Here is a 226,686-nt window from a genome sequence, read left to right as displayed (position 1 = left end):
TGCTCGGAGAGCGCGTGGAGCAGGTCATCAGCGAACACCATTCGCTCCGCGCCGCGCTCAGGAGCTGACAGGGAGGGCGCGGGTTGCCGCAGCCGCAGCCCTGGAGGAAAGACCGGGCGGGCGCGAGGTGCGCTCTCGTTCAGGCAGAGCTCCTCGCCCGCGGTGCGGTGCAGTTGCTCCAACGGTGAGCGGCGCTCCGGGAGGAGCCGCGCGAAAAGGGAGGCGATGTCGTACTGGCTTACCCGGAGGCGGTGATGGAAGAGGAAGTCCTGCAGCGCCTCGGAGAACTCCCGAGCGGTGCTGAAACGGTTGTCGAGCGAGGCGCTCAGGGCGCGTGTGAGGATGAGCCACAGTGCCGTCGGCACTCCAGGGATGGGTTCCAGGGTCCGTTCGTTGAAGCTGCCCAGCTGGTGAAGGACCTGCCGCTCCGTGCCGTCCAACAACTGCCTGCCGGCGAGCAGTTCGTAGAGCAGCAGCCCCAGCAGGAACAAGTCGCTTCGCTGATCCACTGGCTCGCTCCGTGCCTGTTCGGGCGACAGATAGCGGATCTTTCCCCGCAGGGCTCCAGCGCGTGCGCCGAGGGACGCGTGGGTGAGGCCGGCGATGCCAAAGTCGGTGAGCTTCACCTCGCCATTGCGGCTCACCATGACGTTGGAAGGGTTGATGTCCCGATGGACGATGTCGAGCGAAGCGCCGAACGCATCCGTGCGGGAATGCGCATGGGCCAGCGCGTCCGCCACCTGCTGGACGATGAGGCACACTTCTCGCAGCCCCAGGCAGGCCCTGCGCGAGCGTGCGGCCGCGAGCAGCGCGCGCAGGTTCTCTCCATCCACGAACTCCAGGACCATGTGGTACTGGCCTTGGCTGATGCCCAGGTCCAGCACCTGCACCAGGTTCGCGTGCTGGAGCACCACCGACAGCCGCGCCTCGCGCAGGAAGAGCTCCACGAAGGCGGAGTCCTGGGCGTAGGCGGGCAGGATGCGCTTGATGGCCACGGGCTTCTCGAAGCCTTCGACACCCACCACCTTGCCCAGGAAGACCTCGGCCATGCCCCCCGTGGCCAGCTTCTGGATGAGTCGGTAGGTGCCCATGGTGGCCTCGCCCCTGCCTTCGGAGCCCGTGGCCCACGCCAGATGGCGGGGCAACGGATGCTCTTTTTGTAGACGCTGGTAGGCACCGGGGCAGTACCACTTTGGAGGCACCCTACCGGGCGCTCTCGCCTGGGAAGAGGCCCAGGTAGAGCGCGCGCGTGGCGCGGGCCGAGAGCAGGATGGCCGCCTGCTCGCTCGGCTCGGTGAGCGCGAGCAGCACCGTGTTGAGCTCGGCCACGTGGGAGATGTCCTCTCCCGCGTGCCCGCGCAGGAAGGTGACGGCCTTGTGGATGTTGGGAATGGCGCCGCGCTCGAGCAGCTGCTCCACCGCCGCGCCCGCGCGGTACACGGAGAGGTACTCCAACACATACGCCGTGCCGAGGAAGGCGGTGGGCGAGCCGGCCTCCGAGGTGAAGCGGTTCCACGCCACGTAGGCGACCACCGCGGGGCACGGCTCGGTGCGCTCTACCTCCTCGGGGTTCCTCCCGAGGTTCTTCAGGTCCGCCAGCAGCCACCGCTCGTGGCCTCGCTCCTCCGCCGCCTTGTGCAAGAGCAGCTCGGCCAGCGCCGGGTGCTGCCCCAGCCGCTTCATCCTCCGGCCCGCGCGCTCCAGCAGCGGCGTCGTCCACCGCACGTAGTGGTACGTCTGGGCCAGCCAGGCCGTGTAGCCCTCCGTGTCGATGGTGCCGTGGAAGAGGCGTCGCGCCTCCGGCTGGGCATCCAGCTCCTCCAGCAGCGTGCGCGCCTCCTGCTCCAGCATGTCCGTCCAGCCCGTCTGCGTCTGCGTCCGCGTGTTCATGTACGTCTCCTGTGCGGGGCCCTTGGGGAGTCCCGGTGGTGCGAGTGAGAGGTGAAGGGGAAAGGTGCCCGGGTCAGACGGCGGAGTGCGCGCCCGACTCCACGGCGGAGAACATCGTCAGGGTGCTGCTCGGAATCTCAGCCAGCGCGGCGACCAGCGGCATCGAGAAGCGGCGGAAGTGCGCGTCGTAGATCGGCTCGCCGATGAAGCGCGCGCCCATCTTGTGGGCGAACAGCGAGAGCGTCCGAGGCAGCCGCAGGCCCTCGAGCAGCCCGTGCCGGGCGCGGGCCCGCTCCGCGGGCGTGTAGAGGGGCGCGGTGGCGATGGCGGGAGGCTTCGAGGAGGCGCGACCCAGGACTCTCCAGCGGTGGCTCACCAGTCCCTGGTGGGCTGCCACCCGGTAGAGCACGTGTACATCCTCGACCGAGTCCGTCTCCGTGTTGGCGGAGGCAATCCAATGCGTCACGCCCCGGCGCCAGCTCTCCTGGTAGAGGCCGGCCTGCAAGCGCAAGAGCACCTCCGAGTTGCGCCACGGCTTGAGGATGCAGAAGCGGGTGCTCTCCGCGAAGCAGAGGCCGGGACCTCCCACGCCCGACAGGTCGAGCTTCTGCTCCAGGTCGATGCCCAACCGCCCATCCATGGCGTGGGCCACCTCGGAGTTGGGCAGCAAGAGGCGCGTGGTGGCCACCGGCTGATGGTCCGCGTAGACGACGAGATGCACAGTCGTCTCCAGGGTGTCGAAGCAGTTCACCTCCCGGGGCACGGCGGGCCCCGGTCCATCGATGAGGCGCAACTCCTCTCCGAAGACAGCCCAGCGGACGCGCAGGGCGTCGTCCAACTGGCGCTGTGTGGTGGCGACATGGCAATACAGGGTCGTCATGGGTCCTCTCCTTGGGAGGGCACATGTGGCGGTGGATGGATTGTGCGGAATGAGGCACGGCTCCCCCGCCGTGGCCCTCACGGAGTTGGTCGCCGGACCCGAATTTCGTGGGAATTATTTCTTCACGAAGAAGGTGTGCCCCACCGAGATGCCCTTGGGGGCAGCCTGCGGGAGCGAGCGGCCTTCCTCCAGAGCGCGCACAGCCCAGTCCAGCTCGAAGGCTTGTTGCGAGAACAAGGCGTACACGTCTTCGCGGCCGAGGGTGTCGTCCAACGCAACGGCCTCCGGTAGCAGCGGCTGGCTCGCCTCGTAAGGGTGCGCGGCCGTGCCGCCGAAGGGGTGATAGACGGTGATGACGCCCTTCGCGTCCCGGCCCACCACCGCGAGGAAGCCGTTATTGGAGGCCTTCGCCTCGAACCGGATGGCATCCCCGGGCGAGAGGGTGTCGCCCGAAGAGACCTGGACGCTGCTCTCGCCGACCTTGCGGTGCAGCACCAGCATCACCGAGCCCTTGACGGTGTACGGGTCACCCTCAATCAGAGTTTGGAGTAGCTGCTCAATCTGTGGTTGGAACACCAGAAGCGTCAGCATGGCCGTCGCGAGCGCCGGGGCGAGCAGTACGGGCCAGCTTCGCCACCAAGCTGGCCGCTCGGCTTTCTGGACGCGCGCCACGAAGGGAGCAGGGGGATGCTGCAGCAGGAAGGCGGCCGAGTCCGCGCGCAACTCCGCCAGCCGGGCCTTGTCCCAGGGAGACTGGGCCAGGGTTGCCTCCAGTTGGCGCTTCGCCTCCGGGTCGAGCGCGCCCGAGAGGTAGCGATCGAGCAGCGCGTCGGGGATACGCCGGGACTCGGGCGTCATGACGTCCCTCGCTTGCCGAGCCGGGCGCCGCGCTCGCGGGCCCTCGCGGCGAAGTCACGCAGCAGGTGGGAGACGTGCTTGCGGTCCTCGAAGCCGAGAATCCTCGCCACCTCCTCCTGGGTGTGGCCCTCGACGAAGTAGAGGACGGCGGCGGTGAGCGTGCGCGGCTCCTCGTCCTGGGTCAGCAGGGCCAGGTCCCGGAGCGCCTCCACGCGCGTCATGCCTCCCTCGTTCGAGGACTGCGCCCACGCGCCCGGGAGGTTGGAGTCCTCCTCCTCCTTCACGTCGAGCGAGCCGAGGACGCCGGACCAGCGCGACTTGCGGCGCAGGCGGTCCACGGCCTTGTAGGTGGCGATCTGGTAGAGCACGGTGAAGACATCGGCCTCTCCTCTCAGGGAGGCCTCGTTGCCCATGTAGGCGAGGAAGGTGTCCTGCATCACGTCATGGGCCTCGGCAGGGTCCTGGAGCATGCCCAGGGCGCGCCGGTTGATGGCGGGGGCGAAGCGCCGATACAACTCCTCAAGGTGGTTTGCTGACGCCTGACCCATCATGTCCTATTCGGAATGTAGACGAGCCTCCTGGTCGTGCCTAGGGGGGCCGGAGCGCTTCCTGCTGTGGCAGAGTCCTGGCCCATGCGTCGCTCCTGCCTGTCGCTGCTGGCCGTGCTGCTCGCCGTGGGGTGCTCGCGCCCCGTCTCCTCCCAGGCCCTGGGGTTCGAGTACGAGCCACCCTCGGGGGTGAAGCTCTCCTCGGAGGAGCCAGGTCCGCCGGCGGTGGCGCGCTTCGAGGGTGGGGTAGAGGTACGCTCGGTGCCGGGCACTCCGCCCGCGCTGGAGGCGCTGCCGGAGGCGGTGTTGGGCGCCGCGGGCGTGTCGGTGCCGGGCAAGCGGGTGAGCACCTCGCAGGGGACGCTCCCCGCGGGGCCCGTGGCGCGCTACGAGTTCCAGGAGGGCACCCACCGCACGCTGGTGTACTTCCTGCCGCGCCCGGACCGCTTCCTGCTCTTCACCTTCACCGCGCCCGAGCGGGACTACGGCCCGCGCTCGGCGAAGGTGGAGCTCTCGCTGTCCACGTTGAAGCTGCTGCGCTGAGCGATGGGCGAGGAGGTTGGTTCAATGCCCGAACGTTGGTAGAGCGCGCCGCATGAGCGAGACGGACGTGGTGGGCCGGGTGCGCATCCGCGAGGCACGCCCGGAGGATGACGGCATCATCGGCGAGCTGCTCGTCGAGGCGTACGTGACGCAATACGCCCAGAAGCTGCCGGAGGTGGTCTACACCGAGGAGCGCAAGCGCACGCTTCGGGACGTGGCGAGCAAGCGCGCGGTGGCCACGGTGCTGGTAGCGGAGGTGGACGGGGAGGTGGTGGGCACGGTGGCGCTCTTTCCGCCAGGGGCACCGGACTCGGAGGCGTGGACGCCGAACACCGCGGACCTGCGGCACCTGGCCACGGCGGTGCGCTACCACGGGCAGGGCCTGTCTCGCCCGCTGATGGACGCGGTGGAGGCACTCGCGCGCCAGTGGGGCGTGGACGCGGTGGCGCTGCACGTGCGCCGGGGGGCGCAGGGCGTGGCGCGCATGTACCAGCGGCGCGGCTATGTGCGCACGCCCGAGGGAGACCTGGATATGCCCACGGTGTTCCTGGAAGCCTACCTGCTGCGGCTGAAGGGCTGAGCCTGCCGGGAGCCAAGGGAGCGGGCCCTGCTCCGCGCCGGGACGGCGGCGTATGCTGCGAGGCACTCGCTGCTCCTGGAGGTTCCTTGCTCACGTCCGTGCCGGCTCCCTCGCTCTATGCGGGGATGCTCGGAGCCCACTGGGAGACCCTGCCGCCCCTCGTCCGTCGCATGCACGAGGAGGGGAGCGCCACGGGGCGCTTCGTCATTCGCCGGGGCGAGGGCGCGCTGTCCGCGCTCGTGGGGTGGCTGTGCCGCTTCCCCGCCCCGGGAGAGGACGTGCCCACCCGCCTGAGCGTCCGGCGGGAGCGGGACACCCAATGCTGGGAGCGCACCTTCGGAGGCCATGCGCTCTCCACGGTGCAGCGCGCCTGGGAGGGAGGGCGGATGGGGGAGCGCTTCGGCCCCGTGGAGTGTGTCTTCCAGTTGAGCGCGGTGGAGGGGGGCCTGGCCTACGAGCAGGTGGGAGCGTGGCTCTGCCTGGGGCCCTGGCGTCTGCGGATGCCTCGGGTGCTGGCGCCCCGCGTGGAAGGCCTGGCCACCGAAGCCCCGGGAGGCATGCGCGTCCGGGTGCGGATCGGCACCGCCTTCACGGACTGGCTGCTCACCTACGAGGGCCTCGTCCGTCCCGAGGAGCAGGCGTCATGAGCATCGCGCTGTGGCTGCTCGCTACCCAGGGAGCGCTGGGGGCGCTCGACACGCTCTACTACCACGAGTGGCGGGCGCGGCTGCCCGCGGGAGTCCCCGGTAGCCGGCCCGAGTTGCTGCTCCACGCCGCGCGCGACTTCCTCTACTCGATTCTCTTCGGGAGCCTGCCGTGGGTGGCGTGGCGAGGGGCCTGGGCGGCGGTGCTCGCGCTCCTCATCGCCGCGGAGATCGTTATCACCCTGGCTGACTTCGTGGTGGAGGACGCGGTGCGGCGACCGCTCGGCGGAGTGTTCCCGGGCGAGCGCTGCATGCACACGGTGATGGCCATCATCTATGGCGCGGCGCTGGCATACCTCGTGCCCGTACTGCTCGCGTGGTGGCGGCTGCCCACGGAGTTCTTGGCCGAGCCCGCTCCCGTGCCGCAAGCGCTGCGTGTCACGCTCAGCCTCATGGCGGTGGGTGTGCTCGGCTCGGGAGCAAGGGACTTGTACGCGGCGTTGCAGCTCCCCAAGGGCCACTGGCCGTGGCCGACGACTTCCGCATGATCACCAAGGACTACATCGAGCGCCTCATCGAGCAGTTCGCCCAGGCCCTCAAGGCCCTGCTGAAGGCGCGGCAGGAACAGCGGCCCGAGGAGGCCCATCGGCTCATCCGGGAGACGGCGCTGGCGACGCTGGGCATGGAGTACAGCGTGCTGACGATGGCGGACGCGGCCTCGACAGCCCGGCTGTTGGGTCATCCCCAGCGGGTGGTGGTGCTGGCGCGGCTGGTGGCCGAAGAGGGAGAGCTGCTGAGCGAGCAGGGCGAGGGAGCGCGGGCGGGGCTGCGGTGGGGCCTGGCGCTGGAGCTCTTCCTGGAGGCGCGGGAGCTGGGCGCGAGTCTGGCGGGCGAGGACGCCCGGGTGTTCGAGGGGCTGCGGCGCAGGGTGGCGCCCTCGCTGCTCTCCGAGCGGCACCAGCAACTGCTCGCGCGGCACTGAGCAGGCTCCAGCGAAACATGAGTGAGAGGCAGGTCAGCTCCTTCGAGGGCCGCGCAGCGCGTGCGCGGCGTCATCGAAGACCTTGGCGAAGGTGGCATCGCCGGGGCGATGGGCCTCGAGGAGTGCTGCGTCTTCCTCTCGTCCCACGAGCTTGAGCATGACCGCGGCTCGGACGGCACAGCCCATGGAGGTTGCCGCCACCAAAGCCCGAGCGACTGCGTGCAGTTCCGTGCGGGCCTCTGCCGGTAGGGCCCCCAGGAGACGCTCTCGATGCAGGAGCAGCAGGCTGAACAGACGCTCGCAGTAGTCTGCCGCTTCGCCCTCCTGGCTCACCGCCTGGGGAAGGAGCATCCGGGCCGTGGCGATGAACGCCGTCAGCGTGGAGGCCCAGTGCTCTGGCACGTCCTCCTCCAGAACCGTGAGCACACGTGTCTTGTACTCCACGGGGATCGCTGGCTCTCGGGCCCACGCACCCAGCGCTTCCGGCGGTTTCTCTAGGAGCACCCTCAGTCCGTGCAAGGAACTCGGCGCAGGGAGAGAGAGCTGCTCCATGCTTTGCTGCACGGCAGGCAGCAGCTCGGGGTGCCTGTTTCTCCACAGCGCGCGTGCCAGCAGAGTGACCTCCGAGGGCTGCGGCGAGCCAGTCACCAGTCGCTTCAGTCTCCGCACCAGAGTTGCCCGTGCGCCCGTCTCCTTGATGCGGCTCAGCGCCTGGGTGATGACCTCTGCGACGGATTCCCCGTCGTAATCACCCCGGGTCTCTTCAAGGGCGAGTTGCTGCTCCAGGCGCCGTGCGCTGGCCGATCCTCCTAGCTCGCCGAGCCCGAACGCCGCTGCTTGCCTCACTCGGGCCTCGGGGTTCTCCAGCATGGCTTCCAGCACGGCCCTCGCTTGCCGGGGCTCCGCGCCAAGCCGCGACACGAGCGCGCGTGCCCGGCCTTCGTCGCCTTGATGGAACACCGTGATCAGCTCGTCTTGTAGCTGGGCCATGTCGGGCTTTAGCGCCATCGCTCGCCTAGCCTCCCGCCAGTGCGGAGGCCACGCCGGGAGGCACGTGTCGACGAAGCAATGTTCCATCCAGGAGGTACAGGTCCTGAATCGCCTTGGGGTCTGCGCGTTTCATCGCCTCGAAGGCATCCAGCTCACGCTTCAGGTCCCTGGGGTTGGAGACATAGTTGGTGTTGTGCCGTATCCCATCGGGTCTGAGCGAGGACACATCGGGTCTGCGAAAGTGGGTTCCATCCACCGGGTCGGAGTCGAAAACAGGGTCGCCGTTGGCCTTTAGTTGCGCCTTGTTCTTGCGCAGGTCGGTATGTCCTGCCACTTCGCGGGCGGCCAGCTCCCGCTCGATGGCCTCATTGTGTGCTGCGTTCTGCCGCGTGTGGGGTGGGCCATACCGCGTGGACAGCTTGGGTGCGCCGCCTACCTCCTCCATCGTCGCGCAGACGGCGAGGCCTCCGCAGAGCCGCTGAGCCACCTCACCCGTCGCAACCCCGCTGAGGATGAGGCTGCCATCGGCGACGAGGTGCGCCGTGCTCGTAGCTCCTAGCGCCAGTCCACCTTCCACCGCGTAGCGAGGCGGCCCGAGCACTGTCCATGCACTCCCCGGAGGCACTGGCGGAAGTCCCTTGGCCACTCCAAAGCTTGCCACCAACATCAACACCCGGAGGGTCGTGCCTCCCACGGCCTTGCCAAAGTGTTCCGCGGCCGCTTCCAGCTCGTCTTCTGTCCTGGCCGCCTCGGACTCTCGATAGAGCTTCAGGCAAGCCAGCGCCAGGTTCGTCAGCTCCAGGATTCCCACGGTGATGGCCAGCACCGTCGTCACGGTCGCCGCGAGTGCCTTGGTGAAGAGAGGCTCGGGCGCGATCCATGCAGCGAAGTACACCAGCACCGAGAGGCAGACGCTGGCAACGAAGACGGGAGAGTCGAACATCTCTCGGGCCGCCTCGCGTACCCCGGCCCCCATATAGCGGGGCGAGAGCTTCAGCGCTTGGAACAACGGGCTCTGTTCCAATCGCTCTGGGAGTGGCAACAGCGTCGGACCGAAGCGAGACAAGAACTGGTCGCGCAGCCGCGCCTCCCACTTTGCAGTGGGAACTTCACCCGAGCGTCCAGACCACGCGGGTGACATCACTCGGATCTGAGGCCGATCCGTCAGAAAGGCCGCTTGGAAGAGCGTGAGCATCTCCTGGGTCTCCTCCCAGCACAGCACCTCCTGAGCGGAGTTGGCGGATGTCGGGGCGAAGGAGAGGCGCAGGCGGCCTCCAGGCAGCGAACTCGTCTTCACCGGCGTGGGCGAGGCACCGTCCGCAATGCCCGCTTGCGAGGTGGCGCATGCGACATGGACCGTGAGGCACAGGAGCAGGACCACACGCACCAGTGCAGGGACGCTCGTCATGACTGTCAGCATGCACCCATCAGGCGCGCCACGCACCACGGTGTGACGCCCATGGAACCCGGAGCCCGCGTACACGTTCAACCCCAGAGGGCCGAACGTGTACGGGAGGGCGTGCGTCTCAGTGCCGCAGCGGCAGCGAGAAGGCGAGGTGGAAGCGGGTGCCCGCCTGCTCCGGCTTCACCGCCGCCTCCACCTGGATGAGCTGATTGCCGCCCTCGCCCGGCACCAGCTGCGCCTCCAGCTTGCCGATGTCCGCCGCGCCTCCGAAGAGGAACACCTGCGCGGCCTGCGAGAAGAGATCCGACATGTCCTTCGCGCTGGAGCCCGCCGGGAGCTGATCCCGCACCCACAGGGCGAAGCGAACAATTCGGCCAGTGAGCAACTGCGCCGGCAGCGGCATGACGTGCGCGTTGGAGCACGCCATCGGCGCCACCGACAAGAGCAACATGTCCGTGTTGCGCCCGCTGCCCACGCCCAGCACGCCCAGCTCCGACAGCCGCGTCTGCGCGCGGATGGAGAGGAACGCCTCCGTGGGATAGGCCGAGCCCGAGTCCTTCCCGGTCGGCGGCTCCCACGTCCCCGGAGCCCTCAATCCGCCCGCGTTGCCGGTGATGCGCGCGAAGCCGCCCGTGGCCTGGAAGCTCGCCGACATCATCGCCGCCACCGCGAACGCCGGGCTCGCGAAGCACGCGCGGTTGAGCACCCCCCGCTTCTCGCTCGCCAGGACGATTCGGTTGAGCGCCGGGCTCAGCCAGCGCGTGGAGTCCTCCTTGCGCAGCTCTGCCCAGTCTCCCGTGGTGCCCAGCTTCGCGTCCTCCAGCGCCGTGGGCAGCTCCGCCAGCGTGGTGCCCAGCAGCGCCGGCGTCACCGCCACCACCACCGCCACCTGGGACTCCTCGCCGATCGCCGCCAGCCGGCGCAGCCGCGCCACGTCGTCCGTCGCGTCGATGACGAAGCACACGTCCGGCCGCTCGAACGGCTCGGCCTCCACTGCCTTCTCCAGCGCATCGGGGACCTGCGCGGGCTCCACGTCCAGCACCTCGACGGCGATGCCGGAGGCGGTGGGGCACTGCTCCAACAGGAACTTCAGCCCGCGCCAAGCGGACTCCAGCCGCGCCACCGGCTCGGCGGCCAGCAGGTCCTTGCCCGTCTGGATCAACGCCAGCTCGATGGCATCCCGCACCGCCCGGCGCGCATCCGGCGTCATCTTCGCCGGGCCCGCGCCCTTGGGCGCCATGGCGCGCACGAACGCATCCACCCCCGCCTTCGCCGTCGCCGAGGGAGAGGTGGCCTCCGCCTTGGCCAGCAGCTCGCCGACGAGGTCATCCCCACCCGAGGAGGCCGCCGCCGGAGCGCTCGCGGGAGTCGGAGCCGCCGCGGGAGGCGTGCCCCCCAGCGCCGCGGAGACCGCGGCCGACAGCCGGCCGGCGCCCACCACCTCCGCCACACGCGCGGCGCCCTCGTCCGGAGTGAGCGGACGGGAGGGGTCGGCCTTCATGAAGCCCTCGGTGAGCCCCTGGAGCTTCTTCAGCTCGGGCACCGCGCCCAGCAGCTCCATCACCCCGAAGGAGCGCAGCTTGTCGAAGGACAGCTCGAAGGTGCGCTGCTCGGCCCCGCCAAGCCGGTCCGGCACGCTGACGCGCAGCCCGGAGGCGGCCTTGGCCAGCTCCTCGGCGAAGGTGTCCGGCTTGAGGAGGAACCGGCGACCCGTGGGCGAGGCCGTCACCGCCCCCGCCACCAGCCAACGTACCCGGGCACCTTCTGGACTCACGCTCTGGCTCATGCGCTCTCCTGTAGAGCTTCCAACGAATCGAGGGGGCGTACGTTAGCCTGGAGCCTGACAACACCAAGCGAAGAGATCCGCCCATGTCGCACCGCGTCGCACCCCCAGGGTGCATCGGTTGCGGATCCCTGGCGCCGCCCTGTTAGGATCTGCTTCTTCCCGTGACGAACCCTTGGGGGGTCCACGTGTCTGCTACTTACGTTCAGCTTCCTGAAACTCCGATCATTGGCCGCAACCTCGTGGGTGGCGAGTGGGTAACCCCCGCCGGCGCCGCGATGCTCGACGTGCGCAGTCCCTACACGGGCACCGTCATCGGCCGCGTTCCCCTGACTCCCGCCGCGGGCGTGGCGCCCGTAGTAGAGGCGGCGAAGAAGGCCGCCGAGGGCTGGCGCGCCACCGCCCTGCGTGACCGCACCTCGCGCATGTTCCGCTTCCGCATGCTGCTGGAGCAGCACATCGAGCGGCTTGCCAACCTCGCCGCCAGCGAGGCGGGAAAGACGATCGCCGAGGCGCGCGCCGGGCTGCTCAAGGGCATCGAGGTGTGTGACTACGCCCTGTCCGTCCAGAACCTGGACACGGGCGGCGCGCTCGAGGTGAGCCGCGGAGTGACTTGCGAGTTCAAGCGCGAGCCGCTCGGCGTGGTGGCTGGCATCGCTCCGTTCAACTTCCCGGCCATGGTGCCGCTGTGGATGATTCCCACCGCCATCACCCTGGGCAATGCCTTCATCCTCAAGCCCTCGGAGAAGGTGCCGCTCACCTCGCTGCTGCTGGGCGAGCTGATGCTGGAGGCGGGCGTTCCCCCCGGCGTCTTCTCCATCGTTCACGGTGGCAAGGAGGCCGTGGACGGCATCCTCGAGCACCCGGACATCCAAGCGGTGGGCTTCGTGGGCTCCACGAACATCGCCCGGCGCGTGTACGCGGAGGGCACCGCGCGCGGTAAGCGCGTGCTCGCCCTGGGCGGCGCGAAGAACCACCTCATCGTCGTGCCGGACGCGGACCCCGTGTTCACCCCGCAGGCGGTGGTGGACTCGTTCACCGGGTGCGCGGGCCAGCGCTGCATGGCCGCCAGCGTGATGGTGGCGGTGGGCGATGTGCAGCACATCATCGACGAGATGGCGCGCCGCGCCGCCGCCATCGAGATGGGCCCCGGCATGGGCGCGCTCATCGACCGCGCGGCGCAGGAGCGCCTGGAGGCCGCCATCGCCCGGGCCGAGGCGGACGGCGCCAAGGTGCTGGTGGACGGGCGCGGCAAGAAGCCCTCGGGCGCGGCGTACGGGGGCGGCAACTGGCTGGGCCCCACCATCCTGGACCACGTGCGTCCGGGCTCCGAGGCCCACACCAAGGAGCTGTTCGGCCCGCTCATCTCCATCGTGCGCGTGCCCACGCTCACGGCGGCCATCGAGCTGCAGAACTCCTCGCCCTACGGGAACGCGGCCTCGGTCTTCACCACCAACGGCATCGTGGCTCAGCATGTGGTGGACAACGCCAAGGCGGGCATGGTGGGCGTCAACGTAGGCGTGCCCGTTCCGCGCGAGCCATTCTCCTTTGGTGGAATCAACGAGTCGCGCTTCGGCCATGGCGACATCACCGGCCAGGGTGGCGTGGAGTTCTGGAGCTACCTCAAGAAGGTGACGCGCAAGTGGACGGCGCGCACCGACGGCTCGTGGATGAGCTGAGCCGTCCCAACGTGCCGGGGCTGGGCGAGGCGGGAGACCGCCTCTTCGGCCCGAAGTAGTCCCGAGGGTGAAGGCATTCATGCCGTTCCGGTTCTTCTCCTTCTCGCTGCTCATCGCGACCGGCGCCGTGCTGGGACACCTGTACCTGTACCGGCGCCTGGTGCGGCCGCTGGTGCGAGGCCGCGTGCCCCGGCTGTTGGCGATGGCGGTGCTGGTCCTCCTGTCGGCTCTGCTGATGTACCGGCGCTCGCTGGAGGACTTATTCCCGGCAAGTGTCGCCGGCGTGCTCGCGGTGGCGACGTATACCTGGATGGGCCTGGCGCTCTTCCTGGTGCTCGCGCTCCTCTTCCTGGACCTCACTCGAGGGCTGGTGGTGCTGGGCAAACGGCTCCGTGTGCCCTCGGCGCCTCCGGTGGACGAGGCGCGGCGACACTTCCTGGCCCGGGCGGTGGCGGGCACGGCCGTGGTCACCGGGGGCGGAGTGGCCGCTTATGGGCGCTGGCGGGCCTTCGCGGCGCCCGAGGTGACGGAGATTTCGGTCCGGGTGCCGAAGTTGCCCAAGGCTTTGGACGGACTCAGCATCGTCCAGCTCACGGACATCCACGTGGGCCCGTTCATCGAGCGCCGGTTCATGGACGAGCTGGTCCGCCGAGCCAACGCGCTCCGGCCGGACCTCGTGGCGATTACCGGGGACCTGGTGGATGGGGATGTGGCGACGCTGGGTGGGGCCGTCGCGGCGCTCGGCAACCTGAAGTCTCGCTTCGGGAGCTTCTTCGTCACCGGCAACCACGAGTACTTCTCGGGGGAGGTGGCCTGGACGGGGTTCCTGGAGAAGCTGGGCCTCCAAGTGCTGCGCAACCGCCACATGAGCGTCGGGGATGCGGGCGGCTCGCTGGACCTGGTGGGCGTGGACGACTGGAGCGGCGGGAGGCGGCGCGGCAGGCCAGGCTATGACCTCGACCAGGCGCTCATGGGGCGGGATCCGGACCGTGCTTCGGTGCTGTTGGCGCACCAGCCCGCGAACTTCAAGGTCGCCGCCGAGCGAGGCGTGGATGTCCAGCTCTCCGGCCACACCCATGGCGGGCAGCTCTTTCCGATGACCCTCTTCATCGGGCTGAGCTGGGAGCACTCCGCGGGGCTCTATCAGCATGGCGGCTCGCATCTGTACGTGAGCCGGGGCTGCGGCTTCTGGGGGCCTCCCATGCGCGTGGGCAGTCCACCCGAACTCCTCAAGCTCGTGCTGACGACCTAGGAGGGCCTCTGGCGGTCGCCTGCTCGGCTGGGCTCGGGCGAGGCCGAATTCTGGCCTCTTTCCGAGATCATCAGGGAGTGAACTAAGCTGCAGGGCGTGTTCTCCCCCGTCCTCCTGCTCGCCCCCCTGCTTTACGCCACGACTCCCGCACCCGCCACGCGCGTGGAGCTCGTCTTCGGCGGAGATGTGATTCCTCATGGCGAGTTGAAGAAGGCAGCCCAGGCCCACGCGCTCAGCGCACCGCCGGAGGTGAAGGGCGAGCCCCCTCGCTCCCTCAACAACGAGGGATGGGACCACGTGTTCGAGCCCATCGCGGGCGAGCTGCGCGCCGTGGACGTGGCGGTGGTGAACCTGGAGACGCCCGTCACCGACAACAAGAAGGCGGTGACGCGGCAGTTCTTGTTCAACGCGCCCTCGGCGATGGTGCGCGCGCTGGCCGCGGCGGGCGTGAAGCTGGTCTCCACCGCCAACAACCACGCTCGGGATCAGAACCTGCCGGGGATGGTCGAGACGCTGCGGCACCTGGACGCGGCGGGCATCCAGCACGTGGGCACGGGCGTCTCGCTCTCGCCGGCATGGGAGCCGGTGGTGATGGACGTCAAAGGGATGCGGCTGGGCTTCCTGTCCTTCACGCGGTGGATGAATGGCTTCACCAACCCGGAGGACCTCGAGGGCCCGCACGTCGCCTATGTGCCGTACAAGGTGGAGGACCAGGAGCGCGAGGTGAGCGTGGAGCAGCTGGTGGAGCAGGTGCGCCTGGCGGCGGGCCAGTGTGACGTGCTCTTCGTGATGGTGCATTGGGGGGCGGAGTACGCCGAGCAGCCCCACCCGGAGGACCAGCAGCTGGCGCGCGCTCTCATCGATGCGGGGGCGGGGGCGGTGATTGGCCACCACCCGCACGTGCTGCAGCCGCTGGAGCAGTACACGACGCCAGAGGGGCGCAAGGCGCTCATCGCGTACTCACTGGGTAACCTGGTGGCGAACCAGGGGCGCTTCTACACGTACAAGCCGGGCGGCCCGGGCAAGGACGGGGACGTGCGGGACTCGATGCTGCTGCGCGTGGCGTGGGTGCGGCGCGAGGCGGGCGGCCCGGTGGAGCTGGACGCGGTGTCGGCGCTGCCGGTGTGGATCGAGAACAACGCGCTCACGCGCAAGCGCAAGGAGCTGCGCAACATCCAGCCGTTGTTGCTCGACCGGGAGGTGGAGGCCGTCGTCGGGCGCGTGGCACAGCTGGATGCGCAGCCGCTGCCCGAGGGTCGCAAGGCGAAGGCGGCCAAGGCCGCGGCGAAGGTGGAGCGGACCGCGCTGGAGCGGCGCCTGGCGATGCAGAAGCTGCGGCGCGAGCGCATCCTGAAGATGTTGCCCGAGGGCGTCACAGTGGCCACGCCGACGCCGCGCACCCCGGAAGCGCCGGCCGGTGGCGTGGCGGTCCAAGGCGCGCCCTGAGGTCCGCTCGGTAAAGCAACCGATGCCATGGGGCAGTAGGCGCACAGGCGTCACGGACCCCCAGGGGAGCCTGGGAACTCGCTGTTCGGAAATGTCGGGGGTTTTGGGGTCGCAAAAGTCCCGACATTTTCGAACAGTGCCGCGCAGCAGTGGCTCGGAAGCGTGGCCTATCCCCTCAACCCGCGTGTCAGCCCCTCCAGGTAGGGAGAGCACCGCGCTGCATGGGTTGGGGGAGGTGGAGGATGGCGAGCAACAGACTGAAGCCACGAGCAGACCGGTTGACGAGGCCTTCGGTAGCAGAGCTGGCGGATCAGCTGGGACTGCTTCGGCCACGCGATCTGGCGCATCGAGGTGTGCCCCTGCCATGGCTGCGGTTGATGTTGAGGCAGGTGGCACCCGGTGTCTGGGGGTGGTCCCATCGCCCATTTTGCAGGACGACCATCGCGGCCAAATGCGTCCCGCAGGGGGTGGTGTGTCTCTCTTCGGCGCTCTACTTCCATGGCTTGCTGACCGAGGAGCCCGTGGAGGTGTGCCTCGCTATCGGAGAGAAGGCCCGTCGCCCACGCCGACAGCAACCTTCGCTGCGCATTGTCCGCTTCTCTGGGCCGGCGCTTTCCGAGGGCATCGAACATCATGCGGATCGCGGTGTGCCAGTGCGTGTCTACAGCGTGGCAAAGACCGTGGCGGACCTCTTCAAGTACCGCAATAAACTCGGCTATCCGGTAGCGGTTCGTGCGCTCAAGACGGCCCTGCTGGCTGGGTGTTGCTCACCGGAGGAGGTCCTCCGCTTCGCGGCCATCTGCCGTGTCACGAAGACCCTCACGCCATATGTGGAGCTGCTCATGGCTCGGCAGGGAGCCGACATCCGGAGGGCCCTCGAGGCGCGGAATCGCCCGGTGCCAGAACCGAGGATTGCCGAATCGCCACAGCCAGGTTTCGACTGGAACTGGGAAGATGATCCGGGCACGGAGTTAGAGGACACGGACTGGCTGCCTGCTTATCAGGAGGGGCCGGGTTGATGGCTCGGCGCCTTTGCAATACATCGTGGCGATGCCATGGGAGGCCGCCAGAGCTGGGAGCGCTGAGAGGCGGGGCGGCCCCGGGCGCCTGCTGCTCTTTCTGGGCGCTTCCGTGGCGCTGCATGGCTTCCTGGCGCTGCTCCTCCAGGGAGACGGATCCGCGCGGATGTCGGAGAGCCGCGTGGCTCGGGGGGCTCCTTCCGATGTCGCGCCGATCATCTGGTTCGAGGGGGCGGGTGACGTCCCGGGTGCCGGGCAGGTTGCTTCCGCTTCGCGCCCGGTGGGCGCGGCGGCTCCCGTCGAGGCCGTGCCGGAGCGTCCGCCCGAGCGTGTTCCTCGTAGCGTGAACCGGCCCCGGAAGGTGGTCGTGATTCCTTTCCCGAAGAAGGCACCTGGGGTGGCTCGTCCCGAGGAGACGGGGGCGGTTTCCGATTCCGCCACGGGGGAGATTCCCTCGTTGGATTCCGAGCCGGGGGCCTCCGGGGGAGATTTCTCAGGAGAGGAGGGCGCCTCCCAGGGGGCTTCCGAGGATGCGGTGGATACCCGCGCGTGGGCCGTGTCCGCTGCCGCCCTGGCGGGGGTTTCAGGGCTGAACATGGGCACGCAAGGGAGCACGAGCGCTCCACGTGGCGCGGGGGCTTCCTCGGGTGAGCTTCGGGCCTATTCGCGGCGCCTGTTCTCGGGAGTGACCCGGCAGCGGCGCTACCCGGCGAGCGCGGTTCGGCTCGGCATGCAGGGCACGGCCCGGATCCAGTTCCGCGTCAACCGGGACGGCTCGCTCGCCGGAGCGCCCATGCTCGCGCGCTCCTCTGGCCATTCCGTGCTCGACACCGAGGCGCTGCGCATGGTCGAGGCCGCCGCTCCCTTCGAGCCCCTGCCCGTAGGCCACCCGAGCCCCACCGCCGAGTTCGTCATTCCCGTCGACTTCGCCCTGAATCCCTCGCGGTAGGGCGCTGGGAGGCGCTGCCTCAGTCTCGTGAGGGTTCCTTTGGCTCGGGCTCGCCCTTCGATTCCGGGGGCTCCGAGGGCAGCTCGCGCAGCGGCATGAGCCGGGCCAGCAGCGGTCCGCCATGCTTGAGCCGGGCGATGCGCTGCGCTGGGTAGATGCCGCGCTGACCCGTGAGCAGGTACGCCATCGTGGCGACGATGGCCACGTGGGGCAGGACACTCGCGCCCACCAGCTCTACCGCCATGATGGAGAGGGCCAGCGGCGTATTGGCCGCGGCGGCGAACAGCGCCGCCATGCCCACCGCCGCCCCCAGGTCCACCGGGAGCCCCAGCAGCCGAGCCAGCACGTTGCCCAGCGCCGCGCCGACGAAGAACAGCGGCGTCACCTCTCCGCCCAGAAAGCCCGCTCCCAGCGTGACGGCCGTGAAGAGCAGCTTCCACGCGAAGGCCGACTCGGGCAGCGCCGGGTCCACGAAGGCGCGGACGATGGTGGGCACGCCCAGCCCCAGGTATGCGTCCGTCCCCACGAGCTTCCACAGCCCCACCACCGCCAGCCCTCCCACGGCCATGCGCAGCGGCAGTGAGGGAATGCGGCCCTCCAGCAGCTTCTTCAGCCGGTGTGTCCCCTCCACGAAGAGGATCGCCACCCCCGCGACCGCCACCGCGAAGACCAGCCACTTCGCCAGCACACCCGCCGAGAGCGGCAAGGCCGTGGGCGTCGGGTACACTGTGTGGTCGATTCCCAGCCCGCGCGTCACCAGGTCGCCCACCACCGAGGCCACCAGCGCCGGAAGCAGCGCCTCGTAGCCCAGGCGCCCCACGACGACCACCTCCAGCCCGAAGACGGCGCCCGCGATGGGTGTGCCGAACACCGAGCCGAACCCTCCGGCGATTCCCGCGGCGAGCAGCTCGCGGCGCGTTTCCGGCGAGACGCGCAGGCGGTGGGCGAGTGCGTCCGCGAGGCTGCCTCCCATCTGCACGGCGGTGCCTTCGCGGCCAGCGCTGCCTCCGAAGAGGTGGGTGAGCACCGTGCCCAGCAGCACCATGGGCGCCATGCGCAGCGGCACCTGTCGGTCTCCCTCGTGTACCGTGTCGATGATCAGGTTGTTGCCGCCTCGGATGGGAGCTCCCCACTTCGCGTACAGCGCGCCGATGACGAGCCCGGCCAGCGGCAGCGTGTAGACGAGGCCCGGGTGCAGCTCCCGCAGCGCGGTGGCTTTCTCGAGGAGGAAGAGAAAGACCGCCGAGGCCACGCCGCACACCCCACCGACGAGCGCTCCCAGCAGGAGCCACTGCGCCAGCGAACGGGCACTCCGGGGGATGTTCACGGGGGCGCAGTGTAGACGTTCAGTGGCGCTCACGGGGATGGATGAGGACTTCACATCTGCCTTGGACGACAGGTCCAGCAGTGTCGGCCAGGCGCCAGTTTCGGCCTCCCGCGTAAGGGGGGCCTCTCCCACGGCGTGAGAATCGACTGCACCTCCACTCGGGGCTGGTGGCGCGTTTCGTGGGAAGGGGTCGGTCGATGGGAACCTGGCGTTCGCTCGGGGTGGTGTTGGCGTTTTCCGCTGCCTGTGCTGCTCCTCCAGAGGAGGGTTACCCGGAGGAGCCCGCTCCCGTGGAAGCCGAGGTCGCGGGAAGGCTGTGCAACCTCTCCGCCTCGCGGGTGGCGGACATCCGCCCGGGCACCACGGGCTCCAAGCCCCGTGAGCTGATCCACGCCCAGGGCGCGCTCTTCTTCACGGCGGAGGATGGGGTGCATGGCCGCGAGCTGTGGATCAGCGGTGGCCCTCAGGGGGCGGGGCCTGCACTGGTGAAGGATGCGCGGCCCGGCACGGCGACCTCGAATCCGCGTCGCCTCACCGTGGCGGGGAACAAGCTCTTCTTCACCGCGGAGGATGGGGTCCACGGCCGCGAGCTGTGGGTCAGCGATGGCACCCAGGCGGGCACGGTGATGGTGAAGGACATCTTCCCCGGGCCCCTGGGCTCGGCGCCCGATCAGCTGCTCGCCTTCGGAGGGGTCCTCTATTTCGCCGCGAACGATGGGACGCGCGGGACGGAGCTGTGGCGCAGTGATGGGACGCCCGAGGGCACCTTCCTCGTCGAGGACCTCTACGCTGGCGAGGACCTCTCCAGCCCGGGCGCTCCGGGCAGCTCCAGCCCTCGCCGTCTGACGCAGGCTGGAGACGCGTTCTACTTCGTGGCCCAGGCGGGCAACTCCCTGCGGGTGTGGCGCAGCGAGGGAGTGCCCGGCGCGACTTCCCTGCTGGCCACCGCCGAGGACAGCTTCCTGCTCTCGTTCACCGCGGCGGGCCCGGAGCTCTTCTTCCTGCTCGATGAACAGCAGGGCCAGGCCAGCCTGTGGTGGGGACAGGGCGCGCAGACGCAGCCGCTGCGCTCGTTTCCCGGCTTCTACCCGCATGAGTTGACCCCCGTGGGCGAGACGCTCTTCTTCACCGCTGGAGGGGGTGAGGCAGGGCTGCCGGGGGACGCGGCCGGCGAGGAGCTGTGGCGCAGCGACGGCACGGCGGGGGGCACGGTGAAGGTGAAGGACATTCGGCCCGGTCCGGAGAGCTCGGCGCCGGGCGCATTCGCGGCGATGAACGGGCTGCTCTACTTCGCCGCGGACGATGGCTCACGGGGCCGTGAGCTGTGGGTCAGCAACGGCACCGGCAAGGGCACGCTGCTGATGAGTGAGTTGAGGCCGGGGCCCGGGAGCTCGTCGCCGCAGGGACTCACGGTCATCGCGGGCACGCTGTTCTTCTCGGCGGAGACGGAAGGCCGTGGCCGCGAGCCCTGGGTGAGCGACGGCACGGCGGCCGGCACGCTGCCACTGGCGGAGATTGCTCCGGGGAGTGCTTCCTCGAATCCCACCGGGTTCGTCCGGGTCAGCTCGAAGGTCTTCTTCACCGCGACGGAGGCCTCGGGCGGCGAGGAGCTGTGGGTCCTGCCAGTCCTTCCAGGGAGCCAGTGCTCCGAACTCCCGGTGGAGTAGTCAGGGCGCGGCGGGCCCAGGGGCTTGTTTCGCCTCGAGCGCCTCGAGCTGTTGCAGGAAGGCGCGGCCCCGGGCCGGGTCCGTCATGTGGATGAAGGCCGCCATCCCCTTGAGCTGCTCCAGCGACTCGCCCTCGCGGCCCGGCTTACCCTGCTCGCGGTTGTGGATCGCCGCGCGCAACCGCCGCACCACCTCGCGGGGCACGCGCGCTCCGGGCACTCCGTTCGGAGCCTCGTTCACCACCAGCCCCGTCACCCGCTGCTTGCCGCCCTTGCGCAGCACCCGCGTCTTGTCCGGGTGTACCGTGAAGCCCTCCGCCTCGAGGATGCTCTTCACCCGCGCCAGCAGCGTCGCCACCGGCGCGTCCGCCTGCTTCTTCCCCTTGGCCCCCTTGGCTCGCCGCCACGAGAACGTCAGGTCATCCGCGTAGCGCGTGTAGGTGAAGCCCAGCCGCTTCGCCATCGCCGACACCCGCTTGTCCAGCCGCAAGCACAGCGCGTTCGTCAGCGCCGGAGAGGTGGGCGCCCCCTGCGGCAGCGCCCGGGGCCCCTTGGCCACGTACAGCGTCTTGCCGCGGAACTGCATCACCTCGCGCGGCGCCTCCGTGGACAGCAGCGCCAGCAGCGTCGCCGCGTTCTCTTGCAGCCCGCCCTTGCGCAGCAGCCCCTTCACCCGGCGCCACGTCACCGAGGGGAAGAAGTCCTTCATGTCCACCTTCACCAGCACGTCCGCGCCCCGGTGCGCCAGCGCGTTGGTGAGGATGGAGCGCCCTGCCACGAAGCCGTGCGCCGCCCCGTGTACCGGCAGCCGCTCCACCACATTGGACAACACCCAACGCTGCGCCGCCTTCAGCTCCCGCTTGGGCGCGGTGATGGTGCGCTTGCCCCCATCCCGCTTCGGAATCTCCCAGCTCTGGTAGTGCGTACCCGTGTCCACCTCGCGGTGGAAGGCGAACCAGCGCAGCCGCGCCACCGACACCCCTAGCGCCTTGGCCAGCGCCTCCACCGAGTCCCAGTCCGGCAGCCCGTTGGCCTTGGCCCGCTCCTCGCGCTCCGGCACGTCGAACTTGTCCGGCCCTTGCGACTCCTCCCAATGCACCCCCGCGCCCAGGTGGTGGATGTGGGTGGCCTTCCACGCCTCCCACGCCTGGCGCTTCAGCGCGCGCCGCTCGCCGGCCTCCGCCTTCTTCTTCTCCTTCCAGGCCGCCTTCTGCTTCTCGGACAGCTCCTCGAACTCCACCTCCTCGGCCGCCACGCCCTTGGCCACGAGCTGCTGCTGCACCCACGCGTCCGTGCCGCCCGCCTCCTCGATGCCCTTCCACCGCGCCAGGAGCGCCTCGTGCTGCTGGCGGCGGGCCTCGCGCTGCGCGAGCGCGGCGGGCGAGGGCGGGGTGGGCGTCGGAGCGGTGGCGGGCTGCGGCGGCGCGGCGGGGACGTGCGACTCCAGCTTGGCGGTCATGGCAGCTCCGGGCGTCGGGTGCGGCGGCGTCGGGCGGGGGCGACAGGCGCGAGCGGTCGAGAGAGGCCCTGAAGGCACCACCTGCTCACCTGGGGCACGGTAGCCTCACCGGCTCTCCCTACGGCCGTACTGCTAGCGCGCTAGGGAAACGGCGGTTGCGTCGTTGGTTCAGCTCCCTGGCGCGCTAGCAGTACGGCCGTAGGAAGAGAGCCAAGAACAGGCTACCTTGCGGAGAGTGTCCTGCATTGCTTCCAGAGCGGCGCAACGCCGCTCCCGCGCTCGAGGCGCTGAGGCTGATACTTTTAGGACCTCTCTCAATCGCTCGCTGTGAAGTCTTTGTCCTGTCGCACCCGCCTTGGTCGGCCGTGGGGCAAGCGGCCAGATAATCCGGTTTTCTACACCAGCAGCGAAGCCGCGTCGATGTATCCCTCAGAGGCCAACGCCTCCAGGCGCGCGAAATAGGCCCCGCGCGCCTCGGCATCCGAGTCGAACCACAGCTTCTGGCGGCGCGGCTCGCCCAGGCGCGGGCCCCACTCCACCGCCACCACCTTGCCGTCCAGGGAGACGCGGTACACCTGCTCCTGCCCGGTGGCCTCACGCCGCACGTACGCCCGTGTCTCCGCGCGGATGAGCTGACGGCCCTCCGGCGTCTGCCGCAGCGCCTCTTCCTCCGCGCGCCGCCGCGCGTACGCCAGCCGCAGCGCCATCATGTGCTCGCACGGGCCCTCGCGCATCCCCGAGCGGCGGAAGTGCGGGCAGCCGCAGCTCGCCTCCTTTACCCGGCCCTCCAGGTCCAGCGTGAAGACGGGGAAGAAGCTGCGCACCGCCTCCCGGTCCACCACCTCGCCGTGGATGCGCGTGCCTTCGCCCACCACCTCATGCACCTTGGTGACTTTGACTTCGCCCGCGCCTGCCCCGCCGTCGCCCAGCAGCCGGTGCGCCCGTGCCTCGCGCTCGCTGCCGTAGCGGATGACGGCCTCGTCCACCGGCGTGGCCATCAGCTCGCGCGGCCGGTACGCGCCCCGGGCGATGTCATAGAGGATGCGCCCGCGCAGGCACTCGAGCTGCAACGCCGCGCGCACCGCGTCCTTGGGAGCTCCCGCGCCCGCCACCAGCGTCTCGAAGGAGAGGGGACCTTCGGCGCGCAGGCGGTTGCGCAGCCGCTCCGAGAGCCCCTCCGGCACCGCGCGCGGCATGAGCACGTCGAAGGCCGCCGCGCTGGACCAGCCGCTCTCCGTCCACCCGGTGAGCGCCAGCGTCAGCGTGGCCGCGCCCATGTCCACCACCCAGAACACCGGCAGGCCCGCGCCCAGCAATTGCACCCGCACGCTCTGCGCGTGGGGCAGCAGGCGCGCCAGGGCCGACAGCCGCTGCCGGCCGAAGGTGCGCACCACCGCCGGCGTGGTGCCCGTGTACACCGAGGCGTGGCACTCCAGCACCAGCTCCCAAGGCTCCACCACCATGCGCGGCGGGGCGCCGGGCACCAGCTCGAAGCGCAACGCGCGCGGGGCCTTCTTCGCCTTCCGGGTGCGCAGGGCGAAGAGCAGGTTGTACAGGTCGATGGGGGCCAGCGTGCAGGTGTTCGCCGGCAGCGTGGCCGCCGACTGCACCTGGAGGAAGCCGCGCAGCCACGCGTGAGGCACCTCCACGTTGCGCGGGGCCCGGGCCTGCTGCGCGGGCAGCGCCACGTGCGCCTCCAGAGACAGCGGCACGTAGGTGCGCAGCCGGTCCACCTTGGCGAGCAGGTCCGCTGGCACGTCCAGGAAGGTGGAGCCGTGCGCCACCTCGCGCCCGTCGAACAGGCTGTTGTCGAAGGCCAGGCGCGCGTAGGCGCTCTCGTCTCGGGAGAAGACCTCCAGGGACACCTGATCCGGATCCACCGTGAGCACGGGGTCCAGCACCGTGTCCTTCTGCTCCTCGCTCTGGAGCGAGGCGTCCAGGAACGCCTTCTGCGCCTCCCAGATCTGCGCGGTGGCGCGCTTGCCCTGCTTCATGAGGTAGGCGAGGTACGCGGTGCGGTCCCGGCCCCGGTAGCGCAGGTCGCTGGCGAGCACCCCGAGGGTGGCGGCCAGGGCGTCACGGAAGAGGGCGGGCTCGCGCACCCGGCCGCGCAGGCCCACGGTGCCGCGAGAGCCCTCCAGGGCCAGCAGCACGCGCGAGGCCTCGGCGCGGGCCTCCACCTCGCTCGCGGTGGCGTAGCGCAGCTCGACGGGGTGACGGGGGGCGGCGGTCGTCACGACGGGGTTCCTTCCTTCCGGGCGCGCTCGGCGGCCCGGCGTGCTCGTTTGTGGGCGCGGTAGGCCGCCTTGCGCAGCTCTTCCGACTGGCCCTTGTCGAAGGCGAGGCCGCGCAGCAGCTCCGCCGCGTCATCTCCACCCAGGCGTCCCAGCGCGGCCCAGGCGTCCTGCTTCACCTCGGTCGAGCCTCCGGTGGCCAGCGGGCGCAGCGGCGCGAGCTGGTGCTCGGCGATGACGCCGGGCAGCGCCGCTCGGCGTCCCTCGGAGGACTTCAGCGGCTCGGGGGCGCGCAGCCCCGCGGCCATGGGGCCCACGGCCACGGGGTCGAACGGCTTGACCGCCAGCGCCCACTCGGCGCGCTCCGGGGCCAGCCGCGCCAGGGAGTCCGCCGCGGCGGCGCGCACCCGGGCGTCTGGGTCTGACAGCCGCGTGCGGAGCGCCTCGGCCGCGCTGGCGCGCTCCTTCTCGGCGGAGAGCACGGCCTTGGCTCCCGCCTGCGCCGTGCCCAGCGTACCCAGCGCGCGGGCCGCCTCCTGGCGAACCTCCGCCGGAGCTCCGGCCTCGCCGCCTTGGAGGATGGCGCGAGCCCCCGTGGCCAGCTCCGCGACACCCAGCCGGGAGCCTGCCCACAGCAGCCGCTGCCACGCGAGGGACAACGGAGGCCGCTTCGGCCCCGGCGCCGCGGCCCACTCGGAGGAGGTGCGGCGCTCGGCGGCCGCCACCGCTCCGGCGAGCTTCGCCGTGTCCGAGGCAGGCAGCGGTGCGCGTGGCTCTCCAGTCCATGAGCCGATGACGAGGGCGGCCTCCTCGCGGGCCAGGGGCTGCTCGTGGGCGAGCAGCGTGACCAGCTCGGCGATGGGCAGGGTGCCTCGGCGAATGATTCCCCGGCGGATCCGCCGACGCAGCGCCTCGTCCTTAAGCGTGGCCAGTCGGGGGACGAGCTGCGAGGGCTCGGCCTCGTCCGCGAGGTAGGTGGCCGCCGGCTGGGAGATGTCCGCGAACCGGCTCGCCACGGCGAGGAACTCCACCCGCACCCGGTCCTTCGGGAAGAGCGCGTCCAGCGCCTTGCGGGCCTCCTTGCGCAGCCCGAAGTCGTAGTGGTCGAGCACCGAGGCCAGGGCGGCCTCGGACTCCCCATCGCCCAGCTTGCCCAGCTCGGTCGCGGCGGTGGTGCGCACGAGGCTGGAGGCGTCGTCGTCGGTGAGCAGCGCTTCGATCTTCACCCGCGCCCGCTCGCCGCCGATGTAGCGCAGCCCGCGCACGCCGGCCTGCTGCTGCTCGTGGGCTTCCGACTCGGTCGCGGCGGCCTCCACCTTCTCCTCGATGCGCTTGCGGTCCTCGCCCTCGGGGAGCTTCGCGGCCAGCCGGCCCAGGCCCTCGATGGCGGCCACCACCATGCTTGGCTCGGAGGGAGCCTCGGGTGTTCCTCCGGCGGCCACCGTCTCCAGCTCGGCCAGCGCGCGGGCGTCTCCCAGCGAGCCGAGCGCCAGCAGCGCCCGCTCGCGTTCGCCCACCTCGCCGGCGCGCGAGTACAGCAGCAGCGGGCGCAGCGCACTGGGGAGCCGCTTGAAGGCAGCGGCCTCGGCGGCGGGCAGCATCAGCTCGCGGGCACCCGCGCGCAGCACCTCCTCGAGGGGCTCCACCTTCGCGCCCTGGTGGACGACGCGCTGGGCGTAGCGGGCCACCGCCTCCCGGCGCACCGTCACGTCCCGGTCCGCGAAGAGGCTCAGGAGCAGCGCGTCCTGTCCGGCGTCGGCGCCGTGCTCCAGCTCGCGGGGAATGGCCACCCGGACGGCGGCGTCCGCAGAGCGCGCGGCGGAGCTCAGGAAACGCACCGCCAACGCGGCGTCCCGCTTCTTCAGGTCCGGGGTGCCATCGGGCAGTGGCTTCACGTCTCGGTCCGCCACCTCCATGGCGGCGGCGATGCAGGCCAGACGCACGCTCGGGGCTTCGTCCTCCAACACCTGCCGCGCCAGCACCTCCACCGCTTCGGGGTTGCGGGTGCGGCCCAGCGCCTTCACGAGCTGGGTGCGCTCCTCCAGGGCCGTCGCGGTACGCAGCCGGCTGGCAAGCGCGGCCACGGCGGCGGGGGAGGACAGTCGGGACAGCGCCTCCATGGCGCGCTTGGCGTTGGCGGCATTCTCCGAGCGCAGGAAGGTGCCGAGCACCTCCACGGCACGGTCATCCTTGCGCCAGGCGAGCAGCTCCGAGGCGCGCATCCGCAGGTCCTCGTGCTCGCTGGCCATGGCACGGCCCAGCGCCTCGGTGACGCGCGAGTCATTGGCGCCGGCCAGCCGCTCGATTACGCCGATGCGCAGGTCCGCGTGCTCGCTGGAGAGCGCGGCCAGCAGCGGCTCCAGGCTGCCGGCGGGGCTGAGCTTCTCCAGCAGCTCGAAGGCGTACTTGCGCACGTCCGCCAGCGGCGAGTTGAGCGCGGCGGTGATGCGCGGCCGGGAGGAATCTCCCCGCGCGGCCAGCTCCTCCAGCGCCGCGCGGGCCACGTCCGGCGCGAGCGAGGCGAGGGCCAGGGACAGCGGCTCGTCCGAGCCGGCGGGGTACAGCTCCTTGAGGCCCGCGAGCGCGGCCTTGCGCACCAACTGGTGCGGATCCTCCAGGGCTCGCAGGAGCGCGGCCACGGCGGCGGGCTGTCCGGCGAAGCCCTCCTGGGTGAGCTTCACCACGCGGTCCACGGCGTCACGGCGCACGCGGTGGCCCTCGTCATCCCCAGCGGACACCTGCCGCAGCAGGCCCACGTAGGCGCCGAAGGCGAGCCGGCGCAGGTGCTGACGCTCGGCGGAGGCCAGCGCCTCGGGCGAGGGCGCGGCCTCCTTGCCGGTGGCGAACAGGCGCCGCAGCCAGCTCTTGGCGGGCTTCTCCGGGCCGGGCTTGGGCGTGGTCTCCGGCTTCCACGGTGCCTCCAGCGAGCGGGGGCGGGCCACCTTCTGGGCCTCGCGGAAGTAGTCCAGCGGCTTGTGGCGCAGGTTGAGCACCTGGGCGGCCGCGTAGCGCTGCTCGGACACGTCGCTGGCGAGCGCCTCGGCCAGCCCCACCATGCGGCGGGCGCGCTCGTCCTCGGCGGGCCACTCCTTCATGTCCCCGGCCTTCTCCGGCTTGGGGGGCAGCAGCGCCTCCACCAGGTGGGCCTGGTACGCGGCGGGGTCGGCCCGCAGCTCCAGCGCGCGCGCGGCGGCGTAGCGCACCTCGGGCCGGGCGCTGGACAGGGCGCTGATCAGCAAGTCGGGAGGCTCTCCCCGGCGCGAGGCGCGCAGGTCCCGAGCGAGGATGATGGCGAACACCATCTCCTGCACCTCGCGAGCGCGGTCCTCCAGGCCGTGGAGCATGCCGCCCTCGCCCTCGGCACCGAGCGCGGCGAAGGAGAGGATGGCGCCCAGGCGGATGGGCAGGTGGTCATGGCGCAGCGTGCCGGTGAGCACGGGCAGCGCGCGCGCATCCCCGAGGCGCGACAGGCCATCGGCGGCCCAGGAGCGCACCGCCACGTCCGCGTGGCCGAGCGCATCCAGCAGGTAGCCCTCGTCCCCACGGCGGCTGGCGGTGGCGAGGCCCCGGCCGCCCTGCTCGCGCACCTCGCTCTGCTCGTGCTTGAGCAGCGTGGTGGCGTGGAAGGAGAGCAGCCGGCGAGAGCCCAGCGTGGCCAGCGCGCTGGCGGCGCGGGCCCGCAGCGGGTTGAGGAGCGGAGGCGGGTAGCGGCGCTCCAGCTCCTTATCGGTGAGGAGCACCCGCATGGGCTCGATGATGTCCTCGGCGCCGCGCGCGGCGAGCAGCTCCGCGGCGCGCACCTTGAGGGGCAGGGCGGCGGAGAGCAGGCCGGCCAGCAGCGGGCCGTTCTCGTTGGGGACGAGCTTGTCGAGCGACTCCAGCGCCTGCAGGTGGACGGAAGGCTCCTCGTCCTGGATGAGCTTGAGCAGCGGCGAGCGCAGCGCCTCGACGGGAGCGTGGACGGCGTTCTTCGCCGCCAGGGCCCGGAGCGAGGCGTGCGCCGTGTCCAGCGCCGCGAGGTGGGGCTCGGCTTTCTCCTTGCCGGCGTGCTTCACCCACGCCTCGTAGGCGGCGGTGGCCACGCCCGCGTCGCGGTCCTGCACGGCCCCCTTCAGCCGCTCCAGCGCCCAGTCCTCCTTGAGGCGCGAGGTCAGTTCCTCCACGGCGCGCAGGCGCAGGTCCGGGAAGCGGCCGGCCAGGGCGCGGTCCAGCGCCTTCTGCGGCTGCTTCTCGTTCCAGGCCCACAGGGTGCGGAAGGCCTCGCCGCGCACCTTGGCGCCCTCGTCCTCCAGCGCATCGCCGAGCAGCGTCTCCGCGCCCTCGGGCCGCTTGCCCTCCGCGCCCAGCTTCACCAGCCGGTCCAGGCCGCGCACGCGCACGTCCTCGAAGCCCGAGCGCAGCGCGGCCTCCGCGCTGGACAGCGGCGTGTCCGCGTCCAGCGCCACCACGGCCTCCAGCGCCGAGGCCCGCACGTCCGCGTCCGCGTCATCCAGCATCCACACCAGCCGCTCGCGGGCGCGCGCATCCTGCAACGCCTGGAGCGCGGTGGCCGCCTGTCGGCGGATGGGAGCCTCCGCCTCGCGCGAGAGCTGCAACAGAGCGCCCAGAGCCCGGGTGTCTCCGAGCTGCGCCAGCCCCCGGGCACCGCGCACCGCCGTGTCGGGCGTGCGGCAGGCCATGGCGGCCAGCAGCGGCTCCAGGTCGGCCTCGGTGGGCGTCGCCCCGGAGGTGGCCGGGCCGAGCAGCTTCTCCCGGAGGAGCTTGTCGCGGGCCGCCGTCACCTCGCCCTCGGTGGTGAACTTCCCCGCCTGGCCCTCGGGGCTCAGGCGCCGGGCGGACAGCGCCATCCTGCGGGCCACATCGCGCACGGCGAGGCCGAAGTCCTCGTCCTTCTTCTCCAGCACCTGGGCGAGCGGCTGGCGCTCCAGCACGCGCACGGTGAAGGCCACGCGGCGCACGTCCGCGTCCGCGTCGTCCAGCGCGCGGGCCACCAGCGGCTGGAGCTGCGCGGCGCCGAGCTGCCCCGCGCTGGCGGCGCGGATGAGCACCTCTACCTTTATATGCGCGGGGCCGCGCTCGAAGGCCGTCTTCAGTGACTCGGTGCCGCCGGAAGGGGAGGCCTCGGTGAGGGCATCCAGCGCGGCGAGGCCCACGTTGGCGTCGCCATCCGTGAGCTTGCCGGCGATGAGGCCCGGCACCAGCGGCGAGGTGCCCGCGAGCCGGGCGAGCCGCCGCAGGCCCTGGGTGCGCACGTCCGCGAAGCGCGAGTCGAGCGCGCTGCGCGGCGCGGACAGGGGAGACTCCTCCAGCTGGGTGAGCGCCTCCAGCGCGGAGAGGCGGACGGAGGGGTGGTCGTCATCCAGCCGCTCGCGCAGCTTGGGGCGCGCGCTCACGCGGCGGTGGGTGGCCAGCTCGGAGGCGGCCAGCTTGCGCACCTCCGCCTCGCGGTCCGTGGAGAGCACCTTGAGGACGAAGTCCAGCGCCTCGGGCTCCTCCAGGGCGGCGGCCTCGCGCACGGCGGCCTCGCGCTTGGGGCGGCCCGCGCCCAGCGCCTCGGTGAGCGCGTCGAAGCCGTGGGCGTAGTCGTGCTGCTCCTCTCCGGGCTTGCCGTCCGGCTCCGCGGTGAAGCGGTACACGCGGCGCTCGTCGCCACCGGTGAAGAGGTGGCCGAGCATCACCTTGGCCTGCCGCGCGTTGGGCGGAGGCGCGAAGGCGAGCGCGTGCAGCGGCTTGCTGCCACAGTCGAGGGTGCGCGGCTTGCGGCGCTCGTCCAGGCGCCACACCTTCACCTTGCCATCGGCGCCGGCGGTCCAGAAGCGATCGCTCGGCTCGGCGCTGGGCTCGGTCGTGGGAGTGGGAGGGAAGAGGAGCGCCAGCACCGGCCCGGCGTGTCCGGAGTCCTTGTCGCCGCGCACCTCGAACTCGACGGCGCCGACGAGGTACCAGATGCGGATGCGGCCATCATCGCCCGCGGAGGCGAGCCGCCCATCGCGAGGGGTGAAGGCCAGGGCGCGCACGGCTCCCTCGTGGCCCGCCATGTCGCGCCGGGCGCCGGTGGCCAGAGTGAAGGAGCGCACCACGCCGTCATCGCCAGCGCACGCGGCGAAGGTATGGCCCGGGTCCACCGCCACGGCGCGCAGGGGCTGCGGGGAGGCCTGCCACTCGTGGAGCTTCTTGCCCGAGTCCAGCGCCCAGCCGCGCAGGGCGCCATCCACGCCCACGGTGTAGAGCCGCTGCCCGTCCGGGCTGAGCGCCAGGCCGGTGCAGCCACCTGGGTGTGCGCCAGACAGCTCGCGCTCCAGCTTGCCCTCGCCCAGGGTGCCCACGCGCACGGTGCCGTCGGCCCCGGCCGCCACCCAGCGCTCTCCAGCGAGCGCCAGGGCGAGCACGGCGGAGGGCAGCTCCACGCTCCACAACACCTTATTAGAGGAGAAGTCGTACGCGGTGAGCCGGCTGGCGCTGGCGGCGCGCGCACCGCCCAGCAGGAGCACACGACCGTTGGCCGCGAGGGCACGTACCTTCTCGATGTTGCCGATGGCGAGGGTGGCCATGACGCTCCAGGCAGGTCCGTCGAAGTGGCCGGCATGATACTTCGGCGGCCGCCAGGGTGCGGAGGATTGCTGCGTCCAGAAGCGCGGTCACTCCGCCGGGGCACTGGACGACCCGCTCACCCCGGGTGCCCGTCAGGCCTCAGCTTCGGCCGCCGCGCAGCCGCTCCAGCTCCGAGAGTGCCTCGGCCAGCCGGCGTTCAGCTTCTTCACGGCGCTGGGTCTCCTCAGCGCGCAGCCGGGCTTCCTCGGTGCGCAGCCGGGCTTCTTCGGCGAGCTGCTGTTCGAGCTCCGCACGGCGCTGTTCCACGCCCTCCACCATCCGCTCCAGGGTGACGATCATCTCGTCCGCCTCGGGCAGCGGCGCCCGGCCGTGGTAGAAGCGCAGCTTTTCCCCCTCGAGTTGCAGCTCCAGCCCCAGCACCTCCGAGGTATAGAACCCATGCTGCGGCAGGACGGGGCGGTAGCTGCGCCGCGCCTCATCCAGGCGCCAGCCCAACAGCCGCAAGCGCCCACGGTCGAACAGGAAGTACTCGCGGATGCCCATCCGCGCGTAGCGCTCCACGTTCTTCTCCAGGTCCTTGCGCCGCTCGCCCGCGACATGGACCTCCAGGGCGAGGTCGATCCCCTTGCCCTCGGCGCTCACCACCCAGCGCATGCGGGAGTGCGTCTCCACATCCACCACGGCGATGACATCCGGGGCGAACATGGGCTCACCCGGGTAGTAGATGGGGAGCTCACACGCCAGGTACACCTTCCGGCCGATGCGGGAGAAGAAGCTCCCCAGCACCTCTCGCGTGCGCGCCTTGGCCTCGAAGTGCGGGTCGCCTTCGGGAGGCGAAGCCTCGGAGACGGGAAACTCGGAGGGCAGGCTGGCGACGATGCGAGCCCGCTCCTCGGGCGTCATCCGCTCCCATACCTCCTGAGGCGGCGCACGGGGGTCGTCCGGGTCGATGCTGTAGGGAGTAACGGGCATGGTGCTACAAGGAGCCTAAGCCCTCGCGTGGAGCGCACCAAGAGGTGGCAGTGCCCATGCGTCCAGTGGCCGTCGTAACGTCAGGCCAGGCGTCACGCTCATGCTGGCGGTTGACGGTCCGAGCGCCAACGGCTCAACTTCGGCTTCCCCCGATTACCCCGGTTGTGGAGTTCCATGGACTTCCCTCTAGTCAATGCGGACATGGGCGGGGACCTCGACAACCCCACCATCGCCCTCTCCATCGCGCTCGCGGCGATCGTGTTCGGCCTGTTGATGGCGCGGGTGCTCCGCGCGCCGCTGCCCTCCGCGCGCAAGGGCCTGCTGCTGGGGGGCCTCTTCGCCCTGGCCTTCCCGGGCGGGCGCATCGCCGAGTACATCGCGCACATCATCCTGGTGGAGCAGTACTCCGCCCCCGGCGTGTCGATCGGCTTCATCGGCTCCGTGCCCATGTACACCGTGCCGCTCTGCGCACTCCTCCTCGCCGGCCTCTTCCATGGCATCGCCACCCTCTTCACTCTCATGCGCAAGGGCAGCCCGTCCGGAGCGCCCAAGGGGTAGCCGACGCCCTGCGTCTTGACCGGAAGTTTCCCCGGGCGTCACCGTGGTGTCAGACGCACTTGCTACGCCCCCGGCCTTTCCGGGAACCCCCTTCGTCACACCCAAGGAGTCTCTCTTGCACGTATCATCCCCCTCGCGCCGTTCGTCGCTCACCCGCTTCCTCCGCCTGTCCGCCGTGCTGCCGCTCGTGGCGGGGAGCTCCCTCACCCTGATCGGCTGCGGTGAGGAGGACAAGGTGATGGTGATCGGCCACCGCGGCGCCAGCGCGCTGCGCCCCGAGCACACGCTGGCGTCCTACCGCAAGGCAGTCGAGGACGGCGCGGACGTCATCGAGCCGGACCTCGTGCCGACGAAGGACGGCGTGCTCGTGGCCCGTCACGAGAACGAGATCTCCGGCACCACGAACGTGTCGACGTTGGCGAAGTTCGAGGGCCGCAAGGCCACCAAGATGATCGACGGGGTGTCGGTCACCGGCTGGTTCACCGAGGACTTCACGCTGGCCGAGCTCAAGGAGCTCCGGGCGCGTGAGCGCATCCCGGCGCAGCGCCCGGGCAACGTGCAGTACAATGACCAGTTCGAGATCCCCACGCTCGCCGAGGTCATCAACCTGGCCAAGGAGCTGTCCGACTCGACCGGCCGGACGATCCACATCGCCCCGGAGACCAAGCACCCGACCTACTTCCAGGGCATCAACCTGGCGCTGGAGGACCGGCTCATCACCGAGCTGCAGGCGAACGACTTCAGCAAGAGCGAGGCCTCGGTGTACATCCAGTCCTTCGAGACCACGAACCTGAAGTACATCCGGGAGAAGATCGGCTCCTCCCAGGACAACTGGAAGCTGATGCAGTTGATCGACGCGGCGGAGAAGGCGCCCTACGACCTGGTCAAGGCCGGCGACTCGCGCATCTACCGGGACTTGCTGACCGAGGCGGGCATCAAGGAGATCGCCACCTACGCCGACGGCGTCAGCCCCTACAAGCTCAACCTCATCAGCGTGGACGCCGCCGGAGCGTTCCAGACGCCGACCGACGTGATTCGCATCGCCCACGACAACGACCTGGTGGTCCACTCGTGGACCTTCCGTCCGGAGAACGCCTTCCTGCCCGCGCCGCTCAAGGCGGAGGGGGCGGAGAGCACGCGCAGTGAGGCCGGTTCGGTCACCGAGATCCAGAAGTACCTCGAGGCCGGCCTCGACGGCTTCTTCACCGACGACCCGGCGGTGGGCCGTCGGGCGGTGGATGGCTTCAAGGAGGACTGAGCCGTCCCCGAAGCCGGGCCCCCGCTACTTGCGGCCCACGGACAGCACCAGCTTTCCGCGTCCGTGGCCCGAGTCGAGCTGGCGGTGGGCCTCGGCCACCTTGTCGAGCGGCAGCACGCGCTCGACGAGGGGCCGCACCTGCTTGCGCTCGAGCAGGGGCGTCAGCTCCTCGAGCCGGCGCCGCTCGCGCGTGAGGAACACCCCGTGCAGCGTCAGGTTGCGCGGGTAGAAGGCGCTCACATCTCCGCTGAAGCCCAGGATGGTGGCGATGCGCCCGAAGGGCCGGGTGGCGGGGATGCTGGGGATGACGTTCTGGCCCACCGTGTCGAAGACGGCGTCCACACCCTGGCCGCCCGTCTCCCGGAGGGCCACCTGGGCGGGCTCCTCGCCCCGGTAGTTGATGGCGACGTCGGCGCCGAGCTTGCGCAGCGTCTCCAGGTTGTCGGGGCCGGAGGTGGCGAGCACCCGCGCGCCCAGGGCCTTGGCGATCTGCACGGCGAACGAGCCCACGCCTCCGGCGCCCCCGTGGATGAGGACAGTTTCTCCGACCCGCACCTGGAGCCGGCGCACGAGCGCGTCCCAGGCGGTGCCGGCGGCCAGCGGCACGGCGGCCGCCTCCTCGTGGGAGAGGCTCGCGGGCTTGCGCGCGATGATGCTGGCGGGCACGAGGTTCAGCTCGGCATAGGTGCCGTGGGGGTTGTGGAAGATTTCGGGGGTGTAGAAGACCTCGTCTCCCGGCTTGAAGTCGGTGACGCCGGGGCCCACCTGCTCGATGACGCCCGAGGCGTCGTAGCCGATGACGACCGGTGTCTGCAGCCCTGCCCAGGAACCATCCTGGCGCAGCTTGGCGTCGACCGGGTTGGTGCCCGAGGCGATGACGCGCACGAGCACCTGACCCGGGCCGGGGGTGGGCGTGGGGATGTCGCGGACTTCGAACAGCTCGGGCCCGCCGAAGCGGGGAAGGACCATGGCTTTCATGGGTGCGGCAGTAGCGCGCACGGGCCCACCACAACAAGCGCGGAGGGGAGCGAGCGTCCAGGGCCCGACGCATGGAGCGCCCGTCTGCGAGGCGAAAGTCGCATGCACAAACTCGAGGGAAGGAGGGACGCCGCGATGACCCACGAAGAACTCCTGTCCCAGGTGGCCGAGCGCTCCGGGTTGGCGGGCATGGAGGAGGCGGAGCGCACCGTTCGCGCGGTGCTCGGAGTCCTCCGCGAGCGGTTGAGCAGGTCAGCCCTCCAGTCCCTGGCGGAGGAGCTGCCCGCGCCGCTGTCCCAGAGCCTGCGCAGCGTGGGGCCCGCTCAGGACTTCGACCTCGTGGAGTTCTACGGGCGTGTCGCGCGCCGGGAGGGAGTCCGGCCAGGGTTCGCCCTGGAGCACACGGGAATCGTCTGCCAGGTGGTGACGGAGGCGCTCTCGCCCGCGCTGCTGCACCGGCTGCGCGCGGAGCTGCCCGAGTCCCTGGGAGCGCTCTTCACGCCCCGCGAGACGGGCCGACGCTTCGAGCACGTCCACCTCGACCCGAGCCGCCGCACGCTTGCGGAGGGCCGTCCCGGCAGCCGCCACCCCTTGTCCGAGGCCCGGCCCGAGCGAGCGCACACCCACTCGGTGGCGCGAGCGGACAACCCGCACGGGGACACGAAGCTGTCCAGCTCGACGGGGCTCACGCAAGAGCGGGAGCAGGGGACGCTGGCGACCGGACACCCGAGGGTGAGCTGACCGCACGCGGGCCAAGTCGCGTGCAAGGAGCTTCTGGCCAGCCGTAGACTGGGCGCGCTCACCGTCGCGGTCTGCGCGCTGTCCCCGTTGCCGCGTCCTGCTTCGGAGTCCTTCCGTGCTCGCAAGACTACGTACGCCGCTGATGGCCGTGGCGGTGTCGCTCGCGTCCGTGTCCCTCGCTGCCCCGCCGCCCACCGCACCCGTGGCGCCTGCGGAGATCGACTGGAAGCTGTCGCCGGAGCGCATCGCCTCGAGCTGCAAGGCGGAGCTTCAGAAGGCGCGCGCTCGCGTCAAGGCGCTCGTCCCACCGCGCGCGGAGGAGGCGCCGGCCGCCGAGGCCCTCGTCTCGGTCGAGACGGCCATCGCCGACATGCATGACGCGCTCGTGGCGCAGAAGCTCCTCGCGAGCGTCTCGTCGGACAAGGCGGTGCGCGAGGCCTCGGCGAAGTGCAACGACGACGTCTCCGCCTTCACGGTCGAGGTGTCGGCCAGTCCCACGGTCTACGCACTGGCTCAGGCGGCCCAGGCGCGGGCGACGACACCAGCGGACAAGCAGCTGGCCACCGTCTACCGCGAAGCCGGCCGACGCGTGGGAGCCCACCTCGATGCGGCGGCGCGCGCCGAGGTGACCCGGTGGTTCGACAGGCTCACCACGCTGCAGAGCGAGTACATGCAGGCGCTCATCAGCGACCAGGCGACGGTGACGCTCTCGAAAGCCGAGGCCGCGTCGCTGCCTGCCGCCTTCGTCGCCACGCTCAAGGCGCGCGGCAACGGGTATGTCGTTCCGGTCGGGCTCAGCTCCTACGAGCGCTTCATGAGGAGCACGGCCTCGGGCGCCGCGCGCAAGCGCTACCTCCAGGCCTACTTCCACATCGGTGGCGCGGCGAACGCGAAGCGGGTGCGGGAGGCGGTCGCGCTGCGGGACCGCATCGCGCGCAAGCTGGGCTTCGACAGCTGGGCGGCCTACCAGCTCGACACGCGGATGGCGAAGACGCCCGAGCGGGCGCTCGCGCTGCTGAGGGACGTCGATGCCCGGCTGCTGCCGAAAGCACGTGCCGAGCTCGCGGCGCTCGCGGCGCTGAAAGCCGAGCAGGGCGATGCCACACCGTTCGCCGCCTGGGACTACCCGTACTACCAGGAGCAGCTGGAGCAGACGCGCCACGCCATCGACACCGAGGCCCTGCGGCAGTACTTCCCCATCGACAAGGTCGTCCCCGCCGTCCTGGACATCTACCAGCACCTGCTCGGCGTGAGGTTCGAGGCCATCGAGCCCGCCGAGGCCTGGGCGCCGGGCGTGCTGCGGTATGCGATGAGCGACAGCGCGAGCGGAGCGCCCATTGGCCACTTCTACCTCGACCTCGCGCCGCGCTCGGGCAAGTTCATGCGCCCCGCCAGCTTCACCTCGCGCCTGGGGCGTCAGTTGCCGAGCGGGGACTACCGGTCGTCGATCTCCTCCATCATCGGCAACGGTCCGGCGAGCGAACCCGGCAAGCCGTCCCTCTTCAGCCACCGGGATGCCATCGAGTTCTTCCACGAGTTCGGCCACCTGATGCACGCCATGTTGTCCACGGCGCCCTACGCCTCGCTCCATGGCGCGAACGTGCGCGGCGACTTCGTCGAGGCCCCCTCGCAGATGCTCGAGAACTGGATGTGGCAGCCGTCCATCCTGAAGAAGGTATCGAGCCACGTGGAGACGGGGCAGCCCTTGCCCGACGCGCTCATCGAGAAGCTGATCGCGCGCAAGCACGCCGCGGACGGGCTCTTCTGGACGCGCCAGGTGTTCCTCGCGATGTATGACATGACGCTCCACGGCTCCGGACCCAAGCGCGACGCGAACCGGCTGTGGTTCGAGCTGATGCCCCCGCTCACGCCGCTGCCGCCGCCGCCCACGAACACGCTCCCGGAGGCGAGCTTCCTGCCCATCATGGGCGGCTATGACGCGGGCTACTACGGCTACGTCTGGTCCCGCGTCTACGCGCAGGACATGTTCACGGCGTTCCAGAAGGGCGGGCTCGAGAGCCCCGAGGTCGGCCAGCGCTACCGGCGAGAGGTCCTCGCGCCCGGCGCCACGCAGGAGCCAGCGGCGCTGCTCGAAAACTTCCTCGGCCGGCCCGTGCGCTACGACGCCTTCTACGAGGAGCTCGGCATCACCCCGTGAGCTTTTCGTGCTCGGCGACGCGAGCGCGGTGTGGGGGCAGGGCGACCCGGAACACGCTGCCTTTCCCCACCGCGCTCTCGACCTCGATGGTGCCGCCGAGCTGCTTGACGATGCCATGGCAGATGGAGAGCCCCAGCCCGGTACCTTCTCCGATGGGCTTGGTGGTGAAGAAAGGGTCGAACAGTCGCCGCTGGTTCTCCGGGGAGATGCCCACGCCCGTGTCGGAGACCTCGAGCAGCACCCACCCATCCCCGCGCTGGTGGGTGCGGACGACGATCCGGTTCCGGTCGATGTCCCCGGGGGCGATCGCCTGTCCGGCGTTGATCAGCAGGTTGAGACAAAGCTGGCCGAAGCGTGACTCGTTGCCCAGCACGCGGGGAATCTCCTCCAGCTCCAGGACGATGCGGGCGCGGCGGCTGAGCTCGTGCAGGGCGATCTTCAGCGAGTTCTTCACCACGGTGTGCAGATCCACCGCTTCCAGCCGCTCGTCCCCGCCTCGGGCGAAGAGCTTCAGCTCCCGGACGATCTTGTTGACGCGGCCCGCGCCCTCCAGGGCCTCCGAGGCGATCTCCACCAGCTCCGTCAGCTCCACGCGAGTCAGGGCCTGCGAGCCCAGGGCGCTGATCCGCTGGTTGAGCTGGGCGGCCAGCTCCGACAGGTTCGCCGTCACATACGCCATGGGGTTGTTGATTTCGTGGGCGATGCCCGTGGCCAGCGTGCCCACCGATACGAGCCGGTCCGTCAGGAGCAGGCGCGCCTGCATCTCCTTGCGCTCGGTGATGTCCCGGGCGAGCACCACCGTGGAGGGCTGCCCGTCGAACTCCAGCTCCAGCTCGGTGAGCTCCGTACACACCGTTCGCCCATCCGCCCGGCGCAGCCGCTGCTCCCGGGCCGCCGCCGAGCCCGGGAGCGCTGACGGGGCCCCCCGCTCCTCGGAGGGCAGCACCGCCGACCAGTCGGTCCCGAGCAGCTCGGAAGCCTGCCCATACCCCAGCAGGCGCAGCCCCGCCGGGTTGACGTAGGCGATCCGCCCGCCCTGGCGGATGACGACCGCCTCGGGCGAGCGTTCGATGAGGCTGCGGAAGTTGAGCTCCGAGCTCTGGAGCCGCCCCAGCGTCACCCGGTGGGCGTGCAGGAGCTGATCCACCTGGAGCACCAGGGTGTCGAGGGTGTTCTGCTGAAGGGTGATGTCCTGGGCGATGAAGGTGACACCCCAGGTGCCGCCCTCCTGTCGGGGCACGCGCGTGGCGGACAGGGACAGCACGGCGAGGGAGCCGTCCCTGCGCTCCAGCTCCAGCTCCACGGAGCGCCAGGTGTGGCCCCGAAGCGCCTGCGTGTGCGCGAGGGTCAGCTGCTTGTCGGGCCCCCACAGCGCCGGGGGAGGCACCTGCCCCAGCACCTCCGAGGCCGCCCACCCGAGCACCTGTTCGGCGGCGCCGTTCCACTGCAGCACCGTCCCCGCCTCGCCCAGGCCGATGATGACCAGGGGGGCGGCTTCCACGGCGGCTTCCAGGTAGCCCGAGCGCTCGCTCACGGGAGTCTCCAGGTGCGGTGACTTGGCGGAAGTCATTACGGCCGGGGCAGCGGCTGGAGGTTCTCGTGGATGCGCTGGAGGTGCGCGCTGGTGAGCGCCAGCGACAGCGCCACGAAGTCGACCGGCTTGGGAATGACGCTGCTGCCTCCCGCGGCCAGCAACTCCGCCTCGGAGTACCGGGAGCCGTAGGCGGTGACGAAGATGATGGGAGCGACGACGGGCGTGAGCGCGCGGGCGTACTCCGGAAGCTCCGCCGCCGGAGTCATCCCCCGCAGAGCCCGGGTGAGCTGGATGCCGTCCATGCCCGCGCCCCGCAGCTGGATGTCCATCAAGATGGCGTGGAGGGGCCGAGGCGGCTGGCGTAGCAGCTCAAAGGCGGCCCGGTCGTCCTTCGCCCACGCGAGGTGAAAGCGCCGGCGAAGCTGCAGCTCGGTGACGATCCAATTGTCCTCCTCGTCCTCTACGTACACCACCCAGGGCAGCTCCCGGGGGGGCTGCGCGGGCGAGGGGGACTGGGGCAGCTCGATTTTCTTCATGAACCGGTCCGGGGGTGACGATCCGAAGGGGAGGGAGCTCCTGGCGCGGCTTCCACGGGGCCTTCCCGTGGCAGGCGGACGAAGAACGCGCTGCCCTGGCCGAGCGCGCTCTCCAGCCAGAGGTTACCCTGATGCAGCTCGACCAGCTTCCGGGTGATGGACAAGCCCAGCCCCGAGCCTCCGAACTTCCGGGTGTGGCTGCCATCGACCTGGCGAAAGCTCTCGAAGATGAGCTGGTGGTGCTCGGGGGCAATGCCGATGCCCTGGTCTCGCACACAGAACACGAGGTTGCCGGGCTCCTCCGCCACGGTGAGCTCCACGGTGCCGCCGGGCGGGGAGAACTTGATGGCGTTGCCCAGCAGGTTGACGAGGATCTGCGTGAGCTTGATGGGGTCGGCCCGCAGGCCCAGCTCGGAGTCCACGGGCGCGAAGCGCAGCTCCAGGTCGTGGACGCGCGCCAGGGGGCCCATCGTCTCGTGCAGCTCGCTCCAGAGCTGGGAGACGGACAGCGGCTCCAGGCGCAGCCGCCCCTTGCCCGACTCGAGGTGGCTGAAGTCGAGCACGTCGTTGATCAGCCGCATGAGGTGGGTGCCGCTCCGGGAGATGGTCCGCAGGTGCCGGGGCACCTCCGCGAGGTCCCCGTCGAAGCGGCACAGCGGGGTGGCCTCCAGCGTGCTCTGGGCCCCGCAGGACGGACACGCGGTGTCGGGGCCCACGGACTCTCCGGCCTCGAGCTCGAAGCCCGCGGCGCACGCGTGGCAGCGGACCGCGGGTTGCTCGACGAAGCTGGAGAGCAGCCCTTGCGGAAGGTTGATGATGGCGTTGAGGGGCGTGCGCAGCTCGTGCGAGACGTTCGCCAGCAGCTCGCCCTTGATGCGGGCGACGTCCTCGGCGCGCCGGAGCGCCTCCCCGAGCTCCACGTTGGTGCCCGCCAGGCTCGCCGAGAGCCGCTTGTTGACGTAGCTGAGCTGGATGAAGTCGGCGATGAGGATGGCTCCCGCGCAGAGCCCCATGTTGACGACCGCCAGCCCGAACAGGCGGGGGGCATGCACCACGTACAAGTCCGTGAGCAAGTCTATGATGCCGGCGCCGAAGATGCAGAACAGCGTCGCGGTGACGACGAGATCCGCCGCGCGCTTGCGGCGCATCAGCGCCCGGGTGGTGAGCACCACCACATACGGCAGCAGGAAGAAGAGGTACGGGGCGAAGAGCTGGTAGACCGTGGGTGACCAGGCCGCCTGGGCGAAGGCGTAGGAGCTGGCCAGGGTGAGGAGGACCCCGACGCAGATGACGCGGTGGACCTTGCGCAGGCGGGAGGGGCGCTCCAAGCAGTACTGCTCGCAGAACTCCAGCAGCGCCCAGGCCATGATGGTCACCGAGCTGATGAGGCACGTATAGGTGAACGCGGAGGCCTGACTCAGGAAGGCAAAGCTCCCCGTCAGCACGCACAGGTAGAAGGCCGCCGCGCCGATCAGGAAGAAGGTCGCGCGCTGCAGCGCGCGCCGGGCGGGGTCCGCCTCCTGGCGCAGGAACGTGCCCAGCAGCACCAGCATGAACAAGAAGAGGACGAGCGCGCCGGACTGGACGAAGCGGCGCAGGTCGCTCCCGCGCAGGTAGTAGGGCGTCAGCTGCTCGAACGTTCCGAGCAGCACCCGCGCGTCGACCACCCCGTCATCTCCGATGAGCGCCCACTCGAAGCGCAGGGCGAGCACGTTCTCGCCCGGCCGTAGGTCTCTCGGGTCGACCTTCCACGCATCCAGCCCCTCGATGTCCGCCTTCGGTCCCCGGGCGAACTCATCCGTCTGCCCGACGGCGTGGCCGTTGAGGAAGACGGTCGCGCGGCCGGTGCGCACACCGCCCAGGGTGAACAGCAGCGGCTGTCCTTGCAGCGCGGGCGGCAGCTCGAAGCGCTTGCGGGCCCAGGCCCGGTCCGCCCGGAAGCCCTGGGCGCTGTAGCCCCCGGGCAGCTGGAACTCCCTCCACCGCGTGTCGTCGAGCTCCGGCGCTTCCCAGCCCGGCGCGTCGCCCTCCTGGACCTTCCAGGTCCCGCCCAGGTTCAGCACCTGGGGCACCAGGCGCGCGGGCAGCAGGTACGCGTCGATGAAGAGCCAGCAGGCGAGGAACGGCGCGGCGGTCGCGAGCAGCAGCAGCAGCCGGCGGGCCAGGAGTCTCATGGAGGCCACGCGTCAGGGCCCGCCCAGGCCCAGCTCGCGCACGCGGCGCTGGAGCGCGCGCCGGGAGACCTCGAGCCGCTGCACCATCTTGTCCAGGTTGCCCTGGCACTCGTGGAAGCAGCGGGTGATCTCCTCCGGGCTCAAGTTCCCCGCGGTGCGCAGCAGGGAACTCTTGTCGATGAGCAGGTACACGGAGGCGCGCGAGATGCTCAGCCGCTCGGAGGTCGCCTTCAGGTCCCAGGCGCTGGCGCGCAGGGCCTGCAGCAGCTCCTGTTCTCCCACGTCCGCGGGCCTGCGCCGCGAAGGGGACAGCTCATCGGGATCCGCCGTGTCCTCGAAGCCGGAGATGTGCGGTGAGCCCGCCGACTGGGGATCCACGGTCAGCTCCTGCTCCAGCCGATCGCCGATGCGCAGGTGGGGCAGGCCTCGGCTGCCGATGATGAGCTGCCGGGTGATGTTGCGCAGCTGGCGCACGTTGCCGGGCCAGGCGTAGCGCAGCAGGCGCACGGCGAGCGCGGCCGGCAGCCACGGCTCGGCGCGGGGGTCGGTGACCGTCAGCCGGTGGGCCTCGCCGATGGCCTCCAGCTCCTGGCGGGCGAAGTGGAGGAAGAGCGGGCCGATATCCTCGCGGCGCTCGCGCAGGGGGGGCATGCGGATCTCGAAGCCGGCCAGCCGGTGCAGCAGGGGCGCGCGGAAGAGCTCGCGCTGGATGCGCTCCTCCAGGTTGGCGTCCGTGGCGGTGAGCAGCCGCACGTCGACGGGCACCGGGGTGTTGCCTCCCACGGGGTACACCTCCCGCGTCTCCAGCACCCGCAGCAGCGCCACCTGCACCTCGGGGGGCGCCTCGCCCACCTCGTCGAGGAAGAGGGTGCCCCCTTGGGCGGCGCGGAAGAGGCCCAAGCGGTCCTGGATGGCGTTCGTGTAGGCCCCCCGCTGTACGCCAAAGAGCTCGGAGGCGGCCAGCTCCCGGGGAATGGCGCTCAGGTTGATGCTGATGAAGGGCCCCTCCCGGCGTGGGCTCTGCTGGTGGATGGCGCGGGCCACCAGCTCCTTGCCCGTACCCGTCTCGCCGCGGATCAGCACCGGCACGTCCAGGTCGGCCACGCGGGAGATGTCCTCGCGCACGCGGCGCAGGCTCTCGCTCTGGCCCACCATGCCCAGCTCCTGCGTGACGGGCGCCTCGGGGACGCGCGTCAGGTGGAGCAGCAGCACCACGCGCTCGGCGAGCACGAGCGGCACGCCGGCGATCAGCTCCTCGGGCAGGAACTCCCTCGCTCCTCGGGCGGGCTCCTCCGCCACCCGCACCGGGGTGCCATCCTTCGGGACGAGCAACCGCAGGCGCCCGCGCGTGCCGGGCGCGAACTGCACCGGGGTGCGGCTGAGGAAGGGGTCCGCCAGGGGCTGGCCCGGGGGAAGGCCGGGGCGGGAGAACTCCGGCGCACTGCGTGAGAGGGAGGCCGTCCTGCCGGTGTTGGCCAGCGTCTCGAGCAGCAGCCGCTCACCGATGCGCTGGGGCTGGGGATGGGAGACCAGTGTCAGGACTGGCACGGCGCGTGGGGAGGACGCTTGCCGGCCGCTCGGGCGCTCCGCGGTCGTGGACAGCTGATCAGAGATCTTCTGCTGCATGGGGAGTCCCAATGCCTGCGGTAGCGGCCCCACAGTCTACATCATGCGGCTCACCAGGATTCTGGGCCTTCCCACACGGGGTGTGCTGTCAGCCACTGGGACACTCGGGCGAGCTTTCGCTCCTGGCCGGCCTCTCGGTAGTACACCTGCGCCTGGAGGGCCAGCGCTCGTGCGCGCGCTCTCTCGGAGCCCGACTCCCACAGGGCCCGCGCCAGGGCCCACTCCACCTCGGCCCGGCAGGTGACGCCGCCGAGCGCGTGGGAGCGCTCGAGCAGCGGAACGGCCAGGGTGGGCTGGTGCTGGGTCAGGTGCAGCTCGCCCAGCCCGAGCAGCGCGTGCGCCAGCAGCCAGGGGCTCGTGTCGGAGAGCTGCTCGCCCCGGGTTTGGGCCTGCTCCAGGGCGCGCTGGGCCGCGTCCCACTCCCCGAGCCGCACCAGCGTCCGGCCCAGCAGCGCGCGCACCTGGGCGGTGTCCACGTGCTCGGCGCCCTGGGCCTTCTCGTGAATGGCCAGGGCCCGCTCGAACTCCACCCGCGCCTTCGCGTCCTGTTCCAGGGCGGTGTGTACCTTGCCCAGGCTGTGGTGCAGGCGCGCCGTCTCGAGGTGCTCGGGGCCCACGGCCTTCTCCAGCAGGGCCAGCGCGCGCGCGTAGTGCTCACGGCCCTGTGCGTATTCGCCCTTCATCCAGCGCACGTTGCCCAGCGTCTCTTGCGCCAGGGCCAGGTGCCGCGCGTCCCCCAGGCGCTCCGCGGCGGCGCGCAGGGGCAGCTCCAGCCACAGGGCCTCGGCATGGCGGGACTGCCGCACGCCCACCACGGTGACGAGCAGGTTCCAGCTGCGCGCCTCCTGCACCGCATCCTTGCCCAGGGCCGACTGCTCCAGGCCCTCGCGCAGCTGCGCCTCGGCGCGCGTGTAGTCGCCGTCCCCGTCCAGCAGCATGGCGCTCCAGTAGAGGAAGCGCCCGTGCAGCGGCGGGTAGCCCAGGGCCGCCACCTGGGGCCGCAGCCCCTCGGCGAGCGCCAGGCCCTCCTTGAACCTGCCCGTGCGGTGGAACGTCTCCAGCCAGTCCAGCTGGTGCATGAGCGCCTCGGCCTGGGCCCGTGCCGAGGCGGCCTCGGGCGGAGGCACCACGGTCTGGAGCGCGCCCTCATCCGCGCAGTCGCTCAAGGGAGGCAGGGACTGCACGGCCTGCACCGCGTCGTCCACCAGGGTGGGATCCGGCGCGCGGGTGAGCAGCTCGGTGAGCGCCTCGAGCTTGCCGAGCCGTCGTTCCAGGCAGAACTCCCGCATCGCCGCCAGCCGCGGGAACGGGGCCGCTCCGTCCTGGCGGGCCAGCTCACACACCGCGGTGCGCTGCCGCACCCAGCCCTGAGAATAGGTGTCCAGCAGCCGGGAGGCGCGCTCGAAGGTGTCCCGGGCATACGGCGTCCCGCTGTCCATCAGCGCCCTCTCCAGCCGTGCCTTGGTTCCTTCATCCCAGATGCCGGCCAGCCTCCGGTCCATGTCCTCGCAGGAGGAGCCGGGCGCAGGCTGGCGCGTCCAGCCCCAGAGGGAGGTGACCAGCAGCAGCGCCACCGCGCCCGAGAGCGCTCCCGCGCGTACCCAGGCTCGTCGCCGCTGCGCGGGGTCGTTCTCCAGCTCCGCCAGCAGCTCCCGCATGGAGCCGGGGCGCTGGAGCGGATCCGCCTTGAGCCCGCGCAGCACCGCGCGCCCCACCCACGCGGGCACCTGGGCCTGGGGAGGGGGAGGAGTGATTCGGCCCGCCAGGCGGGCCTCGAGCAGCGCGCTGAAGCTGTCGCCGGGGAAGGGGGGCTGGCCGTAGAGGGCCTCGTAGAGGGCCACGCAGAAGGAGAACAAGTCCCCCCGGACACCGACGGCCTGGCCCTGGAGCTGCTCGGGGGCCATGTAGCGCGGGGTGCCCATGAGCCTGCCGGACTCGGTGAGCGGCTCGACCCATGTCCTGGGCAGGGGACACTCTTCCCGGGGCAGCCCCGTGTCCGCGTCGGGAGTGGAGAGGGCCTGCGCCACGCCGAAGTCCGTCACCCGCGCGCGGCCGTCCTGGCCGAGCAGCACGTTGTCTGGCTTGAAGTCGCGGTGGACCAGTCCGGCCGCGTGGGCGGCCGCCAGGCCCTGGCCCGCGCCGAGGAAGGCGCGGAGAATCTGGCTCCAGGTGCGCGGGGCTTGCTGGAGCCACTGCCGCAGCGTCTGCCCCTCCACGTACTCCATGGCGACGAAGACGGAGTCGTCCTCCAGCCGGCCTGAGTCGTACACCTGCACCACGTTGGGGTGGTTGAGCTGGGCCATGGCCTGGGCCTCGCGCAGCAGGCGCACCTGGGAGTCGCTGTCGTCGAGGCTCCAGCGGGGGCGCAGCAGCTTGAGGGCCACGCGGCGGTTGAGGCGCGCGTCATACACGGCGAGCACCTGGCCCATGCCGCCGTGTCCCAGCAGGTCGAGCACGGTGTAGCGCTCGGCCAGGACGCGGCCGGGAGGCGGTGCGGGGAGCGCGGCCTCCGGGCTGGTGGGGTCCAGGGGCTGGGTCTCGGTGGAGGCTCCGGCGGGGAGGGGCCCGGCGGGAGCGGGCTTGCCCAAGGTCAGCGCCTCTTCCGGGAAACGGAGGTCATGGAGCCCGGTGGGCGGCGGACCAGTCATGTTCAGAACTCTACATTGCCGCCGGGGAGCGACACCTTCGGGCACCCGGTAGACTGCTTTGGCATGAATCCATCGAAGCCGAGCGGGGATTTCGCGCGCCGCACCCTGGTGCTGTTAGGGGTGGGTGTAGTTGTAGGTGTGACGCTGTTGGTAGGGGCGGGGACCTGGGCCATCTACGGGTGGATTCTGGATTCGGCGCCCAGCCAGGCGGCGCAGGCGTTCCTCCGCGAGCACCCGGACATCCAGGCGGACCTGGGGGAGGGCATCTGGATGGATGGGATGCTTCAGGGGGAGTTCTCCGAGAAGGCCGCCACGGGCTCGGCCACGTTCCGCCTGCCGCTGAGGGGCAGCCAGGGAGAAGGTTGGGCGGAGGTGCGACTGACGAAGGCTGGAGGCCAGTGGCGCGTGACGTCCGCGGACTACGAGGGGCGGGACGGAGTGCGGCGGAAGCTGGCGGTACCGGAAGAGGAGGAGGGCACTGCGGGCAAGGCGCCGGCGGCGGCTCCGAAGGAGGAGGCGGAGGACGCGGACCGCAAGCAACTGGTGCATGCGCACGGGCTCTATAAGGAGGGGCGGGGCCGGGATGCGGTCACGGTGTTGAACGGGCTGCTGGAGCGCTCGCCGGACAACGCGGAGGCGCTGTATTGGAGGGCGCAGATCCGGACGAAGCTGGGAGAGAACGAGGCGGCGCGCGAGGACATCCTCCGGGCGGTGGCGCTGAACGTGGATCTCCGCGAGGCGTACCAGCTCCACGACTTCCTGTTGGCGCGGGAGCGGCGGTGGGAGGAAATCATCCACGCTTGGACGCAGTACCTGGAGCGCCACCCGGAGGATGACGTGGCGCTGCTGGAGCGCGCGGGGACGTGGCACCACCACGGGGACGATGTGCGGGCCGTGGAGGACCTGAAGCGCTCGTGCGAGCTGGGCAATGGGTCGGCGTGCAGGCTGCACAAGCGACAGACGGGGCAGTGAGCGCTGGCCTCGGGGGGGCGCGTTGTCCTTGTCCGCGCCGGGGCGTGCGTTCACGCTATGCGGCATGAAGACCGAGTTCATCCTGCTTCGCCACGGAGAGACGGAGTGGAATTCCCTAGGGCGGTTGCAGGGGCACCTGGACAGCCCGCTGAGCCCGGAGGGGCTGCGCCAGGCGGACGCGCTCGCCGAGAGGCTGAAGGGTGTCTCCTTCCACGCGCTCTACAGCAGTGACCTGGGCAGGGCCCTGGAGACGGCGCGCCGCATTGGCGCGAGGACGGGGCACGCGGTGCAACCGGACACGCGGCTGCGCGAGCGGGGCGTGGGCATCCTGGAGGGGCTGACGCGGGAGGAAGCGGGCCGGCGCCACCCGGAGGTGTTCTCGGAGTACACGGCGGGAGGGCCGGACTTCATCGTCCCCGGGGGGGAGAGCGCGACGCAGCGGCTCCGCCACGCGGTGGGGTGCCTGGAGGAACTCAGCGCGCGCCACACGGGAGCGCGCGTGGTGGTGGTCACCCACGGAGGCGTGCTCAGCAGCTTGTTCCGGCACAGCCTGGGGATTCCTCCAGGGACGCCGAGGGCCTTCTCGGTGCTCAACGCGAGCTGGAACCAGTTCGACTATCAGGAGCGGAAGTTCCGGCTGGTGACCTGGGGCGACGTGAACCACCTCAAGGACACCAGCCGCGACGACACGTAAGCCCCGCGTCCAACCGTGTGCCCGCTTACAGGGGCACGCCGGGGTGCGCCGCGCGCAATTGCACCAGGGAGGCCAGGCAGTTCTGCCACTCGCCCTTGGCCAGCGAGCCGGTGAACTCCTGGAGCACCGGCGCCACCACGCGGGCGAAGGAGGGGTCTTCCAGCCCCAAGTCCCTCACCAGCTCGATGATGCGGCGCTTGGCGGTGCTCGCAGACATGCGCCGGGCCACCAGCCCCTCGCGGCCCTCCTTGGAGCGCCCCGGCGGCAGCCCGAAGAGCATGCGGCGCACGAAGGCGCGCAGGGCCTCCACGTTGGCGAAGCGCTCGGTGCCGCCCACCGCGGGCGCTTCCGTGGCGCCCGCGGGCTTCCACCCCTCGGGCAGGTGCGTGGGGCGGTGCTTCTCCCAGAGCAGCCGCACGGCGAACAGCCCCACCTCGCGGTCGGCGCTCTCCATGAGCCACGCCAGCCGCTCGGCCCCGCCCAGCCGGGCGTAGTGCCGGCGGATCAACTCCACCGCCACCTCGCGCGTGTTGCGCTTGGTGCTCTCGGTGAGCGTGAACACCTTCACCGCGTCCAGCTCCTCGGGCTTGAGCGTGGAGCGCTCGTCGGCCCCCGCCTCTCCCGCGTGCAGGAGCGCGTCGTACGCCAGGTTGCGCACCTCCTTGGCGTCCGCCTCCGCCAGCTCGTACACGCGCACGTGGTAGCCCCAGGCGCGCAGCTCCGCGCGCGTCACCGCCAGGGCGAAGCGCCGCACGTCATCCCGCGTATCGAACAGGGCCGGCCACAGCCGCTCGGCCGTGTACGCCTTGCGGGGGGCCTTGGGCTTGAGCTGGTAGGACTTGGACTCGGGCTGCTCGGGGCCGATGACGGGGTGGTGGCAGCGCAGGTACGTCTGCGCGAACTGGCGCACGGGCTCGGGCTGCTTGGCGCCCAGCGCCAGCTCGAAGAGCCGGTCCAGCCCCGCGCCCGCGTCCCCCGACTCGCTGAAGTCGCCCGGCGAAAGATTCTCCAGCAGGTAGCGGTGGGCGAACTCGTGCAGCGCCGGATCCGCCCGGCGCGCGAGCGCCAGCAACCAGGGCACGGTGAGCTGCCGAGGCCCGAACAGCTTGCGGTTGCCCAGGAGCGCCAGCGCCACCTCGCGGTACTTCGCGTTGAAGACGAGCCCCTTTACCCGCTCCACGTCCAGCCCGGGCAGCGCCTCGGCGCGCATGAGCCACTTCTTCACCGTGCCGCCCAGCCGAGGGTGGATGGCGTTGTCCAGGAGCCAGTCCGCGCCGATGGCCGAAGGGCTGTACGCGCCCAGCGCCTTGAGGGAGAACTGCTCCACGGGGCTGATGGAGTACGTGGGGAACTTGCTGTGGCGCGGGTCCGCGAGCAGCTCCTTATAAAAGGAGGCGGGCAGCTCGGCGGCGGCGTACTTCGATTCAATGAAGTCCTTCACCCACTTGAGCTGCTCCGGGCTGCCGTAGAACAGGTCCACCAGGAAGCGGTGGGAGAGGTCGGCGCGGTCGAAGGCCTGCTCCAGCGCCTTGGCGGCGAAGGCGTTCGTGGGCTTGAAGGCCAGCAGCCGCCCGAGGAAGTCCACGCCCAGCTCGCGCGGGTTGCGCTTCTCCAGCACGGCGGAGGCGAAGGCCTGGGTGTCGGAAGGCGCGCTGGCGAGCAGCTCCGCCAGGCGCTCGGGCTGCAGGTCCTGCGCATGCGCCCGCGCATACTCGATGGCGTAGGTGCGGGCCTTGCCACTGGGAGACACGAGCAGCGCGAGCACCGCCTCGTGCAGCCCCAGCGCGCGCAGCTTGCCCTGGTGGAACTCAGGAGCTCCCTGCAGCGTCTCCACCAGGAAGTCGTGAGCGCTGGCCAGGGGCCGGCGCGCGAGCCGCTCCAGCCATGCGGGCGTCACCTGGCTGCGCAGCACCTCGGGGAAGTCCTTGCGCAGGCCTTGGATGGCGAAGCGCGCGGCCTCATCCGCCTGACAGGTGTCCAGCAGGCGCATGAGCGCCTCGGGCGAGCGCTTCCACGCATCCGGAAACGCGCGGTGCTTCACCAGGTCCGAGGGCACGCCGGTGGTGAAGCTCTGAGCGTTGTACTTGCCGGTGCCATGGGCGAGCACATGCATGGCCACCCACGTGTGCTGCCAGTGCGTGTCGGGGGTGTAGTGGCGCAGCACCTCGACGGCGAACTGGGGATAGAGCTCCGGCACGGCGGCGCCCAGGTGCCGCAGGTAGCGCCACGCGCGGCGGCGCAGGTAGGTGAGGGTGCCCAGGGAGACTTCACGCCCCTGGCCGGAGTGGCGCTCGACGTCGAAGCGCCAGGCGAGCACGCCGAACATCTCCGCGTCATGGCGCTGCTCGGCGAGCTTGTAGATGCGCTTGAGGCCGCCCCACAGGCCGAAGTTCAGGTTCGCCTCGCGCGCCAGCTGGAACAGGGTGGAGCGGCTGGCGTGGGTGTTGTGCTCATAGAGGGCCACGAGCAGCTCGGCCAGGGCGAAGCGGGGCGGCAGCGGCACGTCCTTCTGGGCGAGGAAGCGCTGCCAGGCCTCGCGAGAGCCGGCGCGGCGGCCCTCCGCGTCATGGCGCGACTGGGCCTGCGCCAGCAGGCTCCTCAGGCCGTTGAAGTCGATGGCGCCCTGGGGGAGGGGCGTGTCGGAGCGCTCCTCTGGCTGGGCCAGGAAGGCGGTGACGGCCTCGGCCAGATCCGGCGCCTCGGCGCGGGCCAGCCGTTGGAGGTCTGCGACATTCAGCTCTGCGCTCGTGGCCATACAACCGCCGGTTTAGCACAGGCGGAACGCCAGGAGCCGGTGCGCGCGTTTGGTCACTCGGAGGAACCAGAATTGTCACCGCCTCAGGGGCAACTCTCCGGATTTCGCGGGTCTGGAGCGAGCCCAGGCCATGGCACAGCAGGTGCTACAGGAAGTGGCACACCCCTCCAGCACACGCGCCACGCCGAGGAGCTCCCTCCTCGCACGGGACAGGTGTGGCCTGGGACTGGGGCCTTTACCTTGAGGCAACCCGTTCATGACACAGACAGCCCGACCTGCGGTGACGCGATGGATGACGGCGGTGCTCGCCGTTCTTCTCTGGAGCACGAGCGTCCGCGCCGAAGTTCCTTCTGAAGCAGCGCCGCTCGAGGCGAGTGGCGCTCCCGAGCAACTGCGCCGCGCCTCCGCCCGCAGGGTGCTGGCGACGGGCACGGGCCGGTCCTTCGTCCTGGCGGGAGACGGCGGCATCTACGCCTGGGGAGGAACTCGGAGCCGGGACCTTGGCACCTCTCCGGAGCGGAAGCGGGCCAGCACCACGCCCCTCCGGATGCCGGGGATGACGGATGCGGTCGCCGTGGCCACGGGTCTGCTGGGCCAGCACTCGTTGGCACTGAAGGAGGACGGCACGGTGCAGGCGTGGGGCGGTAACTTCAGGGGGCAGCTCGGCATCGGCTCGACGAGCAACGTCCAGACGCGGGTGACGGTGTCGGGCTTGTCGGAGGTCGAGGCTATCGCCGTGGGCTTCAACCATTCGCTGGCGGTGCGTCGGGATGGCACGGTGTGGACCTGGGGCGAGAATGGCTCCGGCCAACTTGGGGACGGAACGCAGCAGCACCGCACCCTCCCGGTGCCGGTGCCCGGACTGAGCGCGGTGGTGGCGGTGGCTGGGGGCGAAGGCCACTCGCTGGCGTTGCGCGCCGATGGCACGGTGTGGGCCTGGGGTGACAACAGCTCCGGCCAGCTCGGAGATGGGACGCAGAACCGCCGGGTGGTGCCGGTGCGGGTGCCTGGGCTGACGCGGGTGGTGGCCATCGAGACGCGGAGGGCGACTTCGTACGCGGTGCGCGCGGACGGCACGGTGTGGGTCTGGGGCAACATCGGCGCGGGCCAGCTCGGCAGGGAAGCGGGCCTACGGCAGCTGACGCCGGCCCAGGTGCTGGGGCTGAGCAAGGTGGTGGCGCTGGCGGCGGGACAGATTCACGCGCTGGCGGTGCGGCGCGACGGAACGGTGTGGAGCTGGGGCTCCGGTATTCGTGGCCAGCTGGGTCATGGGGAGCTGACGGCGCGCGCCGCACCCCACCCGGTGGTCGGGCTGCACGGGGTAGTGGCCGTGGCGGCGGGCATGGATTGCTCGATGGCACTGCGGAGGGACGGCACGCTGTGGACGTGGGGGAGCAACACCGAGGGGGAAATGGGCACGGGTTCGGACCAGCGGTCGACGCCCACCCAGGTGGTGGGGTTGACGGGTGTGCAGGGAATGGGCGCGGGGACCATCCACACGCTGGCGGTGCGAGGGGACGGCACGGTGTGGAGATGGGGAGACACGAGCCATATGGGGGGCGCCTGGTCGGTCCGCGCGGTGCCGGAGCGCGTGGAGGGACTCCCCGGAGCGGTGAGCTCCGCCGCGGGTTGGAGGCACTCGGTGGTGGTGGGGCAGGACGGCACGCTGTGGACGTGGGGCGACAACACGTATGGCCAGTTGGGAGACGGACTTCCGGAGATGCGCGCGCAGCCGGCGCTGGTGCCGGGGCTGACGGAGGTGGTGGCGGTGGCAGCGGGAAACTTCCACACGCTGGCGCTGCGCGCGGACGGCACGGTCTGGGCGTGGGGCGACAATCATGCGGGCCAACTGGGAGACGGCACGTGGGAGCTGCGGCCTACGCCGGTGCAGGTGCCGGGGCTGAGTGAGGTGGTGGCGCTCGCGGCGTTCGCGGATGTCTCGGTGGCGCTGCGCGGTAACGGCGAGGTGTGGGTGTGGGGAGACGACTTGAACTCCTGGGAGGTGTCCCCCCGGGTGCCCCAGAAGGTGGAGGGGTTGACCGAGGTGGTGCAGGTGGCGGCGACGGTGGGAGAGATCGTCGCCCTGCGCGCGGACGGCACGGTGTGGCAGTGGCTGGTGCCCTTCAGCCCGGAGGAGGTGTACCCGCCGTGGGAGGTGTGGGGCTTGTCGGAAGTGGTGGCCATCGCGCACAGCGGCAGCACGCTGCACGCGCTGCGCGCGGACGGCACGGTCTGGAGCATGGGAAGCAACAGCTACGGTGAGCTGGGAACGTCGGAGGATGTCTTCTACCGTCCCTCGATGGGAGCGGTGCCAGGGGTGACGGGGGTGGTGGCGCTCTGGGCGGGAGTCAACCGCATCCACGCGCAGCGCGCGGACGGGACGCTGGTGAGCTGGGGAAGCAACCTGGGTGGCTCCTTGGGTATCGGCGTATCGTCGCAGCACCTGGAGCCCACGCGGGTGCCGCTGCCGTGCAAGGTGAAGGTGCGAGGGGAGCCGCGCGAGTCGAACCACTGCCACGCGGAGCACTGAGCAATCCCGTTCGGGCTGGGGAACCACGCGCGGGCCAGGTGTTGGGGAGGGGTCCCTCACGCCTGGCCCGTGCGTGGCGAAGCAAGGCGCCCGGCTACCCCGCTCTGCCTGGCTGGAACGTGTGGGGATCGCTCCATGCCAACGGCAGGGCGTGCGTGCCGGAGCCAGGGGAGAGGTAGCTCAACACGCCAAACACATCGGATGTGAGGACATCCTCCATCCGATCGCGCGCCTTGGCACCGTCCCCCAGCTTGCCATGCAGTTCCGCGTGGAGCATGCCACGAGCGTACCTTGAGTCACTGCTCAGGTGACGGGGTCTTGGGTGGATGAGGCCTCATCGAACGACACTCCCGAGGAGCCACCACGCTCGAGGGTCGCCTTGTCCTCGCAGGAGACCCAACCGTCGGAACGGAGCGACACCTCGTCGATGCGCAGGTGATCCGCGGCGCGGGACCCCAATGCTCCTGGAGGAGCACCGAAACCGGGAGAGGAAGCGCCCCGACAGGGCGGCCCGTCGCCAGCGCCTGTCAGAAACCTGTCTGACAACCAGACAGGTTTGTGAAGTTCGCCCCCGGCTGGGGCCCCCATAGTCCCCTGTGCAGGAATCACTTGGTACTCAGGCGCACCCGGGACGGAGAGAGGCCCCACACACGTGTCCGTCTGAGCAGCCTCGTGGGAGTCCTCTTTCGCGGACTCGTAAGCACGTGCCGTCGTATCAACCGGCAGCTTCGCGGAGGCTGCCTCGGGCAACTCGTCCCGAGCGGATTGAAGCCTCGCGGGACTCTGAGTGCCTGGCGGCATGTGCATGGGCAAAGCCTGGGGTGTCGCAGGTGCATCGTGGGCCGGCCACACCTTGCTCAGGAGGCGCTCGTCGCTGGCCTGGAGCAGCGCTGGCAACTGTCGCCTCAGTGCCTGCGCGTCCCTCTGACTCAGGCCCTCATAAGCGCACTTCGCCCACTGAAGTACGGCTTGGCTGTCCAGTTGGAACTCTGCCCGGTCCACCATGCCCCAGAAGGAACGCTCCAGTGACTGCAATAGCAGCAGGTGCCCCGGGCGCTCGGCGGTGCGTGCCGCCAGTCGCAGCAGCTCGAACTCGCGCTGAGCCCAGCGGGGCTGCGGCTCCCAGCGCACCGCTTCCTCCAGGAGCAAGCAGGCCTCCAGCAGTCGCTTCAAGTCCGCCTCGCTGGAGTGCTCGCAACAGGCACTCAGCACCTCCACCGCGGTCTCTCGCTTGAGGGCCCAAAAGCCTTCCAGCAGCTGTCGGCTCTGGGGAGAAGCTTGGGACTGCGCGTGCAGGGCCACGCTCAGGTTCTCGAGCGTCAGCGCCTGCTCCAGGGCTACCGCGCGGCTTTTGCGCCCAGGGTGCTGCACCACCAGGCCTCGGGCCGCCAGCCTCAGGAGGGCCTCTCGCACCGTGGCGCGGGAGACGCCGTAACGCTGCGCCAGGGTTTGCTCTCCGGGGAGTTGGCCTCCCTTGGGTAGCTGGCCGAGCGAAATGATTCGCTCCAGGTCCTGCTCCACACGCCAGACAAGCCCCATCCGTTCCATGTCCGCCCCCCTCCTCGATGCTGGTGTCCTTCATTCCAGCATCTCTGTCTGACATCGAAGAGGGGCGGGAGGATGCTCATGCCGCTTCGGTGATGGGCAACTGGTGCGCGAGGTTCGGGGTGGAGACGATGCGCGCCAGCTGCGGCATCCGCCCGTGCTTGCACTCCACCAGGAAGCCGTGGAGCGACTCGGCCGAGAGCCCGTGCAGCATCAGCCGGAAGCCCGCGCGCATCGTGGACAGTGGCACCATCGGATGCCGGTTGTTCACCAGCGCCACCAGCCCCGGCGCCTGCATCAGCGTGGCCACGTAGATGGCGATCGTCTCGTCCAGCTGCAGCGAGTTGCTCGCGCGCCAGAAGTCCCGGTCCGTGAGGAACAACTGGTACATCGGCGTGAAGATTTCGATCGCCGACTGCAGGTCGATGAAGTTCGTCCACTTGCGCGGCATCGGCTCGATCGGGAACTCGTCCGAGATGCCGCTGAAGTCCAGCTTCGCGGGCGGCTTGAGCGTATGCCCCTGCTCCCGGAGCGCCCGGTTCAACCGGATGACGAAGTTGTACAGATTCAGGTCATGGTTCAGGAAGATCTCGTCCTTCACATGATCCAGCGTCGTCGGGCGGATGGGGTTGGTCGGCACCCCCAGTTCCTTCGTGTTCCGGGCGATGAAGTCCAGGATCTCCGAGCCCACGTGGAAGTGTCGCAGCACCAGGTAGTTGGCCTCGGGGCTCACGAACGTCTTCAGCCCCCAGGACAGCAGCCGGTGCAACAGCTTCGAGGACGTGAAGCGGTTGGACACGAAGATCTTCATGATCTGGAAGACGATGATCAGCACCCGGGCAATCGGGCGGATCGCCGGCAGCAGGAACTGTCGCGAGCGCGAGCGCTGATCCACCAGCATCGCTGCCTTGGTGCGCTCGTTCATCGGCAGGCTGCGATCCAGGAACAGCGCTACCCACGGATCCGGGTCGCGCGGATCATGCGGTTCATTGCTCAGCTGCTCGACAGGATCGATGGCGCTCATTGAGGCAGGCTCACGCGGATGGGAGAGGAGGGGGCAGGGCTGTGCATGCGCGCTTCGATTTCGGCCTGACTCGGCACGCGCAGGTCCTTGGCGAGTCCCAGCCGCTCGAAGAGGCGCAGCACGCACCAGGTGAAGTCGAACTGGCCCGGCAAGAGCCCGTGGCGCGCGCTGGCGGGGAAGCTGTGGTGGTTGGCGTGCCAGCCCTCGCCCAGCGTGGCGAAGCCCATGAACAGGTTGTTGCGGGCCTGGTGGACCTCGGCATACGGGCGCTCGCCCCACAGGTGCGTCACGCTGTCGATGGCATCCCCCAGGTTGAAGATGAGCACCAGCATGATCCAGGCCGCCGCCACGCCCACGGGCCCGAAGAGCAGCCACGCGCCACCCAAGGGCACCACCACATGGAGGATGCACAGGACCAGGTACGGCCCCGGCCGGCTGACGAAGCGGTACCAGGGGTCCGCCGCCACGTCCTTGGCCAGGTGGTTGTACTGCTGGTTGGTGCGCGGCCGGTTCCACCCGTCATAGAGCACCCGCAGCGGGCCGGCGATGGAGTACAGGAAGCAGATGACCGGGTTGCGCGTGCCGATGTACCAGCCCACGTGCGCCCACCAGAACCCGTCCCGCACGGGCGAGTGCGGGTCTCCCTCCACGTCCGTGTGTCCGTGGTGCCAGCGGTGGTTGCCCGCCCACTGGATGGGCGTGCCCGCCGGAATCCCCAGCGTGACGAATGCCCGCTCCAGCCAGCGGTTGAGCGTGAGCGAGCGGTGCGAGAGCACCCGGTGGTAGGCCACGTTGATGGCCATGCCCGCCGCTAGGAAGTAACCCACGCAGAAGGGAATCAGCCACAGCGGATGCAGTCGCTCAAACATGGCCCAGCTCCTCGAGCTGCAAGAGGTACAGTCGCGCCGTCACCTTCGCTGTCTTCACGATGCGCGCGGCCAGCTCCGGCGTGAGGATGCCCGACCCCAGCGCGCCCTCCAGCCGGTCCAGGTGCGTGGCGTCGTTGTCCCCGTGGTACAGGAAGAAACGCACCTGCTCGTCCTGCAGCCCGAGCTGCTCCCGAATCGCCAGGCCCCAGCGCCGCGCCACCCGGTTGCCCAGGCCCTCGATGATGAACATCGCGCCCAGCAGGTCGAACGGGTTCTCCTGGCTCGCCCGGTGGAACATCCACGCCGAGAGCGCCTCGCTGCCGATGTTCTTCGGCGCGCGGGTGATGGCCTCCTGCGTGCCGCCCACCGAGACGTAGTGCCGCTCCAGCATCTCGTAGTCGCGGTGCTCGTCGCGCGCGTGGCGGATGAACGAGGAGCGCAACGCCAGGTGCTCGGCGGTGATGCTGGAGGCCGCCCGAGCGATCCACCGCGAGCCCTCCACCACCTGCTGGCGCATGTTGATGAGCAGCTCCCGGTAGTCCTCCACCGTGAACACGCCTCGCACCAGCTTCTCGATGACGGGCACCTTCTGCAGCTTCGCCTCGAAGTCCACCCACACGTGCGTCAGCTCTCGCACGAGCTTCTCGCGCACCGGGTCTCCGCCCTCCTTGGGCGCGAGCGGCAGCGGACCGGGTTCGGCCATCGGCGCGGGCGCGGCGCTGGACAGCTCGGGCACGGCGGCGCGGGAGGGCGCCACCACCGTGAGCATGGCGTAGCAGGTGATGAAGCCGCCGCTCTCGGGGACCATGCAGAAGACGCGCTCACCGGGACGGAAGCGGCCCTCGTTCAGCAGCTCCTCGAGCATGAGGAAGATGGAGGCACACCCTGTGTTACCGCGCGTGGAGAGGTTGCTGAACCAGCGCTCCTCGGGGATGTGAATCCCGCCTTTCTCCAGCAGGCTGACGATGGGCTGCTTGAAGTAGTGCGAGGAGAAGTGGACGACGAACCAGTCGATCTCCTTGGGCTTGATTCGCCCCTGGTCCACCAGCGCGAAGAAGCCGTCCACCCCCAGCGTCACCAGCGACTCCAGCCGCCGGATGTCCTGCTTGATGGTGAAGACGCCCGCGGCGGCTGCCTCGCTGAAGGAGTTGTAGTCGATCCACCCCGTGCCGAAGCCGCCGTCCTTGCCCCGGTTGGCTCCCACGTACATGCCCAGCTCGTACTTGTTGGCGTGCGAGCGGATGTCGATGAAGTCCACCTTGAGGCTCATCCGCGTGGGGTGCGGCTTGTCCTGGAGCACCGCGGCGCCCGCGCCGTCCGACAGCATCCAGCGCAGGAACTCGGCGTCGAAGGGCAGCGCGTCCTTGTCCCCGGCCACCTCCTCGTAGTGGCCCGCCTTGAGCAGCCGGCTCACCAGCTCGCTGGCGCACACGACGGCGCGCTCGGCCTCACCCGTGGCCACCTGGAGCGTGGCGGTGCGCAGCGCCTGCATGCCGGCCGAGCAGATGCCGTGCAGCGAGGCCAGCTCACACGCGGGCCCGCCCAGCGCGCGGTGGACCTGACTGGCGAAGCCGGGCAGCACCAGGTCCGCCTGGGTGGTGGCGGTGACCAGCAGGTCCATCTCGCTCAGGGTGATGGGCGAGCGCGAGAGCGCATCCTGGATGGCGTTCACGGCCAGGTCCCAGTTGCGGTAGCGCGAGCGCTGCTCCCGATCGATGGCGTAGTAGCGGCTCTTGATGCCGTTCTGCGACAGCACCCGGCTGCGCGCACGGGAGGGTCGCCCCCGAACCTTGCCGAGATACTCTTCCATCTGCTCATTGGAGATGGGCTCGCCGGGCAGGAACTTGCCCAGGCTGGTGATGAACACGTCTCGGGACATGGGACGGACGATACGCTGTTCGCCCGCACGCTTCCCACCCACATCATGGCCGCCCGCCTGGTGGGCGCCCCGCTACCGCGAGCTCGTCTGCCCCTCGGTCCCTCCCGAGGGAACACTCCATGTAGGGCCGCGAAGCACGCCGTGCGCCTCGCTCGGGGAACGGTCTCGGGCCAGGGTGCTTCGCCCTTCGTTCAGGGGCCAGTACCCGACGAGCCCCTCCTCATTGCCGTCGAGGGTACGACGCATGTCGTCACGGAGTTGCTCCGGGGTGCGCGCGACGCGCCACAGGCGCACCTCGGCGATGTCCCCCTGGAAGAAGCGTTCGGTGCCACCACCGCGCGCCCCGATGGCCCACGGGGCGGTGAAGGACAAGGCGCCGACCGTGGAGGCCGAGGCGACCAGCTCGGTGCCGTTGCGGTAGAGGTGCCACTGGGTGCCGTCGTACACCCCAGCCAGGTGGACCCATTGACCGAGGTCCTCCGGAGGCACGGGCGCCGCCGCGAAGAAGCTGACGCCGTTCCAGGAGACGATCTGGTACTGCCCGGAGGCGATTCGCAGGACGAGCTCACCGTTCGGGGCGAGGGTGTAGCCGTGGGAGAGGATGTTCTGGAAGAGGCCAGGGCCCATGCTCCGAGGGCGGATCCACGCCTCCATCGTGACCGTGCCCGGGAAGGTGAGGGCCGGTGGGTCGCCCAGGTCGACATAGTCGTTCTGCCCGTCGAAGCGCAGGAACACCGTCGGCTCGGAGCCCGAGCCGCCCAAGCCCGGCTCCTCGTCGTCCCTCAGGAGTACGCCCGCGGTGATGGCGCCCGCGGTGATGAGGAGCACCCCGGCCGCCAGCAGGGCGATCCACAGGGGAAACTTCTTCTTCGGGACCACCGGGGCGGGGCGCTGGAGCTGGAAGTTCACCAGCGGCCCGATGGCGAACTCCTCGTCGGGGTTGGCGACGTCCGCGATGATGAGACGGAAGGCGTAGCTCCCCTCGGGAGTGCCCGGAGGCACCAGGAGCTTCACCCCGTAGCTCTGGGTACCATCGGGGGCGAGCTCCCGCTCGGTCTCTCCCTCGATCATCAGCCAGCCGCGTGGTAGCGAACCTTCCGGCTCGAGCACGGCACGGACCCGTACCGGCCGGGCCAGCGTGTTGGAGACGGTGAAGGTGAACTCGCCGCGCCCTGTGCCGTTCAGTTGGAGCGAGGGAGCGGATGTGGTGATGGCGAAGCTGCGGGGCATGTCCACCTCTTGGCAAAGGTGGACATGGGCCCGGAGTGATGTGAGGCGGCCGAGGGGCCGGGCTCTCGCGCTGGCTCAGTGCTGGTAGAGCAGGGTGGTGCCGCGCACCAGCTTGCGGTTGGTGGAGGTGCTCTCCACGAAGATGGCGTAGTTGAGGTGGTTGCCCGGCTTCACCCGCACGTTGGCCCCACCCGGCATGCCCAGCACCTTGCGCGCGTGGTCTCCGCCGAAGATGGCCTTGGTGGCCTTGTCCATGATGGCCAGGTTCTTCCTCGGCTGGATCGTCTCCGGCTTGGTCAGCTCGTAGAAACCCTTGCCCGGCTTGTACTCATTGCCCAGCTTCTTGCGCAGCGCGGGGCTCGCCTGGAGCTTGCCGTTGACGAACTCGCGGATGGAGCGCTCCTTGTCCACCGTCCACTGCGAGAAGCCCTTGGACACGTTCTTCAAGCCCGTGAGGCTCTTGATGTCCACCTTGGTCATGTCCGTGGTGAAGAACGCGTTGACCGACTTTTGCCCGCTGGCGCGCGCCTTGTAGAAGGTGGACAGGCCCGCCGACAGCTTCTCGTCCATCACCTTGGTGCCCTTCACCGTGGCGTCCCAGCTGGTGACGTTGCCCTTGGGGATGCCGAAGCGCGTCAGCGAGCGCTCGTTGCCCGGCGGTACCAGGAAGGCCAGGCTCCAGCGGCCCGTCTTCTGCACCTGCTGGATGAGGCCCTTGAGCTTCGTCTTGTAGTGGCGCGAGTTGTTCTCCGCCCCGTCGGTGATGACGATGAGCAGGAAGCTGGTGTTCTTGTCCTTCGCGCCCTTGGCCTTCTGAAGGCGGGTGATGGCGGTACCCACCGCGTCCTGCAGCGCGGTGAGGCCGGTGGGCTTGAAGTCCTTGGCCGCCAGCTTGGGCACGCGCGCCACGGGGGCGGCGAAGTGGCGCGGCGCGTCCACCTTGCTGTGGAACATGAAGGTGCTGAAGAAGGTCTCCTGCCCGGCCGACTTCGCGTTGCGCTGCACCGTCTTGAGCTGCTCGTTGAAGACGCGCACCACCTGGGGCTTGATGCTGCTCATCGAGCCACTGCGGTCCACCACGAAACAGATGTGGTTGACGAGTGAATCGCTCTTGCTCTCGGCCATGGGGCCTCCCTTGCTGCGACGCGGTTGGAATTGCGTGCACTGGAGGATAGCCCGCGGCTCTCACGGATGGCGAACGGTGGGACCCGCGTGCTAATCCAATTGGCTGGACCCGCAGCGCCTTGGGGGAGACATGAGCGCCACCGTCGTCCTTCATGCGTGCGCTGGCGGGCCCGGGCGCCTGCGCGTCTGGCTCGGCGCGAGAGCGCGCACCACGGCGCCCACGCTGAGCTGGAGCCTCGATGGCCAACCCGCCCAGCCCGAGGTCCTGCGCCCCATCAAGAGTGTGCGCTCCGGTCCGTTCCTCGGCGGAGATTCGCCCCGTGTCTTCGCCGGCCTCTATGACTTTCCCGTGGACGTCCGCATCCCTCGCCCCTTCCGGGTGAGTGTGAGCCTGGACGGCGCTCCGCCCATCACCGAGACGCTGCGCGCCCTGCCGAACACGGTGCCCTTCGGGTTGGACAAGGCCTTCCACCTGATGCTGGCCTCCTGCTTCTACTGGTCGGAGGACAAGAAGGGCCTGGCGGGCATCTCCCTGGACGCGGTGCTGCGCGGCTACACGCCGGACATGCTGCTCCTGGCAGGCGACCAGGTGTACCTGGACCTGCCGCCCATCAAGGACTTCCCCCTGGCGCGCCCCGCGCTGGCCCGCAAGTTCGAGGAGGACTACGCCCGCAACTGGTTCGAGGCGAGCGCGTACGCCAAGGTGTTGCACAGCGCCCCGTACGCGTGCGTGCCGGACGACCACGACTACTGGAACAACTTCCCCATGCCCGCGGCGCACATCCAGAACACCTGGACGCAGTCGGGGCGCGACGCGTGGGGCGAGGTGGCGCGCATGCTGTACGGCCACTTCCAGCACGTGCAGCCCACCCCCGTGGGCACTCCCGTGCAGTTCGACGTGGAGCCGCTCTCGTTTTTCCTCCTGGATGCGCGCTCCTGGCGCGACGCGAACTTCCGCTTCACCATGACGCCGGAGGCCAGGGACGCGCTGTCCGCCTGGGTGTCAGGCTGCATCCGCGATCGCAAGCTGGGCGTCTTCGCCACTGGTCAGTCCCTGTTCATGCCCAAGGCGGGTGATGTGAATCGCCGCTTCGGCGACTCGACCATGAACAACTATGGCGACTACCGGTTCCTCATGGGCGAGCTGGATCGACTCATGCGTGAGGCGGGAGACGTGCTGCTGCTCACCGGCGACATGCACTGGGGTCGGGTGGTGCGCTTCGAGCCGCGGGACGCGCTCGCCTCCACGGCGCGGATGTACGAGGTGATCAGCTCGCCCACCGCGCTGGTGGAGACGCCGGGCTCCGATCAGTGGAGCCGCTTCAAGGACACCTTCTCCACCAAGAAGGACCGGTGGTTCCGGCACTCGGACGCCACCCTCCTCGGCGGCATCATGGAGGTGGAGGGCACGCGCGCTCCCTTCCAGGTGAGCACCCTCTACCGGCACCGCGGCAACAACGTGTGCCTGCTGTCGTTCCGGCGCCACGGCGACAGCCTCGAAGTGACTCCGCGCTACTTCCCGCTGGAGCCCGGTACTCCGCCCAACGTCGTCGCCCCCTTCGTCCTCCGCCACCGCTAGCGAGGTCTGTCATGCTCGACATCCGCTCCTCCCCCGCGTCCGCGCCCAATCCCCACTTCGTTGGCCAGCCCCGCGCGCGCAACCAGAGCAACCTCGCCTGGCTCCAGCGCGCGCTGAAGGCCCGTGGCAAGAAGGCTGGCGGTGTACCCCTGGTGCTCCTGGGCGGCAGCGACCCCGTGTCCTTCCGGCTGCGGGTGGCGCAGTCCCAGGTGCGGCATGACCTCACGCCCAGCCGCTGGTCCCACGTGCTGATGGTGGAGCCCGGGAGCACCGAGCTGTCGGAGGCCACGGCCTGGGAGATCTCCCTGGACCCCACCGGAGGCTTTGGCTACCCGCCGAAGACCAACGCCGTGCAGCGCGCGGACCTGCGCCGCTATGACGACGCGGGGCGCTTCCCCAATATCGGCCTGGTACACGTGCCGGTGGAAACGGGGCCGGTGCGCGAGGCGCTGCAGCGCTTCATGAACCAGCGCGCCGTGCTGGACGCGGTGGACCTCGTGACGCGCTGGCTGCCGTACGTGTGGGGCGCGGGCCGCGCGAGCAACCCGCTGCTGGACGGCCAGGGGCTGCCCTCGGCGGCGTTGGTGGAGGTGGTGCTGGGCGCCGCCGGCTTCGAGCTGACGCCCGGCATCGCCAGCAGCTCCAGCTGCCCCGAGGCCATCTGGCAGGCGGCGCGCTGGTGGCACGAGTTCCACGGGCGCGAGGACCGGGAGCCGCTCACCGGTGTCTACTGTGCTCCGCACGCGCTGTGTACGGAGCCCGAGTAGGCGCTACTGCGTCGGCGCCTCCACGTTCACCAGCTCGGCCTCCTCCGAGGGCGGGCGGTGCAGCTCCTGCTCCTTCGTGGGCCGCTGCGGCTTCTCGAAGGGCTCCAGCTTCACCGGCTGGCCCGTGCGCGCCGACTCGTACAGCGCCGAGATGATGCGCACGTCCGCCAGTCCCTCCCAACCGTTCGGTTCCGGCTCCGTCCCCTCCAGGATGCAGTCGCTGAAGGTGAGGAGCTCCGGGGCGATCTGGTCCCGCTCCTTCACCTTGCCCTTGCGCGTCTTGCCCTGCGAGGTGAGTTCCCAGCGCAGCTCGCCCTTGTACTCATAGGCGTTGTCCAGCTTCAGCTCGCCCTCGGTGCCCACCAGCCGGTAGGTGGCCACCGCCTCCGCCCCGAAGCTCACGTTGAAGGCCGCCAGCTTCCCCTCGGGGAAGCGCATCACCACCGAGGCCGCCTCCTCCGTCTCCGTGAAGCGCTCGTCGTCGCTCCTGTCGCAGAAGGCGAACACCTCCACGGGCTCGGCCCGGAAGAGGTAGCGCGCGGCGTTCACGCAGTACACGCCGATGTCCCACAGCACCCCGCCACCCTTGTCCCGCTCCAGCCGGATGTTGGGCGCCTGAATCTGGAAGCTGAATGTCGAGGTGAAGAGGCGCGGGTCTCCAATCTTCCCCTCACGCACCGCCTCCACCGCCGTGAGGTTCGCCTGCTCGAAGTGTAGCCGGTAGGCCGTCATCAGCCGCACGTCGTTCTCCTCGCACGCGCGGATCATCTCCCGGCACTCGGCCTCGGAGGTGGCCAGCGGCTTCTCGCTCAGCACGTGTACCCCCGCTCGCGCCGCCTTCACCGCGTACTCGGCGTGCAGCGAGTTGGGCAGCGCGATGTAGACCGCCTCCACTTCCGGCAGCGCCAGGCACTCCTCGTAGCGGTCGTAGCCGAACACGGGTACGCCGTGGCGCTCGCCCAGCTCGCGCGACTTCTCCGGGTCCCCACTCACCAGCGCCACCAGCCGCGAGTTGTCCTTCGCGTTCTCGAAGGCGGGCAGCACCGCGTCCTGCGCGAAGTGCCCCAGGCCCACCACCGCGTAGCCCACCTGCCGCGTCGCCTTCTTCCCGCGCCCTGCCGCCCCTCGCGTCCTGCCCTGCTGACGAGCCATTCGCTCCTCCGAAGGGAAGCCGCACGCTCCCCGTGAAGAAGCTCCGCATGCCTACCTGGGCCGACAAGTCGCAGACGCCTGCCTGGCTGCTCGCCGGGCCCGCACAAGCGAAGGCCCGAGGCGAGTCCGCGCGCCTCGGGCCTGGTGGGTACTTCCGGGGCTGAGCGCTAGCGCGTCTCCCCGCCCTGGTCTACGCCCTGAGAAGTGTCGGGGAGGTCGTCCCGCTGCTCGCTCTCCGGGGTCAGGGGGGCATCATCCTTCCCATCCATGCCGTCGGGTGCGGCCGAGCCGCCGGTGGCCGGGTCGGTCACGGTGCCGGAGCCACCCACGTCCCCGCTCACGTCACCGCTACCGCCCACTTCACCGGGCGCGCCGGAGCCGCTTCGCATGCCAGTGCCCGTGCCGCCGCCCTGGATGTCACCCCCCGCGCCTCCCGTGGCGGGCTGCTCTTGATTCACACTTTCGGCGTTCCGGTCCCGATCCTGGCACCCGGCAAGTGCCAGTGCCGAAGCGACCGCGCCCAAAATCATCATCCGCTTGAACATCGTGGCTGCCTCCGTTGGGGTTGCCCCTCAACGCTTGGGCCGCCAACCGCGGAAGGCATTGGACCTGGGAACGGGGGTGCCGCCAAGCCCCTCCCCCAGGCGAGGGGACGCGGGCGGGCTCCCTCGGCTCAGCGCGGACGCCGCAGCACCATCCACCCGTGGTGGAGCCCTCCATCGAGGAAGCCCTGCTGCAGCCGCAGGTGCTCGCGCTCCGACTGGCTGCGCCCCACGAGCCCCAGGCCGCCCTGGCGCAGCTTCGCCTCCCGCTCTCGCGCGAGCAGGTCCAGCGTCAGCGTCCAGAAGTTCACCGCGCGCCACGTCAGGTCCTGGTGCAGCTCCAGCCGCAGGCCCTCCTCGCTCGCGGCGCGGAAGTACTCGTCCACCGCGCCGATGCGCGTGCGCCAGTACCGGTCGAACGGCGCCGCCATCGCCGGCCGCCCGAGGAAGCAGTCGGTGAGCAGCACCCGGCCGCCCGGCCGCAGCAGCGTGCGCAGCTTGCGGAACCACTCGCGGCGCGGCAGGTAGCACGAGCTCTCCACCGCCACCACCAGGTCGAAGCACTCGCGCCCCGGCACCTCCAGCGCGTCGCACAGCAGGGCCGTCACCTGGTGGGCCACGCCCGCCTGCTCCGCGAAGCGCCGCACCCAGGGCAGGTGCGCGGGCGCGATGGTGATGGCCGTCACCCGCGCCTTGTGCTCCGCCGCCCAGTAGAGCGAGCCGCCGCCCAGGCCGCAGCCCACGTCCAACACCTCCCGGCCCACCTGCCAGCCGCCCACCGCGAGCGCCATCTCCTTGAGCAGCCGCTCCTGGGCCTCGTGGATGCGCACCCGCAGCGCCTCGACCGTCAGCCCGGGCGGCGGAATCTCCTCCACCATGCCCGTGTGGTAGTGGACCCGGGGCCCCGGCCCGTAGCGGTGCAGCAGCCGCTCCGTCTTGGCGTCGTAGTAGGCGGACACCTCGTCCCGAGGGGGGGCTCGCAGCGGCTGCGCGCTCATGGCGCTTCCTCCGGCAGAATCGGATCGATGCGCCGCAGCGCCGAGTCCATGCAGCGCAGGCCCTGGCGACGCACGTTCACCACCGCCTCCCGGGCCCAGCGCACCACATGGCGCTGGTCCGCCTCCGGCATGCTGAAGAAGCGCGGATCCCGAGAGCGGATGTCCTCGGCCACGTGGGCCGCGATGCCCAGCTCGTGGCCCGTCGACGCCCGCTCCTCCAGCCGCGTGCCCACCCACAAGAGGAGCAGGTACGAGGCCCACTGCTGCCCCGCCAACCCCTCGGCCACCTGTTGGAAGAGAGGGGCCGTCCACGCGCGTGTGCGCACCTCCAGCGCCTGCGGCCCCGCCGCCGACGCCAGCCCGCGCGCGGCCTCCGCCAGCACCGTGCCGGGCACCTCCGCCTGCGCCAGCGTGGACCAGGCCAGGTTCTGCAGCAGGAACTGCACGTAGGGCCCCACCCGCGCCGGCTCCGCGAAGTAGCCGCACTCCCCATCGCACAAGTCGTCGGCGAGGTTGCCCGCCGCGAAGCTCAGGAAGATGCCCGCCCCGCGCGACAGCAGCGCCTGGCGCGGCAGCCCCGCCTCCACGCCCGCCTCGTACAGCAGGGCCAGCGGTCCAGGCTGCGCCGCCTCCAGCGCCGCCATCACATCCCGCTCCGCCACCTCTGGCAGCTTCTGGCGCCGCAGCACGCGCAGCGCCTCCTGATAGATGGCGCCCCCGCTCATGACCGGAACTCCTGCGGCAGCAGCACGCGCAGCACCGCGCCCCCGGCCTCGGCGTTCTGGCGCTCGAGCTGGCCGCCGCTGGCGCGGATGAGACACTCACTGGTGTACAGCCCCACCCCCGTGCCCTGCGGCTTGCTGCTGGACAGCCCTTGGATGGGCACGGCCAGCCGCTCGGGCGCGAAGCCCGGGCCGTTGTCGGAGATCAACATCTCCAGCCGGCCGCTGTAGGGCTCGGTGCGGGCGGTGATGCGCACGCGCGCGGCGGCGCGCACCCCGTCTCCCTCGCACGCGTTGGTGACGAGGTTCTCCACCACCCGGCGCAGCGTGGTGGTGCCGCCGCGTACCCAGGGGCGCAAGGGCTCGTTCCGGTCCACTTCAATTTGGATGTCCACCTCCGGGAAGCGGAGGCTCACGCTCTGGCGCACCGAGTCCAGCACGGGCACCAGCTCCACCACCTCCGGGTCTCCCCCCACGTGGCGGCGGCCCCGCTGGCGGATCTGCTCCAGGCGCTCGCGCATCAGCGCCAGGCTCTCGCGCAGCTTGCGCACGGGCGCATCGAGCTCCATGCGGACCGGGCCCGGGTGGCGCGCCGCCGTGCCCAGGAGCAGGTCCGCGCTGGTGCCCGCCGACTGCAGTGCGTTGTGCAAGTCCTGGCTGTGGCCCAGGATTTCCGTGAGCGCCTGGGCCATGCGGCCCACGTCCTTCTCCTGCTGCTCCAGCATCTGCGCCTGGACGGCGGCGCGCAGCCGCTCCGCCTCGGCGCGCGTGCGATCATGCCGCAGGGCGAAGGTGCCCAGGTAGAGCTCGGCCATGATGGAGGCCGGGCCGATGACGGCGAAGAGGGCCAGGTGCTCCTCGTTGGCGAAGAGGCCGGCGGCCAGCGCCAGCGCCAGCGCCGTGCCCACCGCGAGGAAGGGCGCCCGAGGCGTCACCCGGAAGAGCTGCCCATGGAAGGCGGCGGTGAAGAGGAACAGCCCTCCGAAGAGGGTGGCCCCTGGCAGCGCCGAGAGCGTCATGAGGCTCGCCACGAAGAACTGCAGGCACGTGGTGCCCACCAGCGACAACACCCAGCCCCGGGAGGTGATGTGCTGGCGCCCTCGGTGGTGGAAGGCGAAGGCGAAGTCCACCAGCGCTGGCAGGAAGCACAACAGCGCCTTGGGCAGGGAGAGGTTGAAGACGGTGCTCGCGCCCGGGGCCCACTGGGTCGCCGCCAGCAGCACCATCACCAGGCCCACGAGGGCCAGCCATGCGCCCACGCTGCTCGCCGCCAGCACCTCGTGGGTGTTCTGGGCATGGACCCAGCGGCGGAAGGAGCCCTTCAGGGCACCGGGCTTGTGAGGCAAGGGGCTCATACGGCGGCGTCCACCTCTTCGTGCTCGGAGAAGCCGGTCGTCTCCTGGAGGCCCTGGAGCGCGCGCACGCTCAGCTCCTGGAAGAGGTCCTGCTGTCCGTCTCGGACGACGCGCACCTCCACCTCGCCGCCGGCCAGCACGTGGTGCAGCGCCTCCAGCACGGGCAGCAGCGTGGGGTTGAGCTCCACGGCGCCCTGGGTGCCCTCCACGGCGCCCAGCTCCTTCAGGCGCTTGAGGTACTCCGCCAGGGAGGGCGCCAGCGAGGGCTCCTCCCGCCGTGGTGGCGTGACAGGCTCCGTGAGATACGTGCCCGCACGTACCAGGCCCAGGCGCGCGACGGGTCGCGGGACATGGGCGTGAGTGGAAGTGTTTCGCGAATCAGCGGGCTCGCTGATGACCGCGAGGCCGTGCTCGTACCCATGGGCGTACGCCTGATGAGGCTTCATGCTGGGTTCCCCCCGAATCCAGCTGATTTGGACCCCGACCGTCCTGTGTGATTGTCGCGGAGAACAGAAATACTTCCGCGTGACAGGAATTGGAACTGAGTCACGCCCGACACGTCAACCCAGCCCGCGATGAAAAGTGTTTGTGTGTGTTACCCAGGAGGCGACGTGTCCCAGGGGGTAGCGGAGCACCCAGCCCGTGGGGTCAAGGCTGCGTGAGAGAAGATGACGAAGCCAGCGTGAGGCTGCCCGCTTCGAGCCGCACGCGGAGCGCGCGCGCCTTCTTCGCGCGCTTGCGGCTGAGCTCCACGCCCAGGGCGTCCAGCCCCAGCGCGTTGGCCACCGCCAGCACCGTGCCGTGTCCGCAGAACGGATCCACCACCGTGCGGCTCTGGGTATGCTCGAGGATGAAGCGGCACGCGACGAGACAGGCCTGCACGCCCATGCCTCGCGTCCACGTCACCTCGCCCGCTTCGGGCAGCACGTCCGCGGTGGCCTCGGCCAGCTCGACGCGGATGCCGCGCGAGAAGCACAGCAGATGTGAGTAGGCCGGCCGCCCGAACGTCACCGTGCCCGGGGGCCGGCGGCACACCACCTTGTGCCAGAGCGCCTCGAAGCCGGCCTCCTCCGCGGCCTTGCTGATCAGATAGCCCTTGTCCACCCAGGCGCCGTCCTTCTTCACGTCCGTCTGGTAGAAGATGGCCACCCCGTCCTCCGGTACCTTCTCCATCACCCGTGCCGCGGCGCCGACGAACCACCGCTTCCACTCGGCGAGCGACAGCGCGGGGAACTCGGACACGTCCGGCAGCGAGGTGATGACCGAGCACCCGCGCAGCACCTCGCGGCCCGACAGCCACGCCAGCGCCTCGGCGCACTCCACCGTCCGCTGGCCCTGCTCCGCTGATCCGCTCGCGCCCTGCTCCGCCACGTGGCTTCCGCTCCTTGCTCCGAGGGCGCGCGAGGATGGGAGCCGGCCCGCCATTCGTCAAACTGCCTACAGAAGGGCACATACCTGCGGGAATTTTCCCCTCGCGGCATTGTCAATTCAGCCAAAACCGGCTAAACGTATAAGTCGTGAAGGTCCAAACTTGTCAGCACTTCCGGGGCTTCCCGGTGGGTTGATTCAAGTGGTCCGCAGGCTCTTCCCCCAGAGCCTGAAGACTCGAGGAGGAGAAGCAATGGCCCGGAGCATGTCCTTCGAGTACGACCCGCAGCATGACCTGGTGCGCGTGCAGTTCTCGCGCTGCCTGCTGGTCAATGCCCAGGATGTACAGAACTGGCGGGCCGACGTGGAAGAGAAGCTGTCCATCTTCGGGCGGAAGATGGACCTGCTCATCGACCTGGATGGGCTGGAGGTCACCTTCACCGCGGGGCGGCTGTTCGGGCAGGCGCGGCGCGAGGTGCTGGAGCGCTTCGCCGGGCGCGCGTTCTTCTACGGCGGCGATGAGCTGACGAAGATGTTCCTGAGCACCAGCGGGGTGCTGCACGGCCACCCGGTGCATCAGTCGGAGTCGCGCGAGCGGGCGATGCTGGCGCTGCTGGCCGATCGCGAGGCCAAGCGCAAGCGCAACGTCGTGCCGCTCACCCCCAGCGGCAGCTACCCCCGAATTGTCGGTAGCCGCGCCGTCGGAGGCTGATCCTCGGCGAACGGGCCGCTGGCGCCCGAGCGGGGTGAAGTCAAAAGGAATACACGTGGGCCACCGGCTCACTTGTTGATCCGTGACCTCGCGCCGTTATGGTGGGGCTTCGTTTCCGGAAGTCGGGACCGGAGGACCCTACATGAGTCGAGCGAGCGCGAGCCGCCTGGCGTGGTTGGCCGGGCTGTGGGCGGTAGCCTGGGTGGGCTGCACGACGGAGGGGCCTCCGGTGCGGCCAGCGCCCGTGGGCTCGGCGCGGGTGGTGTACGTGCTGCCCCGCAACCTGCCGGCGGACACGCTGGTGCGAGTGAGCTCCACCGCCACGAGCGCGGGCGTCAGCTACCGCACCGAGCTCCAGGGCTCGGGCCCGGTGCGGCAGGGCTGGCTGCGAGAGCTTCCCGTGGGCCGGTACGACATCCGCGCTGGGGCATTCGATGCGCTGGGGACGTCGCGCTTCGAGACGCAGGAGGTCTCCGTCGAGCTCGCGCCGCAGGGCACGGCGCTGATCGTCCTGGGGGTGAAGGACACCAGCGCCCAGGCCGAGGAGGAGTCGGCGTGGCTCCAGGCGGTGATCGCCTCCGCCGGTGCGGTCCTGCCAGGAGACACGGTGTCCCTGCGGGCGGTGGCGAGCGATCCCACGTCCCAGGATGCCCTGAGCTACGAGTGGCAGGCGCAAGCAGGCACCTTCGACGACGCGAGCGCCGAGGCCCCCGTGTGGAAGGCGCCCACGGAGGAGGGCTCGTGGACGGTGAGCCTGGTGGTGCGGGACTCGCGCGGCACGGCGACGTCGCTCTCATTCCCCGTGGAGGTCTCGGGGGTGCGAGCCCTGAGCGGCAACGGTTCGGTGATGCTCAACCGATGGCCCCAACTGGGGGAGCTGAGCGCCCAGCCGCAGGACGAGGTGGTCGTCGGGGCGCCGGTGACGGTGGCGGCCTCCGGGAAGGACGCCGACGGGGACGCGCTCACCTATCAATGGACCGCTGAGTGCGAGGGGAGCCTGGTGGACGGCTCCAGCGCGACGGCGCTCTTCACCCCGTCCGCGGTTCCCAGCGAGGCCACCTGTAACAACTGCCAATTGAGGGTGCGGATCCAGGATCAGCATGGCGGGAGCACGAGCTATGGCCTGGGCCTGTGCGTGCGCGAGCGGAGGCCGCCGACGGTGCTCGCCACCAGCGCCACGGAGGTGAACGCCATACCGGGCGAGGTGCTGCGCTTCAGCGTCTCGGCTGTGGATCCGGCGGGCGGGCCGCTGACCTTCACCTGGAGCGCGAGCACGGGCCTGGTGGACGCGCCCGTGTTGGCGGGGGGCACGAGCGAGGTGGCCTGGACTTCGCTGTCGTGCATACCGGCCGGGGGGATGCCCACCCTTCGCGCGACCGTCACCAACCTGGCGGGGCTCAGCGTCGACGTCCCCTTCACCGTGAACTGGAACGGGCCCACCTGTGGCCACGCGCCGTGTGTGGCCGAGCTCGCGCGAGACCTGGTGACGTTCCGGGACAACTGCACCACGGACACGCCGGTGTTCATCCCGGACGGGTTCACGCTGCAGGGCGAGGGGCACACGCTCTCGGCGGTGGATCCAGCGGGAGGGTCCTTCGTCGGAGCGATTCTGCGCAACCGCGGCACGACGGCGCACGTGCGCGGGCTGAAGCTCGAGGCGCGGGGCCTGGTGAAGAGCGGCGCGTGTGACGTGGGAGAGGATCGGCTGCGCGGCATCCTGTTGTTGGGGGCCTCGGGCTCGGTGGTGGACAGCGAGGTCTCCGGCATCCATCGAAATCAGGCAGTGGACGGCAATCCCGAAGGCACGCCGAGAGGCTGCCAGGAGGGCCACGCCATCGAGGTGCGCAACCCGGCCGCCGCGGAGCGCCGAGCGGTGGAGGTGCTGCGCAACCGGGTGAGCGGCCACCAGAAGGTGGGCATCGTGATCATCGGCGACGTGGACGCCACCGTCGTGGACAACGAGGTGAGAGGCGAGGGGCCGGTGAGCCACATTGCTCGCAATGGCGTGCAGCTCAGCAACGGCGCCACGGGACGGGTGGCGGGGAATGACATCTCCGGACACTCGTACACGGGCAACGACCTGGGCACGGGCATCCTCGTGGCGGGCGGGGCCTACTACGGCCTGGAGCTGTGCCGGGACATCACCATCGAGGGCAACACCCTCACCGACAATGACATCGGCATCTACCTGAGCCAGGCCGAGGCGGACGGCAGCGGTCCCGCCACCTCGACGCGGCTCCGGGTGGTGGACAACGTGCTCAGCAAAGGCACGGTGACGAACGGCTTCCCGTTCCAGGCCGCCATCTCGGACCTCGGGGGCGGCAACCTCATCAGCTCGAATGTGATTACGGGGACGGGCTATGACCCGGAGACGCAGCCGGGCGCCACCTTCGACGTGGATGTGGTGGCGGGCGATGCGGCGCAGGTGATGTTCCTGACTCCCACGAGGACGGTGGCGGCGGGGGCCTGCTCGGGGCGGGTGTTGGTGCAGAGCCAGGATGTGAAGGGCAACCTCGTGAAGCCCACGCTGGCGACCTTCACCCTGACGGCGAGCGGGGAGGCGGCGGCGGGGCTCGACTTCTACGCGACGCCGGACTGCTCGGGGCCGGTCCTCTCCACCGTGGAGCTGTCCACACCGCAAGCGGAGACGGCCTTCTACTTCAAGGCCCCCTCCCAGCCTGGCGCGGTGACGCTCACGGTGAGCAACGGGAGCCTGACCTCCTCCCAGGAGCAGACCGTCCGCGCACCCTGAGCGGGGGTGGGGTGGTGCGCCGACGAGGGGCAGTGGCAAGCTGGTGGGACGATGCTTGGACCGTTCCGCTGGCTCCGTCGCCGGCAGCTGCTGCGCCGCCCCCTCCCGCCCGAGTGGCTGGGCTACCTCGACAAGCGCGTCCCCTTCTTCCGGGAGCTGTCCCCGGAGCTGCGCCAGCGCTTCCTCGACAAGCTGAAGGTGTTCGCCTGGGAGAAGGAGTTCATCGGCGCGGGCGGCTTCACCATCACCGATGAGGTGCGCGTGGTGGTGGCGGCCACGGCGGTGCAGCTCGTGCTGTTCCTGGACCTCTCGTATTACGACCGGCTGCGGGAGGTCATCGTCTATCCCGGGGCCTTCAAGCTGCCGGACCGCACGGGCGCGGTGCTCGGGGAGGCGAAGAACTGGGGCACGGTCATCCTCTCGTGGGACTCGGTGCTCGCCGGGCTGCGCAACCCCGATGACGGGCACGACACGGCGGCGCACGAGTTCGCCCACGTGCTGGACCGTGCGGACGGGGCCTTCGACGGGACACCGAAGCTGCGCCAGTACTCGCACTATCGGGAGTGGGCCTCGGTGATGAGCGAGCACTTCCACGGCCTGCAGCAGGGCCGGCGGGCCGAGCGCAACGTGATGGACGACTACGGCTCGCTCAACGAGGCGGAGTTCTTCGCGGTGGCCACCGAGTCTTTCTTCGAGAAGCCGCGGCAGATGAAGCAGAAGACGCCGGAGCTCTACGAGGAGATGAAGCGCTTCTACGGCTGGGACCCCGCACCCGGGGACTGAGCCGAGCCTTTCACCGCGCACGGCCTCCTCGGGGCGGTTCGTGCAAGTTGCAACCTCGTCGGGAAAGGGCCTCCCTCAAGCCCTTGAAACCCGGGAGGAATCGCAGCGGCGGCGCTGGTACGGCGGATGCTCCATGGGGGTGAGTGCCTTTGGAAAAGGACCTCACTCCATGACCTTCGAATACGCGGCCGGTGCCGTGCTCTCGGTGCTGCTCGCCGTCTACCTCCTCTATGCCTTGGTCCGGCCCGAGCACTTCTAGGGGCCCGCCATGACGCTGCTCGGTTGGTTGCAGATCTTCTTGTTCTTCGCGCTCGTGCTGGCGGTCACCCGGCCGCTGGGCGCCTACCTCTTCCGCGTCTTCGAAGGGGACACTCAGCCGTTGCCCAGGGTGTTCGGCCCCGTGGAGCGCGGGCTCTTGCGCTTGTGCGGGGTGGACCCGAAGCGTGAGCAGACCTGGCGCCAGTACGCGATGGCGCTGCTCGCCTTCAGCCTGTTCGGCCTGCTGCTCACCTACGCCCTGCTGAGGCTCCAGCACGTGTTGCCGCTCAACCCGCAGGGGTTCCCAGCGGTGGGACCGGAGCTGGCCTTCAACACCGCCGCCAGCTTCACCACCAACACCAACTGGCAGTCCTACGCGGGTGAGTCGACGCTGAGCTACCTCAGCCAGATGGCCGGGCTGACGTGGCAGAACTTCGTGTCCGCGGCGGCCGGTATGGGCGTGGCGCTGGCGCTGGCGCGTGGCTTCACTCGCCGCCCGGGGCCGGAAGGGCACAAGACACTGGGGAACTTCTACGTGGACCTGGTGCGTGGCGTGCTCTACGTGCTGCTGCCTCTGTGCGTCGTCTACGCGCTCTTCCTCGTGAGCCAGGGCGTGCTGCAGAACTTCGCGCCCTACCGGGAGCTGGTGACGCTGGAGGGCGCCAAGCAGACGCTGGCCATGGGCCCGGTGGCCTCGCAGGAGGCCATCAAGATGCTGGGCACCAACGGTGGCGGCTTCTTCAACGCCAACAGCGCCCACCCGTTCGAGAACCCCACGCCGCTCACCAACCTGGTGCAGATGCTGTCCATCTTCGCCATCCCCTCGGCCCTTACGTACACGTACGGGAAGATGGCGGGGGACACGAAGCAGGGCTGGGTCCTCTTCGCGGCCATGAGTGTGCTGTTCTTCGCGGGCGTGACGGCCGCCTACGCCGCCGAGGCGCAGGGCAACGCCGCGCTGGCGCAGGCCCAGGTGGCGCAGGCGGGCAACCTGGAGGGCAAGGAGGTGCGCTTTGGCATCCCCGCCTCGGCGCTCTTCGCCACCGTCACCACGGACGCCTCGTGTGGCGCCGTCAACGCCATGCATGACAGTTTCACGCCACTGGGCGGGCTGGTGCCGCTGGTGAACATGCAGCTCGGCGAGGTCATCTTCGGCGGGGTGGGGGCCGGGCTCTACGGCATCCTCGTCATGGTGGTGCTCGCGGTCTTCATCGCGGGCCTCATGGTGGGCCGTACGCCCGAGTACCTGGGCAAGAAGATCGAAGCCCGAGAGATGAAGCTCGCCATGCTGTACGTGCTCATCTTCCCGCTGGTCATCCTCGGGCTGAGCGCGGTGGCCTCCGTCATTCCGCAGGGCCTCTCCTCGCTCAACAACGCCGGGCCGCACGGCCTGTCGGAGCTGCTCTACACGTACACGAGCGGCACGGCCAACAACGGCAGCGCCTTCGCGGGCCTCAACGCCAACACGCCCTTCTGGAACATCACCCTGGGGGTGGCCATGTTGATGGGCCGGTTCCTGATGATCATCCCGGTGCTGGCCATCGCTGGCTCCATGGTCGGCAAGAGGGTGGTGCCCGCGGGCCCTGGCACCTTCCCCACCCACGGCACGCTCTTCACCGGGCTGCTGGTGGGTGTCGTCCTCATCGTCGGCGCGTTGACCTTCTTCCCGGCGCTCTCGCTGGGCCCCATCGTGGAGCACTTCCTCGCCGGGGCTGGAAAGGTGTACTGACATGGCCTCCGCTTCCTCGAAGTCGGCGTCGCTCTTCGAGCCGACGCTCCTGAAGCAGGCCGCGCTGGACAGCCTGCGCAAGCTCCACCCGCGCGATGTGGCGCGCAACCCGGTGATGTTCGTGGTGTGGGCCGGAAGCCTGCTCACCACGGTGCTGCTGGTGCGTGACCTCGCCTCCTCGGCGGAGGGAGCCACACCGGTGTGGTTCACCGTCGCGGTGACGCTGTGGCTGTGGTTCACCGTGCTCTTCGCCAACTTCGCCGAGGCGGTGGCGGAGGGGCGCGGCAAGGCGCAGGCGGGCGCGCTGCGCAAGATGCGCAAAGACACCACCGCGCGCCGGCTCGTGGACGGCCGGGAGGAGCGCGTGTCGGCTCCCTCCTTGCGAAAGGGAGACCTCGTGGTCTGCGAGGCGGGCGACCTCATCCCCGGAGATGGCGAGGTGGTGGAGGGCATCGCCAGCGTGGACGAGTCGGCCATCACCGGCGAGTCGGCGCCCGTCATCCGCGAGTCCGGAGGAGACCGCTCGGCGGTGACAGGGGGAACGAAGGTGCTCTCCGATCGCATCGTGGTGCGCATCTCCGCCAACCCGGGCGAGTCGTTCCTGGATCGGATGATCGGCCTGGTGGAGGGCGCGGCGCGGCAGAAGACACCCAACGAAATTGCCCTGCACATCCTGCTGGTGGGGCTGACGCTGGTGTTCCTGCTGGCGTGCGTGACGCTGGTGCCGATGGCGCTCTACTCGGGGGTGAAGCTGTCAGGCACGGCGGTGGTGGCGCTGCTGGTGTGCCTCATCCCCACGACGATTGGAGGGCTGCTGAGCGCCATTGGCATCGCGGGCATGGACCGGCTGCTGCGCAAGAACGTGCTGGCGATGAGCGGCCGGGCGGTGGAGGCGGCCGGAGACGTGGACACGCTGCTCCTGGACAAGACGGGCACCATCACCCTGGGCAACCGCATGGCCACGGAGCTGCTGCCCATGCCGGGGGTTCGCCTGGAGGAGCTTGCCGAGGCGGCGCAGCTGGCGAGCCTCGCGGACGAGACGCCCGAGGGGCGCTCCATCGTCACGCTGGTGAAGGACGCCTACAAGATGCGCCCGCGCGAGCTGAAGGCGCACCACGCCACCTTCGTACCCTTCACCGCGCAGACGCGCATGAGCGGCTGTGACCTCGTGGACCCGGGGCCGCGCAGCATCCGCAAGGGCGCGGTGGACGCCATCCTCAAGCACGTGCAGGGGCAGGGCGGCGCGGTTCCCTCCGAGCTGGCCCAGGCGGCGGGGCGCATCGGGGACGCGGGAGGCACGCCGCTGGCAGTGGCCGATGGGGCGCGGTTGCTGGGCATCGTCCACCTCAAGGACGTGGTGAAGGGCGGAATCAAGGAGCGCTTCGACCGCTTCCGGGCCATGGGCATCCGTACGGTGATGATCACCGGCGACAACCCGCGCACCGCCGCCGCCATCGCCAAGGAGGCGGGGGTGGATGACTTCCTCGCCGAGGCCACGCCGGAGGCGAAGCTGGCGCTCATCCGCGCCGAGCAGGCCAAGGGCAAGCTGGTGGCGATGACCGGGGATGGCACCAACGACGCGCCCGCGCTGGCTCAGGCGGACGTGGGCGTGGCGATGAACACGGGCACCCAGGCGGCCAAGGAGGCCGGCAACATGGTGGACCTGGACTCCAACCCCACCAAGCTCCTGGAGGTGGTGGAGGTGGGCAAGCAGTTGCTGATGACGCGCGGCACGCTGACCACGTTCTCCATCGCCAATGACGTGGCGAAGTATTTCGCCATCCTCCCGGCGCTCTTCATGGGCGTGTTTCCGGACATCGCCCCGCTGAATGTGATGGGGCTCTCCTCGCCCTACAGCGCCATCCTGGCGGCGGTCATCTTCAACGCGTTGATCATCATCGCGTTGATTCCGCTGGCCCTCCGAGGCGTGCGCTACCGGCCGCTGGGAGCCGCCGCGCTCTTGCGGCGCAGCCTGCTGCTCTATGGGGTGGGCGGCGTCATCGTTCCGTTCGTTGGCATCAAGGTCATCGATGTGTTGCTCACCGCTGCCGGCTGGGCGTGAAAGAAAGGAAGCTGCCATGTCATCCACCCTCCTCACCGCGCTGCGCGCCTGTCTCGTCACCCTGGTGCTCACGGGCGTGCTCTACCCACTGGCCGTCACGGGCGGAGCGCGGTTGCTCTTCCGGCACGAGGCCGACGGCTCTCTCATTACCGACAAGAGAGGCCAGGTGGTGGGCAGTGCCCTCATCGGTCAGGGCTTCACCCGCGACGCGTACTTCCAGCCCCGGCTCTCGGCGGCGGGCAGCGGGTATGACGCGACCGCTTCCTCCGGCAGCAACCTGGGGCCCACCTCCCAGAAGCTGCGGGACCGAGCCGTGGCGGAGGTCGAGCGTCTGCGTCGAGAGAACCCGGAGGCTCCGGGCCCCGTGCCCGCGGAGCTCGTCACCACGTCCGCCTCCGGGCTGGACCCGCACCTGTCTCCCGAGGCCGCGCGCTGGCAGGCCCCTCGCGTGGCACGGGCGCGCGGCGTGGCTCCCGCGCGGGTTCTGTCCGTGCTGGACTCCCATGTCGAGGAGCGCTCCTTGGGAGTGCTAGGGGAGCCGCGAGTGAACGTGCTGGCCCTGAACCTCGCCCTGGATCGCCAGTTCGGCCGGCCCGAGGTCCAGGGAGCTCCGGTGGGAGCGGCGCCGTGAAGGTCCGGGACTGGGAACATGGCGAGACACGCCCCGGGGCGGTACACCCTGATTCCGCATTGGAGCAGAGGACACCCGAGTGAGGACACGGCGCACGCGCGCGGAGGACTTCCTGGAGCTAGTGGAGCGGGGGCGGCGCGGCCGGCTCAAGCTCTACATCGGCTTCGCCGCCGGCGTGGGCAAGACGTACCGCATGCTCGAGGAGGCCCATGCCCTGAAGAAGCGCGGCGTGGATGTGGTGCTTGGCTTCATCGAGACGCACGGCCGCGCGGACACCGCGGCGCTGGTAGCGGGCCTGGAGGGAGTGCCGCGCAAGGCCTTCACCTACCGCGACGTCACCGTGGAGGAGATGGATCTCGACGCCGTGCTGGCCCGCCGGCCCCAGGTGGCCGTGGTGGACGAGCTGGCCCACACCAACGTCCCCCTGTGTCGCAACGCCAAGCGCTACCAGGACGTGCAGGAGCTGCTCGCCGCCGGCATCAACGTCATCGGTGCCTTCAACGTGCAGCACCTGGAGAGCCTCAATGACCTGGTGGAGCGCGCCACGGGCGTCACCGTCCGGGAGACGCTCCCCGACAGCTTCCTCAAGGCGGCCGATCAGGTGGTGAACCTGGACCTCGCGGTGGAAGACCTGCACGAGCGCCTCAAGGCGGGGAAGATCTACGCGCAGGACAAGGTGCCCCACGCGCTGGAGCGCTTCTTCAAGAAGGAGAACCTCTCCACGCTGCGGGAGCTGGCCCTGCGCGAGGTGGCCGAGAGCCTGGACCGGGCCACCGCCGGCCAGCATGCCCGCGCGGGAGAAGAGCCGCAGGCCAAGGGCGGCGGTTGGGGACGGGTGCTGGTGGCGTTGTCCAGCTACCCGCCGCGCGCGGCCACCCTGCTGCGCCGGGGATCGCGCATGGCGGGCCGACTCAACACCGACTGGTTCGTCGTCTACGTGGAGACGCCGCGCGAGGCTCCCCACCTCATCGACGCGGAGGCGCAGCGCCACCTGCTCGCAAACATCGAGAAGGCCAAGGAATTGGGCGCGGAGGTGGTGCGCCTGCGCGCCAAGGACCCCGTGGAGGCCCTGCTGGACTTCGCGCGCTCGCACGGGGTGGGCCACATCATCGTCGGCCGCTCGCACCAGCCGTGGTGGAAGCAGCTGCTGGGCCGCGCTTCGGACGTGCGCCTGATTCGAGAGGGCGTGGGCTTCGACATCCACGTCGTCGCCTTCGAGGCACCGGGAGAGGAGCGGCGCCCATGACGCTGCGTGGCCGCCTCTTGCTGGCTCAGGCTCCGCTGGCCCTCGCGCTCGTGTTGCTGGGTGTGGTGGCCGTCGTCACCCTGGCGCGGCTGGGACGCTCCGGGCAGGAGATCCTCCAGGACAACTACCGCAGCGTGCTGTCCATGCAGCGGATGACGGAGCAGCTGGAGCGCATGGACAGCGCCGCGCTCTATATCGTTGCGGGCGAGCGCCAGCGCGGGCAGGAGCAGCAGTCGGCACAGCGCGCGAAGCTGGAGGCGGAGCTGCGCGCCCAGGAAGAAAATCTCACGGAGCCGGGAGAAGACGAGGCCACCCAACGCTTGCGTCAGGCGTGGGCACGTTACCGGACCGAGTGCGACGCCTTCCTCGTAGTCGCGGAGCAGTCCCCCGAGGCTTTGCGCGAGCGCTACTTCGCCGTGCTGGCTCCCGCCTTCGCGGAGACCAAGGCCGCCGCCGCCAGCATCCTGAACCTGAACCAGGACGCCATGGTGCGAAAGAGCGAGGCCCTGCGCCGGCAGAGCCAGCGCGTCAACACGCTAATGGTGACGGCGGTGCTGGCCGCGTTCGGGGTGGGCCTGTTCGCCTCCACCTCGCTGATACACCGGGCGCTGCGGCCGGTGGCGGTGCTCTCGCAGGCGGTGCGGCGGCTGGGGCAGGGCGACCTGGCGGTGCGCGCGGTGGTGGAGGGCAAGGATGAGATCGCCCAGCTCGGCCAGGACTTCAATGCCATGGCGGAGCGGCTCCAGCAGTACCAGCAGAGCAGCCTGGGCGAGCTGCTCCAGGCTCAGGCCGCCTCGCAGGCCGCCATCGACAGCTTGCCGGATCCGGTGGTGGTGTTCGGCGCGGGGGGCGTGCTGCTCAACGTCAACCGCTCGGCGGAGGACGTGCTGCGGCTGTCGCTGGAGGCGGGAGGCGACGTGCTGGCCCGGGCCGCTCCGGAGGCGCGCGAGGTGCTCGAGCGCGTGCGGGCCCACGTGCTGGGAGGCAAGGGCGCCTACCAGCCCCGGGGCTACGAAGAGGCGGTGCGGGTGGCGGCGCCCGAAGGCGAGCGGTGGCTGCTGCCGCGAGGCAGTCCGGTCTACGGCGAGAGCGGGGACGTGGTGGGCGCCACGGTGCTGCTGCAGGACGTGACACGGCTGCGCCGCTTCGACGAGCTGAAGAACGACCTGGTGGCCACGGTGGCGCACGAGTTCCGCACACCGCTCACCTCGCTGCGCATGGCGATCCACCTGTGCGCCGAGGAGGTGGTGGGGCCGGTGACGGAGAAGCAGGCGGACCTGCTGCACGCGGCGCGCGAGGACTGTGAGCGGCTGCAGGGCATCGTGGACGACTTGCTGGACTTGTCGCGCATCCAGGCTGGGCGACTGGTGTTGGACGTGCGCCGTGTCTCCACGGCGGAGCTGGTGGAGGGGGCGCTGGGGGTACACCGGGCGGCGGCGGAGGACCGAAGCGTGCGGCTGGTGTCCGAGGTGGCGCCCGAGGTGGAGGAGGTAGAGGTGGACACGGAGCGGGTGCAGCTCGTGCTCTCGAATCTTGTGGGCAACGGGGTGCGGCACACGCTCTCGGGAGGCGAGGTGTCCGTGCGGGTGACGCGGGAGGGCGCGCGGGCGCGCTTCGAGGTGCGGGACACGGGCGAGGGGATTGCTCCCGAGCAGCAGGCGCGCATCTTCGAGAAGTTCTACCGGGCGCCAGGAGCCCCGGCTGGAGGCGCCGGGCTGGGCCTGTCCATCGCCCGGGAAGTGGTCCAGGCGCACGGCGGGGAGATCGGCGTGACGAGCACCCCGGGCCAGGGCAGCACCTTCTGGTTCACCCTTCCTCAGCCTTCCTGAGAAAGCTAAGTCGCTGAATTTATTTAAGAATACTTGCTAAAGGATGGCCGATCGCAAATGCGATCATCGACGCGTTAATACCACCATTTGGTAACCAGATGAGTACATTATGGTAAGCACATGGTGGGCTATATGGGAGAAGGTAGGCCAGAGGAGGGGTCCTTCGGCGCGGGTTTCATCGCCAGGCAACCCATCTCGCAGCGGCTACTCCAGACGGTTCGGTTGATCGGCGAGTACAAGGGCAAGCAGGCCCTGTTCGCAGGCCAGTCTCCGCAGGTCTTGGAGACCCTGCGGCAGGTGTCGGTGATCCAGAGCATCGAGTCCTCGAACCGAATCGAGGGGGTGACGGCGGCCCCGAATCGACTGAAGGAACTGGTGGCGGACAAGACGACGCCACGGGACCGTTCCGAGCAGGAGATCGCTGGCTACCGTGAAGTCCTGAAGACCATCCACCAGTCCGCTCAGGACATCCCGCTCAAGACCCGTGTCGTCCTCCAGCTTCACCGGGATCTATACAAGTTCCTGCCCGCTGGAATGGGGGGCCGATGGAAGGCCAGTGACAACTCCATCACCGAGACGGACGCGGTGGGGCACACGCGAGTGCGCTTCAAACCTGTTGCCGCGCATCGGACTCCTGCTGCGATGGATGCGCTGCATGAAGGGTTCGCTCACCTGCGAGATGAGGGAGAAGTCGAGCCGATCCTTCTGATCGCCGCCTACGTTCTCGACTTCCTGTGCATTCATCCGTTCCCGGATGGGAACGGGCGCATGGCTCGCTTGCTGGCCCTGCTCCTGCTCTATCAGTCGGGCTACGAGGTGGGCCGCTACATCAGCTTGGAGCAGATCATCGAGCGGACGAGGGAGGGCTACTACGAGGCCCTCTACAAGTCCTCACAGGGGTGGCATGAGGGAACGCACACGCTCATCCCGTGGTGGGAGTACTTCACCGGGGTGATGTTGCTCACCGCGTATCGTGATTTCGAGCAGCGGGTGGGCGCCATTGTCCGCAAGCGCGGCGCCAAAGGAGACATCGTCAAGGATGTCATCGCGCGACTCCCCATGCGCTTCCAACTGGCGGATGTAGAGCGTGGCTGTCCCGGTGTCGCTCGCTCCACCATTCAGCGGATCATGGTGGCCTTGCGCGATGAAGGAAGCATTCGGTGCATCAAAGCGGGACGGGACGCCCTTTGGGAGAAGACCGCCGGAACGCTCTGAGCTCCCCGACCGTGCGCTCACTCCGCGCTCTTGTCCGCGGAGGAGGCCTCGTACTTCTTGCGCTTGCGCCACAGCGTGGACGCGTCGATGCCGAGGATGCGCGCTGCCTCATCCAGCGAGGGCGCGCTGGCCATCACCCGGAGAATGTGTTCGCGCTCCACCTCCTCCAGCGTGTGAGGCCCTCCCAGCATCACCACCGAGCCCGAGGCCGCTGCGATGCGCTCCGGGAAGGCCTGCGGCTCCAGCACGGCGGCGGGCCAGACGATGAGCGCCCGCTCCAGGGCGTTGCGCAGCTCGCGCACGTTGCCCGGCCACCCGTACGCCAGCAGCATCCGCTCGGTGGCGGGAGACAGGTCCGGAGGCGGGCGCTGGGCCGCGCGCGCGAAGAAGGCCACGAAGCGCCGCGCCAGGGCCAGCAGATCCTCCGGCCGCTCCCTCAGCGCCGGCAGCTTCACCTCCACCACGTTGAGCCGGTAGAGCAGGTCCTCCCGGAAGCGCCCCTCGGCCACGTCCTTCTCCAGGTCCCGGTTGGTGGCCGCCACCACCCGCACGTCCGCGCGCCGCGTACGCCCCTCGCCCAGTCGCTCGAACTGCTTCTCCTGAAGGAAGCGCAAGAGCTGCGCCTGGAGCGCCGGGCTCATCTCCGCCACCTCGTCCAGGAAGAGCGTACCGCCCTCGGCCTGCTCTACCCGCCCGGGCTGATCCCGCACCGCGCCCGTGAAGGCGCCTCGCACGTGGCCGAACAGCTCGCTGGCCAGCAGTTGCTCCGAGAGGGTGGGGCAGTTCACCGTGACGAAGGGGCGCCGCCGCCGGGGGCTCATCGAATGCAGCGCCCGCGCCAGCACGCCCTTACCCGTGCCGCTCTCGCCCCGCAGCAGCACCGCCGCGTCCGAGGCCGCCGCGCGGGTGATGAGCCCGATGACCGCGTGCATCACCGGGGAGGCTGTCTCCAGCGTGGCCTCCGGCACCGTCTGCGCCAGCTGGCCCTCCAGGTCCCCCAGCCGGGAGCTCAGCTCGCGGTGGGTGCGGGCCCGGTCCACCACGTGGCGGATCTGCGCGGGAGTGAACGGCTTGGGCAGGTAGTCGCGCGCCCCGCGCTTCACCGCCTCCACCGCCGTATCGAAAGTCGCGTAGGCGGTGATGAGGACGATGTCCAGGCCCGGAGACTCGGCGAGCATCCGGGGCACCAGGTCCAGGCCGCTGGCCGTGCCCAGCCTCAAGTCCACGAAGGCGAGATCCGCCGGCCCCTGCGCCAGCGCGGCGAGCGCCGCCTCGGCCGAGCTGGCCTCGCGAACCACGCACCCGAACCCCTCCAGGCAGATGCGCAGGGTGTGACGGATGTTGCGTTCATCATCCACCACCAGCACCCGCATCGGGCTGGGCTCGGGGGGCGTGGTGGCTCCAGGCTGGGGCTCCATGCTCGCATCCTAAACATGCCCGAGGGGGTTCCGCCCGCTCGGGCTGACGCCTGCTGGACACCCGCCGACACCCGAGGAGATCCCCGCTCGCGCCCCCGGACCGGAGTGGGCATGCTCAAGGCCATGGGGACGACGACCGACGGCGCGAACGCTTCGAACGGGCTGTTCTCTCGGGAGATGGCTCCCGAGCCGCGCAAGCCCTGGCTGGGACGGGCGGCGGTGGTGGGAGCCATCGCCGCCGTGGGGCTGGGCATATGGATGTGGATGCAAGGCTCGGAGGGCGGCGCGCTACGGGCCATGTCTCCCGTGCAGCGCGAGGCGCTCTTCAAGGAGACGTGGAAGGACTACCGCATGCGGTGTACCGGAGGGGCGGAGCAGAAGGACACCCCCGCGGTCTGCCACCAGCGGGCCGAGTTCCTCCAGCGCTTCCCCCAGTGCGACGAGGCCTGCCGCGCGCAGATCGCCCCCTCGCTCTCGGCTGCCCCTCAGTGAACGCGCGGGGCAGGGCCCCTGTCACCCCGCTTCCGTGACACGACATGAGCGGTGCTAGGGTGCGGCCGCGTGAGCGCTCCCCCGTCCTCTGCCCCCCGTTGGATGTTGTACGGCGCCTCTGGCTTCACCGGTCGCCTCATCGCCGAGGAGGCCGTGCGTCGGGGCCATCGCCCGGTGCTCGCGGGCCGCTCGCACGAGAAGCTGGCGCCCATGGCCGAGCGGCTTGGCCTCGAGATGGTGGTGGCGGGCCTGGAGGACGTGCGCGCGCTGGTGGCCTCCCTGGAGGGACTGCCCCTGGTGCTGCACGCGGCGGGTCCCTTCGTGCAGACCAGCGAGCCCATGGTGCAGGCGTGCCTGGCGACGGGCGCGCACTACCTGGACATCACCGGGGAAATCCCCGTCTTCGAGAACACCTTCCGCCACGACGCGGAGGCGCGCTCGCGCGGGGTGGCGCTCATGTCCGGCGTGGGCTTCGACGTGGTGCCCACCGACTGCCTGGCGCGCCATGTGGCCGAGCGCGTGCCGGGCGCCCATGAGCTGCAGCTGGCCATCGCCACCGGGAGCGTCGCGAGCGCGGGCACCGCCAAGTCCGCGCTGGGGATGCTGCCCCAGGGCGGGCGCGTGCGCCGCGGAGGGGCCCTGCTGCCATGGCCCGTGGGCAAGGGCGTGCGCCGCGTGCGCTTCGCCGACGCCGAGCGCACCGTGCTGCCCATCCCCTGGGGAGACCTGGTGACGGCGTGGCACACCACGAACATCCCCAACATCACCACCTATATGGCCCTGCCGAACGTGGCCGCACGCGCCATGCGCTTCACCTACCCGCTGCTCAAGCACGTGCTGTCGGTGGACGCGGTCCGCCAGGGGGCCGAGCGCCTCATCGACGCGCGGATGCAGGGGCCCAACGAGGTGGCGCGCACCGAGCACCGCTCGCACATCTGGGCCGAGGCGCGCGCGGCGGATGGCCGGAAGGCCGAGGCCTGGCTGGAGATGCCCGAGGGCTACGCCTTCACCGCCGTGGCGGCGCTGCGAGCGGTGGAGGAGGTGCTGGCCCGCAAGCCCCAAGGCGCGCTCACCCCGGCGGGGGCCTTCGGCGCCGACTTCATCCTCTCCATCGAAGGCTGCCGCCGGCTCGACACCCTGTCCTGAATTACGGGTCCAGGGCTGCCTGGCAGGACAGCAGGCAAACGAGTCGAGCATTCGGCGCGTCCGGGCTGTATGGAGATGTGCTGCCGGGAAGTGGCCGGGGCGCGCTTGGGGGAGTCCTAGAGCGACAAGGGGCACGGTTGGCTATCGTGCGGGCCCGGTGTGCGGGGGCGGTCGGGACCCCGGGCTTCCAGGGGCTAGAAGGTAACGAGAGATGGTCGGGCGATGACGCTGACGTTCAAGCAGAAGATGATGCTGCTGCCCGGCGTAGCGGCGGTGTTCCTGCTGGCCATCCTGGGAGTGACCCTCACCGCGGGCATCTGGGCGGGGCGGGCGCAGACGCGCATCGGCCAGGGCTACTCGCCGGCGCTGGCGCGCAGCCAGACGCTCATGGCCGACCTGCAGACGCTCCACCACGAGGTGCAGGACGCGGTGCATGTCCGGGATGAGGCGCGCCTGGAGCCGATGCGCGCGCTGGGACGGAAGATCGCCGCGGACCTGGAGGTGGCGCGCCGCAACGCGGTGGCGAACCCGCAGCTGCTCGAGGTGCTCCAGAAGGACTTCGTCCTGTACCAGGAGGAGCTGGAGAGCGCGGTGGTGCTGCACGCGAGGCAGGATGCGCAGGCCACGGCGGCGCTCACGCGGGAGAGCACGCGCTTCGAGTCGCTGTTGCAGACGCTGCAATTGCTGGTGGGTGAGCACCAGCGAGGGCTGCGCGAGTCCTTCCAGGAGGTGAGCAGCGTGAGCCGCTGGGGCCAGGTGCTGGTGGGCCTGCTGGTGGTGCTGTGCATGGGCTCGCTGGGAGGCCTGTCGTACTGGATGATGCGCGAGGTGGCCGGGCCGCTGACGCGCCTGTCGGAGACGGCCTCGCGGCTGGCGGAGGGAGACCTGACGCTGACCATCGAGGTACACGCGAACGACGAGCTGGGCCACCTGGCGCGCAGCCTGGGGGCGATGGTGTTGAAGCTGCGCGCGGTGCCGGTGGAGCTACAGGGGGTGGTGGGCGAGCTGAGCGCGGCGGCCGAGCGGCTGACGCGGGTGAGTCAGGAGCAGCTCAACTTCCTCACGGAGCAGGCGCGTAGCCTGTCGGATGCGGGCACGACGATGGCGCAGATCGCCCAGACGTCCAGCATGGCCTCCAGCCGCGCGGAGATGGTGCTGAAGGTGGCGGAGCAGGCCGACAGCTTCACGGCGGCGAGCCAGCAATCCATCGAGCAGAGCGCGCAGGGCCTGGAGCAGATCCGCAAGCGGGTGGGGGCGCTGGTGGGCAACATCGGCCACCTGTCCGAGCAGGCGGTGCATGCACGGGAGATCATCGGCAGCGTGAAGGACCTGGCGGACCAGAGCAACGTGCTGGCGCTGAACGCGGCCATCGAGGCGGCGCGCGCGGGCGAGGGCGGGCGCGGTTTCGCGGTGGTGGCGCGGGAGATGCGCACGCTCAGTGGTCAGTCGCTGCAGAGCACCGAGCGCATCGGGCGCATCCTGTTGGATATCAATGACGCCATCCGCCAGACGGTCTCCACGGCGGAGGGGGACAGCCAGCAGATGGAGGCCAGCATCGAGCAGGTGCTCGCCTCGGCCGACAAGCTGCGCGAAATCACCAGCGTCATGCAGGAGAGCAGCAATGCGGCGCGGCAGATCGTCGCCTCGGTGACGCAGCAGAACGCGGGCATCACCCAGATGACGGAGGTCATGACGCAGCTGTCGGCGATGATGGGTGACGTGGTGCTGGCCACGACGAGCGCCGAGGAGACGGTGGGGCGCATCAACGACACGGTGAGCCAGCTGCGGCGCATCGTCTCCGAGTTCCGCGTGTAGCGCGGGCGCTCGGGTCATTCGCCCTGCATGAGCCCGGTGACGCGGCCGTCCTCGTGGACGACGACGCGGCGGGCGGCGGGCTCCTTGGGCAGGCCCGGCATGGTGAGGATTTCTCCCGTCAGGGCCACGAGGAAGCCAGCGCCGGCCGACAGGCGCACCTCGCGCACGGTGAGGGTGAAGCCGCGTGGACGGCCGAGCTTCGTCGGGTCATCCGAGAGCGACAGGTGCGTCTTGGCCATGCACACCGGAAGTGTCGCGCCGCCCAGCTCGCGAAGGGTCTCCAGGTCCTTGCGGGCGCCAGGGGTGAAGTCCACGTCGTCGGCGCCGTACACGGTGCGGGCGATGGCGCGGATCTTCTCCTCGGGGGATTGCTCCAGCGTGTAGAGGAAGCGGGGGCGGGGAGGCGCGGCGTCCGTGCGGTCGAGCATCTCCAGGACGCGGTCGGCCAGCTCCAGAGAGCCCTCGCCGCCTCGGGAGAAGCCGTCGCAGACGGCGCTCTCCACGCCACGGGCGCGGGTGAAGGCGCGCAGCTCGTCCAGCTCCGCCTCGGAGTCCTGGGGGAAGCGGTTGACGCAGACGACAGCGGGCAGCCCGAAGGTGGCGACGGACTCCAGGTGCTTCTCCAGGTGCTCGAAGCCGCGCCGCAGGGCTTCGGAGTCGGGCTCGGCGAGGCGGGCGGAGGGAGTGCCGCCGTGGTGCTTCAGGGCGCGCAGCGTCACCACGAGCACCACGCCGCGAGGCCACAGCCCCGAGGCGCGACATTTGATGTCGAGGAACTTCTCGGCGCCGAGGTCGAAGCCGAAGCCAGCCTCGGTGATGACTTCATCGCCGTAGGCGAGGGCCATCCGGGTGGCGAGCACCGAGTTGCAGCCGTGGGCGATGTTGCCGAAGGGCCCGGCGTGGACGAGCGCGGGGCCGCCCTCGCGCGTCTGCACGAGGTTGGGCATGAGCGCGTCCTTGAGCAGGGCGACCATGGAAGGCGCGGCGAAGAGGTCCGCGGCGCGCACGGGAGCGCCGTCGGGCGTCTGGCCGACGACGATGCGACCAAGGCGGGCTTCCAGATCCTTGAGGTTCTCAGCGAGGGCGAGGATGGCCATCACCTCGCTGGCGGCGGTGATGTCGAAGGACGTCTCACGGGGCACGCCATGGGCCTTGCCGCCGAGGCCGACGATGACGTTGCGCAGGAAGCGATCGTTCATGTCCAGGGCGCGGCGCCAGCGCACGCGAGTGGACTCGAGAGCGACGGGGCTGCCATGGAAGAGAGCATTGTCCACCAGGGCGGCGAGCAGGTTGTGGGCAGTGGTGATGGCGTGGATGTCGCCGGTGAAGTGGAGGTTGATGTCAGCAGCGGGCTCGAGGCTGGCCTCTCCGCCGCCAGTGCCGCCGCCCTTCACACCGAAGACGGGACCCAGCGAGGGTTGGCGCAGGGCGGCCACGGCATTGCGCCCCCGCTTGCGCAGGCCCATGGCGAGCGCCACGGACATGGTCGTCTTCCCCTCGCCGGGAGGGGTGGGGTTGATGGCGGAGACGAGCACCAGACGCCCTTGGCGGCGGGAGCGAGGAAGGGCATCGAGAGACACCTTGGCGCGGTCGCGCCCCCAGGGCAGCACATCCTCGGAGGACAGGCCCAGCGCGGAGGCGACTTCGGACAAGGGACGGAGCTTCATCCACTGACTCTCGGCCGGTGGGCAGGCACGGGTCAACTCGAACGCGGATCAGTACCGCACGCCGTCCAGCTTCTCGATCACGGCCTTGATGGCGTCTGGCGTAGTGCCGTACGACTTGGCGAGCTCCGTTGCGGAGTAGGTCGTGGCCTGGGTCGATGGCGGATCGTCAGCGAAACCCTCCATGACGATGTGGCCAATCTTTCCAGGCCAGGGAAGCGCCGCGAGTTCACGCCACCGACGCGCAGGCTCCAGCAAGGTAAAGCACGGCCACGGAGGAAAGCGGAGCGTGCGCGTGTCACATCCCAGGAAGCGGCACGCATCCAGCTGTGCTCCGCTGAAGTCGCAATTCTCGATGCTGCCCTCCTCCGGCATGTCAGGCCAGGTGCCGAAGTCGTTGCCGCTGAAGCGGCCCGTGAACCGGCAGCCCTTCAGATGGGCGGAGCCCCACCGGAAGTTCTTGAGCACCCGCGAGACCTCGATGGTGCAGTCGATGAGGTGTGTCCGGGCGATGACCAGTGCTCGCGCAGGGACCTTCACCACGAGGGTGCAGTTCCTCAGCGTCAGGTCGTGCCCCAGGTAGTACAGCTCGGTCTTGCTGTCCAAGACGAGCCGCTCGTTGGAGATTTCCCGATCGCGGAACTGAATCATGGTGTGCCAGGGCTCCACACCGCTCAAAAGGTGATCAGGCGGAAGAATTCCTCCGCCATGCGGCGACCATGTAGCTCCATGTTCGAGCTCGTTCCAGAGAGAATCTCGTACCGGAGGCCCGTGGTGGGATCCATCGCGTCAACTCCCTTGGGGCTCCACTGCAACCGAGGGAACTCCCTTCGGAGTTGATTCTCCACCCATCTGCCGCGGTACATGCGCTCCCAGAGGTTCGCTTCCAGATGCCTCCCCTCCGATCTGGCGTTGCGGATGGCGTTGCGCTCCGCGGCGGTCAGGTGGCCAGGGCTCCAGTTGCGTGCAGCGCGTTCAGCCGCCGCCTGGAGTTGGTCGCCTACCAGATCCTTTGTTGGTACCTCCTTGATCGACCTGTCGGCTGGAACGTGCCATCGCTGTCCACGGATGAGGATCTGTCGGTTGCCTCCCTGATGGCGGATGAGAATGGTGGCACCTGTGCGCGCCTCCGCCGTCGCGGCCGCTCTGCCGCTGGGATTGCGTATCATCAGGGTGAAGGTGCTCTCGGCGGGGGCCGCCACGGTTTCCACCTCGCTCGCCGCCGCCAGCCTCAGCCCTCCTTGCGTCTGGGCTTGTGCCGCAGCGCGCTCGACGCCAGGAAGCTTCGGCAGATTTTGCGAGAAGCGCGTCGCTCCTCCGCCCAGCGCTGCCGTCACCACCAGCAGCAGCGTCCGCGCTGTGTGGTCCCCCATGAGCTTGCTGAACTCATGCCCAGACTCCCGCAGTTGCTCGAAGGACGTCGCTCGGTCCGCTTCGTGTACGAGCCGAGCCCATCCATCCATCAGCTTCCACAGGGTGCTGGCGCCGAGCCATGCAATGAAGGCCACGGTCATGAGCGCAGCCACACCCTTGGTCACCGGTTCTGGCACCAGCCAGAGCGTGAAGTAGAGCGCTGCGGTCCACACCAGCAGGGTCAGCACTGCTTGGGGACTCACCATCTGCTGGAGCGCCTGTCGTGTCTCCTGGAGCACCGAGCCAAAGGCCAGCGCCAGCGCCAGGGTCCGTCGGTCGGCTCTATCCAAGGTGGGACCGTCCGCGAGCAGTCCCAGACAGTCGCCCCCGCCATATTGCTGCTTGCAGAAGAGCTGGTAGCCGGCGGCTAGCTGCGCTGCGTTCGTGGAGAGGGGACTGTCCTCATCCAGAGGCGTCATCCGTACGACGCGCCCGGACTCCACCTCGGCCAGCAGGTCAGCCTGAAGCGCTTCCTCCAGCAGCCAGCGAGCCGTCTCCTGCGGATCCTCGGAAGCGCCTACCTGGTGGGCGAGCATCTGGATGGCCGCCCGGAAATCCTCCTTGCCCACCTCTATCGGCTCGGTGTCCTCCCGGCCCACGGCAATCACGCGGACCTCGTAGCGGGCTGCCACCTGCGCTGTTTCCCCCGGTTCTGAGCTCCAGGACGCTGGGTGTGGAGTGCTAGCGCATGCGGTCAGTAACACCAGCAGCAGTGCATCCAGTCGGTGGGCCTGTATGGCGGAACTCCTGCTCAAAGGGAGTTCAGGTTACCGACAAGCTCAATCCTTCCAAGGGCTTGGAATCAGTCGGCGCGAAGCTGGGCTCCGCATTCTGTTGGAGATCAAAGGAGAAGTCCTGTCTCCGAGAGGTGCAGGCAGGGAGCCAACCCCCGCGTTGCTGGGTCTGCGCAGGAGCCACACGACGCGTGTTAATTTCGCCGCCGCAAATGCACTCCGACTTTCGACGCCTCTACAACCAGGTCTTCTCCCCCGAGCTCTATGAGCAGTACCGGAATCGGCTGCAGGCCGTGGTGGGGCCCGTTCCGTACCGGCTCGCGGAGTCGCCGCTCTTCATCCCCCCAGCCACGCGCGACCGCATCTTCCGCTACACGCAGGAGATCATCGAGCAGCTGGCCGAGCCCGAGCGCCTTGACCGCGCGCGCACCGCCGTCCCGCCCGAGTATGACGTGCCGAATCAGGACGCCGCGCCGGATGTCATGACCGTCGACTTCGCCGTCGTCCGAGGCCCCGACGGCCAGCTCGACGGGCAGGTGGTCGAGCTGCAGGCGTTCCCCTCCCTGTTCGCCTTCACCATGATCCAGGCGCGCATCTTCAATGAGATGGTGAAGATGCCCGAGGCCGCCGGAGGCTTTCACTGCTTCGCCCCCGGCTTCGACTTCGACAGCGCGCACGCGTTCTTCCGTCGCGCCCTCCTGGGCGGTTTCAGCCCGGAAGAGGTCGTCCTGCTGGAGATCGAACCCGATAAGCAGAAGACCCGTCCGGACTTCGTCGCCACCCAGGAGCTCACCGGCATCGAGCCCGTGTGCGTGACCGAGGTCATCCGCGAGGGCCGTCAGCTCTTCCGCATGAAGGACGGCCGCAAGCTCCGCATCCGGCGCATCTACAACCGGGTCGTCTTCGATGAGCTCCAGCAGAAGAAGCCGCCCATGGCCTTCAAGTTCACGGACGACCTGGACGTGAGCTGGTGCCCGCACCCCAACTGGTACTGGATGTGGTCGAAGTTCTCGCTGCCTCTGCTCGACCACCCCTCCGTGCCCAAGGCCACCCCCCTGTCCCAGCTCCAGGAGGTGCCGACGGACCTCGAGCGCTACGTGCTCAAGCCGCTGTTCTCCTACGCCGGTGCAGGCGTGAAGGTGGACCCCACGGCCGAGGACATCGCCGGGGTACCGGCGGATCAGCGCGAAGGGTGGATCCTCCAGCAGAAGATCAACTACGCCCGCGAGCTGTTCACCCCCGAGGGCCACGGCGTGGCCGCCGAGATTCGCGTGCTCTGCCTGCGCGACGAGGGCCAGCGCCTGCCTCAGCCGTTCATGAACCTCGTGCGCCTGTCCCGAGGCAAGATGCTCGGGATCGACTTCAACAAGGGCCTGGACTGGGTCGGCTCCTCCGTCGCGCTCTGGCCGAAGGCGGGCTAGCACCGCCCTCGGCCGGTAGCGGAACTACCCCGCCTGGCTGGCGGACGCGGGCGGGGTACCCACGCCTCGCATCGTCTCCTCCACCAGCCAGCGCACCACCGCGCGCGGGTCGTTGTTGTTGTTCTTGAAGACCTCGAGCTGCCGCTCCGCCGACGTGCCCTGCTCGAGAATCTTCCGCACCGAGGCCACCTGCTCCGAGGTGCCCAGCAGGTCCGAGGCCTCGGAGACGAAGGCGATCATCTCCTCCAGCAGCTCCGTGTACGGCCGCTCCTGCTGCTGGCCGAAGTCGATGAGCTTGCCCCGGATGCCGTAGCGGCTGGCCCGCCACTTGTTCTCCTCAATCAACGGCGACATGTAGTGCCGCCACGACTGGTTGCGGCGCAGCATCAGGTAGAGCTGGGCCACCAGCGCCTGGATGAGCGAGACGATGGAGATCTCCTGCTCCAGGTTGGTCGGCATGTCGCAGATGCGAATCTCGACCGTGTCGAACAGGTGGTGGACGCGCACGTCCCACCAGATCTTCTTCCCGTTGTCGATGCAGTTGGTCCGGATGAGCAGGTCCACGTACTCCATGAACTGGGAGTAGCTCTCGAACGTGGGAGGAATGCCGGTGCGCGGGAAGCGCTTGAAGATCAGCGTACGCGTCGACTGCTGGCCCGTGGCGCGCCCCAGCCAGAACGGCGAGGAGGTGGACAGCGCCAGCAGGTGCGGCAGGAAGTAGCGGATCTGGTTCGCCAGGGCGATGGCCGTCTGCTTGTCCTTGATGCCGACGTGGACGTGGAGCCCGAAGATGAGGTTGCCCCGGGCGATGTCCTGCAGGTCCTCGACGATGACCTGGTAGCGCGGGTTGGGCGTAATCTCCTGGCTCTTCCAGTCGCTGAACGGGTGCGTGCCGGCGGCGACGATGTTCATGCCGCCCTTGCGCGCCAGCCGGTCCAGCTCGAGCCGCATCTCGGTCAGCTCGGCGCGCACCTCGTGGATGTTCTTGCAGATGCCGGTGCCCACCTCGACCACGGACTGGTGCAGCTCCGTGCGCACGCGCTCGCGCAGCACGGTCTTCCCATCGTCCATCATCTTCGAGATGTACGAGCGCAGCTCATGGCTCTGCCCGTCGATGATCTGGAACTCTTCCTCGACACCCAGCGTGAACTGACCATCCAGCAGATTCGATGGCTTCATGTTCAAGAACCCCCCTTCGCGACACGCACGGCGGAAGCTCGCGGCGCGGCCGAGGAGGCCGCCGGACGAGACGCCTTCTTCTCCAGGTAGCGCTGCCACACGTGGCCGGCGTCATTCTTGCGGCCCTCGCGCGCGGCGCTGACGCACAGCTCCGTCATCTTCTCCAGGCACCACTCGTAGTTGTCCTCGAGGATGTGGTGCGGATACATGTCCGGCGCCGGGTTGGTGAAGTCGATGGCGTAGGGCACGCCGTCCTTGATGGCGAACTCCACCGAGTTCATGTCGTAGCCGAGCGCCCGGTTGAGCTCGCGCGCGCCGTCGAGGATGCGCTGCTCCAGCGCCGCCGGCAGGAAGTTCTTGTCCGGCAGGTAGCTGCGCGTCTTCACGTCGTAGCGGATCATCCGGATGTTGTCCCGGCCGATGCACAGGCAGCGCACGTAGTCATCGAACTCGATGAACTGCTGCATCGTCAGCACGAGCTGTCCCGACTCGTTGTAGACGCGCATCAGCTCGTCCATGTTGTTGACGCGGTTCACGTTGCGCCAGCCGCCGCCGTCCGCGGGCTTGCAGATGGCGGGGAAGCCCACGTGCCGGGCGATGGCCTCCCAGTCGAGCGGGTAGACCAGGTTGTTCAGCGAGCGCTTCGGGTCGATGGCCGGCAGGTACTCGCGCTGCGGCAGCATCATCGTCTTCGGCACGGTGACGCCGATGCGGTGGGCCAGCGAGAAGCCGAAGAACTTGTCGTCCGCCGAGAACCAGAACGGATCATTGATGACGTAGGTGCCGGCCAGCATCGCCGCCTTGAGGTGGAACCGGTAGAACGGCACCTCGTGGCTGATGCGGTCGACGAGCACGTCGTACTTCGCGGTGAAGTCCTCCGGGGTGGCGTCGATCTTCGCCAGCTCCGCCTCGAACCCCGGAATCTTGTTGATGCGCTGGATCAGCGCCATCGGGAAATGGTCCCACTCCATCCCCGCCAGAATTCCAATCTTCTTGTTCACGAGTTGCTCTCCGCAGAGACCGTTGCTTCCGCAGGTCGGCCAAAGGCATCCAGGCCCAGCGCCGCGTCATACGTCGGCATGTCCACCGGGGCCCAGTCGCGATCCAGTGCCATCGCGTTGAAGGTGCGCGCCATCCAGCCCGGCAGCAGCAGCGCGTAGGTGCGCGCCAGCCGGCTCGGGTCGTCGATCGTCTTGCACATGCGGCGGTAGACCAGCTCGCCGTACGTCTCGATGACGGCCTTGGCCTGCTCGGGGCGCTCGAGCCAGTTGAGCACGCCGGGCCGGTCCGCCTCGGGGTGGAAGATGGTGCCCTCGACACCCTTCGAGAAGCGGAAGGCCATCAGCCCCCGGCCCTTGCTGTGTCCGTCGCGGCTCTCGCGCGCCAGCAGCGTGCCGCCCAATTCCTTCAGCTTCTTCTCATCCAGGTCCACCGCCTGCCAGCTGCGGTGCTCCCACACGAAGAGCCGGTCCCCGAACGGCGCGAACATCGGGGAGGCCAGGCCTTCCTCCGTCGGGTACACGGGCATGATGCCGAACTTGCGCTCGCGCGGAATCATCGCCGCGAGCCCGAAGTGCATGACGGTGATCTCGAACGAGTAGCAGACCGAGAAGAGGGCCGGCGCGGTGCTGCCCCGCTGGAGCTGCCCGTCGACGATGCTGTCGATGAACGAGCGGATGCCGGGAGCCCAGCTCTCCTTGAAGCCGTCCACGGGCGCATCGGGGCCACCGGTGCTCAGGTAGAGGTCGCAATCGGCGGGAGGCGCCTCGCCGAGGTTGCGCGGCTGCACGTGCGCGGTGGTGACGGAGAGCCCGGGGTTGCGGGCGCGGACGCGCTCCGAGAAGGCGGCGATGATGGACCGGAACGAACGGATGGCCTGGTTGGGCACCCCGTTGTTCATGTCGATGAGGCCGATACGGAGGGAACGGGAACGACCTGCGGGAGTCATGTGCCCCCCGTGTATCCGGTTTTGAGCCGCAGTGAAAAGGGGGTACCCCCCCACCCGGCTAGCGGCGCCGTTCCGCCTCGGTGATGGCGGCCGCCGGCTGGACGACGCCCCAGCCCTGGCGCTCCACGGCCACGCTGGGCAGCCGCCGCCCCGTGGCGATGAGGATTCGCTTTACATCGGTGGGGGTCAGCCGGGGGTTGGCCTCCAGCATCTGTCCCACGATGCTGGTGACGATGGGGGCGGCGAACGAGGTGCCATCCACGTGCTTGTAAGCCCCTGAAACCACCTTCTGATCTCTCAGCTTGGAGCCGATCAGCTGTCGGATGAGGTACGGCTCGTCGTTCTTCACCGAGTCCAGTTCCCGGATGATGCCTACACGCTCGCTCAACACCCGGCCGAGTTCCTTGTCCGGGGTGCCGTCCAGCAGGGTGAGCAGCTCCGCCTCCTGGGCCGTGGGGGTGTCGGGAAGGATGGGAGCGACCACCCAGATGGCCGGCGCCATGACCTCGGGCTTCTGCAGCCCGTCGATGGTCGGACCGAAGCAAGACCAGTATGTGCCCATACGACCGAGCCGGGGGTCTCCCCGGTCATCCAGGCCTCCCACGGTGATGACCGCCGGGGTGCTGGCCGGGGCGATGACGTGGTTGCGGCCGTGGGCGGCGTTGCCGACGGCGCAGACGACAGTGATTCCGGCGCGGACGGCGTCCTCGGCGGCCTGGCAGATGGGGTCCACGAGGTAGCTGGCCTCGTAGTCACCGCCGGCCGAGATGTTGAGCACGCGGATGCCCAGCTCGTCCTTGTGGGCAATCACCCAGCGGATGCCCCGGGCGATGTCGTCATGTTTCACGCGCGACAGGTGCCCCACCTTCACCAACACCACGTCCATCTCGGGGGCCAGCGACTTGTACTTCCCGTCCGAGAGGAACCCGTTCCCGGCGGCCACGGTGGACGTCATCATCCCGTGCCACATGGAGTTGTCCGGCTTGCGGATGAGGTCCAGGCCCTCCTTGTCGTTCACCAGGTCGTAGTAGCGGCGGATGCGGCAGCGCGGCTCCATCAGGTCCGGGTGCGCGAAGAAGCCCGAGTCCAGGAAGGCCGCCGTGACGCCCCGGCCCTGGTAGTGCGGGTTGACCGCGAGCCGCTGGGCGATGGGGAGGATCTCCTCCAGGGCGGGCTCTCCCTGCGGCCAGATGGTGGGGGGCTCCTGCTCGAGAAGGGGACGCTCTCCGTAGACGACGGCACCGGCGGGCTTCGTGATGTCGGACATGGTTGGTGCTCCCAGGATATCGGTCGGCTACCGGTGATGCACGGCGGTTTTCCGAGTCTGCTCCGGAGGCCACCTATGGGATGGTCCGCCCGTGAGCAAGCGAGTCGTTATCGAGGGCGCCGCGGAGGTTTCCGCGGCGAAGGAAGCAGATGCGCTGGTGATTGTCGCGCCCGCGCCGCTGAGGGTCGCGCTGGAGGGGCTGGGGCTGTCGCTGGAGGGCAAGCGAGCGGTGGAAGCCGCGCTCGCCGCCGACCGGGCGCTGGCCGAAGGGAGCCCGGCGCCCACCGTGGTGGCGTCTTCCGCCGCGCCGGGAGGGCGGATCATCCTCGCGCCGACCGCGCCCATCGTGCATGACACGGACGATTGCCGGGTGCTGTCGGAGGCGAGTGCGGCCGCGGTTTCACGGGCGGTGCAGGCGGGCGCGTCGAACCCCGTGCTGCTCGTCGGCGTGCCGAAGGGGGCGCGGTTCTCCCGGGCCCTGGAGGCCTGTGCGCTCGCTGCGGCGGGGACGGCGTGGGAGCCGCTGGAGGCGCGGGAGTCTCCCTCGCGCCGCGCGCCGCCCACGGAGCTGCGCAAGCTCACGGTGGTGAACCTGTCGAGCCAGGCGGCCGCGTGGGTGAGCGCGCTGGAGGCGGGGCGGATGATCTGCCGGGACCTGGTGACGGGAGGCCCCGAGCGGTTGGCGCCGCTGCGCTTCGCCGCGTATTGCGAGGAGGCGTTCGCGGGCACGGGGGTGAAGGTCTCGGTGCAGAAGGACGTGTCCGGCTATCCGTTGCTCGCGGCGGTCGCGCAGGCGTCGATGGTGGTGGAGCGCCACAGGCCGTGCGTGGTGTCGCTGGAGCTGGTGCCAGAGGGTCCCGTCACGCGCACCCTGCTGATTGCCGGCAAGGGCGTCACCTACGACACGGGTGGCGCGGACGTGAAGACGGATGGCGGCATGGCCGGCATGTCGCGCGACAAGGGCGGGGCCGCGACGGCGGCGGGGCTGGTTCGGGCGCTGGCGGAGCGGAAGGTGCCTGGGCTGCGGGTCGTCGCCTTGCTGGGCATGGTGCGCAACAGCATCGGCGAGGAGTCGTTCGTCTCGGATGAGATCATCACCGGCCGCTCGGGCGTGCGCGTCCGTATCGGGAACACGGACGCGGAGGGGCGCCTGGTGCTGGCGGATCTGCTCGCGGCGCTCAAGGAGAGCGCGGATCCGGCGTCCTCCGTGCTGCTCTCGGTGGCGACGTTGACGGGCCACGTGTACCGGGCCTTCGGGCCCTACGTCGGTGCCATCGAGAACGGCGCGGCGCGGGCGCAGGGCTTCATCCGGACGCTGAGCGAGGCGGGTGAGCTCCTGGGCGAGCCGCTCGAGTCCACGGTGCCCCGGCGCGAGGACTATCTGTTCGTGGCGCCCAAGGCTCCGACGGAGGACGTGCTGTCGAGCAATCGGCTCGCCAGCGTGGACACTCCGCGCGGGCACCAGGGGCCGTTTGCCTTCATCGACGTGGCGGCCGGGCTGCGCGGCTCGCAGCTTCCGTTCGTCCACCTGGACATCTCGGGCGTCGTGGTGACGCCCGCGGACTGGCAGGCGGGGAGGCCCACCGGGTCGCCCATCGCCTCCCTGGTGGAGGCGCTCGAGGTCCGGCAGCGCGGCTGAGCGGGCTGCTACGAGGTCGACTTCGGCGGGGCCGGGAGCGAGGCGTGGAACTCCCGGGAGATGCGCTCCAGGTACGCCTTGAGCAGCTCCTCGACGCGCTCCTGCTTCGGGGAGCGCACGACGAACCCGATGTGGTTCTTCTTCTTGAGCCGCTCGATGATCTCCGGATCGCTGAACGAGCGAGTGTCCGGGTACTCGTCGCGGGCCAGGGAGATGACCACGCCCGCGTACTCCTCACGGACGCGCGGCGGCTTGTAGGCGAAGCCCTCGCCTTCGATTTCGAGCTTCGCCCACTCGCTCCACAGGTTCACGCCCGTGGCGGCCTCCACCATCTCCGAGATGTTCGCGCCGCCCACGCGGGCCGACGTCTCGATGAAGTAGGGCTTTCCATCCTCGCGGCCGATGATGAACTCGGTGTGCGAGGCGCCTCGGCGCAGCCCGAAGCCCTGGAGCACCGCGGCGTTGGCCTCCAGCAGCAGGCGCGCCTCCTTCGAGTCGCGGCGCAGCGTGCGCGTCACGTAGATGCCGCCCTCGTGGGCGACCTCCAGCAGGGGCCGGCCGTAGCTGCCCACCTCCGCGAAGGCGATCTTCCCGTCCTGCACGAGCGAGTCCACGTGGTACAGCTCGCCGGGGATCATCTGCTCCAGGACGTGGTGCGACTGCTTGTCCCCCAGCTCGTGGATGGCCGCCCAGGCCTCGTCGGCGGACCGCAGCTTCTTGATGCCGACGGCGGAGGCCTCGCCCCGGGGCTTGATGAGCCAGGGCGCGGGTACCTCGGCCAGGAACTTCGTGACATCCGGGTGGTGGAAGACGGGCGTGAAGCGCGGGACGTTGATGCCCACCTCCTTCGCCTTTACCCGCATGGCGAGCTTGTCGCGGAAGAAGCGCGCGGCCGTGTCGCCCATGCCGGGCATGCGGAAGTGCTCGCGCATCGCCGCCGCGACCTCCACGTCGAAGTCGTCCAGCGCGACGATCCGATCGATGCGCCGGTTGCGGAACAGCCACGACACGCCGTTGAGCAGCGCCGTGCGGTCCTCGAACGAGGCCACGGAGTGGAACTCGTGGATGTACTGCCGGGCCCAGTCCTCGTCCTTGAATTTCTCCGAGGTGATCAGGATGACGTAGCAGCCCTCTTCGTGCAGTCGCTGGAAGAAGCGGTTGCCCTTGAAGAAGCTGGCCAGGCACAGCACGGTCGGTCGAGGCGCGGAGTTCATGCCCCTCTACATTTCCATGTTGGCTGGGACCCGTCCAATGCCCGGCGACCTCCCGGGTGGGCTCACCAGCGCATGAGGCCCGTCTGGACCGCCAGGAACAGGCCGCTGGCACAGGCGGCGGCGGCGAGCAGTGCCAGGCCTCCGAGATGCTCGCGCCGCTTGGGCTCCAGGCCGCGCACCTTCCACACGCCGACCCCGAGCCCCAGCAGGGCCCCCACGGGCACTCCGAGGAGAATCCCCAGGAGCCCCGGGAAGCCATGCGCGTGGGGGCGGAGGAACTTGTCCAGGGGCACCCCCACGGTCAGCCCCACCACCCCTCCGCACACGCAGAAGGCCATGATGAAAAAGAGGCCACTGCGAAGGGAGTGCCAGAGCGAAGGCCGGCGCTCCTCGGGAGGGGAGGTCATGGGGAGGGAAGCCTACTTCCCGAAGATGCCTCGTAGCTTCTTCTTGGCCTCTTCCTCCGCCTTTTTCTTCGCGCGCTCCTGCTCGGCCTTGGCCGCCTGCTCCAGCTTCGCCTTCTCCTCGGCCGCCTTCTTCTCCAACTCCTGCTTCTGGCGCTCGGCCTCCGCGCGCGCGGCTTGCTCGCCACCGGTGATGATCTGCTGCACCTGCTTGCCCTTCTCGCCGAGCAGCTCCCCCGCGAGTCCCGTCGCCGCCAGCTTCGCGATGGTTGTCACCGCCGGCTTCACGTCGATGCCCGTGATTTCGGGCTTCCACGCCGGGCCCGTCACCTTCATGCCCACGGGGATGTTCTCGGTGGGCGTCACCTTGCCCAGGGTGAGCTTGTTGATCGTCTGCGGCGTCAGGTTCACCGAGCCGGTCAGATCCAGCACTCCGTCCAGCCGGATGCCGCCATCGAAGTGCAGGGCGCCCTCGGGTCGCGTCCAGGTGATGGGCCGCTCCAGCTGCGCCACGCCGTTCTTGATCTCCACGCCGAAGGGCAGGTTCTCGCTCAGCGACGTCACGTCCCCGCTCTTGAGCGCCTTGGCCGCGAAGGGCAGCGCCTTGGCCAGCGGCTCGGTGACGGCCCCGATGACGTCCATGCCCATGAAGGTGGCGCCCTCCAGGTTGCCGTTGACGGCGCCCAGCAGCGTCTCCTTGAGCTTGTCCGGCGTGTAGCCCACGCCCTTGAGGTCCACGTTCCCGTTGAACCTTCCGGTGAGCACCTTCTTGGGCGTGCGCTCGGCCAGGGTCTGCGCCACGTCCACGCCCTGCATCACCACCTTGGCCTCGAAGGCCCGCTGCTCTGGCTTGGGCCCCAGGTTCACCTGTGTCCCGTCCGCCACCACCGTGCCGCCGTAGACGGCCGAGGAGAACTTCTCCACCTTGATGAGGTCATCCACCATGGTCACGTGCGCCACCATGTTGGCCAGGTCCATCTCGCTGTAGCGCAGCGAGGCCACCTGGAAGCGGATGTCGCCGCGCATGCCGTTGAAGCGCGTCGGGTCGTCCGGCGGTGGAGGCAGCACCCCGTTGTTGCGCGCCATCACCTCCTCGTCCTTCATCAGCAGCGCGTCCGCGTTCAGCCGCTGGCCCTTCATGTCCATCGCGAACGTGGTCGTCTGCTTCTTGCCCTTGCCCGCCAGCGCGAACGAGGCAGTGCCCGTCAGCGTGTCCTCCTTCACGTTCGCCGTGAGCTGGCTCACGTCCACCTTCATCCCGTCCTTGATGGGCTGGTAGGCGCCGGTGGCGGCCACGTCGAGCTTGTCGCCCGGGGCCTTGGCCAGGAGCAACCCGGGCCGCAGGTCCGCGCCGTCCAGGTTCGCCTTCGCGTCGAAGCGCAGCGCTCCGCCGCTCGCCGCCGCGCCGGACACGCGCGCGGTGATTCGCATGGGCGTCCCCGCCTCCTTGGAGAGCTGCTCGGGGATGCGCAGGCGTACCGGCGTCAGGTCCACCTCCGCGTTCAGCGCCTGCGCCTCCTGCGTGCCGCTGCCTCGCACCGACAGACCCACGGGGCCAGCGATCATGCCGTTGAGCTGCTTCTTCAGCGGCGGGTAGTACTCAGCGAGCACCGCTGGGTCGAGGTCGTGGCTGGTCAGCTCGAAGCCCTCCACCGTGGGCGTGCTGCCCATCATCCCCTTTACCCGGCCCTTGCCGGTGATGCCCGCCGGCCCGAAGTCCAGCTTGAGCCGGTCCAGCGCCAGGTCTCCTGCGGCGAGGTCCGCCTTCACGTCCGTGTCCAGCACCACGTCCAGCGCCTTGCCGCCCTCGGCGCCCGCGAAGCGCAGGCCCAGCGCGCGGATGACGCCTTCCAGCCGGGTGGGGCCCTTGCCGCCGGGCACCACTCCGCCCAGCTCCGCCTTCCAGTCCGCAGTGAGCGTGCCCGCCTGAAGTCCGACGCTCGGGGGCAGGTAGGGGCCCAGGGGGGCCAGGTCGATGCTCTCGGCCTTGAGCGTGAGGCGCTCCGGAGTGGGCACCAGCGTGGGCGGCAGCGGGGAGGCCGCCAGCGTGGCGAACAGGTTCTGCTTCTGCGCCAGCACCGCCGCCGAGAGCTTCACCTCCAGCGGCTGGCCCACGCGCAGGTCCTTCACCTCGATGTCCAGGTCCGAGATGGCCAGCTCCTGCGCCTTGCCTCCCGAGCGGTCCACGAAGCGGATGGTGCCGTCGGTGAGCGCCGCCCGGTCCACGCGCACGCCCGACAGGTCGGCCGGGGGCTTCTCCTCGGCGGGCGGCTCCTCCTCCTTGGGCTGCTGCTGAGCGAGGCGCTCCTGCAGCCGCTGCACGTTGGTGGTGCCGTCCGGCAGGCGGATGACGTTGACCGTGAGGCCGGACACCTCCGCGTTGAGCACCTGGATGTCCTTGCCGCGCGACTTGAGCAGCGGCATGGCCGCCACGCGCACGTCCAGGTTCTTCATCTGCGCCAGGGGCAGCTCCTCGCCCTCGGCGGCGCCCACCGAGACGTTCTCCACGTCCACGCCCACGTGCGGGAACAGCTTGGTGGAGATGTCGCCAATCTCCACGGGGCGCCCGAGCTGCTGCGAGAGCGTGGCCGTCTGGGTGCGCGCCTGCTGCAGCAGGATGCTGTCGAGCCGCCACAGGACCACGACCACGGCAAGCACCAGCACGCCGAAGATGCCCAGCAGCACATAGGGCCAGCGTCGCTTCTTCCGAACCTCCATCGCTTGCTACCTCCTCCTGCAACCGGACCCGGAGCTTCCGGCACCCTCCGGGTAGGACCGTCTTGGAGCGGGAACCTAATCAGCTTCCGCCTCTCCCACAGCCTTGACGTGAAGGCGAGTGAAAGACTTCACGGTTCACGGGGTGATGGGACTTCGCAGGGATGCTCGGTGGGCGGCCGGGAACAGGGTTCTGTCTTGGGCAGGAATAGATGGGCAGGGCGACCAAGTCAGGTGCCAACATGCGCCTACCCCACTAGTGCGGAGGAGGTAGGTATGAGCGCACGCAAGCTGGATGCTGTGGCGCTGGCGCTGTTGACCGCGTGTGCGAGCACGACCCCGAGAGTGTCCGCGAACCTTGACTCGTACGAACGGGAACTGGACGCGGCTCACTATTCGCTGAGCGAGTTCACGGTGGGCGATGGGGAAGGCGCGCCGGTGGAGGTGGGTCGAGAGGACTTCCAGAAAGCGCTGGCGGAGCTGGCTCGCAGCGTGCCCTTTTCCGCTCATTCCATGGAGTCTGCCCGCCAGCTCTTCGCCCAGGAACACGAGGTGGAGTTCCTGGCCCAGGTGAAGGAGGGGCAGGTGGTGTGGGCCGTACCGCTGGAACCCGGCAGCACTGCACGCCCCCGTGACTGGGGATCCATGACGCGCAACTACCTGCAGTGGTGCGATCAAGAGCAAGGAGGGGGTGATTGCATCGGCTTGCTGGAAGATGGTCCCACCCTACGGGGCGATGATCTGCGAACGCTGGGACTGGCCATCGCCCTGGGCTCAGTGCTGCGAGAGATGAAGAGTGCCTTGGTGGAAGCAGCCAACCCGCGAGCCCTGCTGCTTTCCGCGGTGTGGTCGGTTGGCCTGTACCTGCTGATGTGGGTGGTCCCCGAGCCTTTGACCAAAGGCGTGGCAGCGATGGTGACGGCTGCTTTGATGGCTTGGCTGGGCGTGGACACCGTGTGGCGCTTGATGACGGGCTGGGTTGATCTGGTGGGGCAAGCCGACAGCGCCGAGTCCTTCGCGGAGCTGGGTCAGGCGGGCGGGAGATACGGCAAGGTCTTGGGCGAGCACGTGGCGCGGGTTCTGGTGATGGTGGTGGCGGCGGCGCTGGGTGGAACAGCAGCGAGGCTGGCAGAGAAGTTGCCGCGGCTTCCGGGGTACTCCCAGGCAGCGGTGCAGGCGGAGACGCAGGGGAGCATGCCACTGTCCATGGTGGTTGAGGTGGAGTCGGTGGCTGCCTCTCCGCAGGGCTCCTTCTCCGTGCTGATGCGTGGCCGTCGTGGCTCGGGCGGCGCGGCATCTTCGGGAGCTCGCGGTGAGGCTGTCACCCTCATTCATCATCAGGGTGGCAACCGGCAGGTGATGATCCATGGCCAGCGTTGGCACGTGCCTGCCAACAGGTCGGTGAAGGACATTCCTCGGCATGACCCGGTGGGAGACGAACTTCAGGCAGTCACCACGCGGGTGGCAGAGACGTGGAGCCCCGCCAGACTCAATCAGGCGGAGCGGGATGCCATCCGCGACGCGCGTTCCCAGGGCAAGCACTGGCTGGCCCACCTCCTGGAACGGGAGGCTCGCGGGCGCTATGTGCATGCGCAGGTGGTGGACCAGTTCAAGCAGGTACGATGGAACCGTGTGGGAGTCGATGCGATCGATCCCAGGACGGGCTACAAATATGAGCTTCTCACCCGGAGCAGCTCGAACCTGGCAAGGCATGGCCGGCGCATGGCGGAAGAGCTTTTCCGGATGGTCTCTTTCTGAGGGTTGGCCCGCATGTGGCTCGACAACATCGTCTTCGAAAAGCGGGTCATCGAGGATGAGCGGCTGGACCTCAGTGACAAGGATGGCAACTACTACCTCGGGCCGGAGTTGCTCCTGCGCCGATGTACCCTCGTGTTGAAGGTTCCGGCCAAGCGCCTCCATCTGGTGGGGACGCGACTCATCGACTGCTCCGTGGAGGTGAAGAAGGAGCTGAAGGGCTTGGCCTGGAACAAGACCCAGCTCAAAGGTTGTCGCGTCACGGGGCGTCTCATTGGCTGCGACTTCGGGTATTGGCCAGTCCCCGAAGTGCCCTACACCGAGATGGGAGGCATCGAGGACTGCGACTTCTCCGATGCCCAACTGGACGCGTGCCGATTCATCGGGTGTGACGCTAGGACCCTTCGGTTCCCTAGCTGGCCGTACTTCACCCTCCTCGACCCCTACCGCAGGAGCCGTGAGTTGGACGACATTCAGTGGCCTGGCAGGTTGAATGTCGTGTTGCACGGCTTCTCGGAGCTACCAGAGAAGACAGCAGCTGTGACGTACTCGGCTACCAGTCTTGCTGAACGGTATGGCACTACGGAGGACGCTATCTGGGCCGTGCTGCAACGGCTGGATGGTACGAAGCATTAGCCACCCCCTCGATACCTTCGGCGCGCCATGACTTCCCTTCGCACCTTCTGTTGTCTCGCCCTTCTGGCCTTGCTGGGGGCCTGCGCCCCGCGCTCGAAGACGGCGACCGAGCCCGCTCCCGCAGCCATGCCCACCCCCGCTGACGCCGAGTTCACTCGCTTCGCCCGCGAGTACCTCGACTGGTACTACGCCCAGAACCCCGTGCGCGCCACGAACCTGGGCATCCACCGCTACGACGCCCAGATGCCGGACCTCTCCGCCGAGGCCCATGCGCGCGAGGCCCGCGCCCTCCACGATTGGCTCGCCCGCCTGCAGCGCATCGACCGCACCGCCCTTACCGGGGACAACGTGTTCGACGTGCGCATCCTGGAGAACGCAATGCGCGCCAGCCTCCTCGAACTGGAGGAGGTGCGCGAGTGGCGCCGCGACCCCATGGGCTACAGCAGCATCATCGTCTACGGCCTGTCCTCGCTGTCCTCGCGCGAGTTCGCCCCCATCGAGGAACGGATGCGCAGCCTCATGGCCCGCATGGCCGCCGTCCCCGCCATCATCGCCGCGGCCAAGGCCAACCTCGCCGACGTGCCCAAGCCTTGGGCCGAGCAGGCTGTGAGGGACACTCGGGGCACCGCGGAGTACTTGCGCAAGGACCTTCCCGCCGCCCTCGAAGCCCAGGGCCTGGCTCGGGTGGATGCACGCCTGCGTGGCGAGTTCGAGAGCGCGCGCCAGAAGGCGCAAGCGGAGGTGGAGGACTTCGCACGCTGGCTGGAACAGGAAGTGTTCCCCAAGGCCACCGGTGACTTCCGCCTGGGCAAGGCGCTCTTCGAGAAGAAGCTGGCCCTGGAGGAGCACGTCGAGCTGTCGGCCGAGCAGCTCCGGGATATCAACGAGCGGGCCATCCGCTACTACCAGGAGTGGGTGGCCCGCGAGGCCGCCCGCATCGACCCGAAGCGCACCCCGGCGCAGGTCATGGCCGCCATCTCCCAGGACTACCCGTCCGCCGAGGAGCTCATCCCCACCGCTCAGCGGCAGCTTCAAGAGGTGCAGCGCTTCGTCATCGAGAAGGACCTGGTGACGCTGCCCTCGAAGAGCCTGCCCACCGTGCGCGAGACGCCGCCCTACGCACGCATGGGCTTTGCCTCCATGGACTCGCCCGGTCCCTTCGAAGAGCGCGCCACCGAGGCCTACTACAACATCACCAACGTGGAGCCCGACTGGACGCCGGAGCAGAAGGCGCAGCACCTCACGTACTTCAGCCGCGCGGGGCTCCTGGGCATCACCGTCCACGAGGCGATTCCGGGCCACTTCGTGCAGCTCTTGTACGAGGCCCAGATTCCCACCGATGTGCGCAAGGTGTTCACCCCCGCCTCGCTGGTGGAGGGCTGGGCGCACTACACCGAGCAGATGATGGTGGATGAGGGGCTGGGCGGAGGAGACCCCGCCATCCGGCTCGGCCAGCTGCGGCGGGCGCTCCAGCGGCACGCGCGCTGGCATGCGGCCCTGGCGCTCCATGTCTTCGGCGAGCCGGTGGAGCAGGTGGCCAAACGCTACGCGGAGATCGCCTACTTCGAGCCCTTCCCGGCGCTGCGCGAGGTGCAGCGCGGCACCTTCAACCCCACCTACCTTTATTACGCGCTGGGGCGCATGCAGATCCTCAAGCTGCGCGAGGACTACCGAGCCCGGCAGCAGGCGCTCGGTCAGCCCTACTCGCTGCGCGACTTCCATGACCGGCTGCTTCGGCTGGGGCTCCCCATGACCCTGGCGCGGCAGGCGCTGATGCCGGGAGACACCGCGCCGTCACTGGAGTAGCCCGGGGGCCTCCAGACTTTTCGTGTCAACCACGCGTCACGGGAAGTGAATCCGCTACGGATTGGACCTGGGAGGTCATGGGAGCCCGGCCAGGAGTTCCCTACGGTAGCCACGTGGGCGCCCCGTAGGAGACCGCGGGGTGCTGGGGGAGCCATATCCATGCGGAGCCGTGGCGTGTCGTCTCGCCGAAGGAGTGTCCTCGCGCGACTCGGGAGTCTGGGCGCGCTGCTGCTCAGTGGGGTGCTCGCCTGCAGCACCGTGCGCTCGGATCTCTGCGCCACCGTCCACACGCGGGTGCTGGAGGAGCAGCGCATCACCGAGGAGGCGCCGCGCCACGTGTTGGATCCGCACGCCTGTGCGCGGCACGCGCGGCGGCTGCGCGAGCTCTCCGAGGAGCTGCGCGGCCTCGAGATTCGAGACGCCTCGCTGCGCATGGCGATGGACTCCTACCGCACCCAGTTGGAGAGCCTCTCCGAGCACTACGCCCAGCTGGCGTCCGCGTACCGGTCGCGCCCGGACAAGCGCCCGGAGGAAGATGCGCAGGCACGCGACCGGCTCAGCCGCCGGCTGGTGGATCATGCCGCCTCGATGAACGGTCCGCGCACCCTGCTGAAGGGCCACTGCGACAGCTTCTGACGGAGCGCGCCGCTCACGCGTGCCAGTAATAGCTCCACTTGAGCAGCACGGCGTCGGTGGCGGGCCCGGAGAGCAGCCGCCGCGGCAGCACCGTGGCCGGCACCCGCGCACCCTCGGGCGTGGCCAGCCCCTGCTGCGAGCGCGAGTAGACGAGGAAGAGCGTGGAGCCCAGCCGGTACTCCCAGCGCAGCACCACGTTGAGGTTGAGCGCCACGTCGTAGAAGTCCTCGTCCGTCCGGCCCTCGGTGGGCCGCATCCTCGAGATGCGGATGGGGGTGCGCGCTACGTCCGAGGCGGCCTCGAAGAAGGGGCCATAGACGCCGTACGCGCTGAAGAGCTGGGCATAGCCCTGCAGCGTCAGGTTGGGGCGCAGCACCCACTGCTGGCGCAGCGTGAGGGACAGGAAGTTGGACTCCAGGTTGGCCAGCAGGAAGCGCTGGTCCCCCAGGTTCTCCACGAAGCGAGGCGCGAAGGGGGTCCGGTCGGAGATGACCTCCAGGCGCGTCTCCAGCGCCGGGTGCGGACGCAGCGACAGGGCCGCCTCGGCGCCCCAGCCCCACGCGCCCGGAGCGGGGCCCCGGTCATGGTGGCCCAGCGCCGCGAAGCCGCTGAGCGAGAGCATCCGCTTGCCGTTGGTCTCCCAGAAGAAGACGAAGAAGCTCGAGTGCTCCCGCTCCAGGGGGATGCCGGTGCCGTCCAGCTCGCGGACGTCGTAGCCGCCCAGGTTCGCCCCCGTCTCCACGCCCACCATGTCGAAGCTGGGCAGATCCACCGCGGCGTTGAAGTTGAACCAGCTGCCCCGGTTGACGCCCCGCCCATCCGTCGTCCAGTTCGAGCCCCCGCCGAGGTTCACTTCGACGCCCTTGAAGGGCCCCGCGCCATTGGGGCGGGTGTAGTGCAGCCAAGCATAGGGCGAGTGTACGTTCTGCGTCTGCTGGAAGCCCGTGGCGTTCAGGTCCAGCGTGGGCGAGGAGAAGTCGTAGCTCACGTCCCACCGGAAGCCGTCCCCACCGAACTTGCCCGCGCGCAGGTAGCCGCCATAGCCGGTGGAGCCCCGGCGCAGCACCGTGCCATCCGCCTTGGTGCGCTCGGGCGGCCCGTCCGAGACGCGGCTGGCATCCACCTGCCCCAGCACCCCGTACTCGCTGTCGGCCGTCTTGAAGTCGAAGTCCATCGCCGCGCCCTGTCCGCCCCGGGCGAGGCACTCGGCTGGCTGGTCCTCTTCGTCCAGCGCCGCCTCTTCCTCGGTACACCCGCCCACCAGGGGCGTGGCCGCCGCGAAGCTGCCGCCCACCCGCGAGTTGGCGCCCACCGAGCCGCGCACCACCGCCGCCAGGAAGTTGGTGGCTGGCTGCGGCGTGCCCGGCAGCGAGCTGTTGGGGCCCAGGTGCAGCGGCCGGGTGGAGTGCAGGCGCCAGCGCCGGTCCGGGCGCTCCTCGTCCTGCTCCTGCCAGGGCCCGGTGACGAGCGCGTTCAGCACGCCCACCTCCACGCCCTTGGTGAGGGTGCCCGTCAGCTTCGCCGCGCCGAGGATGGGCGTCGTCAGGCCGATGCGCCGCGAGTAGAAGAGCCCCTGGGGCACGTTCTCCAAACTGCCGCCCACCGGCTGGAACAGCTCCATCCCCTGTGTGAAGAAGGTGCGCTTCTCGGGGAAGAAGGCCTCGAAGGTGCTCAGGTTGAGGATGAGCTCATCCGCCTCCACCTGCCCGAAGTCCGGGTTGAAGGTGGCGTTGAGCGCCAGCTCGCTCGTGAGCGCCGCCCTCAAGTCCAGCCCCACATCCAGCGTGGGTTCCATCAGCCGGGGGTAGGGCAGGGCGTTGTCCGAGAACTGCGGCCGCATCGTCCCGCGCGTGGCCACGTACGGCACCAGCTCCACCCCGCTCCGGGACTGGAGCCCCTCCAGCCCCGTGAGGTGGCCCAGCCGCGAGACATTGGCGTTGCTGGTGCGCGGGTTGTCCACCGACTCGCTCTCCTCGTTGAGGCGGGCGATCTGCCGGCGCACCGAGAAGCCCCACGTCTGCACCGAGGTGTCCGGGAAGCGCAGCAGGGACAGGGGAATGGAGAACTCGGCCACCCAGCCCTCCGCCCCGTGGCTCGTAGCCCCGTCCCACACCCCGTCCCAGTCGGTGGTGTAGTTGCGGTCGTCGTAGAAGAGCCCATCCCCCTGGACTCCGCCCGCGCTCAGGGAGAAGGAGTACGCGGTGCGGTGGTCATGCGTGGAGTCGATGATGAGCTGCACCAGGTCCGTGGTGAGCGTGCTGTCGCGGCGGCCCAGGCGCCGGTCGACGAGCGCCGGCTGGGAGTCTCGGGCGGTGACGCCGATGTAGACGCGCTCCGAGTCATAGAGGATGCGGAGCTCCGTGCGCTCGCTGGGGGCGGCTCCGGCGGTGGGGAAGCGCTGCACGAAGGCATCGAAGACGGGGGCCTCGGCCCAGGCGGGCTCATCCAGCCTGCCGTCCGTGCGGATGTCGCCCCGGGCGGCCGCCGCGCGGAGGAACTGGTCACGGCCAGGGCCTTCCACCGCCGCCTCCGCCACGATGGAGCACAGCAGCACCGCCAGCCCTCCGGCCTGACGCACCGCTTCCATTCCCACTGTCTTCACGTCGTGACCCCCACCCGGGCGTGCGCTCCTCAGGCACGCGGCACCGAGAACGCGCCAGCGCCCCATCCATTTCACGGTTTCTTGCGCGAGTCACCCTTGCCTTTGTCGCCCGACACGGAGCGCACGAAGACCGAGTCCACACCGTGGATTCGCAGCTTCACCAGCTCGTCGGCCGTCACATTTGGGTAACCCGCCTCGCGCATCTCCCGGATGAAGGCGGGCGTCACCCCGTGGATGCGAAACGCCACCAGCTGCTTCCGGGTGAGGGAGGTAAAGCCGAGGTCCCCGATCTCCTTGACGAACGCGGGAGTCACGCCGTGGATGCGCAGGGGGATCAGCTCGTCGGCCGGGAGGTCCTTGAAGCCCAGGCCGCGCATCTCGCGGATGAACTCCGGCGACACGTTGTGGATGCTCATGGCCAGCAGCGTCTCCAGCGGCAGGTCCTTGTAGCCCTCGGCCGCCAGCGCGCGGATGCGCTCGGGCGTCACCTGGTGGATGCGCGTCTTCACCAACTGCTTGAGCGTCAGCTTCGAGTACCCCAGCGCGGAGAGGGAGCGGATGTACTCGGGCGTCACCTGGAAGATGGCCACCTCGATCAGCTCCTTGAGGGGGATGTCCTTGTAGCCGAGCGCCGCCAACTCCTTGATGCGTGCGGTGGAGATGTCGAAGATGGCCAGCTTGAAGTGCTCGTCCGGGGTGAGCTTCGGGTAGCCCAGCCCCGCCATGGTGCGGAGGTACGCCTCGTTGGGCTCGAAGCGGAAGTGACCTGCGCCGTCACCCTCGTTGAAGCGGCCCTCGAACTGGAAGGTGCCCGCCTCGCGCTGAAGCTGGAACGGCGCCGTGCTGCCGTCCGAGGTGGACAGGCCCTGGAAGGCCGACAGCGGGATGGGCATGCTCATCTGCTCGCCCCTCTCGGACTTCGGGTGCAGCGAGAGCTGGAGCTGGCTCTCCTTCTCCCGGACGGAGGCGGTCCAGGTGCCGGTGTGCGTGGGGCTGGCGTGTACGGGCGCGGCCACCAGGAGCAGGGCCGCGAACAGCAGGGACAGAGGAAGCAAGGTCTTCATGGCGTTGAGGCTCCTTCGGGCAAGGCGCGGCCCTGCGGCGCGCGCTCTGACAGGAGCGCGGCCGTGAGCACGCGTGAGAGAGGAGAAGAGGGGGTTACTTGCGGGGCTGCTTCATGCCGCGGATGAAGTCGGGGCTGATGCCGCTGACGCGCAGGCGGATCAGCTCCTCGGTGGTCAGCGACTCCAGGCCGGCCTCGCGCATCTGGCGGATGAAGTCCGCATCCACGCCCATGGCGCGCAGCTCCACGAGGTCGTCGACGGGCAGATCCTTCATGCCCGCCTCTCGCAGCCCGCGGATGTAGTTCGGGGTGACGCCCATGGCGTGGAGCTGCACCGCCGTGTGCGCATCGAGCTTCGTGTAGCCCGCCTTGGCCAGCTCGGAGAGGGTCTCCGGCTTGACGCCCACCGCGCGCATCTGCGTCACCGTCTCCAGGTCCAGGCCCGTGTAGCCGGCGTCCTTCATCCCACGCAGGTACGCCTCATCCACGCCCACCGCGCGCGCGGAGGCCAGGGCCTGGGGGCTCGCCTTCGCGAAGCCCTGGGCCTTCATCATCTCCATCCAGGAGGGGGTGACGCCCAGGTGCTTCAGCTTCACCAGGTCCTCGGCGGGCAGCTGCTGGCCGAAGCGGGCGTTCATCTCCTTCACATACTCGGGGGTGATGCCGGCGTGGCCGAACTGGGTGAGGTTGCGCACCGTGGGGTCGATGCCCATCCCCTTCACCGTGTCCACCATGTCCGGGGTGACGCCCGCCACCTTCAGCGCCACGAGCTGATTCACCGACAGCTTGCCGTCACCCACGCGGGTGTTCCCATCCACCTCGTCCTCGTCCTCGTCCTGGAATGGCCGCGGGTTGGGATTCGGGTTCGGGTTCGGGTTCGGATTGGGGTTCGGGTTCGGACGCGGGTTCGCGGCCATCAGGGGCTGGGGGGGAAGCAGGGGCGAGACCCTGGGCGCGGGAGAGGCCATGGGCAGCGGGGGGGGCTGGGGCGCGGGCACCGGGGCGATGACGGAGGGCGCGGTCAGGGCCTCCAGCGTCTCCGCGGTGGAGGGCTGAGGCTCGGTGACGGCGGCCTTCAGGGACTCGACCGGCAGCACGAGCGCGGTGATGGGCGCGGCCACCGCGAGGCTGCTCATCAGGGTGAGCACGGAGGCGCCCGCCACCCAGCGCGACGAGCACCGCGCGGCGGGGGAGACGACCAGCCGGCGCACGCGCTCGGGCAGCGAGCCTCCCAGCGCGGACAGGGCCGGGCTCGGCGCGAGCGCGGGCAGCACGCGCAGCTCCTCCAGCGCGGTGAGCGCGCGGGCGTAGGACAGGGAGCTGCCGCTGGTGCCGGCCGCGATGTCGTCGCAGCAGTGCTCGCGCTCCACGCGGATGACGTGGGACACCCACCACACGGCCGGGTGGTAGAAGAGGAGCGTCTCCACCAGCGTCTGCGCCAGGTTCACCGCGAAGTCATAGCGGCGGATGTGCGCCAGCTCGTGCGCGAGGATCATCTCCAGCTGTCGCGCGGACAGGCCGGTGAGCGCGGAGGCGGGCAGCAGCACCACGGGGCGCAGCCAGCCCACGGCCGCGGGCACATCCAGCGCCGCGGACTGGAGCAGGCGCACCGCGCGCTTCAGCCCCAGGCGGCGAGAGAGGGTGTCGAGGCGCTCCTGCCACTCCGTGGGCGCGGCGGAGGCCTCGCGCACCTGCCGGCGAAGGCGCAGCCACCCAGAGAGCAGCCGCAGCGAGGAGAACGCCACGCCCAGGCCCCAGGCGAGCACCAGCCACGCCATGTGCTCGGAGACGAACGCGAGGACACGCGGCAGCACGGGCTCGGGAGTGGGTACGGAGACGGGCAGGGGCTCGGGAGCGGCGAGGCTGATTCGAGGCACCGCGACAGCCCGGGCGTGGACTGCGGGAGCCGTCGCTGGCGCGAAGGTGACGGCGGGCTCGGAGGCCGGAGGGCTCGCCGTGGCGGAGTGACGCCAGAAGGTGGCCACGGGGAGCACGAGCATCATCCCCAGTGCGCCAGAGGCCAGGGCGTAGCGCGCGGCGGCGGCCCGTCGTCCGAGCACGCGCAGCGCCAGCGCCAGCACCACCGCCACGAGCGCACCCTGCCACAGCAGGTGGACCAGCGCCCAACCCAGGGACTCCAGGACGAGACCGCTCATTGCTCTCCCTCCTGCTCCAGTGAATCGAGGAGTCGCCGCAGCTCGGCCAGCTCCTCGGGGGAAGTCTTCTTCGAGGACAGCGCCTGCATGGCCAGCTGCGCCGGCGAGCCGCCGAAGGCGCGGTCCACCAGATCCGTCACCAGCTGGCGCTGCGTCTTCTGCTGCGTGGCCCGCGCGCTATAGATGTGGGCCCGCTGGGACTCGTCGCGCACCACCAGCCCCTTCTCCGTCATGATCTGCATCATCTTCAGCACGGTGGTGTAGCCGCTCCCGTCCTGGAGCGACGCGTGTACGTCCCGCACCGTGCTAGGCCCGCGCGCCCAGAGCACCCGGAGGATGGCCAGCTCGGCATCCGTGGGGCGCGGCAGCTTCGTGTCGCTCATGGCTTCCTCGAGTCCCATCGTCTCCAGGAGAGATATACGAAGTCGTTCGTAGATGTCAACGAAGGCTTTCGTAGATGGGGAGTGTCGCCTGGTCCTCTGTCCACCAGGCGCAGGTTGGGGTGGCCTGGAGGAGGGGGTTCCGCGAGGCACAGCCCGAGCACACCTTTCGGAGAGCAGCGGACTTGGAGGCGTCGATGTCGGAGACGAACACCCACAAGGCAACGAAGCGGGCGAAGGGCAGGCGCAAGGCGGGCACCCCGCGCGACACGGGACGGATTCAAGTGCGTCGGGAGACCGCGGAGTACCGGGCCGCTGCCCAGGAGCAGGCCTCGCGGGTGCGGGAGGAGATCGACGCGGCCCTGGCGGATGCCCGCCGGACGCGCGAGGAGATCGAGGCGCGCATCGAGCAGCAGTGGCACAACCGGCCCGCTTCGGTGGCGCCCACGACGGCGGGCCTTGGGGGCCGGCGCCGTCGCGCGAAGGCCTGAGTTCGGGGCGGCTCAGCTCTTCGGTGTCGACGCGGCGCGACGCTGGCGCCAGCCGTCCACGGAGAGCGTGTTGAAGCGCTCGGTGCCCAGCAGGGCGGCATAGAGGGCCACGTAGATCATCTGGGTGCCGAGCGTGTCCCACTGACTGCGCAGGGAGGTGCCGAAGACGAGCGGCGCTGGCAACGGGGTGTCCACGAAGCCCTTCGCCATCGTCTCGGCGAAGGTGGAGGGGCCCACGGCGAGGCGCACCGCTCCATGCATGAAGATGTTGAGGCCCAGGATGGAGCGCAGCAGGGCATAGCCCGCGGCTTCACCGGTCAGGGCCGGCCAGGCGCGCGGAGTGGGCTCATCGGTCATGGCATTCCCAGGAGCGGGGTGAGGAGTCGTGCGTGCGCGGTGTCACTGAGCGTGGGGCGTGGGGGCTGGGACGGGCGCATCCGGCGTCACCACCTGGGAGCGCGCGAACGAGGCCTCATAGTCCGGCGCGAGCGTGCCGAAGAGGCGGTCCCAGATGACGGTGTAGAAGCCGTAGTGGTGGGCCAGGTCCAGGTGGTGCCGGGCATGGAAGGTGGTGGTGGCCACGGCGCGGGCGACGGGCCAGCGCACCCATCCATCCGGAAAGGGCTCCACCCCGAGGTGCCCCAGCACGCCCCAGAGGGTGTTGAAGAAGAGGTAGAGGAACATGGCGGCCCACGAGGCCTCGTAGACGACGCAGGCGGTGAGCCACAGTGAGCCAAAGCCGAGCACCTCGAGGGGATTGAGGACGAAGAGGGTGAGGGGCCGGGCACGCTCGTAGCGGTGGTGGGGCGCATGCAGCCAACCGTAGAGCCAGGGCGCGTGGGCGAGACGGTGCAGCAGGTACATGCCCAGGTCCATCATCGCCACGAGCACCGCGAGGTCCACTAGCACGCGCGGGCCCCAGTCGAGCCGGAAGCGGATCCACCCCGCGCGCCACAGCAGCAGGCCGGCGAAGGTGACGCCGGTGTTGATCAGCACGCACGCCAAGGCGAGGACGAGTTCCTGGCGTTCGAGGGCGGGAGCCTCGGGGGCGACGCGGCGGTGAGCGAAGCGGCGCATCAGTCCTTCGCCCAGCGCCACGGTCAGCGCGACGACCAGCACGTTGATGATCAGGAAGACCCCGGTCGCCTGCCACAGGGAAACGGTGTGCAGCCAGTCGATGGCCCAGGACATGCGCGAGGTTCCTTCTTCCTTGCGGAAGTGTAGGTCAACTCGGTCAGTACTTCACGCCGTCCAGGTGTTGCAGCGTGGCCTTGATGGCTTCTGGGGTGGTGCCGCTCCGCTTCGCGAGGTCCGGGGCCGAGTACGTCACCGCTACCGTCAGGGGTGGGTACTCCTCGAAGCCTCGGATCACGACACGTCCAATGTCCCCAGGCCACGCAACCGCGCTCCACTCGCGCCATCTCTGGCCAGGGTCCAGGAGGGTAAAGCAAGGCCACTCAGGGAAGCGCAAGGTCCTGGTGTCACAGCCGATGAACCGACATCCGTCCAGGTGCGCCCCGGTGAAGTCGCAATCCTCGATTCCACCCTGTGCTCCCAGGGAGTCCGGCCACCGCCCAAAGTCATTGCCACGCAGGCGCCCGGTGAACCGGCAGCTCTTGAAGATGGCGTGCTCCCAACGAAAGCCCTTCAGTTCCTTGCGCACATCGAGGGTGCAGTCGATGAACCGTGCTTGAGGAACGATCAGGCTTCTCGAGGACACCTTCAGAACGAGGGTGCAGTTCTTGAGCGTCAGGTTCGGCCCCAGGAAGTAGGTGGTCCCGGAGCCCAGTTCCAGCCGCTCGTTCGTGAGCTCCCTGTCTTCGAGGTTGACCTGGCTCACGCCCTGCTCCGCGCTCAGAAGCTGATCATCCGGAAGAACTCCTCCGCCATTCGCCTGCCATGCAGCTCCAGGTTGGAGTTCGTCCCCGGTGCTGCCCCATCGTCATAGGGGTAAATGCTATGCCTGCTGGGCCTTCTCCAGCAGGGTACGGGCCTCAGCGGTCCGCTCCGGAGGCACCATCAGATCGATGGAGAAGTAGGGCCCGAAGAACTGCAGCAGGGTCCGTGCGTGTACCCCGCGCGCCCAGGCGGGAATGCCCGCCGCCGAGAGCGCGACAATCGCCGGCTCCACCTCGTAGCTCCGGTGTACGGGCCACACGGGTACCCAAGTCGCTTCACGGCGCTTGCGCGCCTCCTCTACCAGGTCCATCGCGATGGCCACGCCCGTCACCAGGGCGACCATGCTGGGCAGGGGAAGGGCCAGCAGGGGGCCGGCCAGGCTCGCGGGCAGCCACGCCATCGTCCCGAGCACCACACTCCACGCCGCCGCTACGGGCAGCAGTTCGCGGGTACGCAGTGCCGCGCGTCCATGCACCACGGGTCGCTCCGCGGCATCCTTCGCCGTGAGCGCGGCCCAGACGGCGCCCACCCGCTGCGGCGAGTAGAAGAGCACCGAGAAAGCGGCGGAGCTCAACGTCAGCAGTACGAAGAACACCAGAGAGTAGACCCAGAGGCTGCTCTCCAGCGCCCGGCTCAGCGAGGCCAGTTCCGAGACACCCAACAGCGTGCCGAGCGTCGCGGGCAGGCTCAGCAGCGCTCCGGCGAAGGAGATGGGAGCAAGCCCCGAGGCGGGCAGGGGCAGCCAGGAGGGTTGCTCGGTACCACGGCTCATCCCTGGCAACTGCCCACGAAGGATTTTCACCGTGGCCCAGCCGAGCCCGACGAGGCCGAGCAGCCCCAGGAGCCCGGAGAGGGAGTCCACCACTCCCAGGCTCATGTACTCCACGGCCTGAGCCAGGAGGCGGAAAGCGGGGGCCAGCGACATGCCCAGGAGGACGACGGCATAGCCGTTGCCGAGTCCCCGCTTGTCCACCACCACGGTGAGCCCATGGAGCAGGAGCACGGCGCCCGCCAGCAGCAGGATGATGACAGGAATGGGCAGCGCGCCCTCTCCCGAGAAGAAGGGCTGTCCCTCGAAGGCGGGGCCGGAGCCGAAGTCCGCGTAGAACCGGCCCATCCCCCACGCCTGGACGAACGCGAAGACCACAGCGAGTACCACGGTGGCGGTTCGCAGACGAGCGCGGCCCGTGGGCCCGCCCGTGCGCAGGCGACGCCAGGAAGGGATGAGCAAGGCGACGAACTCGACGAGGACGAAGGCCGACAGGAACGGGTTCAGCCCCAGTGAAAACACGCTCATCATCATCGAAGCGTTGTCGGGGCGCGCACCGCCCTCCGCGAGCAACGACAGGATCGATGGATCAATCCCGGGTAGCAGCACCTGGTCACACAGGGCGGCGAGGATCAGGGCCACCAGGCTTACGGCGGCCGGGCGCAGGAACTCTCCCGAGCCTGTCACCGCCTCGGCGGGAGCCACCATGGCCGGGTCAGCCACCGCCACCGCCACCGCGGAGGCGAGCGTGGGCACGGGCCCATCGGCCAGGGCGCTCCCGCAGTCGCTGCAGCTCTCGAAGCCCTCTCGGTACTCAGCGGGGGCGTTGAACTTCTTGAAGAAGGGGCACTCGGGATTGGGACAGTGACGGGCGGCCATGGATGCAGGCGCGAGCATGCGCGCACCGTGTTCTCACTGACAATGGACCGGCAGTGCGTCACCCCACCGTGGCGCGCTTCAGCTCGAGACGCGCGTGGAGGAGACGGGCTGCGCGGCCTGCTCCGACTCGGGCGCGGGAGGAACGTCCTCGCCCAGCGCCGCCAGCCGCTTGGCCAGGTGGGCCGCCTGGGCGCCCTTGGCACTGGCCTCGGTGCCCGCCGCGCCCACCAGGGACACGCGCGCGCGCTCCATCAGCGCCACCTGCGCGTGGAGCTGGGCCAGCAGCCGCTCCTGCTTGCGAGACAGGGTATTAAGCCGGTTGAGCTCCTCGCCCAGCGAGGAGGCCGCCAGCTCCAGTTGCCGCTTCGCCACGGGGTCCTCGGCCGCCGCGGCCCGGGTGCGGAGGTCCTTCACCTGCGCATCCACATCGCCCTGGGCCACCGACTGGAGCTGCGCCGTCAGGCCCGCGTGGGACTCGGCCAGGGTGAAGGCTTCGCGCGCCATCTTGCGCAGCACCTCCACCAGCTCGTTGCGTCCGGCCCCCGGCGCCATCTTCATCGCCACGGAGCGGCACTGCCGGTACAGGGTGAGGGTGCGCCCCACCAGCTCCAGCGCCTCGCCGCTCAGGGTGTTCTCCAGCACGCCGCCGCGAGACTCCACCGGGTCGACGTGGAACGTCACATGCGAGGCCAGCGTGCCCACGCTCCAGAAGAGCGCCACGGCGGTGAAGCCCAGCAGCGCGCCCAAGAGCCCTCCGTTGGGGAAGAAGCGCGCGTCCATCACCTGCTGCACGTACATGCCCAGCGGCACCAGCGCCCCGGAGGCCACGGCACCCGCGATGATCTCCGAGGGCTTGCCGAACCGCTCGCCGCCCTGGCCGATCCACCCCACCAGCCCCGCGGCGATGGCGCCGGAGAAGGCCTGGGGCACCGGCGCCGTGCCGTCGAAGAAGTAGGGCAGGGTGGGCAGCACCGCCAGGCTGAGCCGCAGCGCCGCGCTGTAGCCCAGCACGGGCCGAGCGCCGGCCAGCGCCGCCGCCACCACCGCGAAGCCCGGGTTGATGGGGATGCCGAAGCGTTCGCCCAGCGCCGCCACGACGCCCACGGCCGCTCCTCCCGCGAGCGCGCGCAGCGTGCGCCCTTCGAAGTCCTCGCGGTGGAGCAGTTGCAGGGAGAAGGCCATGGGGTCGGTCCTGGGTTACTCGTAGCTGTTGTTGTAGCCGAAGCTCTTCATCGTCTTGCGCTGGAGCTGCCGGGCGTTCTGCTTCTGCTCGCCCTCGCTCTGCGCGTTCTCATAGGCTGCCCGAGTCTGGTCCAGGTCCGCAATGTCCCCTGCGAGCGCCGAGGGCGACGTGCCGAAGAGCGTGCGAGCGTTGTCCATGAATCCCAGGGCCGCGGCGCGGTTGCCGCGCTTCATCTCCTCGGCCGCCGCGCGCATCTGCTGGGTGCCCAGCGCCCGCACCGCGTGGACGCGCACATCCTTGTCCAGGTTGGCCCGCACCACGGCGGCGTCCTCGGTGGAGCGCGCCAGCAGCGCCACCCGGGCCTCGGCCGGCCGGTCCTTCTCCACGTCGATGTAATGCACCGAGGCGGACAGCAGCTCGAGCGCCTGCTCGGACGGCTGGGTGTCCAGCGTCAGCTTCACCACCATGCGCGCCGACTGGCCGCCGGCCATGTCGTACAGCGGCACGCGCACGATGCGGCCCTCGCGAATGGTGTTGGCGCCCATCACCTCGGCCTGCACCACCTGCGGGGGCAGCTCCAGGCGCGCCTCCACCCCGCGCGCCACGGTGCCGGTGGCCTGCTCCAACTCGCGGTTGAACACCTCGGCCAGCTGGCTGGAGTTGAGGAAGCCGGTGAAGCCGCCGCCCTGCTCGGCGATGCCCTGCATGAGGTTCTCGTTGAAGTCCTCGCCCACGCCCAGGGCGCTCACGGCGATGCCGCCGGTGCGCAGCGTGCGCGCCAGGGCGGTGAGCTCCTCCTCGCGAACCACGCCGGCGGTGGGCTGCCCGTCGCTCAGGAGGATGGCGCGGCTGACGCGGAACTGGCCCACGTAGGGGCGAAGCTGCTGGGCCGCCGCCTCCAGGCCGCCGCTCATGTTGGTGGAGCCGTCATCCTCGATGGCGTCCACGAACTGGAGCATGCGCTGCCGCTCCTCCTCGTTCATGAGGGTGCTGGGGTAGGTGGTGACGTTGGTGCCGTAGTGGACCAGCGCCAGCCGGTCCCCCTCGGTGACGCGCAGGACGAACTCGCGCGCGGCGCGCTTGGCGTCATCCAGCTTCTGCCCGCGCATGGAGCCGGAGCGATCGATGACGAGCGCCATGTTCACCGGCACCCGGCGCCGCTCCTGGGCGTGGTGGGCCTTCATCTCCAGCACGGCGAACGCCTCGCTGGGCCCCGACTGCACCCACTCGCCGGACAGCTTGCCCTCCAGCGTCAGCGCGCCCGCTCCCGAAGTCACCACGGGCAGCACCCGCGTGGCCGCCTGCTCGTCGGGCTGGGCAACGGTGTGGGTGGTGTCGGTGACGGGCGGGGGCTTGGGCAGGCCCAGCGCCAGGGCGGTGAGCGCGAGCAGTCCGGCGGCGGACAGCAGCAGGGTGGTGCGGTTCATGAAGACACACCTCTAAAGGGGGGCGGGTGAGGCGCAGGTTAAGGGGCTTTGCCGCCCCGCCGCATCGGACAGCGGGAGGACAGTCCCAGTTCCACGCCCCTCGCGGTATCGGTCAACGGGGGGAGGGTCGCCGGCTCACCAGGTCCTGGACGATCTGCCGCAGCGCGGGCTCGTTGAAGGGCTTCTCCAGCTTCGGGTTGGGGATGGCCTCCAGGAACTCGCGGGCGTTGGCGGTGAAGGCGCCACCGGAGACGAAGATGAAGCGCCGCTCCAGCCCGGAGTGGGTGCGCCGCACCGCCTCGTACAGGTCCTTGCCGCCGAAGTCCGGCATCATCACGTCGCACAGCACCGCGTCGAAGAGGTCCGGCTCGCTCTGCAGCCGCTCCAGCGCCTGGCGTCCGCCGGCGGCCACCTCCACCTCATGCTCCTTGAGGATGCGCCGCAGCACCTTGCCCACCCCGGGCTCGTCATCCACCACCAGCACATGCCCGCGGCGTGCCTCCACGGGGACGGGAGTCGTCGCCACCTGGGGGCGCTGCTGCGGCCGGGGGTCGAGCGACGGCAGCACCACGCGGAAGGTGGTGCCCTTGCCCGGCTCGCTCTCGACGGAGATCTCCCCGCCCATGTTGGTGATGATGCCGTGGCAGATGGACAGCCCCAGCCCCGTGCCCACGCCCATCGGCTTGGTGGTGAAGAACGGATCGAAGATGCGGCTGAGCGCCTCGCGCGGAATCCCCGAGCCGGTGTCCTGCACCTCGATGACGACGCGGCTCATGTCCAGCCGCCGGGTGACGAGCCGGATGGCGTTGTGGTGCGCGTCGCCCTCGGGGATGGCCTGCGCGGCGTTCACCACCAGGTTGAGGAACACCTGGGACAGCCGGCCCTCGTTCGCCATCACCTGGGGCACGGTGCCGTAGTCGCGGTGCAGCTCGGCGCGGTGGCGGATTTCATTGGCCGCCATCGTCACCACCGAGTCGAGCACCTGGTGGACGTCCACCGGCGAGAGGCGCTCATCGTCTGGGCGCGAGAGGGTGCGCAGCTCGCGGACCACCTGGCGGACCCGCTCGGCGCCCTGGTACGCCTCGCTGAGCACCTCCTGCCACTCCGCCAGCTCCGTCTCCGAGCGCTGGCGCTGCCTGGGGCCGCTCGAGGCGCTCGTCCCATTGGCATGGGCGCTCTCCAGCGACAGCTGGCTGCGGCGCATCTCCTCGGACAGGAAGCCCAGGTTGGCGATGACGAAGGCCAGCGGGTTGTTGATCTCGTGGGCGATGCCCGAGGCCAGCGTCCCCACCGAGGCGAGCCGGTCCGCCTGCGCCAGCCGCGCCTGGAACTGACGCTGCTCGGTCACATCCCGGGCGATGGTGACCACGGCGGGCTCTCCATCGAAGAGCAGGGGCAGCGAGACGAGCTCCGCGACGCGCGCCTTGCCGTCTCGGCGCACCAGCCGCCGCTCGCCGGAAATCATTCCCTTGATGCCGCTCGGGTCCGGCGGAGGGCCGGGGATGGCCTCGATGTCGTCTTCGATGAAGTGCGAGAGCGAGCGGCCCACCAACTGCTCGGGCCGATCGAAGCCCAGCGTGGTGACGAGCGCCATGTTGGCGTAGACGATGCGCCCCTCGCGCTGGATGGCCGACGCGTCCGGCACGCCCTCGAGCAGGATGCGGAAGCTGGCCTCCGACAGCTTCAGGGCCTCTTCCACCTCGCGCCGCTCGGTGATGTCCCGGGCGATGCCCTCCACCAGCACCACCCGACCGCCGCTGTCGCGCACCGGGGCCACCGAGTGCTCCAGCCACCGGGTGCGCCCGTTGCGCGCGGTGAAGCGCAGCACCACCGGCTTGTCCCCGAGCTGGAGGGGGGCCTCCAGGAGCTGCTGCAGCGAGGGTAGATCTCCCGGGTGGACCAGCCGCCGCCACAGCTCGGCGTCCGCGTAGTGCTCCTCCGGGCTGTAGCCCAGCCGGTCGCTCACCACGCGGCTGATGTAGGCGAAGGCGCGCGGGGCCTCCAGCCGGTAGCGGTACTGGATGTCCGAGGCGTTCTCGGCCAGCTGCCGGTAGCGCTTCTCCCGCTCGCGCAGCGCGCTCTCCGAGTGGCGGTGCTCCAGCTCCAGCGAGAGGGCGCCCGCCGCCGCCGACAGCAGATCCACCTCCAGCCGGTCCCACTCCCGCGCTTCGTCGCAGTTGTCGAAGCCGATGAAGCCCGCCCACGTGTCGTTGACGCGCAGCGGCAGCACCAGCAGGGACAGGACGCCTTGCGGTTCGAGGATGTCGCGCTCCGCCTGGGGAAAGTTCCGCACCAGGCCCGTCACCACCTCGCCGCGCGAGAGCAGCTCGCCCCAGCGACGGAGGTCCGGTTCGAGGGGCAGGCCCTGGAGCTGCGGGTTGCCGATCTCCGGCTTCACCCCGGGGGCGCACCACTCGGAGCGCTGGCTCATCAACAGCTGCCCGCTCTCGCCCTTGTGTACCTCGAATACGTAGACGCGGCTGGCGCCCGAGGCCCGGCCGATGGGCTCCAGCACATCCTTATAAGGATTCTCGTCGTGCGCGACGGCCAGCAGCCGCTGCTGCATCTCCACCAGCGCGGTGAGGTAGCGCTCGCGTCGCTCCAGCGCCTCGCGGGTGCTGCGACGCTCGCTCACGTCCGTGAGCGTTCCACACGTGCCCACCACGCGGCCGGCCTCATCCAGCATCTGCCGGACGTACACCTCCGCCCAGCGGAAGCTCCCGTCGCGCCGCAGGCAGCGCACCTCGTGCCGGCAGTGCTCGCGCTGGCCCGCGAGCAACTCCCGGAACAGCTCTCGGTTGCTCGGAAGGTCGTCCGGGTGCAGCGCCTCGAAGGCGTCGCGTCCCAGGCTCTCCTCGGGGCTGAAGCCCGTCAGCTCCGCCCAGGCGGGGTTGAGGAACGTCCACCGCCTCTGGGTGTCCGTCTGGAACACCACCTCCTTGAGGCTGTCGATGATCTGCTGGTGGAGGCGCTCGCTGGGGCTGGACTCGGAAGTGACCGGAGACATCGCGCGTGAAGGCCTCGGAGGCGGAGCACCATTATTCCATGAATTCCAGGAGCAGCGGCTGCACACCCCCGTATGACGCGCCGCATGCTGTCCGCGGCGAAACGTCCCCCGAGAAGCGCGGTGGCGGCAAGTGAAGAGAAGCGGGAGCCGCCGGCGCAGCATGGCATGCGGGAGAGCGAGCCCTGGCATGAAGGCATGTCGGCCGGGGTGGGTGTCGAGCATGCACGGCGGGTGATATGAGACTCAGGGGTGACTTTCGGAACCCCTGGGTTGTCGAGCAAGATGCAGCCCCGGTGGGGAACGTGCGGATGGCCTTGAATCGCGCCCTGGCTGCTTCGGTAGAGGCCGACGCGTCAGCGACAGAAGCAGAGGATTCCAACCCCGACGCGCCTGACGCGGAGGGGGAGCTGGAGCCTGCCCGGAGTGCCTTGAGCGCGCAGGAAGGCGCGGAGGCCCTGGTGCGGCGCCTGCTGCGCGTGCCGTTGCCGGCGCTGCTCGTCACGGATGGTGCGGGCAGAGTGCTGGACGCCAATGATGCGTTCCTGCGCCTCGCGGGCCTCTCGCGCGAGGAGGTGGAGGCGGGCGGGGTGCAGTGGGACGCGCTGGCTGCGCCCGAGACGCCCTCCGCGGGCGCGCAGGCGGTGGACATGCTGCGCCGGTGGGGGACCGCCGGGCCGCTGGAGACGGAGTACGTGCGCGCCGACAGCGCGCGGGTGCCGGTGTCGCTGGCGGTGATGGGGCTGGAGGCGCCCGAGCGGCTGCTGGTGATGGTGCAGGACCTCACGCCGCGGCGCCGGGCTGAGGAGGCGCTGCGCTTCCTCTCGGATGCCAGCCGCGAGCTGGCCGAGGTGGGCGCCGAGCCGGATGCCATCCTCACGGGGGTGGCGCACCTGGCGGCGAGCTCGGTGGCCACCTGGTGCCTCGTGGATGTGCTGCAGGAGGACGGCTCCTTTCGGCGAGTGGCCGCCGCGCACCGGGACAGCGAGCGCGAGGCGCTCTTGCGCGAGGCCCCGCGCTACCCGCCCGTCACGGACGCGGCCAGTCCGCTCTTCCAGGCGTTGGCGCGGGGCGAGTCGCGCCTCTACCCGGACTTCCTCGCGGAGCACCGCCGGCAGATGGCGCGGGCTCCGGAGCAGCAGGCGATCCTGGAGCGGTTGGGCGCGCGCTCGCTGATGCTCGTCCCCATGCGCTCGCGCGGGCAGGCGGTGGGGCTGTTCACCTTCGCGACCTCGGAGCCGGGGCGGCGCTACGGCTCGGAAGACCTGGAGATGGTGGAGGAGCTGTCCCGGCGCGCGGTGGCGGCGGTTGACAACGCCCGACTCTACGGCGAGGCCCAGGCGGCGGTGCGCCTGCGCGACGAGTTCCTCGGCATCGCCAGCCACGAGCTGAAGACGCCGCTCACGCCGCTGCGGCTGAAGCTGCAGATGCTCCAGCGCCAGGTGAACGGGGCGCGGCTGGAGGGCGAGCCGCTGTCGGCCGAGCGCATCTCCGAGGCGCTGGATGTGTCGCTGCGGCAGGTGCGCAAGCTGACGGACCTGGTGGACAACCTGCTGGATGTCTCGCGCATCACCGCGGGCCGGCTGCGGCTGGAGCTGGAGGAGCTGGACCTGGCCTCGGTGGCGGCCGAGCTGCTGTCTCGCTTCGCGCCCTCGGCGGCGCAGTTGGGCTGTGCGCTGGAGCTGCACGCGCCGGAGCCGGTGTTCGGCCGGTGGGACCGGCTGCGGGTGGAGCAGGTGGTGACGAACCTGTTGTCCAACGCCATCAAGTACGGGGCGGGGCGGCCGGTGGTGGTGCGGGTGGAGGAGGACGGCGAGCGGGCGCGGCTGACGGTGCGGGACCAGGGCATCGGCATCGCGGAGGAGGACCTGGGGCGCATCTTCGAGCGCTTCGAGCGAGCGGTGAGTGATCGGCACTACGGCGGTCTGGGGCTGGGGCTCTACATCACCCGGCAGATCGTCGAGGCGTTCGGCGGCACGGTGCGCGTCTCCAGCCAGCCGGGCCAGGGCTCGACCTTCACGCTGGAGCTGCCCCGCGGCGCGCTGCCGGTACCCTCGGTGCGCTGAGAGGCCTCGAGCCCTCACGCCGCCCGGGAGGCGGTGCCGGACGAGGAGGATGTCTCCGGCGGCGGCGAAGGTGCGCGGGGCGCCACGCGCGGCAGCCGGACGTGGAAGCAGCTGCCCTGCTGGGGGCCAGGGCTCTCGGCCCAGATGGTGCCGCCATGGCGCTCGATGATCTCCCGGCAGATGAACAGGCCCAGGCCGAGCCCTCCGAAGTGGCGAGGGGTGGCGTTGGAGGCGCGGCAGAAGGGGTGGAACAGCCGCGTCACGCTCTCCGGAGGAATGCCGATGCCTTCGTCACGCACGCGCAGCTCCACGTGGGAGGAGCTCAGGTCGAAGGAGATGCGCACGGTGCCGCCCTGCGGTGAGTAGCGCACGGCGTTGCTGAGCAGGTTGGTGAGCACCTGATCCAACCGCGCCTCGTCCCAGACACCCTGGAGCGAGCCGGGCGGGGGCTCGAGCTCGAAGCGCAGCCCCTGGGAGCCACGGGGCTCGAAGCGCTCGAGCACCTCATGCACCACGGGGAGCAGATCCACCGGCTGGCAGTTCAGCTCCAGGCGCCCGGACTGGATGCGGGCCGTGTCGAGCAGATCATCCACCAGCCGTCCCAGCCGCTGGGTCTGCCGGGACATGGAGCGCAGGGCCTTGAGCAGCCACTCGCGCTCGGGGAAGTCCGCGCACTTCTCCAGCCGCTGCAGCGTGAGGCTGGCGAAGCCCTTGAGGGGCGTGAGCGGGGTGCGCAGCTCATGGCTGGCCACGCAGAGGAACTCCTCGCGGGTGCGTACGGCCTCGCGCAGCTCCGCCTGGGCGGTGCCGATGCGAGCCACCATCTCGTTGAAGCCGGCGGCCAGCTCGCCCAGCTCGTCATCCTCCTCGGCCTCCACGCGCCGCTCTACGTCACCAGCGGCCAGCGCGGCGGTGGCCTCGCGCAGCGCCGTCAGGCGGCAGATGACATCCCGGGCCACCACCTGCGAGAGCGCCAGCGCCAGCAGCACCCCCGACACCAGCAGCCCCACGACCGCGGCGCTCATCTCGGTGATGGCGGCATAGGCCACGTTCAGCTCCTGGGTAACCACCACGCTCCAGGGAGTATTGGGCACGGGCGCGGCGGCGCCGAGGATGTGACGGTCCCCCGCGTCGAAGGCCTCCAGCGCCCGGAGGCCCGAGTGGGCCACCGCCGCGGCCAGGGGTGTGGGCAGCCGGGCCTCGCTCAGCAGCGGGGCTCCCCCCGTGGTATCGCGCAGCACCCGCAGGGTGCGCCGGTCCAGCACCTGCACTCGGAAGCGCTTGGCGGTCGGAGAGGGGGCCGATGACAGCCGCTCCAGCGACAGCAGTGCCACCAGCAGTCCCTGGTGCTCGCCGCCCACGGTGAGGGGCAAGGGCACGGCGACTTGAGGGCGACGACCCGGGCCCATGAAGGGAGGAGAGACGGTGGTGCCGGGGCCCAGCAGCGGCAGGACGCGGAGTCCTTCCGGGCTCGAGGAGGAGCTGGCCAGCACCGAGCCTCGCGCATCCAGGGCGAGGATGGCGTCGAAGCTTCTCTTGTGCGAGGCGAAGTTGGACAGGTAGGGCTCGAGCTGGGCGCGATCCCCCTGGGCGAAGGCGGCGCTGAAGCCCGGAGAGTCGCGCAGCAGCAGCAGGGCCTCGCGCGAGGCCTCCACGTGGCGCCGCAGGAAGTCCGCCTCGCTCAAGGCCGCGCGCACCGTGTCGTCGCGCACCTGGGCCTCGATGGCGCGCTGGGCAAGGAACGAGGCGAGCCCCCCCAGCGCGAGCAGCGGCACCAGGCCCGCGAAGGCCAGGCCGCGCAGCAGCTTCCAGCCCACGGTGCGAGGCGCGCGAGGCCGCCAGGTCACCGCCTCGGCCACGCACCCGAGCGCGAGGATGACGTACACGGCCATGCCCATCCAGAAGTGGCCTCGGCCGAGGGCCCAGGCCAGCAGGCCGAAGGGCACGGCCAGGGCGCCCGCCGCCGCGCGGGGCAGCCACGGGCGAGAGGGGTTGCGCGGCAGCAGCAGGGCGAACCCCGAGGCCATGAAGAGCAGGCCCGTGAGCTCCAGCACGGGAGACAGGTGCGAATAGATGGCGGCCGGAAAGCGCTCGGGAGCCAGCACCATCGTCCCGCCGAACAGCACGCCAACGACGGCGGCGAAGAGGCGGAACAGCGGCTGTCGCCGCATCGCGGGCCGGGCCTCCAGCGCGAGGCCCGTGAAGAGCAGGGGATACAGGAGGGTGCCCGTGAAGCTGCCGCTGAGGACATTGAGCACCCACCAGTACACGGTGGTGACGGCGATGAAGCCCAGGCGGCCCAGCACATCCAGCCAGCGGGGCGCGTGGGGGTAGAGCATGGCACCCAGCAGGGCCAGGCTGCTGGCCAGGTAGGTGATGCCTATCTGCCTCACATAGGGGTAGAGGGGCCGGAACGAGGCCACGCCGAACTCGTAGGGCACGTAGGCCATCATCACGCCGAACGTCAGGCCGATGAGCGCCGCGGGCCAGGTGATGGCCAACGGAGGAGTGGCGTCAGGCGGCAGAGTCCGCGGCTCGGAGTGCGGGGGCATTCCGACGGATTGGGCGCTCCCGGCCCTCCGCCGACCATCACCCTGGGGTCCATCGTTGAGGGCGCGACAGGGAACGCGGCGCGAGTGTGTACCGCGCGGCATTGGGCTCATCCCCTGGCCGTCTTGGTCTACAGTGCCGGGCCCATGACTCCGAAAGAGCTCTCCGAGAAGGCCCGGCAGCTCGTCTCCGAAGGCGCGGTGCTGCTGGATGTGCGCACGCCGGAGGAGTTCCGGCAGGGCCACCCCGAGCAGGCGCGCAACATCCCCGTGCAGGAACTGCCCCAGCGGCTGGGAGAGCTGGGGCCGCCGGGCACCAAGGTGGTGGTGTACTGCGCCAGCGGGGGCCGCAGCGCGATGGCCACCAGCTTTCTGAACCGCAGCGGCTACCAGGACGTCTTCGACCTGAAATCCGTCGCGTACTGGTAGGCCGCGCGCTCAGCGCACCGCGTGCAGGAAGTCCGTGAGGTCCTTCACGAAGCGCTGAGGCACCTCGGCGTGCGGGGCGTGGCCGACCTGAGGGTAGAGCACGAGCCGGGCGCCGGGGATGGCGGCCGCGAGCGCCTGCTGCTCGGCCACGGAGAAGATGGAGTCCTGGTCTCCGCCGACGATGAGCGTGGGCGCGGCGATTTGGCCCAGCCGCGCCGAGTGGTCCTCGGCGATGAGGCCGGCCAGCGCGTCCTTCCAGACGCGGGCGGGGACCTTCAGGCTCTCGGAGACGAGGGTATTCAGATAGGAGTCGGGGACGGGCTGGAAGACGGTGCTCGCCTGGAACTCGTGAACGAAGCCCGGATCGACGGGGTCCTCCAGGGTGACGACGAAGTCGTTGAGCCCGCGAATCACCGCGTTGTTGCCAGTGGGGGCCGAGCCGATGAGGACCAGCGCCTCGACGCGCTGGGGAAAGGCCAAGGCTACCTGCTGGGCGATGAAGCTGCCCATGGAGTGGCCCACGAGCGTGGCGCGCGAGATGCGCATCGCATCCATGAAGGCGGCCACATCGGCGGCGAAGTCCTGCTGGGTGTAGCAGCACGCGGGGCGCTGCGAGTCACCGTGGCCGCGCTGGTCCAGCGCATAGGCGCGGTAGCGACTTGGCAGGTGCGGCAGGGACAAATCGAAGGAGTGATGGGAGTCCGTATATCCGTGGAGGAAGAGGACGGCCTCTCCGCCGGGGCTGCCCTGCTCCACATATCTCAGCTCGACACCGGTGCTCAGTTGCACGGAACGCTCCCTGGAATCCGCCGCGAGCTGCGACGCCGGCTCGGTGGCGGAGACTTCATTTCTTCACGCGGACGGCGGTGATCTCCTCGGCCAATCCGTCGAGCAGCGAGACGCGGCGGGTCACATAGAAACCCGCGGCCTGGACGAGCGGAAAGGTGTCGCGGTTGAGCCGGCACCCGCCCGTCATGCGGCACCAGGCGGGGGTGAGTCGCTCCTGGAGGCGGGAGACCTTGGGGTTGGGAGAGCGCACATGCTCGAGCATGCGCAGCTGGCCATCGATGCGCAGGACGCGGTGGAGCTCCGCCAGGCCGCGCGCCGGATCCTCCACGCTGCAGAAGACGAGGCTGGCGATGACGAAGTCGAAGGACCTGTCGCGGAAGGGCAGGTCCTGCACATTGGCCAGGGCGATTTGAACGCCCGGGCGGCGCTTGCGGGCGCGCACCAGGGCGTCGGGGTCGATGTCGAGGGCGGTGATGGAGTCGACATCCTCGGGGTAGCCGGGCAGGGCGAGCCCGGTGCCGGCGCCCACCTCGAGGACCTTGCTGTGGACCCCGGCCACGAGGCGCTGACGGGCCTCGGTGAGGCCCATCCACCCGAGAGGAGCCATCAGCGCGTCATAGAGCAGCGCCTTCACCGGAGAGGCCCGAGCGCTACCGAGTGCTCCCCACGGCGCCGCCCGAGGCCGCCGAGGCTCCGCCCTGGGGCGAGCGCTTCGTCACCAGCCCCCAGACGCCGTAGATGACGAGCAGGATGCAGCCGAACTGGGCGGGGGTGAGGCCGAGGTAGCGGGCGTCGACGTAGCTCAAGTCGGTGGCGCGCATGAAGTCGAAGAAGAAGCGGCCGGCGGCGTAGATGATCGCGAACAGGTGCAGCAGGCGGTTCTGCAGCTTGCCGGAGTTGCGCAGGGCGAAGAGCAGACCGGTGATGGCGAACAGCAGCACGGCGTCATAGAGGCCGAGGTCGTGCCGGGGCCCGCCGTAGCGCTCGACGGGGAAGTTCACGGCGAGGAAGAAGTCGGTGCGCAGGCCCGGGTGGTCGTGGGCGATGAAGCAGCCGATGCGGGCCACGGCCCAGCCGGGGGCCACGCCGAGCGCGAAGGCATCGGCGTACTTGGCGAAGCTCACCTTGCGAATCCGGAAGAAGACGATGGCGGCGATGATGCCGCCCAGCAGGCCGCCGAAGGAGGACAGGCCATCCCACACCTTGAGGATCTGGAACGGGCTCTTGGAGAGCTCCTCGGGGTGGTAGAAGAGCAGGTGGACCAGGTGCCCCACGACGACGCCGACGCCGACGCCCCAGGGCGCGTAGTCATGAATGGGGTTGGGGTCGAGCCCCTGCCGCTCCGACTGCTTCACGATGATGCGGGCCGCCAGGAAGATGCCGAGCGCGACGAAGATGCCGAAGGGCTCGATGGGGCCGATCTTCAGCGAGTGCGGGTTGACGTAGGGAATCAAAGGCGGCTCTCCAGCAGGCAGGGAGCCTTCCCTTACCCGCATGTCATGAAGCTGACGAACAATTCGTAACGCCGAATCATCCTCGGCTTGGCTACTGGCAGGGCGTCCAGTTGGCTCCTTTTACCTACACCAGCTTCAACGAGCCGACACACCGGGTGTACGCCATTGGTCACTTCAACGCACGTGGCACGGAATGCTTCCAACTTCCCGACGTTCCGGGAAGGAGCCGAAGGACCTGAACGTCACGGATTGGCGTCTACTAAGGGAAAACCGTGATTTTTTGTCAGGGGGTCCGCGTCTAGTTCCACCGTGGGCCCAAAGAAGTCCGAAGTGGGGGATGACATGAAGGCCGTGCTGCCGCCCGGTGTGCATTACACGGGAGAGATCCACGTCAAGCTGCGAGAGACCGGTTCGGGGACGCGCCTGGCGATGGCGCGAGCGCCGAGCCGTCGCACGCTCACGGCCATCGCCCGGTCCGCGGGAGTGCGCGCGGTGGGCGCGGTGGTGGACGGGTTGCCGGCCCCCACCTTTCGCGGCGCGCGGATGTCGGCGGACCTGCCCCGGGTGGTGCCGGGGGGCGAGCTGGCGCGCTGGCACACCGTGAAGCTGCCGGGAAGCGGCGGCTCGAAGAAGCCCAAGGGCGCGCGGCCGTCTGGGGCTCCCCAGGGCGTGGCGATGGCGATGCGGGGAAGCGCCGCGCCCGCCATGCCCGCCGGCCCGTCCCCGGACGAGGTGTGGAACGCGGTACACGCACTGATGGAGCAGCCGGAGGTGGAGTACGCCGAGCCGGACGCGGTGCTGGTACACCCCACCGTCGAGCTCCCCGAGCCCCCGGGGAAGAACTTCCCGAGGGACTGGCACCTGCGCGCCATCCGGGCGCCGCAGGCGTGGCGGCTCTTCGAGAAGGCGGGGCGCCTGCCCGGAGAGGGCATCCTCATCGGGCACCTGGACACCGGCTGGTCGGCGCACCCCGCGGTGCCCGGACCGGATCGGCTCCTGCCCGGGGTGGACCTGTGGGACCGGCACCGCCCCGACGCGAGGGATCCGCTCGAGTCGGGCATGGGCCTGTCGCCAGGGCACGGCACGGCGACGCTGTGCCTGCTGGCGGCCAACCACGAGGACTACCAGGGAGTGGCCACCTACGCCTCGGTGCTGCCGGTGCGCGTGTCGCCCTCGGTGGTGCAGGTGGGCAGCCACGCGCTGGCGCTGGGCATCCTCCACTGCGTGAGCCAGGGCGCGCAGGTGATCAGCATCAGCATGGGAGGGCTGCCCAGCCGGCTCTGGGCGGACGCGGTCAACCACGCATACGAGCAGGGCGTGGTGGTGTGCGCGGCGGCCGGCAACCACTTCCCGCTCGGCGGCTCGCTGCGGACGCCGACGAGTGTCGTCTACCCGGCGCGCTTCCACCGGGTGCTGGCCGTGTCCGGAATCACTCAGGGGCTGAAGCGTTACCGCTTCAATGATCGCATGTCGGGCAACGACGGGCCGGAGGTGGACCTGTGCGCGCCGACCCCCGACGTGCTGTGGGCCCTGCCGCCCGAGGACTACCGTCCGGGCAGGGGCACCTCCACCGCCACGCCCCAGGTGGCCGGAGCCGCCGCGCTCTGGTTGTCCTACCACCGCCAGACGTTGGAGGACTTCTCACCCGTAGAGCGGGTGGAGGCCTGCCGTCGCGCGCTGTTGCTGGGCGCAAGCGACGTGGGACCCTACCCGTATCATCCTCGGCCGGAGGAGCCGGCGCGCAAGTACAACGAGTACTTCGGAGACGGCCGTTTGAATGTGGAGGCGACCCTGCGCATCAAGCCCATTCGGGGCTTGCAGCCCCAGCCGAGGGATGACGTGAGCTGGGCGCTCTTGAAGCTGCTCGGAGTGGGGCGCCCCGTGGCCCCTGCAGGCGCACCGGTGGACGCGGACCAGGTGGAGTTGCTCTGGGCCACGCACACGGTGGGCGTGCAGCGGGCCGTCCAGACTTCTATTGCTTCTGTCGTGTCCGAGAGGCTCCGGGCGCGGCTGGAGTTGCCATGAACCCGGGGAGGGGCCTTCCCCCACCCTCCCGTATGCAGTCCTGTGGTCCCCAAGCAGTCGGAGGTCCCAGTAAGGAGTGAACGGTCCATGAGGTCCTATCTGTTGGTTCCCAAGGAGAGCATCGAGACCCAGGCGCGCGATGGGGTACGGGGGACTGCGCGGGGTGAGCGGCAGCTCCAGCGCTCCACGGCGCTGCGGTTCGCCGGCGCCGAGCGAGCGGCCGAGACGCTGCAGCAGCTCGGGCTGCGCTCGGCCACGCTGCCGGGCGCGCGTCCCTCCGTCAGCAAGCAGCCCAAGGGCAAGGGAGGCAAGGGCAGCCGGGGCAATGTCGTCCGGGCCCAGGCCACGGTCATGCCCGGCGGCCCGGTGCAGGAGCTGACCGGCTCGGAGGCGGGCAGCTACCGCTACATGCCGCTCATCGGCGCGACGATGGCGCACTTCTACTCGGACAAGGCCGAGCACTCCGCGCGCGGAGAGCTGGCCGGAGAGTTCGAGTTCATCCCGGACGTGGTGCCGCTGTCCTTCCCTGGCCCGGTGGCTGGAGAGACGGGCCCGCGCAACCGAGGCATGTCCTCGCTGGCCGAGCGAGAGTGGCCTGACGAGTGCGGCGTGCCGCTGGCTCACGCTCAGGGCATCCGCGGCGCTGGAGTCATGCTCGGCGTGCTCGACACCGGCGTGGACGCCGACCACCCCGAGCACGCCAGCAAGGTCATCCAGTTCCGCTACGTCTCGCTGTTCCCCAACTCGCCCCACACCCCGGCGCGGGACATCCGCGGCTTCGATCCGGATGGCCACGGCACGCACGTGTGCGGCATCGCCGCGGGGGTCCACCACGGTGTGGCCCCGGAGGTGGACCTCTACGTCGCCTCGGTGATTGAGTCGGAGACCATCCGCACCAGCCTCGGCCGCGTGGCCGCCGGCATGGAGTGGCTGCTGCACCAGTTCTCCCGCCCGGAGAACGCGACGCGGCCCGCGGTGGTGAACCTGTCCCTGGGCTTCCCGGTGGTCTGCCCTCCGGGGATCACCGAAGCCGACTACCGGCTCAACCTGCGCGCCCTGCGCACCATGCTGCGTCGGCTGCTGGACAGCAACGTGCTGCCCGTTGTTGCGGCAGGCAACAGTGGACCGAACACGGTTGGTTACCCAGCAGGCTTTCCGGAGGCACTGGCCATCGGTGCAGTCGACTTCGACAGGAAAGTGGCCAGCTTCTCGGCCAGCGGTGTGGTGGAGAAGCGCTCCGTCCCAGACGTCATGGGCTACGGTGTTAACATCTATTCAAGTACGGAACGGCGCTGCAACAACCAGGCGTTTTATGAGAGAATGAGTGGCACCAGCATGGCTGCCCCTTATGTTGCTGGTATTGCAGCACTGTATCGTTGCCGTGCTCCTGACTTGACGGCGCTCGAGGTGAAGGATTTGATTATGGCCAACGCAGTCAAGCTCAAGCGCTCGCCGGGACACCGAACGGGCAAGGGTTTGGCTGTGTATCGCTGACGACGGTAGGTCCGGGGCCGGCGCCACAGGAGCGCCGGGCCTGGGGGAGGAGAAGGGCCATGAGCAGGAAGCAGAACGGACCGGGGAAGACCCTGTACGCCTTGCCGCGCGCGGTTCCCTCGGTCCGAAGCCTGCCAGGTTCGGGTGGCGAGGAGTCCACGTCCGAGTGGATTGACGTCACGGTCATGCCGCGTGAGAGCAGCACGCCCCGGCGCCGTGCCCCGCGCGAGGTATCCGCCAACCGAGCGGCTCTCTACCAGGCAGGCCTGGCGGAGAGCGCGCGGTTTCGCGACGACCTGATGCGCTGGCTCGAGTCCCACAAGCTCATGGGCGCGGTACGGTCGGTCAGCGAGCCGGGCGGCTCCCTGCCCATGTTGACCCTCCGTTGCGCGCCGCGCGTGCTGGATCAGCTGCGTCGCGCTCCCGAGTTCGAAGCGGGCTCCTCCATGCCCCTCGAGCTTCACTCGTAAGGCACTTTTCCACCCGGTCTTCTGCGGACCCTCCTCCCTCTGCGAGGAGGACGGCCCGTGCGGCGCTTTTGCGGGGGCCGCTTCCCGGAAGTCTGCGGGGTTACGCGTTCTCGTCTCACTGAACCGACGCCCTGCCCCCGCCTTCCTGAATAATCTAGAAACTCGTGATTGTCCCGGCAACCCGCTAGGGAGCAGGAAGTACAGTCTTCCTGTCTATCATTAGACGCTTGAGAGAGAGATTGGTTCTCTCAAGGACTGCGATTTTCTCACGTTTCACAGGTGCGTCCATCTGACGGATGGGAAAGTATGAAACATGTCTGCCTGGCTGCTCTCAGGGCAAGCAGACGCGGTACATGCTCTCGAATCCGAAGAGGATACCGAGCTGACCCTCGACGACCCAGGCGGTGTCACCAACGACGCCCACAGGGGTGGGCGAGAGCGGAACATCTGCCCGCTGTTGTACTTGGTGACGTAGAGGGCGCCTTGGCCGTCCCAGGCGATGCCATTGAGGGTGAGCGCTGGCCGCTGAGGTAGGTGGTGTTCTTGGACAAGGAGAGCCACGCGGAGCCGCCAGCGGGCAGCTTGTCGACGCGTGAATTGACGGAGTCTGTGCCCTGCTCGTCGAGTGTCATGTCGCAGCAGAAGCCACCACACCGGAGGTGAGCTCGGGCCGCACGGGGATCCGCGCTCAGGCTGGCGACGTTGCTCAGGCCCTCGGTGATGAAGGGACGGAGCAGGAAGCGCCGGAGGCGAAGCGAACCACCTTGCCGGTGCCGATGCTGCCGGCGAAAGCGGTGCCGTCCTAGGTGACGGCGATGCCCTCTGGAAAGAAGCAATCCGCACTGGGCTGGCCCGAGGGATCCTGAGGACCCTCCTCGACACCGCAGCTTGCCAGGAAGAGAGCTGCTATCAGGCTTACCGCGCCGCACTTCATGGGCCCCATTCACACGATGAAGGGGCCCGAATCTCTCAGCGAACTCCTGAGGAATGGGCACGCTCGCCAGCGATGTCAGACCGAGGTGGTGAGATAGGAGGCAGCTGCAACGAGGAGGGTGGCGGACATGGAACGGATGGGGCTCGTTTGGCAAGTGGAGCAGGAGCTGGAGCGAGTCATCTCGCAGGGCCAGCTACCTCAAGGTGGACACCTGCCCGCCGAGCACACGCTGGCGCAGCGCTATGGTGTCTCCCGAGCCACGGTGAGAGAGGCGCTGCTGAAGCTGGCCGCCCGAGGGTTGGTGGTGCAGCACCCTGGGCGCAGAAGCCGCGCGGTGGCGCTGGAGCAGGCGCTGACGCTGGAGAACCTGAGCGTGGCCCTGCACGCGAGGAAACAAGCCCCCACCCAGAGTCGCCAGCTGCTGGAAGGCTTCTGGGCACTCAAGCGCGAAACCGCGGTGGAGCTGCTGAGTGCCTGCTGCGAATGCGCCAGCGAGGCGGACTTGAAGCGGCTGCAGGAGGCCTGCCTGCACCTGGAGGATGCGGTGCGCTGGGAGCCGCAAGCGCGTTGGGCCCAGCTCGAGTTCGAGTTGCTGCGGCTGGCGGCACGCGTGGCCAAGCGTTCGGGACACCTGCTGCTGCTGCAGTCCCTGGAGCGCTCCTTCTGGGGCATGGTGGACCGGGTGGTGCTCCAGTCGGACAACCAGTCCGTCCTGCAATGGGCGAAGTGTGCTTATGAAGGCCTGACTCAGCGGGACGCGCAGGCCCTGAGGCGTCAGCTCCCGGCACTCCTCCAGGCCAGCGATGAGCACCTGCTGCGCAACGTGTGGGCGACTCACGAAGCCCCCCAGTCCCTTCCCACTGAAGTGCCGCCAGGCCCTCATCCCCACGCAGGGCTTGAGCCCGCCGAGAGTGAGCCTCCTGCGGCAGCCTCCGAGCAGCTCCCTGCCTGCACTGCGGCAAGTGCTACTGAGCCAGCCCAGGAGGAACCGCGCGTAGAAGGTGCCACAACTCCGGATGCACCTGAGCACCACGAGATTGCAGCGCAGGGGGCTGTACCTCAGTCACCACCACATCCCGGCTCCGTGGGATGCCACTGTGCCCACTCCCCCCGGAGGGCCCCGGTCGGGGGCGGGCTTCCCAAAGCTGTCTGGTTGTCAGACAGCTTTCTGTCAGGCGCTGGCAACGGGACGCCCTGGTGGAGGGCGGCCTTTGTCAGTTTCGGTCCTCCCCCAGGGGCATTGGGCTTGGGAACTGCCGGCTCTCTAATGTGGGAGAAACCGCAGGAGGACTTCCCGCCTAGAAGTTGAGTCCGCCGTCCACGTCGATGGTGCGGCCGTTGAAGTACTCGCACTCGATGATGAACTTCACGGCGACCCAGATGTCCTCGGGCACGCCGATGCGGCCCACGGGGATGGAGGCCACCAGCGCATCACGGGCCTTCTGGTTCATGCCCTGGGTCATCGGCGTCTCGATCATGCCCGGAGCGACGGCGCCGACGCGGATGCCGAACGGAGCGAACTCGCGCGACCAGGTGACGGTGTTGGCAGCCAGGGCCGCCTTGGCGGACACGTAATTGGACTGACCGCGGTTACCGTGCCGGGCGATGGAGGACATGTTGACGATGACGCCGGGCTTCTGCTCGGTCTCGACCATCTTCGCCACCACCTCGCGCACCATGACGGTGGCGCCGTTGAGGTTGACGCCGATGACGGCGTTCCAGTCCGAGGTGGTCATCTTCTTCACCTGGCCGGTGGTGCGATCCTTCTTCACAAGCAGGCCGTCGCGGAGGATGCCCGCGTTGTTGATGAGGCCGTTGAGGCCGCCCATGGCCTGGTGCGCCCAGTTTACGAAGGCAACGCAGTCCTCCTCGTTGGACACATCCAGGCGGCGGCGGTGGATGCCTGCGGGCAGCGCGGCGAGCTTCTCCTCGCTGATGTCACCCACGGCCACCTGGGCACCGGCCTCGAGGAGCCGCTGCGCGAAGTGGGCACCCATACCCTGGGCACCGCCGGTCACCACGATCTTCAGGTCCTTCAACTGCATGTGCCTCTCCTGGAAGTGCGGCGGCGCGGGAGGCCCGGGCCACCGGAGAAAGTGACGCGGAACCTACGCCCAAGACCAGGGTGCTGGCCAGTGGCAAGCGGATGAAACCTGAATCGGTCTTCAACTTCCCATGAGCGTGGATGAGACCCGTGCTCTTCGTGCAAGGCGCACCGTGCTCTCAGGGGCTGGGCGCGTTCCGGGCCGCGTGAGCATGCACGCTCCGGGAGATGTCCACGATGAGAGCGCGGGCCACCCTCTCATCGGAGATGCCGCTGGTGAGCACCACTAGGATGTAGGGCGCACGGCCCTTCGGGTAGACGATGGCCGCGTCATGAAGGACTGAGGTGATCTGCCCGGTCTTGTGGGCCACGCGTGTCCCCGAGGGCAGGCCCGCGGGAATCAAGTCGTTCAATTCCTGGGCCAGGAGGATGGTGCGCATGGCCTGGGTGGAGCTGGCCGAGGCTGCCTGCCCGCGCTCGATGGCGGCTAGCAAGGTGGCGAGATCCCTCGCCGTGGCGCTGTTGTTGAGCCCCTTCGCGTACGCCTTTCCGTCCTCCACGCCGCGCAAAACGGTCATCTGCTTCGCGCCCAGTCCGCGGAGCGTCTCGGTGACCTTCGTGGCTCCCACCAGGGCAATGACCGAGTTGGTCGCCAGGTTGCTCGAGCGGGTGATCATCCGCTCGACGAGCTCGCGCGCCAACACCGGCTTGCCCAGCTGTTCGTGGAGAGCGGCGTCCTCATCCTCCTTGGGGTCCAGCGAGTAGGACGAGCCGTCCACGATGGAGGAGAAGCGGTTGACGAGGGGGATGGGCTGGTCGAGCGACAGCTTGCCGGCGTCCACCTGCCGGAAGAACTCCACCATCACCGGCACCTTCATGGTGCTGGCCGCATGAAAGGAGCGGTCGGCCGCCAGCAGCAGCGAGTCCTTCTCGTTTCCCAAGTCCTGATAGGCCACGGCCACGGTCGCGCCCTTCACCTGGGAGATGCGCTCCTGGAGCGCACCCCGGAGAGCCTCAGGGCTGGAGGGAGCTACCGCGAGCACGACGAGCAGGGCGGTCTGGAGCATGGAGCGAGAACCGGGTAGAGAGGTGGAAGCGAGCCTATGTCCCCGGTGGAAGCAGGGCCATCGCGTCACGGAAAGCGACGCGGTGCGTTGCCGCCCTGACGCGGAAGGTCACGAGCCTTTCCAGCGCACGAGGGTTTTGACAAGGGCTTCGAGGGGGTGCTACCAGAAGCTGAAACATGAATCGCCCTTCAACTTCGTCAGAGCGCCTCCTCCCCGTCACGCCGCGAGGCCAGAAGACGCGCCAGAAGCTGCTGAGGGCAGCCGAGGCCATCTTCGGTGAGAAGGGCTACGAGCGCGCATCCATCGCGGACATTACCCGCAAGAGCGGCGTGGCGCTGGGCACCTTCTACGTCTACTTCCCGGACAAGCAGTCCATCTTCGTGGAGGTGGTTGACGAGCTGGGCGAGCGCCTGCGCCGCCTCATCGCCGAAGCCGTAGCGGGTCTTCCCAACCGGCTCGACGTGGAGCGTGAGGGCCTGCGCACCTTCTTCGAGTTCGCCCGCGAGCACCCCAACCTCTACCGCGTGGTGCGCCAGGCCGAGTTCGTCGATGAGGCCTGCTACCGCCGTTACTACGACCGCTTCGCCAAGGGGTACGTGCGCGGCCTCTCGCAGGCCATGGACGCGGGGCAGGTGCGCCGCATGGACGCGGAGTCGCTGGCCTACTGCCTCATGGGCATCGGAGACTTCCTCGGCATGCGCTGGGTCATCTGGGAAGAGGACCCCGGCATCGAGCGCGTGCTGGACACGGCGATGGCGCTCATTCGTCACGGTTTGGATCCGCGCCCCGCGCCTCGTCCGGGCAAGGACTCCGCCAAGGCTCCTCCCAAGACCTCCACCGCCTCCTCGAAGCGCGGGACCCGTTCCGCGCGTAACACCCTCCGGAGCAACGCATGAGATACGCCCAGATCCTCTCCACCGGACGCTACGTCCCCGAGAAAGTCCTCACCAACGCGGATGTGGACCGCATCCTCGGCGAGTCGGTGAGCGACTGGCTCGTGCAGAACGTGGGCATCCGGGAGCGGCACATGATGGCCGACGACCAGGCCACCTCGGACCTGTGCGTGGCCGCGGCGCGCCAGGCCCTGCAGCGCTCGGGCACGAAACCCGAGGAACTGGACCTCATCGTCGTCGCCACGGACACGCCGGACTACCTCAGCCCGGCCACTTCCTCGGTGGTGCAGGCCAAGCTGGGCGCGCCGAACGCGGGTACGTATGACCTGAACTGCGCCTGCGCTGGATGGGTGACGGCGCTGGACGTAGCCAGCAAGACGATCGCCGCGGACGAGAGCTACAAGCGCATCCTCGTGGTGGGCGCCTACGGCATGTCGCGCTACATCAACTGGAAGGACAAGAAGACATGCACGCTGTTCGCGGACGGCGCGGGCGCGGTGGTGTTGGGTGCCGGCGACAAGTCCGGCTTCCTGGGCGCCAAGCTGCTGGCCAACGGCGAGTACCATGACGCGCTCGGCGTCTACACCGGCGGCACCTTCCGCCCGGCCACCGCCGAGAGCTTGCAGCTGACCGGAGGCAAGCCCGCGGTGCAGTTCGTCCGCAAGTTCCCCTCCACCTTCAACACCGAGCGCTGGCCGCAGCTTCTGGACGTGCTGCTCAAGCGCGCCAACCAGTCGCTGGACGACGTGAAGCTCTTCGTCTTCACCCAGCTCAACCTGCGCACCATCGAGGCCACCATGAAGGTGCTGGGCCAACCGATGGAGAAGGCGCACTACACCATGGACAAGTGGGGCTACACGGGCTCGGCCTGCATCCCCATGACGCTGGATGACGCGGTGGAGCAGGGCAAGGTGCGGCGCGGGGACCTCGTGGCCTTCTGTGCCAGCGGGGGCGGTCTGTCCATGGCCTCCGCGCTCTACCGCTGGACGGCCTGAGCCGTACTTCACTTCACCGAGGCACGCGAGAAGGGGACGCGGATGTTCATCGGCGACTGGATGGGGCGCGGAGCCCTGTACTGGCCAGAGGCCCTGGCGGTGGTGGACGTGGCCAAGGGTGAGGCGGGCCGTTTCACCTACCGCGCGCTGAACGCCCGGGCCGAGGCCCTGGGCGGATGGCTGCGCGACGTGGCCGGAGTGAAGCCAGGAGACCGGGTGGGGCTGGTGGCCCACAACGGCGTGGAGTACCTGGACGCGCTCTTCGCCTGCGGGAAGATCGGCGCCATTTTCGTCCCCTACAACTGGCGCCTGCACGCCCAGGAGCTCACGGAGTCGGTGCGTGACACCACACCGCGCGTGCTCCTGTTCGGAGATGACTTCCGCGACAACGTGGCCCAGGTCAAGGATCGCCTCGGCGATTCGCTGCGCCTGGTGCATCTGGAGACGAAGAGCCTGCCGGGAAGCATGCCGTACGCGGAGACGCTGCTGCACCGTCCCGCCGCTCCGGTGACGAACGACAAGGTGGACGCCGAGGACATCCTCTGCCTGCTCTTCACCGGCGGCACCACGGGTCGCTCCAAGGGCGCGAAGGTCTCCTACCGCATGGTGGCGTGGAACACGCTCAACACCCTGGTCCACGAGGTGCGGCCTGGGGACGTCACCATCACCCACACGCCCATGTTCCACACGGGCGGGCTGCTCGTCTACTCGGTCCCGCTGCTCACCGTGGGCGGCGCCGTCGTCATCATGCGCCGGTGGGACCCCGAGGAGCTGCTCACCTTGCTCGAGCGCGAGAAGGTGACGCTCTTCTTCGCGGTGCCCACGCAGTACCAGCAGTTGCACGACGCGCCGCGCTTCCGCGAGACGAACTTCTCCACCGTGCGCTTCATGACCAGCGGTGGCGCGGCCATGCCCGTGCCCCTCATCCAGGCCTGGCAGGCCGTGCATTCGGTGCCCTTCAAGCAGGGCTTCGGCATGACAGAGTTCGGCCCGGGTCTCTTCAGCATGGGCCCGGAGTACGCCATCTCCAAGGCGGGCTCCATCGGTCGGCCCAACTACTTCGTCGACGCGCGGCTGGTGGATGACGACGGTCGCGAGGTGCCCACGGGCGAGGTGGGCGAACTCGTCCTCAAGGGTCCCTCCATGTGCTCGGGCTACTTCAACGACGAGGCAGCCACGAAGGAGTCCATCGACGCGCAGGGCTGGTTCCACACCGGGGACCTGGCGCGCAAGGACGCGGACGGCTTCTTCACCATCGCCGGGCGCAAGAAGGACATGTTCATCTCGGGTGGCGAGAACGTGTACCCGCTGGAGCTGGAGACGGTCCTTTACGAGCACCCCGCTGTGCAGCAGTGCGCCGTGGTGGGCGTGCCCGACGCGAAGTGGGGCGAGGTGGGGCGAGCCTTCGTAGTGCTCAAGCCCGGCGAGAGCGCCACGCCCGAGGCGCTGCTCGAGCACCTGCGCGAGCGCGTAGCGCGCTTCAAGGTGCCCAAGAAGGTGGAGTTGATGGAGCGCCTGCCGGTGTCGCCGGCGGGAAAGATTCTCAAGCGGGAGCTGCGCGAGGCCGCCATCGCGGCGGATGCGCGGCACTGAGTCCTTGTGTGGGAGAGCGCACGCCGGGGGTGCTCTCTCGCGTCACGTCGTTCCCGGCAGTCCCGCCGGTGAAATGAGGAGTATCCGAATGAAGAAGAAGCTGCTGTCCGCGGTGGTGCTGTGCTCGCTGGGGATCGTGGGCTGTGGAGGGGATGACAACACCAACAAGCCGCCGGTGGTGCCGAAGTTCAACACGTCCGACAACATTCGCAACTACCTCGAGGGCAAGAAGATGCTGATGGATGGGACCAACATCCCCACCCATCCCAACGGGTTTGACGAGAACTTGGACCTCGGGCCCAACTCACAGTGCTACAACAAGGTGGAGATGGTCGTAGGCGCGGGCGCCTTCCAGGTGAGCAGCACCGCGGGCAGCCTGAAGGACGTGAACCCGACGACCAAGGTGGGTACCTGCGACAACTCCCAGGCCAACGGCGCCCCGCAGGTCTTCACCACCAACGCCGTCCTCATCGACAAGGTGAAGGAGGATGCCAGCTGCTTCGACGTGCTCTTCACCTACACCAGCTTCAAGCAGCAGGGGCGCGGCAGCCTGAGCGCGGATGGCAAGACGCTCTCCCTGGAGCTGTTCTTCGAGGGCCGGGCCACGGGCGCCACGTGTGAGGCCGGTGGGGTGGGCTCCGGCAACATTGTCCACCTCGGCCAGCCGTTCACCGGCAACGCCGTTCAGGTCTACACGGTCTCCGCGCAGTAGCGTGGGCAGCGAGCGCCTCGGGCGCCCTGTCTTCTTCCCAGTCAAGAGGGGTTTATGACGTGGTGGTTCATGGCTGAAGCAGGTAGGGCGAGGCGAGGCGGAGCGGTGGCGCTCGCCCTGGTGGCATTCGGGCTTTCGCTCTCCGCGAACGCGAGCCCGACCACGGTGCCGGGGGCGTACTACGGCGAATGGCAGGATGAGAAAGAGCGCGAGAAGGATGCGGAACCGCGCGAGTTCACCCTCATCAACTACTTCTTCTCGCGTGGCACCGTCACCAACCAGGTGGGAGACCCCAGTGGCCTCAAGGGCGTGTCCCTGGGGCCCATGGGGAGCCCCACCGGCAGCGCGGTGCGCGTGGAGAGCCTGACGGCGTACTACGTCGAGCAGCGCTGGATCCCCGTCATCGAGTACAGCCCGTGGTTCGTGGACGGGCTGGCCAGCTTCCGGGCCCAGTTCGAGGTGGACTTCCTCTGGGGGCGGTCGGCCAACAGCGTCCAGCCCAACGAGGGTGGCGGCTTCAACGCCGACATGATCAACCTCCAGACCAAGAACATCAATGTCGCCTTCTATCCCTTCCGGGACCCCACCAAGCTGACGCTGCTCATCGGCGCCCAGCCTGTCTACGACTCCTATTTCGATCCGACGCGCTCGCCGCTCAACGACATCATCCGTACCGGCTACAAGCTCACCTTCCTGGGCAGCGACGCGACGGGACTGTCCGTCTTCAGCTCCTATAAGGGAAACGCGAAGCTGAGCCTGTTGCCTCTGGGCAGCGCGCAGCCGGACAGGGCGACCCAGGATGATCCGCGCCTGAAGTACATCTGGCTGCTCACCGGCGACTACGTATACCCGGTGCGGCCAGGGACCAACGTGGGCGTCTCTGTCTGGGGCCTGCGGGACGACACCAAGGGCGATGCCTTCGCCTTCGAGGGCCTGGTGAAGAGCGGTCCGGGCTCCGCGGGCCTGAGCAGCTTCACGGGTACCGGGCGCTTCAACATCGACCTGCCTACCGGCACGGTGTTCTGGGCGGGAGCGCACTTCAATCACAACATCGACCTGCGCACCGGGCGCTTCGGCGCCTCTGGCTTCCTCATGTACAACGGGGGCAGCTACCGCAGCACCGAGGTGGACACCGACAAGGAGCCGACGGTGGACATCAGCGGCCTGTCCGCGAACCTGGAGCTCATCTACAACTGGGGCCGTACGCCCAACGACGTGGTGACGCTCGAGGGCATCTACACCACGGGCGATGAGGACCTGAACGACGGCAAGTACAAGGGCGCCTTCACCCTCAACATGTACGGCCTGCCGGGCGCGGTGTGGTTCAACCACAAGACCCTGCTGCTGTTCCCCTTCACCAGCACCGCCAACAACTACACGGGCGCGGTGACGGACATCTCCAACCAGGGCTACGGCCTGCGCGCCGCCATCGCCTCCGGCGCCATGGACCTCATCCCCAACAAGCTGAACCTGAAGCTGGGCACCGCCCTGGCCACCAGCGACGTGACGCCGCCGCGCTGGAACACGGACGTGCCGCGCGGGCGCTTCATCGGCGCCGAGGTGAACGCGGAGCTGAAGTACCACATCCGCTACCTCATGACGGTCGGCCTGCACACCGGCTACATGTTCAAGGGCAGCTTCTACGACGGGGCGGAGCGGGTGACGAAGAACCCCTTCGCGGCCTTCACCACCTTCACCTGGTACGCGTTCTGATCATGAAGACTCCTCGCGCCGCCACGGCCCTGCTGCTCTCCGCCACGCTCGCCTCGGGCTGCGTCCGCTCGTACAAGTCCGAGCCGACGCTCCCCTTCCAGGAGTTCCCCTACACCTCCACCCAGGGCCAGGCCTGGCCGCTCAAGCGCGTGGCCCTGCCAAAGACGGCCGAGGCTTACCAGGTGGCCACCGTGCCCGAGGTGGCCTACGTGGAGCTCAACCCCGAGGGCAAGCAGACCCTCGTCTTCATCCATGGGCTGGGCTCGTACCTGAAGTTCTGGCGCTACCAACTGGATGCCTTCGCCGCCCAGGGCTACCGCGTGGTGGCCGTCGATCTGCCCGGCTATGGCAAGTCCGACAAGCTGGCCACGTTCCCGTACTCCATGGAGGCCATGGCGGACGCGGTGCGCGAGCTGGTGACCCTGCTGGGCGTGGAGAAGCCGGTGCTGGTGGGACACTCGATGGGAGGGATGACGGCGCTCTCCTACGCCATCCGCTACCCGGAGGAGCCCGGCGCGCTGGTGCTCACCGCGCCCGCGGGTTTCGAGAAGTTCTCCTGGAAGGAGAAGGCGTGGCTCACGCGCGCCTTCAGCACCACGCTCGTCAAGTCCGCGCCCGAGTACGGCATCTGGGGCAGCGTGGCGCAGTCCAACTTCTCACGCTGGCGCCCGGAGCTGGAGTGGCTCGTCGAGGAGCGCGTGCGCGTGGTGGGCTCGCAGGACTTCGACTCCTACGCCTACGCCAACGTGCGCACCGTGAAAGGGCTGGCGCACAACGACTTCGTGCGTGAAAACCTCGGCCGCATCCAGGCGCCGACGATCATCGTCTTCGGCGAGGACGACCGGCTCATCCCCAACCCGTTCATGCACGGCGGGCGGGCGCGAGAGGTCATGGAGTACGGCCACGCGGGCATCCGTGGCTCCGAGCTGGTGGGGTTCGAGCGCTGCGGACACTCGGTGCAGCTCGACTGCCCCGAGGAGTACAACGCGGCGGTGAGCACGTTCCTGCGCAAGCTGCCCGCTCCCGCGGACAGTGCGCCCAAGCAGGAGCAAGAGGCGCCTCCCGCGGCCGTGGAGTCGCCGCCGCCCGCTCCTTGAGGGAGCGCCACTCGGGCTGAGGTCTCCGTCACCGTGCCGGGGCGGAGACCTCGCGCCGCAGCACCGAGTGGATGTCCTGGATGAGCCGTGCCGTCCCACGCACCGACTCCGGGAAGCGCTCACCGAAGACCTGGAAGTTGTGGACCATCTCCGGCCACACCACCAGCTCCGCTCGGACTCCCGCGGCGCGCGCCTTCTGGGCGAAGCGCGTCACGTCATCGTGCTGCAGCTCGGCGCTGCCCACATGAAGGAACAGCGGCGGCAGGCCTCGCAAGTCCGCGTGGATGGGCGAGGCCAGTGGGTGGCGGGGATCTCCCTGACCGATGAACCACTTCGCCCAGTGCAGCAGCATGGGCTTGTCTCCCCAGTCATACCGGGCGTTGGACAGCATGCTCTCGCCGCTGCATTCGATGTCCATCCACGGCGCGAGGAGCACGCCGCCCGCAGGCAGCGGCTGGCCTTGCTCGCGCAGGGAGAGCATCGTGGCCACCGCCAGCCCTCCACCCGCGGAGTCTCCCGAGAGCACCACCTGCTCCGGCTTCACCCCGGTGGATAGCAGCCAGCGGTACACCGCCACCGCGTCCTCCACCTGCGCGGGGAAGGGGTGCTCCGGCGCGAGCCGGTAGTTGGGCGCCAGCACCCGCAGGCCCGTCCCCTCCGCCAGCCGCGCGATGAGGTCCCCATGGGTGCGCGTGGAGCCATAGACGTATGATCCGCCGTGCAGGTACACCACCACCCCCTCGTTCTTCACCTCGGGGGGAGTGAACCACTCGGAGGGTACGCCGCCCGCCTCCACGGGCTCACGGCGCACCCGCTCGAGCGCCGGCGTACTCATGGCCATGGCTTCCGTCTCCGCGCGCTGCGCGGGGGCGTCCAGCTGGACGATGCGCTCGTTGGTGGCCTTCATGAAGGCCACCGTCGCCTCGTACTGGAAGCTCCACCCCGGACGCAGCGGGCCGCGTCTCAGGCGCCGGAAGCTCGTCGCCAGTCCGGTACGCACCATCGTGGACGCGAGTGACAGGAGTCCCATGGATGTCCTCTCCGAACATCCATTATGCACCGGCCGCGCCGCGCCTGCCGTGGGGACCACCTTACGGTCAGGGACGCGGCGCGGGCGCGCTTCCTCGCGCAGCCGCTACGGGACGACGTGGCTCTTCACCATGCTGTGCTGCACGCTGGCGGTGAGATCCTTCGAGTTGAAGTGGCCGTACGGATAGCCCGAGTACACCTTCTCGCCCGTCTGTCCTGGGATGCGCGAGGTGTACTCGTAGTAGACGACGACGCCGTAGCCGATGACCTCGTCCGCCGTGGAGAAGATGCTGTAGCGGTACGCGCCCTCGTACTTGCTGCTGGAGCCCAGGTTCGCCAGATACGACGAGAGGCCGGAGACTCCGAGCCCGTTCCAATAGCCCGGGTACAGGCCGTTGGTGGCGCCGCAGGTGGGCGTGCTGCCTGCCGTCTGGTAGCAGCTCGTCAGGCCCCGGTTGGCGCCCGCGATGCCCACGAACGTATCCACCGAGGAGGTGAGCGGCGGGCCGATGTAGTACTGACCGCCCTCCAGCGAGTCGGTGGCGTAGCCGCCGAGGATGGCCTTGCGCGCCAGCGTCACACCCATCGAGTGCGCGATGATGTCCACCTTCGCCGCGCCGGTGTACGCCTTCACCGCCTCGATGAGCTTGCGCACTTTCATCACGTACGTCTTCGAGTGGTACTGGTACGCCGACATCGAGACGTCCGCCGGGCCCCACGTCGTCGCGTACAGCTCGCTCGTCTTGTAGCCCTGGGACTGGAAGTACTCGATGGAGGCATTCCAGCCCGACTGGCCCGCGGTGCCCGTGCCGATGGCCTTGTCCGAGTTGCCGTGGATGAAGATGACCGGCTGGTTCACCACGGTGTCCGTGCTGCTCGCCTTGCCGCCGTAGCTGCCGCCCGTGATGTCGGCGCGCACCAGGTTGTACGAGTCATAGCCGTTGGCCGACAGCCACTGGCGGAAGTGCGAGGTGACGCCGGAGGTCGATACGGCCGCCGCCTCCTGCGTGGCGAGGTCCTCCGCGGGTACCTCGAGGGCGGGCTCCACAGGCTCCATGCCCTCGCCGCATCCGGCGGACAGCAGACCCAGGCACAGCGCACCCAGCATCGATAGCGAAGAGCGCAAACGCATCATGGTTCTCCTTGTTGGGGGGATCGCTCGCTCGGAGAAGGAGCGAGCGCGCCAAGGAGTGTACGGACTTTCGTGGCGAGCGCTGTCAGGCAAATGGCCGCGAAGTTGAAACCTGATTCACCTTTCGCAGTGCGTCGCCTGGACGCGTCGCGTTGTCGGGGTGCGTCAATTTCGTGATAGGCCTGGGTCCTCCATGACAGCGCGCAAGGTGCTCATTCATCGCGCCGGTGGGTACGAGCGGCTCACGCTCGAGCCGCTGGCGGTTCCCGTTCCGAAGGCTGGCGAGGTACTCGTCGCCACCGAGGCCATTGGCGTCAACTACGCCGACTGCGTCATCCGCATGGGCCTGTATGCCTCCGCCAAGGAGTATGTGGGCTGGCCTATCACCCCGGGCTTCGAGTTCGCCGGCACCGTGGCCGCCGTGGGGGAGGGCGTCTCGGACCTCGCGCCGGGCGCGAGGGTGCTCGGAGTGACCCGGTTCGGAGGGTACTCCACGCACATCGCCGTGCCCAGGCACCAGCTCTTCCCCGTGCCGTCCCAGCTCGACATGGCGCAGGCGGCCGGGTTTCCCACGGTGTTCCTCACCGCGTACTACGCCCTCTTCGAGCTGGCCCACCCGAGGCCCGGGGCGAGCATCCTCGTTCACTCCGCGGCGGGGGGAGTGGGCAGCGCGCTGGTGCAGCTGGGCCGCATCGCCGGGTGCCGGGTGGTGGGCATCGTCGGCAGCTCGCACAAGGTGGAGACCGCGCGCGCCATGGGCGCCGACGTCGTCATCGACAAGTCGAGCGAGGACCTGTGGAAGGCGGCGGAGAAGGCCTCGCCCCAGGGCTATGACGTCGTGCTCGATGCCAACGGGGTCTCCACCCTGCGGCAGAGCTACGCGCACCTGGGCTCGACCGGGAAGCTCATCATCTATGGCTTCCACTCCATGATGCCTCGGCGGGGCGGGCGGCCGAACTGGCTGAAGCTCGCGTGGGACTGGCTGCGCACCCCACGCTACAACCCGCTCACCCTCACCAATGACAACACCAGCGTGCTCGCCTTCAACCTCTCCTACCTGTTCGACCAGCACGCGCTGCTGACCGAATCGATGACGCGGCTGCTGTCGTGGGTGGAGGAGGGCAGGCTCGTCGCGCCGCCGGTGAAGCGCTTCCCGCTCGACCAGGTGGCGGAGGCTCACCGCGCCATCGAGTCGGGCACCACGGTCGGCAAGCTCGTGCTCGTCCCGTAGGCGGGACTCAGAAGGTGCGTCGGCGCTTCATGGGCCGGGCGGGCTCTTCCTTCGGTTGCATGAGGTCCGCCAGCACCGGCGTCAACGCCGTCGCGATGCGCACCGAGCCGGGGAAGAGCTGCTGGGCCTGTTTGCCCAGTGCCGCCGCCTCCTCCAGCCGGCCCTGCGCATACAGCACGTCAATGAGCCCGCTCCACCCGTCCTCCAGCACGCTCAGCGCCTTCTCCACCCCCGCGCGCAGGTAGCGCTCCGAGGCTTCCGTCGAGCCCTCCGCCACGTGGAGGAAATAGCCCAGCTCCACCATGGACGCCGCCGAGCGATCCGAGGCCAGCACCGCCTGCTGCAGGTACCGGCGTGCCTTGCGCAGCCCGGCCCGCGTCTCCGCCGGGCCCGCTGACTCACTCGTCTGCAGCCTTCGCCCCGCCAGCAGCAGCGCGGGCACGTATGCCGGGCACGCCTCCAGCGCCTCGTCCAGCATCTCCAGGGAGCGCGGCGCCTCTCCGGGCTTCTTCATCCGAGAGGCCCGGCGGTGCAGCGTGGCCACCTCTCTCAGAGACATGTGCTGCGTGGGCTTGCGGCGCTTCATGGCTCCTTTCTGAGAACAGGTTCTTCCGGCAACGCGCCAGCCGCTCTCATGGAAAGCACGATTTACACACGGCGAGCCGGTCCTCCTCAACGCCCTTTCTTGACGCAGCGCGAAGATGAATGACGGTTCACCTTAGACTTCGTCCCCTCGCGCAGGGTGCTGTAGAGAGAAGACAAGGAGCCACCCCATGTCAGGCGCGCAGACCGCTTCGCAGGACTCGAAGAACTCCATCGTGAAGGTGGCCGCGGCCAGCTTCATCGGCACGGCCATCGAGTGGTACGACTTCTTCCTCTATGGCACCGCGGCGGCGCTCGTCTTCAACCGCCTGTTCTTTCCCTCGTTCGATCCGCTGACGGGGACGCTGGCCGCCTTCGGCACCTTCGCCGTCGGCTTCATCGCCCGCCCGCTCGGGGGCGTGGTGTTCGGCCACTTCGGCGACAAGATCGGCCGAAAGACGATGCTGAGCGCCACGTTGATGATCATGGGCGCGGCGACGTTCGCGGTGGGGCTGCTGCCCTCCTACGAGAGCATCGGTGCCTGGGCTCCCGCGCTGCTCGTCATCCTGCGGTTGTTGCAGGGCTTCGGGCTGGGAGGGGAGTGGGGCGGTGCGGTGCTGATGGCGGTGGAGCATGCGCCTGCCCACCGGCGTGGCTTCTACGGGAGCTGGCCGCAGATGGGCGCTCCCGCGGGCCTGCTGGTGGCCACCGCCGTCTTCTCCTTCTTCTCCCGGCTGCCGGAGGAGACGTTCCTCTCATGGGGTTGGCGCGTCCCGTTCCTCCTCAGCGCCGTGCTCATCGGCATCGGCGTCTTCATCCGCCTGAGCGTGGCCGAGTCTCCCGTCTTCGCGCACCGCAAGGAGGAGGCGAAGCAGCCCAGCATTCCCGTGCTCGAGGCCATCCGCAACTATCCCAAGCAGATCCTCCTCGCCATGGGGGCCCGCTTCGCGGAGAACGGGTTCTTCTACATCATCACCACGTTCGTCCTGACCTACGGCACCGAGCGGCTGGGGCTGCCGCGCACCACCCTGCTCAATGGCGTGCTGGTGGCCACCGCCGTCCACCTGGTGGCTATTCCCAGCTTCGGCGCCCTCTCGGACGTGCTGGGCCGCCGCCCGGTGTACCTGGCCGGCGCCGCGGCGTGCGGGCTGCTGGCCTTCCCCTTCTTCATGCTCATCAACACCAAGGAGACGGGGCTCATCTGGCTGGCCATTACCCTGGGCATCATCGCCCACGCGGCCATGTACGGGCCCCAGGCCAGCTTCTTCTCCGAGCTGTTCGGGACTCGCGTGCGCTACAGCGGCGCGTCGCTGGGCTACCAGCTCGCCTCGGTGTTCGCGGGCGGCTTGTCGCCCGTCGTCGCCACCGCCCTGCTCGCCAAGTCCGGGGGCCAGTCCTGGCCCATCTCCGTCTACATGGTGGGGCTGGCGGTCATCACCCTCGTCTCCGTGTTCCTCTCCGCGGAGACCTTCCGCGCGCACCTCGTGGAAGAGGCGCCGAGCACGGCTTCCTCGGGGCAGGAGGCTTCACGAGGGCACGACGCGGCCTGAGCCTGGCTTCGCGGAGGGGGCGGTCTGCGCGGGGAGCCTCAGCGCGCGGTCCAGCCGCAGTCGATGACCTGGGCGGCGCCGGTGATGCCGCCCGCCGCCTCGGAGCAGAGGAACGTCACGTAGGCGGCCACCTCGCTGGGCTCCAGCAGGCGCTTCACCGCCGCGGGCGCCAGCATGATCTTCTCGATGACCTCCGCTTCGGTCAGCCCGTGTACGCGCGCCTGGTCGGCGATCTGCTTCTCCACCAGCGGGGTGCGCACGTAGCTGGGACACACGGCGTTGACGGTGACTCCCTTGGACGCCGCCTCCAGCGCCACCGTCTTCGTCAGCCCCATCAGGCCGTGCTTGGCCGAGATGTAGGCGGACTTGTACGGCGAGGCCACCAGCCCGTGCAGCGAGGAGATGTTGATGATGCGCCCCCAGCCTCGCGCGTACATCAGCGGCAGCCCGTACTTCGTCAGCAGGAACGGGCCGATGAGCATCACGCGCAGCAGGTGCTCCCAGCGATCCTCGGGGAACTCCTCGATGGGCGACACGTGCTGCAGCCCGGCGTTGTTCACCAGGATGTCCAGCCGGCCCCACTCCCGCTCCGCCCGTGTCACCAGGGCTCGGCAGTCCTCCCGCGAGGCCATGTCCGCCCGCTGGAACACCGCGCCCGGCAGCTTCCGCGCCGCGGCCTGGCCCCGCTCCTCGTCGATGTCCGCCATCAGCACCCGCACGCCCTGGGCGCTCAGCCCCTCGGCCACCGCCAGGCCGATGCCGTTCGCCGCTCCCGTGACCACCGCGCACTTCTCCGTCAGTTCGCCCATGTCCCTCTCTCGCTGAGCGGCATGGTGGAGCATGCCGCTCCGAAGGTCTACCCTGCGTCGCGATGCCCATCGCTCATGACTGGCTGGCCCGGCGGGCCCAGCTCTCTCCCGATCGTGTCGCGTTGATCGACGCCCTGCGTGGCGAGCGCCCCATCACCTTCCGCGAGTGGAACGCCACCGCCCAACGTACCGCCCACCTGCTGCATGACACGCTCGGAGTGCGGCGTGGGGACCGCGTCGCCGTGCTCGCGATGAACTGCGTGGAGTACCTGGACCTGCTCTTCGCCTGCGCCAAGCTGGGCGCCATCCTCCAGCCGCTCAACTGGCGCTTGAGCCCCGAGGAGCTCAAGGGGTTGCTGGCGGACGCCGAGCCCCTCGTCCTCGTCTATGGGCCCGACTTCCAGGCGCAGGTGGAGGCCGTGCGTCCCCACGCTTCCAGCGTCCGCCACATCGTGGCGCTGGAGGATTCGCCTTCGAGGCCCTCCACGGATGTCCTGTTCTTCGCCCGGGAGGCGCAGCCCGACAGCCCGCTGCCGCCCCTGGAGCTGGAGGCGAGCGACCCGTGGGTGCTCTGCTACACCGGCGGCAGCACCGGCCTGCCCAAGGCCGCCATCCTCACCCACGGCTCCATCACCGCCAACGCGGCCAACACCGTGCTGAGCTGGGGCCTCACCGCGGATGACGTGGCGCTGCTCAACGCGCCCCTGTTCCACACCGGCGGCCTCAACGTCTTCACCACGCCCCTGGTGTACGTGGGCGGCGCGTCCGTGGTGTGCCGTGGCTTCGAGGTGGAGCAGGTGTTCGACCTGGTACACCGAGGCGCGGTGAGCCTCGTCTTCGGCGTGCCCACCATGTTCATCGAGATGCAGCGCCACCCGCGCTTCGACACGGTGGACTTCTCGCGCCTCAAGCTGCTCATCAGCGGCGGCGCGCCGTGTCCCGGCCCCGTCTTCGAGCGCTTCTTCGCCCGGGGCGTGCCGTTCAAGACGGGCTACGGGCTCACCGAGGCGGGGCCCAACAACTTCTGGCTCCCGCCGGGGCTCGTGCGGAGCAAGCCGGGCGCCGTGGGCGTGCCGCTCTTTCATGTCGATGCGCGGCTGGACGGTGATGGGCAGGAGGGTGAGCTGCTCCTGCGCGGCCCGCACCTGTGCGCGGGCTACTGGCGCCGGCCCGAGGAGACCGCGAAGACGTTCGCGGGCGGGTGGCTCCACACGGGAGACCTGGCGGAGCGTGACGCGGACAACTGCTACCGCATCGTCGGCCGCGTGAAGGACCTCATCATCTCCGGCGGCGAGAACATCTACCCATCCGAGGTGGAGAGCGTGCTCGCGGGCCACCCGGAGGTGGCCGAGGTGGCCGTCATTGGCGTGCCGGATCCGAAGTGGGGTGAGGTGCCGCGCGCGCTCATCGTCTCGCGGCCGGGCACGGCTCCCACGGCCGAGACCCTGCTCGCGTACTGCCAGGGGCGACTGGCCCGCTACAAGACGCCCAAGAGCGTGTCCTTCGTGGACGCGCTGCCTCGCACCGCCGCGGGGAAGGTGGACCGGCGCGCGCTGGCCACCCGACACGGCACGCCCTGAACCGCGCCCTCAGAAGCGCTTCTTCTCGTTCCGGGAGGAGAAGCGCTCCGACAGCGCCCAGAGCTGCTTGGCCTGGGCGTGCAGGTCCACCACCGCCTGGGCGATCTGCTCCACGCCCGCGACCGACTCCATGGAGTTGATGGAGAGCGACTTGATGCGCTCGGAGATGTTCTCCCCGGTGATGCTCTGCCGGGAGCCTTCGGCGGCCATGTCTCCCACCTTCATGTGGATATCCCGCACCCCGGTGACGATGCGCGCCAGCGCCTCGCCCGTGGCGGACGACAGCCGCATGCCCTCCTCCACCTTCGCCGTGCCCTGACGCATCAGCGTCGCCGCAGCGCTGGTGTCCTCCTGGTTCTGCTTGAGCAGCTGTTCGATCTGCAGCACCACGATGTGCGAGCGGTGGGCCAGCTTGCGAACCTCGCTGGCCACCACCCCGAAGCCCTTGCCGTGCTCGCCGGCCCGGGCCGCCTCGATGGCGGTGTTGACGGCCAGGATGTTCGTCTCGTTGGACACGTCCTGGATGAGCCGGAGCATCTGCGTCACCACCTCGCTGGAGGCCTGCAGCCGCGCCACCGTCTGCGCCGAGTGCTGCACCACCTGGACGATCTCCGAGATCTTCCGCGAGGCGTGGTCCACCGTCTCCCCGCCCTCCTTCGCCACGCGGCCGTTGTTGGCCGCTGCCTCGGCGGTGTTCAAAGCCCGCTGCGCGCCCTGGGACAGGTCCCGGCTCATCTCCTGCACGGCATCCGCCAGGTGTTGGAGCTGGTCACACTGCTCGCGGGTGGCATGGGAGAGGATGTCCGCCGAGTGGCGGATGCGCTCCGCGTCCGCCACCGTGGACACCGCCACGTCGGCGATGCCCCGCACCGTCTCGCGGATTCCCGTCACCATGGTGTTGAAGGCCTGCCCCAGCTGGCCCACCTCGTCCTCGGAGCTCACCGGCACCGTGAAGCGCAGGTCTCCCCGGGCCACCCGGCGCGCCGCCTCCGACAGCGCGCCGATCGGACGCACCACCAGCCGCGAGAAGACCAGCCCCACCAGCCCCACCAGCAGCAGCGCCGCGAAGGCCGCCATCACCAGGCGCCGCTGCAGTTCCACCACCTCCCGCTCGATGTCCTCCAGGTACACGCCCGTGCCCACCACCCAGCCCCATGGGGTGAAGAGCTTCACGTAGGACTCCTTGGGCAGCGCCCGCTCCTCGCCGGGGCGCGTGGCGCGGTAGCGGATGAAGCCCTCGCCCTGCTCGCGCGCCAGCGTGACGATGTCCACGAAGACGCGCTTGCCGTCCACGTCCTGGTAGTCGGTCAGGTCCTTGCCCAGCATCGCGGGCAGGTATGGGTGCATCACCAGCCGCGTCGACAGGTCGTTCACCCAGAAATACTCGGCGCCGTTGTCGTAGCGCAGCACCTGGAGCAGTCGCGCCGCCTCGGCCTGGGCCTGGACTGTCGTCAGCTCGCCCTTGCGCACGCGAGCCTCGTAGCTCTCCAGCACGCCGTACGCCATTTCGACCACCTGCCGCATCGCATGCACGCGGTCCTGGTGGAGTTGCTCCCGCACCGCGGGCAGGACGTACAGGGGATGCAGCAGGAGCAGTGGCAGCGTCACCACTCCCATCGCGAGGTACAATTTCAGCAGCAAGCTGCGACGTCCCAATGCCAGCGCCATCACCTACAGCCTAGGGCACTCCGGGCTGTCGCGGGTGCTCGCCCGCCCGCTTCGAGCACGCTTGCCCTGCATGGGTGGATCTGTTCCAGACGTAGCAGGTTCACGTCCGATACGGCTCCAACACGCGGAGACGTGAGAACCTGACGGGTCGGATCCGCGTTTTCGGGTTCCGAGCGATGACAGGCACTTCTCGGGCAGGTGACCTCCCGGATGTGGACAGTGGACGGGTCTTCCTGGGTTGGGACGGGGGGACGTCACGCTCGGAAAAAGCCCGCGCCCCGAGGGAAAAGGGCTTCCGATGAGAGCGCGCCGGAGGTGTCTTGCCCCGTAGGGTGAGAGACCCGACGTGGTGCGTCCCCCTCGGGACTCGGACGCCGCGGTGCGCCATCCTGTTCCAGTTCGCGACCTGCCAGGTGAAGACGCGGAGATCTACCCGGCAAGTTCTGTGCGTCTGCCTCCATACGTCCTAAGCCGTCAACCGCACCTTTCGGGTCGGGCAAGGAAGCATGGACAAGAAACTCGCAACGACAATTGGCGCTGCGGCACGTTCCGCCCGGATGCGCCTGGAGCTTACGCAAGCGGACGTGGCGGAGCGGATCGATGTGGCGACGGAGGTGTACGGACGTCTCGAGCGCGGCGGCATGCTCCCCAGCGTTCAGACACTGCTCAAGCTGTGCCATGAGCTGAACGTCTCCTCGGATGAGCTGCTGGGCCTGGCTCAGCACGGGCCTCCGGCCCGCAGCACGGCGGCGGAGCCCCCCTCGGTTCCCGCCGAGCGGCCTGAGATCCGCCGGCTGCTGCGCAGCCTGCGGCAGCTCGAGTCCGCGCACATCAAGCTGCTGGGACTGGTAGCCAAGGCGCTGCTGAGGCGCTGAGCGCGCCTCGACTCAGAGGTTCGTCAGCAGCCGGTTCAGCTCGTCCGGCTTCACCGGCTTGACCAGGTGGTGGTCGAAGCCCGCCTGAAGCGCGCGCGAACGGTCCTCGGGCCCGCCGTAGCCGGTGATGGCCACCAGCCGGATCTCCTGCCCCACCCGAGCCCGGAGCTCCTGCGCCACGCGGTAGCCGTCCAGCCCCGGCAGGCCGATGTCCACCAGCGCCAGCTCCGGGCGGATCTCCAGCGCGGTGGCGACGCCGCCCATGCCGTCCTGCGCCACCTGCACCTGGTGACCCCACAGCTCCAGCAGGTCCTGGAGCGCCTGGCGCGCGTCCGAGTTGTCCTCCACCAGGAGGATGCGGCGCTGGCGCGGGCGCTCGGGCGCCGTGAGCGAGTCGCCCTTCAGCGCCAGTTGGTGCGCGGCCAGGGGGAGCTTCACCACGAACTCGCTGCCCCGGCCCGCTCCCGGGCTGTTGGCGTAGACGATGCCGCCATGCATCTCCACGAGGTTGCGCACCAGCGTCAGCCCGATGCCCAGGCCCCCACGTGAGCGCTCCAGCGTCTCATCCGCCTGGGCGAAGAGCTCGAAGATGGTGGGCAGCTTGTGGGCGGGGATGCCGATGCCCGTGTCGGTGATGCGCACCACCGCCCGGGCGCTGCCGTCCACTCCCTCCTGGAAGAGCTGCACGCGGATGTTGCCGCCGGCGTCCGAGTACTTGGCGGCGTTGTCCAGCAGGTTGGTGAAGACCTGCTCCAGGCGGGTGCCATCCGCCTCCAGCCAGAGCGGCTGCTCGGGCAGCGTGGACTCCAGGCTCAGCCCGCGCCCCTCGGCCACCGGGCGGATGAGGGTGAGCGCCTGACGCAGCACCTCCACGAGGTCCAGGCGCGTGCGGCGCAGCTCCACCTTGCCGCGGGTGATGCGGCTGACGTCCAGCAGATCATCCACCAGCCGCGCCAGGTGGTGCGTCTGCCGGTGGATGATGGAGCGCATGCGCGTCTCCTTGGCGTCCTCGGTGGACTTGCGCTCGAGGATGCCGATGGCCGTCATGATGGCGGCCAGCGGATTGCGCAGCTCGTGGGCGAGCATGGCCAGGAACTCGTCCTTGCGGCGGTCCGCCTCGGCGAGCTGGTCGGCGCGCTGGCGCAGCTCGCGCTCGGCGTGGCGCAGGCGCAACAGGCTCTTCACCGTGGCCAGCAGCTCGGCCGGCTCGAAGGGCTCGGTGAGGTAGGCGTCCGCGCCGCTGTCCAGGCCCTGCACCCGCTTGTCCGCCGTGACGAAGGTGGCCGAGGTGTGCATCACCGAGAGCGAGGCCGTCTCGGGGTTGGCGCGCAGCCGCGCGGCCACCTCGTAGCCGCTGAGGTCCGGCAGCCGCACGTCCAGGATGACGAGCTCCGGCCGCAGCTCCGCGGCCAGGCGCAGGGCGTCGCCTCCCGTACCGGCCTCGATGACCCGGTGCCCCGACATCTCCAGGATGCGGGTGACCATGTAGCGGCTGGCGTCGTCGTCGTTGACGTTGAGGACGGTGACGATATGCGGCTCAACCACGGCGAACCTCCCGTTCCTCGACGCGCGAGCCCAGACCGGCCTTGGACAGGGCGTCACGGATGCGCGAGATGGCGACCTCGCGACTCAGGGTGTGCTTGGCGAGGATGGCCGCCGTCTCGCGGCCCAGCCGCGTGCGCTCGTCCTCCTTCAGCTCATGGGCCGTCTGGAGGATGACGGGTATCTCCCGCGTGCGGGGGTCCGCCTTCATCTCGTCCAGCACGTCGAAGGCCGTGATGTCCGGCAGGAGGAAGTCCAGGAAGATGAGGTGTGGGGCCTGCTCGCGGGCCATGAGGAGGCCTTCGCGGCCTCCCCGCGCCTCCAGCAGCGCGTAGGGGGTGTCCTTGAGCAACTGCTTGAGCAGGTAGCGGTGGACCTCGTCGTCGTCGATGATCAGGATGCGCTCGACGGGGCCGCGGTTGGCCAGCTCTCCCAGCTTGCGGAGCAGCTGGGTGGCCTCCACCGGCTTGAGCCAGAACTCATCGGCGCCCAGGGCGCGCGCCTTCTGCTCGCGGTCGGTGATGGTGACGACGAGGATGGGGATGTCGCGCGTCTGCTCCTTCGTCTTCATCTCCGCCAGGAAGTTCCAGCTCGTCTCGCCCTCCAGCATGACGTCCAGCACCATGGCGGCCGGGCGCACGCGCTGCAGGGTGCGACGGGCGTCCTCCACGGTGCGCACCGGGAGCACCTGGAAGCCAGAGCGCTCCAGGTACTTCTCGTAGAGGAAGAGCGTCTGCCGGTCGTCCTCCAGCACCAGCACGGGCGCGCGCGCGGGATCCAGCTTCTCGGCGCGCTCGGAGAGCCCCGTCATCTCCTTCACCTCCGGGTGCATCCGGGGCACGGTGAGGGTGAAGGTGGAGCCCTGGCCGGGCGTGCTCTGCACGGTGAGGGTGCCGCCCAGCATCTCCGCCAGGCGCCGCGCCAGCGACAACCCCAGGCCGGTGCCCTTCACCTTGCGGTGCAGGGGCGTCTCCACCTGGATGAACTCCTCGAAGATGCGCTCCTGGTGCTCCGGGGGGATACCGATGCCGGTGTCCTTCACGGAGAAGGCCACGGTGTCGCGCGGGCCTGGCGCCACGCTGACGGTGATGCTCCCCTTCTCGGTGAACTTCACCGCGTTGGAGACGAGGTTGCGCAGCACCTGGCTGAGCTTGGCCTGGTCCGTCTCCAGCTCCAGCTCCTCCTGGGGCTCGGGGAAGATGAGCTCCACGGACGACTCGGGGGGCAGCAGCGGCCGCATCATGCCGCGCAGCGCGCTCAGGAACTCGCCGGCCGCGAAGCGGGTGTGGCGCAGCACCGCCTTGCCGGCCTCCGCCTTGGACAGGTCCAGCAGGTCATTGACCAGCTCGTAGAGCGCCTCGGCCGAGGTGCGGATGAAGTGGACCTGCTTCTCCTGCTCGCCGGAGAGCTGGCCGTTGAGCGGGTTGAGCAGCACCTTGGACAGGCCGAGGATGGAGTGCAGCGGGGTGCGGAACTCGTGGCTGACGTTGGCCACCACGCGGCTCTTCACCTCGGAGGCACGCTGGAGGCTCTCGGCCTTCTCGTCCAGCGCGTCATGGAGGCTGCGCACGCCGCGGTTGGACTCCTCGAGGTCCTTGTTGAGGCGCTGCAGCTCGTCGGCGCGGCGCTGCAGCTCGCGCTGCTGGCGCTCCGTCTCGCGGTGGAGCGCCGCCAGCTCGCTCAGCGTGGAGCTCACCTGTCCCAGCGCGTTGCCGTAGTCCTCGGGCACCAGGCTGCCCATCATCACCAGCACGCCCTCATAGGGCTGGACGCTGAAGGCGAAGGTGGTGGGCTTCTCTCCTCCGCGACAGAGGATGAGCTCCCAGCCCTCCACGCGCTCATCCCGCGCCTGGGTGAGCAGTCGGTCCACCTTCTCCTCGGTGCCCTGGGCGGCCAGGGCGCGCAGCTTCTGCCCCACGCTCGCGGAGAGGACCCGCTCGGCGCGCTCGTCCACCCAGGTAATGGTTCCCGAGGCGTCGCAGACGAGCGCTACCTCCCGGCTGAGCGCGTCGAACACGCGCCCAGGTAAAGGTGTCGTCGTCATGATGGGGACGCCTCGGAGGGGGTACGCGCCGCGCTGAACACCGCTTTGACTTCATCCTGGCCCGAGGGGCTGTGGGCCAGCGCGGCCTCCAGCGCCTCCAGCAGACGGGCGAAGGGAAGGACGCCGAACTCACGCCGGGGCCAGAAGGTGGCGTACCAGCTCAGGTGCTGCGCGAAGAACTCCGGGTGTCCGGTGCCCACCGCGTCCGCGAGGTAGGACAGGTGCAGCATCAGCTCCTGCTCCAGCCGGGCCTGGAACGGGGCAGGCACCTCCGCTCCCAGCACCTGGACGGCGTGGTGGGCCAGGTCCACGGCGCTGTCCTGCAAGGTGCGCGCGGGGCCAGGAGCGTAGCGCAGCGCATCGCGCGCCGCCTGGACATAGCCGTGGGCGGGAGAGTCGGGGCCAAAGCCCTCGGCGGCCAGCGCCGCCTGGAGGCCGGCGAAGTTCTGGTCCAGGTGCAGCGTACACATGCCCCGCGAGACGAGCAGGGTGCGCAGCCACACCGCGTAGCCTTCCAGCACCGAGGGGCGCTGCTCGGTGAGCGCCTGCACCAGGTAGCGCACGTGGAAGTGCGCGTCCTCCGAGCCGAAGCGACGGGCCCGCTCGATGCCGTAGCGCGCCTCCCAGAAGGGGTCCTGGTACATCCACTCCACGGAGGAGGCGGCGAGGCGGTCGGCGTGGGCCTGTAGCTGGCGGCTGAGGTCATCCATGGGCGACTAGACTCCGAGGGTCCGGCAGGCCGAGGCGACCAGCTCTCGCGCGTCCCTACCATGGAAGGAGATGTCGAGTTCTTTTTCCAGGCCGGGCGCCCAGGTGAAGGCCAGTCCCCCCACGGCGATGGGCAGGCGAGGTGCCACCGCGTGTACCGCCGCCACGGCGAGGCGCAGGGCAGGCAGGTGGTAGGTCATGCTCACCGAGAGCGCCAGCAGGTCCGGCCGCTGCTCGCGCACCATGCGCACCAGGTGGTCGGTGGGGACGTTGGCGCCCAGGAAGCGCACGTCGAAGCCCGCCATCTCCAGGAAGTCGCTGGCCATGCGCGCGCCCACCTCGTGCAGCTCTCCCTCCACGCACGAGAGCATGATGACCTTGCCGTTGGCGGGGTCCCTGGGCAGGTGGCGGTAGAGGTGGGAGAGCGCGAGCTGGGAGATGGCGGTGGCCAGGTGCTCCTGGGCCACGGAGATGATGTTCTCCTGCCACAGTCGGCCAATCTCGTACTGGGCCGGCTGGATGACCTTGAGGTGGATGTCCTGAAGGGGAATGCCTTGGAGAAGGCCTTCGTCCACCAGCAGGCGCAGCGCCTCGCGGCGGTCTCCACGAAGCTGGGCGGCGAGGTAGCGCTGCCGCATCGACGCGAGCGAGTCGGGGGTCTCGATGTGTGGGTTGAGCAAGGTCTGCACGGTAGGCGGGTTCCCTGGCTCATTTAAGGAAAGCCAGCGCCCTTTCATTCGGCAATCAACAACCTCCAGGCTGTAGGGGCAAGGCTCGGCTGCCCGAGGAGCGAGGGGGCTGAGGTGGAAGCGCTCGCGCGGACGTTGGCTGACCGTGTGCTAGCGCGGGCCGCCGCCGCCCTTGTCATCCGAGAGGGAGGTGAGGCGGTGCAGGGTCAGCGTGTGCGTCCGCTCATCCCGCTCGCAATGGATGACGAGGGAGCGAATCGTGAAGGTGAGGTGCGTACAAGACGCCTCCTCGGACGAAGTGGGCTTGTCCTGGTGGGCGAGCTGCTCCAGCGCCTGCTGCAGCACCAGGAAGGTGCCGCTGGAGAGTCGCCCGATTTCCTTCCAAGCCTCTGGAGCGAAGGTGACGCGGTAGGCGCCCGCGACGCGTGCATGTTGACGAAACATAGGAATCCAGGCCCCGGGGATTGCGAATCCTGTGCCAATGCCATCCGTTGCGATCTCGGGCACTTGGGCGCGGGGAACGTGGACCTGTGAAGAAAGTAACGCCGGCCGGGTGAAAAAAAACCCGGAACCCGCCGGGGCGTCACCGCGGGGGGAATACCCAGCTGATCCACCTGCCCAGGTCCCGGAAGCCCAGGCGGCGGTAGACGCCGTAGCCCAGCTCGGTGGCCTGGAGCACGGCGGCGGTACACCCCCGGGCCTGGGCGTCGGCGAGCAGGCCGCGCATCACCTCGGAGGCCAGCCCCCGGCCCCGGGCCTCGTTGGCGGTGGCCACCAGGTAGATGCCAGCGGTCTCCCCCAGGTCGTGGGCCATGCCCGCCGAGAGCAGCCGGTTGCCCTCGCGCAGCCCGAGGATGTGGAGCTGGGGGAAGGAGCGGACGTGCCACGGGTGGGAGACAATCCTCGAGTGGGCCTCGAACGCCTTGGCGTTGAGGGGGATCAGCTCCTCCTGGTTGCGCAGCCGCTCCAGGGGGACGCGCGGGGCGGGCAGCGTCCCCTCGGTGAGGCTCAGGCCCATGGCGGGGGTCGCGTCGGTCTCTCGGGGATGCATGCCCGCGTGGCGCAGGAGGTGCGCGGCGGCGGTGTCTCCGATGGGGACCTGCACGCGCCAGAGCGGCACGCGGTGCTCGCGATAGAAGCCTTCGATTTCGGGGAGCGCGGCCTCCAGCGCCCCTACGTCCTCGTAGAGCACCTGCTGCGGATGGGGCTGGTCGGGCAGCTGGGGTTGGGCGAAGGCCCAGACGCCGGGGAGAACCAGGGCGCGCATGGGGCCCAGCTCCGCTTGGAAGCGCTTGTAGGCGACCATGTTGGCCCGCAGGCGCGCGACAAGTTCGGCATCCGTCACGAGGCGTCCAGGTATAAACGGAGCGCCACGCGGAGAACAGCGACGGCGTGGAAAGTCCCCGCGCCCTCGATCGGGCGGCTAGGGTGCGGCCTTCGCATGGACTCGCGCTTCTTCGCCTTCAATCCCCTGCCGACCCGCATCGCCCTCTTCCTCGGGGCATGCGTGCTCGCGGTGCTCACCGCCTGGGCGCTGGCCTCCGCGCAGCAAGGAGGAGAGCCCTTCTCCGAGGCCCGCGCCGGAATCACCGCCGGGCTGATGCTCGTCTTCCTCTATGCCTTTCACCGGCTGCGGCCCCGGCCCGGCTGGGGCGTCACCCTGGGGCCCCTGGGGGTGCATGTGGCCCGGCCCTTCAGCAACGCGAAACCCATGGAGTTGATGTGGTCGCAGATCGGCTCCATCCGCCGGCTCGGCCGCAAGGGGAGCGTGCTGGGGCTCTTCTTCCACGAGCAGGGCCGGGTGCTCGTTTCCCGGCATCTGTTCCCGCGCCGAGCTGTTTTTGAAGAGTTGGCCTCAGCGCTGGAGGAGCGGGTTCCAGCCCCTCGTTACGACGCCTGAACGGAGCCGTGCTCCGGGCAGGCGGCCGAGCAACTTTTCTGAATATTTCCGCTGTCTTGCACCCGCTCGTTAACCTTGTCCGGGGTGGCTTGAAGTGATAGGCACACCCTCTGATCCAAGGCAGCATTTCGAAGGAAAATCTCGCATGGAAAAGACCCCCGCTGCCGGCGCGCCATCGGCGCCGCCGCCCATGGACTATGGGACCGAGAGCATCACCAAGCTCGAGGGACGGGAGGCGGTCCGTAAGCGTCCCGGCATGTACATCGGCGACACCATGACGTACGGGCTGCACAAGCTCGTGTACGAGGTGGTGGACAACTCGGTGGACGAGGCGCTGGCGGGCCACTGCACGGACATCGAAGTGGTGATTCACGTGGACAGCTCGCTGAGTGTCCAGGACAACGGGCGCGGCATCCCCGTGGGTCCGCACCCGGACCCCAAGTTCCACGACAAGGACACCGTGGACGTGGTGCTCACGGAGCTGCACGCGGGCAGCAAGTTCGGCAACGGCGCCTACAAGGTGTCCGGCGGTCTGCACGGCGTGGGCGTCACGTGCGTGAACTTCCTGTCCGAGTGGCTCAAGGTGCGCATCCAGCGCAACGGCAAGGTGTACGAGCAGAGCTACGCCCGGGGCGTTCCGCAGGGCAAGGTGACCGAGGTCGGCACCACCGACAAGCGCGGCACCCAGGTGTGGTTCAAGCCGGACCCCGAGGTGATGGAAGTCACTGACTTCGACTTCGAGACGCTGAGCCAGCGCCTGCGCGAGCTGGCGTTCCTGAATGCCGGCCTGCGCATCACCATCCGGGACGAGCGGACGAACAAGGAGCACGAGTTCAAGTTCGACGGCGGCATCGGCTCGTTCGTGGAGTACCTCAACAAGTCGAAGCAGGCGCTGCACGACAAGCCCATCTACATCCAGACGGAGAAGGAGGGCGTGTCGCTGGAGCTGGCCATGCAGTGGAACGATGGCTACGACGAGCGCATCTACACCTTCGCCAACAACATCAACACCCACGAGGGTGGCAGCCACCTGTCGGGCTTCAAGGCGGCGCTGACGCGCACGCTCAACAGCTACGCGGAGAAGAGCGGGCTGTGGAAGGACCTGAAGGAGACGCCCACCGGCGAGGACGCCCGCGAGGGCCTGGCGGCCGTCATCTCGGTGAAGCTGCCCAACCCCCAGTTCGAGGGGCAGACGAAGACGAAGCTGGGCAACAGCGAAATCAAGGGTCTGGTCGAGCAGATGGTGAATGACCAGCTCGCCACGTACCTGGAAGAGAACCCCGTCAACGGCAAGAAGGTGGTGGCGAAGATCGGCGACGCGTGCCGGGCGCGCATCGCGGCGCGCAAGGCGCGTGAGACGGTGCGGCGCAAGGGCATCCTGGACGGCGGCTCGCTGCCGGGAAAGCTGGCCGACTGCCAGAGCCGGGACCCCAGCGAGAGCGAGCTCTACATCGTCGAGGGTGACTCCGCAGGTGGCTCCGCCAAGCAGGGCCGGGACCGGCGCAACCAGGCCATCCTCCCGCTGCGCGGAAAGATTTTGAACGTGGAGAAGGCGCGCTTCGAGAAGATGCTGACGAGCGCGGAGATCGTCACGTTGATTACCGCGCTGGGCACGGGCATTGGCTCGGAGGACTACGATCCGAACAAGGCGCGCTACCACCGCATCATCCTGATGACGGACGCCGACGTGGACGGCAGCCACATCCGCACGCTGCTGCTGACGTTCTTCTTCCGGCAGATGCGCGAGCTGCTCGAGCGGGGCTTCCTCTACATCGCGCAGCCGCCGCTCTACAAAGTGACGCGCAACAAGAAGGACATGTACGTCAAGGACGAGCGGGCGCTGAACGAGTACCTGCTGAAGATCGCCGCGGAGCACTCGCGGGTGGTGACGCCGGCCGGAGAGCTGGGCGGCAGCGAGCTGAAGGCGCTGCTGGAGAAGGTCATCACCTACGAGGAGAAGCTGGAGAAGCAGGCCAAGCGGCGCGACGCGCGGGTGGTGGACGCGCTGGTGCAGGCGGCGCGGGTGACGGCCGACACGCTGGTGGACGAGGCGGCGCTGGAGGCGGAGGTGGAGCGGATGTACAGCTACTTCCGCACGCGGATGCCGGACGTGCTGGGCCGGGTGAAGCACGAGCGCCGGGATGATCCGGAGCACCACACGAAGAAGCTGGTGTTCCACACGGAGATCAACGGCAGCATGCGCGAGACGGTGGTGGACCACGCGTTCCTGTCGTCTCCGGAGTACCTGGAGCTGGTGGGGCTGCGCGAGACGTTCACGTCGCTGGGCCGGCCGCCGTACACGGTGAAGCTGGAGAGCGGCGAGGTGACGGCGTACTCGGTGCAGGAGGTGCTGGCCGCGGTGCGCAAGGACGCGCAGAAGGGGCTGGGGCTGCAGCGCTACAAGGGGCTGGGCGAGATGAACCCGGAGCAGCTCTGGGACACCACCATGAACCCGGCCACGCGCACGCTCTTGCAGGTGCAGCTCAAGGACGCGGTGGAGAGCGACGAGATCTTCTCGCTGCTGATGGGCGAGGCGGTCGAGCCGCGGCGCGAGTTCATCGAGCGCAACGCGCTGGACGTGCAGAACCTGGACATCTGAGTTCTGAGACGAACGGACAAAACATTGATTCTCCCGGGCATGGCTCGCGAAGTGGCTCCAGCGCTACTCATGCGCTCGCAGTCACTTCACCCACTCCCGGGAGAGTCGCTCCATGAGAACGCTGAACCGCAACCCCTTCACGCTGCGCGCGCTGCGTACCGCCGCTCTGAGCTTTGCCCTCGTCGCCGCCGGTTGTGAAGGTGACCAGGGCCCCAAAGGTGATCCGGGCGAGCAGGGCCCCAAGGGCGACTCGGCCACCGTCGACCCCGCGCTGAGCACCCCGGACAAGGCCTTCGCTGGCATCGGTGGCAAGGCCGCCATCCAGGGTCTGCAGAACTTCGCCCTGGAGACCGCCGGCCAGCGCTACGTCTTCGGCGAGGGCTTCAAGCCGGACGACATCGTCCTGGGCAACACCTCGGACGGCAACCTCGTCCGCTATGACGTGCAGGGCAACCGCCTGTCCATCCGCAGCCAGCGCACCGTCAACTTCCTGGGCTTCAACGCTCCGCAGACCTTCACGGAGATCATCAACGAGAACCTGGGCTATCTCGAAGGATCCGAGAGCATCTTCGGCGCTCCGGGCGGCAACCTGCTCCCGGATCGCACCGCCGCCATCCGTCGTCAGCAGCGGCTGCTCAACCCGCACCTCATCCTCAAGGACGTAGCGGCCAACCCCAGTAGCGCGCGCGATGGTGGCCCGGCGGTGCTCGATGGCAGCCTGCACCAGCTCCTGGTGGTCAATGACCCGGTCTACCCCTTGAGCCTCTACGTCAACGCGCAGACGGGGAAGCTCTCCAAGCTCGTCACCCTGGAGAATGACCCGCTGCACCGCGACGTCCCCGTCGAGGTCTACTACTCGGGCTGGGAGGCGGCCGGCAGCGGCGGGCTGCTCTTCCCCAAGCAGGTCGCCATCGCCGTCGATGGGCACCTGCTGCATGCCGAGACGCGCAAGTCGGTCACCGTCAACGGCGCCCTGGACAGCGCCGTCTTCGCGTTCCCCGCGGCGGCCTCGCCCGGCTACAACGCCGACGATGCCTCGCGCGGCCTGGCCAATCACCAGTTCCTCATGTCCTATGCCTCCATCGGCATCCCCCTGGAGGGGCTGCAGACCTTCATCCAGCCGACGAAGCTGACCGAAGGCGTGTGGTTCCTCGGCGGGGGCTCGCACAACTCGATGGCCATCGAGCAGGCCGACGGCGTCGTCATCCTCGAAGCGCCGCTGTACCCCGAGCGCAGCACGGCCATCATCAACTGGGTGAAGAACGAGCCCTCGTTCGAGAACAAGCGCATCACCCACGTGCTGGCCACGCACCACCATGATGACCACTCGGCCGGCCTGCGCGCCTTCGTCGCCGAGGGCGCCAAGGTGGTGGTGCATGAGGTCTCCGCGCCCCACTTCCGACACATCTTCCGCAACCCGTCCACCATCCGCCCGGATCCCCTGGCGCTGAAGCCCACCGCGCCCACGCCCACCCTCATCACGGTGCCCGCCGGCGGCTCCGTCACCCTGCCGGATGCCACCCACCCGGTGGGGGCCTACAGCCTCGAGACGGGACACGCGGCGGACATGCTGCTGTTCCACGTGCCCAGCGCGAAGGTCGCCTTCTCCTCGGACCTCTTCAACCCGGGCCAGGGCGGCATCGGCAACGGTCCCAAGGAGCTCTACAAGTCCATCACCCAGACCCACAACCTGACGGTGGACACGGTGGCGGGTGGGCACGGCGCCACGGCGCCCATCGCGGATCTGGCGGCCCTCGCCAACCCGTAGGCTACGGATCAGCCCCAGGTTCCGCCTGCTCGCAGGACATTCGGCGGAGAGGGTGGGACCTGGGGTGTTCTTCTCGCACCGAACGCGCGTGCTAGCCTTCCGCGCACCATGCAGCGCCAGCAACCCCACGTCATGGACGTCCTCGCCGATGTTCTCTCCGCCACCCGGATCGGCGGCACGGTGTTCTGTCGCTCCGAGCTGACGAACCCCTGGGGCATGGCCTTCGAGCCGGCCTCCCGGGCCGGGCTCCACATCGTGGCGCGCGGCTCGTGCTGGCTGCGCCTGAAGGGCAGGAGCTCGCACCTGCACCTGGCCCAGGGAGACGTCGTCCTGCTGCCCCATGGCGCCGGTCACGGCATCACCAGCGACCCCAGCGTCCAGCCTCTGCCCTTCGATCAGATCATCAAGCGCTGCCAGGTGTCCGAAGGCCCCAATGGCATGAGCTTGAGCATGGAGGGCAAGGGGCCCTCCACCGTGCTGCTGTGCGGCGCCTACCGCTTCGAGCACGAGGGCGTCCACCCGTTGCTGTCCCTGCTGCCGCCGCTCATCCACATCCCTGCGGATGGGGGACAGGTGGCCGGGCCCCTGGAGGCGGTGCTGCGCCTGCTGGTGTCCGAGTACGCCCAGCCTGGCCCCGGCTCGGTCACCGTGACCGCGCGGCTCGTGGACGTGCTCTTCATCCACGTCATCCGCTGCTGGCTCGAGCGCCAGCCCGAGGGCAGCGCCGGGTGGCTCGGCGCGGTCAGGGATCCCCAGGTGGGCCGCGCGCTGGCGCTGATGCATGGCGAGCCCCGCCGCGACTGGACGGTGGATGCGCTCGCCGCGGAGGTGGCCTGCTCTCGCGCGACCTTCTCGCGGCGCTTCCGGGAGCTGGTGGGCGAGCCACCCCTCGTCTATCTCACTCGCCTGCGCATGGATGTGGCCGCGCGCCTGCTGCGCGAGGGCGATCAGCCCCTGGCCGCCGTCGCCGAGCGCGTGGGCTATGCCTCCGAGTTCGCCTTCAACCGCACCTTCCACCGCGTCCGGGGCGTGCCTCCAGGCCGCTACCGCGAGCAGGCGCGGGACGCACGGACGCCCCGCCCGGGCGGTGAGGTATTGGCGCCACGTCCGGACGCTGCTTCCCGGCTCCTCGTCCCGCCTCCCGCCGCTCAGGGAACGGGCAGGACGCGGCGGGGGCTCCGGGAGCGGGGCAGGGCCGCGCGCAGCGCTTCGCTCATTCGAACAGGGGCATTCCGGCCGCCGCCTTCCCGATGAAGTCGTAGAGCAGGTCCGTCGTCGGCGACATCACCGAGGCCGCGCGCGCGTCGCGGAAGTGCCGCTCCAGCCCCGCCTCCTTGCGGAAGGCCGCGCCGCCGCACACGCGCATGGCCAGCTCCGTCACCTCGGTGGCCATCTCCGCCGCCCCGGCCTTCACCTCCAGCACGCGCAGCTGGGTGTCCTCGCGCCCCTCCTCCATCGCGTCCAGCGTGTCGCGCAGCAGCCCGCGCACCATGTCCGTCTTCAGCCGCATGCGCGCCAGGTACGCGCGGATGGTGGCCAGGTCCGCCAGCGACTGCGAGAGGTGCGACAGGCGTGTCTTCGCCACGTGCGCCGCGGCCTTCTTCGTCGCCGCATCCATGATGCCCAGGAAGCAGCTCGAGCTGAGCACCTGGAAGTGGGGCAGCACGTTGCCCATCATGATGTCGAACCCGCCGCCATCCGGCCCCAGCATCGCCGTGCGCGGCACGAGGACGTTGCGCGCCTGGATGGGGGAGGAGGAGTTGCCGCGCAGGCCCAGTCCGTCGAAGGGCGCGGGGTACGTCAGCCCGGGGGCCTTGCCCGGCACCAGCCAGAGCGTGCTCTTGGTCGGGCTGGCCAGGGAGCGGCTGGACCAGACGTAGCTGTCCACCTGCCCCGCGGAGGTGGCCCAGCTCTTGTCCGCGTCCAGCCGGATGGAGTCGCTCCCGTCCACGAGCTTCGCGGTGCTCACGGGCGCCCAGAAGTGGCTGCGCGAGCCCACCTCGGAGAAGGCCAGCGTCGACAGGTGGCGACCGGCGGCGATCTCCTGCCGGGTGGCCCATGGCCCGTGCTGCTCGATGACCGCCGCGGCGCAGTAGTGCATGCACAGCACCATGCCCGTGGAGCCGCACGCCTCGCCCACCCGCTCGACGGCCCAGGCCGCCGCCCGCAGGCCCTCTCCCATGCCGCCCGCGCCCTTGGCGCTGATCAACCCGAGCAGTCCCGCGCGTCCCAGGGCCTCGATGGCGGCGTGGGGGAAGGTGCCGTCGCGGTCGACGGCGAGGGCGTTGGGCTCGATGGTTTCCGAGATGATTCGAGCCAGGGCATCCATCATGGTCGGTTCCTCCTGAAGGCGTGGTGGAGCACCCTAGCCGGAGCCCCTGCGCTTCCCGCCAGGAAGTGCGGCCTGGAGTGTTCGCGAAGCTCCTATGCAACACACTCCTTTCGCACACCCCGCTCGCGCGCTGGCATTGTTCGCCGGCCGTGCCTCGCGCACGGGAGGCTTCCAGACACGGAGGAACACGATGAGACGCACAGCTCCAGGGTTGCTCTTCGCGGCCCTGATCCTTCTCGGACTGACCGGCTGCAGCACCAGCGAGTGCAGGGTCTATTGCAATCGGTACCAGCAGTGCATCGAGGACGACATCGAGGTGGACGCCTGCACCGATCGGTGCGAGGCGGCCTCCGAGGCCGACCGTGACCACGAGTCCAAGGTGGAGGAGTGCGCCAGCTGCGTGGACACGCGCACCTGCGCGGCGTCGTTCGACGATTGCGTCGATGACTGCCTGGGCGTCCAAGGCCCCCTCTAAGGTCTCTCCGACCCGAGGGCAGGGTGAGCCAGGCACGCCTGTCGTGCGCGGATCAGCCTCGGTGTCGGTGCGCCCGCTCGCCACAGCGCGCGTGTGAGCCCGAGGCGCATCGCCGCCGGAGGGAGGGGGGAGTCAATCTGGCCGCTGTCGGCCAGAACCTTGTGCGGATGTCAGACCCGGCCGTTAGCGTGGAACCACTCTCACGCAGAATCGCGCGCCCGGTGTCTTACCCCTCCGTGCCGGGCGCCGGGCCGCACTCGGGACTCCTCACCCGGGTGCGGCTTTTTTTTGGCCTCAAAAAGACCCATGGGCCCGGTGCCCACCTCGGCTCCGCGCCCACGTGCCTTTCCCGTCCTTGTTGAGCTGGCCGAGGACGCCTCGCGGCGCCTGGGGGCCCTTACGGAAGGAACTTGGTGACCAGCGCCCACTTCGAAGAGCTGCCGGCCTTCATGTTCAGCAGGGCGGTAACGCCGATGACGCCCGCCATGCACACCAGGTTGATCATACCCAGGATGTCGAGGGCTTTCATGGTTTTCGCCGCGTTTTCCGGCGTCTCCGCGGTGGGCATGTTGCCCGTCTCGGCCGGCACCCGGCCCTCCGGGGCCTGGTTGGCGAGGTAGATGCCGCTGGCGATGTTGGCGGCGCCCAGCGCCACGGTGGCACCCAGGAGCACGTCCTTGGCGATCACCAGCCCGCGCGTGGTGTCGTCGATCTCCCGGCCCGACAGCTTCCAGCGGCCGATGAGCCAGGTGAGCGCCGAGGTGCCCACGGAGATGGCATTGACGATGTTGTAGCCGTTCCAGGCGAGGTTGGTGACCTGCCCACGCTCCTCCTTGGAGGAGATGACCTTCACGGCGGGGTTCAAGGCGATCTTCCCGAAGAGGGAGCCGCCGAAGCCGGCCGCGAGGCCGAGGTTGTGCAACACGAGACCGGTCGAGGACAGCACAGGCGTCATCGAATCACTCCAGGTTGAGCGGTGAATGCCATGAGGGTAGGCATCCCACCTCTGGCGGGGAGCGCGACCGGTGAACAGATCCAGAAGAAGGGGAAGGGTGGTAGCCCCTCGGGAGGCGCGGCGGGGGCTCGGCTGTTCGCCTGCCTGAACCCGAGGGCTAGCGCTCGGTGCGGCGGGAGTTGCGGATGTACTCCTCGCGCTGCTTGCGCGACATGGTCGTCACATCCACGAGGTCCACCTCGAGCGCGCCCTGGTTGTTGCTCACCTTGGTGTCGGGGAAGGTGCAGCGCAGCGTGTCCAGGCCGTCGAGCTGGTAGCGCTTGCCGGCCTCGAGCAGGCGGTAGCCGCGGCGCGAGGTGGCGGCGTCTCCGCCGCGCTCCATGCACAGCACGCGGCGGATGCGGCCCTTGGCGCCGGGGAACAGCTCGGCGAAGTCATCGCGCACGGTGAAGAGGTAGGTGGAGCGCGGGTTGAGGCCGCGCAGCATCACCTGGTGCTCGTTCTTCAGGGGCAGGGCGTGCTTCTGCGGGTCGAAGACGAGGTAGCGCGGCGGCTTCCACTTGGACTCGGTGAGCTGGACGCGGATGCTGCCGCGGTTGTCCTCCAGCCCGTTCTCGTCGAAGGCGAAGACGTGCAGGCGCCTGGCGCCCTTGATGGAGCGCGCGGTGCCGGTGAGCACGCCGAAGCTGTCGTCCGCGGGCAGCTCTCCTTCCAGGAAGTAGGCCAGGCTGCTGGAGGTGGGGCTGTCGGCCGTATACGCCGCGCCTCCCTCGGCGCGGACCGAGTACGTGGTGCCAGGGTTCAGCTCGATGCTGGCCGTGGCGTACTCGGGCATGGGGAGGGCGTTGTACGCGGTGCGAAGCACCAGCAGCCGCGTCGGGTAGCTCACCTGGTGGAAGTCGAGCTTCGGGTCCACGGGAGGGGACTCCGTGCCCGTCTGGACCGCGAGCGCCTGCGAGCCCGCGTCGGCCTGCGAGCCCGCGTCCGGCGCGTCGGCGACGATGACCGGCGGTGGCTTGACCGGCGGCGTGGGCTCGGCCGTGCCGCGCCGCAGATCCGCGTGGATGGGCGACTCGTTGTGGCTGGTGGGGGTGAAGCGCTTGGTCCACGCCAGGTGACCGGGGGCGGTGATGACCAGGGTGTTGGCCTCGTGGAGCACGAAGCCCTCGACGAAGAGCGGCGTCTTGCCCCGCACCATCTGCGAGTTGAGGGTCACCGCGGCGCCTTCGGGCAGCGAGGTCACCCAGATGGTGGTGGTGCGGGCGCCGGCCTCGGGGGGCTTGGGGCGCAGCAGCACGAAGAGGCCGAGGAGGGCGACCACCCCGAAGACGCCCAGGCTGATGTTGCGCACCAGCTTCTGGCGCCGCTCGGCGAGCTCCGCCTCCTTCTTCGCGTTGGCCGCGCGCACGGCGGCCGCCGCATCCACCGGCCGGACGACGGTCGCGGCGGGCGTCTCCACCGGCGTGGGGTGAGGCGTCTCCGTGAGCAGGCTGGCGGCGTCGCCCGGCGGCAAGGGAGTGCCTTCAGGGGGCGTCGCGTCCTCGGCCGAGGCGTTGCGTGCCGGTGCCTCGGGCATGGCCACGCCGGGGTTGGAGTTCAGGGCCCGACGCACTCCCGAGGTGGGGCCACCGGGGTTGGTCACCCGCCGCGCGCCGCCGGGGTTGGTCACCCGCCGCGCGCCGGTGGTGGCCACCCGCACGCCGCTGGAGCTGGGGGTGCGCGGGGCGCCATTGCTGGCCGGACGGGACGCGCCGGAGCTCGGGGGCCGCGAGTTCACGGAGCGCACCGAGCCCGAGGGCGGTCGGCTGCCGCCGCCCGGGGTCCGGGGGCCGCTGCCAGAGGCGGGTGCGCGGGCGCGGGCCTGGGAGCCTTCGGCGGGGCCCGGGTTCTGCCAGGCGACGAGCTGCTCGCGGAAGGTGGGGGGCAGCTCCACCTTGCGGCCCTCGGCGGTCAGCTCCTCGGTGAAGAGGTGCGCCACCAGCTGCGACAGCATCGTGGGGGTGAAGCGCGGGTTCTCCCGGTAGAGCAGCTCCAGCAGCGCCTCGCTGAGCGCCTTGGCGGTGGGGAAGCGGTCCTCGCGCTCCAGCGCCATGGCCCGGTAGATGATGTCCTCCAGGTCCGGGCTGACGGCGGGGTTGACCTGGGAGGGAGGAACGAAGTCGCCCGTGAGGATGCGCGGCAGCACGGTGACGAACTCACCCTCGAAGGGGCGCTTGCCGCACACCGCCTCGTAGAGCACCACGCCGGCGGCGTACACGTCCGTGCGCGAGTCGAGATCCTGCCGCCCCTGGGCCTGCTCCGGGGAGAAGTACGGGTACTTGCCCTTCACCACGCCCGGCGAGGTCTTCTGCTCCACCACGCTGGTGGCCTTGGCGATGCCGAAGTCGATGACCTTGACCTCGCCCTCATAGGAGATGAGGACGTTGTCCGGGGAGACGTCGCGGTGGACCAGGCCCATGGCCTCGCCGTCCTCGCCCACGAAGCGGTGCGCGTAGTCCAGCCCGTCGCACATCTTGCTGATGATGTGCAGCGCCAGGGGGATGGGGAAGAAGCCCATGCCGGACTTGGCGGAGCGGCGCAGCACCTTGGACAGCGGCTGGCCGTGGACGAGCTCCAGGGCGATGAAGTACTGGCCGCCCACCTCGCCGAAGTCGAAGACCTGGGCGATGTTGCCGTGGCTCAGGCCGGCGGCCACCCGCGCTTCGCTGACGAACATCTCGATGAAGTCGGGATCATCGGCGAAGTGGGGGAGGATCTGCTTGATGACGCACGGCTTCGTCACGCCCGCCGCGCCCGTCATTCGCGCGCGGTAGGTGACGGCCATGCCGCCCGCCGCGAGCTTGGACAGCAGGACGTACTTGCCAAATTCCTGGGAGCTGGGGTCTGCCAAGGGCGCAGAAGGGGTAGGTCGCGGGGAGCATACTCTATTTCTGTTGGAAATCCGGAAGTTGCCCGGCCTCCAGCCGACCCAGCGGGTCGAGGTTGACCCGAACCCCGGGTTTGCTTCCTCATAGCCCTTCACACTTCTTCATGTGAGTTCGTGCGGCGCTTGGCTGGGAGGACGTTATCCAGCGCGAGCAACCGGACGGGCTCCGGGAGCGGGAAGCCACGGCCGGGGCTTTCCGGGAGGACCGAGGCAAGCTGATGGCACACCCGCTGATTTCCGTGACGCGCGCCCTGAGCATGGCGCTCGTGGTGGCCCTGGTGCCCCGTGTGGGGCTGGCGCAGGAAGAGGCGCAGGCCTCGCTCTTAGAACCAGACCTGGCGTTGGGCTCCTCCGACGTACCCCAGAAGACTTCCGAGGTGTCGCTGATGCCCGCGACGCCGGATGTCCCGGTGGGAAAGCCCACGCCGCACTCGCTGGGGCTGACCCCGCTGCGGCCTCCGTTCGAGGTGTTGCCGGCGGTGGCCTCGGTGATTCCGGGGCTGCTCTTCCACGGGATGGGGCCGCTGGTGGCGGGGGACACGCGCACGGCGGGGCGGTTGTTCGCCCTGGAGGGCACGGGCCTGGGGCTGCTGCTGGTGAGCGGGGTGCCGATTGCCCTGACCGGCGCTTCCCGCCGCGTCATCGGTCCGCTGTACGCGGTGGCGCTGGCGGGGGCGAGCACCTTCTCCATCTCCGCCCTGGCGAACATCTACTCGGCGGTGTCGCCCGCCTTCACGCCGGGGGTGGCCGCCTCGAGCCTGCCGCCGCTGGAGCTGGACTTCGGCTACCAGCACGTGAGCGATCCGAACTTCGACTACCGCCACTTCCTGGCGCTGGGGGCCACCGCACGCCTGTCCTCGGTGCGGCTGGAGGGCGCCGTGCGCATGGACCCGAGCGAGGGCAACACGCGGGTGCGGCTGGGCGGCGCGTACCGGCTGTTGGGCGAGCCCGAGAGCGCGCGAGGCGGGGCGGACGGCACGGCGCTGGATGTGGAGGCGGGGATGATCTACCACCGCTTCCCGACGGAGGGCTTCGTGGCGGGCAGCGGCGAGGTGGGCCTGCGCGGGCGCTACGCCATGGCGCGGCTGAGCCCTCGGCTGGAGGGCTCGTTCGCCGAGGTGGGCGCGGGAGTGACGTTCCAGAGCTACCACTTCTTCGGCCCCATCGCCGAGGACGCGCTGCACCAGCAGCTGCTGTTCACCTTTGGCTATGGCGTCTACCTGGGGCGCGGCGGGCCGCTGCGGGGTGAGGCGCTCCTTTATTACGACCACCGCAAGGACGACTACGCGGGGGGCCTGAAGATGGGCGCGGGCGTGCCCGGACACTTCGGCCTGCGGGGCCGGGTGTTGCTGAGCGAGCGCTGGGGCGTGTCCGCCGATATGCAGGTGGGCTCGGCCTATGTGGCGCGGTTGTCCGCGGTGTATGCGCTGGGAGGTGAGCTGTGAGCCGCGCGTGGGTGCTGTTGGCGCTGTTGCCGCTGTCGGGCTGTGTGCGGCCCGCGGAGGGACGGGCCCTGAAGGATCTGGAGATCGGCCGCGCCTCGGGTGGTGGCCTCTCGGTGACGGTGGAGGACGGGCTGGCGGCGGTGCGAGGTGTGGAGTCCGGCGCGCTGACGCTGTGGGGCAACGCACCGGCGTTCCGGATGCGCACCACGACCGCGGCGGATGCGCCCGAGTGGTGGACGTTGGTGGTGCGCAACGCCATGCCGGACGCGGAGCTGAAGGCGGAGGCGGGCTCGGACGGCGAGGCGCTGGAGGTGGAGGACGGGCCCTCGCTGGTGCCGACGGTGAAGACGTGGCGGGTGCGCCTGCGGCCCGGGAGCGAGGCGCGGCTGACGGTGGCGCCGCCGGACTGGGACACGCCGAGGCCGTTCCGCTTCGCCGCGCTGGCGGACGTGCAGGAAGCGCTGCCGCGCGTGGGGGACATCTATGCGCGGATGAACCAGGACCCCTCGCTGCGCTTCATCTTCTTCTCGGGAGACCTGACCGAGCAGGGCAGCCGTGAGCAGCTCGAGGAGTTCCAGACGCGGCTGGAGGCCTCGCGGGTGCCGCTGTACGCCACGCTGGGCAACCACGAGACGTTCACGCTGGACGTGCCGTACCACCAGTTCGTGGGGCGTGGCAGCCAGCACTTCGTGTTTCAGGGCGTGCGCTTCACGATGCTGGACACGGGCAACGGCACGGTGGATCCGGTGGTGGAGGAGCAGTTCGACGGCTGGTTGGAGGCGTCGCGGAATGCGGTGCATGTGGTGGGCATGCACATCGCGCCGATGGACCCCATCGGGGTGCGCAACGGCTCGTTCTCCAGCCGCAACGAGGCGGCCGCGCTCGTGGGCAAGATGGCGCGGGCGGGAGTGGACCTGACGCTCTATGGCCACGTGCATTCGTATTACGCGTTCTCCAACGCGGGCATCCCCGCCTACATCTCCGGAGGTGGAGGTTCCATTCCAGAGACCTTCGATGGCGTGGGCCGGCACTACCTCACGGTGGATGTGGATCCGGCGGCGGGGGTGCAGGAGGTGGCGGTGGTGCGCGTGGACTGAGGCGCGCCGCTGGGCTCAGGCGGCGGCGAGTGCTCCCGAGCCGATTTGTCGGGCTCGGGAACGAGCCTCTTGAAATGGGGCTGAACATCTGTGCAGATGGTGGACCCTACCTCGGAGGTTCGCCATGTTCGATCCGTCTGGAAATGACCCCATCTCCCCCGCGCTGCAGGACCTGTTGAAGCTGTTTGGCCAGGAGCTGGCCACGGTGAAGTTCCCGGACATGGACCGGGGCGTGCTGGAGGAGGCGGCGGAGCGGGTGAAGGAGAAGGCGGAGGCGGTGGCGCGTGCGCAGGCGGCGCTGGATGCGGCGCGCCAGTCGCTGCACGAGAGCCAGGAGGCGCTGTTGCAGAAGGGGCAGCGCGCGCTGTCCTACGCGCGCATCTTCGCCGAGGACGACGCGGAGCTGAGCATGAAGCTGGAGGCGATCAGCCTGCCGAGGCCGATGCGCAAGGCGCCGCGCGCGGAAGGAAGCTCGCCGGTGCTGGAGGCTCCCTCGGCCCAGGGGGAGGAGAACTCGCCGCGCCGCCGGGGACGTCCGCCGAAGGCGCGTACCAGCGCGCCGCTGTTCGCGGAGGGGGCCTCGCCCGAGGTCATCGCCGCGGTGGAGGCGGAGTCCGCCAACGGCACGCTGCACACGGCCTGAGCGATCAGGTCGGAAAGCTTCGTGGGAGCATGGGAGTGGCGGTGCGGCGAGACCGCCACACCGTCCACAGCAGCAGCGCGGTGAAGACGAGCGCGTAGGGGCGCCAGAGCAGCACCTGTCGAGCCCCTTCCGCGCCGAGCACAGTGTCCGACGCGAGAACGCCCACCAGGCCCGCGAGGACGACCAGCGCGAGGCCTCCCCGGGTCCGCTCTTCCGCCGCGACACGGAGCAGGGGCCAGGCCATGACGAAGTTCGCGCGCCACGCCAGGGGAGAGAGCAGCGTCACCCCGAGGCAGCACAGCGCGAACAGCTCCACGGGGCCCGGTCGGCTCCAGAGCACCGCGGCCACGAAGAGCAGGAGCGCCAGCCCCTGCGCGCCGCTGAGCGCCGCGCCGGAGGGAATGGCGTCGGAGGGCAGCACCAGCGAGAGCAGCAGCGTGGGCAGTCCCTGGGGATTGTGCCCGAGCGCCCACGGCGGGGTGGTGCGCGCGAGTGTCTCCAGCCACGCGTGGAACTGGGCGAGCAGCCCCTCGGGGCCATACCGCGCGAGAGAGGGCAGCGTGAGCACGAGGCCGAACCCCACGCTGGCGGCGAGCACGCCCCAGTGACGGCGCATCAAGAGGAAGAGGCCCAGCAGCGCCGCGGGCGGCTTGAGCAGGACGGCCACGGCGAAGGCGGCAGCCGGCCCCCACGTCCTGCCACGCTCGGCACCTACGGCCGTGAGCGCCAGCAGGAGCAGCATCACCCCATCCACCTGCGCGTAGAAGAACTCGAGGTGAAGCGCGGGCAGCAGCGCCAGCGTGGCGAGTGCGGGCGCCCAGGGCCAGGGTGTGCGCTCTCCGGGAGCGGGCGCGGCGCGTGAGGTCAGCCAGGCCACCGCGCCCAGGGCCACCACCGCGCCCAGGTTCCACAGCGCCGCCGCGACGCGCGCGGGCAGCAGCGTGAAGGGCAGGAACAGCGGCGCTGTGAGCGGCGCGTACTTGAACGGCATGATGCCGTCGGAGGCGAGGTAGAGGTCCGCCCCGGCCAGGAAGCGCTCGGCGGCGAGCAGGTAGACGCGGAAGTCCAGGCCGCGCCTTGGGTGCTGCCCCAGCACCACCGCCATCACGGCAAGTACCAGCAGCAGCGCCCCAAAGGCCCATTTGGGACCGGAGGCCAGGGCGCGTGGCTGGGGAGCGGAACTGTCGAAGGTGCTCATTCGGATGGAGGGCGGCGGAAGCCACGCTCGGAACCCGGTTGTAACCCACGCCCGCCGTCAGGCGGTGAGCAACGTGCCGTCCGGGCTGTGTTGACTCGGGCAGGAGGCGGTGTCACCTTGCCCTCATCGGTCCGCGCGTTCCACCCTGCGCGGCGGGAGGTGTGCCATGGGGACTGTCATCAACGGTATCTCGGGTCACTCCGCGCCGACGCTCGCCTGACCGGGCGCGCTCCGCTCCCTCGCTGAAGTCGAGATGAACGGGCCTGCCGCCTCCGGCGTGCGGGCGCCAGCACGGAGTTCTGTCTGCTGACTCGGCCGACGTGTCTCCCGCGTGCTCCGTCTCGGAGCCGCTCGGGGACGCGTGCGGCCTGACGGGAACCGTTCGTCCTCATGACTTCTTCCAAGCATCGCCGTAGCCGCGCGTCCCATCGGCGCGCGGGTTCTTCCCCGCTGTCTTCCGAACTCGAAGCCCTTCCCGCGCGCCACCTGCGCGTGCAGTCCACCCTGTTCCAGGAGGTGTCGCGCCTCTTCCGAGGAGAACTCTCTGATCCGTTGCTCGACGGTGTCGCCGTGACTTCGCTCGAGCTGTCACCGGACGGGCGCAACGTCCGTATCGGCTTCACCCTCCCACCCGAGCAGGCCGAGGCAGGCCCCGCCCCCGTGGAGGAGGCTCTCACCCGCGCGAGCAGCTTCATCCGCTCCCAGCTCGCGCTCGGGCTGGACCTCAAGCGAGTGCCACACCTGCGCTTCGTCTACGTGGGCGTCGCGTCGCGTGAGCCCGTGGACCTGTCCCAGGAAGAGCTCGCCTGGGGCGAGGAGTACGAGGAAGGGGGTGAGTCATGATGCCCCGTGTCCTCGAGAGCCCGCCGGGAGCACTGCCCATCCTCGCCTGGGCCCGCGCGGTGCCGGCGGGCGCGGTGAAGCAACTCCAGCACATCGCCAGTCAGCCCTACATCGTCGAACATGTGGCCGCGATGCCAGACGTCCACATGGCCGAGGGTGTCGCGGTGGGCACCGTCTTCGCCACCGAGCACCACATCATCCCCGGCGCACTCGGAGGGGACCTGGGGTGTGGCGTCAGTGCGCTGCGCTTCGAGTTCCCCGCGGCCTCGTTGAGCCGAGCGGAGTTGACGCGCATCCTCGACAAGTTGGCGCGAGCAGTGCCCGTGGGCGACGCGGTACACCGAGGGCGGGGAGTGCCGTTACCGCCCGAGCTCGAAGCCGCGAGCCTGTCCACCCACCGCCTCCAGCGCGAGTGGGAGCGGCTGGCCCCAAGGCACCTCGGGACACTGGGCGGTGGCAACCACTTCCTGGAACTGGACCGTGACGCGGGAGGAGCGCTCTGGCTGCTCCTCCACACGGGCTCTCGGGGCGTGGGAGCCGCCATCGCCGGGCACCACCTCCGCGTGGCGCAGACCCATGGCGAGGGCTCGCTGCCAGGCCTGCGCACGGACACACCCGAAGGAGTCGCCTGCCTCGCGGACACCGAGCAGGCGTGCCGCTTCGCCCGAGCCAACCGCGAGGCGCTCACCGCCCGGGCGGTGGAGGTGCTCACCAAAGCACTGGGGCAGGCGCCGGACCTGGATTCGCGCGTGGACGTCCACCACAACCACGTCTCGGCCGAGTCGCACTTCGGCCGCACGCTGCTCGTTCACCGCAAGGGGGCGGTGGGGCTGGCGCCCGGGCAGCGGGGCCTCATCCCCGGCAGCATGGGGACGGCCTCGTACCTCGTCGCCGGGAAGGGCGAGCCCCGAGCCTTCCGCTCGTGCTCGCATGGCGCGGGGCGCGTCATGACACGAAAGGAGGCCCGAGAGCACATCCGCCCGGCGGCGCTGGAGCACGCCATGCGCCGCGTGGTGTTCGACGTGGGGCGCGCGGGCTCCCTCGTGGAGGAGGCCCCCGCCGTCTACCGCGACATCGCCGAGGTCCTCGAGGATGAGGAGGACCTCGTGACCCCCCTGCTGCGACTCACGCCCATCGCCGTGCTCAAGGGCTGAGCACCCGCGGGCCCTGGTTTGCTCCCAGGGAGACCTGAAGGGTCCAGGTCCCAGGCAGGACCCGGGAAGGGTGGGAGGGGCCTCCCTCCTGCTCGCTCCCGGGGGCTGGGGGTGTGCCCCAGTGAACGCTCCCGGAGGGGTGGGGTCAGGTGTCCCACCCTTTTTCCGTCGATCGGATGTGCGAGAGAGGTTCCCGCCTCGGCGGGGATGGCCTACAATCTCCCGCCAGACACGCGAACTTGCTGGGGCGTCGTCTAATGGCAGGACGTCAGACTTTGAATCTGATTATCAAGGTTCGAATCCTTGCGCCCCAGCCACCTCGCTCTCGGGTGGTGTACTGCCGCTGCTCGTGACGCGCGCAAAGGACGGTGGGGCCGATGCCGCAGCAGAGGGAACTGCTTCTGGTCTCCGTGGGAGGCCCGGCTCCCACCCTGTTGAAAGAGCTCGAGGAGCCGCTGGCCACGCACATGGGCGTGCATGCGGTGGTATCCCGCACGGCCCTGCAGCGTCCCGACTACGCCTTCAACAAGAGCCGCGCGCAGTACCACAGCAACGCCATCATGCGGCGGCTGGTGACGCTCATGGAGCCCGCGCACTCCATGGTCCTGGGCGTGACGGACGTGGACCTGTTCGTGCCGGACTCGGCCTTCGTCCTCGGTGAGGCGGACCGCGAATCCCGGAGCGCCGTGGTGAGCGTGGCCCGGCTGCGTCAGGGGGTGGAGGCGGACCAGCTGCGCCGCCGCGTGCAGGTGGAGGCCGTACACCAGGCCGGACACCTGCTGGGGCTGTCCTACTGCGAGGACCCGCGCTGCGTGATGTTCTTCGCCCAGTCGCCCCTGGACTGTGACCGCAAGCAACTGAATCCCTGCAACATCTGCCGCAACGAGCTGGCGAAGCTCAACCGGTAGACGACTTTCCCCGCCCTTGAATGCCGTTGGCGCGTTGACGTCGAAGGGGCACGCCCCCAGAGTGTGGGCGCGACAGTGCTGAGCGGAGCGGGGAACCTACCTATGAAGCGCATGTGGCGGATTGCTGGTGCGATGGCGCTGGCCTCGGGCCTCGCGGCGTGCGAGCCCATTGAGATCGACGATGGCGGCGGCGGTGGCGGTGGCGGAAACGTGCTGTTCACCAAGGGCTTCGTCTTCCTTCGCGAGGACCGCAACGTCTACGTGGTGGACGACCGCGGAGATGCCAACAGCCCCAAGCGGCTCACCACGGGAGGCGGGGCCTTGCACCCCGCCGTCTCGGCCAACGGACGCAGCGTCGTCTACGTCCAGCAGACCGGAACGAGCTTCGAGCTGCGCACGGTCCCCACGGATGCCAGCACCCAGCCCTCCACCGTGTTCGCCTCCGGTGGCACCGTGTGCTCGCGTTGCACCAACTTCCGCTTTCCCACCTTCAACCCCGCCGGCAACGTCATCGTCTTCGCCTTCAACCACGGCTCGGACAACTTCTCGCTCGGCCGGGTGAACTCGGACGGCAGCAACTTCCAGCAGCTCACCAACAACCCCGCCCTCTCCTACGGCGCGCCCTCCTTCTTCCCGGATGGGCAGAGCGTGCTCACGCCTGCGGGCAACACCAGCTCGGACCTGCGCCTGCTGGAGCGGGTGACCCTCACCGGCACCAGCACCTCCGTCACCAACAACCTGGGCAACGAGGTGCAGGCGGTGATTACCCGAGCGGTGGTGTCGCCCGATGGCCGGCAGGTGGCGTTGGATGGGCGCCTGGGCTCGGGAGGCACCCGCATCTTCGTGGGCGGGCTCAATCCGTTCACTTCGCCCACGCAGATCACCGACCACCCCGGCGAGCCGGGCGCCCAGGACAGCTTCCCGAGCTGGGTGGGCTCCACCCAGGTGGGCTTCCTCTCCAACGCGGGCGGCACCCAGAGCATCTACCGCGTCAGCCTGGGCTCCTCCACCCTGGGGCCGGGCACGTTGCTGGTGCCCACCGCCTCCGAGCCCTCCTACGGGGGCACCTGAGCCACCCGCCCGGGGCAACTGGCGTACCGGGAGCGAAGGCGCCATGCTCCCGGCTTGGAGGTAGCCGATGTCCCTCTTTGATGCCGTGATGGCCGGTGACGAGGCCCGCGTGGAGGAGCTGCTCGCCGCGGGTGAGGACCCCAACCCCCTGGGCGACCAGGGCCGCACGCCCCTCATGGTGGCCGCGCAGCATGGACACGCGGACATTGCCCGCGCGCTCCTGGCGGCGGGCGCCGAGCCGATCCTCACCGACGCCATGGGGGAGACGGCGCTGATGATCGCCGCCGCCCATGGCCACGCCGGGGTGTGCAAGCTGCTCATGCCCCACGCGAGCGACGACGAGCGCGACCTGGCGCAGCGGCTGTTGAGGGACTCGGGCCAGAGCCTCCTGGATCTTCCACGCGGCCCGCCGGACGAGGGCCCGGCACCGAGCAACACGCGCCGCAAGCTCGCCTCCGCGGGCGCGTATGTGTCCAGCAAGCTGGGCGATGACGGGCCGACCCAGCGGCTGGCCCGGCTGCTGCGCTCCGAGAAGAACCGGAAGTAGGAAGGGCAGGGCGCGCGATATGCGCACCTGCCTCGGGCGTTCCTCCTCCTCGGAGGAGTCGCCATGCGTTCATCTGTCGTACGGGGGTGTCTGGCCCTGGGCGTTCTCGCGGCGCTGAGCGGTTGCGCCGGCCTGCGTCATCAGGATGCGCTGTACCAGGAGGCCCACCGCCACGTGTACCCGAGGCCCATCGAGAAGGTGTGGCCCGAGGTGGTGAAGCTCGTGTCGTCGGAGGGTTACCCTCCGCGCAAGGGCAACCAGGAGTTCATCCTCCTGACCGAGTGGCGCAGCGACCTGCAGGAGTCGCGCGTCGTCAGCTCCGCCTCCCGGCTCTATATCGAGGGCCACCGCGTCGACCGCGACACCAGCGTGGTCCGCATCTTCCGGCAGACCATCTTCACCGGGGACAAGGGTGGCATGTCGGCCCGCGAGAACCGCGCCGGCGGCAGCAACCTCACCGTAGGTGCCGCGGGCGACATCTCTCCCTTCGCCGAGGACCCCATCCAGCTCAACCACATGCTGGGGCTCACGGCGGACCACACCTCGCTCACCCGAGGGCCCGCGCAGATGAGCCGCAGCGTCGGCCGTGACGGGGAGATGGAGTGGAAGCTGCTCCAGCGCGTGGACTTCGAGGCCGCCAAGGCCATCGAGGCCCGCGTCACCGCCCGGGAGCAGCAGTAGGTCTGCTCCCGGTGCGGGAGCGTTACTCGGGCTTGGCGCTCACCGTCGGGCCCGGCGTCACCGTGGCCGGTCCGCCGGACTTGGTCTCCACCAGCGCGTCGGCCACCAGCTCGGTGATGTCCTTCACCTTGATGTGCTCCTCGCGGCCCGTGTCGTTCACCGCGTCGCGCAGCATCGTCGAGCAGAACGGGCACGCCACCGCCACCACGCCCGTGCCGCCCTTCTCCTTGTAGTCGCCCACCTGTCCCGGCTTCTGCTTGTCCGCCGCGTCCGGGAACGGCGTGCTCGGGTCCTCCGCGTGCTTCAGCGTCAGCGACGCCTCGTTGATGCGGTTGTGGTTGATGCGCGTGCCGATGTGCTCCTCCATCCACATGCGCCCGCCACCCGCGCCGCAGCAGAAGCCCTCGCGCTTGCTGCGCTGCATCTCCACCACCTCCAGCCCCGGAATCGCCTTCAGCACCTCGCGCGGCGCGTCGTACACGCCGTTGTGCCGGCCCAGGTAGCAGGGGTCGTGGTACGTCAGCTTCGAGTTCATCACCGCCGACAGCTTGATGCGCTTCTCCTTCAACAAGTCGTTGATGAGCTGCGTGTGGTTGATGACGCGGTACTCGCCTCCGAACTCCGGGTACTCGTTCTTGATGGTGTTGAAGCAGTGCGGGCACTGGGTAATCACCGCCTTCACCCCCAGCCCGTTCCACGACTCCACGTTCATCTTCGCCATCGTCTGGTACAGGTACTCGTTGCCCATGCGGCGCGCCGTCTCGCCGTTGCACATCTCCTGCTTCGACAGCGTCGCGAAGCTCACCCCCGCCTCGCGCAGAATCTTCACCAGCGCCCGGCTCACCTTCTTCTGCTTGTCGTCGTAGCTGCCCGCGCACCCCACGAAGAACAGGTACTCGTACGGACCGCCCCCGTCGCCCCACGTCGGCAGCGCCAGGTCCTCCGCCCACTCGTCACGCCGGTCCTGGCCGATGCCCCACGGGTTGCCCTGCCGCTCGATGCCCTCGAAGACGCGCTGAATCTCGGGCGGGAACTCCGCCTTCACCTGCACCTGGTAGCGGCGCATGTCGATGAGTCGCGGGATGTTCTCGATGAACACCGGGCACGCCGTCTCGCACCAGCCGCAGCTCGTGCAGGCCCACACCGTCTCCGCCTTCAGCGCGCTGCCGACGATCTCCGGCAGCGGCTCCTTCACCCCGTGGCCGCCCGGGCTGTAGCCCTCCTCGACCCATTGCTCGTGGTCCCAGAGCCAGTGCTTCAGGTCCTGGTTCACGCCCTTGTGCGTCAGCGGCTTGCCGGTGATGTACGTGGGACAGTGCGTCTGGCACCGGCCGCACTCCGTACACGAGTACAGGTCCAGGCCCTGCTTCCACGTCAGGTCCTTCACCGTGGCCGTGCCGAACTCCTCCTTCTCCAGGTTCGGCGTGCCCAGCTTCCCGTTCGGGTTCGTGCGCTGGAAGAACACGTTCGGCAGGCCGGTGATGATGTGGAAGTGCTTCCCCTTCGGCAGGAAGTTCAGGAACGTGAGGATGATGGTCAGGTGGATCCAGAAGCCCGCCAGGCCCAGGTAGTGCGCGCCCGTCTCTCCCAGCGCCCGCATTCCCAGGCCGAACATGCTCGTCGTCGGCTCCCACCACATGAAGCCGCCCGCCGCGCTGTCCCGCGCGTGCTGCGCAACCATGTGGCTGCCGCCGAACAGGAACTCCGTCACCATCAGCCCGCCGATGAAGCCCAGGATGAGGTAGGCCTCCCAGGAGGGCGTCATGCGGTCCGGCCGCACCTTCGCTCGCAGGAAGGCGAAGTACACCACGCCCAGCACCGCCAGCGTCGCCGCCACGTCCTTCACCAGCAGGTACACGCGGTAGACGGCGAGCAGCGGCTCCTTGCCCGTCCAGAACGGGTCCGTCAGGTCCGTGAGCACCGCGAACGCCGTCTCGCTGAAGCCCATGGCGAACAGCATGACGGTGCGCAGCGCCAGCACCATGAACGCCGCGAAGATGAAGACGTGCATCAGGCCCGGCGTGAACTCCTCCGGGTCCACCATGCGCTTCTGTCCGAGCCCGAAGCGCAACAGCTGCAGGGCGCGGAAGGGAATGTGGTCGAGCCGGTTCTCCTTCTTCATCGCGAGCAGGACGCCGGCGCGACCTGACATGGTGATGGCGAAGACGGAGACGGCGACGACGAGGAGCAGGCCAGTGATGATGGGGCTCATGGGGTCCGGTGCGCTCGGAAGCCTGGACGACGGGTGGGCTTCACTTGCCGCGATGCGGCAAGGCAGGATCCAAACCTAACAGGGGTGATTCGCGAATCAAGCGCTCTGGCGTTTCATGCGACAGGACCCAACACCGCGTGTGTGCCTGGCACGCGGGCGGCCATCCCCCTCCGGCGTGGAGTGGCCAGCGGCCCGTGGTAAAGCCCGCTGCATGGACTCCCGGTTGTCCCTTCTGGCGCTGGTAGCGCTTGCAGGCTGCGGCTCGGTGAAGGGGTGTGGCGGCGCGGCTCCCGCCTCTTCGGCCAGCGCTCCCTCGCCCGCCCCCTCGAAGCCCGCTTCCCCCGAGGCTCGCTTCGCCCAGCAGTACCTCGTCATTGTTCACTCCTCGCCTACTCCCGGCGAGGGCGAGCCCGTCCTCGAGAAGCTGCGCGCGGCCGGCCTGGGCTCGGAGGCCCGGCGCCTGTCCACCACCCCGTTCGCCTCGCTGCGCCCGTGTCTGGAGGTGGTGGTGGCAGGGGCTTTCGCGGACAGGGACGCGGCGCTCGCCCTGGCCCAGCGCCTGGATGGGGCGGGAATCGACAACTATCTGAAGAACGCCGGCGCCCTGGCCAAGGACCGGGAGCGGCGCGAGGCGGACTGCCGCGAGCAGGCCCAGGCCCGCGAGGCGCTCGCCCAGGCTCCGGCGGGCTCCGTGGGGCCTCGGTTCCTGGATGTGCGCGGGAAGCGAACCTTCGTCCTGCTGACCCATGAGCCTCAGGACACTCCGGGCGCCGAGCTGCGCCCGGTGGGCGAGGACCGGGGCTTCTGGTTCGCCTCCTTGAAGGAGGACCCCACCGGCACCTTCAAGCAGGGGGAGGCCTTCGACCTGTACGACGCGCAGGGCCCCATCCAGGTGAGCTGCCGGGTGAAGGGCTTCGGCTCGCTCAACCGGGGCATTCCCCACTTCGGCTACTTCCAGCAGCCCGAGCCCCCAGCGGATCCGGGCTGTGGCAACGCCTGGCCCGTGGCCGAGCTGGACTGCTCCCTGCTGGGCACCCGCGCCATGGATGACCCCTCCCTCGCCTTCGTCCTGCCCAAGGGTAGCCCGGCGCCTCGGTACTTCACTCGCTCGGAGGCGCTGCCCGAGCCGGTGAAGGCGGCTCAGGAAGAGGCCCTTCGCGGCGTGCCGGCCTTCGCCAAGGCTCGCGCGGAGGGCGAGGCCCATGCCCAGCAGCAGGGCACACCGCTGCGGCAGGAACTGGAGCTGCGCTCCTACTCCGCGAGCGGTCGCCAGGTGGTGGTGGGGCTCGCGCGCTTCCATACGGGCGAGGGCATGACCGAGTGTGGCGGGCCGGACTACGCGGCCACTGTGTCGCGCGTGGTCGCCCTGGGAAGCGACGGGCGGGAGACTCCCGTGGGCGGCATCGTCAACGGCGAGGACATCGTCGCGGTGCTCGACGTGGAGGGCGATGGCCAGGTGGAGCTGCTCACGCGGACCCAGGAGTTCACCTCGCGGGTGGCGCTGGTGCGCGAGGACGGCGCTCCGCTCGCGGCCAGCTTCCTGCCCAACTGCGACTGCGGCTGCTGAGGCCGCCAAGCATCCGTCACTGGACGGGAGCAGCCAGGCAGCCGTGCGCTGCCCGACGGGCCCTGGGACCTGCCCTCTCAACCGGTTTACACCCGCCGGACACGTGCCCACCTTGGCCGTAAATCGGTCAACGCGTGATTGGGGGCACCGCATGGGGCGGGCCTCCGTCGACCGAACAGGGGGGCGCCCGCCGGGGGGCGAGTGGGTTTCCACCGTCTACCCGCCAGGTGGTCGCGGAGCGCCCGGAGAGGTGCAGCATGCGGCACGACGACACGACGTACTCGGACGATGAAGGACTGGGCTTCGTCGTTCTGGGAGATGACGGTGAGAGCGAAGGGGTGCTCGCCGTGACGGTCACCGCCGGAGGCCGGCAGTGGACCTATAGCGAAGAAGCCTGGGGTGGCTGGGACGCTGAATAGTGTCGTGTGCCCCCGCGGCTCGCGCCGGCGCGGGGGCATCCGAAGTCCAAGGAAGTGGACGTGGCGGGTCGGGTCGAAGCTCCTCTTGGGAGTTCCCCTTCGCAAACCCCTGGAATCCTTGAGGTGTCGTGTCGCGTGAGACACGGAGCACGGAGCTGCCGTCTTCTTTTCTCAGGAACACGGCACAATGGGCCTACACCCCGAGGGAAGCACATGAAGCAGATGGCCTGGGCGATGGAGCGTGACACGGAGCATGGCCGCGAGGTCCATCTGCTCGTCACCCTGGAGGCCGATGCGGACGCGCCCCGCGCTCCCGTCGCCGTCAATCTCCTCATCGATCGCAGCGCCTCCATGCGCGGCGCGCCCCTCGTCGCCGCCGTCGAGGCCGCCCAGGCCCTGGTCGCCCAGGCTGGCCCGCGCGACTACATCGGCCTGCTCGCCTTCGATGGCATGTCCGAGCAGATCCTCCCCGTGCGCGCCATGGAGCCCGACGCCAAGGCCGAGCTCGCCGAGCGCCTGTCCTCCCTGGAGACGGGCTCGGGCACCGCGCTCCATGAGGCCGTGGACCTGGGCGCCGCCGCCCTGCGCCGCGTGCTCGTCCCCGGCGCGCGCCCCAAGCTGCTGCTGCTCACCGATGGCGAGCCCTCCGTGGGCCCCAACGCCATCGTCGACTTCCGGCAGCTCGGCTCCAAGGTGGCCGAGTCCGGCGTCTCCCTGCACGCGCTCGGCCTGGGCCGCCACTACATGCCGGAGATTCTCGAGGCCCTCACCGGCCCCTCCGGCACCGGCTTCACCCACGCCGATGACGCCGAGGCCCTGCCCACCACCGTGGCCTCCATGGTGACCGAGCTCTTCGGCGAGGTGGCCTCCGAGGCCCGCATCCACGTGCTGCCCAGCGGCTTCGCCGAGCTGCGCTGCCGCCACCGCTACCCCGCCCGCGTCGAGGGCGATGCCATGAGCGTGCTGCTCGGCGCCGTCTCCCAGGCGTGTCTGCGCCGCGCGCTCTTCTCCGGGCGCCTGTCCGCCGCGGAGTGGAATCTCACCGTCACCTCCTCCTTCCTCGAGAACGGGGACACCCGCCGCCCCTCCGTGCCCGTGACCCGCGTGCTGCCCGACAGCCCCCAGGGCCGGATGGTGCGCGCGGTGAGCGTGGAGCTGGACCTCGTGGCCGCCGAGGGCTCCGCGTGGAAGGCGCTCTCCCGGCGCGATGTGGAGTCGGCGGGGCGCGCGCTCAATGAGGCCGAGGCCGCGCTGCACGAGCTGGTGCGTCTGTCCGCCGAAGAGGTGCCCGCGCGCCGCCACCTGGAGCGCCTGGCGGACCTGCGGCTCGCCGTGGAGCGCCGCGTGGCCGAGCTGCCCGCCCTCATGGTGCGCCGCGCGAAGGCCGAGGGCGCGCGCACCGCCGTGAGTCAGGTGATCCGCATCCCCATCAACCCCAAGAAGAAGGTGGAGCACTAGAGACCATGGACGCTTCGCTGGCCGGCGTGCGCACCGCGCTGAGGGAGTTCGATGCCAGTGGGGCTTTCTCCGAGTCTGCCTTCTCCGCGCTGCGCCTGCTGCTGGCAGGCACCGCTCCCGGAGAGCTGGTGGATGGTCTGCTGGGCCTCTTCTTCGAGCGCCACATCCTCCACGACGCGCGCCGGCGCGAGCTGCTCGCGATGGATGACGCGGCGCTGCTGCGCGCCCTGCGCCACCGCTTCCGCCAGGTGGTGGCCGATGGGCAGGAGGGCCACGCCGCCGCGCACGCGCTCGGGCCGCACGTGCGCGAGGGGCTCGCGCGGATGTCTCATGCCGCGCCCGTGGTGCCCGCGCCCTGGCCCGTGCTCCTTACCGAGGGTGAGCGCTTCTCTCGCGAGCGCGTGGAGGAGGCGCTGCGCGCGCAGGCGGCCGAGCTCGGGCGCTGGCCCACGTCCGCCGAGGCCGTGCGCGAGCTGCTGCGCCGCTATGCCCAGGTGGAGTCCGAGGACCGGCACGAGGACACCGGCCGGTTCGATCCGCCCGAGGCGCTGCGGCGGCGCATGGATGCGCGCCGCCTGGCGGGACAGCTCCTGGAGGTGCTCAAGCCCCAGGAGCGCGAGTTGCTGCGCCACCTGCTGGTGGACGAGGGCAACGTCGAGGACTGGGCGCGCGAGCAGGGCATCGCCCGCGCCACCGCCTACCGTGTGCTCGCCCGGCTGAAGACCGTCTGTCGCGCCGAGCTCGAAGGGCGCTCGAACAGCACCCAGCTCAAAGCCCTCGAGGAACTGTTTGGCGGACGCAGCCGGTAACGGGGCCCGCTGCTGACACGTACTGTTTCCGGACGCTCGCGTGTCGGCAGGGTGAAACTTTCTCCCGCCGCGTGTCACGAACTGCTCCAGGGAATGCCTGCCCGCCTGGGGAGTTGCGAGGGACCGGACGGAGAGAATGGCGTGCGGCGGGCGGGTGGGTTAACGGGAGGCGCATGAAGTGTCATCGGTCATCGAGGTGGGGGGGAGTGCTCCTGGGGCTGCTGCTGTCGGCGGTGGCCTGGGCGGAGGTGCCTTCTTCCGCGGTGGCTCAGGGCGCGCCTGACGAGGGCAACATGCGCGTGGAGGCGGCGCTGCTCGTGGACGCCTCCCAGGTGAAGCCGGGAGACGCGTTCCGCGTGGGCGTGCGCTTCAAGATGGATCCCGGCTGGCACATCTACTGGAAGAACCCCGGAGACGCGGGCCTCTCCACCGACGTGTCGTGGGACACGCCCGGCGTCACCGTGGGCGAGCTGCGCTGGCCTTTCCCCTCCACGTTCCGCACCTCCGACGGCTTCATCGTCACCCACGGATATAAGGAGGAGGTGCTCCTGTTCGCCGAGGCGCGCGCCTCCGAGCAGGCCTCCGGGAGCCTCACGCTGTCGGCCGCCGTGGACGCGCTGGTGTGCGAGGTGGAGTGCATCCCCGCGCAGATGGTCCTCACGCGCGAGCTGCCCGTGGGCGCGCAGACCGTGAGCGACGCGGCGGCCACTGCCTCCTTCGATGCCTCCCAGGCGAAGGTGCCCCGGACGCCCGAAGCCGCGGGCCTCGACGTGGCGCTCGCGCTGGACGTGCAGAGTTTGAAGACCGGGCAACCCTTCACCGGTCGCGTCACGGTCTCGGCGCGGAACGGGCAGGTGCCTCCGGGTGTGGAGACGGACTTCTTCGTCTCCGAGCGCATCCCAGGCATCGCTCGCATGGCCCTCACGCACGAGGCCTCGGGCCGCTTCGGGCTGAAGGGAGAGGCCGCGCCCGACGTGCCCGAGAAGGAGCCGCGCTTCAAGGGCGTGCTGCGCCTGGGCACCGCACAGGCCGGCTATCAGGCGCTGGAGGTGGATCTTCCCCTGGCCGCCGTGGAGGGCGCACCGGTGGCCGCGCCCGTCGCGAAGGCCTCGCCGGCCGCTCCTGTCGCTGGGGCTCCCGGGTCCGCGACCGTGGCCGCTCCCGTGGTACCCGCGTCCTCGCTGTCCCTGGGGCTGGCGGTGCTGTTCGCTTTCCTGGGCGGGGCCATCCTCAACCTCATGCCGTGCGTCTTCCCCGTGCTGGCGCTCAAGGCGTACGGCTTCACCCGCCTGGCCCAGGAGGACCGAGGCCGCGTGGGGCGCCATGCCCTGGCGTACACCGGCGGAATCGTCGGGTCGATGCTGGTGCTGGCCGTCGTGGTGCTCGCGGTGCGCGCCGGTGGCACCAGCGTGGGTTGGGGCTTCCAGTTCCAGGAGCCCCTCTTCGTCGCCGCCGTGTGCGCGGTGCTGGTCGCCTTCGCGCTCAACCTCTTCGGCGTCTTCCACGTCGGGTTGGATGGCACGGCGCTGGCCGGCAAGGTGGACGCCTCGCACGGAGTCATGCGCAGCGTGGGCGAGGGCGTGCTCGCCGTGGTGCTCGCCACGCCGTGCTCCGCGCCGCTCATGGGCACCGCCGTGGGCTTCGCCTTCGCGGCTGGTCCCGCCACGGTGCTCGTCATCTTCACCGCGCTGGGCCTTGGGCTCGCGCTGCCCTTCTGCGTGCTGGTGATGGTGCCCGGGCTCTCCCGGCGCCTGCCCAAGCCGGGCGCGTGGATGGAGCGCGCCAAGCAGCTCCTGGGCTTCGCGCTGCTGGGCACCGCCGTGTGGCTGGTGTGGGTGGTGGGCGGGCTGGCCGGGGTGGATGGCATGGCGCGGCTGCTCGCGTTCCTCGTCGCCGTGGCGCTGGGGGCGTGGCTGTACGGGCTGGCGCAGGCCGCCGAGGGCCGTCGGCGGTGGGTGAACGTGGCGCTCGCGCTCGCGGTGCTGGCAGGGACCGGGGGCATGGCCCTGCGCTTCGATGCGTCGGCGGCGACGGCTCGCGTCTCCACCGTCTCCGCGCAGCCATGGGATGAGGCCGCCGTGACCGCGGCGCTCCAGGCTGGCCAGCCGGTCTTCATCGACTTCACCGCCGACTGGTGCCTCACCTGCAAGTTCAACGAGCGCACCGTGCTGTCGCGCGAGGACGTGCGCGCCACCTTCGCTCGCCACAACGTCGCCTTCTTCGTAGCGGACTGGACCCGCCGCGACGCGCGCATCTCCGCCCAGCTCGCCGCGCACGGCCGGGCCGGTGTGCCCATGTACCTTGTCATCAACCCCTCGGCTCCGGACCGCCCGGAGGTTCTTCCCGAGCTGCTCACCGCCGACCTCGTCGTCCAGGCCGTGGAGCGAGCCTCCGGGCTGCGCGCCGACGCCACCTGAGCGCGGCTGACACGACCCAGCCGCCGCACCTTTCACCCCGGGAGGGAAGGACCCTCCCTTTGTTTCAACCTCGCAGTGAAGGAGATGACCCCATGAAGTCTGTCCTCACCGCTCTCGCGCTCACCACAGTGCTGGGAGCCGCCGTTCCCGCGCTGGCCGCTGACGCCGAGGTGGGCAAGCAGGCCCCCGCTTTCACGCTCAAGGACGAGGCGGGCAAGGAGCACTCGCTGGAGCAGTACAAGGGCAAGCTCGTCGTGCTCGAGTGGACCAACCCGGGCTGCCCCTTCGTCCAGCGCCACTACAAGGCCACCACCATGTCGAACACCCTGAAGGGCTTCGACGCCAACAAGGTCGTGTGGCTCGCCATCGACTCCACCGCCAGCAACACCCCGGACAAGTCCGCCGCGTGGAAGAAGGAGAAGGGCTTCTCCTACCCCGTGCTCCAGGACCCCGAGGGCAAGGTCGGCCACGCGTATGGCGCGAAGACCACCCCGCACATGTACGTCATCGATGAGAAGGGCGTGCTGCGCTACGCGGGCGCCATCGACGATGATCCGCGCGGCAAGAGCGACAAGGCGGCCGTCAACCACGTGAAGACGACCGTGGACGCGCTGCTCGGAGGCAAGGCGGTGCCGGCCTCCACCACCGAGCCGTATGGCTGCTCCGTGAAGTACAAGAGCTGAGCCACCAGCCAGGCAGTCTCCGGGGCCCCTGCATCGCGCGGGGGCCCTTTTCTTTTGCCCATGGAGAGAGAGAGCGGAGAGGCCCCGGAGCGCCCCAGGGCAGGACGGCCGGAGGAGCATGGGCGGGGCGCCTTGCCGCGAGCGGAAGGCATTCGGACCTTTGTCCTCGGCACTACCAAAGAGGAGCCAGGACCATGGCCGACAACAAGGGCAACCCGGTGAAGGGTGACGAGCGCTTGGACAGGGAGGGCTCGGAGGAGCTCGAGAGGAAGTCGAGGCACCAGGACGAGAACGCGCCGCGCCTGGATGTGGCCGACGAGGACGTGGGCCAGGAGCGCATCCACCAGAAGGGCACTGGCGGCTACGGCGCCCAGGAGGGCACGGTGCCGCGCAGCGCGCCTCCGGTGAGCGACAAGGGCGGCCGCAAGGAGTAGGGCCACCCGGCCAGGATGGGCGCGCGGGCTACTGCCCGTCCTGGTGGGTGATGAACTCCACGCGGCGGTTGGCGATGCGCCCCGCCTCGGTGGCGTTCGACTGCACCGGCCGGTCTTCGCCGAAGCCCTTGGGCTCCATGCGCTCGAGCGTCACGCCCTTGCCGGCGAGGTAGTCGCGCACCGCCTCCGCGCGACGCTGCGACAGGCCGCGGTTGTAGTTCGCGGTGCCCTCGTCCGAAGTGTGGCCCTCGATGGTCACCCGGACGATCTCCGGGTGCGTCACGAGGATGCGCGCCACCTTGTCGAGCAGCGAGTAGGAGCGGGGCTGAATCGTGGCCTGGTCGTAGTCGAAGTGCACCGTGTCGGTGAGCTTGATGCGGTCCTTCTGCAGCGACACCACCGGCTCGGTGAACACCGGGCAGCCCATGTTGTCCGGAGGGCCCACCTCGTCCGGGCACGAGTCCTGCGAGTCCAGCAGGCTGTCCCCATCCGTATCCACCGCCGGCTCGTCGGTGCCCTGGGCCACGGTCACCTCCTGCCCATCGAGCGAGTCCGAGGGCTCCTCGGCCAGCACCGGGCCTTCCCAGTCCTTGGGCACGCAGCCGCCCGCGTCCACCAGGCCCTTCTCCGTCGGACAGGTGTCGTCGCCGTTGGCCACGCCGTCCCCGTCGCCGTCCATCTCCGGGCACACGCGCGGATCATTCTCTCCGCCGGGCCCACAGGCCGGCACGCTCCTGCCGAACGCCACGCCCAGCAGCACGCGGTAGTCCGGCGTGCCCGGCGCGCTGCCAAAGCCCAAGCCCGCCATCGCGTAGGCCTCGACCGCCGGAGTCAGCGGCAGCCGCGCCCCGCCCATCGTCTCGAAGGAGTAGCCCTCGCGCCGGAAGGGGATGGAGCCGGTGACGGCCAGCTCTCCGCGCAGGCGCCGGCCCATGCTGGCCAACACCGCGCCCAGGCGCAGCTCGTGGCCCAGCTCGTCCTGGATGTTCTCGTCCGGCGTGAGCACCACGCGCGGCCGCCACATGACGCCCGCGCTGAAGGCGCCACGCAGGGAGTCCGTGAGGCGCCGGCCCACCATGACGGTGGGCGCCACGCGCATCTCTCGCGCCAGGGCCTGATTGCTGCCCAGCCGGGGGCTGCCCTGCACCCCGAAGGCGAGGTCCACCGTGTCGCTGTCCGCCTCCGAGAGCAGCTTCACGCGCGCCGCCAGCATGGGCGTTCCCAGCGACAGCCCTCGCCGGGGGATGCCGGCTCCGTACGGCGTCAAATCGTCCCCGCGCTGCGAGAGCACCACGGGGATCTGCGCCGCGAACTCGAACCGGTCCCAGAGTCCGTAGGCGGCGCCCAGGTGCGCCGTGGCACGGTAGCCCACCATGGCCCCCAGCCGCGAGCCGTTGCGGAAGAGCACCAGCGGGTTGCTCTCGTAGTGGCTGGTGAGCGAGAGCCGGTAGTCGCCGTCCGGCAGCAGCTCGCCCGTCCCCACCAGGAGCGAGCCCATGCCGCCCGGGTTGAGCTCCAGGCGCTCCAGCTCGAAGGAGGGAAGGACGCCCTGCGACTGAGCGAGGGCGGCGGTACCCCAGAGCAGCGCGGCGAGGGCGAGCAGCCAGGCGCGTGGGGAGCGATTTCGTGAAGGCATTGAGTGAAAGGCTCGAAGAAGGGGAGGGGCGGCCCCGAATTCCCGCCCCATGGCCGAAAGGAACAGCGGGCTAGCGCCGACGCTTCCGGGCCTCCAGGAGCGAGACCAACACCAACCCCAGCATCGCCAGCGACGCGGACCCGCTGCCCGTCGCCGCGCAGCCGCCATGGCCGCCGCCCAGGAGCGCACCGTCCCACAGCTCGGGACGCTTCGCCATCACCATCCACTTGGCGGAGGCGGGCGTCGGATCCACCAGGCCCCGGGTGTCGCGGGCGCGGACGAGGATGTCGTGAGCGCCCTCGGCCAGCGCCTCGAAGGTGGAGAGCTTCTCGCACTGGAAGAAGTCCACCCCGTCCAGGCTGCACTCGTACGTCACGTCCGGCTTGGAGGCCTCGAACCCGAACGTGGCGCGCGTGTCCTCGGTCTGCTCGGGCGGCGCCTGGACAATCCAGGTGTCCGGCAGCGCGATGGCCTGCACGGTGACGGTCGAGGTGCAGCTGGCGCGGTTACCCGAGGCATCCGTCGCCGTGTACGTCACCGTCGTGGTGCCCGCGGCGAACAGCGTGCCCTGAGGGCTGGACACGCGCACCTCGCGGTCGCACGAGTCCGTGGCCGTCGCCGTGCCGAGGTTGATGGGGGCCAGGCTGCCTTCGATGGCCTCGGCGACGATGGGCGCGGGGCAGGCAATCCGCGGCGGCAGCGTGTCGGCTACCTCCACCGTGCGGTGCGCGGTGCTCGTCCGGTTGCCCGCGAGGTCCGTCACGCTGTAGCTCACCGCGTAGGTGCCCACCGCGCTGGGGTCCACGTTGCCGGAGATGACGACGCGGTCGCTCACATCGCCGCTGCACAGGTCGCTCGCCTTGGCGCCCGCCTCCTCGTAGCGGGTGCCGCACTCGACGCGCGCGGTGGCCGAGCCCTGGAGCAGCAGCGTGGGCGGCAGCGTGTCGGCCACCGCCACCGTGCGAACGGCGGTGCTGGCCGCGTTGCCCGCGAGGTCCGTCACGCTGTAGCTCACCGCGTAGGTGCCCACCGCGCGCGGGTCCACGCCGCCGGAGATGACGATGCGGTTGCTCACGTCCCCGGCGCACAGGTCCGTGGCCGTGGCGCCCGACTCCTCGTAGGGCATGCCGCACTCGACGCTGGCCGCGGCCGCGCCCCGGAGCGTCAGCGTGGGCGGCAGCGAGTCCGCCACCGCCACCGTGCGCAGGGCGGTGCTGGCCGCGTTGCCCGAGGGGTCCGTCACGCTGTAGCTCACCGTGTAGCTGCCCACCGCGCCCGGGTTCACGTTGCCGGAGATGACGATGCGGTCGCTCACGTCGCCCGCGCACTGGTCGCTCGCCTTGGCACCCGTCTCCTCGTAGCGCGTGCCGCACTCGATGCTGGCGGAGGCCGGGCCCTGGAGCAGCAGCGAGGGGGGCAGCGTGTCGGCCACCGTCACCAGGCGCGGATCCGCCGTGGTGCCCGTGTTGCCCGAGGGGTCCGTCGCGCTGTAGTGGACCGAGTGGGTCCCCAGCGAGCGCGAGTCCACCGTGCCGCTGGCCACCGCCGTCAGCGTGCCGGCGCACACGTCACTGGCCGTGGCGCCCGGGTCCGCGAACGGGCCGCTGCCGCACTCCAGCTGCTGCTGGCGCGGGCCGTTCATCGTGACGACCGGCTTGCGCGTGTCGTCCACCTGCACCGTGCGCTGCACCGGCTGCGCGCTCAGGCCCTGGGGGTCCGTCACCTTATAAGTGCGGGTGTAGCTGCCCGGCACGCCCGTCTCCACGCTGCCCGTCGAGGTGATGCGCGAGGTGACATCCCCGAAGCACACGTCGCTGGCCTTCGCGCCCGGATCCACGAGCGCATCGCCGCACTCCACGCCCAGCTGGCTGGGGCCCTGGAGCTCCAGCACGGGCGGCTGGGTGTCCGTCACCGCCACCCGGCGCTGCGCCTCGGTGCTCAGGCCCTCGGGGTCCGTCACGCGGAAGCCCAGCGTGTAGCTGCCCGGCACCGTCGCCGTCACCGAGCCGGTCTTCACGATGGAGCCCGTCAGGTCGCCCGCGCACTGGTCATGCGCCGTGGCGCCCAGGTCCGTGTACCCCGAGCCACACTCCACGGCGGCGATGAGCTCGCCGTTGAGCAGCAGTCGCGGCGGCCGCGTGTCGGCTACCCGCACCTGCCGCTTCAGCGTCGGCGGGCTGTTGCCGGCCGAGTCCGTCACGTCATAGTTGCGCGTGTAGACGCCCTTCCGGGTGGGGTCCACCGTGCCGCTCATGACGATGGCGCTCGTCAGGTCCCCCGAGCACAGGTCGCTCGCGGTGGCGCCCTGCTCGGTGTACTCCCCGCCGCACTCCGTCAGTTGAGGGCTGGAGCCCACCAGCGCCAGCGTCGGCACCACGCGGTCCTCCACCGTCACCGTGCCGGTACACGAGGCGACGTTGCCGACCTCGTCCTCGCAGGTGAGCGTCACCTGCGTCTGGCCGATGGGGAAGGGGCCTGCGGGGCTCTGCGTGCAGCCCAGCAGGTCGCCGTCGATGTCCGTGGAGCCATTGTCGATGGAGGCGCTCAGGCCGCACACGTTGCGCGCCACCAGCGTCACGTTCTGGCAGTTGGCCACGGGCGGGTGGCTGACGGGCGCCTGGGCCACGGTGCAGAAGGCGGAGCACTCGCCGATGCTGCCCGCGGCGTCGCGGCTGCGGCCGTTCTGGAAGCCGTTGTCGCACTGCTCGCCCTGGTCCCAGTCCACCACGCCATCGCCGCACCAGTGGTTGCGGCAGGTGAAGGAGCACGTATCGCCCGACGGCTGGCCCGGCAGCGCGGGCTGGCCGTTGAGCTGATCGCCCAGGTCGCACTCCTCACCGGCGGGCGACTCGGGCATGCCACACCCGGAGCCCACCGCCATGGCGCCGTACACCAGGATGTAGGGCGCGCCCGAGAAGGTGATGGGGGCTCCGAGGCTGTAGTCCAGGTAGTCCTGCTGCCCCGGCACCGGAATGCCGCTGGAGTTGATGCCCAGCGCCGCGGCCGCGAAGGCCCGCTCCGGGTACTGGGTGAACACCGAGCGCGCCGCGCAGCCATCGCCCTCCAGCCCCTCGTCCCAGAGCGGCGCCGAGAGCGTGTCCGGGCTCATGGCGAAGATGTGCGCGGCGTCGGCGCAGCCCGTGCCGCCCACCTCGAAGGTGCCGAACGGCTCCAGCAGCGGCACCGCCGTGCCGACCGGCGCGTCCGCGTAGGCGCAGCCCAGGGCGATGTACATGCCCGTGAGCTTGGGGCGCTCGAGCGCCACCGCCATGGCGCTCTCCACCAGATTCAGGGTGTTGTTGCTGGTCGGGTCGGAGCCGATGATGACGACCCGGCCGTCGATGATGCGGCCCCACACGTCGCGCGTGTCGATGGCGGCCTGGAACGCGGCCGTGCCCGTCTCACAGGCCGCGTCGCCGATGACGAGGGCGCGGTACGTCATGAACTCTTCGGCGCTCTTCGTGGCCCACTCGGCCGGAGAGACCGGGACCGGCTCGAAGCCCAGGTCGGTGATGGCCTGCACCTCGCGGCTCGCCCCGCCGGCCACGCTGCTGTCCAGCACGAGCACCTTGCGGGTGCTCTGCGCCTCCTGGCGCACGCTGCGCACGTGGGCTTGACTCGCCTCGGGCTGTGCCTCTCCCGACTCCACGCCACACGCGCTGACCGCCAGAGCGACCAGCACCCCCAACGCTTTCCAGATGGCTTTGTGCTGGCTTGTCATATCTGGGCGTTTCGCAACTTCGATGCCGGGGCTTCGCTGCCGCCAACCCCCGGGAATTTCTGCACTCATGCACCCCGGGGAGTGGCGCCTCGTGGCGCCGGGACTGTGCAGTGTGGCGCCCTGCCACACACCGCTACCCGCCGAAAGCCCGTGGGGTTCCGAAGGGTTGGTGTGTCCAGCAGAGTCATCGGTGCTTCCTGCCCCACTCCCGGAGGCCCTGGTGGCGGTGAGGTACACCGCCGTTGTGGGTGCAATTTTACATAAGCTCGGTAGGTCTGCAAGCCTTTAAAAAGCGGACCTACGCGGCCACTGGCTCGGCACGCGAGCGGGTGCGCGCCGAGAGCTGGCGGCGGCGGCCCTTTCGCAGCACCTCCAGGCGCACTTCGGGATCACCCGAGAGGGCCATCACCCGCTGCACATCGTCCACGCTGCCCACCGGGTGCTGGTTGATGCCCAGCAGCAGATCCTCGGGCTGCAGGCCGGCGTCATCGGCCGGAGTGCCCTGCTGCACCTGGAGGATGAGCACGCCTCGGGGCTGGCCGGTGTCGCGGGCCTGGGCGGGCTCGAGCAGCACGGCGCGGGCGGCCACGCCGAGGTAGCGGCGCTCCACCTTGCCGCGCTGGATGAGGAGGCTGGCCACCCAGGCCGCCGTGGTGGCGCTCACCGCGAAGCCGATGCCCTGGGCGTAGGGCAGCACCAGGGTGTTGAGCCCCACCACCTGTCCGCGGGTGTTGAGCAGCGGGCCGCCCGAGTTGCCGGGGTTGATGGCGGCGTCGGTCTGGAGCATCCCTTCCAGCACGGTGCCGTCGGGCAGGGTGAGGCTGCGGTTGATGGCGCTCACCACGCCCAGGGTGGCCGACTGCTCCAGCCGGAACGGGTTGCCGATGGCGACCACGAGCTGGCCCATGCGCACGTCCTTGGGGTCGGCGAGCGGCAGGGTGGGGAAGTCGGTGCCGTCGGCGCGCAGCACGGCGAGGTCCGTGGGAGCATCTCCGCCGACGAGGGTGGCCTTGAGCTCCTCGCCGTTGGCGAGCGACACGGTCATCTTTCGCGACTGGCGCACCACGTGGCGGTTGGTGAGGACGTAACCGTCCGGGGTGAGGAACAGGCCGGTGCCGTGGCCGCGCCCGTGCTCCACGCCGACGACGGCGGGCGAGGCGCGGGCCACGAGGGCTTCGAGGTCATCCGAGAACTGTTGGAGCAGTTTCATGGTGGGGTGTGCCTTTCTGGCCGGGGGGACGGCTCACGAGCGCTTGCCGATGGTGAGGGACACCTCGCGCGCCTCGCCGGCGCGCAGCACCTTGGCCTGGACGGTGGTGCCCACCTTCTCGTCGCCCAGGAAGCCCAGCAGGTCCTCCACGCCCTCCAGCGTGTTGTCGCCGAGGCGCACCAGCACATCTCCCAGGAGCAGCCCGGCGCGCTGGGCGGGGCCGTCCGGGTCCACCGAGAGGAAGATGAGGCCCGTCTCGCTGCCGGCGGTGGCCGACAGGTGCTTGGGGATGCGCACGGGGTAGGCGCCGACGCCGAGGTAACCACGGCGGATGCCACCGTGCTCCTTCAGGGCGTTGGCCACGCGGGAGAGCGTCTCGCCGGGGATGACGACGGCGGCGGTGCGGGAGAAGGCGGCGGTGAGCAGGCCCAGGAATCGCCCCTGGGCGTCCACCAGCGGGCCGCCGGAGAAGCCGGGGGGAAGGTCCGCATCGGTCTCCAGGTAGCGGTCGATGCGGCCACCAGCGTGGGTGCGCCAGCCATCGCCGAGGGCGCTGACGATGCCCAGGGTGGCGCGGGTGGTGCGGCCGGGGTGGCCGAGGGCGAGCACCAGGTGGCCCACCTTCACGCCGTCGAGGGAGGCGGGGGCGAGCGGGGTGAGGCCCGAGGCGTCGGCCTTGAGGAGCGCGAGGTCGGTGCTGGAGTCACGGCCGACGAGCTCGGCGTTGACGGTGCGGCCGTCGGGGAGGGTGACCTGGATGTGGCCTTCGTGCTCGACGGCGTGGCTGGTGGTGAGGATGTGGCCGTCGGCGCTCCAGATGATGCCGGTGGCGCCGCCACGGCGGCGGGCCTCCACGCGGACGAGGCTGGAGGCGAGGCGCTCGACGACGGAGGAGATGGACTGGGACAGGGAGGCGAGCTCGGACATGGCGTTTCCTTTCTGGCCAAGAAGCTAAAGGCCTCGGGAAATCGGCACATCGGCGAGACGGTCAGGGAGGAGACCTGACCATTCGGATAGGTCGCCTGTCCTTTAGGAGGGCCTTAGCGCGCCCAGACTGCCCCTAACTCCAGGTCGAGCACCTCGAACGGCTCGGCCCGCACGGTGGCGTTCCCCTCGTGCGTGCCCAGTAGCAGCCACCGGCCTCCTTCCAGCCGATACACCTCCAATAGCTGCGCGACCGGGTCCATCAGCCACAAGTGCTTCACGCCCTCGCGTGCGTAGACACCCATCTTTCGCCCCCGGTCCAGCTTCATCGTGGAGGGCGAGAGCACCTCGCACACCCAGTCGGGAGCCAACGTGGCGCCCACCGTGTCAGGCAACTCTGGCATCCGCTCCCGACGCCACCCGGCGAGATCGGGCACCAGAACGTTCCGCCGGAGATGCAGCTCGGGCTCGTACAGGAGCAACCATCCACCGGGCCCTCCCGTTCCATGGTCAAACGGGTCCATCAATTTGCCCGACAGGACGATCGTCACCCGCGAGTGCTTCATGGCCGGCCTGGGACTCGCGAACAGCTCGCCGTCCACCAGCTCACCGATGACCTCGGGCGGGAGCTTCTCCAAGTCCTCGTACGTCGCTTCCCGTCGCGGCGGCTGCTCGCTCATGCGTTCAGGATGCTGGCCGCTCTCAGGCGCCGCAAGGCCCGCCACCCACTCCCCACCCAATTCCTCGTTCATACCGCCACATTACATCCTACCCCTGACATTCGATGGACGGGAGACGCCCTACCGGGTCGGCAGGTTCAGGAGGTGTGGACCAGGTGGAGGTTCCGGGCGCTTTCGAGGAAGGCATTCAGCCGCTCGACGTCCGCGTGGACCTCGGGGGTATCGAACACGTAGCACTTCAGCACGGGCTCGCCCTGGGTGGTGGCGAGGGTCAGCTTCACGAGCGCCTGCTTGTTGATCTTCGCCGAGGAGGTGGTCGCGGTCATCGGGGCCAGGGTCTCCAGGGGATGCTCCTCGATGCGGGCTCGGAACACCCCCCGGCGAAGGAGCCTCAGGGTCCCCGTGCCACGCCGCAGCGTTCCGGTGTAGCGCCTGGCGCCGCGGAACACCGACAGCCCCCCGACCGTCATGCCGCCCAGGGCGAGCATGAGCCGGAAGCCATCCAGATCGACCACCTGCACCTCGCCGTCACGCTGACGTGAGAGGGCATCGAGGTGCTCCGCGAGCTTCAGCTTGGAGTCGTAGCCAGAGCTGTACTCCGCCCGGAGGGGATAGACGCCCTGGGTGGTGTTGAGCACCACGCGGTAGTGGGTGCGTCGGCCGCTGCCCTTGCTCTCCACCCAGGCGCCCCGCATGGCGCTCCGGGGGAAGTGCTTCGGTTCCGGAGCCATGAGGCCAGGGTGCCGAAGCTGGCACGTTCCTTCGCGCGTACACTCGAGCGAGAAAGGTTCCCAGAGCGAGCCCAGCGTCACCCCGAAGATCAGGCTGACGATGCCGAAGGAGAGCAGCCCTCCCGTGGGCCGCGCCACGAAGTCCAGCTCGGAGGAAGTCTTTCGGGTGATGCGCATGGCGGGCCCTCGGCGTTCGGGGACATCATCCAAGCTTCAGCTCGAAGAACAGCGCTCCTTCGATCGGGTTTCGGTAGTAGGCCGCGATGGGCTGGAAGCCAAGCCCTCGGTAGGTGCCAATGGCGGAGTGCATGGTGGAGAGCGTGTCCAGCCGCATCGCCGAGTAGCCCAGCACCCGGGCCTCCTCAATGACCGCCTGGGCGAGCCGCTGTCCCAAGCCCTGTCCCCGGCACCGAGGCCGGACGTACAGCCGCTTCATCTCGCAGATGCCAGGCTCCAGCTTGCGCAGGCCGACACAGCCCGCGGGCCCCTGGGCATCCATGGCGAGCAGCAGGCACCCGTCCGGGGGCGCGTAGTCGCTGGGGAACTCGCGCATCTCCTGCTCGAAGTCCTGGAAGTCCAGGTCGATGCCCAGCCCGTTCACGTACTCGAGGACGAGGGTGCGCGCCTGTTCCACCTGCTCCGGTTGAAGAGCGGGGAGGATTCGGGTCTCGCTCACAATGTCACCAGCCCCATGCGCGCGGCGCGGACGACGGCCTCGGTGCGCCGCTGCACCCCCAGCTTCGCCATCACCGCGTTCACATGGAACTTGGCGGTGTGCTCGCTGATGGCGAGGCGGTCCGCGATGGCCTTGTTGGACAGGCCCTCGGCGAGCAGCGCGAGCACCTCGCGCTCCCGAGGTGTGAGCGAGTCCGAGCTGGTGCTCGGCGTGGCGGCCCGGGCCGTGGGGCGCACGGGAGACAGGCTCGGCTCGAACACGGCGAGTCCCCGCGCCACGGCCTGGAGCGCGGCGAGCAGCGTCCCCGGCGAGGCATCCCGGAAGAGCAGCCCCCGGGCGCCTGCCGCCAGCGCCAGCTCTCCGGCCGCTTCGTCCGGCACCAGCGCGAGCACGGGAGCCCCCAGTTCGGGAGCCTCCAGGCGCCCCTCGGCGTCCGAGAGGCGCAGGCCCACGTCCCACAGCACCACATCCGGAGGCTCGGCGCGGGTGGCCTCCAGCTCCGCGAGCGTGCCGGAGGCGGCGACGAAGAGCTCCTCGCCGCCCCGGTCGGACAGCGCTCGGGAGAGCGCGCCACGGGCGAGCGGATCCTCGGCGACGAGGGCGAGGCGCAGCAGCGATGCGGGCAGGTCCAGCACGGTGTCCCCCATGCCTAACCGGTCGAGGCACGCTTTGCCGCGCTACCGCGTGCCAGCCGTCGCGCATCCCACACCGCCACCGCGAGCATGGGAAGGGCGACCAGGTCCGTCGGGTCCACCGTGTTGTGTGCGCGACGGCCGAGCAGGCTCAGCACGGCCTCATAGCGCTGGCTGAAGTCGGAGGACGTCTTGATGCCGGTGAAGAGCAGCCCGAAGCCCAGGGCAGCGCAGCCAGCGAGCAGCAGCAGGGCACGGACGAACGGGCGCATGCGAACCCCCCAACGACCCGGTGACTCAGGCCAGCTCCACCCCGTGACCCGCGGTGCTCCCCGCGACGCTGACCCGGGAGGCCTCCTGATGATAGCCGCCCCGGAACGGATGCTTCGCGATGAACAGCGGCGTGTCGAGGTCCGCGTAGTGGAAGCCTCCCAGGCCCGCCGCGAGGTGGGCCGAGGTGCTCATGGCCAGGGTGCTCTCCACCATGCCGCCGATCATCAGCTCCATGCCGGCGGCGCGGGCCAGGTGCCACATCATCAGGGACTCCACCACGCCGCACTTCATCGTCTTGATGTTGATGCCAGTGGCGGCGCGCTCGCGGATCAACCGCAGCACGTCCTCGGCGGAGCGGGCGGACTCATCGGCGCAGATGGGGATGCGCGAGAGGCGGGTGAGCTCGGCCATGCCCGCGAGGTCCTCTGCGGGCACCGGCTGCTCGAAGAGGGCGAGCGGCACCCCGGCGCGCTCCAGCCCCGAGAGGAACGCGCGCGCCCCGGCCACGGTGTAGCCCCCATTGGCGTCGGCGAACAGCCGCGCCCGAGGCGCCACCTCGCGGATGGCCACCAGCCGCTCCACGTCCTGCTCGGGAGAAACAGCGCCGACCTTCACCTTCAGCGTGGTGATGCCCCGGGCGAGGATGGCGCGGGCGGAGGCCTCGGCGTGCGCGCGGTCGCCGGCCGTCACCGTCATGTCGATGTCCAGCTCCGTGCCCGCGCCGCCGAAGAACACCCACAGGGGCACACGGTGGTGGCGGGCGAGCGCGTCCAGCAAGGCGGTCTCGATGCCGCAGCGGGCCGCGGGCTCCCCGGGCAGCGCCTCCGTGAGCCAGGCGGACAGAGGGCGCCAGGCGCGGGCCTCCTTGCCGACGAGCCGCTCGCGCACCGACTGGATGGCGGCCAGCGTGCCGGCCTGGGTCTCTCCGCTGACGGCGGTGAAGGGCGCCGACTCACCCAGTCCCGTGGTGCCATCGGCGAGGGTGATGCGCACGAGCACGTTGTGGGCCACGTGCTGCGCGCCGGTGGCGATGGCGAACGGCTCGGTGAGCGGCAGATCCAGTAGCTCGGCGGACAGCGCGGTGATGAGGGTGGGGTGCATGGATGGGCGGGGACCTTACTACTGGCGCCGTCGCTCCAGCTCGCGGATGAGCGACTCCTCCAGGCCGCGCAGCACCTCCTCGACGTCGAAGGACTCCTTCTCGGAGTCCCACTCCAGGAGCGGATCGGCGATGGCCATGCGCTGGGTGAGCGCCCGGAGCTTCGCCAGGGAGCGCTCCATGGTCTCCAGCAGGACGGCGTTCTCCGGGGCGCGCTGTTGCAGCAGGGCGACCCCTAGCTCCAGCGACTGGAGGGGCGTGTTGGTCCCGTCCCGCAGCACGAGCAGCAGCCGGGCCAGGCGCTCCAGGGACTCGGCCTCGGCGCGCGCGAGCAGCAGCTTTCGTTCGATGCGCTGGGTCCTCACGCGGAAGGCCAGGAGCCCCCACCCGGTGCCCGCCCAGACGAGGGTGATCCACGGCTCCCACGGCATCTGCAGGCGCGTGTGCAGCCCCAGGCCGTACCAGAGTACGACGGCCTCCAGGGCGAAGGCGCCGATGAGGCCACTGCTCAGCGCCGGCCCGGTGGGCGCCAGCAGGCCGATGCCCAGCATCAGCAGTCGGTGCCCCGTGAGCGGCATCCACATGCGGCCCGAGGCGGCCATGGCCACCTCCGCCACGGCGAAGATGACGAGGTGGGGCAGCGCCACGGCGGTGAAGACGCCCGGGCTCAGCTTCTCGCTCGCGTCGCGTCGGCGCGAGAGCAGCAGCGCCAGCAGGACCACGGATTCGAGCACGTGCAGGGCGCGCAGCGAGGGCAGCAGGAGCCGGCCCGGGTGGACCTGCCAGTCGATGAAGATGTAGGCCGTCTCGCCCAGCAGCGAGAGGCCCGTGGCGAAGAGGGCCGCCCACCACGCCCGGCCGCGCTGCGCGTCCGTCGCGGGCAGCGCGAGTCGCCTAGGAGGTGGAGCCTGGGCCATGGGGCTCCTTCACCAGCGCCATCAGCTCCTTCGCGTTGACGGGCTTGGACAGCACCCGCGCCCCGGTCAGCTCGCGCGCCTGACGCACGAGTGGGTGGGAGCGGGCATGGCCGGTGAGGAAGACGATGCCCCCGGTGAAGCCGTGCTCCTTGAGCCAGTGGTAGGCGTCCAGCCCGCTGGGCACGCCTCCCCCCAGGTTGACGTCGAGCAGGGCCAGGCCGCACTCGAGTACCTGCTCCTTGCGGAGCACCATCGCCTCGAAGGAGTCGACGCTCACACAGGCCTTCGCGCCGGAGGCCACCAGCAAGTCACACAGCAGGAACCTCAGGTCGTCATCGTCCTCCAGCACCAGCACCCGTTGCACGACGGCCCCCGTGGTGAGATCGCGAGTGACAGGCTCCAACCGCTGGGCATGGGTCCGCAAGACGCGTGCATGCCCACCGCCTCCTATCGTACAGGCACCCGGGGAGGGGGAGGGGAGGACCCCCGGGGTTGGCGTACACGGAGCTCAGCCCCGGGCGAACACGTACTGCGTGTCGCGGCGCGGCACCTTCACCATGTGAACCGGGTAGGTGAGTGCATCGCCCGCGCCGGACTGGGCCGAGGGGGAGGTCTCCCGATAGAGCACGCACGTCACGGGAGCGCCCAGCACTCCGGAGAGGTCCACCACGCGCACCACCTGGATGTCATGGCCGGTGGTGGACTTGCGGCCGGCGCTGACGACGAGGACGACCTCCTGGGCGAAGTCCACCTCGGCGGCGCTGGGCGGGTAGCGGCGCCGGGCATGCTCGAACCAGGCCTCGTACTCCTCGCGCGAGGAGAGGACATGGTGCTCGGGCTTGTCGCTGCCGTTGAGCCCGTCACGGAACACCTCGCTGAAGGCCGTGTTCTGGGCCTGTGCCTCGCTCATGCGTTACCTCCGGAATCGGTGGGGCACTCTAACCCAAGGGTCTGAAGAGGGGGTCGCGAAGCTGTCTCTGCCCGTTCCTGTAAGTGGTGAGAGACGTTGAGCACCGCCGCCATGAGAGCGGCGAGAAAGAACACGAAGATGCCACCCTCGATGACGAAGCGGGTGCCAAAGACTCCAAGGAGGCCCAGGTACACCAGGACCGCGATCAGCCAGGCGCAGAGGGCATGCCAGGGCAAATCCAGGATCATCAGCATGGGGAGGGCGAACGTGACGCAGGCGATGACCGCGTAGTGCCACCAGGGTCTGTCGCGAGACGGCGGGTCATTCATTTAGCGGTCCAAGAAGTTCATGGCTGCTCGGAGGTCGCCGGGCGCGGGGGCTGGAGGAAGGGCAGGTAGCAGGCGCCTTCCCACTCGTAGGCGTAGTACGGGCACGGAGGCACGGCTCCTCCGTGCTTGATCCAGCACCCACCCCGGATCGCCTCCTCGCTCTTGCCACAGGGAGCGTGCTGCTGACCCGGCAGGGGCTTCTTGGGGATGTCGCGGCGGACGCCTGTCGGACGAGGCGGCGCATCCGGCGTGTCTTCCTCCACCTGGGCGCTGTCTCCCAGCGCGACCGTGCCAGCATCTTCACAGCCAACGAAGCTCCCCTCGGGCAGCCAGTCCGTGGTCTGCGTCATGCCGACCACCCACAGCGCGATCGACGCGGCCAGGACCATTATTCGCTGCCAGGAGCGCAATCGCGCGCGAGCTTGAGTCGTTGCGGCTTGGCAGCCCGCAGAGGGCAGGGGCTCCGCAGGAGGCGGAGCGGCCTCGGGGACCGGTGTCTCGGCGATGTGCTCCAGTGCTTCGGCGAGCTCTTCCGCCGTGCCGCGTGCCTCGGGCCACACAGAGAGCATGCGGAGGATCACCGCGCTCAAGCGCGGATCGACCTGGGGGTTGAGCGCCAGCGGAGGCTGTGGCCCCACGCTCTCCGGGTACCAGGTCCGCGCCGTGTCGGCCTCGGGCTCGGTGGGCGGTGGGTACTGGCCAGTGACGAGCCGGTAGGCGGTGACGCCGAGCGCGAACACGTCATCGGCCGGCCCTGCGGTGTAGTGCGCCTCTTTGTCGAGGAGCGAGCGCAGGGCGAAGTGCCACGCCTCGGGAGCGCGGTACCCATTGGTCCCGGGAGGAAGCGCCTGCCACGTCAGGCGTTCGGCTCCGGCGTAGTTCCCAGCGCCGAAATCGATGAGGAAGGGGCGGCTGTCGGAGTGCCGCACCAAGACATTGCTGCCCTTCACGTCCCTGTGGACGGCGCTGGCCGAATGGGTCGCCTGGAGGACACGCGCGAGTTGGGCAAGGAGCCGTGCCATCTGCCGGGACGTGGGGGAGTACTCCAGAGCCCAGTCGTACAGCGGAGTTCCTTCCACCCACTCCATGACAAGGCAGGGGTAGACAGCGGCCGAGGGATGCCGCCAGTACCCATGGTCACTCAGGAGCGGGACATTGGGGTGGCGGATGCGATCGAGCAACACCGCCTCGCGCTGGAAGCGAGGATCCCATGGGAGGAGGGCGAGCTTGAGGGCTACAGGCTTTGCGCCCTCCTCGCCCACGCGGACGGCGCGGTAGACAGCCCCATAGGTTCCTTGGGCGCTGCTGCCCAGCACGCGCCAGGGGCCCACCTCCGTACCCACGGGGAGCCGGGCTGGATGCAGATCAGAGTCTCGCGCTCGTCCCATGTCACCCTTGCCCGCGCCTATCGCTCGCCCCAGAGGAACGCCAACTCCAACTCGAGGGCCTCGAAGGGCTCGACCCGCACCAGCGCCCCGCCGGTATGCGTGACGAGCAGTGTGTAGCGTCCTTCTTCGAGCCGGAAGAGTTCCAGCGTGCGCAGCACCGGGTCCACCAGCCAGACATGCCGAACGCCTTCGCGCGCGTAGACGGGCAGTTTGACCGCCCGGTCCAGCGCGGCCGTTGACGTGGAGAGCACCTCGCACACCCAGTCCGGAGCCAGGGTGAAGGCCGCGGTGCGAGGAGGTTGGGGCATCCGCTCCCGGCGCCAGCCGGCAATGTCCGGCACCAGTGCATCCCCCTCGACGTGCAGCTCTGGCTTATCGAGGAGGATCCACCCCCCAGGGCCACCGCGTCCCCGATCGAACGCGACCAACAACTCGCCGCCCAGTCGGGAAGCGGCCACCGTGTGAGGCGCCGCCGGCCGAGGGCTGGCGTACAGCTCACCGGCGATGAGCTCCCCCACCATGTGCTCGGGGAGTGCCTCCAAATCCGCGTAGGTGGCTGGCTTCCGTTCCATTCCTTCCCCATGTTCCTCGACGCCCATGCCCGGTTCCATAGGAGGCAGGCATAGCGCTCGGGTCTGACGTCTTGCGTCGCGCGTCTGAGAACCGCCCTCCCAGGTTGTCTCCGGAGGACCCTGGATGCAAGGGGCCCGGCGTGCAGGGAATCGAAGGATCCGCCGATTCCGCAGGAGCATCCGCCCTGGGAAGTCCCCAGCCCGGCCCTTATCTCTTCCGCATCAGGAGGTCGGAAGTGAAGCGTGAATCCGGAGTGAAGGACGTGGTGATTGTCGGGGGCGGCCCCGCGGGCCTGAGCGCGGCCCTGGTGCTCGGGCGTGGCCTCAAGAAGGTGCTGCTCTGTGACTTCGGAACGCCGAGGAACGCGGCCGCCGAGCACATTCAGGGTTTTGTCACCCGGGATGGCACGCCTCCCAGCGAGTTCCGAAGGATCGGCCGAGAGCAGCTCCGTCCCTACGACGTCGAGCTACGGGAAGTCCGCGTCCAGCGCATCGAGCCGCTCGCCTCTGGCTTCCGAGTAACCCTGGATGGTGGCGAGGAGGTGCGGACCCGGCGCGTGCTGCTGGCGACGGGAATGGTGGACGAAGTCCCGGATCTGCCCGGCTATCGCGAGCTGTGGGGCAAGAGCATCTTCCAGTGCCCCTATTGCCACGGCTGGGAGGTGCGCGAGCGCTCCTGGGGCGTGCTGGCCACGAGCCCGATGTTCCTGGACTTCGCCCTCTTCGTCCGGGGCTGGACCCCCGACGTCGTGGTCTTCACCGAGGGCAGCTTCGAGATACCCGCCGAGCAACGGCACCGGCTGGCCCAGGCAGAGGTGCGGTTGGAGGAGCGGCGCATCCGGCGTCTGCTCGCCGACGAGAAGGGGGAGCACCTGAGGGCGGTGGAGCTGGAGGATGGCACCCAGGTCGTTCGGGAGGTCCTGTTCGCGAGACCGCCTCAGCGCCAGGTCGAGCTCGTCCAACGCCTGGGCCTTGCGCTCGATGACCAGGGCTTCGTGCGCGTGAACGAGCACAAGGAGACCTCCCTTCCGGGCCTCTTCGCGGCGGGAGACCTTACGACCCTTCTGCAGGGAGCGCTCCTGGCGGCGGCGGCGGGAGCCACCGCCGCGTACATGATGAACCACACGCTCAACATGGAGGGAGTGGTTGAAGTCGGCTCTGGCCATCGCTAGGACACAGGGGATGCCCAGGAGTCGAGCGCACGGCGAGCACCCGGCCACCCCAGCGCGCGAGGCGTTCGAGTCGGGACGCGTGCCCTTGTGGGTGGGGCCCTATCGAAGCTCGTCGTCGCACGGTGCCGCGGGCTCCTCCGTTCACTCGTACGCCGTGATCCTGTTGATCACGCGAGGACACTCGCGCATCCAGCACGCGGGGGAACTCTCGCTTCAGGAGGGGGACGTTCACCTCATCCCTCCCGGCGACCCCCACGGCCCCGCACACGCTCAGGACGCGGAGGGCTGGGGGCTCGCGTTCCGTCCCGAGGCGTTCGCGCAGGGAAGCGGCTGGGGAGAAGAGCCGGAGCTGTGGCTGCGCCCCTTCCTTCAGATCCGTGGCGGTTGCCACCCGGTGCTGCGTCCCTCGGCGGCCCAGCGTCGTCGGCTGGAGGGGTGGCTGCGCGCCATGGCGACGGAGTTCGAGGGAGAGGCGAGGGGGCGGGACGAGGCGCTGACCGCCCTCTTGAGACTCGTCCTCATCGAGCTGGAGCGGATCGAGGTCCCGGTCTCGGCCCCCGTATCGGCCGGCCTGGGCCTGACGCGCCAGGTCCTCTCCTATATCGAGCTGAACGGCCTCAAGCCCTTGTCGCTCGCGGACGTGGCCGGCGTAGTGGGGCGCACCTCCACCCATGTGGCGACCGTCGTCCGGCGCGAGACGGGCCGCACGGTGGGGGACTGGATCCTCGAGCGGCGGATGGCGGAGGCCCGCAGGCGGCTTCGGGGAACGGACGAGCGTGTGGACATCATCGCCGAGCGGGTGGGCTATGCGGACGTGACGCACTTCATCCGCCTCTTCCGGCGTGTCCACGGGCTCACTCCGGCTGCTTGGAGAAGGAAGGTGTTGGCGGTCTCGCCCGAAGCGCCGTCGTAAGGCCGTGGGCACACAGAGGGACCAGCCCCTCCGTCGGCGGGGTTCGTCAAAACCTGTCAGACAACCAGACAGGTTTGGCGAGAGTGCGACCCGAGGGGGCCCTTGAACCCACGGTGTAAAGGGAGTCCGTGAGCCGAGGGAGAGCGGGACGGCCGGCGCGGGAGGACCCGTCCGCTGACGGGGGGCCCCGCGCCGAGACGAGGGACCCGCGACCTGCGTACCCCCACCGGTGAGCCCGTCCTTCTGTTCGGCGGCGCGTGTCAGCGGCCGGCTAACGCTGGCGGGACATGTTTTGGAGGACGCGGGCTCGCACCTGCGCCTCCCGCTTGAGTCCGCGGTCGATGGCCTTGAGCTTCTCCGCCTCGCGTGTCCGTGGCGGACCGTGGGACTCCAGGGAGGCGAAGAGCCGGGTGATCGTTGCCGTGACTTCGTCCACGGCGCGGTCGAAGGCCGCCTGGTTGGCTCGCGAGGGGGCCCGCATCCCGCTCAGCTTCCGGACATATTGGAGGGCCGAATCACGGATCTCCTCCTTGGACGCGGGCGGCTCGAAGTGATGGAGCAGCTTGATGTTCCGGCACATAAATCGATCATGCCAGAGGAGGGGGGCCGTTCGCCCGGGAACGTAGAGCGTGCTCCCGAGCGAGCGCGAAGAAGCGCGGACGGATGACGGACATCCGGTACTGCTCCGCGTTGCGATAGCCCCGAGCGCGGTAGTGCTCCAGCAGCGCCGGCTCGGCACGCAGCCTGGCGAGCGAGGAGGCCAGCACCTCGGGCGTGTTCTCTCGGACCTGCAGGCCCGACTCGCCCACCGCGTCGACGATCCCTCCGCCCGCGCCGGCGTACACCACCACGAGCCCCCGGGCCTGCGCCTCGATGGTGGTCAGGGAGAACGCCTCCAGGCGCCGCGACGGGAAGACGCAGACGTCGAAGTCGGAGAAGCGCTCCACGAGCCGCTCGCGGGGCAGGTGTCCCTCGAAGTGGACGCGGGCCTCCAGCCCATGCGTGGTCACCTCGGCGCGGAGTTGGTCCAGGTAGCCGGGCGAATCCTCGCCTCCCACGACTGAGAGGGACACGTCCTCGGGCAGGTAGCGCATCGCGGACACGGCGATGTCCGCGCCCTTCCACGGCGTCAGCCGTCCGGCATACAGCACGCGCAACGAGGGAGCCCGCTGCCCCTCGGGTCGAGGCGCATAGAACCGATCCGGAATTCCATGAGGGAGCACCGTGTGCTCGAGCTCACAGGGATCGACGGCGAAGTAGTCGTCCGCCATGCGCCGAGCCGGGAAGAGCAGCGCGTTCATGCCCGCGCGAATGGCGCGCAAGTTGGCCAGGAAGAACCCGGACTGCGTCGCGCTCTGCACGTCGGTGCCATGGCAGATGCCCACCTTGGCGATGCCCGGAGCCTCCTCCGCGAAGGCGCGCGACAGGCCGAAGTTGAGGTGTTGGCAGTGGATGAGCGTGGGGCGGAAGTCGGCCACGTGGCGGGCCACCTCTCGCCGGAGCTGCTGGACGTACGCGTCGAACCCCTCCTGCGTGCGCGCCTTCCGCGCCTCCAGGAAATGCACGTCCTCCATCGCCCACCACCGGCCGGTCCCTTCCGGAGGCGCCAGGGTCAGGAAGCGCACCTGCACGCCGGGCGGCGGCTGGCTGTACCAGTCGTCGCAGAGGATGGGGCTGCCCCCGAAGGGCGTGAACGGAATGTCGATGCCGGTGAGGATCCTCATGGCGTCTCCCGGTCGAAGTCCCGGTAGACCTCCGAGGCCCGAGGCCCCCGGCTGCCCTGGTACTTGCCCTGGTAGAGCGTGATGTCGCCGAGCACGGTCCAGAACGTCACCTGCCCGATGCGCATGTTCGGATAGACGCGCACCGGCTGCACCGCGTGGAGCATCAGCGTGAACTGCCCGTGCGAGCCGATGTCGATGAGGTCCGCCGTGATGTGGACGAACAGGCCGATGCGCCCGGTGGAGGACTTGCCCCGCAGTACGGGCACGAACCGGTCGCTGCCGACCTCCTCCGCCGTGTGGCCCAGGTAGAGCGTGTCCGGTCGCAGCTCCAGGCCCTCGGGAGGGAGGTGCAGCGTCATCGTCTCGTTGCTCTTGCGCGAGTCGAGGAGGTGCTCCTTGTAGACCTTGATCGTGTTCCCCAGCCGCAGGTCATACGAGTTGGGGTTGATCTGCTCCTCGCTGAAAGGAGAGATGCGGATGTTGCCTGCCCGCACCTCCTGCTGAATCTTCGGTCCGGTGAGGATCATGGCTGTTCGTCCAGGAGCTTGTGGAACATGCTGGTCTGCGGCCCGGAGAAGCGCGCGTAGCTGTGGGCCTGATGGAGGTAGCGGGCGCCCTCGAGCAGCTCGAGCCCCTCGGGCTTCCAGAAGGACACCTGCCCGATGCGCATGCCCGCGTAGACGATGAGCGGCTGCACCACCTTGAGCTCCAGCGTCCAGCTGTGCCGCGTGCCCAGGTGGCCGAGGTCGGCGGTGATCTGCAGGAACAGCCCCAGTCGCCCCAACGACGAGCGGCCGATGAGGCTGGGCACATAGGTGTCGCTGCCGATGACCTCCAGCGTCGTGCCCAGGTAGATGCGCCGGGGCTGGAGCAGGAAGCCCTCGGGAGGGATTCGCGTGCGCACCGTGTGCTGCTCGCCGCGCAGGTCGATGACGTCGTTGTGGATCTCCACCAGCTCGGGGCCGAGCCGGTAGTTGTAGCTGTTGGGGTTGAGCCGGTCGGGCTCGAAGGGCTCGAGGTCGATCCGCCCTTCGCCCACCGCTCGGGCAATCTCTGGACCCGTGAGGATCATGCTTCGTCCCTTCCTTCCGTCATGCGTGTCTCCGCCGTCGCGCCCAGCACCCGGACGGCTCCCAGGAAGGCCAGGAACATCACCGCGCTGGCGAACAGCGTGGGCAGCGCCGGGTGGAAGCGGACGATGAAGCCCGACACCACGGGAGCCACCGCCATGCCCAGGGAGCGCACGCTGGCCATGGCGCCCAGCACTCGCCCCTGAGCCGAGGTGCCCGCCGCCTGCGAGGCCAGGGCGATGGCGCTCGGCCACGCCAGCCCCTCGAACACCACCTGGAAGGGCAGCAGCAGCAGCAGCAACTCCATGCGCTGGGGCCACAGCAGCAGCGGGTAGATGAGCGCCAGGCCCAGCAGGCACCACGGGAACAGGGCGCGGCTGGTCCAGCGGCGGCTCGCCCAGCGCAGAATCACCAGCTGCGTGAGCACCATCCACACGCCGACGTAGGCGAAGAGCTGGCCGATCTGCCGAGGGTCCGCTCCGAAGCGCTGGATGAGGTAGACGGGAAAGAACTGCACGTAGATGGGCCAGCCCAGCGTCATCACCCCCACCACCGCGAGCAGCGCGCGGACCCGGGGCGAGGACAGCGAGCCCCGAAGCCCGGACAGCGTGGCGCCGAGCCCCCGGGCCACCGAGCCTTCCGGCCGCGTCAGCGTCTCCGGCACGCCGAACCACACCAGGGCGAGGTTGAGCGCCATCAGCGCCGCCGCGCCCCAGAAGGGCATGGCGAAGTCGAACCACGGCCCGAGGGAGGCATCCGCCAGCCACCCTCCCAGCACGGGCCCGATGATGAAGCCAAGGCCGCCCGCGGCGCTGATCAACCCGAAGTGCCGTGCCCGCTCCTCGGGAGCGCTGAGGTCCGCGACGAGCGCCTGGACGATGGCGATGTTGCCGCCCATGAGGCCCGCGACGAGCCGCCCGCCGAGCAGGAGCGGCACGTTGCCCCAGCGCACCGCCAGCCCGCAGAGCACGTAGCCCAGGGTCGCCACCAGCACCGTCACGCGCAGCACCCGCCGCCGTCCGGTCCGGTCCGAGAGCGCTCCCATCATGGGAGCGCCCAGGAACTGCGCCAGCGGAAAGGCCCCCATCAGGAGCCCCAGCACCCACGCGCGGGTCGTCTCGGGAGTGCCGGGTGCGAACATCCCCCCCGACTCGCGCAGCAGCAGCGGAGCCAGGATGGGCAGCACCAGAGAGGCGCCCAGCAAGTCCAGCAAGGCGGTCATGAAGGCCGCCGCCATCGCCAGACGCGGTGCCGCCCCGCGCAACCCTGTCACACCCTGGTAATTCAAATTATCCCGCTTTGACGTTGAGTGCGGGATATCTATACGTGGGGTCTGACAGGGAGCGGGGGCGTGGAGCGGTCAGCAGTTATTGCCGCTCGGGCACTTGCACGCGCCCGCCTTCACCTTCTCCTTGCGGATCTTCTCGGCGTCCATGCGGTAGTCATCGTGCTCGAGACACTTGGTATCGCTGCCACGAGCGCTCTTCATCTTCTCGTGGTCGCGCGTGTCGATCTCACACTCGCCCCGCCCGGTCTTGTAGACGTGGTACTGGTCACCGGCGAGGGCAGGCGCCCCCACCAGCAGCACCGCTCCCACCAACAGCTTCGCCGTCTTGCGCAGCATGGTCGCTCTCCTTCGTGCAGGCTCGGGCGGCGTCATGCCGCCCGCTGCCATCGCGAAGGAGAGCCGAGCCCTCTGACATATAAAGGAGGGGCTACCGACCCGCGACCGCCGGCTTCACGTACTCCTGGGCCAGGGGCAGCAGCGCGTCCTTCGAGGCCGTGCTCAGCTTGAGCTGCGCGGCCGCCGCGTCCGCCGGCACCCCGTTGCGCATCAGGCCCGTGAGCGCCGCCAGCTCGTACGCCCGCTGCGCGTTGATCAGGCCGCCCGAGGCCGTCGCATCCTTCCACGCGTCCGAGCGATCCGTGGTCTGCGCCAGCATCTGCTTCAGGTCCGTCGGCTTCAGGCCCGGGTCCAGAATGAGCATCTTCGCCGCCACGTTCGTCATGCCCGGGGCCGCCATGGAGGTGCCGCTCATCGGCTGGTAGCCACCGCCCGGCACCGAGGAGACCACGTCCGTGCCGCGCGTGGCGTGCGTGGCGTACGGCGCGCCGTAGTTCGAGTAGTCCGCCTTCTGTCCGTTGGGGTCCGCTGCCGACACCACCGCCATGTTCGGCAGCTCGCGGAAGGGCAGGTACGCGTCCGCGTCGTAGGTGTCGATGTCGCGCCCGTCGTTGCCCGCGCTCTTCACGAAGAGCACCTCGGGGTGCCGCTTCATCGCGTCGGTGATGGCCTTCACGTCGGCCTCGGTGCCCACGCGGAAGCTCATGTTCATCACCCGCGCGCCGTTGGCCGCCGCGTAGTCGATGGCCTCGGCCACCTTCTTCGAGTCGAACGGCGAGAACACCCGCAGGGAGATGGAGTTCACGTTGTCCGTGCCGCCCGTGGCGATGCCCGTCACGTGCGTGGCGTGGCCCTGCGACTCGCTGCTGTTCACGTCCGCATCGTTCGTCGAGAAGTCCCAGCCGTGGATGTCATCCACCTTGCCGTTGCCGTCGTTGTCCTTGTCGTCCCCGGCGATCTCCCCCGGGTTCGTCCACAGCTTGGTGTCCAGGCCCTCGTGGTTGATGTCGAAGCCGCTGTCGAGCACCGCGATGGTCTGCTCCGCCTTGTCACGCCCCGCCGCCGCCGCCAGCGACTGGAAGGCCGCGTCCGCCTCCGTCACGTTGCTGGAGATGATCGCCTGCTCGAGCTCCGCCGGCTTGGCGCCCGCCGGCTTGGCCGCTGGCACCTCGTAACCGCGAGAAGACAGGAAATCCCGCATGCCGCGGCGCGCCGTGCTGTCCACCTCGAAGGCATCGCTGGCCCACAACTTCGCGATTTCACGGGCGTCGGCGCTCGCCTCCTTGGGGGCCTTGTCCGCGGCCGGCTTGAGGACGTTCTTCCACTCGTCGGCGGTAACCTTCTTGTCGGCGGTAACGGTCTTGATGGCGTCGCGGATCGTGGTCATGGCGAAAAGCTCCTTGAATACATTGTCGGATAAGGGTTCGAGGAGTTGCGTCCGGACAGTCGAGAAACTTTTCCGGGCCGATCGCAGGAAACTTCTCCCCGGGTGGTGCGACAATGGTTTCGAGGATCAACCGCCCATGCTTTCGCGGATGGGCCGAACCACATCGAGGAGTTCCGTCATGCGCGTCAATGGAAACGGTGGGCCGTACCGTCCCAAGCAGGCTGAAGTTGAGACGAACAAGCCTGCGACATCCAAGGAGACGCCCGCGCGCGGCTCCGAGACGCGGCAGACGAATCGAGTGAGTTCGGACGGTTTCGAGTCCACCCCGCGCGCTGGCGCGGCGAGCGCCACGGCGCGTAGCTCCGGCCCGGCGGCGGCGCGCAACCTGCCCGCCGAGGTTCGCACCCCGGCCAGCGACTACTACCGTCAGCGCTATGACGACTTCGTGCGCCGCAACCCGGGCATGAAGCCGCCGGACTACTACCTGAACTACGGCCAGAAGTACCTGGAGAAGTTCTCCAGCCTGGGCCCCAAGGACCTGACGCCCGCGGGCCAGGCGTGGCGCGACCGCACGCTGCAGGCGCTGCAGGATGCCATCGAGTCGAAGCGGGCCGAGGACCCCGTGGCCTTCGCGCAGCTGGAGCGCGACCCGGAGGCCTTCAAGAAGTTCGCCTATGACACGCACGCGGATGCGTACGTGAAGTCGGGCCTGTTCAACCTGCCCGCGCAGGATCTGGTGAAGATCGCCACCACGCCGGAGCTCAGGGACTTGCTGGGCAAGGACGGCGTGCGGCAGATCGTCGACGTGATTGGCCGGCTGAAGCCGGAGGATCTGGCCCGCATCGGTGGTGAGACGGTGAAGGAGCTGGGCCGGGCGATCGACGAGCTGCGCAAGAACTTCAAGCTGCCGAAGATCGAGCTGCCGCAGTTCCCGCGGCTGCCGCTGCCGAGCGTGCGCCTTCCCTGGCAGTGAGCACGCTGGCATCCTTCCGGCCGCGACTCGCGCTAGGGAGAGGATGACACGTGGCGGAGAAAGACTGGGAGAAGCTGGGTGAGCTGGCGGAAGGGCTCCAGGTAGGGGCCGTGTCCGTCAGCCGTGAGGGGTTCGGGCTGGTGGGCACGCGTACGGAGCCCACGGCGGGGACTCTTCCCGAGCGGATGCGGGGCCGGCGTGCGCAATTGCACCGGGCCACCGCCAAGGGGCTGGAGCGCGTCTACGAGGGCCTGGGCTGGGTGCAGGCGCTGGACTGCCACGGCTCGCTGTGCGTGGCGCTGGGCGCGACGCTGAAGGCCTCGGGCTCGGGCTCGGACTATCACCTGCTGGTGTCCACGGACGGTGGCACGCAGTGGAACCTCCGGGGCCTGGTGCCGGCGCCGAGCGCCGCGCAGGTGCTGGCGGTGAGCGCCGATGAGATCTGGGTGCTCGGCGCGTACTTCCTGGGGCGCACCACCGATGGTGGAGCGAACTGGACGGAGCCGACGCTGGACGGCGAGCGCAACCCGCACTCCGAGCGGCTGCGGCGCACCGAGCGCGGCGTGGCGCTGTTGGGCAAGGGCCTGCTGCTGTCGAACGACGGGGGCACCTCCTGGAGCCGTGAGGCGCAGGGCACCGCGAAGCTGGTGGACGTGGACGGCGCGTACGTGCTGGCCGCTGAAGGCAACCAGCCGAAGGTGGGCGAGCGGCGCGGCGGAGAGGTGCGCTGGCTGTCGCCGCTGCCCTCGGGCAGGGATCCGCTGCGACTGGCGGTGGAAGGCCCCACGCTGCGAGTGCTCACGCGCAACGCGGATCCGAGCAAGGGCGTGGAGCCGGCGGTCCACGTGAGCGAGGACGGCGGCAAGAGCTGGTCCACGCAGAAGCTGGACGTGGGCGCGCACGTGGACATCGCGAGCCGCCACGGCCTGGGCGCGGACATGCGCGGCCGGGTCTTCGGCCGCCTGGCCTGAGCGCGGGAACGGGTGAGGGGTTCGAGCGCCCCTCACCCATGCCTGCCGGCTACAGCTTCACCTCTTCGCGGTCCGGGTGGGTGATGTAGCCGGAGCCCGCCTCGACGATTTTGGCCATCAGCTTTTCCATGCCATTGGAGCGGCTGAAGGCCATCTCGTTGCGCGTCGCCCCCACCAGCGTGAGCAACTGCACCTTGCCCGAGGGCAGGGTGAACTCCGCCGGCCGCGACGGGTCCCTCACGAAGACGAAGCCGTTGAGCTTCGACTCGCCGCCCGTGAGCGAGCCCTCCACCGGGTAGCGGTGCCCCATCGCGAAAGCCCGCAGGCACACCAGGTTGTAGGCCATCATGTCCAGCAGCCGGAGCACCGGCCACTGCGCCTCCTCGGGCGTGTGGATGACCATCTCGTAGCCGATGCCGCTGGGCGCGTTCTCATCTACCTCCGCGCCCGGCGCCACCGTGAACGGGTTGGACAGGCCACTCGTCACGTACGACCAATAGGGGAACTGCTCACTGGGCGGCGCCACCCGAACACCCATCGGATCCCAGTTCGGATCCAGCTCCTGCACCTGCGCCAGGTCACTCTCGAGCCACGCCTGCAGCGCGCCCGTCTGTTCCAGCGTGTAGACCTCCTCACTGATTGCCCCGAAGAGCTTCGGGTACTCCACCTCGTCACGGTCGGCCCAGCAGTCCTCGTACCACTGGACGAAGTCCTCATCCGTCTCGGGCACTTTCATGGGACCGACTCTAAAGGTCCTGCCCGGTTTCACAACTACAAGAACGCACTGGGCGTACCCAAGGTGGGCAACTGTTTACACACCCTGGGAGGCCGGGCTTCCCACCGAGGGCTTCCCCCAGCCCTGGGTGTCCAGCAGAGGACCCGCCGTGTGGCGTCTCGCGGACAACTCGGGGTTTTCGGGTGTCGGTACGGGACGTGAAGAGCCCCACAGAGGGACGGACCTGGGGACGAGTCCGGAACGAATCTTCGCCACACGGGGGAAGCCTATGCACAGGGGTTGGAGGGCCGTGGTCGTCGCCGCGGCGTTGGGAGTGGGCAGCAGCGCCGGCGCACACCAGTTCGAGTGCGAGAAGACGGTCAATGACCGGCAGGTGGCTGAGGTCAGCGAGTACCCGACGACGCTCTTCTTCAACTACCGCCTCATCAACACCCACCCCGCGCACAGCTCCATCGCCACCGTGGCGGAGGACCCGGTGCTGGCCCAGCACGGCTGGAGCTTCCGCTACCCGGTGCCCCTGACGGTGCCGGTGGGCGGCTGGGTGGAGATGAAGTTCGCCCTGCCGGTGAACTCCTATGAGGAGTGCAAGGCGCTGGCGGCCGAGGACGGCCTGGCCGACAACGCCTTCGACACGAACTTCCAGGTGGTGTGGCCGCTGGGCGAGGACCAGTGCAGCACGCGCGTCGTCTGCCTGGCGCCGCCGCCTCCGCCGCCCGAGGACTGCACCGTCACCAACACCTGCCCGGAGGCGCAGATGACGCGCGACGCGGGCTTCTACAAGAACCACGAGGTGGCGCTCCAGCAGTGCCTGGACGTGGGCCCCGTGGACCTGGGGAGCGTGGGTCCGGCCACCACCCTGCAGGAGGCGCTCGGGGTGCTGTGGGGCAGCCCCGCCCAGCACAGGAACAACGAGCCGCGCAGCGCGCTCGACAGGGCGCGCTTCCTGCTGGCGCGCCAGTACCTCGTCGCGCACTGCAACTTCTGGCTCTTTGGCGCCGCGCCGTTGGATCCCGACCTGATGGAGAGCACGCACCAGGCGCTCTCGGGCACGCGCTGCCAGCGCATGGAGGCGCTGAAGACCGCGCTCGAGGCCTTCAATGACTCGGGCAAGAGCCTGCCGCTGCCGAGCTTCTTCGACCCGGGGCCCGCCACGCCGCAGCACGCCCAGAGCATCGCCCACGACTACACCCAGCCCAGCGCTCAGAGCTGCGAGTGAGCCGCTCGCCTTCCACCCGATTCCAGGAGAACACACCATGAAGAAGCTGATGCTGACCGCCCTGGGTGCCGCCGCGCTGGCCCTGTCCGCCTGTGGGGACTCGCTGCCGCCGGAGACGGACGCCTCGCCTGAGGCCGTGCAGGGCCGCACCTTCGAGCTGCGCCTGCGCGGGGACAACGCCGAGGGCTATGGCGCCGTGCTGGTGCCCATCGCCTCGATGGACGTCACCGCCGGGGGCGCGCGACTGCCGGTGCGCCTGGTGGCGCGCACGGTGGACCTGACCGCGAAGGACCACGCGCACCTGCTCGGCACCTTCACCGTGCCTGAGGGCGTGGAGCAGGTGCAGGTGGCGCTCACCTTCGATGACTTCGGCGGCTGGGAGCAGGGGCTGCGCGCCGGGGCGCTCGACACGCGGGTGGCGCCGCTGCGCTTCAGCGCTCCGGTGGACTCGCTCTCGAAGCGCGGCCGCGCGGTGGTGCAGCTGGACGTGGGCCAGTCGCTGCTGCCCGTGGCCGAGCAGGAGCGGCTGCTGCTGCCCAACCTCACGGTGAACTACTAGCCCTCCAGCGGCCAGGGCTTCAGGCCCGCGAGCTGTTCGGCCTCCGCCACGGCGGGGGCCAGGTGCGCGTTCTCCCGGCGCAGGAAGTCGCGGATGGCTTTATCCAACTTCGCATCGAAGATGTGGTGCGCGCTGTGGACCGCGGTGGGCTCGAAGCCGCGAGCCACCTTGTGCTCACCGCCCGCGCCGGGCTCGAACACCTTGCGGCCGGCGCGGATGCACTCCTCCACCGAGTGGTAGAGGCACACGTTGAAGTGCAGGAAGGGGTGCTCCTCGAAGCAGCCCCAGTAGCGCCCGTAGAGCCGCTCTGGCGACACCACGTTGAAGGCGCCGGCCACCACCTTGCCGTCGCGCACCGCCTCCACCAACTGCATGGACTCGGGCATGGCGCGGAAGACGCGGGCGAAGAAGTCCGGGGTGAGCTGCACCTGGCCCCAGGAGTAGCGCTCGCAGGTGGCGGCATAGAAGTCGTGGGCCCGCTTCGCATGCTCGCGCCCGAACTCCGTGCCCGGCACCGTGCGCAGGGTGATGCCCTGCTCCGCCGCTGCGCCGCGCTCGCGCCTCAGTTGGTGGCGGCGCTTGGAGGAGAAGCGCCCCAGGTAGTCGTCGTAGGTGCGGTAGCCCGGGTTCTTCCAATGGAACTGGAGCGTCATCCGCCGCGCCAGGCCCTGGCCCTCCAGGAAGTCCGCCTCCTCGTTCGTGGGGTAGAGCACGTGGACCGAGGAGCAGTCCGCCTCGCGGGCGCTCTCCAGCGCGGCCTTCAGCAGGGCCTTGCGCGCCTCGCCCACGTCCTCGCCCTCGGCCACCAGGAAGCGCGGCGCGGTGGCGGGGGACAGGGGTGCGCCGAGCAGGAGCTTGGGGTAGTACGGCACGCCCATGCGCGAGGCGGCCTGCGCCCAGGAGAAGTCATAGATGTACTCCCCCATGCTGTGGAACTTGCGGTAGGCCGGTGAGGCGGCCACCAGCGTGTCGCCGCGCCAGAGCGTGAGGTGGTGGGGCGCCCAGCCGGTCTCCTCCTGAGCGCTGCCGCTCTCCTCCATGGCCGACAGCCAGGCGTGGCGCACGAAGGGGGGCGCGACCGGGCTGATCAGCGCATCCCACGCGGCGGCGGGTACATCGGTGATGGACTCGAGCACCTTGAGGCGAAGAGACGGAGCACGCACGGGGACAGTTCTAACGCGCCCCGTGCGCGAGTGCTGGCTTGCCCGTCTGAAAGGAGCCGAGGCAGCGGGCGGCTATTCCCAGGTCAGCTCGTAGTCGTAGTCCATCAACCCCAGCACCTGGGTGCGCACCCGGGCGTTGCGGGCGTTGACGGACTCGAGCACGCCCAGCAACACGCCCTCGTTGTGCAGCGGCGGCATGAGGTCGCGGCGATAGGAGACGCGGGCGGCGAAGTCGCCGTTCATCGTCACGATGCGGTCGCCGTAGCTCACCGAGGAGCGGTAGCCGGAGGGCAGGTTGTTGAGGGCGCGCTTGGGCGAGTTGCCCGAAAGCAGCAGCAGCGTCTTGCCCGCCATGGAGCTAAGGAAGTCGCTGGTGGTCTGCCGGCCGATCCAGCGCTGGGTGTCCGAGGGCGCGCCCAGGTGGGCGCCGAGGACCTTCGAGGCGGCGTGCAAGAGCCGCAGGAAGTCGGAGGTGGGGTAGCTGGAGAAGTCGATGAAGCGGCGCTCGAAGCGCTTGTCCTTCAGCAGCTCGTAGCACTGACGCAGGGCATTCTCGCCGCCGAAGTTCTTCACCGCGCTGAGCGTGCCGTTGAAGAACAGGCCGCGCGAGGTGTCCGTCGCGGTGGCCAGGGCGATGCGCCGCTCGTATTCGGCTTCCCCAGCTTCGGGGGTCGAGGGCGCCGGTGAGTTCGGCTGGATCATAGGGACACAGACTCCTGTGGCACGAAGGAACATTATTCCACGAAGGGCCCACGGGAGGGATAGACCCAACGTATGGGGCTGAAAAGAACCTGGCGGCGGTAACGGGTTGCGAGCGGGCTACAGCCCAGGCAGAACGCCCCGGCGCGCAGGAAGCCTGCCGCGACCTGCCCGAGAGGGTACTTCCCGGAGGAACACGCCCGTGGAGCGAGCGGACGTCGTCACGCTGGACAAGCGGCACGTATGGCACCCCTACACGGCGATGGAGGCCTACATCGCTCGGACCGACCCCCTGGTGGTGGTCAGGGCCGAGGGACCCTACCTGGAGGATGCGGACGGGACGCGTTACCTGGACGCCAACGGCTCGTGGTGGGTGTCCACACTGGGTCATCGGCACCCCCGGCTGGTGCGGGCGCTGGTGGATCAGGCCGCGTCGCTGGCGCACACGGCCCTGGCGGGCATCACCCACGAGCCGGCCTCTCGGCTGGCCGCGGAGCTGGTGGCGTTGGCTCCGGGGGCGCAAGCGGCCGGGATTGCAGCGGATCAGCGGCTGACGCGGGTCTTCTATTCGGACAATGGGAGCACGGCGGTGGAGGTGGCCATCAAGATGGCCGCGCAGTACTGGGCGCAGAACGGGAGGCCCCAGCGCACGCGCTTCGTGACGCTGTCGGGAGCGTTCCACGGGGAGACGCTGGGGGCCACGAGCGTGGGCGGGGTGCCAGCGTTCCGGGACGTGTTCGGGCCGCTGCTCTTCGACGTGGTGCATGCGCCGTCGCCGGCGGAGGAGGGTGGGTGGGAGCGGGCGTTCGCGGCGGTGGAGCAGGTGCTGCGCGAGCACGGGGACACGGTGGCGGGCGTCATCCTCGAGCCGGTGCTACAGGGTGCTGCGGGGATGCAGGTGTACGCGCCCGAGTTCGTGCGGGCGGTGCGCGAGGCGACGCGGGCGGTGGACACGTTCCTCATCGCGGACGAGGTGTTCACGGGGCTGGAGCGCACCGGGGCGCGCTTCGCGTGTGACCTGGCCGGCGTGGTGCCGGACATGCTGTGCCTGGCCAAGGCGCTGAGCGGAGGGCTGCTCCCCTTCGGGGCGACGCTGGCGACGGAGCGGGTGTTCTCGGGCTTCCTGGGCGCGAAGGATCGGGCGCTGTACTACGGGCATTCGTACTGCGGGAACCCGCTGGGAGCGGCGGTGGCGCGCGAGGTGCTGGCGGTGTACCGGGACGAGGACGTGCCGGGGCAGGTGGCGCGCAAGGCGCCTCGGGTGAAGGCGGCCTTCGAGCGGATGGCGGCCACGATACCGGGCGTGGTGCGGCCCCGGGCACTTGGCATGGTGGGCGCGGTGGACCTCGGTGGTGGCGGGTACCTGGCCAACGGGGGCTGGCGCGTATACGAGGCGGCGCGGCGGCGGGGCCTCTACCTGCGGCCGTTGGGCGACACGGTCTACATCTCCCCCGCGCTGAACATCCCGGACGCGGCCCTGGACGAGCTGCTCCACGGGGTGGAGGCGTGTCTGCGCGAGGTGGCCGCCGGCTGACGCACCCGGTTCAAGGCATCACGGCGGCGCGGCGCTCCTGCCGGAGCAGGAGCAGCTCGCGGATGATGATCTGCACCGTGGCCACCACCGGCACCGCGACCACGGCGCCGACGATGCCCGCCAGCTCCGCGCAGAACAGCACCGCCAGCAGCGTGAGCAGCGGGTTGACATGGACCGTGCGGCGGAACACCAGCGGGGCGATGACGTTGCCCTCCAGCTGGCCGTAGAGGATGAAGTAGATGAACACCACCGAGGCCTGCCACCACCCGGCCGTCACCAGGGTCAGCAGGGTGATGAAGCCCCCGGCCACCACGGGCCCCGCGTAGGGCACCATGCTCGAGAAGCCGCTGGCGATGCCCAGCGGAAGGAAGAACGGCAGCCCCAGCAGCGCGAGCACCGTCGTCGTCAGCGTGGCGTTCACCGAGCAGATGAGCGTGAGCCCCGACAGGTAGCCGCCCGTGGCGTCGTACACCTTGCGCAGCACCCGCTCGTAGCGCGCCCGGTGCTCGGAGGGCACCTGCGCCAGCACCCGTCGCAGCAGGCCTCCGCCGAACACCAGCATGAACACCACCAGGAAGAACACGGTGAGGGCCGCGCCCGCCAGGCTCACGGCCCCGCCGATGGCGCGCAGCAGCGGCGGCATCGCCAGCATCCCCGAGGAGCGCGCCGCGGGGTTCTCCTGGCCCAACTGCGCCAGCGTGTCGAAGTGCGCGCTCAACAGCCGGAACAGCCGCAGCGAGCGGATCTGCTCCAGCAGCGTCGGAAATTGCGTTAGCAGCGCCTCGCCCTGGGTGATGGCCGCCGGAATCACCAGCAGCCCCAGCCCCGCCATCAGCACCACCACCGTCCCCATCACCACCAGGATGGCCAGCCCCCGCCGCAAGCCGGCGCGCACCAGCCGCGCCACCCCATGCTCCAGCGAGAGCGCGAGCAGCGCGGCGATGCCCGTGAGCGTCAGGGCCACCCGCGTCTTCACCACCAGTACCGCGGCCACCACCACCGCCAGCGCGGCGAAGCCCACCGTGAACGCCGTCTTGAGCGTCACCTGGGACCGCTGCCAGTTCGTCGATCCGCCCGCCGCCACGCTCGCTCCGCTCCGCCCCGGGGACACCCCGCCCCCCTGCGATGCGTCGCCTCCGGCCGTCCGGCAACGTGTACCCCTCGATTCTGGCTGCTTGCCCGCTTTGGAGCGTCCACCCCTCAACCCTGGACCTGGATTCCAGGACAGAGACCGTGCGTTCGGAAAAATCGTCCTGAGCGAGATCCACGAAAAATCCCTGGCGACAAGGGAGGGATGTGGGCGCGGTCCGCGCCATCGCCGAAGGGAGAGCCGTCCATGAAGGGGTTCAAGTCGCTGGGCCTGGTCGTCACCACCACCTTGCTGGGGTGTGGGGCAGGCCCCTCCTCGGAGCCGGCCGCCGCTGACACGTCGAGCCCGGCCACGCGCGCCTCGGCCGCCGTCCACGCGAAGAAGAAGATCGTCAACTCGCCCGTGGCCAGCGAGAGCGCCTGCTCTGCCTTCTACTCCAGCCCCCAGGCCCAGGCGGCCCTCACGCAGGCCGTGGTGGATCCGGGCCTCCAGGCCGACGGCTCGGT

General features: G+C 69.7%; 190 protein-coding genes and 1 tRNA gene (2 of these 191 cut by a window edge). 87 read left to right on the top strand and 104 right to left on the bottom strand.

Going from position 1 to position 226,686, the window contains the following annotated elements; genetic code table 11:
• The 5 genes from SYV04_RS08785 to SYV04_RS08765 all read right to left on the bottom strand — a co-directional run.
• Positions 1–1,145: the 5' portion of a serine/threonine-protein kinase gene (locus tag SYV04_RS08785; protein ID WP_321545197.1), read on the bottom strand. It extends 343 nt beyond the left edge of the window; 1,145 of the gene's 1,488 nt are visible here — the first part of the coding sequence; it begins with the start codon at positions 1,143–1,145; its stop codon lies off the left edge, out of view.
• 58 nt (positions 1,146–1,203) lie between these two features.
• Positions 1,204–1,890, bottom strand: coding sequence for an iron-containing redox enzyme family protein (locus SYV04_RS08780; protein WP_321545196.1), 687 nt, complete (start codon positions 1,888–1,890; stop codon positions 1,204–1,206).
• A 73-nt stretch (positions 1,891–1,963) separates the two neighbouring features.
• Positions 1,964–2,770 carry a GNAT family N-acetyltransferase gene (locus tag SYV04_RS08775; protein WP_321545195.1) on the bottom strand — a complete coding sequence of 269 codons (807 nt, stop codon included), beginning with the start codon at positions 2,768–2,770 and terminating at the stop codon, positions 1,964–1,966.
• A 114-nt stretch (positions 2,771–2,884) separates the two neighbouring features.
• Complete coding sequence (locus SYV04_RS08770; protein ID WP_321545194.1) at positions 2,885–3,628, bottom strand: hypothetical protein; 744 nt, start codon at positions 3,626–3,628, stop codon at positions 2,885–2,887.
• Positions 3,625–4,143 carry an RNA polymerase sigma factor gene (locus SYV04_RS08765; RefSeq protein ID WP_321545193.1) on the bottom strand — a complete coding sequence of 173 codons (519 nt, stop codon included), beginning with the start codon at positions 4,141–4,143 and terminating at the stop codon, positions 3,625–3,627. Before SYV04_RS08765 ends, SYV04_RS08770 begins: the two co-directional genes overlap by 4 nt.
• A gap of 117 nt (positions 4,144–4,260) precedes the next feature.
• Here SYV04_RS08765 and SYV04_RS08760 point away from each other — a divergent pair, with 117 nt between their 5' ends.
• The 5 genes from SYV04_RS08760 (at position 4,261) to SYV04_RS08740 (ending at position 6,925) form a co-directional block, all read left to right on the top strand.
• Complete coding sequence (locus SYV04_RS08760) at positions 4,261–4,719, top strand: hypothetical protein (protein ID WP_321545192.1); 459 nt, start codon at positions 4,261–4,263, stop codon at positions 4,717–4,719.
• Between the two features lie 52 nt (positions 4,720–4,771).
• The gene (locus SYV04_RS08755) at positions 4,772–5,299 is read left to right on the top strand and encodes a GNAT family N-acetyltransferase (RefSeq protein ID WP_321545191.1); all 528 of its coding nucleotides are present in this window, start codon (positions 4,772–4,774) and stop codon (positions 5,297–5,299) included.
• An 86-nt stretch (positions 5,300–5,385) separates the two neighbouring features.
• Positions 5,386–5,946, top strand: a complete 561-nt coding sequence (locus SYV04_RS08750) for a DUF4166 domain-containing protein (protein WP_321545190.1) — start codon at positions 5,386–5,388, stop codon at positions 5,944–5,946.
• Positions 5,943–6,491 (top strand): hypothetical protein, encoded by a 549-nt coding sequence (locus SYV04_RS08745; protein WP_321545189.1) that lies wholly within the window; start codon positions 5,943–5,945, stop codon positions 6,489–6,491. The genes SYV04_RS08750 and SYV04_RS08745 overlap by 4 nt, the downstream gene beginning before the upstream one ends.
• Positions 6,470–6,925 (top strand): hypothetical protein, encoded by a 456-nt coding sequence (locus tag SYV04_RS08740; RefSeq protein WP_321545188.1) that lies wholly within the window; start codon positions 6,470–6,472, stop codon positions 6,923–6,925. The genes SYV04_RS08745 and SYV04_RS08740 overlap by 22 nt, the downstream gene beginning before the upstream one ends.
• A gap of 33 nt (positions 6,926–6,958) precedes the next feature.
• Here SYV04_RS08740 and SYV04_RS08735 read toward each other — a convergent pair whose 3' ends face one another.
• The 3 genes from SYV04_RS08735 to SYV04_RS08725 form a co-directional block, all read right to left on the bottom strand.
• Positions 6,959–7,915, bottom strand: a complete 957-nt coding sequence (locus SYV04_RS08735) for a HEAT repeat domain-containing protein (RefSeq protein ID WP_321545187.1) — start codon at positions 7,913–7,915, stop codon at positions 6,959–6,961.
• A 25-nt stretch (positions 7,916–7,940) separates the two neighbouring features.
• Positions 7,941–9,323: a hypothetical protein gene (locus SYV04_RS08730; protein ID WP_321545186.1), complete on the bottom strand. Its 1,383-nt coding sequence runs from the start codon at positions 9,321–9,323 to the stop codon at positions 7,941–7,943.
• 118 nt (positions 9,324–9,441) lie between these two features.
• A complete protein-coding gene (locus SYV04_RS08725) occupies positions 9,442–11,106 on the bottom strand; it encodes a type VI secretion system contractile sheath domain-containing protein (RefSeq protein ID WP_321545185.1) in 1,665 nt (554 codons plus the stop codon).
• Between the two features lie 185 nt (positions 11,107–11,291).
• Here SYV04_RS08725 and mmsA point away from each other — a divergent pair, with 185 nt between their 5' ends.
• The 5 genes from mmsA (at position 11,292) to SYV04_RS08700 (ending at position 17,448) form a co-directional block, all read left to right on the top strand.
• The gene (gene mmsA, locus SYV04_RS08720) at positions 11,292–12,782 is read left to right on the top strand and encodes a CoA-acylating methylmalonate-semialdehyde dehydrogenase (RefSeq protein WP_321545184.1); all 1,491 of its coding nucleotides are present in this window, start codon (positions 11,292–11,294) and stop codon (positions 12,780–12,782) included.
• A gap of 79 nt (positions 12,783–12,861) precedes the next feature.
• Entirely contained in the window at positions 12,862–14,034 is a 1,173-nt protein-coding gene (locus tag SYV04_RS08715) for a metallophosphoesterase (protein WP_321545183.1), read from the top strand.
• 96 nt (positions 14,035–14,130) lie between these two features.
• Positions 14,131–15,480: a CapA family protein gene (locus tag SYV04_RS08710; protein WP_321545182.1), complete on the top strand. Its 1,350-nt coding sequence runs from the start codon at positions 14,131–14,133 to the stop codon at positions 15,478–15,480.
• Positions 15,481–15,983: 503 nt separating this feature from the next.
• Positions 15,984–16,499, top strand: coding sequence for a type IV toxin-antitoxin system AbiEi family antitoxin domain-containing protein (locus tag SYV04_RS08705; RefSeq protein ID WP_321545181.1), 516 nt, complete (start codon positions 15,984–15,986; stop codon positions 16,497–16,499).
• Between the two features lie 112 nt (positions 16,500–16,611).
• Positions 16,612–17,448: an energy transducer TonB gene (locus tag SYV04_RS08700; RefSeq protein ID WP_321545180.1), complete on the top strand. Its 837-nt coding sequence runs from the start codon at positions 16,612–16,614 to the stop codon at positions 17,446–17,448.
• A gap of 19 nt (positions 17,449–17,467) precedes the next feature.
• On the opposite strand, the gene SYV04_RS08695 is transcribed toward SYV04_RS08700, so the two are convergent.
• Positions 17,468–18,808, bottom strand: coding sequence for a chloride channel protein (locus SYV04_RS08695; protein ID WP_422723917.1), 1,341 nt, complete (start codon positions 18,806–18,808; stop codon positions 17,468–17,470).
• A gap of 257 nt (positions 18,809–19,065) precedes the next feature.
• On the opposite strand from SYV04_RS08695, the gene SYV04_RS08690 reads away from it, so the two are divergent.
• Complete coding sequence (locus SYV04_RS08690; RefSeq protein WP_321545179.1) at positions 19,066–20,442, top strand: ELWxxDGT repeat protein; 1,377 nt, start codon at positions 19,066–19,068, stop codon at positions 20,440–20,442.
• Here the strand turns inward: SYV04_RS08690 and SYV04_RS08685 are convergent, their stop codons facing one another.
• The 4 genes from SYV04_RS08685 to SYV04_RS08670 all read right to left on the bottom strand — a co-directional run bounded on the left by SYV04_RS08685 (position 20,443) and on the right by SYV04_RS08670 (position 31,658).
• The gene (locus SYV04_RS08685) at positions 20,443–21,900 is read right to left on the bottom strand and encodes a reverse transcriptase family protein (RefSeq protein WP_321545178.1); all 1,458 of its coding nucleotides are present in this window, start codon (positions 21,898–21,900) and stop codon (positions 20,443–20,445) included.
• A gap of 395 nt (positions 21,901–22,295) precedes the next feature.
• Positions 22,296–24,137: an SWIM zinc finger family protein gene (locus tag SYV04_RS08680; protein WP_321545177.1), complete on the bottom strand. Its 1,842-nt coding sequence runs from the start codon at positions 24,135–24,137 to the stop codon at positions 22,296–22,298.
• Complete coding sequence (locus SYV04_RS08675; protein WP_321545176.1) at positions 24,134–30,685, bottom strand: HEAT repeat domain-containing protein; 6,552 nt, start codon at positions 30,683–30,685, stop codon at positions 24,134–24,136. The genes SYV04_RS08680 and SYV04_RS08675 overlap by 4 nt, the downstream gene beginning before the upstream one ends.
• A 139-nt stretch (positions 30,686–30,824) precedes the next feature.
• Positions 30,825–31,658 carry a Uma2 family endonuclease gene (locus tag SYV04_RS08670; RefSeq protein WP_321545175.1) on the bottom strand — a complete coding sequence of 278 codons (834 nt, stop codon included), beginning with the start codon at positions 31,656–31,658 and terminating at the stop codon, positions 30,825–30,827.
• A 174-nt stretch (positions 31,659–31,832) separates the two neighbouring features.
• On the opposite strand from SYV04_RS08670, the gene SYV04_RS08665 reads away from it, so the two are divergent.
• Positions 31,833–32,216, top strand: a complete 384-nt coding sequence (locus SYV04_RS08665; protein WP_321545174.1) for a hypothetical protein — start codon at positions 31,833–31,835, stop codon at positions 32,214–32,216.
• Between the two features lie 115 nt (positions 32,217–32,331).
• Positions 32,332–33,474, top strand: a complete 1,143-nt coding sequence (locus tag SYV04_RS08660) for a glycerophosphodiester phosphodiesterase (RefSeq protein WP_321545173.1) — start codon at positions 32,332–32,334, stop codon at positions 33,472–33,474.
• 24 nt (positions 33,475–33,498) lie between these two features.
• Here the strand turns inward: SYV04_RS08660 and SYV04_RS08655 are convergent, their stop codons facing one another.
• On the bottom strand, positions 33,499–34,452 hold the full coding sequence (locus tag SYV04_RS08655; protein ID WP_321545172.1) for a zinc-dependent alcohol dehydrogenase family protein: 954 nt from the start codon (positions 34,450–34,452) through the stop codon (positions 33,499–33,501).
• A gap of 135 nt (positions 34,453–34,587) precedes the next feature.
• On the opposite strand from SYV04_RS08655, the gene SYV04_RS08650 reads away from it, so the two are divergent.
• Positions 34,588–35,193: a DUF2267 domain-containing protein gene (locus SYV04_RS08650; protein ID WP_321545171.1), complete on the top strand. Its 606-nt coding sequence runs from the start codon at positions 34,588–34,590 to the stop codon at positions 35,191–35,193.
• 115 nt (positions 35,194–35,308) lie between these two features.
• A complete protein-coding gene (locus SYV04_RS08645; protein WP_321545170.1) occupies positions 35,309–37,351 on the top strand; it encodes a M3 family metallopeptidase in 2,043 nt (680 codons plus the stop codon).
• Here SYV04_RS08645 and SYV04_RS08640 read toward each other — a convergent pair.
• From SYV04_RS08640 to SYV04_RS08620, 5 genes are read right to left on the bottom strand one after another with little or no spacing between them, the layout of a single operon-like run.
• Entirely contained in the window at positions 37,341–38,885 is a 1,545-nt protein-coding gene (locus SYV04_RS08640; protein WP_321545169.1) for a PAS domain-containing sensor histidine kinase, read from the bottom strand. The two genes, SYV04_RS08645 and SYV04_RS08640, sit on opposite strands and share 11 nt — an antisense overlap.
• Before the next feature lie 35 nt (positions 38,886–38,920).
• Entirely contained in the window at positions 38,921–39,421 is a 501-nt protein-coding gene (locus SYV04_RS08635) for a response regulator (protein ID WP_321545168.1), read from the bottom strand.
• Entirely contained in the window at positions 39,418–41,595 is a 2,178-nt protein-coding gene (locus tag SYV04_RS08630) for a sensor histidine kinase (RefSeq protein WP_321545167.1), read from the bottom strand. The genes SYV04_RS08635 and SYV04_RS08630 overlap by 4 nt, the downstream gene beginning before the upstream one ends.
• A 12-nt stretch (positions 41,596–41,607) precedes the next feature.
• Positions 41,608–43,221: a sigma-54 dependent transcriptional regulator gene (locus tag SYV04_RS08625; protein WP_321545166.1), complete on the bottom strand. Its 1,614-nt coding sequence runs from the start codon at positions 43,219–43,221 to the stop codon at positions 41,608–41,610.
• Positions 43,222–43,271: 50 nt separating this feature from the next.
• Entirely contained in the window at positions 43,272–45,869 is a 2,598-nt protein-coding gene (locus tag SYV04_RS08620; RefSeq protein ID WP_321545165.1) for a serine/threonine-protein kinase, read from the bottom strand.
• A gap of 63 nt (positions 45,870–45,932) precedes the next feature.
• Between SYV04_RS08620 and SYV04_RS08615 the strand changes: the two genes are divergently transcribed.
• Together SYV04_RS08615 and SYV04_RS08610 are read left to right on the top strand one after the other, a co-directional pair.
• Positions 45,933–46,841 (top strand): cytochrome c oxidase assembly factor Coa1 family protein, encoded by a 909-nt coding sequence (locus SYV04_RS08615; RefSeq protein WP_321545164.1) that lies wholly within the window; start codon positions 45,933–45,935, stop codon positions 46,839–46,841.
• Between the two features lie 64 nt (positions 46,842–46,905).
• Positions 46,906–47,535, top strand: a complete 630-nt coding sequence (locus tag SYV04_RS08610; protein WP_321545163.1) for a histidine phosphatase family protein — start codon at positions 46,906–46,908, stop codon at positions 47,533–47,535.
• 25 nt (positions 47,536–47,560) lie between these two features.
• On the opposite strand, the gene SYV04_RS08605 is transcribed toward SYV04_RS08610, so the two are convergent.
• Positions 47,561–50,290, bottom strand: coding sequence for a hypothetical protein (locus SYV04_RS08605; protein WP_321545162.1), 2,730 nt, complete (start codon positions 50,288–50,290; stop codon positions 47,561–47,563).
• Between the two features lie 256 nt (positions 50,291–50,546).
• Between SYV04_RS08605 and SYV04_RS08600 the strand changes: the two genes are divergently transcribed.
• Positions 50,547–52,820 (top strand): RCC1 domain-containing protein, encoded by a 2,274-nt coding sequence (locus tag SYV04_RS08600; protein ID WP_321545161.1) that lies wholly within the window; start codon positions 50,547–50,549, stop codon positions 52,818–52,820.
• Between the two features lie 303 nt (positions 52,821–53,123).
• Here SYV04_RS08600 and SYV04_RS08595 read toward each other — a convergent pair whose 3' ends face one another.
• The 6 genes from SYV04_RS08595 to SYV04_RS08570 form a co-directional block, all read right to left on the bottom strand.
• Positions 53,124–54,368 (bottom strand): FadR/GntR family transcriptional regulator, encoded by a 1,245-nt coding sequence (locus SYV04_RS08595; RefSeq protein ID WP_321545160.1) that lies wholly within the window; start codon positions 54,366–54,368, stop codon positions 53,124–53,126.
• 76 nt (positions 54,369–54,444) lie between these two features.
• Complete coding sequence (locus SYV04_RS08590) at positions 54,445–55,389, bottom strand: DUF6999 family protein (protein ID WP_321545159.1); 945 nt, start codon at positions 55,387–55,389, stop codon at positions 54,445–54,447.
• Positions 55,386–56,258, bottom strand: coding sequence for an acyl-CoA desaturase (locus tag SYV04_RS08585; protein ID WP_321545158.1), 873 nt, complete (start codon positions 56,256–56,258; stop codon positions 55,386–55,388). Before SYV04_RS08585 ends, SYV04_RS08590 begins: the two co-directional genes overlap by 4 nt.
• The gene (locus SYV04_RS08580) at positions 56,251–58,137 is read right to left on the bottom strand and encodes a 3-oxoacyl-[acyl-carrier-protein] synthase III C-terminal domain-containing protein (RefSeq protein WP_321545157.1); all 1,887 of its coding nucleotides are present in this window, start codon (positions 58,135–58,137) and stop codon (positions 56,251–56,253) included. Before SYV04_RS08580 ends, SYV04_RS08585 begins: the two co-directional genes overlap by 8 nt.
• 72 nt (positions 58,138–58,209) lie before the next feature.
• Complete coding sequence (locus tag SYV04_RS08575; protein WP_321545156.1) at positions 58,210–59,367, bottom strand: LamG-like jellyroll fold domain-containing protein; 1,158 nt, start codon at positions 59,365–59,367, stop codon at positions 58,210–58,212.
• Between the two features lie 75 nt (positions 59,368–59,442).
• Positions 59,443–60,492: a vWA domain-containing protein gene (locus SYV04_RS08570; protein ID WP_321545155.1), complete on the bottom strand. Its 1,050-nt coding sequence runs from the start codon at positions 60,490–60,492 to the stop codon at positions 59,443–59,445.
• A gap of 130 nt (positions 60,493–60,622) precedes the next feature.
• On the opposite strand from SYV04_RS08570, the gene SYV04_RS08565 reads away from it, so the two are divergent.
• Both SYV04_RS08565 and SYV04_RS08560 read left to right on the top strand, forming a co-directional pair.
• Positions 60,623–62,071, top strand: coding sequence for a metallophosphoesterase family protein (locus SYV04_RS08565; protein WP_321545154.1), 1,449 nt, complete (start codon positions 60,623–60,625; stop codon positions 62,069–62,071).
• Positions 62,072–62,082: 11 nt separating this feature from the next.
• A complete protein-coding gene (locus SYV04_RS08560) occupies positions 62,083–62,838 on the top strand; it encodes a hypothetical protein (protein ID WP_321545153.1) in 756 nt (251 codons plus the stop codon).
• A gap of 3 nt (positions 62,839–62,841) precedes the next feature.
• Here the strand turns inward: SYV04_RS08560 and SYV04_RS08555 are convergent, their stop codons facing one another.
• Positions 62,842–63,990, bottom strand: coding sequence for a Gfo/Idh/MocA family protein (locus tag SYV04_RS08555; protein WP_321545152.1), 1,149 nt, complete (start codon positions 63,988–63,990; stop codon positions 62,842–62,844).
• 32 nt (positions 63,991–64,022) lie between these two features.
• On the opposite strand from SYV04_RS08555, the gene SYV04_RS08550 reads away from it, so the two are divergent.
• Positions 64,023–64,154, top strand: a complete 132-nt coding sequence (locus SYV04_RS08550) for a hypothetical protein (protein WP_321545151.1) — start codon at positions 64,023–64,025, stop codon at positions 64,152–64,154.
• 3 nt (positions 64,155–64,157) lie between these two features.
• On the opposite strand, the gene SYV04_RS08545 is transcribed toward SYV04_RS08550, so the two are convergent.
• The 6 genes from SYV04_RS08545 to SYV04_RS08520 form a co-directional block, all read right to left on the bottom strand.
• Positions 64,158–64,448, bottom strand: a complete 291-nt coding sequence (locus SYV04_RS08545; RefSeq protein WP_321545150.1) for a hypothetical protein — start codon at positions 64,446–64,448, stop codon at positions 64,158–64,160.
• Between the two features lie 215 nt (positions 64,449–64,663).
• Positions 64,664–65,530: an SAM-dependent methyltransferase gene (locus SYV04_RS08540; protein WP_321545149.1), complete on the bottom strand. Its 867-nt coding sequence runs from the start codon at positions 65,528–65,530 to the stop codon at positions 64,664–64,666.
• A complete protein-coding gene (locus SYV04_RS08535; protein WP_321545148.1) occupies positions 65,527–66,255 on the bottom strand; it encodes a hypothetical protein in 729 nt (242 codons plus the stop codon). Before SYV04_RS08535 ends, SYV04_RS08540 begins: the two co-directional genes overlap by 4 nt.
• Complete coding sequence (locus tag SYV04_RS08530) at positions 66,252–67,607, bottom strand: sensor histidine kinase (protein ID WP_321545147.1); 1,356 nt, start codon at positions 67,605–67,607, stop codon at positions 66,252–66,254. The genes SYV04_RS08535 and SYV04_RS08530 overlap by 4 nt, the downstream gene beginning before the upstream one ends.
• On the bottom strand, positions 67,604–68,053 hold the full coding sequence (locus SYV04_RS08525) for a hypothetical protein (protein WP_321545146.1): 450 nt from the start codon (positions 68,051–68,053) through the stop codon (positions 67,604–67,606). Before SYV04_RS08525 ends, SYV04_RS08530 begins: the two co-directional genes overlap by 4 nt.
• A gap of 202 nt (positions 68,054–68,255) precedes the next feature.
• Positions 68,256–68,978, bottom strand: a complete 723-nt coding sequence (locus tag SYV04_RS08520; protein WP_321545145.1) for a DNA methyltransferase — start codon at positions 68,976–68,978, stop codon at positions 68,256–68,258.
• Positions 68,979–69,228: 250 nt separating this feature from the next.
• On the opposite strand from SYV04_RS08520, the gene SYV04_RS08515 reads away from it, so the two are divergent.
• The 10 genes from SYV04_RS08515 to SYV04_RS08470 all read left to right on the top strand — a co-directional run bounded on the left by SYV04_RS08515 (position 69,229) and on the right by SYV04_RS08470 (position 82,192).
• Positions 69,229–69,687 (top strand): hypothetical protein, encoded by a 459-nt coding sequence (locus SYV04_RS08515; RefSeq protein ID WP_321545144.1) that lies wholly within the window; start codon positions 69,229–69,231, stop codon positions 69,685–69,687.
• Positions 69,688–69,829: 142 nt separating this feature from the next.
• Positions 69,830–72,439 carry a PKD domain-containing protein gene (locus SYV04_RS08510; protein WP_321545143.1) on the top strand — a complete coding sequence of 870 codons (2,610 nt, stop codon included), beginning with the start codon at positions 69,830–69,832 and terminating at the stop codon, positions 72,437–72,439.
• A 51-nt stretch (positions 72,440–72,490) separates the two neighbouring features.
• A complete protein-coding gene (locus SYV04_RS08505; RefSeq protein ID WP_321545142.1) occupies positions 72,491–73,222 on the top strand; it encodes a M90 family metallopeptidase in 732 nt (243 codons plus the stop codon).
• A 169-nt stretch (positions 73,223–73,391) separates the two neighbouring features.
• Complete coding sequence (gene kdpF / locus SYV04_RS08500) at positions 73,392–73,481, top strand: K(+)-transporting ATPase subunit F (RefSeq protein ID WP_321545141.1); 90 nt, start codon at positions 73,392–73,394, stop codon at positions 73,479–73,481.
• 9 nt (positions 73,482–73,490) lie between these two features.
• A complete protein-coding gene (kdpA, locus tag SYV04_RS08495) occupies positions 73,491–75,209 on the top strand; it encodes a potassium-transporting ATPase subunit KdpA (protein WP_321545140.1) in 1,719 nt (572 codons plus the stop codon).
• A gap of 1 nt (position 75,210) precedes the next feature.
• Positions 75,211–77,271, top strand: coding sequence for a potassium-transporting ATPase subunit KdpB (gene kdpB, locus SYV04_RS08490; protein WP_321545139.1), 2,061 nt, complete (start codon positions 75,211–75,213; stop codon positions 77,269–77,271).
• Positions 77,272–77,287: 16 nt separating this feature from the next.
• On the top strand, positions 77,288–77,902 hold the full coding sequence (gene kdpC / locus SYV04_RS08485; protein ID WP_321545138.1) for a potassium-transporting ATPase subunit KdpC: 615 nt from the start codon (positions 77,288–77,290) through the stop codon (positions 77,900–77,902).
• A 79-nt stretch (positions 77,903–77,981) separates the two neighbouring features.
• Entirely contained in the window at positions 77,982–79,148 is a 1,167-nt protein-coding gene (locus tag SYV04_RS08480; RefSeq protein ID WP_321545137.1) for a sensor protein KdpD, read from the top strand.
• Complete coding sequence (locus SYV04_RS08475; protein ID WP_321545136.1) at positions 79,145–80,977, top strand: HAMP domain-containing sensor histidine kinase; 1,833 nt, start codon at positions 79,145–79,147, stop codon at positions 80,975–80,977. The genes SYV04_RS08480 and SYV04_RS08475 overlap by 4 nt, the downstream gene beginning before the upstream one ends.
• Positions 80,978–81,109: 132 nt before the next feature.
• A complete protein-coding gene (locus tag SYV04_RS08470; protein WP_321545135.1) occupies positions 81,110–82,192 on the top strand; it encodes a Fic family protein in 1,083 nt (360 codons plus the stop codon).
• A 17-nt stretch (positions 82,193–82,209) separates the two neighbouring features.
• Here the strand turns inward: SYV04_RS08470 and SYV04_RS08465 are convergent, their stop codons facing one another.
• Positions 82,210–83,610, bottom strand: coding sequence for a sigma-54-dependent transcriptional regulator (locus SYV04_RS08465; RefSeq protein ID WP_321545134.1), 1,401 nt, complete (start codon positions 83,608–83,610; stop codon positions 82,210–82,212).
• 111 nt (positions 83,611–83,721) lie between these two features.
• Here SYV04_RS08465 and SYV04_RS08460 point away from each other — a divergent pair, with 111 nt between their 5' ends.
• The 3 genes from SYV04_RS08460 to SYV04_RS08450 all read left to right on the top strand — a co-directional run bounded on the left by SYV04_RS08460 (position 83,722) and on the right by SYV04_RS08450 (position 87,063).
• Positions 83,722–84,102 carry a hypothetical protein gene (locus SYV04_RS08460; protein WP_321545133.1) on the top strand — a complete coding sequence of 127 codons (381 nt, stop codon included), beginning with the start codon at positions 83,722–83,724 and terminating at the stop codon, positions 84,100–84,102.
• Positions 84,103–84,171: 69 nt separating this feature from the next.
• The gene (locus SYV04_RS08455) at positions 84,172–85,248 is read left to right on the top strand and encodes a saccharopine dehydrogenase family protein (RefSeq protein ID WP_321545132.1); all 1,077 of its coding nucleotides are present in this window, start codon (positions 84,172–84,174) and stop codon (positions 85,246–85,248) included.
• Positions 85,249–85,470: 222 nt separating this feature from the next.
• On the top strand, positions 85,471–87,063 hold the full coding sequence (locus SYV04_RS08450) for a methyl-accepting chemotaxis protein (protein ID WP_321545131.1): 1,593 nt from the start codon (positions 85,471–85,473) through the stop codon (positions 87,061–87,063).
• Positions 87,064–87,077: 14 nt separating this feature from the next.
• On the opposite strand, the gene SYV04_RS08445 is transcribed toward SYV04_RS08450, so the two are convergent.
• Genes SYV04_RS08445 through sitA5 (SYV04_RS08435) form a run of 3 tightly spaced genes read right to left on the bottom strand, consistent with a single transcriptional unit; the run spans position 87,078 to position 90,877 of the window.
• Positions 87,078–88,730: a formate--tetrahydrofolate ligase gene (locus SYV04_RS08445; protein WP_321545130.1), complete on the bottom strand. Its 1,653-nt coding sequence runs from the start codon at positions 88,728–88,730 to the stop codon at positions 87,078–87,080.
• A 48-nt stretch (positions 88,731–88,778) separates the two neighbouring features.
• Complete coding sequence (locus SYV04_RS08440) at positions 88,779–89,378, bottom strand: hypothetical protein (RefSeq protein ID WP_321545129.1); 600 nt, start codon at positions 89,376–89,378, stop codon at positions 88,779–88,781.
• Positions 89,379–89,401: 23 nt separating this feature from the next.
• The gene (gene sitA5 / locus SYV04_RS08435; protein ID WP_479691434.1) at positions 89,402–90,877 is read right to left on the bottom strand and encodes a SitA5 family polymorphic toxin; all 1,476 of its coding nucleotides are present in this window, start codon (positions 90,875–90,877) and stop codon (positions 89,402–89,404) included.
• A gap of 209 nt (positions 90,878–91,086) precedes the next feature.
• On the opposite strand from sitA5 (SYV04_RS08435), the gene SYV04_RS08430 reads away from it, so the two are divergent.
• The gene (locus SYV04_RS08430; protein ID WP_321545127.1) at positions 91,087–92,295 is read left to right on the top strand and encodes a hypothetical protein; all 1,209 of its coding nucleotides are present in this window, start codon (positions 91,087–91,089) and stop codon (positions 92,293–92,295) included.
• 24 nt (positions 92,296–92,319) lie between these two features.
• Here the strand turns inward: SYV04_RS08430 and SYV04_RS08425 are convergent, their stop codons facing one another.
• Genes SYV04_RS08425 through SYV04_RS08410 form a run of 4 tightly spaced genes read right to left on the bottom strand, consistent with a single transcriptional unit; the run spans position 92,320 to position 96,689 of the window.
• A complete protein-coding gene (locus SYV04_RS08425; protein WP_321545126.1) occupies positions 92,320–93,474 on the bottom strand; it encodes a carboxylate-amine ligase in 1,155 nt (384 codons plus the stop codon).
• A 2-nt stretch (positions 93,475–93,476) separates the two neighbouring features.
• Positions 93,477–94,475, bottom strand: a complete 999-nt coding sequence (locus SYV04_RS08420; protein WP_321545125.1) for an ATP-grasp domain-containing protein — start codon at positions 94,473–94,475, stop codon at positions 93,477–93,479.
• Positions 94,472–95,422, bottom strand: coding sequence for a hypothetical protein (locus SYV04_RS08415; protein WP_321545124.1), 951 nt, complete (start codon positions 95,420–95,422; stop codon positions 94,472–94,474). Before SYV04_RS08415 ends, SYV04_RS08420 begins: the two co-directional genes overlap by 4 nt.
• A 58-nt stretch (positions 95,423–95,480) precedes the next feature.
• Positions 95,481–96,689 carry a S8 family serine peptidase gene (locus tag SYV04_RS08410; RefSeq protein WP_321545123.1) on the bottom strand — a complete coding sequence of 403 codons (1,209 nt, stop codon included), beginning with the start codon at positions 96,687–96,689 and terminating at the stop codon, positions 95,481–95,483.
• A gap of 91 nt (positions 96,690–96,780) precedes the next feature.
• Here SYV04_RS08410 and SYV04_RS08405 point away from each other — a divergent pair, with 91 nt between their 5' ends.
• Entirely contained in the window at positions 96,781–98,328 is a 1,548-nt protein-coding gene (locus SYV04_RS08405) for a M17 family metallopeptidase (RefSeq protein ID WP_321545122.1), read from the top strand.
• Positions 98,329–98,336: 8 nt separating this feature from the next.
• Here the strand turns inward: SYV04_RS08405 and SYV04_RS08400 are convergent, their stop codons facing one another.
• The 3 genes from SYV04_RS08400 to SYV04_RS08390 form a co-directional block, all read right to left on the bottom strand.
• Positions 98,337–99,542, bottom strand: coding sequence for an ATP-grasp domain-containing protein (locus tag SYV04_RS08400; RefSeq protein WP_321545121.1), 1,206 nt, complete (start codon positions 99,540–99,542; stop codon positions 98,337–98,339).
• A gap of 62 nt (positions 99,543–99,604) precedes the next feature.
• Complete coding sequence (locus SYV04_RS08395; protein WP_321545120.1) at positions 99,605–99,949, bottom strand: hypothetical protein; 345 nt, start codon at positions 99,947–99,949, stop codon at positions 99,605–99,607.
• 12 nt (positions 99,950–99,961) lie between these two features.
• Positions 99,962–102,664 (bottom strand): AsmA family protein, encoded by a 2,703-nt coding sequence (locus SYV04_RS08390; protein ID WP_321545119.1) that lies wholly within the window; start codon positions 102,662–102,664, stop codon positions 99,962–99,964.
• A 273-nt stretch (positions 102,665–102,937) separates the two neighbouring features.
• Here SYV04_RS08390 and sitA5 (SYV04_RS08385) point away from each other — a divergent pair, with 273 nt between their 5' ends.
• The 4 genes from sitA5 (SYV04_RS08385) (at position 102,938) to SYV04_RS08370 (ending at position 107,494) form a co-directional block, all read left to right on the top strand.
• On the top strand, positions 102,938–104,419 hold the full coding sequence (sitA5, locus tag SYV04_RS08385; RefSeq protein WP_479691433.1) for a SitA5 family polymorphic toxin: 1,482 nt from the start codon (positions 102,938–102,940) through the stop codon (positions 104,417–104,419).
• Between the two features lie 12 nt (positions 104,420–104,431).
• Positions 104,432–105,052, top strand: a complete 621-nt coding sequence (locus tag SYV04_RS08380) for a hypothetical protein (protein ID WP_321545117.1) — start codon at positions 104,432–104,434, stop codon at positions 105,050–105,052.
• 27 nt (positions 105,053–105,079) lie between these two features.
• Positions 105,080–106,858 (top strand): DUF885 domain-containing protein, encoded by a 1,779-nt coding sequence (locus SYV04_RS08375; RefSeq protein ID WP_321545116.1) that lies wholly within the window; start codon positions 105,080–105,082, stop codon positions 106,856–106,858.
• 174 nt (positions 106,859–107,032) lie between these two features.
• Positions 107,033–107,494 carry a hypothetical protein gene (locus SYV04_RS08370; protein ID WP_321545115.1) on the top strand — a complete coding sequence of 154 codons (462 nt, stop codon included), beginning with the start codon at positions 107,033–107,035 and terminating at the stop codon, positions 107,492–107,494.
• A 13-nt stretch (positions 107,495–107,507) separates the two neighbouring features.
• On the opposite strand, the gene SYV04_RS08365 is transcribed toward SYV04_RS08370, so the two are convergent.
• From SYV04_RS08365 to SYV04_RS08350, 4 genes are all read right to left on the bottom strand, one after another.
• Positions 107,508–110,096, bottom strand: a complete 2,589-nt coding sequence (locus tag SYV04_RS08365) for a DUF5916 domain-containing protein (RefSeq protein WP_321545114.1) — start codon at positions 110,094–110,096, stop codon at positions 107,508–107,510.
• Positions 110,097–110,167: 71 nt separating this feature from the next.
• Complete coding sequence (locus SYV04_RS08360) at positions 110,168–111,160, bottom strand: 4-hydroxy-3-methylbut-2-enyl diphosphate reductase (protein ID WP_321545113.1); 993 nt, start codon at positions 111,158–111,160, stop codon at positions 110,168–110,170.
• A 94-nt stretch (positions 111,161–111,254) separates the two neighbouring features.
• On the bottom strand, positions 111,255–113,315 hold the full coding sequence (locus SYV04_RS08355; RefSeq protein ID WP_321545112.1) for a M56 family metallopeptidase: 2,061 nt from the start codon (positions 113,313–113,315) through the stop codon (positions 111,255–111,257).
• Positions 113,312–113,698, bottom strand: coding sequence for a BlaI/MecI/CopY family transcriptional regulator (locus SYV04_RS08350; RefSeq protein WP_321545111.1), 387 nt, complete (start codon positions 113,696–113,698; stop codon positions 113,312–113,314). The genes SYV04_RS08355 and SYV04_RS08350 overlap by 4 nt, the downstream gene beginning before the upstream one ends.
• Positions 113,699–113,892: 194 nt before the next feature.
• Here SYV04_RS08350 and SYV04_RS08345 point away from each other — a divergent pair, with 194 nt between their 5' ends.
• Positions 113,893–114,186, top strand: a complete 294-nt coding sequence (locus tag SYV04_RS08345) for a hypothetical protein (protein ID WP_321545110.1) — start codon at positions 113,893–113,895, stop codon at positions 114,184–114,186.
• Positions 114,187–114,198: 12 nt separating this feature from the next.
• On the opposite strand, the gene SYV04_RS08340 is transcribed toward SYV04_RS08345, so the two are convergent.
• From SYV04_RS08340 to SYV04_RS08310, 7 genes are all read right to left on the bottom strand, one after another.
• Positions 114,199–114,543 (bottom strand): DoxX family membrane protein, encoded by a 345-nt coding sequence (locus tag SYV04_RS08340; protein ID WP_321545109.1) that lies wholly within the window; start codon positions 114,541–114,543, stop codon positions 114,199–114,201.
• A 42-nt stretch (positions 114,544–114,585) separates the two neighbouring features.
• On the bottom strand, positions 114,586–115,377 hold the full coding sequence (locus SYV04_RS08335) for a sterol desaturase family protein (RefSeq protein WP_321545108.1): 792 nt from the start codon (positions 115,375–115,377) through the stop codon (positions 114,586–114,588).
• A 43-nt stretch (positions 115,378–115,420) separates the two neighbouring features.
• Entirely contained in the window at positions 115,421–116,026 is a 606-nt protein-coding gene (locus tag SYV04_RS08330; RefSeq protein ID WP_321545107.1) for a hypothetical protein, read from the bottom strand.
• A gap of 117 nt (positions 116,027–116,143) precedes the next feature.
• Positions 116,144–117,751 carry a hypothetical protein gene (locus SYV04_RS08325; protein WP_321545106.1) on the bottom strand — a complete coding sequence of 536 codons (1,608 nt, stop codon included), beginning with the start codon at positions 117,749–117,751 and terminating at the stop codon, positions 116,144–116,146.
• A 60-nt stretch (positions 117,752–117,811) separates the two neighbouring features.
• On the bottom strand, positions 117,812–118,915 hold the full coding sequence (locus tag SYV04_RS08320) for a hypothetical protein (RefSeq protein WP_321545105.1): 1,104 nt from the start codon (positions 118,913–118,915) through the stop codon (positions 117,812–117,814).
• Between the two features lie 15 nt (positions 118,916–118,930).
• The gene (locus SYV04_RS08315) at positions 118,931–120,343 is read right to left on the bottom strand and encodes a vWA domain-containing protein (protein WP_321545104.1); all 1,413 of its coding nucleotides are present in this window, start codon (positions 120,341–120,343) and stop codon (positions 118,931–118,933) included.
• A gap of 112 nt (positions 120,344–120,455) precedes the next feature.
• Positions 120,456–123,350: a PAS domain S-box protein gene (locus SYV04_RS08310; protein WP_321545103.1), complete on the bottom strand. Its 2,895-nt coding sequence runs from the start codon at positions 123,348–123,350 to the stop codon at positions 120,456–120,458.
• A gap of 428 nt (positions 123,351–123,778) precedes the next feature.
• Here SYV04_RS08310 and SYV04_RS08305 point away from each other — a divergent pair, with 428 nt between their 5' ends.
• Positions 123,779–125,413 (top strand): sensor histidine kinase, encoded by a 1,635-nt coding sequence (locus SYV04_RS08305; RefSeq protein ID WP_321545102.1) that lies wholly within the window; start codon positions 123,779–123,781, stop codon positions 125,411–125,413.
• 14 nt (positions 125,414–125,427) lie between these two features.
• On the opposite strand, the gene SYV04_RS08300 is transcribed toward SYV04_RS08305, so the two are convergent.
• Positions 125,428–127,914 (bottom strand): sensor histidine kinase, encoded by a 2,487-nt coding sequence (locus SYV04_RS08300; protein WP_321545101.1) that lies wholly within the window; start codon positions 127,912–127,914, stop codon positions 125,428–125,430.
• 195 nt (positions 127,915–128,109) lie between these two features.
• Here SYV04_RS08300 and SYV04_RS08295 point away from each other — a divergent pair, with 195 nt between their 5' ends.
• Entirely contained in the window at positions 128,110–128,391 is a 282-nt protein-coding gene (locus SYV04_RS08295; RefSeq protein ID WP_321545100.1) for a rhodanese-like domain-containing protein, read from the top strand.
• Positions 128,392–128,400: 9 nt separating this feature from the next.
• On the opposite strand, the gene SYV04_RS08290 is transcribed toward SYV04_RS08295, so the two are convergent.
• Genes SYV04_RS08290 through SYV04_RS08280 form a run of 3 tightly spaced genes read right to left on the bottom strand, consistent with a single transcriptional unit; the run spans position 128,401 to position 130,634 of the window.
• Complete coding sequence (locus SYV04_RS08290) at positions 128,401–129,180, bottom strand: alpha/beta fold hydrolase (protein ID WP_321545099.1); 780 nt, start codon at positions 129,178–129,180, stop codon at positions 128,401–128,403.
• Positions 129,181–129,235: 55 nt separating this feature from the next.
• Complete coding sequence (locus tag SYV04_RS08285; protein ID WP_321545098.1) at positions 129,236–129,814, bottom strand: class I SAM-dependent methyltransferase; 579 nt, start codon at positions 129,812–129,814, stop codon at positions 129,236–129,238.
• Between the two features lie 16 nt (positions 129,815–129,830).
• Positions 129,831–130,634, bottom strand: a complete 804-nt coding sequence (locus tag SYV04_RS08280; RefSeq protein WP_321545097.1) for a prolipoprotein diacylglyceryl transferase — start codon at positions 130,632–130,634, stop codon at positions 129,831–129,833.
• Positions 130,635–130,976: 342 nt separating this feature from the next.
• Between SYV04_RS08280 and SYV04_RS08275 the strand changes: the two genes are divergently transcribed.
• The 4 genes from SYV04_RS08275 to SYV04_RS08260 all read left to right on the top strand — a co-directional run bounded on the left by SYV04_RS08275 (position 130,977) and on the right by SYV04_RS08260 (position 136,866).
• Positions 130,977–132,659: a S8 family peptidase gene (locus tag SYV04_RS08275; RefSeq protein WP_321545096.1), complete on the top strand. Its 1,683-nt coding sequence runs from the start codon at positions 130,977–130,979 to the stop codon at positions 132,657–132,659.
• 87 nt (positions 132,660–132,746) lie between these two features.
• Positions 132,747–134,153 (top strand): subtilisin-like protease PopC, encoded by a 1,407-nt coding sequence (gene popC, locus SYV04_RS08270; RefSeq protein WP_321545095.1) that lies wholly within the window; start codon positions 132,747–132,749, stop codon positions 134,151–134,153.
• Between the two features lie 59 nt (positions 134,154–134,212).
• Positions 134,213–134,623, top strand: a complete 411-nt coding sequence (popD, locus tag SYV04_RS08265; protein WP_321545094.1) for a PopC secretion inhibitor PopD — start codon at positions 134,213–134,215, stop codon at positions 134,621–134,623.
• A 1,061-nt stretch (positions 134,624–135,684) separates the two neighbouring features.
• A complete protein-coding gene (locus tag SYV04_RS08260) occupies positions 135,685–136,866 on the top strand; it encodes a FadR/GntR family transcriptional regulator (protein ID WP_321545093.1) in 1,182 nt (393 codons plus the stop codon).
• Here SYV04_RS08260 and SYV04_RS08255 read toward each other — a convergent pair.
• Positions 136,856–137,602 (bottom strand): SDR family oxidoreductase, encoded by a 747-nt coding sequence (locus SYV04_RS08255; RefSeq protein ID WP_321545092.1) that lies wholly within the window; start codon positions 137,600–137,602, stop codon positions 136,856–136,858. The two genes, SYV04_RS08260 and SYV04_RS08255, sit on opposite strands and share 11 nt — an antisense overlap.
• 178 nt (positions 137,603–137,780) lie before the next feature.
• The gene (locus tag SYV04_RS08250; protein ID WP_321545091.1) at positions 137,781–138,668 is read right to left on the bottom strand and encodes a serine hydrolase; all 888 of its coding nucleotides are present in this window, start codon (positions 138,666–138,668) and stop codon (positions 137,781–137,783) included.
• Positions 138,669–138,844: 176 nt separating this feature from the next.
• Between SYV04_RS08250 and SYV04_RS08245 the strand changes: the two genes are divergently transcribed.
• The 6 genes from SYV04_RS08245 to SYV04_RS08220 all read left to right on the top strand — a co-directional run bounded on the left by SYV04_RS08245 (position 138,845) and on the right by SYV04_RS08220 (position 145,671).
• Complete coding sequence (locus tag SYV04_RS08245) at positions 138,845–139,564, top strand: TetR/AcrR family transcriptional regulator (RefSeq protein ID WP_321545090.1); 720 nt, start codon at positions 138,845–138,847, stop codon at positions 139,562–139,564.
• Positions 139,561–140,556 (top strand): 3-oxoacyl-ACP synthase III family protein, encoded by a 996-nt coding sequence (locus SYV04_RS08240; protein WP_321545089.1) that lies wholly within the window; start codon positions 139,561–139,563, stop codon positions 140,554–140,556. Before SYV04_RS08245 ends, SYV04_RS08240 begins: the two co-directional genes overlap by 4 nt.
• Before the next feature lie 42 nt (positions 140,557–140,598).
• Complete coding sequence (locus SYV04_RS08235) at positions 140,599–142,149, top strand: acyl-CoA synthetase (protein ID WP_321545088.1); 1,551 nt, start codon at positions 140,599–140,601, stop codon at positions 142,147–142,149.
• Positions 142,150–142,237: 88 nt separating this feature from the next.
• On the top strand, positions 142,238–142,861 hold the full coding sequence (locus SYV04_RS08230) for a hypothetical protein (protein ID WP_321545087.1): 624 nt from the start codon (positions 142,238–142,240) through the stop codon (positions 142,859–142,861).
• A 54-nt stretch (positions 142,862–142,915) separates the two neighbouring features.
• A complete protein-coding gene (locus SYV04_RS08225) occupies positions 142,916–144,574 on the top strand; it encodes a hypothetical protein (RefSeq protein WP_321545086.1) in 1,659 nt (552 codons plus the stop codon).
• Positions 144,575–144,576: 2 nt separating this feature from the next.
• Positions 144,577–145,671, top strand: coding sequence for an alpha/beta fold hydrolase (locus SYV04_RS08220; protein ID WP_321545085.1), 1,095 nt, complete (start codon positions 144,577–144,579; stop codon positions 145,669–145,671).
• A 28-nt stretch (positions 145,672–145,699) separates the two neighbouring features.
• Here the strand turns inward: SYV04_RS08220 and SYV04_RS08215 are convergent, their stop codons facing one another.
• Together SYV04_RS08215 and SYV04_RS08210 are read right to left on the bottom strand one after the other, a co-directional pair.
• A complete protein-coding gene (locus SYV04_RS08215; protein ID WP_321545084.1) occupies positions 145,700–146,701 on the bottom strand; it encodes an alpha/beta hydrolase in 1,002 nt (333 codons plus the stop codon).
• 105 nt (positions 146,702–146,806) lie between these two features.
• Positions 146,807–147,832 (bottom strand): lipase family protein, encoded by a 1,026-nt coding sequence (locus SYV04_RS08210; protein ID WP_321545083.1) that lies wholly within the window; start codon positions 147,830–147,832, stop codon positions 146,807–146,809.
• Positions 147,833–148,025: 193 nt separating this feature from the next.
• On the opposite strand from SYV04_RS08210, the gene SYV04_RS08205 reads away from it, so the two are divergent.
• Positions 148,026–149,063, top strand: a complete 1,038-nt coding sequence (locus SYV04_RS08205) for a synaptic vesicle VAT-1 family membrane protein (RefSeq protein ID WP_321545082.1) — start codon at positions 148,026–148,028, stop codon at positions 149,061–149,063.
• Between the two features lie 7 nt (positions 149,064–149,070).
• Here SYV04_RS08205 and SYV04_RS08200 read toward each other — a convergent pair whose 3' ends face one another.
• The gene (locus tag SYV04_RS08200) at positions 149,071–149,649 is read right to left on the bottom strand and encodes a tetratricopeptide repeat protein (RefSeq protein WP_321545081.1); all 579 of its coding nucleotides are present in this window, start codon (positions 149,647–149,649) and stop codon (positions 149,071–149,073) included.
• Between the two features lie 187 nt (positions 149,650–149,836).
• On the opposite strand from SYV04_RS08200, the gene SYV04_RS08195 reads away from it, so the two are divergent.
• Positions 149,837–151,195: an MFS transporter gene (locus tag SYV04_RS08195; RefSeq protein ID WP_321545080.1), complete on the top strand. Its 1,359-nt coding sequence runs from the start codon at positions 149,837–149,839 to the stop codon at positions 151,193–151,195.
• 38 nt (positions 151,196–151,233) lie between these two features.
• Here SYV04_RS08195 and SYV04_RS08190 read toward each other — a convergent pair whose 3' ends face one another.
• Complete coding sequence (locus SYV04_RS08190) at positions 151,234–152,004, bottom strand: 3-hydroxybutyrate dehydrogenase (RefSeq protein ID WP_321545079.1); 771 nt, start codon at positions 152,002–152,004, stop codon at positions 151,234–151,236.
• A gap of 62 nt (positions 152,005–152,066) precedes the next feature.
• Here SYV04_RS08190 and SYV04_RS08185 point away from each other — a divergent pair, with 62 nt between their 5' ends.
• Entirely contained in the window at positions 152,067–153,584 is a 1,518-nt protein-coding gene (locus tag SYV04_RS08185) for an acyl-CoA synthetase (protein ID WP_321545078.1), read from the top strand.
• Positions 153,585–153,593: 9 nt separating this feature from the next.
• Here the strand turns inward: SYV04_RS08185 and SYV04_RS08180 are convergent, their stop codons facing one another.
• Positions 153,594–155,225, bottom strand: coding sequence for a methyl-accepting chemotaxis protein (locus SYV04_RS08180; RefSeq protein ID WP_321545077.1), 1,632 nt, complete (start codon positions 155,223–155,225; stop codon positions 153,594–153,596).
• A 533-nt stretch (positions 155,226–155,758) separates the two neighbouring features.
• On the opposite strand from SYV04_RS08180, the gene SYV04_RS08175 reads away from it, so the two are divergent.
• Complete coding sequence (locus tag SYV04_RS08175) at positions 155,759–156,127, top strand: helix-turn-helix transcriptional regulator (protein ID WP_321545076.1); 369 nt, start codon at positions 155,759–155,761, stop codon at positions 156,125–156,127.
• A 12-nt stretch (positions 156,128–156,139) separates the two neighbouring features.
• Here SYV04_RS08175 and SYV04_RS08170 read toward each other — a convergent pair whose 3' ends face one another.
• From SYV04_RS08170 to SYV04_RS08145, 6 genes are all read right to left on the bottom strand, one after another.
• Complete coding sequence (locus SYV04_RS08170) at positions 156,140–157,672, bottom strand: response regulator (RefSeq protein ID WP_321545075.1); 1,533 nt, start codon at positions 157,670–157,672, stop codon at positions 156,140–156,142.
• Entirely contained in the window at positions 157,665–159,713 is a 2,049-nt protein-coding gene (locus tag SYV04_RS08165) for a hybrid sensor histidine kinase/response regulator (RefSeq protein WP_321545074.1), read from the bottom strand. Before SYV04_RS08165 ends, SYV04_RS08170 begins: the two co-directional genes overlap by 8 nt.
• The gene (locus SYV04_RS08160; RefSeq protein WP_321545073.1) at positions 159,710–160,423 is read right to left on the bottom strand and encodes a hypothetical protein; all 714 of its coding nucleotides are present in this window, start codon (positions 160,421–160,423) and stop codon (positions 159,710–159,712) included. Before SYV04_RS08160 ends, SYV04_RS08165 begins: the two co-directional genes overlap by 4 nt.
• 6 nt (positions 160,424–160,429) lie before the next feature.
• Positions 160,430–161,059, bottom strand: a complete 630-nt coding sequence (locus tag SYV04_RS08155; RefSeq protein ID WP_321545234.1) for a cobalamin B12-binding domain-containing protein — start codon at positions 161,057–161,059, stop codon at positions 160,430–160,432.
• Positions 161,060–161,260: 201 nt separating this feature from the next.
• On the bottom strand, positions 161,261–161,554 hold the full coding sequence (locus SYV04_RS08150) for a hypothetical protein (protein ID WP_321545072.1): 294 nt from the start codon (positions 161,552–161,554) through the stop codon (positions 161,261–161,263).
• A 139-nt stretch (positions 161,555–161,693) separates the two neighbouring features.
• Positions 161,694–162,455: a GNAT family N-acetyltransferase gene (locus tag SYV04_RS08145; protein ID WP_321545071.1), complete on the bottom strand. Its 762-nt coding sequence runs from the start codon at positions 162,453–162,455 to the stop codon at positions 161,694–161,696.
• 96 nt (positions 162,456–162,551) lie between these two features.
• Between SYV04_RS08145 and SYV04_RS08140 the strand changes: the two genes are divergently transcribed.
• The 4 genes from SYV04_RS08140 (at position 162,552) to SYV04_RS08125 (ending at position 168,631) form a co-directional block, all read left to right on the top strand.
• A complete protein-coding gene (locus SYV04_RS08140; RefSeq protein WP_321545070.1) occupies positions 162,552–163,010 on the top strand; it encodes a hypothetical protein in 459 nt (152 codons plus the stop codon).
• Positions 163,011–163,155: 145 nt separating this feature from the next.
• On the top strand, positions 163,156–165,609 hold the full coding sequence (gene gyrB, locus SYV04_RS08135) for a DNA topoisomerase (ATP-hydrolyzing) subunit B (protein WP_321545069.1): 2,454 nt from the start codon (positions 163,156–163,158) through the stop codon (positions 165,607–165,609).
• Between the two features lie 112 nt (positions 165,610–165,721).
• Positions 165,722–167,377, top strand: a complete 1,656-nt coding sequence (locus tag SYV04_RS08130) for an MBL fold metallo-hydrolase (protein ID WP_321545068.1) — start codon at positions 165,722–165,724, stop codon at positions 167,375–167,377.
• 132 nt (positions 167,378–167,509) lie between these two features.
• Positions 167,510–168,631: an AraC family transcriptional regulator gene (locus tag SYV04_RS08125; protein ID WP_321545067.1), complete on the top strand. Its 1,122-nt coding sequence runs from the start codon at positions 167,510–167,512 to the stop codon at positions 168,629–168,631.
• On the opposite strand, the gene SYV04_RS08120 is transcribed toward SYV04_RS08125, so the two are convergent.
• Complete coding sequence (locus SYV04_RS08120; RefSeq protein WP_321545066.1) at positions 168,591–169,709, bottom strand: acyl-CoA dehydrogenase family protein; 1,119 nt, start codon at positions 169,707–169,709, stop codon at positions 168,591–168,593. The two genes, SYV04_RS08125 and SYV04_RS08120, sit on opposite strands and share 41 nt — an antisense overlap.
• A 190-nt stretch (positions 169,710–169,899) precedes the next feature.
• Between SYV04_RS08120 and SYV04_RS08115 the strand changes: the two genes are divergently transcribed.
• A complete protein-coding gene (locus tag SYV04_RS08115) occupies positions 169,900–170,184 on the top strand; it encodes a lipoprotein (protein WP_321545065.1) in 285 nt (94 codons plus the stop codon).
• A gap of 397 nt (positions 170,185–170,581) precedes the next feature.
• Here SYV04_RS08115 and SYV04_RS08110 read toward each other — a convergent pair whose 3' ends face one another.
• Complete coding sequence (locus SYV04_RS08110; protein WP_321545064.1) at positions 170,582–171,139, bottom strand: hypothetical protein; 558 nt, start codon at positions 171,137–171,139, stop codon at positions 170,582–170,584.
• Between the two features lie 157 nt (positions 171,140–171,296).
• Complete coding sequence (locus SYV04_RS08105; RefSeq protein WP_321545063.1) at positions 171,297–174,029, bottom strand: serine/threonine protein kinase; 2,733 nt, start codon at positions 174,027–174,029, stop codon at positions 171,297–171,299.
• A gap of 254 nt (positions 174,030–174,283) precedes the next feature.
• Here SYV04_RS08105 and SYV04_RS08100 point away from each other — a divergent pair, with 254 nt between their 5' ends.
• From SYV04_RS08100 to SYV04_RS08090, 3 genes are all read left to right on the top strand, one after another.
• Positions 174,284–175,510 (top strand): hypothetical protein, encoded by a 1,227-nt coding sequence (locus SYV04_RS08100; protein ID WP_321545062.1) that lies wholly within the window; start codon positions 174,284–174,286, stop codon positions 175,508–175,510.
• On the top strand, positions 175,507–176,607 hold the full coding sequence (locus tag SYV04_RS08095; protein WP_321545061.1) for a metallophosphoesterase family protein: 1,101 nt from the start codon (positions 175,507–175,509) through the stop codon (positions 176,605–176,607). The genes SYV04_RS08100 and SYV04_RS08095 overlap by 4 nt, the downstream gene beginning before the upstream one ends.
• A 124-nt stretch (positions 176,608–176,731) precedes the next feature.
• Entirely contained in the window at positions 176,732–177,250 is a 519-nt protein-coding gene (locus SYV04_RS08090) for a hypothetical protein (RefSeq protein WP_321545060.1), read from the top strand.
• Positions 177,251–177,254: 4 nt separating this feature from the next.
• On the opposite strand, the gene SYV04_RS08085 is transcribed toward SYV04_RS08090, so the two are convergent.
• Complete coding sequence (locus SYV04_RS08085; protein WP_321545059.1) at positions 177,255–178,448, bottom strand: glycosyltransferase family 87 protein; 1,194 nt, start codon at positions 178,446–178,448, stop codon at positions 177,255–177,257.
• 390 nt (positions 178,449–178,838) lie between these two features.
• Here SYV04_RS08085 and SYV04_RS08080 point away from each other — a divergent pair, with 390 nt between their 5' ends.
• The 7 genes from SYV04_RS08080 (at position 178,839) to SYV04_RS08050 (ending at position 183,652) form a co-directional block, all read left to right on the top strand.
• On the top strand, positions 178,839–179,291 hold the full coding sequence (locus SYV04_RS08080) for a ribosome-binding factor A (RefSeq protein ID WP_321545058.1): 453 nt from the start codon (positions 178,839–178,841) through the stop codon (positions 179,289–179,291).
• Positions 179,288–180,445 carry an RtcB family protein gene (locus SYV04_RS08075; RefSeq protein WP_321545057.1) on the top strand — a complete coding sequence of 386 codons (1,158 nt, stop codon included), beginning with the start codon at positions 179,288–179,290 and terminating at the stop codon, positions 180,443–180,445. Before SYV04_RS08080 ends, SYV04_RS08075 begins: the two co-directional genes overlap by 4 nt.
• A gap of 243 nt (positions 180,446–180,688) precedes the next feature.
• Positions 180,689–180,762: transfer RNA gene (locus SYV04_RS08070), tRNA-Gln, on the top strand.
• Between the two features lie 60 nt (positions 180,763–180,822).
• On the top strand, positions 180,823–181,353 hold the full coding sequence (locus tag SYV04_RS08065; protein ID WP_321545056.1) for a non-proteolytic archaemetzincin-like protein: 531 nt from the start codon (positions 180,823–180,825) through the stop codon (positions 181,351–181,353).
• 102 nt (positions 181,354–181,455) lie between these two features.
• On the top strand, positions 181,456–182,424 hold the full coding sequence (locus SYV04_RS08060; RefSeq protein ID WP_321545055.1) for a TolB family protein: 969 nt from the start codon (positions 181,456–181,458) through the stop codon (positions 182,422–182,424).
• Between the two features lie 67 nt (positions 182,425–182,491).
• The gene (locus tag SYV04_RS08055) at positions 182,492–182,971 is read left to right on the top strand and encodes an ankyrin repeat domain-containing protein (RefSeq protein ID WP_321545054.1); all 480 of its coding nucleotides are present in this window, start codon (positions 182,492–182,494) and stop codon (positions 182,969–182,971) included.
• 63 nt (positions 182,972–183,034) lie between these two features.
• On the top strand, positions 183,035–183,652 hold the full coding sequence (locus SYV04_RS08050) for a hypothetical protein (RefSeq protein WP_321545053.1): 618 nt from the start codon (positions 183,035–183,037) through the stop codon (positions 183,650–183,652).
• 22 nt (positions 183,653–183,674) lie between these two features.
• Here SYV04_RS08050 and SYV04_RS08045 read toward each other — a convergent pair whose 3' ends face one another.
• A complete protein-coding gene (locus SYV04_RS08045; protein WP_321545052.1) occupies positions 183,675–185,864 on the bottom strand; it encodes a (Fe-S)-binding protein in 2,190 nt (729 codons plus the stop codon).
• 211 nt (positions 185,865–186,075) lie between these two features.
• Here SYV04_RS08045 and SYV04_RS08040 point away from each other — a divergent pair, with 211 nt between their 5' ends.
• The 7 genes from SYV04_RS08040 (at position 186,076) to SYV04_RS08010 (ending at position 193,651) form a co-directional block, all read left to right on the top strand.
• Positions 186,076–187,431 (top strand): hypothetical protein, encoded by a 1,356-nt coding sequence (locus tag SYV04_RS08040; protein WP_321545051.1) that lies wholly within the window; start codon positions 186,076–186,078, stop codon positions 187,429–187,431.
• A gap of 257 nt (positions 187,432–187,688) precedes the next feature.
• Positions 187,689–187,850, top strand: a complete 162-nt coding sequence (locus SYV04_RS08035) for a hypothetical protein (protein WP_321545050.1) — start codon at positions 187,689–187,691, stop codon at positions 187,848–187,850.
• Positions 187,851–188,063: 213 nt separating this feature from the next.
• Positions 188,064–189,308 (top strand): vWA domain-containing protein, encoded by a 1,245-nt coding sequence (locus SYV04_RS08030; RefSeq protein ID WP_321545049.1) that lies wholly within the window; start codon positions 188,064–188,066, stop codon positions 189,306–189,308.
• A 5-nt stretch (positions 189,309–189,313) separates the two neighbouring features.
• Positions 189,314–190,117, top strand: a complete 804-nt coding sequence (locus SYV04_RS08025) for a sigma-70 RNA polymerase sigma factor region 4 domain-containing protein (RefSeq protein WP_321545048.1) — start codon at positions 189,314–189,316, stop codon at positions 190,115–190,117.
• Between the two features lie 173 nt (positions 190,118–190,290).
• Complete coding sequence (locus SYV04_RS08020) at positions 190,291–192,534, top strand: protein-disulfide reductase DsbD family protein (protein WP_422723916.1); 2,244 nt, start codon at positions 190,291–190,293, stop codon at positions 192,532–192,534.
• A 92-nt stretch (positions 192,535–192,626) separates the two neighbouring features.
• Complete coding sequence (locus tag SYV04_RS08015) at positions 192,627–193,217, top strand: thioredoxin family protein (protein ID WP_321545046.1); 591 nt, start codon at positions 192,627–192,629, stop codon at positions 193,215–193,217.
• A 194-nt stretch (positions 193,218–193,411) separates the two neighbouring features.
• A complete protein-coding gene (locus SYV04_RS08010; protein ID WP_321545045.1) occupies positions 193,412–193,651 on the top strand; it encodes a hypothetical protein in 240 nt (79 codons plus the stop codon).
• Between the two features lie 28 nt (positions 193,652–193,679).
• Here SYV04_RS08010 and SYV04_RS08005 read toward each other — a convergent pair whose 3' ends face one another.
• From SYV04_RS08005 to SYV04_RS07930, 16 genes are all read right to left on the bottom strand, one after another.
• Positions 193,680–195,287: an OmpA family protein gene (locus tag SYV04_RS08005; protein ID WP_321545044.1), complete on the bottom strand. Its 1,608-nt coding sequence runs from the start codon at positions 195,285–195,287 to the stop codon at positions 193,680–193,682.
• 70 nt (positions 195,288–195,357) lie between these two features.
• Positions 195,358–198,969 carry an immunoglobulin-like domain-containing protein gene (locus SYV04_RS08000; RefSeq protein ID WP_321545043.1) on the bottom strand — a complete coding sequence of 1,204 codons (3,612 nt, stop codon included), beginning with the start codon at positions 198,967–198,969 and terminating at the stop codon, positions 195,358–195,360.
• A gap of 337 nt (positions 198,970–199,306) precedes the next feature.
• Positions 199,307–200,218 carry a S1C family serine protease gene (locus tag SYV04_RS07995; protein WP_321545042.1) on the bottom strand — a complete coding sequence of 304 codons (912 nt, stop codon included), beginning with the start codon at positions 200,216–200,218 and terminating at the stop codon, positions 199,307–199,309.
• Between the two features lie 33 nt (positions 200,219–200,251).
• Entirely contained in the window at positions 200,252–201,145 is an 894-nt protein-coding gene (locus SYV04_RS07990; RefSeq protein ID WP_321545041.1) for a S1C family serine protease, read from the bottom strand.
• Between the two features lie 113 nt (positions 201,146–201,258).
• Positions 201,259–201,822 (bottom strand): Uma2 family endonuclease, encoded by a 564-nt coding sequence (locus tag SYV04_RS07985; RefSeq protein ID WP_321545040.1) that lies wholly within the window; start codon positions 201,820–201,822, stop codon positions 201,259–201,261.
• A gap of 137 nt (positions 201,823–201,959) precedes the next feature.
• Entirely contained in the window at positions 201,960–202,730 is a 771-nt protein-coding gene (locus SYV04_RS07980) for a hypothetical protein (RefSeq protein WP_321545039.1), read from the bottom strand.
• Positions 202,731–202,755: 25 nt separating this feature from the next.
• Entirely contained in the window at positions 202,756–203,229 is a 474-nt protein-coding gene (locus tag SYV04_RS07975) for a GNAT family N-acetyltransferase (RefSeq protein WP_321545038.1), read from the bottom strand.
• Entirely contained in the window at positions 203,226–203,876 is a 651-nt protein-coding gene (locus tag SYV04_RS07970) for a response regulator transcription factor (RefSeq protein WP_321545037.1), read from the bottom strand. The genes SYV04_RS07975 and SYV04_RS07970 overlap by 4 nt, the downstream gene beginning before the upstream one ends.
• A gap of 2 nt (positions 203,877–203,878) precedes the next feature.
• On the bottom strand, positions 203,879–204,133 hold the full coding sequence (locus SYV04_RS07965) for a hypothetical protein (protein ID WP_321545036.1): 255 nt from the start codon (positions 204,131–204,133) through the stop codon (positions 203,879–203,881).
• A 25-nt stretch (positions 204,134–204,158) separates the two neighbouring features.
• Positions 204,159–205,235, bottom strand: coding sequence for a dipeptide epimerase (locus SYV04_RS07960; protein WP_321545035.1), 1,077 nt, complete (start codon positions 205,233–205,235; stop codon positions 204,159–204,161).
• Between the two features lie 18 nt (positions 205,236–205,253).
• On the bottom strand, positions 205,254–206,150 hold the full coding sequence (locus tag SYV04_RS07955) for a hypothetical protein (protein WP_321545034.1): 897 nt from the start codon (positions 206,148–206,150) through the stop codon (positions 205,254–205,256).
• Positions 206,128–206,574: a response regulator gene (locus SYV04_RS07950; protein ID WP_321545033.1), complete on the bottom strand. Its 447-nt coding sequence runs from the start codon at positions 206,572–206,574 to the stop codon at positions 206,128–206,130. The genes SYV04_RS07955 and SYV04_RS07950 overlap by 23 nt, the downstream gene beginning before the upstream one ends.
• 84 nt (positions 206,575–206,658) lie before the next feature.
• Complete coding sequence (locus tag SYV04_RS07945) at positions 206,659–207,060, bottom strand: protease complex subunit PrcB family protein (protein ID WP_321545032.1); 402 nt, start codon at positions 207,058–207,060, stop codon at positions 206,659–206,661.
• Entirely contained in the window at positions 207,057–207,389 is a 333-nt protein-coding gene (locus SYV04_RS07940) for a hypothetical protein (RefSeq protein ID WP_321545031.1), read from the bottom strand. Before SYV04_RS07940 ends, SYV04_RS07945 begins: the two co-directional genes overlap by 4 nt.
• A gap of 17 nt (positions 207,390–207,406) precedes the next feature.
• Positions 207,407–208,777, bottom strand: coding sequence for a serine/threonine protein kinase (locus tag SYV04_RS07935; protein ID WP_321545030.1), 1,371 nt, complete (start codon positions 208,775–208,777; stop codon positions 207,407–207,409).
• A gap of 17 nt (positions 208,778–208,794) precedes the next feature.
• On the bottom strand, positions 208,795–209,349 hold the full coding sequence (locus tag SYV04_RS07930; protein WP_321545029.1) for a Uma2 family endonuclease: 555 nt from the start codon (positions 209,347–209,349) through the stop codon (positions 208,795–208,797).
• A gap of 236 nt (positions 209,350–209,585) precedes the next feature.
• Between SYV04_RS07930 and SYV04_RS07925 the strand changes: the two genes are divergently transcribed.
• The gene (locus SYV04_RS07925; protein ID WP_321545028.1) at positions 209,586–210,521 is read left to right on the top strand and encodes an NAD(P)/FAD-dependent oxidoreductase; all 936 of its coding nucleotides are present in this window, start codon (positions 209,586–209,588) and stop codon (positions 210,519–210,521) included.
• A 10-nt stretch (positions 210,522–210,531) separates the two neighbouring features.
• The gene (locus SYV04_RS07920) at positions 210,532–211,434 is read left to right on the top strand and encodes an AraC family transcriptional regulator (RefSeq protein WP_321545027.1); all 903 of its coding nucleotides are present in this window, start codon (positions 210,532–210,534) and stop codon (positions 211,432–211,434) included.
• 271 nt (positions 211,435–211,705) lie between these two features.
• On the opposite strand, the gene SYV04_RS07915 is transcribed toward SYV04_RS07920, so the two are convergent.
• The 7 genes from SYV04_RS07915 to SYV04_RS07885 all read right to left on the bottom strand — a co-directional run bounded on the left by SYV04_RS07915 (position 211,706) and on the right by SYV04_RS07885 (position 217,239).
• Complete coding sequence (locus SYV04_RS07915; RefSeq protein WP_321545026.1) at positions 211,706–212,014, bottom strand: DUF2277 domain-containing protein; 309 nt, start codon at positions 212,012–212,014, stop codon at positions 211,706–211,708.
• Between the two features lie 7 nt (positions 212,015–212,021).
• A complete protein-coding gene (locus SYV04_RS07910; protein WP_321545025.1) occupies positions 212,022–213,158 on the bottom strand; it encodes a glycosyltransferase family 4 protein in 1,137 nt (378 codons plus the stop codon).
• Positions 213,155–213,685, bottom strand: a complete 531-nt coding sequence (gene dcd, locus SYV04_RS07905) for a dCTP deaminase (RefSeq protein ID WP_321545024.1) — start codon at positions 213,683–213,685, stop codon at positions 213,155–213,157. Before dcd ends, SYV04_RS07910 begins: the two co-directional genes overlap by 4 nt.
• Complete coding sequence (locus SYV04_RS07900) at positions 213,682–214,230, bottom strand: dCTP deaminase (protein WP_321545023.1); 549 nt, start codon at positions 214,228–214,230, stop codon at positions 213,682–213,684. Before SYV04_RS07900 ends, dcd begins: the two co-directional genes overlap by 4 nt.
• On the bottom strand, positions 214,227–215,450 hold the full coding sequence (locus tag SYV04_RS07895; RefSeq protein WP_321545022.1) for an MFS transporter: 1,224 nt from the start codon (positions 215,448–215,450) through the stop codon (positions 214,227–214,229). Before SYV04_RS07895 ends, SYV04_RS07900 begins: the two co-directional genes overlap by 4 nt.
• Positions 215,451–215,588: 138 nt before the next feature.
• Positions 215,589–215,852: a hypothetical protein gene (locus tag SYV04_RS07890; protein WP_321545021.1), complete on the bottom strand. Its 264-nt coding sequence runs from the start codon at positions 215,850–215,852 to the stop codon at positions 215,589–215,591.
• 91 nt (positions 215,853–215,943) lie between these two features.
• A complete protein-coding gene (locus SYV04_RS07885) occupies positions 215,944–217,239 on the bottom strand; it encodes a S8 family serine peptidase (protein ID WP_321545020.1) in 1,296 nt (431 codons plus the stop codon).
• 178 nt (positions 217,240–217,417) lie between these two features.
• Here SYV04_RS07885 and SYV04_RS07880 point away from each other — a divergent pair, with 178 nt between their 5' ends.
• On the top strand, positions 217,418–218,212 hold the full coding sequence (locus SYV04_RS07880) for a hypothetical protein (RefSeq protein ID WP_321545019.1): 795 nt from the start codon (positions 217,418–217,420) through the stop codon (positions 218,210–218,212).
• Between the two features lie 50 nt (positions 218,213–218,262).
• Complete coding sequence (locus SYV04_RS07875; RefSeq protein ID WP_321545018.1) at positions 218,263–219,183, top strand: WD40/YVTN/BNR-like repeat-containing protein; 921 nt, start codon at positions 218,263–218,265, stop codon at positions 219,181–219,183.
• 49 nt (positions 219,184–219,232) lie between these two features.
• Here the strand turns inward: SYV04_RS07875 and SYV04_RS07870 are convergent, their stop codons facing one another.
• Positions 219,233–219,919, bottom strand: coding sequence for a suppressor of fused domain protein (locus SYV04_RS07870; RefSeq protein ID WP_321545017.1), 687 nt, complete (start codon positions 219,917–219,919; stop codon positions 219,233–219,235).
• A gap of 289 nt (positions 219,920–220,208) precedes the next feature.
• Here SYV04_RS07870 and SYV04_RS07865 point away from each other — a divergent pair, with 289 nt between their 5' ends.
• Together SYV04_RS07865 and SYV04_RS07860 are read left to right on the top strand one after the other, a co-directional pair.
• Positions 220,209–221,135 (top strand): hypothetical protein, encoded by a 927-nt coding sequence (locus tag SYV04_RS07865; protein ID WP_321545016.1) that lies wholly within the window; start codon positions 220,209–220,211, stop codon positions 221,133–221,135.
• A gap of 37 nt (positions 221,136–221,172) precedes the next feature.
• Positions 221,173–221,694 (top strand): hypothetical protein, encoded by a 522-nt coding sequence (locus tag SYV04_RS07860; RefSeq protein WP_321545015.1) that lies wholly within the window; start codon positions 221,173–221,175, stop codon positions 221,692–221,694.
• Here the strand turns inward: SYV04_RS07860 and SYV04_RS07855 are convergent.
• Both SYV04_RS07855 and SYV04_RS07850 read right to left on the bottom strand, forming a co-directional pair.
• Positions 221,691–222,857, bottom strand: a complete 1,167-nt coding sequence (locus SYV04_RS07855) for a GNAT family N-acetyltransferase (RefSeq protein WP_321545014.1) — start codon at positions 222,855–222,857, stop codon at positions 221,691–221,693. The two genes, SYV04_RS07860 and SYV04_RS07855, sit on opposite strands and share 4 nt — an antisense overlap.
• A 72-nt stretch (positions 222,858–222,929) precedes the next feature.
• Positions 222,930–223,559 (bottom strand): DUF2378 family protein, encoded by a 630-nt coding sequence (locus SYV04_RS07850; protein ID WP_321545013.1) that lies wholly within the window; start codon positions 223,557–223,559, stop codon positions 222,930–222,932.
• Between the two features lie 199 nt (positions 223,560–223,758).
• On the opposite strand from SYV04_RS07850, the gene bioA reads away from it, so the two are divergent.
• Positions 223,759–225,090 (top strand): adenosylmethionine--8-amino-7-oxononanoate transaminase, encoded by a 1,332-nt coding sequence (gene bioA / locus SYV04_RS07845; protein WP_321545012.1) that lies wholly within the window; start codon positions 223,759–223,761, stop codon positions 225,088–225,090.
• A gap of 10 nt (positions 225,091–225,100) precedes the next feature.
• Here bioA and SYV04_RS07840 read toward each other — a convergent pair whose 3' ends face one another.
• Complete coding sequence (locus tag SYV04_RS07840; RefSeq protein ID WP_321545011.1) at positions 225,101–226,174, bottom strand: AI-2E family transporter; 1,074 nt, start codon at positions 226,172–226,174, stop codon at positions 225,101–225,103.
• A gap of 252 nt (positions 226,175–226,426) precedes the next feature.
• Between SYV04_RS07840 and SYV04_RS07835 the strand changes: the two genes are divergently transcribed.
• On the top strand, positions 226,427–226,686 hold the 5' portion of the coding sequence (locus SYV04_RS07835) for a S8 family serine peptidase (RefSeq protein WP_321545010.1). 1,654 nt of this gene lie beyond the right edge of the window; only the first 260 of its 1,914 coding nucleotides appear in the window; it begins with the start codon at positions 226,427–226,429; its stop codon lies beyond the right edge, outside the window.

It is taken from the genome of Hyalangium ruber (assembly GCF_034259325.1).
In the GTDB taxonomy this organism is placed as follows: domain Bacteria; phylum Myxococcota; class Myxococcia; order Myxococcales; family Myxococcaceae; genus Hyalangium_A; species Hyalangium_A rubrum.
The sequence above is the reverse complement of the archived record's forward strand: the minus strand, read 5'-3'. Positions and strand labels throughout refer to the sequence as shown.

What these genes read in the sequence shown, in the direction of transcription:
- SYV04_RS08780 (WP_321545196.1), bottom strand. Translation starts at nt 1,890, where the DNA reads ATGAACACGCGGACGCAGACGCAGACGGGCTGGACGGACATGCTGGAG.
- SYV04_RS08775 (WP_321545195.1), bottom strand. Translation starts at nt 2,770, where the DNA reads ATGACGACCCTGTATTGCCATGTCGCCACCACACAGCGCCAGTTGGAC.
- SYV04_RS08770 (WP_321545194.1), bottom strand. Translation starts at nt 3,628, where the DNA reads ATGACGCCCGAGTCCCGGCGTATCCCCGACGCGCTGCTCGATCGCTAC.
- SYV04_RS08760 (WP_321545192.1), top strand. Translation starts at nt 4,261, where the DNA reads ATGCGTCGCTCCTGCCTGTCGCTGCTGGCCGTGCTGCTCGCCGTGGGG.
- SYV04_RS08755 (WP_321545191.1), top strand. Translation starts at nt 4,772, where the DNA reads ATGAGCGAGACGGACGTGGTGGGCCGGGTGCGCATCCGCGAGGCACGC.
- SYV04_RS08745 (WP_321545189.1), top strand. Translation starts at nt 5,943, where the DNA reads ATGAGCATCGCGCTGTGGCTGCTCGCTACCCAGGGAGCGCTGGGGGCG.
- SYV04_RS08735 (WP_321545187.1), bottom strand. Translation starts at nt 7,915, where the DNA reads ATGGCCCAGCTACAAGACGAGCTGATCACGGTGTTCCATCAAGGCGAC.
- SYV04_RS08730 (WP_321545186.1), bottom strand. Translation starts at nt 9,323, where the DNA reads ATGACGAGCGTCCCTGCACTGGTGCGTGTGGTCCTGCTCCTGTGCCTC.
- SYV04_RS08725 (WP_321545185.1), bottom strand. Translation starts at nt 11,106, where the DNA reads ATGAGCCAGAGCGTGAGTCCAGAAGGTGCCCGGGTACGTTGGCTGGTG.
- SYV04_RS08715 (WP_321545183.1), top strand. Translation starts at nt 12,862, where the DNA reads ATGCCGTTCCGGTTCTTCTCCTTCTCGCTGCTCATCGCGACCGGCGCC.
- SYV04_RS08685 (WP_321545178.1), bottom strand. Translation starts at nt 21,900, where the DNA reads ATGACCGCCAAGCTGGAGTCGCACGTCCCCGCCGCGCCGCCGCAGCCC.
- SYV04_RS08675 (WP_321545176.1), bottom strand. Translation starts at nt 30,685, where the DNA reads ATGGCCACCCTCGCCATCGGCAACATCGAGAAGGTACGTGCCCTCGCG.
- SYV04_RS08670 (WP_321545175.1), bottom strand. Translation starts at nt 31,658, where the DNA reads ATGCCCGTTACTCCCTACAGCATCGACCCGGACGACCCCCGTGCGCCG.
- SYV04_RS08665 (WP_321545174.1), top strand. Translation starts at nt 31,833, where the DNA reads ATGGACTTCCCTCTAGTCAATGCGGACATGGGCGGGGACCTCGACAAC.
- SYV04_RS08655 (WP_321545172.1), bottom strand. Translation starts at nt 34,452, where the DNA reads ATGAAAGCCATGGTCCTTCCCCGCTTCGGCGGGCCCGAGCTGTTCGAA.
- SYV04_RS08650 (WP_321545171.1), top strand. Translation starts at nt 34,588, where the DNA reads ATGACCCACGAAGAACTCCTGTCCCAGGTGGCCGAGCGCTCCGGGTTG.
- SYV04_RS08635 (WP_321545168.1), bottom strand. Translation starts at nt 39,421, where the DNA reads ATGAAGAAAATCGAGCTGCCCCAGTCCCCCTCGCCCGCGCAGCCCCCC.
- SYV04_RS08630 (WP_321545167.1), bottom strand. Translation starts at nt 41,595, where the DNA reads ATGAGACTCCTGGCCCGCCGGCTGCTGCTGCTGCTCGCGACCGCCGCG.
- SYV04_RS08625 (WP_321545166.1), bottom strand. Translation starts at nt 43,221, where the DNA reads ATGCAGCAGAAGATCTCTGATCAGCTGTCCACGACCGCGGAGCGCCCG.
- SYV04_RS08620 (WP_321545165.1), bottom strand. Translation starts at nt 45,869, where the DNA reads ATGACTGGTCCGCCGCCCACCGGGCTCCATGACCTCCGTTTCCCGGAA.
- SYV04_RS08615 (WP_321545164.1), top strand. Translation starts at nt 45,933, where the DNA reads ATGAATCCATCGAAGCCGAGCGGGGATTTCGCGCGCCGCACCCTGGTG.
- SYV04_RS08610 (WP_321545163.1), top strand. Translation starts at nt 46,906, where the DNA reads ATGAAGACCGAGTTCATCCTGCTTCGCCACGGAGAGACGGAGTGGAAT.
- SYV04_RS08605 (WP_321545162.1), bottom strand. Translation starts at nt 50,290, where the DNA reads ATGGCCACGAGCGCAGAGCTGAATGTCGCAGACCTCCAACGGCTGGCC.
- SYV04_RS08600 (WP_321545161.1), top strand. Translation starts at nt 50,547, where the DNA reads ATGACACAGACAGCCCGACCTGCGGTGACGCGATGGATGACGGCGGTG.
- SYV04_RS08595 (WP_321545160.1), bottom strand. Translation starts at nt 54,368, where the DNA reads ATGGAACGGATGGGGCTTGTCTGGCGTGTGGAGCAGGACCTGGAGCGA.
- SYV04_RS08590 (WP_321545159.1), bottom strand. Translation starts at nt 55,389, where the DNA reads ATGAGCGCCATCGATCCTGTCGAGCAGCTGAGCAATGAACCGCATGAT.
- SYV04_RS08585 (WP_321545158.1), bottom strand. Translation starts at nt 56,258, where the DNA reads ATGTTTGAGCGACTGCATCCGCTGTGGCTGATTCCCTTCTGCGTGGGT.
- SYV04_RS08580 (WP_321545157.1), bottom strand. Translation starts at nt 58,137, where the DNA reads ATGTCCCGAGACGTGTTCATCACCAGCCTGGGCAAGTTCCTGCCCGGC.
- SYV04_RS08575 (WP_321545156.1), bottom strand. Translation starts at nt 59,367, where the DNA reads ATGCCCCGCAGCTTCGCCATCACCACATCCGCTCCCTCGCTCCAACTG.
- SYV04_RS08570 (WP_321545155.1), bottom strand. Translation starts at nt 60,492, where the DNA reads ATGGCCGAGAGCAAGAGCGATTCACTCGTCAACCACATCTGTTTCGTG.
- SYV04_RS08565 (WP_321545154.1), top strand. Translation starts at nt 60,623, where the DNA reads ATGAGCGCCACCGTCGTCCTTCATGCGTGCGCTGGCGGGCCCGGGCGC.
- SYV04_RS08560 (WP_321545153.1), top strand. Translation starts at nt 62,083, where the DNA reads ATGCTCGACATCCGCTCCTCCCCCGCGTCCGCGCCCAATCCCCACTTC.
- SYV04_RS08555 (WP_321545152.1), bottom strand. Translation starts at nt 63,990, where the DNA reads ATGGCTCGTCAGCAGGGCAGGACGCGAGGGGCGGCAGGGCGCGGGAAG.
- SYV04_RS08540 (WP_321545149.1), bottom strand. Translation starts at nt 65,530, where the DNA reads ATGAGCGCGCAGCCGCTGCGAGCCCCCCCTCGGGACGAGGTGTCCGCC.
- SYV04_RS08535 (WP_321545148.1), bottom strand. Translation starts at nt 66,255, where the DNA reads ATGAGCGGGGGCGCCATCTATCAGGAGGCGCTGCGCGTGCTGCGGCGC.
- SYV04_RS08530 (WP_321545147.1), bottom strand. Translation starts at nt 67,607, where the DNA reads ATGAGCCCCTTGCCTCACAAGCCCGGTGCCCTGAAGGGCTCCTTCCGC.
- SYV04_RS08525 (WP_321545146.1), bottom strand. Translation starts at nt 68,053, where the DNA reads ATGAAGCCTCATCAGGCGTACGCCCATGGGTACGAGCACGGCCTCGCG.
- SYV04_RS08515 (WP_321545144.1), top strand. Translation starts at nt 69,229, where the DNA reads ATGGCCCGGAGCATGTCCTTCGAGTACGACCCGCAGCATGACCTGGTG.
- SYV04_RS08510 (WP_321545143.1), top strand. Translation starts at nt 69,830, where the DNA reads ATGAGTCGAGCGAGCGCGAGCCGCCTGGCGTGGTTGGCCGGGCTGTGG.
- SYV04_RS08505 (WP_321545142.1), top strand. Translation starts at nt 72,491, where the DNA reads ATGCTTGGACCGTTCCGCTGGCTCCGTCGCCGGCAGCTGCTGCGCCGC.
- kdpF (WP_321545141.1), top strand. Translation starts at nt 73,392, where the DNA reads ATGACCTTCGAATACGCGGCCGGTGCCGTGCTCTCGGTGCTGCTCGCC.
- kdpA (WP_321545140.1), top strand. Translation starts at nt 73,491, where the DNA reads ATGACGCTGCTCGGTTGGTTGCAGATCTTCTTGTTCTTCGCGCTCGTG.
- kdpB (WP_321545139.1), top strand. Translation starts at nt 75,211, where the DNA reads ATGGCCTCCGCTTCCTCGAAGTCGGCGTCGCTCTTCGAGCCGACGCTC.
- kdpC (WP_321545138.1), top strand. Translation starts at nt 77,288, where the DNA reads ATGTCATCCACCCTCCTCACCGCGCTGCGCGCCTGTCTCGTCACCCTG.
- SYV04_RS08475 (WP_321545136.1), top strand. Translation starts at nt 79,145, where the DNA reads ATGACGCTGCGTGGCCGCCTCTTGCTGGCTCAGGCTCCGCTGGCCCTC.
- SYV04_RS08470 (WP_321545135.1), top strand. Translation starts at nt 81,110, where the DNA reads ATGGGAGAAGGTAGGCCAGAGGAGGGGTCCTTCGGCGCGGGTTTCATC.
- SYV04_RS08465 (WP_321545134.1), bottom strand. Translation starts at nt 83,610, where the DNA reads ATGGAGCCCCAGCCTGGAGCCACCACGCCCCCCGAGCCCAGCCCGATG.
- SYV04_RS08460 (WP_321545133.1), top strand. Translation starts at nt 83,722, where the DNA reads ATGCTCAAGGCCATGGGGACGACGACCGACGGCGCGAACGCTTCGAAC.
- SYV04_RS08450 (WP_321545131.1), top strand. Translation starts at nt 85,471, where the DNA reads ATGACGCTGACGTTCAAGCAGAAGATGATGCTGCTGCCCGGCGTAGCG.
- SYV04_RS08445 (WP_321545130.1), bottom strand. Translation starts at nt 88,730, where the DNA reads ATGAAGCTCCGTCCCTTGTCCGAAGTCGCCTCCGCGCTGGGCCTGTCC.
- SYV04_RS08440 (WP_321545129.1), bottom strand. Translation starts at nt 89,378, where the DNA reads ATGATTCAGTTCCGCGATCGGGAAATCTCCAACGAGCGGCTCGTCTTG.
- SYV04_RS08430 (WP_321545127.1), top strand. Translation starts at nt 91,087, where the DNA reads ATGCACTCCGACTTTCGACGCCTCTACAACCAGGTCTTCTCCCCCGAG.
- SYV04_RS08425 (WP_321545126.1), bottom strand. Translation starts at nt 93,474, where the DNA reads ATGAAGCCATCGAATCTGCTGGATGGTCAGTTCACGCTGGGTGTCGAG.
- SYV04_RS08415 (WP_321545124.1), bottom strand. Translation starts at nt 95,422, where the DNA reads ATGACTCCCGCAGGTCGTTCCCGTTCCCTCCGTATCGGCCTCATCGAC.
- SYV04_RS08410 (WP_321545123.1), bottom strand. Translation starts at nt 96,689, where the DNA reads ATGTCCGACATCACGAAGCCCGCCGGTGCCGTCGTCTACGGAGAGCGT.
- SYV04_RS08400 (WP_321545121.1), bottom strand. Translation starts at nt 99,542, where the DNA reads ATGAACTCCGCGCCTCGACCGACCGTGCTGTGCCTGGCCAGCTTCTTC.
- SYV04_RS08395 (WP_321545120.1), bottom strand. Translation starts at nt 99,949, where the DNA reads ATGACCTCCCCTCCCGAGGAGCGCCGGCCTTCGCTCTGGCACTCCCTT.
- SYV04_RS08390 (WP_321545119.1), bottom strand. Translation starts at nt 102,664, where the DNA reads ATGGAGGTTCGGAAGAAGCGACGCTGGCCCTATGTGCTGCTGGGCATC.
- sitA5 (WP_479691433.1), top strand. Translation starts at nt 102,938, where the DNA reads ATGAGCGCACGCAAGCTGGATGCTGTGGCGCTGGCGCTGTTGACCGCG.
- SYV04_RS08380 (WP_321545117.1), top strand. Translation starts at nt 104,432, where the DNA reads ATGTGGCTCGACAACATCGTCTTCGAAAAGCGGGTCATCGAGGATGAG.
- SYV04_RS08375 (WP_321545116.1), top strand. Translation starts at nt 105,080, where the DNA reads ATGACTTCCCTTCGCACCTTCTGTTGTCTCGCCCTTCTGGCCTTGCTG.
- SYV04_RS08360 (WP_321545113.1), bottom strand. Translation starts at nt 111,160, where the DNA reads ATGAAGACCTTGCTTCCTCTGTCCCTGCTGTTCGCGGCCCTGCTCCTG.
- SYV04_RS08355 (WP_321545112.1), bottom strand. Translation starts at nt 113,315, where the DNA reads ATGAGCGGTCTCGTCCTGGAGTCCCTGGGTTGGGCGCTGGTCCACCTG.
- SYV04_RS08350 (WP_321545111.1), bottom strand. Translation starts at nt 113,698, where the DNA reads ATGAGCGACACGAAGCTGCCGCGCCCCACGGATGCCGAGCTGGCCATC.
- SYV04_RS08345 (WP_321545110.1), top strand. Translation starts at nt 113,893, where the DNA reads ATGTCGGAGACGAACACCCACAAGGCAACGAAGCGGGCGAAGGGCAGG.
- SYV04_RS08340 (WP_321545109.1), bottom strand. Translation starts at nt 114,543, where the DNA reads ATGACCGATGAGCCCACTCCGCGCGCCTGGCCGGCCCTGACCGGTGAA.
- SYV04_RS08335 (WP_321545108.1), bottom strand. Translation starts at nt 115,377, where the DNA reads ATGTCCTGGGCCATCGACTGGCTGCACACCGTTTCCCTGTGGCAGGCG.
- SYV04_RS08325 (WP_321545106.1), bottom strand. Translation starts at nt 117,751, where the DNA reads ATGCTCGCGCCTGCATCCATGGCCGCCCGTCACTGTCCCAATCCCGAG.
- SYV04_RS08320 (WP_321545105.1), bottom strand. Translation starts at nt 118,915, where the DNA reads ATGGCCTTCTCCCTGCAACTGCTCCACCGCGAGGACTTCGAAGGGCGC.
- SYV04_RS08315 (WP_321545104.1), bottom strand. Translation starts at nt 120,343, where the DNA reads ATGAACCGCACCACCCTGCTGCTGTCCGCCGCCGGACTGCTCGCGCTC.
- SYV04_RS08310 (WP_321545103.1), bottom strand. Translation starts at nt 123,350, where the DNA reads ATGTCTCCGGTCACTTCCGAGTCCAGCCCCAGCGAGCGCCTCCACCAG.
- SYV04_RS08295 (WP_321545100.1), top strand. Translation starts at nt 128,110, where the DNA reads ATGACTCCGAAAGAGCTCTCCGAGAAGGCCCGGCAGCTCGTCTCCGAA.
- SYV04_RS08275 (WP_321545096.1), top strand. Translation starts at nt 130,977, where the DNA reads ATGAAGGCCGTGCTGCCGCCCGGTGTGCATTACACGGGAGAGATCCAC.
- popC (WP_321545095.1), top strand. Translation starts at nt 132,747, where the DNA reads ATGAGGTCCTATCTGTTGGTTCCCAAGGAGAGCATCGAGACCCAGGCG.
- popD (WP_321545094.1), top strand. Translation starts at nt 134,213, where the DNA reads ATGAGCAGGAAGCAGAACGGACCGGGGAAGACCCTGTACGCCTTGCCG.
- SYV04_RS08260 (WP_321545093.1), top strand. Translation starts at nt 135,685, where the DNA reads ATGGAACGGATGGGGCTCGTTTGGCAAGTGGAGCAGGAGCTGGAGCGA.
- SYV04_RS08255 (WP_321545092.1), bottom strand. Translation starts at nt 137,602, where the DNA reads ATGCAGTTGAAGGACCTGAAGATCGTGGTGACCGGCGGTGCCCAGGGT.
- SYV04_RS08250 (WP_321545091.1), bottom strand. Translation starts at nt 138,668, where the DNA reads ATGCTCCAGACCGCCCTGCTCGTCGTGCTCGCGGTAGCTCCCTCCAGC.
- SYV04_RS08245 (WP_321545090.1), top strand. Translation starts at nt 138,845, where the DNA reads ATGAATCGCCCTTCAACTTCGTCAGAGCGCCTCCTCCCCGTCACGCCG.
- SYV04_RS08240 (WP_321545089.1), top strand. Translation starts at nt 139,561, where the DNA reads ATGAGATACGCCCAGATCCTCTCCACCGGACGCTACGTCCCCGAGAAA.
- SYV04_RS08235 (WP_321545088.1), top strand. Translation starts at nt 140,599, where the DNA reads ATGTTCATCGGCGACTGGATGGGGCGCGGAGCCCTGTACTGGCCAGAG.
- SYV04_RS08230 (WP_321545087.1), top strand. Translation starts at nt 142,238, where the DNA reads ATGAAGAAGAAGCTGCTGTCCGCGGTGGTGCTGTGCTCGCTGGGGATC.
- SYV04_RS08225 (WP_321545086.1), top strand. Translation starts at nt 142,916, where the DNA reads ATGACGTGGTGGTTCATGGCTGAAGCAGGTAGGGCGAGGCGAGGCGGA.
- SYV04_RS08220 (WP_321545085.1), top strand. Translation starts at nt 144,577, where the DNA reads ATGAAGACTCCTCGCGCCGCCACGGCCCTGCTGCTCTCCGCCACGCTC.
- SYV04_RS08215 (WP_321545084.1), bottom strand. Translation starts at nt 146,701, where the DNA reads ATGGGACTCCTGTCACTCGCGTCCACGATGGTGCGTACCGGACTGGCG.
- SYV04_RS08210 (WP_321545083.1), bottom strand. Translation starts at nt 147,832, where the DNA reads ATGCGTTTGCGCTCTTCGCTATCGATGCTGGGTGCGCTGTGCCTGGGT.
- SYV04_RS08205 (WP_321545082.1), top strand. Translation starts at nt 148,026, where the DNA reads ATGACAGCGCGCAAGGTGCTCATTCATCGCGCCGGTGGGTACGAGCGG.
- SYV04_RS08200 (WP_321545081.1), bottom strand. Translation starts at nt 149,649, where the DNA reads ATGAAGCGCCGCAAGCCCACGCAGCACATGTCTCTGAGAGAGGTGGCC.
- SYV04_RS08195 (WP_321545080.1), top strand. Translation starts at nt 149,837, where the DNA reads ATGTCAGGCGCGCAGACCGCTTCGCAGGACTCGAAGAACTCCATCGTG.
- SYV04_RS08190 (WP_321545079.1), bottom strand. Translation starts at nt 152,004, where the DNA reads ATGGGCGAACTGACGGAGAAGTGCGCGGTGGTCACGGGAGCGGCGAAC.
- SYV04_RS08185 (WP_321545078.1), top strand. Translation starts at nt 152,067, where the DNA reads ATGCCCATCGCTCATGACTGGCTGGCCCGGCGGGCCCAGCTCTCTCCC.
- SYV04_RS08175 (WP_321545076.1), top strand. Translation starts at nt 155,759, where the DNA reads ATGGACAAGAAACTCGCAACGACAATTGGCGCTGCGGCACGTTCCGCC.
- SYV04_RS08165 (WP_321545074.1), bottom strand. Translation starts at nt 159,713, where the DNA reads ATGACGACGACACCTTTACCTGGGCGCGTGTTCGACGCGCTCAGCCGG.
- SYV04_RS08160 (WP_321545073.1), bottom strand. Translation starts at nt 160,423, where the DNA reads ATGGATGACCTCAGCCGCCAGCTACAGGCCCACGCCGACCGCCTCGCC.
- SYV04_RS08155 (WP_321545234.1), bottom strand. Translation starts at nt 161,059, where the DNA reads ATGCGGCAGCGCTACCTCGCCGCCCAGCTTCGTGGAGACCGCCGCGAG.
- SYV04_RS08150 (WP_321545072.1), bottom strand. Translation starts at nt 161,554, where the DNA reads ATGTTTCGTCAACATGCACGCGTCGCGGGCGCCTACCGCGTCACCTTC.
- SYV04_RS08140 (WP_321545070.1), top strand. Translation starts at nt 162,552, where the DNA reads ATGGACTCGCGCTTCTTCGCCTTCAATCCCCTGCCGACCCGCATCGCC.
- gyrB (WP_321545069.1), top strand. Translation starts at nt 163,156, where the DNA reads ATGGAAAAGACCCCCGCTGCCGGCGCGCCATCGGCGCCGCCGCCCATG.
- SYV04_RS08130 (WP_321545068.1), top strand. Translation starts at nt 165,722, where the DNA reads ATGAGAACGCTGAACCGCAACCCCTTCACGCTGCGCGCGCTGCGTACC.
- SYV04_RS08125 (WP_321545067.1), top strand. Translation starts at nt 167,510, where the DNA reads ATGGACGTCCTCGCCGATGTTCTCTCCGCCACCCGGATCGGCGGCACG.
- SYV04_RS08120 (WP_321545066.1), bottom strand. Translation starts at nt 169,709, where the DNA reads ATGATGGATGCCCTGGCTCGAATCATCTCGGAAACCATCGAGCCCAAC.
- SYV04_RS08115 (WP_321545065.1), top strand. Translation starts at nt 169,900, where the DNA reads ATGAGACGCACAGCTCCAGGGTTGCTCTTCGCGGCCCTGATCCTTCTC.
- SYV04_RS08110 (WP_321545064.1), bottom strand. Translation starts at nt 171,139, where the DNA reads ATGACGCCTGTGCTGTCCTCGACCGGTCTCGTGTTGCACAACCTCGGC.
- SYV04_RS08100 (WP_321545062.1), top strand. Translation starts at nt 174,284, where the DNA reads ATGGCACACCCGCTGATTTCCGTGACGCGCGCCCTGAGCATGGCGCTC.
- SYV04_RS08090 (WP_321545060.1), top strand. Translation starts at nt 176,732, where the DNA reads ATGTTCGATCCGTCTGGAAATGACCCCATCTCCCCCGCGCTGCAGGAC.
- SYV04_RS08085 (WP_321545059.1), bottom strand. Translation starts at nt 178,448, where the DNA reads ATGAGCACCTTCGACAGTTCCGCTCCCCAGCCACGCGCCCTGGCCTCC.
- SYV04_RS08080 (WP_321545058.1), top strand. Translation starts at nt 178,839, where the DNA reads ATGACTTCTTCCAAGCATCGCCGTAGCCGCGCGTCCCATCGGCGCGCG.
- SYV04_RS08075 (WP_321545057.1), top strand. Translation starts at nt 179,288, where the DNA reads ATGATGCCCCGTGTCCTCGAGAGCCCGCCGGGAGCACTGCCCATCCTC.
- SYV04_RS08065 (WP_321545056.1), top strand. Translation starts at nt 180,823, where the DNA reads ATGCCGCAGCAGAGGGAACTGCTTCTGGTCTCCGTGGGAGGCCCGGCT.
- SYV04_RS08060 (WP_321545055.1), top strand. Translation starts at nt 181,456, where the DNA reads ATGAAGCGCATGTGGCGGATTGCTGGTGCGATGGCGCTGGCCTCGGGC.
- SYV04_RS08055 (WP_321545054.1), top strand. Translation starts at nt 182,492, where the DNA reads ATGTCCCTCTTTGATGCCGTGATGGCCGGTGACGAGGCCCGCGTGGAG.
- SYV04_RS08050 (WP_321545053.1), top strand. Translation starts at nt 183,035, where the DNA reads ATGCGTTCATCTGTCGTACGGGGGTGTCTGGCCCTGGGCGTTCTCGCG.
- SYV04_RS08045 (WP_321545052.1), bottom strand. Translation starts at nt 185,864, where the DNA reads ATGAGCCCCATCATCACTGGCCTGCTCCTCGTCGTCGCCGTCTCCGTC.
- SYV04_RS08040 (WP_321545051.1), top strand. Translation starts at nt 186,076, where the DNA reads ATGGACTCCCGGTTGTCCCTTCTGGCGCTGGTAGCGCTTGCAGGCTGC.
- SYV04_RS08035 (WP_321545050.1), top strand. Translation starts at nt 187,689, where the DNA reads ATGCGGCACGACGACACGACGTACTCGGACGATGAAGGACTGGGCTTC.
- SYV04_RS08030 (WP_321545049.1), top strand. Translation starts at nt 188,064, where the DNA reads ATGAAGCAGATGGCCTGGGCGATGGAGCGTGACACGGAGCATGGCCGC.
- SYV04_RS08025 (WP_321545048.1), top strand. Translation starts at nt 189,314, where the DNA reads ATGGACGCTTCGCTGGCCGGCGTGCGCACCGCGCTGAGGGAGTTCGAT.
- SYV04_RS08020 (WP_422723916.1), top strand. Translation starts at nt 190,291, where the DNA reads ATGAAGTGTCATCGGTCATCGAGGTGGGGGGGAGTGCTCCTGGGGCTG.
- SYV04_RS08015 (WP_321545046.1), top strand. Translation starts at nt 192,627, where the DNA reads ATGAAGTCTGTCCTCACCGCTCTCGCGCTCACCACAGTGCTGGGAGCC.
- SYV04_RS08010 (WP_321545045.1), top strand. Translation starts at nt 193,412, where the DNA reads ATGGCCGACAACAAGGGCAACCCGGTGAAGGGTGACGAGCGCTTGGAC.
- SYV04_RS08005 (WP_321545044.1), bottom strand. Translation starts at nt 195,287, where the DNA reads ATGCCTTCACGAAATCGCTCCCCACGCGCCTGGCTGCTCGCCCTCGCC.
- SYV04_RS07995 (WP_321545042.1), bottom strand. Translation starts at nt 200,218, where the DNA reads ATGAAACTGCTCCAACAGTTCTCGGATGACCTCGAAGCCCTCGTGGCC.
- SYV04_RS07990 (WP_321545041.1), bottom strand. Translation starts at nt 201,145, where the DNA reads ATGTCCGAGCTCGCCTCCCTGTCCCAGTCCATCTCCTCCGTCGTCGAG.
- SYV04_RS07985 (WP_321545040.1), bottom strand. Translation starts at nt 201,822, where the DNA reads ATGAGCGAGCAGCCGCCGCGACGGGAAGCGACGTACGAGGACTTGGAG.
- SYV04_RS07980 (WP_321545039.1), bottom strand. Translation starts at nt 202,730, where the DNA reads ATGCGCATCACCCGAAAGACTTCCTCCGAGCTGGACTTCGTGGCGCGG.
- SYV04_RS07970 (WP_321545037.1), bottom strand. Translation starts at nt 203,876, where the DNA reads ATGGGGGACACCGTGCTGGACCTGCCCGCATCGCTGCTGCGCCTCGCC.
- SYV04_RS07965 (WP_321545036.1), bottom strand. Translation starts at nt 204,133, where the DNA reads ATGCGCCCGTTCGTCCGTGCCCTGCTGCTGCTCGCTGGCTGCGCTGCC.
- SYV04_RS07960 (WP_321545035.1), bottom strand. Translation starts at nt 205,235, where the DNA reads ATGCACCCCACCCTCATCACCGCGCTGTCCGCCGAGCTACTGGATCTG.
- SYV04_RS07955 (WP_321545034.1), bottom strand. Translation starts at nt 206,150, where the DNA reads ATGGCCCAGGCTCCACCTCCTAGGCGACTCGCGCTGCCCGCGACGGAC.
- SYV04_RS07945 (WP_321545032.1), bottom strand. Translation starts at nt 207,060, where the DNA reads ATGAGCGAGGCACAGGCCCAGAACACGGCCTTCAGCGAGGTGTTCCGT.
- SYV04_RS07940 (WP_321545031.1), bottom strand. Translation starts at nt 207,389, where the DNA reads ATGAATGACCCGCCGTCTCGCGACAGACCCTGGTGGCACTACGCGGTC.
- SYV04_RS07935 (WP_321545030.1), bottom strand. Translation starts at nt 208,777, where the DNA reads ATGGGACGAGCGCGAGACTCTGATCTGCATCCAGCCCGGCTCCCCGTG.
- SYV04_RS07930 (WP_321545029.1), bottom strand. Translation starts at nt 209,349, where the DNA reads ATGGAACGGAAGCCAGCCACCTACGCGGATTTGGAGGCACTCCCCGAG.
- SYV04_RS07920 (WP_321545027.1), top strand. Translation starts at nt 210,532, where the DNA reads ATGCCCAGGAGTCGAGCGCACGGCGAGCACCCGGCCACCCCAGCGCGC.
- SYV04_RS07915 (WP_321545026.1), bottom strand. Translation starts at nt 212,014, where the DNA reads ATGTGCCGGAACATCAAGCTGCTCCATCACTTCGAGCCGCCCGCGTCC.
- SYV04_RS07910 (WP_321545025.1), bottom strand. Translation starts at nt 213,158, where the DNA reads ATGAGGATCCTCACCGGCATCGACATTCCGTTCACGCCCTTCGGGGGC.
- dcd (WP_321545024.1), bottom strand. Translation starts at nt 213,685, where the DNA reads ATGATCCTCACCGGACCGAAGATTCAGCAGGAGGTGCGGGCAGGCAAC.
- SYV04_RS07900 (WP_321545023.1), bottom strand. Translation starts at nt 214,230, where the DNA reads ATGATCCTCACGGGTCCAGAGATTGCCCGAGCGGTGGGCGAAGGGCGG.
- SYV04_RS07895 (WP_321545022.1), bottom strand. Translation starts at nt 215,450, where the DNA reads ATGACCGCCTTGCTGGACTTGCTGGGCGCCTCTCTGGTGCTGCCCATC.
- SYV04_RS07890 (WP_321545021.1), bottom strand. Translation starts at nt 215,852, where the DNA reads ATGCTGCGCAAGACGGCGAAGCTGTTGGTGGGAGCGGTGCTGCTGGTG.
- SYV04_RS07885 (WP_321545020.1), bottom strand. Translation starts at nt 217,239, where the DNA reads ATGACCACGATCCGCGACGCCATCAAGACCGTTACCGCCGACAAGAAG.
- SYV04_RS07880 (WP_321545019.1), top strand. Translation starts at nt 217,418, where the DNA reads ATGCGCGTCAATGGAAACGGTGGGCCGTACCGTCCCAAGCAGGCTGAA.
- SYV04_RS07870 (WP_321545017.1), bottom strand. Translation starts at nt 219,919, where the DNA reads ATGAAAGTGCCCGAGACGGATGAGGACTTCGTCCAGTGGTACGAGGAC.
- SYV04_RS07860 (WP_321545015.1), top strand. Translation starts at nt 221,173, where the DNA reads ATGAAGAAGCTGATGCTGACCGCCCTGGGTGCCGCCGCGCTGGCCCTG.
- SYV04_RS07850 (WP_321545013.1), bottom strand. Translation starts at nt 223,559, where the DNA reads ATGATCCAGCCGAACTCACCGGCGCCCTCGACCCCCGAAGCTGGGGAA.